The sequence below is a fragment of the Levilactobacillus bambusae genome (genome assembly GCF_003124125.1).
Lineage (GTDB): Bacteria > Bacillota > Bacilli > Lactobacillales > Lactobacillaceae > Levilactobacillus > Levilactobacillus bambusae.
This window is the reverse complement of sequence record NZ_QCXQ01000001.1, coordinates 173,015-403,700: the sequence shown is the minus strand read 5'-3', so window position 1 is coordinate 403,700 and position 230,686 is coordinate 173,015. Positions and strand designations below refer to the sequence as shown.

The following is a 230,686-nucleotide window of genomic DNA, read 5'->3' as shown; positions in this document are numbered from 1 at the left end:
TAGCTCAACTAGGTAATGATGCTGGAGCCATTGGGGCCGCTTCGTTGGCACTTCAATACGCTAATAAAATGAACTAAATGGTTAATTATATTTTGTAACAACATTTGGAAGGATAGATGAGGTTGATTTTAGGAATGTCTACGATGACGGTGTATTACTACATCATTTTGATCGTATTAGTTGCATGGGCTGGCTGGCGGTTATGGACTGATTTTCAGGCCCGCCGAGCAGCGAAGTACTTGAACAACGATGAATTTAGCAAGGGCCTGCACGATGGCCAGATTGTTGATTTGCGGGAACGTAAAGATTTTAATGCGGGACACGTTTTGGGTGCCCGTAGTATGCCGTATTCTATGTTCAAGACGTCATATCAGCAACTTCGCCAGGACATGCCAGTGTACTTATATGATCAGGGGAAGAGTTTAAGTCGTCGGGCAGCTGTATTACTAAAGAAGAACGGCTTTACGGAGATTTACATTTTAAACCATGGTTTTGTGCGGTGGGACGGTAAAACCAAGGCCGCTAAATAAATAAAAAGCGAAGCCGACTGGCTTCGCTTTTTATTATCCATTATGAGCAGAATGAGCTTTGCGCTGAGCTTTAATTCGGTTTTGATCGAAACGATCTTCTTCCTCTTCGATTGGCTCAACAACCGTTTTCTTGAATGAGAATAATGCCCCCGCTACTGCACCGGCAGTAGCAACGGTGCCAAATAAGAAACCCTTTACGAATTTATTCATTGTGCACCTCCTAAATAAATTTGGTGGATAAAATGCTTCATATCTATTATGCTTGTTTTAACGCCAGATATCCAGTTTGATGCAGGATTAATTTATTAAGGCATTAGTGAGAGAGGTCTTAAAGGATGTTTAACCGACAAAAAACGATGGTGATTGCCCACCGCGGAAGTAAGGGAACCCGGCCGGAAAATACGTTGCCGGCGTTTCAAACTGCCATAGACGACGGGGCGGACGGAATTGAAACGGATGTGCACCTGTCAATGGACGGCCACTTAATTGTTATTCATGATGAGAAGGTTGACCGAACGACTGATGGTTCCGGGTACGTTAAGGATCTTACGCTGGCGCAAATTAAGGCATTAGATGCGGGCAGCTGGTATTCTAAAAGGTACCGGGGAACCCGGGTGCCAACACTGGCTGAAGTGGTTCAGTTATTGATTGACAATCACTTTACCGGGATTTTCAACCTTGAATTAAAAACCAATAAAATTCACTACGATGGGATTGAACAATTGGTGGGAGATTTTTTCAAACGGACACCGGTTCCGTTTCGATTGGTCTTTTCCAGTTTTAATAAGAAATCGGTGCTGACGATGCATGCGTTAATGCCGAATGCCCAGTACGCAAAGCTGTTTTCTACTAACGGCCGCCAAGCGGAACGAATGGTTCGCCAACATGAAGCTGATGGATTACATCCGGACATTCGCTGGGTACGAGAACACCGGTTTTTCTTGCCTCATATGCAAATGCGCCCGTGGACGGTTAATTCCAATCGGGACATGACGTATTGTTTTAAACGGCACTTTGCTGGGATTATTACGGATTATCCCGGTCGGGCAGTTGCCCTACGCCAACAAATACAGGGGGATTTTCATGACTAAAGTTTTGGCAGTTGTTGGTCCAACCGCGGTGGGGAAAACCGGCCTTGCCATCCAAATCGCCAATAAATTCAACGGTGAAATTATTTCGGGCGACTCAATGCAAATTTACCGGGGGCTCGATATTGGAACGGCTAAAGCAACGAGTGAAGAACAAGCGGCCGCCAAACACTGGCTAATTGACATTGCGGACGTTCACGACCGTTATTCTGCGGCGGATTTTACTACTCAGGCAGCTGATAAAATTTCGGATATTACGAACCGTGGTAAGCTCCCGATTATTGCGGGGGGCACCGGATTTTATTTGCAGGCACTATTAGATGGGATGCAATTGGGCGGCGACGCTTATACGGACGGCGCGGTTCGCGAGAAATGGCTGAATGTTGCCCGCCGGGAGGGGAATCAAATGGTTTGGAATCGGTTGAACAGTCTGGATCCCGTGGCCGCAACTAAAATTCCGGTTAAAAATGTGCGACGGACCGTTCGGGCGCTTGAAGTCATTGAAACGACGGGCCACTTATTTTCTGATCAACAAGATGAAGCGGGAGCATATGATAGCTTGATTATTGGGTTAAATACCGATCGTGCCCGGCTTTATTCCCGAATTAACGAGCGAGTCGAGATGATGTTTCGAAATGGTCTCCTTCAGGAAGCAAAATGGCTTTACGACCAAGGCGGCGTCGCGCTCCCGGCAGGCAAGGGCATTGGGTACCGTGAATTTCAAGATTACTTTGAAGGGCATGGTGAGCTTAACGACGTGGTAGAAAAAATCAAATTGGACTCCCGGCACTATGCCAAGCGGCAGTTAACTTGGTTTCGCAACAAAACGGCGGCAACGTGGTTTGACCTGGTCCAGCAGCCGGAAACGGTGACGGAAATTGAAGCGCTGGTTTCCCACTGGTTAGACTAAAATGCGGTTCATGTTATAAAACATGACATGAGAAGATTGACATTCAATGGACAAGTGGTATGATGAAAAACGTTAAGGGGGCTACATAGATGAGTGAAAAGGAATTACGCCGTTCCTTATCTGTCTTGCCGATCGGAACCGTTATGAAATTAACGGATTTGACCGCCCGACAGATCCGCTATTACGAGCAGCAGGACTTAGTTTTCCCGCAGCGAAATGATGGTAATCGGCGCATGTATTCTCTTAATGATATTGATCGGCTGCTAGAAATTAAGGATTACTTAGATGAGGGCATTAATATAGCCGGCATTAAGAAAATCTATGAGCAGCAGAAACGAGAAAGACAAAAACGTCAATCGGAACGGGAACGACAGTTAACGGATCCCGATGTCCGCCGGATTTTGCGGGATGAATTGATGAATTTGGGCGGATTGGGTGACTACGACCAGCTGCACCCAGGAAGTTAATCGACTGGCTGGCACATTGAGGGAGCGTGAATTGGCATGGCAAGAAAGAACTATACTAAAGAAGATATTCGGCAAATGGCGATTGATGACGACGTTAAGTTTTTACGTCTAATGTTCACGGATTTATTTGGAACCATCAAAAACGTGGAAGTCCCAATCAGTCAGCTAGCAAAACTACTTGATAACGAAATTATGTTTGATGGCTCTTCAATCGACGGTTTTGTCCGGATTGAAGAAAGTGATATGTACCTCATTCCTGATCTATCAACGTGGATGGTCTTCCCATGGAGTAGTGAACGGGGCAAAATCGCCCGGGTCATTTGTGAAGTAAGAAAGTCCGACGGTGAAATGTTTGAGGGGGACCCCCGAAACAACTTAATTCGGGTTCTAGATGACATGAAGAAAGCCGGATTTACATCGTTTGATATTGGACCAGAACCAGAATTCTTTCTCTTTAAAATGGATGCCGATGGTAAACCTACCCTTGAATTAAACGATAAGGGAAGCTACTTTGATATGGCACCCCTCGACCTTGGTGAAAATTGCCGGCGTGATATTGTATTAACCCTTGAAGAAATGGGCTTTGACGTCGAAGCAGCCCACCATGAAGTGGCGCCTGGCCAACACGAAATTGACTTTAAGTATGCCGATGCGTTGGAAGCGGCTGATAACATTCAAACCTTCAAGCTAGTGGTTAAGACGGTTGCCCGAAAGTATGGGCTGTTTGCCTCCTTCATGGCTAAACCGCTGAGTGGAATCAACGGCTCTGGGATGCACTTAAATATGTCGCTATTTAATAACGACCAAGATGCCTTCTATGATGAGACGGGTGACTTACAGTTATCTGAAACGGCCTACTTTTTCTTAGGCGGGCTGCTGAAACACGCCCGGAGTTTCACCGCAATCTGTAACCCAACCGTTAATTCCTACAAACGGTTAGTTCCAGGTTTTGAGGCGCCCGTGTACGTTTCCTGGTCCGGGTCCAACCGGTCACCGTTAATTCGGGTCCCAAGCGACCGGGGTAACTCAACCCGGCTGGAACTCCGGTCGGTTGACCCAACGGCGAACCCATACCTAGCCATTGCTTCCGTTTTGGAAGCAGGCCTAGATGGGTTGAAGAATGAAATTCAACCGGAGGATAGTATTGATCGGAATATTTACCGGATGAACGAAGCAGAACGCCGGGAAAATCATATTTTGAACCTGCCAGATACCTTGCATAACGCACTAAAAGATCTGGCTGCGGATGATGTGATGAAGGAAGCAATGGGTGAACACCTATACGAAAGCTTTATTTCCGCCAAAAACATGGAATACAACTCGTACCGCACCCAAGTTTCCCAGTGGGAACGGGATCAGTATTTGGAATTGTATTAACATATAAATCGATAGAAGCCTTGATACAACTGGATTCCAGCTGTATCAAGGCTTCTTTTTTTATGCCCCATTTTAGGCATGATTTGGGGTAACTAATAGCGAAAATAATAGGTGCTTTTTAGAACTTCCCACAAAACTTCCCACAAATTAGAGGTTGTTGATGTTTTTCTCGAAAGTATCAGCTAGTTTTTGGTCGTTATCATCTACTGCGTGGGAGTAAATATCCAATGTAGTTTTAACCGATGAGTGACCAAGTCGTTTAGCAATATCAACAGGGTTCATTCCATCATTCATTAAAATGCTAGCTTGAGTATGACGAAATGAATGGATAACATAGTGCTTGTCTGTTAGACCAGCTTCTTTAAGAACTGCCTTCATTTTTTTATTACAGTGGTCAGCTATCAATGGATGGTTTCGCAACCCCGTAAAAACTTTGATGGGATGTGGACCCTTAGACTTTAAGTTCTTTTTCTGCTGGTGAATATGATATTTTTTTAAAAGGTCAACTAAGGATTGTGAAATACTGATAGTTCTCACGCTATGAGGGGTCTTGGTTGGTCCGTCCACTTTGATTCGGCTTCGGCGAATACTAATGGTGTGCCTGTTAAAATCAATATCATCCCACTCTAACCCTAATGCTTCGCCACGACGCATACCGGTGTATTCGATCGTCAGAAAGAAAACACGGAAGTCAATCTCGACAACATGCAGTGCATCATTAAATTTTTTTAGATCCTCAGGTGTAAAAGCCTGTCGGGTATGCGAAGCTGGCAAAGAGATGTTCTGAAGTCGATTACGAGGGATGATGTCGTTATTGACTGCATCATTTATGATTTGCATTACCTTTGAATGAATAACCCGAACAGTAGAGGGAGATACCTTTTCAGATAATGGGTTAATGAATGTTCGAAGATATATATTCATAGTTAGTGTTCGAAGCTTGTATTGGCCTATATAGGGAAGTATATAGTGATTGATGGCTTCACGATTTGAGATAATGGTGTTAGGACGCCACTTTGGTAGATGAGCTTTAAACCATAGTTGGGCATAGCTTTTCATGGTGACTTCTGAGTTCTCGATAATGGTTGCATTATTCTCAGATATTTTAAGCTGTATCTTTAGCAGTTCTTCGTTAGCTATCTTAGCCGTTGTGAAGCCTCGTAATTGTTTCTCGTGGCGTTTACCAATCTCATCGTAATAGTTATAACGAAATCCCCAAAACGTCTTAGAATGCGATTGATAGTTAAATACGTGAGGGTACTTTCTAGAATAATTTAATTTAGCCATTGTAGGTTAACTCCTTTGCTAAAAATTGATGACAGATCTATCTGATAAAAAGGATTATGTTAATGTAGGTGCTTGACATTAAAGAACGTATGTTTGTTTAGCTTTCAAAAAAAAGAGCCATTACTGGCTACTAAAAACTGTTCAATTGGTAAGTTAAGCTATATACTAATTAAGAGGGGGTCTTTCTATGCATCTTTTTAGAGGCAAACAAAGAAATCGTGACGCTGAGAAATTTAATAAGTTCACAGCTGAAGTAGACGGGCACTTTCACCAAAGTAAATCAAAGCAAAAAGAAATCTTACAACACAATGACCTAATTCAATCTCAGGTTGAGAAACGAATGAATGTTATTCGAAATAGATAGCGACTGGTTTTATTAACCGGTCGTTATTTTTTATGAATTTTTCACCCAGTACACTCAATAAGAAAAAATTAGATTTAGCTGCGAAGTCTGTAATGCCTGACAAGTCATCATGTTCGGTAAAAGAGTCCATGTCCATATCTGATTCGCTAACTCTGGCTTCCACAATACCAAAAACCTTTATTTTTGATTTTCGTAAAGAAAGCATTTTTCGTTGGGTTGAATTCATTCTGAAATTTTTCGACTCGGCAAATACGACACCATCCTCAATAGATAAAAGATCAGTTCCTTTCGTAACCTCTCTATAGACATTGGCAATACTGGAAATTTTATCAAGTGAGTCTAATTGGTCCTGTAATTCTGTAGGCGAAATATCACCGCCCTGATCTTCAATAAGTTTTTTAAAATCTGGATTGCTTGTTAACGCTTGTGTTTCCTCAAAATCAAAGATTTTATAAGGCGAATCCACAAGTATAAAACTTCCAGCTGGATGATTTACGCCCCTTTTATCAGCATATAGTTGACCAGAAGCCCTTAATTCTTTCAAAATAATATCCACGGCGTAATCATTGTAAACGGTATCTGCGGCTTCTTGACTAATGCTTTGATTAATATCCTGGATACTATTCTGAGCGGATTCGGTATAACCGCCTTCAGCCTTAATAAATGTGCTTATTCCGCCAGATCCTTGATGTGTTTTAGTTTTTGAATTTGATTCCGTGTTGCCTGATAGAGCTTGTTGCATATCATGTATTACTGTGGTTAATCCATTATCTAATTGAGCCAATATGGAATTTAATTCAATTTCATCGATATAAATGAACTCTTTAATAGTCTTGGTTCGCTGATTCTGTGCCATGTTTAAACCCCTTTTATTTAGTTAATTTAACCCGGTGAGGGGTCGGTCCGCTTATCTTGCAGCCTTGTACCAGTGCTTGGTGCCGCTTGGTACCATGTAGAAGTAACGATGGCTGTGCTTTAATGAGCCGGACTTTACGATCCAGCCACCAGTACTCATGATGTTGCTTGAACGGTATAGTCTGGTGCCTTTTTTGATGATTTTGTGAGAACTGATGCGATTAGCTGCTTCATACTTACCTGTGTGGATACGATAAACTTTGACTCGCTTAGTCGTTTTGACGTAGTGGGTGGCTTGACTGGCGTATGACTTACCGCTGAGGTAGCTGCTGGCTTGGGTCACTGTAGGTGCGCTAAGTGTTAAGAGTGCCAGGACAGCAGTTGATGTAATGATGTGATTGATCTTCATGATGTTTCCTCCCTGAATATTCATTAATGGAGCAAAGCCCTCCAGTGGAGTCGAACCATCGCATACCGGGGTGGGGAACTAGTTATTTTTCGGGTTTTTGGTACTTAATGTATACTTTCCAAGTTGCTCAGTAGAGATAATGTTGGTTTCGTAATCTTCAGTCCATTTTTTTCTAATGGTATAGTGACTATCATCGATTTTTGTAAGCAACTCAAAACCATTGTATAAATTTTCATCATATCCATTGAGGTATATTTGTTGCTCACTTTTTGAATCTTTGTATTCGACAACAAGAAAAGCAATTCCCCCAAAGATGATGGCAATTATGGTACCTATGAATACATAGGGGTTATGTTCGATCCAGAGCGGTACCAGAGAACAAAAAATACAAAATAGAGCTACTAACATTAACGAAATAAATGAGTATAAATGTAATTTAGCTCGCTCTGTCTTAGAAATTAAACGTTTTTCAACAGGGCTTAGTTTATTCCATACATCTAAGCCGGTAAGTAACCGAATAAGGAAGGCAACAAGCGAAATTATCAAACCAATGGCCGATATAGCAATAGTTATATTTTGAACATTTATATTTTTAAAAATATAAAACACTCCTTATCCTATCAATTTTTGAAAAATTCCCACCAGCGGAATCGAACCGCTGATGATCACCAGACATAGGATATTATGATCCGAAATAATCATGGAAATCTGTGCGTATCGTGGCAAACTGTTTCTTGATTGTTTTATCAGTTAAAATATCAAGATCAGAGTAGAGCGTTAATTCTTGTTCGGTGAAGTATTGTTTCCATAAGGTATCTGAGCCATTATCAGCAAAATTATATTTTTCAAAAAGTTCATCGTCCGTAGATATTTCCCACATCAGTTCGGGAAAATTTGGATCCTGATGATCTTTGGAAATATCCTTCAAGGTAAACTGATCTGTGGTTAATACACTTTGACCTAATTTAACAAGTACAAATTTGAGCTGATTATTATCTTCTTGAATGACAACATAAAAGTATCCAAAGTGCGGATGTCCCTTTTGAGTTGTAAATGCATTGATTTCCTCGTTGGATAAGTTAAAAACTGGTTTGCAAATAGTAGGGTCTCCACGCATTTTAAAAAATTTAATAGCATTTGTAAAAGTGAATTCAAAAATTTTATTATCAACTGTTATAATTTTTTCTTGTTCACTACTTGAAGCAGTTGTCGTTGATTCAACATTTACTTTTAATTTCTGATACAAAAAGTTTGTTGAGGCAGACGAATTATTTTTAGGAATAGCGAGATAAGTGGCTTTTACATGGCCACTATTTAATTTTAAACGAAAGGTTATTATTCCAGTACTATGGAAAACATTAGAATGTACAGAGTCTTCTTTTTGATTAATATTTACTCCATAATTATCACCAGTTCGAAGAGTGATTTTTATGGAATTCGGTAAGATCTCTAATGGCAATGCTTGTTTTGCAAGAATGATACTACTAGACGAAACTACGTTACTAAGTCTAGCAAGTTTGTTCGATGTGTCAGACAGTATATAAGCCAGTAAACCAATAATGATGGTACTGGCAAATGAAACTCCAGCAATTACATTTGCGATGTTTGATCCATACCGTTCTGAGTATATCCAAATGATGTATTCAATAATAGCCCAGATAACTAATCCTGCTATTAAGTAAATAATGTAATGATGATTTTTTTTGTTAATTATAATGATTCTCCCTATCAAATAGTAATTTATTTAATGCCAAATATGTCCACATGAAAGACAACGATACTCCGTTGTCTTTTTATGTACACCAGTAGCCAAAAGTGAAGTACCGACTGTAGCAAACCCCAAAGCTACTTTGGCTTTAGATTTCTTAGCCTTTTTCTTTTCTTTAGTATTAAATACGGTAAGTGGATGTGTAGGATTAAGATTTAATGATGTTTTTGCTGTTGTCTTGGTATTTATTTCCGATACAGTAACGTTTGCGCTTTTACATTTTGGACACACCAATTTTTTACCAAACATAAATAGATTTCCCTCTTAATTTTTTATTCTTTTATTGGACGAATTTTTTTATAAATTGAAACTATTTCACTATGAACAGTAGGCTTCATGAATTGCATTAACTACAACAGGGTATAGGTGTCCTGGTATAGCAAAACTTTCCATGAAGTCATAAGCGTTTATATATTCTGGCTCCTTATCTTCAAGATAATAGGGTAGGAGCTTTTTTATTGCCCAAGTATGGGCACTTTTTTCTAATTTACTGTCCGAGTAAATCGAGGTAAAAGCTAAGGGACGAGCTGCATCGTCATTATGGATGACGTGACCAATTTCATGCGCAAACTGTAGTGGAATTTGTTCTGGAATGTAGTAACGCGTATTAATGATGACTGTACGCAACTTAACCTTAGTTATTGAAACGGTTGTTACTGGCAAATCTTTGGTAAGAATTACATTGATCTGATGATCAAACGCATAATTCATGAGGTCAGTCATGATTTGCTCCATCATTATTCTTTACCTCGGAGTAGCCGTTTAATAATTTCCTTGTCGTCATCGGTTAACGGTTTACCATCGAATGTCATTAAATCATCATCATCAATTGATTTACCTAAATCAATTGGCTCATTCCTAGCAGCAAAACTTTTTTTGCCTAGTAAGTAATCTGTTGAAACATTAAAAATATCTGATATATGCTTTAATTCATCACTCGATACCTTTCGATTCCCACTCTCAATCTTACTCATAGACGACTTATCAATTTCTAGTCGTCTAGCAAGTTCAGTTTGTGACATATTATGGGATTCGCGTAAATCAATAATGTTATTTGCTAATATATTGTTTGACATTGAATTCCCTCGTTTCTAATATTGCAACTAAATTCTAGCAAAGTTTCTAAAAAAAACACGGTTTGTTGAAAAAAAAGAAACAAAAAATATTGACGTTTCTAAAATATCAACGTATAATAAATTTTGTTAGTTGAGATAAACGAAACAGGAGGTGAGTATATGAATTATCAAGTTGATTTGAAACTTATTCAGAATAAAAGAAAATTAGTAGGTTATACCTATCAACAAATGGCTGATAAGCTTAGCCTAAGTGGAAAGTCGCAATACTATAAACGTGAAAATGGGGATACAAAGTTTAAATCTTCTGAAATACCTTTATTGTGTCAAATTTTGGGAATTGACATGGAAAAAATTTTCGTTAAATCGTTGATAAAATCTCAACGAAAAGTCATTTAGTTAGGAGGTGAGAGGAATGAATAACGAAAAACCTGTTCTAAAAGTTGAAGCGGAGTTGCAAGATTTAGAACAAATAAAAGAGCTGCTACTTGACATAGCCGCCCTTGAGAAAAAATATGATGTTGAATTAACGATCAATTATTTGCCGTCATTAATTTCCGAAACCAAATTATAGAATCGTTTATAGAGAATGGTCAGGAGGAAAATAATGTTAATTAGTAAAAGAGAACTTGCAGAAAAATCTGTAGTCAAATCTGTAGAAGTAATTAAAGTTATTGAGGTGCAGTCATTGATTGGCGAAGGTACAGAGGAATCGGTAGTTAGACATTTAAAAGAGTACTTCGATTTAGAGGGAAATTTATTAGCTAAACATGATACTTTAAACGATTAGCATTCAAAACAGAACTAATGTTTTTTTTTATTATCTTGTTTATTAGTATTGATGTCTTGAATCTCTTTCATCAGCGTGTCTGAATCGTGGCGCTCAATATACCAATTTTTAATTAGGTATTCGTTTAACTTAATGAGCTTTTCCGCCTCGCCATCAGAAATTTCCACGATTGTATTAATATCGTTTTCCATGTGCGCACCAATATTGCCAATTTTCCTAGCAGCATTCAAAGTCTTTTTAACTGTTGGAGAAATTTGATTTTCTATCTGATCAATTTCTTTATACAGAGTGTCTGGCTTTACTTCAAAGAAATCTCTAATCATTCCCTGCATTGCTCGGCGTGACAATGTTGCTGAGGCTTTTGGACTTAAATGAAGAATTGCATATGCTTCTTCATAATCCTGGCGAATAGACGAAGGAATATATTCAGGAAATTGTTTAGCCAATGATTTTGGATGTATGTGAGTAAATTCATCTTTTAGTTGATCGCCCTTACCTAATGTCTCAATTACTGTTTTATTACATGATGGGCATTTTTTAAACATGACTTTTAGGGCATCATCAAAATTGACATCTCTACTATACCAATACTCTGATGCGCTTTTGAGTTCGCCGCCATCAAAGTACAGAACAAGAGCACCATAATTTGGTTCTTCTAACTTATAAGTTACGTTACAGAATGGACATGTAAAAGCGTTGGATATATTAGTCATTATTTTTCTACCTCGTTGTATGGCGGAAAGTCGAAGAAGTCATGAACTGAGATGTTAAGTCCATTACAAATTTTACGAATGGTATCGATTCGCGGGGCCGATCCTCTGTTAACGATGTTATTCAATGTAGATGCCGTAATATCTGATAACGTAGCAACTCGATTCAATGTGATGTTTTCTTGTTTCATATATTCATACAAACGTTGTTTAAAAAGTGCTCCATCATTAATTTCCAAGTTTGCTATGCTCCTTTAACCCATTAGGGTTCGTTTACTAATTACAGCGTAGCAAACTAAACTTTAAATTGATTTACCCAAATGGGTTTACAATATATCCAAACGGGTATATATTATCGATATACCCAAAAGGGTCAAGAAAGAGGTGAACCTATGAATGCAGGTGAAGTATTAGTGAAGTTGCGAAAAGAACGGGGACTGAGTCAATTTCAATTATCAGATTTAAGTGGAGTTCCTCAAACTACAATTTCTGGTATTGAAAATGATGGAAAAACTCCGGGGCTAAAAAACGCAGCTAAATTAGCAAAAGTTTTCCAGATTCATGCGGAGGATCTTTTACCACAGGAGGTGGCCAAGTGATGCCAGTAAGTGAATTAGAACGGCTTAAGCAGGAAAATGCCGAGTTAAGGGCCCGACTAGATGAATCACAAAAGATTCCTGTTTGGCCCGTGCTACGAGAGGAAATTCGACAATACTGTTTGGGTAAGGATAAATCATGGCCTTTGCAAAATGCCATTTATACAGTACTGCGATATAACCTTAATCTTCCTAATATTAATGGGATTAACAGCACTAATATTGATCAGGCCCGAGAAACATTTGAAATGTTAAAGAAGCTGATTGGGTAGTATTTAAATTTCAAAGAGCGAAAGGAGGTGACAACGTGGAAACGAAATCTTTACAGCCCATTGTTGATGAAATCGTTGAACTTTTGATTGAACGAGAAATTTCAATGAATGATTTAGATTTAATCGTTACGGGAATTAATCACAGCATGAGGAACAAAAAGCTAAGTGATTATTCATCACCTAGCTCTACAAATTAACTCAGTTGAATCTGATTACGAGCATCAATATACATCTGATATGCTTCGACAGGCGTTTTATCAGATAAATCTTGTTGCTTTAACCATTCAAGAGCTACTTGACTAACTTCGTTCATATTATTCACCTCCTTTATTCCATTTTAACAGAGGTGAACTATTAAAATTTCAAAGAGCGAGAGGAGGTGACAACATGTCAGATTTATCACGTGTCACTTTAATTAATGCACTATCTGAAACTAATCCAAATGCACCCCGGGCGTTTTATGAGGCAATGCCAACTGAAACGTTACGAATTGAATTTTTTAACATCGCCAATGAGATGCAAATGAATGTTCGAGAACATGGAACATTTCATTAATTAAATAATAGGGCTCAAGACACTTAACTTAAATAACTTGAATTAAAGGATGTGTTGAAATTGCAGAGTGTAGTGACGTTTGAGGCTCAAGTGCCTGAAGTGTTTCGGCAAATGATTGATAACGAGGCGGTTAAGCAAAAGACACTGGCTGAGGAAATGCATTATACCCCCGCCCGAATATCACAATGGCTGCGAGTAGATAAGCCAGCGGGATTAAAGGAAAAAGATTTTCTGAACTTACTGGATCAGTTTAAGCATCCCATGATGCTGGTTGTGGCGTATATGAATCAAACCACACACTTAATCCCGCCACTAGCTAATGGGCCAAGATTAAGGCATGAGCCAGATACGTATGCTAGTCAAATTATTGATGAGTTAGAGGAGTCGGTTGATTCACTCAAAGGGGCAATGGATGAACTTCGATCGAATGATGAAATTGATTCTCGAGATGTTGTAAATGCTGTTAATCAGGTTCTCGATGTGATGTTCTTTGCATTTTCATGGATTGCCATGATTGATGGGGATCCTAAGTATCAAGTAGATGCCCAATTTCTAGAACAAGAACGTGAGAAGACCTGGACAATGGCTAAGTATATGGAAAGGTAGATGAATCGCATGGATGCAGCACCAATGAGCCCACAAGATCAATTTAGTGAACTGGTAAAGTCTGCCGTTATCCAACAGCTTGCTGATTTAACTAAGGGCGAAGATTTTAAGTCTGGCTCTAAACCAGAAGATGAACCAACTATTTGGTGGGATATTGCGGAGGCTATGAAACAAACAAGTATGAAACGGTCGTTCTTCGATAAATATATTCGACATACACCAGAAATGAGATTGGTGGAATTTTACCCAACTAATCCGGAAACGGGCGAGGTTAGCAATAAGCCTTACTACGAACCGGAAAAGTTTCGTGAAGCAGCACGTAAGATTCAAGAACGTTGGGAACTAGCTATCAATAAATAGGAGGCCGAAAGCATGAATTTAACAGCATTATTTGTAAATTGGTTCCCACTCACAGTCATCATTGCTTTCATGCTGTACTTGGCATTTAGAGCCGGCGAGAGCAAGGAACGGGCAGGAAACTTTACCGCTTACTTGAAGGAGTTTTTCGAATGATGAGTGTAGTCATTTTAGTCATTATTTTCGCCATTGGCATACCACTTAACTATGTAGGGAGGAACGATAAACATGGAAAATAGCGCACAAAAAAAGCCGTTCGGTGCAGCAACACCAAAAGGCTTCGATGATCTAAGCACAGCAATGCTTGAATCGGTGGTTTCAAATATCATTTATACCTCTCATTCTACCACGAAAAAGGGTGAGCGCAAATGATGATCTCGAACGAAGACCGATATTACGAAGACAAATCAGAAGCCTTCGATCCCAACTTAACGGGTGCTGACTTTCCAGAGGATACCTTAGGCGAATCAATCAACCCAAGTTATATCTACTGGAAAATTGATTCGCCTGGTGGAAACGGTTTTGACTACGTACCTGATAATCCAGAAGCTATGAAGGATTACTTCATTGAGCGGGGAATTGAACCAGCGTTAGCCATCGTAGAGCTTCATGACGAGCTGCTTGATGTGTTTGAGGCTTACCCGGTAAAGTTTGACGATTATGGAACAGAACGCTGGCGAGACACCAGTGGACAGTGGCACACGATCCTTTAAAAGGGTGACCGGTATGGATAAGTATTTACAGGCAAAAATGGATAAGCTAGCTAAACTCAAGCGTCAACACGGGACGACCGAGCTAGGCGAACTACGGCGAATCCAAGAGATTAAAAATATCGAAAATGAGTTGAGAATCGAGGAGAGAAAGCATGAGCGAACCAGCATACGACTCGAAATCACGTATTATCCTAGCGAACCACAGCGAGTTACAAGAAGCTATCAGCGAGCTTGATGACTTACTAGAGCAAGATACAGAAATCCCACAAGTAACTTATGATCGGCTTTCAGATATTAAAAGTCGATTAGTGGACTGGAAACCGGAATTTAAGGAGGTTTTACCATGGCAGACTACAGTGTAATCGCACAAGTACAATCGACTGTTGCCAAGATGAAGGAAGAACAAGGACTAAAGCTGCCACCAAATTATTCAGCCGGGAACGCCCTACAAATGGCATGGCTGAAATTATCCGCTCCGCAGCAGGGCAAGGACACACGCCCGATTTTGCAACGATGTGATACCGGATCGGTTCAAAAAGCCTTGCTGGATATGGTTATTCAGGGACTAAGCCCCGCCAAGAATCAATGCTACTTTATCCCTTATGGCGATCAATGCACTATGCTGCGGTCTTACTTTGGCTCTATCACCGTTTTAAAGAACCTCACCAACGTTAAGGATATCAAGGCTCAAGCAGTTTTTAAAGGCGATGAATTTGAGATCGGTTCAGATGATCAGATGAACTTAGTCGTTAAGAAGTATGTACCGAAGTTTGAAAATCGGGATAATCCGATTGTGGGTGCCTTCGCTTACATCGAACAGGTTGATGGTCAAAAGGTTTGGACAGTGATGACAAAAAAGGAAATTGATTCTAGCTGGTCACAATCTAAGATGCATAACGTTCAGCAAAAGTTTAGTCAGGAAATGGCCCAGCGGACGATTATCAATCGGGCAGCCAAGTTCTTCATCAATGGTTCAAACGATAACGATTTGTTCGTGCAGGCCATTAATGACACGACTGATGGAGCTTACGATGATGAGCCAAAGGACGTCACTCCCAAGGAGCATAAGTCGATAACCGACTTGATTGGTGACTCTACGACTGATGAACAGTCCACTCTTGAACCTGTGGAGAATGATGTTGATAACTTTATTGAACCCGATGAACAACCGATCGAAGGTGACGAAATTGACAACTACGAAGAACCAAAACAAGAAGAACTCCTCGACCACTTCGGCAACCCTAACGACTGAAAATTACTACTCGTTGGAGTCTGACCGAGTCTGGCAGTCCAAGACTCGCTTCCGAGAGTTCGAAGATTGCGAAGCAGCGGCACTAGCCCAGCTAGAAGGACGCTGGAATCCAGATAGTAACGTTGAAGTGTTGCTGGTAGGCAATTACCTTCATTCTTACTTTGAGAGCAAAGAGGCCCATCAACGCTTCCTAGAAGAGAACAGCAAGGCTATCTATAAGTATGGCAAACCTGAAAAAGGCATCAAGAGTTCATTTCGGCAAGCCGATTCAATGATTGACGCCTTAGAAGCTGACGCTAACTTCAATCGGCTTTATCAAGGCGAGAAGGAAGTCGTCGTCAAAGGCGAGCTATACGGCGTGCAGTGGAAAGGCAAGATTGATTGCCTCAACTTAGACCGTGGGATGTTTATGGACCTTAAGACGGTCGATGATATCCACAAGAAGCATTGGGACGTCGACAGTCACCAGTATGTCAGTTTTCCACTAGATAGAAGCTATGACTTACAAATGGCGATTTACCGAGAACTGATTCACCAGCAATTTGATGTTTGGTGTGATCCCTATATCATTGCCGTGTCTAAGCAAGTCGTACCTGACAAAGGCATTTACAGTATCCCGGATTACCTCATGCAAGAGCGATTGGGACAGGTCGAGATGGATCAACCCCGAATTGAATCGGTAATCCATCACGAAGAAGAACCGATTCGCTGTGAACACTGTGATTACTGTCGATTGACCAAAACGCTAGATGAAGTAATCCCCATTGATGAAATCGAATTGTACTAAGGAGGTGACGACTTGAACTATTTACTCCAGATTAAGGCATTCTATGATCGGCTCGAAATAAACCCACTGAATTCATCTGAAATTGCTTTATGGCATGCATTGATGTCCATAAACAATAAAACAGCATGGTCGGATACGTTTACGGTAGCTTCATCGGTGCTGTGCCAAAAGGCTGGACTAAAAGACACAAGTAAGTCGTCTTCATTCTATAGCGTTCGTAACGGATTGGTACAAAAAGGATATGTCGAGTGGGAATCACGCAAAGGTCAGCAATCTGCAAAATACCGTATTATCAACCTTTACGAACACTTGTCTACAAATAGTGTAGACAACACAGTAGACAACCGTGTAGGGAACTCTGTAGACAACCGTGTAGCATTAACTAAACAAAACAAGACTAAACAAAACAAAGAATCTTTGTCGAAGCCAAAAACCGGCTCGACCCGGAAAACAAAATTATATGCTAGTGATTCTCCGGAGATAAAGGCCGCTAGGTATTTGTTTACGAAGGTCAAAGCAAATAACCCTAAGGCTAAAGCACCAGACTATCAAAAATGGGCTGCTCAGTTTCATTTGATATTTGACCGCGATCACCGTACTCACGTGGAAGTTGGGCAAGTAATTGACTGGTGTCAGGCAGACGACTTCTGGAAATTCAATATTTTGTCGCCAGCCAAGCTTCGAAAGCAATTTGACCAGTTAGAGCCCAAAATGAAGCAAACTACTGGGCGTATTAGTCGACCCAAAGAGGCCGAGGATTGGGTGAAAACAGAGGAACAGCCAACGGAAAGAAAGTGGATTTGATGACTAATGACTTTCAACGAGTAGCGTTTGATCCTGTACAGATGGCAGCCCTAGCTAAAAAGCACGGGGTGCAGATGAGCGCTAACCCCCGTGAAGAGGTCGAGCGACTCAATCGCCAGACGTCAATCAAGGCAACGAAGGCCAACGAACGGTACGAACGCCTGCAGTGCTACCGTCATTCGCTATGGAGCGGTGGCATGGAGCTGGCCTTTACCTTTGCCGACTGGCAGCCAGATAAGCAAGCTGATGTTGAAGCAGCTAGGTTGCTGGGTAACCGGGCTTATAAGCTGGTAAGGCAACTTGAACAGCGGGACTTCAACGTGGCTATGCTGGGCGAGCGAGGGGTTGGGAAGACGTCACTGGCGCTCGCTATGCTAGATAGCCTGATAAAGCAGGAGAAAAGTGGGGTCTTTATCTCCACCGCCGAACTGCTAGGGCTTATCAACGGTAAGTATACCGATCCAAGTGTACAGGCTAAGCTAAATGCCATCGAGCGGACCATGAAGGAAGCGGACGTGCTGGTGCTAGATGACTTCGGCACAGAAGGCGGTATGACCGGCAATCTTAAACCTGTCCATAAAGATATGCAGGATATGATGTACCGGGTTTCCAACGCTCGGGTAGACTTCAAAAACAACACGTCTAAGGGATGTACTATCATCACGACCAATAGCACGGCTGATGAACTCAAACAGATGTACAACCCCAAATTCATTAACCGGGTACTTACGGGTAATCCGGAACACCAACTAGTTTTTAGCAGCATGGAAGGAGTGCGAAACGTATGACTTGTGAGCTATGTAATGGTACTAGAGTACACTGGCGTACTTATCCAGGTGGCATCATGACCAGTGAACCTTGCCCAGTATGTAAGCCTCTGACAGATGAGGAACGCCGTGAGCATATGAGACGCTTGCGTGAGAAGTGTGAGGGAGTGAAGGTACCGGTGGATGATTAGCCTGACTATTTATGGGGAACCCGTTGCAGCAGGTAGGCCACGTTTCACTCGTACGGGCCATGCTTATGATCCCGGTAAGTCTCGAAAATTTAAGGAAGTAGTGGCTATTGAAGCCACTAAGCAGTTTAATGGCGAGTTGCTAGCTGATAAGCCGATTGAGGTGTACATCGCTGCCTATCGTAGCAATCAGAAGAACACGAGCAAGATAGAGCGTGCAAGACGTGAAGACAAGCTTCATGTACCGCTGCAAAAGCCAGACACGGATAACTATGTCAAAAGTATCTTGGACGCCCTCACGGGTGTTATATGGGCCGATGACAACATCATCTGTCACATCGACGCATATAAATTCTATTCAGAGCTGCCACGGATCGAAGTGCTTGTCCGTGACTATCAGCCACCGAAGAAAGAAGGCTAAGCCATATGTGGGAAGCAGTCGGGCAGCTCACCCAAATAGTATATGTTGAGGGGACGCACGCTGACGTTTTTAAAGAGCTATACACAAAATATCCTACTTTCTATAAAAGCGGGATACGAGATAGAGTGAATGATCCGATTTATCCAGAAGCGATAAAGATCCGGAAAAAGCGGGTATATCGGGAGACCTAGCAATGAAATTTCATGATTTAAAGATCTGTCCGGAATATTTTGACACATTGGATGTTTCACTCGATTATTTTAGGCAATAGATACAAAAAAGACCGCCCATTTCTGGACGATCTCCTATGTATGATTAATTCCGACAAAACTAATTATATCATAGGGAGAGGTTGATTAGCATTGCATTTTGGAAGCCTTGATAAGGACGCAACCCGCGTCAATGCAGAAAATATTTTGAAGAGTTATCACGAGTTAAAACAGAAATTGGCGCAGTTGAAGATGGTGCACTTATCAGGGATTGTCTATGATGGGATGCCAAAATCTGCCTCTAACGTTAATGGGGCGTTAGCACAGGCAGATAACCGCTTGATTGAGATGGATGAGATCGAAGCTGAACTCAAGATGATTGAAAATGTGATTCAAGCCATAGCGGGTATTGATGAGCAATCGGAGAAACGTTCGGCGCTGTTGTGGCTCAGGTACGTTAAAAACTACTCAAATCAGCGTTGTCGGCATGAATTGGCAAAGAAGTACGAGGCCGACTATTCTATCCCCAAATCGACGTTTAACGATTATCGGAAAGAAGCCGCCTTCCAATTCGCTTTAACGTGGCCAGACACCTCAATTTTGGTGTTTCGTAAGGTGCTACAAAAAAGTTCGCACTAAATCCGTCCGTTTTCGTCCAAATCCGGACAAATCCGTCCAATTTCGTCCGAATCCGTCCGTTTCTGTACTTAAATCGGCATATATTAATAGTATCGAAAGATAGCGAGAAACACTTATTACTGGATTGTTTAACTTGATGAGCTCGCTATTTTTCATCATTGGGACATAGCTCAGTTGGTAGAGCGATTAGTTGTCGACGGTTCGAGTCCGTCTGTCCCAGTTGCGTAGTTAAGTAGGCTACGCAAACTTAGGTTCCTTTATCTACCTCCTTTCATGATGAGGTGCCATGACCAGTGTGCGACAGGCTAGGCCTTAGTTAGTGGTTCGACTCCACTACATGGTATTGAGCGAGCAACCATTATTAGCAAGATGACGGCTAGGGTATGCGATGACCTCATAATAGAGATGAGTTGGCCACTGAGATAAATTTAGCCATTTACTCTAACCATCTCATTTATATGTACCTGCTGACGGTGCGAATCCGCCAGTAGGTTTAGCCTCTGTTAGAGGCAAATCGACAGCTTGATGTGTATCGCAGTACCGTGTAATGGTTTCAGTTGGTTCGATTCCAACGCACGGTGTTAACTATCCAAAAAATAGAGTGCGACAACTCGATGGATAGAAGCTCAATCGTTCATGCGATTGGGCTATTTTTGTACGCAAATTAAGGAGTAATCAATATGGACATGATTCACAGTAAATTTGGCTACGAGCCTAGAGCATTCGTTAACGCGGATGCACGGCTGGAGAAGTGGCTAAAACAAGAGAAGACCAAAGAGAAAAACGAGTCTTCGAAAAAACAATCAACTTCGAAGGATGGCCAAGACCGTTCGATTGATAGTTTAATTTAGCTGAGTTTGGTTAGGCTCCTTGAGATTTAAATCCCCTAATTAATAACCAGTCACTTATTACAGCCAAAATGAAAAGAGCACAAAAGGCCCACGAGGTACCTGAGTGGGTGCCAGTTAATAAGGCGCTCCCATGCGCACTACCTTGAAATGCTGAAAGGATAGTACCGGCAAGTGCTGTACCAACTCCCCCTGAGTACTGTTGTGAGGCATTAAAAAAAGCATCCCCATCACTCTGTTCGTTGTTAGGTAATGTGTTTACTCCGCTTGTTTGAAGGTTACCGGTAGAGAGTCCCATCCCAATCATAAATATGATGTCAATCGATAATGCGGTCATGGCATTCATTTCTCCTCGTGATACTAACCAAAACATAAGTAAGCCAATCGTGAAAAAGGAGGCACCAAGTCCAATAATTTTAGCGGCTCCAAATTTATCAAGTAATTTACCTCCCACGGGCGCTAAGAAAGCAGAAATTAGAGAACCGGGGAAGATTACCATAGATGCGATAAAAGCGGATTTTAAATCTACTGATTGTATATAAATGGAGAGCAAGAATCCTACGGCAGGAGCAGTGACTTGACTCAGAAAGAAGGCTATATTTTGATTTCGAAAATTTGAGTTCCTGAAGACTTTTACATCCAACAAGGGATTGGAAATCTGAGTGGACCGTTTAAAAAAGAATACTGTGAAAACAACAGCTAAAATGACACTAGTAATAGGGATGAAGGCATTTATTTGATGACTTCCAAGAAAGGATAAACCAAAAGTAAAGCTTAACAAGGTAAGTACTAATAGAATGGTGCTCGGCCAGTCTAATTTAATGGACTTGATTGTAGAGATTGGTTCCACCGTTGAAAAGCCTAAGAACCAACTGATTGCAACGATAATCAGCATAAATAGAAATAAAGCTGGAATTCCAAACGCTTTCATAACTAAACTACCATATACTGGACCGAGAGCCGGTCCCATAGTAACCAATAATGTTCCTATGCCGATCATAACACCACGGTTGTTCTCAGGAACTTTAGCCAAGATGATATTAAACATGAGTGGGATAGAAAGTCCTGAAGCAATACCAGTGATTAAACGACCAATCAAGAGCACCCAGAAGTTTGGTGCAAACCCACTCAATAATAGGCCAAGGATAAAGAGTAAAATCGAATTTTGAAAAAGTTGTTTGGTAGAGAAACGAGACAGCAAGTAGGTTGACATCAAGATACAGATACCAACCATCATTGAATACCCAGAGTTAATTAATTGTCCTACATCAGTACTAACATGATCAGTCTTAATAATCGTAGGAATTGCAATACTAAGGCCAGTTAAAAGATTTGTACCAAGAAAGCTTAATAGGCCCGTTGCGATTATTGCCCATATGTTTTTTGTTTTATTCCCCATAAGAAATTCTCCTTACTGTAAGTTATAGATCAATCTTATTTACTAACTTTTTAAAGTAAAAGGCAACTATGTTGAATTGAGGTTGTTATCTTGCACACTAAACTCAATTTCATAAAATCGTAAGTCGTTGTTTTTGACTCTTAATAGTTAAAACCGTAGTCTTGTGTCGAACAAACAAAAATATTCTAGGGGGATTTTACTATGGCACTTATTAAGCCTAAGAGCATGGCACCACGTAAACCGGCGGATGACAATTTATTGGATCCTGGAAATACAGTAGTAGCAATTATTGATTATCAACCAACGCAATTACTTACAGAAGAAACAGCCAATACGGCTAAAATTATGCGGAACGTTGTTGATTTGGCAAAGCTGGCTAAGCTATATAACATTCCTATTGTAGCCTCAACGGTTAATGTGACTTCAGGGGCTAATGAACCAACTTTTCCAGCCTTACGTCAAGAATTTGATGGAATGGACGTTTATGATCGAATGACCATTAACGCTTGGGAAGATCAGAACTTTTACGATGCTGTTCATAAAACTGGACGAAAGAAGTTAGTTATTGCTGCTTTATGGACAGAGGCATGTTTATCATTTCCAACTCTGGATGCCTTAAACGAAGGGTATGAAGTGTATCCCGTTTTAGACTGTGTAGGTGGATCATCGAAGGATGCTAGTGATGCTGCCATTAAGCGAATGGAAACTAAGGGTGCCCAAATGACTTCAATTCCACAATTAGCCTGTGAATGGCAACGGAATTATGATACCAATAAAGCAACTGTACCTGGATTCTCTGAAATTCTGTCAAATGCTGGTTCGTTTTTAAAAGTTAAGTAGGATTTAAAAAAATTGTAGATATAGTATAACTACCCCAACTATTCGATCTAATTAACTAGGTCGGACTGTTGGGGTAGTTAAGTTACATTTAAATAAATGGGGGTGACAGGTGACATGCGATGAAAAAAGAAGTCGAACAGGCTAAACGAGATTATATGGCGGGGATGAAGTACAGGGATATTTCCACTAAGTATAATATTCCACTTAACACATTAAAATCTTGGAAGCGTCGTTATGATTGGCAACGTGGTTCTAAGAAAAAAACGCAAATGAAGGCAAGGGGTGCACCTATTGAAGAAAAGGGTGCACCCCTAAATACTATCCAAGAACTCGAAGATTCGACACTTACTGAAAAGCAAAAACTTTTTTGTATGTACTACTTACAACGTTTCAATGCTACCTGGGCCTACCAAAAAGCTTATCAAGTTGACCAACGAACAGCTGAGGTAGCCGGGAGCCGCTTGTTAAGAAATGTTAAGGTGAAAAAAGAACTCGATGTACTCAAACAACAGCAGGCTGTTGACCTGTATTTAGACGCCAATGACATCCTCAAAGAGTACGCAAAGCAAGCCACTGCGTCCCTTGGGGATGTTTTAGATTACAAGGTTTATGAAGAGGTACTGACAGATGAAGAAGGGATGCCTTTTCTGGATACTGATGGTAATCCCATTAAGCGACATCAAGCAGATGTATTTCTAAAACCTAGTGATGAGATTGATTGGAGCGTCATTCAAGATCTACATGTTGGTAAGGATGGCTTGATCGTTAAACTATATGACAAACAGAAGGCCCTGCATGAGTTGGTAGATCGCTTACCTAAGCCGGTTAATGAGGATGTTGAGGAAGATACCTTCCTTAAGGCGATTCGTGACTCAGTCCATCAGATTAAAGGAGAAGATGATTAATGTTGCAACGCAGGCAGTTTCCGTTTAAGCCGTTTTCTATTAAGCAGTTGCAGGTTTTAAGCTGGTGGCAAGATCCGGCTACAGCTGACAATAAGGCACTAATCTGTGATGGTTCTGTGCGTGCAGGTAAGACGTTAATTATGTCTATGTCTTATGTCCTTTGGTCTATGACAAAGTTTAATCATCAGCAGTTTGGCATTGCGGGTAAAACCATTGGCTCTCTGCGTCGGAACGTTATCCGGACATTGGTTACGATGTTAGAAGGTAGAGGATATAATGTTAAAGATTCTCGAACGGATAATATGCTGACGATTACGTATGGTAATACTACTAATCGCTACTACCTGTTTGGTGGGAAAGATGAGTCTAGTCAGGATTTGGTCCAAGGGTTAACTGCTGCCGGCTTCTTCTTCGATGAGGTAGCCCTCATGCCAGAATCCTTCGTAAATCAGGCATTGGCTCGTTGTAATATTGAAGGCTCCAAGTATTGGTTTAACTGCAACCCTGCTGGTCCATTCCACTGGTTTAAAACGGGATGGGTAGATCAGTTAGAGGATAAACGTGCTCTGCACATCCACTTCACGATGGAGGATAATCCAGCGAATTCAGCACAAACACTGGCTGATTATCAACGTCTGTACGATGGTGTGTTTTATCAGCGGTATATCCTCGGTGAATGGGTACTTGCAGATGGTATTGTTTACGATAACTTTGATAAGCAGACGATGGTTGCTGACGCCCCAGAAGGTATTGCAAAAAGGTATTGTATTTCGGTCGATTATGGTACTCAAAACCCCACGGTATTTCTACTGTGGGGTCTTTATGATGGTGTTTGGTGGTGCCTAAAAGAGTATTACTATGATGGACGTCACTCACCAAAGCAGAAGACAGATGAGCAGTATGCCGATGACTTCTTGAAGTTCATGGGCAACCTTAAATGCACTGTAATTGTCGATCCGTCTGCGGCATCCTTTATTGCTGTTTTACGGTCACGAGGGGTACATGTAGAGAAAGCCAAAAACGATGTCTTAGATGGCATCAGATTGACTCAGACGGCTATGAATACGGGTAAGGTTATGTTTACACCTAGGCTAACAAATTTGTTTAAGGAGCTGGCATCCTATGCATGGGACCAAAAAGCCTCTGAACGAGGTGAAGATAAAGTTATTAAACAACATGACCACGCGTGTGATGCTGTCCGTTACTTTGTAGTACGTGCACTTGGTATTAACGGTAAGGTCAAGCCAAAAGTTAAACCTAAATTATTTAGATAGGAGGGATGAAAATGGGGTTAAAGGTAGATGCATCCCTAATTGAGGATATTGATAACCCGCCTTATGAGTTATTAAATTATGCCCTGAATGAGTTGGACCGGAAGCGGGAGAAATACGATAAGCTTTATAGCTACTACTGTGGCAAACAAGGTATCCTTAGTCGAATGCTTGGTACACCGTACAGTCAGGATAAAGATTCTCATGTAGTTGTGAACCATGCCAAATACTTTACGGATATGATTACCGGTATGATGACAGGAAATCCAATTACTTATGTTCCTCAAGAGGGTAATAGTATTGAAGCTATCACGGAGGCATTTAATCATATGAATGTAATGGCTCATGACATGATACGGATCTAGAACAACAATTATCAATTTATGGTGTTGCCTATGAGCTGGCATACTTGAAGAAATTAGACGAGAAAACTACTGAGGAACATATTGCTGCTTTAGATCCACGTCATACCATTGTAATCACTGATGATACTGAAGACGAAACGGAATTAATTGGGATTTATCTGCAACCTAAGCGGAAGCTAGATGGTACAGATAATGGTTATTTAATTTCAGTTTATACGCCTATTAATTTGATTCAGTATCGCACACGAGCAGGCCATAATTTAAGTGATAGTAACTTGATGAATGAAGCGACGGTAACACCTCATCGCTGGGGTTCCGAACCCATTACAGAATTTTATAACAATGGACAACGGCAGGGAGACTTTGAACAATTAATTCCCTTGATTGACGCCTATAACTCATTACAGTCTGACCGTATTACAGATAAGGATGAATTTGTGGATGCCATCTTGCTAGCGTATGGAACTGATATTGATGGTGAACTATCTAAAGGGCAAATGCTAGATGGTTTACCAAGTGATGCCAAGATTGAATGGCTCACAAAATCATTAGAAGAGGGCGATGTTCAAACCTTAGCTGATTCGATTAAGAACGACTTACATGAAATGGCCAATGTTCCTAATATGACTGATAAGGACTTTGCAGGCAATATTTCGGGAGAGGCAATGAAATACAAGCTTTTTGGGTTATTGAACCTAATTTCAGTTAAAAGCCAATATCTGAAGCGTGGACTTCATCGTCGTTTACAGCTGATGCAAAACATGATGCTGGTAAAACAACAAGATGTTGATATTACCGATGTTCGTATTCAACTGACACCGAACATCCCCGTTAATATGACCGATACTATCAGTAACATTAAGACAGCGGATGGTATTATTCCACGTGATATCACGTACAGTTGGTTACCAGATGGATATGAGCCACAAAAGGTTATTGAATTAATGGATGAACAAACTGCTAAACAGGTTAAGACTCAGAAAACCGCATTAGGTGGTAATGAATTTAATACTAACGTTGATCAGGATGAACAGGAGGGATACCGTGATTCACGTCAAGATGGACCGAACTGAAACCCAAGCAAGGATTAGTATTTATGGCCATGCTATGCAGGCACCTTACGGGAACGATATTGTCTGTGCAGGTATATCAACACTTTTTACGGGTGTAGCTAACTACTTAAGTCATGCGACCGCAGACCTTCACCCTAATGAATCTATCGTGACAGCGGTGGATTTAGATGCTGGTGATGAGCGGCTACTATCAATGTTTAGAGAAACAGTGGCCGAAATTGCTATGGCATATCCTAACAACGTAGAGCTGTGGACTTGGAGTGATGGGGATGGCAGACAAGAATAAGCTAAACTACTGGGAACTACGAGCAGTTCGTTTGGAGCAGGCACATCATGATGCTGGTGATGAAGTTGTTGAAATTTTAGTTCAAGCATATGCTGCAGCAGTGCAATATCTAACGGGAGAAGCCGACAAACTCTATGAGAGGTATCTTAGCAAGTCGAATCTAACCGAGGAAGAGGTTGCCAAAGTTCTTAATACCGCCATCACTCCTGATCAATTGGTTATCCTACAACAAATGTTGAAAGAAACTAAGGATAAAAAGATTCAAAAACAGATTAAGGCGTATTTAGATGGACTATCTGTTAAGAGTCGGATTAGTCGCATTGAATTACTGCGAACTAAGGCGTATGTGGTCGCTAAACGCATTGCAGACGTTCAACTGTCAGAATCGACTGATTACTATATTAAAGCGATTCAGGATGCATATTTGAATGCCTCAGCAGAATCTATTATTGGTAATACGCAAAAGGAGTTTAACGTTTATCAGGGTGAAGCAATCCCTGAAGTTAAACATGACGTTATCCTATTCACGAATCCGGAATCAGATGAACCTATTCATAAGGTAAATGTTACGTCGGTTAAACCAGTTACTAAACTGAAAGAGTTAACGACTACCGAGGTTAAACAACAACTGGAAACACCATGGTTTGGTGAAAGCTATTCGGAGCGAATTTGGAAGAATACGGATGAGTTAGCCAAGCGGTTACAGGAATTGTTTACTGTACAACGTATGACGGGAATGACTGACCATGATATGGAACAGGCTCTGATGAAGGAGTTTGGTGTAAATTCATATAAGGCCCGTAGATTAATTCGGACTGAATCAAGTTACATGGCTCATCAAGCTAAATTAAAGGCATGGCAGGATCATGGGGTGAAACAATACTCACTGGTTGCGGTCTTGGACTTTCGGACATCCCAATTTTGTCGGGCGCATGATGGGAAAGTATACGACGTTAAGCTTGCCCGTTGTGCTGGATTTGCAGGAAACTACCCACCGTTTCATCCATTCTGTAGGACGGTAGCGGTTGCCTATTTCACGGCCACGAAGCGAGGTGGTTACCGAACGGCACGAGACCCAATAGCAGATGAGACGATGAAAATCCCGCGCTTTTCAACCTATCAACAGTGGGAACAAATGCTTGTAGATAAACATGGACAGCCTGAAGTTAATCTCATGCAAAAGAAGGTTAAGAACTACACTCGAGACCTAAAACAATATCGTGGAATGCAATCAGATTTAGGCGATGAGAATATGCCAGTATCCTTTGATAATTATCAGAACATGAAGTATCGTAATGATAAGGATTGGAAGGAACTGAATATCTATCGTAAACAACGTGTTCAAGGAACCTTGTCGCCATTAATGAGTTTTGAAGATTATCAAAAGCTACGTAAATTAGCCTTGAATACTTTAATTGGTACCAAGACTTCAGATGGACACGAAGTGAAATCTTTCAGCCAACATTTTATGGAACGACTCATTGGGCCAAGTAAAGAGGTTCAGCATGCAAAGATTCGAAATGGCGTTCATTTATCTGATGTTGAGAATGCCTTACAGAGTAATCGAGTACGAGCTAGTAGTTCAGATAAAACGGTTCAGTTATACTATGGGGATAAGGCTCGTGTTACGTTGAACATCAATACCGGTAATATCATCCAAGTAAATCCTAGTCGGAAGCGGGGAAAATAAGATGGGAACTTATATCATTTCAAAAGCAGATTATGATTTAATTATGAAGTTAGGAAAAACGATATTTGTTTGGCATATGAAAGCTGAACAAAATGGTGACCAGGTTAAACTGACTTTCGCAAACTATGATGAGCTTGATGAGTTCATGGCTCATGTTGATGAGTTAGAGGCAACTAAGGGAATGGATGCTGAACAAGAGAACCTAACGATGACTGGTATTCGCCTTCAGAAGTTGTATGACGGTGCCATGGAAGTTGAATTAGATGAATAATGATTGTATTTCGCGTTAACCACTGTGGCTAGCGCTTTTTATTTACCCTGAAAGAGGTGAGATAAATGATTTTAGCGTTTGTTTGGATTGTTGGTATTATTGCAATTCTGTCTTTCCTATCACTATTTGGTAGGGATGTATTGGGTGATCGGCAAAAGTACGAACAACTCGCAGCGGTGTGTATCGCTTCAATTATTAGTTGGGCAGTTGTTCTAGTGACATTATTGATAATGGCTAAGTGATGTTTGACCTGTGGAGGTCATTAAATATACCTAAATTAAATACGTGTATGGATTCCCTGAAAGTAAACAAAGGGCACTGTTCGTGAGCCGTAATGGCGTATGTGGGGTGCCCTTTTCATTTGCTTTCGATTTGGGGATGTATATGGGTATTAGGAGGAAATGTAATGAAGAAAATTGTAGGTTTATGGCTTCAACGGTTTGCTGACGAGGGTAATGATGGTGCTGATGGTGCGGGTATTGATGCAGAGCAAGAAAATCAAAGTGAACAGGAAAATGATCCTCATCAAATTGTTTTTAAGGACCAGTCAGAGTTAGACAGTTGGTTTGATAAAAAGATGAATAAGGTGACTGATACCCTGCACACTAAATGGCAGAAGGAATTGGACACCCAAAAGTCGTATGACGAGATGACGGACGATGAGAAGCATGAATATGATGTTACCCAACGTGAAAAGGAACTCACTGACCGAGAAGAAAAGCTTACGGTCTCTGAGAACCACGTTAAGGTCGTTAACAAGTTAGCCAAGGATGGGTTACCAGTTGGTTTAGCTGATGTATTTAGTGCGGCGCTTAAGGATGAGAGCACCTTACCTGACGTTTATCAAGCTGTCACTGGTACCTATCGTCAGGCCGTTAAAGAGGGCGTGGATCGGCAATTAGCTTTATCCGCACATGCTCCAAGCATTGGTGGTGATGGAACTCGCAAAACTGCGGGTGAAACTGCTGCTGAACGACGTAATGGTAATCGTGCTCCTAAGGGTCAAAACCTTTGGGAGACTCACTAAGGAGGAACAATTATGTTTGTAGGAAAAAGAATGGACGTTAAAGAAGTTAATTTCTTAGCATCCGCACATGTGGTTAGCTTGCCTATGATGCTCGATCCAGATAATGCGCTAGCAAGTATTGATGACCAAGGTCATAAGATCATCCCTGCAGGTACTCCTGTACCCGCAAATGATGGTACCGCAAAGGGGCTTTTATATAATGATGTTGATTTAACTAATGGCCCAGCTAACGTTGCCGTTTTACGTTCTGCATGGGTTCTTGGACAACGCCTACCAGTTGAAGTGTCAGCTGAGGCCAAGACTGCCATGACAGAAATTCATTTTGTGGATGATACCACTAGTGACTCTGGCGATGATGGGTCTGGTGCATCTAGTGCAGCTATGCAGACGGAAAAGGCAGCTGCTACTGATAATGCATCTAAAGCAAAATAATTAGGAGGAAAAAATTAATGATGAAAAAGCAAGTTTCAATGAATCTTCAACGATTTGCATCGATTGCTAACATGTTTTCGACACCACAAGTATTAGATTATGTACGCGATCGTCAATTCCCAACATTTTTGGGCGATAGCTTGTTTCCAGCACGACGGGTAAATAGTTTAAAGTTGGATCAAGTATATGCGGGAAACCGGACACCGGTAATTGCACATGTTGCCGCATTTGATGCTGAAGCCGAAATCGGCAGTCGCCAAGCAAGTAAAAGCACTCTTGAGTTGGCACTGATTAAGCGGAAGATGCAAATCAAAGAAGATGACTTAATTGCATTACAAAACCCTCGTACCGCTGAGGAAGCAGACTATCTTAAGAACCGTGTTTATGATGATATTGATGAGTTGGTTCAAGGTGTGTACGCACAAGTTGAAAAGATGACCATGGATGCCTTAGCTACAGGAAAGGTATCTGTAATCAATCCTGATACACAAGAACAATACGACTTTGACTATCAGGTTCCTGAGTCACATCAAGCCGACTTGACGGGTAAAGATGGGACAACTTGGGATAATGCTTCCGCTGACCCAATTAATGATTTAATCAAGTGGGTCGATTCTATGGATGTCTCCGCAACGCGAATTCTTACTTCACGCAAGATTTACCGTCTATTTACTCAAAATGCTAATGTCTTAAAGGCCGTATACGGTACGTCAACCCGTGCATTAGGTCAAGGTGACTTAGATGCTTTCATGGAGGCACAAGGATTACCAGTTATTCGGACTTATGATAGTAAGTATCGTGAAGAAGATTCCAAAGGTGTACTCACTACTAAGCGTTATTTCCCAGAAGATAAGTTGGTCTTAATGGGAGACGACATCCTTGGTGAAAAACTTTATGGACCAACGCCAGAAGAAATTGGATTGGCGGGCGACCCTGCAGTGCAAAAAAGTGCTCATGGGAATGTCTTCGCTACCATTTATACGGATACAAAAGATCCAGTTGGCACCTGGGAAAAGGCTACTGCGGTTGCTCTACCATCATTCCCAGGGGCTAATGAAGTCTTCCAAGCAACTCCGATTAAAGCGTCTAATTAAGGAGGAAAAGGAATGGATGATCAGGTTAAGACATTGGCAATGCGCTTAGGTATACCATTAGACTCAAACAATTTCCTGTTAATTCAAGACCTTTTTACTGATGCCTTAGCGCAAGTTCTTGATTATACGAATCGTGACAAACCAATTGGCAGTATGACTGTTTATGCAAAACAACTAGCCGTCGTTGCTTATAATCGATTAGATACCGAGGGTGAAACCCAACGTAATGAGGGAAACGTCAATCGTTACTTCGAGATTGGCATCCCTCAAAACATTAAACAGTCATTGAACCATTATCGTGTGACTAAGTTTAAGGAGATTCACTAATGAAACTAGCAAGGCGCGGCCAGCGGACTGTTTATTTACGTCGCCGAATCTTGAGAACAGATGATGAAGGGAATTCTATTCATTCATGGGGGAGCGCTGTTCCTCTACAAGTAACTATGCAGCCTGCTGGTGGATCTGTTAATGCGGCTATTTATGGTAATGACTTAACGTATATGAAAAGCCTTATGTATCAAGGTAAACAGATTATTGAAGGAATCAATGAGAATGATGGGATTTGTGTAATGGTTAGTAAGGATGCTGACGATCCTGATTATAAGATTATCTCTATTTCAACTTACTCAGATCACTTGAACGTCTTAATTAAGAAGGTAGATACACATGCCGGAAATTAAGGTAGAAGGTCTGGATCGATTGATGCGCAAGTTGGAATTACTTCCGGATGAGCTGGATGATGCCTTATGGGATGCAAATTTTGATGTTGTAGAAGAAGCCGATCAAATCGTAGTCAGAGAGCTGCAATCGTCCATGAAACACAGCACAGGAGAGTTAGCAGGATCGTTACATTATGAAGTAGTTAAAGACGAAGACGGTCATATACGTGGCCGCCTTTTTTCAAATGATCCAGTAGCCACTTATCGTGAGTTTGGTACTGGATTGGTGGGACAGGCTTCTGAAAAAGTCTTACCAGACGGTATTAATCCTGTTTATACACAACATCCGTGGTTCATTCCAGTGAATGCCGTTGATAGTGATCTTAATGCTATTTATGGTATGCCAATCATTAAGATTAATGGTAAGAAGTACTATCGAACGAACGGGCAACCAGCTCGCCAATTTATGACTCCGGCCATTCAAGAAGCAGGTAAAGAGGCACCAGAAATCATTAAGGATCGTGTTCATAAGAAGTTAGGTGAATTAACCGATGGTTTATAACGTGAATGTTGACGTGAATCGGATTCTAAAGTCTATTTCAGCTTTAAGATCCGTTCGTTCGGCCTATCCGGATGAAATAACCGTGTTTCCCATGGCTGTTTATCAAACACGGCGTTCAACGTATGTAAGAACGGGAGACAATGTGGAGACAGATACAAACTGGCAAATTGTTATTGATATCTTTATTCAAGAGGGTAGTTTAACTTTCATTGTGGATGAAGTTACTGATAAGTTTGCTCAAATCGGATTTGAGGCGACAGTTCAGCAAGCCAATCAGGCAGGCTTTAACCGTGCCATTATTACGTTGATAGGCGTGGTTGATAATACAAATAATCATGTTTATCAAGCTCATTAAAATTAGGGGGAATATTTAATTATGAAATCTTTATTAAGCAATACTATTTATCGTGTACCTATGGTATTACAGCGGTTTGCAGATACTTATGTTGACTCTACACCAGGATTAGTAGGTACAGGATCAAAGCTAGAAATTGCTGAACCAGGGAACACAACGAGTTACACGGTAGTTGCTGATGTCAAGGCGTTACCTGCTGTAGGTGGAGCGCCACAGGAAATTGATGTAACGACATTAGCGGATACACGGGCTAAGCAATTGGAAGGGATCCAGGCTGCTTCATCTATGGCCTTTACTGTGCAGTATAAAGGGCCATCATGGAATGCTATTCAGCCTAAGGCCAATGACCGAAAGCAATATAACTGGCGAATTACTTACCCAGATGGAATGACTGCCACCTTTACGGGATCATTCTCCATTCAGGTAGCTGCCTTAGCAACTAATGCGGCGCTTACCTATACGCTGACGGTGTCAGTATCAGATGGGCCGGATTTCAGCCAGTCACCAACAACTGGAGCGAGTAATCCCTCCTAGTTCAGAATCTGAAGCACCGATTTCAGCCGCTAAGGCCGAATTAAAGGCAGCCGATTTAGATACGGTTAATGTATTAACCAAGGTCCATAATTCAAAAACAACTAAATAGTAAGCAATCTTTAGTCGCCAATGAAATACACAATACCGAATGGGGCGGCTTTTTATGTGCAGAAATTACATGGAGGAATTTTAACTATGACATCTAAGAAAACAGCAGGAATGAAATTTCAATTTGGCAAGCACGAACTAGAGTTAAGGCTTGACGGGAAGGCCATTCTTAACATTGAAAAGCGCTTAAAGAAGTCCATTATGTCACTGTTTATGAGTGGTAATGGGCAAATCCAACTTCCACCTACTAATGAAATTTTGGTTGTACTTCAAGGCGCTAATCAAACGCACGGTGTGACAGATACTATGCTAGTGGATGATTTTCAAGCTTGGTTAGACGAGGGCAACACAACGCTTGAATTATTTACTACATTAACAGACCTGGTAACCGAAGCAGGTTTTTTCGGGAAGAAGAGTTCGGACGACCAGAAGGAAGAACCAGTGACATTGGACAACGACGATCCGGACGAGGACAGTCTGATCTAAGCAACAAGCGATATGATACCGTATCGGAAATGTTGAGGGATCTCTATCCACTAGCAGTTAATGCAGGCATCCCTGCAACAGAGTATTGGGATATGACGCTTGATGAAATCACCATCCAATCAGCTGCCATAAAAAAACAGCATCAGGATGCATTGAAGGAACGAGCTGTAATGGACCATCGGTTGTCGCAGCTATTAGCGTTTGCTTTTAATGAGCCTAATAAAATGCCATCCGTTGATAAGATGTATGGATTTTTGAACGATGCTACCACCAAAAAAGAGATTGCCGAACCCACACCTGAATGGAAAAAAGATCAGGCTGAGTTTATTAAGCAGGCGCTAGCCATTAAACAAATTAATAATGCCAAGAGGGCACAGGGGGGTGAGTAATCATGGATTTAGAGACGCTACAAGTAGTATTTGATATGAATACTGAACTTATCCAGCCCAAGTTAGACGCATTAAAAGAGAAATTTAATAAGACATTAGGTGGTTTAGGACAGACCGTACAGGAAGAATCTAATAATGCAACTAATAGTATTGATTTATCTGGATTAACTGAAAAGTTCTCTGAATCATTCACTAAAATGCAGGATCAAACGGCTGGTTTTTTTGAGAAATTCGAGAAATCTATGAATCAAGGATCTGAGAGTGGAACAGATAGCATTACCAAAAACATGCACAAGATGCGCGTAAGCGTGGGTAAAGACGTGGATTCAATGGTATCTGATATCAATGCCAAAATGGAACAGGCAAAGGCTGCACAGGAACGGATGGCGAACCTCAAGAGCCTTGGTGGATTAGCTGCCGATCGTGGAGATTATAAGACATCGACACGAACCAACGAACAGGCCGCTAGTGAGCAAGCTAAAATGGTCCGGAGCCTGAATGCGGCTAAGGATCTAGCTCGTTCTATGAAGGACGAGTATAAGGAGATTCCAGCAGAGCTTCAAAAGATTGCTCAGCAAATGGATCATAATGAAGCCGAAATTGGCAGTTACCAACGAAAAATTAAAGAACTTCAGGCCCAACAAAAAGATGCGATGAAGTTTGAATCCGGTAAGGGGTTTGGGGCCAAACAAAATGTTCAAACCGATGATTCTCGAAAAATTGGCGAAGAAATTGAGAAGGTACAGAAAAAGGTTAGCAAAGCGATTAATTCTTCTGATTCTCTAAATAAAGCGTACGCCAAATTACAGGATCGTTATGGGGAACTCGGTAAGGCAATTCCAAAAGTCAATACGGATTTGTCCGAAAGCGCTACGGTTGCTAAGCGATCACGGGAAGCATTTAGTTTGCTAGACGGATCTACAAGCAAAACTAAGACAGCTCTTAAAGGAGTTGCCACTGCTATTGGAAAATTATCTGGAATTTCTTACATGCTGAAGCGTGGTTCTAGTGGCATGAATGATATGGGTCATAAAGCCCGTAGTCTATCTAGCACTATGGCCTCTTTAGGATCTCGTTCCAACAGTTCGTTAAATAAAATGAACAAAGGGATTAAGAAATCTGATAGTCAATTATCGGAACTGGCTCGTGGAATTAAGTCATTACCTGCTCAATTTTTGGTATGGGGGGTGGGATTTGAAGCATTAACTAAGCTTTCTGAAGGTTTTGCTAATGCATTTAAGACTAACAAGCAGTTTAGTAACAGTCTGAACCAAATTAAGGCAAACTTAATTGCGGCTTTTTATCCACTATATTCCACAGTAATGCCATGGATTAATCAATTTATGCAGGTCTTGGAAAAAGCGACTGGATGGTTAGCAAAGTTCAGTGCCTCGTTATTTGGTATGAGTGATGCTACGGCCCGAGCTGGTGCAAATAAAATGTACACACAGGCTAAGGCCTTAGGAGATGATTCCGGATCTAGTAGTGCATCTAACGAAGCTGCTAAGAAAGCCGTTCAAGCTGAAAATGCCGCTATTCGAGCTCGAAATGACGCGGGTCGAAAGGCAGTTCAAGAAGAAAATGCGCAAATAAAAGCTCGTAATTCTGCCCGTAAGAAAGCTATTCAGGAACAGAATGCGGCTATTAAAGCAGCTAACGAGCAGCGTAAGAAAGCTGTTGAACAGGCTAATGATGCTATCCGAGCTTCTAATAAACGTGCAGATGATGAGGTTGCGGAATATAACAAGAAGCAAAAGGAACGTATCGATGAACTAAAGAAAAAGTACCAAGATTATAAGAATAATCTCATGGGCTTTGATGAAATTAACACGCTGGACGTTTCCAAAGAAATTCCTGATTACACCCCTAAAGAAGCTCATCATCAAGACCTGGAAGAATATACACCAAAAGATACTATTTCTGATAGCGGAGAAGACGAAGCCTTAAAGACTTTTACTCCAGAAGAAACAAAATCACTTTCTGATGCATTGGATGATGCAGCTAAAGATCTAGATGGAATTCAACAGGCATTGGGCAATGTTAGCCCAGCCTTTGGTGGAGCAAGCGATGCGGCTAAAAAGTTCCGGGATATCTTAGCTGACCTATATCGTCCAATTAAAGAAGCATGGGATGCTAAAGGTAAAGTTGTTTTAGATGCTATGAAGTATGCCTTCAATGAAATCAAACGGTTAATTGGTGATATTGGAAAATCCTTCCTTAAAATCTGGGATAGCAAGCTTGGCGTTCAAACGTTAGAAGACTTATTACAATTATTCGCTAATATTATCAACATCCTGGGTGACGTTGCCAAAGCGTTTGCTGATGCATGGGAAGATCATGGTACCGGTGATAAATATATTAAATCCATCTTTGTGATGCTGGATTCAATCTTAAAGTTGTTAGGCAGTATTACAGAATCATTCCGAAAGGCATGGAACGACGGAACTGGTGAAAGAATCGCCCAAAACCTGTTAAAACTATTTACCGATATTAATAACACGATTGCCGATTTTGCAGACTCGTTCCGTAAAGCGTGGAATGAAGGAGATGCAGGCACTAAGCTTTTTGAAACGTGGCTTAATGATATTGGTAAGTTACTACGTGATTTGGATGATATTGTTATTTCATTTAAGAAAGCCTGGGACGCTGGAGATATTGGTAGAAAAATATTCTCTGACATTATTGATATTGCTAAACAGATTGGTAAATTAATTGGAACTTTTGCAGATTCGTTTCACGATGCATGGAATCAAGGCGAAACTGGAACCAAGATGTTTGGTAGTTGGCTAGATGCTATTAAGAAAGTCTTAGATGTCATTGATGATTTTGTAAGTTCATTTACAGCGGCTTGGAAAGAAGGCGCTGTTGGAACTGGGATCTTTAAAGACATATTCAAAATTTCGGGTAGTGTTGGTAAGACTATCGGAAACTTAGCTGGCCAATTCAAAAAAGCTTGGGATGCCGGTAAGACTGGACAAAGTATTTTACACACTATTCTTGAAATTTTTAAGGATATATTTGATCATCTTAGCGATATGGCTGATGCAACGGCAAAGTGGGCTAAAAAACTGGATTTTACACCACTTTTAAAGTCTATAGAAGGTTTATTTAAGTCGATTAAAGGCTTGGATAAGACAGTATGGGATGCAATAGAGTGGGCATATAAAAATGTTCTTTTGCCATTAGCTAAATTTACTATTACCGACGCATTACCTACTTTTTTCAAGTTGCTTTCAAGTGCGATTAAGGTAGTCAATTCAGTTCTAAAGGCATTAGCACCATTAGGTAAATCACTTATTGATGCCTTCTTAAAACCTATAGCGGGTTTTACTGGAGGATCAAGTATTAGTGCATTAAAAGGGATTGCGGATGCTTTAGAGGGATTATCATCATGGATTGATAAACATCAAAAAGCCGTTCAAACGTTTGCTAAGGTTTTAGCGACTATGTTTGTAATTAAAACTAGTTTTAAGGGACTCAGTAAAGGGACATCCCTTGTTGAAGATCTATTAACTAAAAGTAAAGGTTTAGACGGTAAAAAGGGTGTTTTAAAGGAATTCTTTGGTAAGATAACGGGTATTTCCGATTTAAAAGATGGTGTGGAAAATGTTAAGGATCTTTGGGGGTACTCACGTGATTTAGCTAGTGTTTCTTGGGGGAAGTTGAAAGATGGTGCATCAACGGCCAAGGGATTAGCTTCTACATCGTGGACTAAACTAAAAGACGGTGCGTCTGTTGCTGGTGACCTTGTTTCTGTCAAATGGTCATCGTTAAAGTCTGCTGCAGGTAACGTCGTTAATTTAGTTAAAGGTTTCAAAGATTGGTCGATTTGGAGTAAAGCCGCCGCTGCTGGTCAGGTCATCCTAGACGCAGCGATGGACGCTAATCCAATTGGGCTGATTGCAACTGCTATTGCCGCAGTCGTTGCTGGTTTAGTTGTTCTTTATACCCACAACAAGAAATTTCGTGATTTTGTTAATGGTATTTATACCAACATTACGAAATGGATGGGAGATGCCATCAAGTGGCTTAAGAATAATTGGCAAAATGTTGCCAAGTTTATTATTAATCCAGTAGGTAGTATTGCTGATTGGTTTTTAAAGGATACTAAGCTAGGCAAAAACGTTTCTAAATGGGCTGGCAATGCCTTAGATTGGCTAAAGAAAAATTGGAAAGACGTTGCTTTACTTATTATTAATCCTGTAGCCGGCATAACTAACTGGTTCCTAAAAGACACAAAAACTGGGCAGGCCATCCTTAAATGGGGTAAAAAGGCCCTTGATAATGCTGTTAGTTGGGCTAAAGATATTGGAAAAAATATTGGTAAAAAAGTTGAGAGTGGTAAGAAGGCTGCTCAAGATGCTGGAAGTAAAGTTGGTAAATGGGTATCTGATAAGGTTAAAGATGCTTCAACTACTATTAAAAAGTGGTCTAAGAACCTCGGTAAGGACATCAACGATGCTGCAAAGAGTGCTAAGTCACTAGCCTCAAAGGCTGGTAAAACGGTTGGCGGATGGGTTCATACAGGGGTCACAACTGCTGACTCCAAAATCAAGAGTTGGTCTAAAGATTTAGGATCACTTATTAATAAAGCTTCTTCAGGAGCTAAGACATTGGCCTCTAAGACTGGTAAAACAATTGGTGGTTGGGTCCATACCGGAGTCACTACCGTAAATTCCAAAGTGAAATCTTGGTCTAAAGGATTAGGTTCGCTAATTCATACAGCTTCGTCGGGTGCAAAATCTTTAGCATCCAAGGCCGGTAGCAGTGTGGGTGGCTGGGTTCATTCTGGTATTAAGGGAATTAATTCAAAAATCCAGACCTGGTCTAAAGGACTTGGTTCTTATATTGGTTCCCATATTTCGAGTGGCAAGTCTGCGGCATCCAAGGCTGGACAAACGGTTGGTGGTTGGGTCCATTCAGGTATTACATCAGTTAGTAAGAAAATTACTGGGTGGGCCGGTAGTCTCGGTGGAAAAATTGCCAGTGGACTTAAAAATGGGGTAGACGCTATCAAACGTGCCTCAGCCGATATTGCCAACGGCATTCTAAGTACAATTGGGAAAGCTGTTAATGGTGTAATCAAAGGAATTAAATGGATTCTAGATAAGGTTGGCGCCCATGGAATGGCTGATGGAATGTCCTATTGGGATGTCCCTCATTTTGCACAGGGCGGACACCATCAGGGTGGCCTTGCCATGGTAAATGATGAAAATGCTAGTCATTACCGTGAGGCCTATCAATTACCAAATGGTAAACAAGGGATCTTCCCAGCACAACGTAACATGATGGTTTATCTACCTAAGGGTACGCGGATTAAGAATGCACAACAGACCTATCGTGAGGCAACCGCTAAGTTGCCACACTATGCTAATGGGCTATTTGGTAATTTTGATTTTTCTATGCCAAACTTTGGAGACATACTTGGTGGACTTGGTTCAGGATTTTCAAATGCTATCGGCGGTGCAGTTGAGTCGGTTGAGGATCGTATTAAGGATATTATCAATGGTATTCGAGGGATTGCCGGTAATATTAGCTACGATGCTTCACATCCAATGGAGGTTATCAAAAAAGGTGTTGGTCAATTTGTTAACTTAGGGTATGGTTCAGACTTAGGAACTGCAGTTGCCAAGGGTGGGGTATCTTCTTTAGAAGACGGTGCTGTTAACATGGTGCATAAAGCCTTAAAAGAGGCATTTGATAAGGCCAAAGAAAAAGCACGCAAAATCGCTGAGGCTGCCTACAGTGCTGCTAAGAAGGCTACGGATGCTACTTCAAAAGCGGCGGGTTCATTGTTTGATGGTAAAAATAGTGGGTTTAACATCCTTGATTCCCTCAAGGGGTTACATCTTGGATTTAAAAATGGTGGATTTGTTAATCAGGCTGGTACTTATAATTTAGCTGAAGAAAATACACCGGAAATTGTTTTGCCACTCAGTCAACCGTCACGGGCATTAGAACTTATGCAACAGGCCATGGGGTATATGAAACAGAACTTTGGCGATGGAATTACTATGCCGCATTCTATGGTTACCTCAAGTACAATTGCACCCTCAGATATTCAATCTAACCCGCAGGATTCTGATGCATTGCTACACAGCAATGGGACAGCTGGATTGCAGGAAGCGTTAATGAGTGCCATTAGCGTGGCTATGGCTAATCAACAAATGGATCATCAAACGAATCAAGGTTCTCAACAACCCATTGAGATTACCGTCAAGCTTGGCGATGAAACCCTTGGTAAACATGCAGTAAATGGAATTAACTCATTTAATCGTAAAAATGGACGTCAAATGCTAGATTTATAAATCAGGAGATGAAAGAGGATGGCTTATGCTTTATCCGTCAACGGGACCGCCTTGCCGACCCCAACGCAGTATCAATTCATTGTTAATGATATCGATGGTAAATCAACCCGGAATGCTGCGGGAAAATTAACTCGTGACCGTGTTGCTGTTAAACGAAAGTTGACCATTCAATGGGGTCCGCTTTCTATAGAACAGTTAAGTCAGATTCTAACGGCAATTAAGGAGCCCTTTTTTCAATGTACTTATTTAGATGGTCAAGAAGGTAAAGAAGTGACAAAAACGTTCTATGTTGGTGATCGAACATCGCCATCCTATTCGTGGAATGAAAATATGAAATCAATGGCGTGGCAATCTTTATCGTGTGACTTCATTGAACAATAGGGAGGCGATAAAGTGCTAAAACAATCAGATGCGTTTAATCAGGCGTTTGCTGGAGATACACGGGTACTAAGCTTAAAATTAATCGTTAATGATAAAACTACATTTACAGCAGAAGATGTGGTTAGTCTTGAGTATGATTCCGCGGCCTTCACAGGGGATGCCTTTGGAATAGGATCAACTTTTGAGAATACAATCAAGATAGTATTTGCTGACCTTCAAGAAGGCCTAAAACAGAACGATGTTTTAAAGCCTCAAGTGGGTATTCAACTTTCTGATGGAACGTTTGAATATGCGCCACTTGGGGTTTTTATTATTTCGGATGAGATTCAGCAGGATCGTAATGCTGAGCAAACAACACTAACTGCAGTAGATAAAATGGCTTACTTAGAAGGTACTTACGTCCCAATTGACGGAATCAATAAACATTCTGTAAAAGACCTGGTTTTAGAAATTGCTAATGCAGCAGGTGTATCTGTTAACACAAACAATGTAGAACGATTACCAGCTACCAATGATATTGCTCCGATTGTTGGTCAGACTTATCGTAATGCGTTGGGGATGCTAGCCCAGTTTATTGCGGGGTACGTTACCTTTAACCGTTCAGGAGAATTAGAACTACGATCGTTAAGTGATGATACTTTTGCGATCGCACCAGAAAATTATGAATTTCAAGGACTAACCAAGAATGAGTCGGTTTATAATCTGTCTGGAATCTCATGCTCCGTAACAACAACCGTCCTTGGGGATGATGCTTCTGCAAGCGACACAACAGCAACTTTGCAATCTGGAGTAACAACCGGGTCTCAAGTAGCTCTGACGAACAATTCCATGACTCAAGATTTGTTGGACAATGTTTTTAACATGGTTAAAGGACTGTCTTTTTATCCTTATACTCTCAATTGGTTTGGTAACCCAGCTGTTGAGGCTGGAGATTGGTTAAAGATACAGGACACAAAAGGAAACACCTTCCTGACATTAAATAACAGTTATGTACTGACGTTTGACGGCTCACTATCAGCAGTCTCATCAACATCAGAAACGGTTACTAATGAATCTGGATATTCTTATCAGGGTACACTTCATCAAGTTATTAACGATATTCAAGGACACTTGGCAGCTGGCGGAGGCAATTATGTTTTTACTGGCACAGAAACGCCTACAAATCCTAAAGAAAATGATGTTTGGTACAAAGATGTTAACGGGAAAACCGAAATGTACATCTATGAGAATGGAGAATGGATACTTAAGGCTTCAGATGTTAGTGGCGAAGAAGCAGCTAATATAGCAAATGAAGCAGCACAAAATGCACAGGATGCCAAGAACAAAGCCGATGACGCTTATAATTCTGCAGCGGATGCTTTCAAAACTGCAGAATCAGCGAATGATTCTGTGGGCGTGTTAAAAGACACCGTTGCAGGTAAGGCAAATGAAAGTACTGTCGAACAAATTGATAGTGCTTGGAGAGTTGCTATAGCTAATTCTGGCAGTAGTAATTATGTTTATAATTCATCCTATGCGAATAAGGCCGAAGGGTGGAACTTGTTTGGAAAAGCATATTTAAGTACGGCGGCTGTTTCAACAGGGAGTGGATCACCGGGATTTGCGGTGAATTATAATGGAACATATACCGGAGGACTTGAATTTGGGGAATCTAAACATTTACCACTCATTAGTACGGATGTAGATGCTACGTATAATGCTTATTCAGCACAAGTTACATTGAAAATTTATGCAGATAGTACAAGTGATGCCAGTGTTGGTGCTACAGTTGCCTATTATAATGATGCGGGTACACGTATTGGTAATAAGGACATACAAGTACCATTAAGTTCTGCAAAAGAGGCGTGGGTTACTAGTACTATTGAAGACGTAGCAGTGGTTAGTGGAGCAAAGTATGTGGGTATACAATACTGGTTAAGAGGTACCCATGTGCACGCTATCATGATTAACCCGATTATCAATCATGGGAAGTCTTCAGTAGCTTATCACCCTGATACGGCAAGTCAGACGGATATTTTAGCAACTATTGATGATATTCAAATGAGGGTTTCCAATGCAGATGGGACGACTTCAATATTTGATATGAATGGTAATACCATTCTATTGGATAGTAACAAAATTATTTTAAATGGCAGTGTCTCTATTAAAAGTGGAACAATCGGGGATGCACAAATTGGTAATTTATCAGCCTCTAAGTTAACAGCTGGAACCATTGATGCCGCAACTATTAACTTGATTAATTTAAATGCGAATAATATTACTACAGGAACAATTAGTGGTGCAAATTTGAGCATTAATTTGAGTACAGGGACTGTAACCTTTCAAAAGGGGCGTATCCACTCGGCAGATAATGGTATTGATATCAATATTGATAGCAAATATGTTTCCGTAGCAGATAGTTCTTCACGTGTGTTACTTCAGGGCGGACAGCTTCAATTTACAGATCCTAATATTTTTAGTCTGCGAGCTTCACCATATTTCGCTATTCAAAACGCCGTGACAGGTGGAAGCTTTAGCACTTCTAGTCTAATTGGGCGTAATTTTATTGCAATGTATAACAGTGCTAATCCACCCTCTATACTTGATATGGGACAAGAAACATTTGCCGGAATTTCAGCAGGTCAAAATGATGATGGAACGTGGAGTCAAACAAGGGTCGGCGGAGCTGATAGGGGTGTTGTTATGGTCGGTGGCACACCCATGGATTCTATAGTTAGTCTTTGGAAGGATTCACCGTCTATTCGTGTTGGTACGGACGGAAAAGGAAATTCCAGAGGAAACCGAGTAGAATTACGCGGTAACTACGTTCATGCAACGTCGATCTATACGCGAACAGCAAGTAGTTCTGCAAATGTTTATGTGGCCGCAGACGGTGCCTTAGTTAGGTCCAGTTCAGCATCAAAGTATAAAATAAATATTTCTGATTTTAATGATTCCGAACTGGCACATGCGTTATTAAATATTAAGGCTAAAACTTGGTATGATAAGGCAGAAACAGAATCGATCGTGGATGAAATGACAAATGGGATGGCCGATAGTTTTGGAACACCTCAGCTCAATCCTTACCTAGGCTTTATTGCTGAGGACCTTGCATATGCTGGGTTAGAAATGCTAGTTGAACGCGGAGCAGATGGACAGCTTGAAGGCATTAATTATGATCGTATTTCTGCTCTTGAACATTTAAATGTCCAAGAGCTTTTTAGACGTGTCTTGGAACTAGAAAAAGAGGTTTATGAATTAAGGAGTGATAACCATTAGTGTAAGCGAAGCAATTACAGTAATTAATGTGGTATTTCCTAAAAGCGATGGAGATCCTTATACAATTTCCTACAATCTAACTACTCCTCATACAAATCAACATGGGATGATACGACTTACTAAGGAAGAATTTAATTCGATTCAAGGGGGCGCCGCAGGTTATCCCAATGCCGTACTAGTCAAGATAAATGCAGAGAACAATCAAATTACGGAGGATGACTAATGAAATTAACTCTACAGAACCAATATTTAGCTGGAGCGGTCGAACTAATGCAAAAAATTCCGTTAACTGGGTATGAGTCTATTGCGCGGACACGTTTTGTCAAAATGTTTAAAAGTCCAATTAAAATCCTAGAAAAATCGCAAAAGTCTCTTCTGGAGGAGTATGTAGCACGGGATGAAAATGGCAATCCAGTTATTGTGGCTGGTGATCAATATCGGATTACGGATATGGGTCAGTTTCAAGTAGCAACTAATAAATTACTGAATGAAAAAGTAGAAATTGACCAACCAACTTATACTGATCATCAAAGTGATATTCAGCGAATTTTGATGAATTGTTCAGTTGAACTTTCCGGCGACGATGCAATTATTTACGATGCTTTATGTAACGCACTAGATGTTGATTTTGAAGAAGAACAATAAAGGAAGGAAGAATATTATGTCTTTAACTACGGCACAATCAATTACGCTTAACGGTGAATCGCTTATCAATGGACAACGAGTAGCAACTTTCACAACGAATATTTCGGCTGATCAAAGTTATGCAAATATTTCTATGAACGTTTTACTCCCAGATGTCTATGATACAAATAAGCCGGCAGTTCGACAGGATCGAGATGATTTTCAAGATAAAGCAGATGAAATTCAGGATGGTTTGGATGCTGAAGCGTCTACTACAACAAAGGAATAATGTGTAAATAACATACTCGAAAAGGACAACTTGATAATGAAGTTGTCCTTTTTATATATAAAATTGGAGGAATTTATTGTGAATATTGTTGATGGAACCACGGCGGCTAGCTTAGTCGCCTTTTTAGTTACCCTAATTGCAGCCTTGTATAAGTTTGTGCGCCCAATTGTAACCACTAAGGTAGAATCAGCCACGAGCCAAAAGACTAAGAACGCTTTAGAACTGGGATTGAAGTTATCGGATGCTATCGTGCCAGAAATGGCGGTTATGCAAGACCTATCGGGTAGTGACCGCAAGAAAGAAGCTATTCGATTTGTGAACGACCAGCTCCAAAAGAACGGGTACAAAGTGGATGTATCAGCACTTAGCGCCCTCGTAGAGCAAGCCTACCAGGCTTACAAGACCACTGGAGGAGATAACCACAAGACCATTGAAGTTGTCACTGATGAACCTGCAAAGGGGGATGACTAGCATGTCAAAAATCGTAATCGATGTATCAAGCTACCAAGACTCAACTCAATCTTTCTTCCAAAACCTATATAAAAACGGCGCTAGGGGCTTGATGGTCAAGCTGACGGAAGGAACCAACTATCTTAATCCTAAGGCTGGGGCACAGGTTTCCAATGGCCTTAAAGTCTTTGGGGCAGTGGGCGTTTATCACTTCTTCCATGGTGCAGCAACGGCTGAAGCTAACTACTTTTTAAAGCAGGTGCAAGCCTTTGGACTCGACAAGACTACGGTGCTAGCGATTGACGTGGAGGCCAGTGACTTGCCAACTAGCACGACTAGCTCAGTCAATGCTTTTATCGCTATTTTGAAGAAAAATGGCTATGAGCATGTTATCACTTATACCTCATCTAGCTGGCTGCAGAGTAAGCGAGTTGACTATAACCTGCTTGCTGATAAACATATCTGGGTAGCTTCCTACGGCGTGGACCAGCCGGGGGTGGACCACGCAAACGCCTGGCAATTTACCGATAACTTTTACGGGGTAGACGCAAGCTATGACTTTGATGGTTCGTTGATGGGCACGTCTACTTCATCCCCGTCCCCAAGTGAAAGTGACAGCTACTGGGGCAAGGCGGGCTTATATCAAGTGAAGTCGAAGATGGTCTGGGGTTACCAAGATAAAGCCTTTAAGCAAAGCAAACACACCCGGTGGGCAAAGGGATCGCAGTTTTACGCTGTTCCAGTTAAGTATGGTGACATCTACCGGCTTAAGACGCTCGTAGGAAGTGACAAGGCGCAAGAAGCCTACGTAACGGCAAACAAGGATTTTGTTGAGTACAAGGGGTGAGCGAGATGAAGAAACAGCTTATCGCTTCAATTCGTGCCAATCGATTTTTACTAGTAACTAGGTTTGAAACCATTCTGCTCGGAGCTTATTTCATCACTAACGCATTTCAATTTGCTCGGCCGGACCTGCTAAATACACTTGCTAGTCATATCGACGACCCGCCCTTTGCGGTGGGCCTGATTATCATTGGTACCTTTATGGCTCTGGTAGCGCTGTTTGACTTGGCACCGCTGACTAAATGGTGCTACGGGATAGGTGAGTGCGTATGGTTCATCTATACGTTGTCATTTTGGTTGCAAGACTATGAAATTCATGGTCATGTAAACCTTTTGACGTATCTCATGCTAGTGGTAACGATTCGAATCGCACTTGAAGCATGGGCAGGAGGTGAGCCAGATGGAGTGGACTAGTATCATCACGACCTTCTTGACTGTAGCCGGTGGTGTAATTGCCGGTTGGTTTACTTATGAACAGAAGAGCCAAACTGCTGATACTAGCAATCAGTCCCTAATTTTTAGCCAGCTTCAAGATATGATTAAAACCGTGCAAGATATGCAGGATGAAGCACGTAAGAACCTCGACTTGATTGGGGAGAAGGATACTAAAATCTCCACTATGTCGGCTCAAATCAAAATCCAAACCAGTCAGATCACAGCCCAGTCGCAGCAGATCAAGGAGCAATCCAAGACCATAAAGGAGCAGTCCGGCGTGATTGACAAGCTTACTAAGCAAATCGGTGAGCTTAAGGGTCGAATTAACGAGCTACTGGAGCAACTGGACACACAAAATAAAGGGGGTGGTAGAGATGAAAATTCTCAGCTTACTTACAGGCGAAAGCGTTAAATTCGGTGACACAGCGACGAGTATCGAACTTAGTGCAATCGAAAATGGAATGCAGGTTGTTTTAACTGATGGACAGTCTGCCGAGGTAAAACTCAAAAATAGCGATGGCTTTGTGGGCCGGTATCCGGCCAGTTTTGATGACAAATCCAACAGCTTCACTTTTTCCACTGGTAGCTTAACCCAACTACCACCGGGGATGTACGACTTAGAGCTATGGATCACTAGCCGTACCGGTGAATCTATCTTTCCCGATCGGGGATTTATCTCCCTTAGTATCAATGCGAACTCAATGGGGATCAGCGGTAGTGTCATCTCGTCACTGACCCTCGAAGCGTTTATCCAAGAGTTTGAGAAGCTGAAAAATGAAACCAGTCAAACAGTCGCAGATTTTCTTGCCAACTCGGTTCACGGACTGAAAGGTGACACCGGGGATGCTGGGCCAAAGGGTGAAACAGGCGCTCAAGGCCCACAAGGCATCCAAGGCGAACAAGGGCCACAAGGAAAGGCCATGTCTATCACTAAAACCTTTTCTTCTATAGCAGAGATGACGGCTAGCGCTGGTGCTGGCTTGACAGACGGCGACCTCGTCATGATCTCATCGGATGTTGAGGACACTGACAACTCGAAGCTTTTTAGTTGGAACGGATCTAGTTTTAACTTCTTGACGGACTTCTCTGGGGCAACGGGACTTCAAGGCCCCCAAGGCTTACAGGGTATTCAGGGAACTCAAGGGATATCTGGACAAGATGGTAAGTCAGCGTATGATATCGCCGTAGCGAACGGATTCACAGGTACAGAGCAAGACTGGCTGGATAGTTTAAAACCATCAACCAAACCAACACGTGCGCCGAGCTCCTTTTCACTAGATCGAAGTGGTAACCCATGGGTAGCGCGTTTTGATAATGGAGCAACCCTTATAAATACCGCCAACACGGTAAGCGAAGGTGGTTTTGGCTACGGTAGTGGGTATAACGTCTACAGTGGTCAGCCGATTTCGTATGGCCTAGGTTGGCCTCAAACAGTGCTTATGCTTTCGATTGGAACGCTAAAAATCAACGTTTTAAAGGCCTCGACAGTAGATGTCACACCTAACTGGGGAAACATCACTATCGGTAACCCGTTGCGGCCTGGAGATGATCTAGACTATACCGGTTGCCAAGCTACTACTGGCGCACCAGTCGGCGGTACGTCATCGGACTTTGTCATGAAGATGTACCAGATCGGCGCCATTACTAAAGCAGACGCTATCACTTTAGGCGCTGCTGAAAAAGAGTAAGTCTATATGCTTGCCTGACACAAGAGATTAAAGATAGAATGTTATTGTTAGGAAGCGAAATCCAAGTTTTATCGATTATCTTTTCATGTTGATGGTTATAGGACAAAGTGGTTCTCACAGGACGTGAGGGCTGCTTTGTTTTTTGTTATTAAAAATGAGTCTAAATAGTTGTTCAGAAAATGAAATCGAAGTACTATATGAGTGTACCTATGGCGCAATCACGTAGATACGTTCATGTTCTCTCAATAAGTAGCAAAACTCTCTTGATCCATCATACTAAAGCCCCTCACTCGATTAATTTTGAGTGGGGGGCTTTTTGCTGTAATTAAAAGAGCCCCCTAAACTGGCTAAGTTCCGGGGGCCGAACGCATCGGTTGCGTCCTATAGTTTGTCATGCTATCCTAAAAAAGAACAGATGAGACGTAATTAATTACGAGTGGTAATATTACGTATAAAAAGATGAAACGAGAGATTTGTTTCAACGAAGAGAGGCTCCTTCTAGGCGACCATTTCGCTGGCAAGGCGATTGAAAATGTCGCCTGTTCATATTGTAACAGAAAAAATATTAAAATAAATGAGTTGACAAATCATTGAACTATTAATTTTATTACAAATTGAGATAATCAGTTGATTTTAAAATATGGTACCTTATAATAACAGTTAGAGAGATTTGTGGAGATTGGCTTCTTCACATAAATCTATTAGGCTAATAGATTGTCTTGGTAGCTTTTCTGTGCCCTCTTGTGCTTGGTCGCCAAGAGGCCTACATATATTAATCCCTCACTCGATTAATTTCGGGTGGGGGTTATTTTATTGCAATAATTACACGATAAAGTGTTGATTATAACACTATACCGTGTTATTATAAAAGTGTGCTAAGGGAGGTGATAACCATGAGCCATAAACCGAAGCACAAGAAAAAGCGTTCAAAAGATGAGGTGAAAGCAAGCGTGACGTTTTGGATTGGAGTCCTGTCATTCTTACTCAATGTGATAACCACTATCTTCAAACGCTAATCGGAAAAGGGTAAGAGTGATAAACTCAAACCCTTATTTCCGTATATTATATCATGAGGTGATTAAAATGAAAAATTCTACCAAAATTAATATCGGATTAATCTTAGCGATTCTGGCACTACTTTTAGCAATCTACAATATGATGAGGTGATAACTATGCACATTGATTTAAATGATCCTAATATTTTGAGCGCAAAGGAAGCGGCGCAGATATGGGGTAAAAATGACGCTTATGTTCGTACATCGATTTACCATACTCCTGAAAAGTGGCCTAAAGGAACATATCGTGTATTTGGCAAACAAATCGTTGTCACTGCTGAAGGAATGGAAGCGGCCACTGGTGAACATGACCCACGAAACAGATAGATTGCTTAATGGATGGATTTACCATTGTAAGGATGTTATTTCTTGTATTAGTTACCTCGTTGTCCGTTCTTGTTCTTTTTTCTGATATCAATTAGTTTTCTGGATAAACCGCAAAAGACAAATAATATACCTAATTAGCATTTATATATTACGTCCCACAAACTTCCCACAATTCTGTGGGAAATAACAAGGACTAGCGAAACATGAATAAGGAAAGTTAGCTAAAAATAAGTATTCTAAGTCCTAATGAGAAGTTATGAAACGTTAAATTATTTCCGCCAAAAACATGGAATACAACTCGTACCGCACCCAAGTTTCCCAGTGGGAACGGGATCAGTATTTGGAATTGTATTAACATATAAATCAAAAAAGCCCTGAGACAACTGGAATTCAGTTGTTTCAAGGCTTTTTTACAGGTTCCATGATTAACCCTTGCTTACATTTCCCAACGGTTTGGCCGGGATGGTAAAATCATTAAGATGAAGAACCAAATCGTTCCGAGAATTGGAATGATATCAATTAAGACCCACCAGCCAGAATGATCAGAATCATGGAGCCGGCGAATCCGAAGTGATAAGGTCCCTAACCACACAATAATTGCAACCACTTGAACAATGGAATTTACGCTAAGGTCTTGCCAACTGTAAATGTCGTTAAGGGGATGACCCAACGTCGTTTGAAGCAGGGCAATAATCAGACCGCCTAAAATATAGTTAATAATAATTGGCCACCAGTACTGGGGCCGATTTGCAGTCCCCGAAAAATTCAGAATATTATTCCAGAAATCTCTGTAGGCTTCAATCATATAAAAACCTCCCTTATCTTCAATAAATTATTGTGAATTGTTTCAACTTAATTATACTAATTCGCTTGAGAATTGGGAAATTTAACGATTGGAGCCCAAAATAGGGAGAAAAGGATGCGTTTTTTTTGTAGATTCGGGAAATTTTAGCCATTTGGCTTTATCTTTAGGCGTTTTTTCGGTAACATTAATCTAGTATAAATAACATTTCATGGATGTAAAACATGCGAATGAGGGATATAAATGGAAAATCAAGAAAATGTACATACGACGGAACCTTCTGATAATAATTTGAATACGGTTATCGCGAATAAGCTGAGTTACTTACAAGCCCTACAAACCGCCATTCAAAATCAGGATGATCGTAAAGTCTATGAATTGTTGGATCAGCAACGATACGATCAAGAAATTAGAAACAACTCTGAAGCTCAGCCAACGGCAAATGCTCAGTTGGTTGCGGATAGTCATGCCGAATTAAGCCACTATTTAAGTGAAAAGCTGATTGATTATCTTGGCCACACCTACCCATTTTTCTACTACGATGAGTTTGCCCTCGGTCAGTTTCATATTTACTTCGGTAACTGGTGGGATCGGCGCTTGTTCGGTTCGCTTGACGTGTTAAACGTCGCGTTTAACTTTGATTCAGATGAATTTAATAAGTTACAGCAGACGTTTGAATTGGCTCGGTCTGGTAAACGGCTTAATTCTGATAAGATTGATGAGATCAGTGCAGAAAGTGAACAGTTGCAGGATTTGATTGATCAACAGGATGAACGTGATGCGAAAAAGGCGGCTCTTCGTTCTCAGATGAAGGAAAACAGCCAGAAGAGCACGATGCCATGGGATTCCGGTAAGGTCAAAGAAGAACGGCAACAGTTGATTGATCAACTCAGCGACTTGGCCGATGAAGACGAGCGGGCATTGAACTCGAATAAGACCATTAAGGAAAATGATGATCGAATTCTAGCTTTGTCCAAGGAAAACACCATTATGGAATACGAAAAGCAGAGTGTTGAGGGGACCTTTGGCGACTTTAATAAGTTCCAGGCCCACAATCAAAGCCTTTACGTTGATTATCTGAACAGCCTCTTTGGAGCGGGGGTGAAGTCTAATGACTAACGATGAAACACAGTCCAAGGACGTCTCAACCCTCACAACCAGTGGGCGACTGACGAACTATAATAACGCCATTAAAAGCGGCCTTGAAAAGGGAATTTCCTTTACTAAGCTGATGGATCAACTGATCAATACGGCTAACCCGGATGAATTGGTATCCGCCGCCACTCAGTTGGCCGGTTTTAGGCTAAATTCAGATTTTGTGACTTTCCCTCATCAATATAGTAATGCCGACTACTACCTGTTATTTATGAGCCGTTTACTAGAACTTCACGATCAGGGCAAACAGGTGATTTTACATTCGGTTCCCCATCGTGAAGAACTATCGCAGCAGTTAACAAGTTTAGGTGATCGGGGTTCGTTTGACTTCATTATGGAGAATAATGAGGGCGGCGGTGTGTTTTACGAAGAGCAAGCTTCTGGTCAACGGTTATTCTACTTGAACTTAGAAAAACATATGATGCGGTTTAACAGTCACGCCCTGACCCAGTTGTTTATTATCGATTACAGAGGAGACGTTCCGGAACAAACGATTAAAACGGCCTTACAAGTGCTGATTGATTTTGGAACCTATCTAAAACGGGATTACGGCTTTTCCGTGGACTTTAACATTTTGGATACGGCTAACGCCCAAATTTACCCGGTTAAGGACGCCCAGCTAAGCGCTGAAATCGTGGATAAATTATTTGTGAGTGCGGCTGAAAATGGCTATATGCTGCAAAATACCGATCGGGGCCGGGGAGCAGTGCTGCAACTACCTGACGACGTGGTTGTGACGGTATTTGACAACCAAAAGGATGGGACGCCTGAATGGGCAATTGCTGTAAACGACCCCAACCAAGCCGTTTCCTGGTTTGACGTAATTCTGAGATATGAATTTATGCGCAACTGGTACCTGAACAACCTTGGTCAGTTGGAAATTAAATCCGATCCACTCATGTTTACGTAGAAGGGACCGAGTAAAGAATGCTAGACTTAGCAAAAATGCTGCAGCAAACGATTATTGCGGATAATGCGTTTAAAGCGAACCATCAAGTGACGCTATCCGGTCAGCAGGGTAAGGAGCGGGCGTACGTCCAGTGTGATACGGCTCTAGCTAATCTGAGGTCGACGGCCGACTTATCCAATGAGGCGAACGTCTCTGAGATAAGTCAGCGCTATGCCGCCGGTCTAATTGGCTTTTTGCTGATTGCAGCGAAGCAGACTTGGTCGCAGGTGATTGTCATGAAGCCGGATGATTATCAACGGTTATTAAAGACAAAGGTCAGTTCTGATTGGGACGAACACTATTTAATTACTAAACGTCTGATTTTTAACAGCTATTTTGAACATCGGCAAGATGATTTTCGTCATGCCTGGCGACTCTACCTAAAGTTTGGGCTTGTAGACTTAAAGCTATCTGAGACTGCTATTAGGGAAGCCTTCGAGGCACAAATGGAACAGGTAAACCAAGGTTAGATGCCATAATAGAAGCGAAGCGGGACGGATCAAATGATTCTGACCGGCTTCGCTTTTACATTAATTTTAATAATGGGGGTATTGGAATGAATGCTTTAGACGCACGAGTGACGAAAACCCGAGAGAAACTGACCGCTGCCTTGATTGATTTAATGAACGAAGCACCATTGGAGAAAATCTCGGTGCAGAAGTTAACCACCCGAGCGCATGTGACCCGCGGAACCTTCTACCTGCACTACCAGGATAAGAATGACTTTATTCAACAACTCATGTCAAGGACGCTCGATGAATGGCTGGAAAGCGCACGGGTACGTGCGAATTTAGTAGCAACGGACCCGGTTAAATGGCAAATGACGGCTAGCGGTGAGATCGAACGTTTTTCGTTAATTAGGGCCTTACAGTTTGTCGCTGAACGCCGGGACCTCTTTTTATTATTAATTCGAAATGAACATTTCTTTCAGTTTCGAAAGCAACTATCTGAACGGTTAACGTTGGGCGTCAAACAGTTTTATCAGCAGCTCCAGTCAGAGATCGGTGAACTAACGGTCCCAATTGATTTACAGGCCGCGTTTTTAACCTCTGCATTTCGGGGAATCACCTCACATTGGTTAGAGGTTAATACGATGTACGCCCCCCATTTTGTTGATGAAGCCTTCCAGTCACTAACTCACCGTGAGTTAACCCAGTTAATTGTGGCCGATTGGTTTAGTGCGGATTAATGTCGATTAAATCTTGACTGATTTAACGGAGTTGGGTATACTGGTAGCTGTTGTATATGTGGACTTCCACAGCTGCAACCGCACAGAACGAGCAATTAAGCCTGATTAGTCAGCACTCGATTCTGGCGAGTCTAAGTTTAACTATTTTAAGGAGGTGCACATTCATGTACGCAATTATTGTTACTGGCGGTAAGCAATACAAAGTCCAAGCGGGCGATGCTGTTTACGTCGAAAAGCTCAACGTTGAAGCAGGCGACAAGGTTACCTTTGATCAAGTTGTCTTTGTCGGTGGTGATACAACCAAGATCGGAACGCCAACTGTTGATGGCGCAACGGTTACTGGAACTGTTGAAAAGCAGGGCCGGGAAAAGAAGGTTGTCACTTTTAAGTACAAGGCCAAGAAGGGTCAACATACTAAGAAGGGTCACCGTCAACCTTACACGAAGGTTGTTATTGATGCCATCAACGCTTAATCAGTGAGGCGAGGCTGTTATGATTCACGCAACGTTTTTTCGGAACGCTGATTCTCAAATCAGTGCCTTTAAACTTACCGGTCACGCCGATTCTGGCGATTACGGACATGATATCGTTTGTGCGGCGGTTTCTGTACTATCAATTAGTACGGTTAACGGCCTGCAACGGGTTGCCCAACTCGACCTGGATGTTGATAGTAACGACACCGAGGGCGGGTACTTACGGGTCACACTGTTGCCAACAAACGATTCAACTCGTGAGGATCGTGGACAAACCCTCCTTCAATCGTTTGAAGACGGGTTGCACGATGTAGCTGCCAATTACTCAGATTATATTACGATGACACAAGTATCCAATTAAACAGCGATGGAGGTGCACAAACATGCTGATGAACATGAATTTACAGTTCTTCTCTCACCATAAGGGGGGTGGATCGACTTCTAACGGTCGTGACTCAGCTGGTCGTCGTCTTGGGACGAAGGCTGCTGATGGCTCAACTGTTACCAGCGGTTCAATCTTATACCGCCAACGCGGTACCCACATCTACCCAGGCAAGAACGTTCGCCGTGGTGGAGATGATACGTTGTTCGCTGTCGCAGACGGTGTCGTTCGTTTTGAACGTCTTGGCCGTGACAAGCGTCAAGTTTCAGTATACCCAGTAGCTGAAGCAGCTGCTAAGTAACGATTAAAATCGTTCATTTCAGAAAAGCCCGAGCGAAATTTAGTTTCGTATTCGGGCTTTTCTTTTTGGGCTAAGACGAAATCGGAACCTTAGAGAAGTCTTGCCAAGAGTGGGTTAAACTTGATATGATAGAGAAGAAATATTTTAGGAGGGTTATAGCATGGCTATTTCTACTGCAAACTTTAAAAACGGCTTAACCATTGAAGTCGACAACGCTATTTGGCGCATTATTGAGTTCCAACACGTTAAGCCTGGTAAGGGTGGAGCCTTTGTTCGGACGAAGTTAAAGAACTTACGGACGGGTGCCGTTCAAGAAAAAACATTCCGTGCCGGTGCTAAGATGGAACAAGCCCAGATTGATTCCCGGACGATGACGTACCTGTACAACGATGGTACTGATTACATCTTTATGGACGTTGACACTTACGAACAAGTTGCGGTTCCTGCAGAAAACGTCAAGAATGAAGCGAAGTATTTGCAAGAAAATATGGTTGTTTCGATGACGTCATTTGGTAATGAAATCCTGGGGGTTGAAGTACCAAACACTGTTGATCTTGAAGTGGCTGAAACGGAACCAGGAATCAAAGGAAGCACTGCTTCTGGTGGTTCAAAACCTGCAACCATGACGACCGGTTTGGTTGTACAGGTGCCATTCTTTGTTAACGTTGGTGATAAACTAACCGTTAACACTCAAGATGGTTCATACATTTCACGTGCCTAACTTCTAATTATTAACGCAGATGAGTAAGGGAGGTTCTTCCATTGGCTGAAAATACCAATATTATTCTTGAATCTAAAGAACCAGCAATGGGGCACATTGAAGTCGCCCCCCAAGTTCTGGAAATTATTGCGGGCATCGCTGCCTCACAAACTGAGGGAGTTGCGCGGATGCGCGGCTCGCTTGCTAATAGCGTAACCGAATTATTTGGTCGGAAAAGGGAACACGGGAAGGGTGTTAAGCTGACGTTTGACGAAGACGAACTCTCCGTTGATGTCTATGTATACCTTAATTACGGTGTTTCAGTTCCTCACGTTGCCCTTCAGATTCAGGATAATGTTAAGCAGCAACTGCTGTTTATGACCGAACTGAAGCTGCGTGATGTTGACGTTCACGTGGAAGGAGTTATTCCTGAAAAGGTTGACACTGGCGTTGACCCGAATAACTTGTTTGACGATGAGGACAATAACGAAGGAGACAGTGAGCAGTAGTGGCCTTAACACGACATCAAGTACGGGAACGGGCCTTTCAGGTCTTGTTTGCCCTGAACGCAAACCCTGATGGGGATAAAGATGCGTTGATTCAACAGGTTCTAACGGACGATCCGATTCAGGCCGTTCCGGTTCCGCCATACTTGCAAGAATTAGTTGACGGCGTCCTTGACCACGAGGAAGAGCTAGACGCACAAATCAAGCCCTACCTGAAGTCTGGCTGGACCATGAGTCGGATTAACAAAACGGATTTGATTCTGTTGCGGTTAGCGACCTACGAGATTAACCAAGTCGCTGATACACCAAACCGAGTAGCGGTTAATGAATCCCTTCAATTAGCTAAGGAATATAGTGATGAAAAATCACGCCGGTTTATTAACGGGGTCCTTAGTCACGCACTTGAAAATGAGTAGCTTTTAAACCTTAAAGAAATCGATTGACATCCTCTGGTTGTTGGTCGATTTTTTGTTTTGCATGATAAGATATTTCCGTATGGAACATGGTGTCACCCCCTGGGTTATGCTAAAATTAACTCTAATAGTAGGACATAGACGATGAGAAGGGATGACCAATGAGTGGCAATTAAGATTGATGGAACGGCGCTGGCAAACCAGGTTAATGAAACCACGTTAAACCGGGTCGTTGAAATGTCAAAGCGGGGCAGGGTTCCCGGATTAGCGGTGGTATTAGTTGGCAACGATCATGCAAGTCAAATTTATGTTCAAAACAAGGAACGGACCGCCAAAAAGCTTGGAATTCACTCTGAAGTCATTCGGTTGCCTGAATCAACAACCCAGCGTGAACTTTTGGATCAGGTTAATGAATTGAACATGGCGCCCGCCATTGATGGCATTCTCGTTCAGTTTCCCTTGCCCGCTCACTTAGACGAGGTTGAAGTAACCAGAACCATCCTGCCAGAAAAGGACGTGGATGGCTTCCACCCGGACAACTTAGGCCGGCTATTTGAGGGCGATCATGGATCCTTTCCAGTTGCCTGTACGCCACAGGGGATTATGACAATGCTGGAGTCAGTCAAGACCCCGTTAAAGGGTCAGAACGCCGTCGTTGTCGGTCGAAGTAAAATTGTTGGTCGGCCGATGTCGGCGTTGCTTTTACGGGCGGATGCGACGGTAACGATTGCCCACCGATATACCCCAGCCGATGTTTTACCGGTCTATACTCGGAATGCCGATATCTTAATTGTCGCAACGGGGATTTACCATCTCATTACGGCTGATATGGTTAAGCCTGGAGCAACGGTGATTGACGTTGGAATGGACCGGGATCCTGATGGAAAGCTGGCTGGTGACGTCGATTATTTCGAGGTTGAAAAAAAGGTCCGGGCAATCAGCCCCGTTCCGGGTGGCGTGGGTCCGATGACAATCGCAACCCTGATGAAGCAGACCGTTGACTTAGCAGAATGGCACGAGGAACGGTAAATGGCAGATTATTTAAGTGTTTCAGCGTTAACGCAGTATCTAAAACGTAAATTTGATGTTGACCCTTACTTAGGAAAGGTTTTTTTGACCGGCGAAATTTCTAACTTTCGGTTGCGGCCGAATGCTCACCAGTACTTTAGCTTAAAGGATGATAACGCTAAAATTAACGCGATTATGTTCAAATCCAGTTTTCAAAAGCTGAAGTTTCAGCCGGAAACCGGGATGAAAGTCCTCGTCACCGGCCGGGTATCCCTGTACGAACGAACCGGAGAGTATCAAATTTACGTTGATCGGATGGAGCCAGACGGCGTAGGACAGCTTTTTGAAGCTTACGAACAGTTAAAACGTAAGCTGGCGGATGAGGGATTATTTAGCCGGCCCAAACGCCCGTTGCCACGCTTTCCAAAGCGGATTGCGGTCGTAACCAGTCCTAGTGGGGCTGTGATTCGGGATATTATTACGACGGTCCGGCGGCGGTTCCCCATCGCCCAAATTGTGCTTTTTCCGGCCTTAGTTCAAGGCCAGGAGGCAGCTCAAGATATTACCCGCCAAATTAAGCGGGCTAACCAAATCGGCAGTTTTGATACGTTAATTATTGGCCGGGGCGGGGGCTCGATTGAAGATTTATGGCCCTTTAACGAAGAGAGTGTGGCCCGGGCGATTGCGGAAAGCCAACTTCCCGTGATTTCGTCCGTGGGCCATGAAACGGATACAACGATCGCAGATTTAGTTGCGGATGTTCGGGCAGCAACACCAACGGCAGCGGCAGAATTAGCCGTTCCCGTGTTATCTGACGTGCTGGCGGAAATTTTAAAGGAACAGAATCGACTCTACTTAGCAACGTCAAACCTAGTGAAGAACCGCCAAAACCAGCTGAATCGGATTCGGCAATCCTACGTGTTCCAACAGCCACAAAGATTGTACGAGGCTTATTTGCAGCGATTGGATACTGCCAGTCGTCATTTGAACCAGGTCATGACAACCGGGGTGACTGATCTAGAACAACGGCTTCAATTGGTTCGGCAGCGATTGCTGGCGGAGTCACCGACACGGCTGACCCACGATGATCAGGCCCGGGTGAGCCGGGATACAGATTTTCTGAACCGTGCCATCCAACAAAGTTTGCAGACTAAACGGCAACGAATGGAACGAGCTGTCCAGTCGTTAGATCAATTGAGCCCCCTTAAAATTATGGGGCGCGGATTTACGTATACAACGGCGGACGATGAGGTGATGACATCCATCAAGCAGTTGCACCCGGGAACCAAAATTGATTTGCACTTTGCTGATGGGTTGGCAACGGCTACCGTTGAGACGGTGAAACCACATGAGGAGGAATAGTAAAATGAGCGAAGCTAAACAGCCGACGTTTGAGGAAAACTTAACGTCGTTAGAAGAAATTGTTACCCACCTAGAACAAGGGAACGTTCCCTTAGAAGAAGCGTTAGATCAGTTTCAAACGGGAGTTAAACTGTCCAAACAACTCCAGGAGACCCTTGATAGCGCCGAAAAAACGCTGGCCACGATTATGGATGATCAGGGAAAAGAAGAGGCCTTTGAAGTATCTAACGAAGGTGACGTGGATGACGCAGAATAACGAATTGGCCGAGTTTGAAGCTGTGTTCCGGCCTCAAATTAATGCCTATCTGCATGATAATATCCCAAGGGACGTGAATGAATCAACCCTTGCAGAGGCGATGAGTTACTCTGTCGATGCAGGTGGCAAACGGCTGCGGCCGTTGTTATCACTTGCCGTTTTAACTACTTTTGGTCAGGCCCCAACGGAAGCTGAATTGCGGGCCATCTGTGCCTTAGAGCTCTTGCATACCTATTCCTTAATTCACGATGATTTACCTGCGATGGATGACGATGCACTGCGGCGGGGCGAACCCACCAATCACGTGAAATTTGGGCCGGGCATGGCAACGTTAGCCGGCGACGGACTCTTGACGTTAGCCTTTCAGTGGTTAAGCGACTCAGACGTTTCCACAGATAAAAAAATTCAGTTGGTTCAGGCGTTAACTCGGGCTGCGGGTCCTTCAGGCATGGTAGCGGGTCAGGCCTTGGACGTTGAAAATACGCATCACCGGTTAACCTTACCCGAGTTGCGGACCCTCCACCGGGAAAAAACGGGCGCCCTTATTCACTATGCGGTCGAGGCTGGGACCATCTTAGCTGAAACGGCACCTAGTGTTCGAGATGGGTTGTTAGCGTACGCTGACGACTTTGGGTTAGCCTTTCAAATTTACGACGATATTTTGGACGTGACCAGTTCGCCTGAGAAAATGGGGAAGGCCACCCAAAAGGATGCGGCCGAAGAAAAGAATACGTATCCAAGTTTAGTTGGACTAGCAGAGAGTCAGGAGCTGCTTGATGACACGGTTTCACGGGCGAAGGAACATTTGATTGAAACTGCAGCGACCTTTGGATTTTCGCCTGATTTGTTACTGGCATTTTTAAGTTATTTTGGTTAGGATGGCACTATGGAAAAAAAACGGGTAGATGTACTCGCGGTTGAACAAGGGTTGTTTGATACGCGTGAGAAAGCAAAGCGGGCCGTTATGGCTGGCGAAATTTTAGGTAAGAACGAAGAACGGCTCGATAAACCGGGCCAAAAAATTCCGGTTGATACGGAACTTCATTTAAAGGGCAAGCCCATGCCCTACGTTTCGCGGGGCGGGTTAAAGTTAGAGAAGGCGCTCGATGTTTTTCACATTGACGTCACGGGGAAAACGGTTCTGGACATTGGTTCGTCAACCGGTGGATTCACGGATGTTGTCCTACAACGGGGCGCCAAAATGGCTTATGCGTTAGACGTTGGAACGAATCAATTAGTGTGGAAGCTAAGGTCCGATCCCCGGGTTACCGTAATGGAAAACACTAATTTTCGTTACAGTCAGCCAGATGACTTTACGCTTGGTCAACCTGATTTTGCCTGTACGGACGTTTCCTTTATTTCGTTAGAATTGATTTTGCCACCCCTAAAACCCATTTTAAAAGTCGGTTCGGACGTGGTCGTATTAATCAAACCCCAGTTTGAAGCGGGAAAGGAAAACGTTGGTAAACACGGAATTGTCCGGGATAAAAAGGTTCATCAAGCAGTTTTAGAAAAAATTCTGAATTTTGCGGTGACAACAGGATACAGCATTATTGGACTTGATTTCTCCCCAATTAAGGGGGGCTCCGGGAACATTGAGTTTCTAGCCCAGTTGCGTAACGTGGCTTCGGACGCTGAAGTTATGCCCAACGTGTCCATTGAAAAAACCATGGCGGCGGCGTACGAAAATCTGAACCAAGTTCTATAAGCAGCTGTAAAATTTCCGAATAATGAGCTATTATTAAGTAAGATAGTACTCGTCAGGAGGGGAACTATGAATAAGCGAGAGCGACAACAACTAATGCGACACTTGATGAAAGTCACCACCGTTTCAAAGCAGACTGATTTTGTTAACTTACTGGCGGAACAAGGAATTGAGGTGACGCAAGCCACCGTTTCACGTGACATTAGTGAGATGCAGCTCGTGAAGGTTCCCGCGGAAGGTGGGTTTCGGTACGCTGAACCGGCCCAAAAACGGTTGGATGCCCAGTTGAAGTTTGAGCATACCTTACGGACGGCCTACGTTTCAATTGATCACCAGGATAAAAACGTGCTGATTAAGGTTTTGCCGGGTAACGGGCCAGCACTAGCTAGCTTGGTAGATCAAATTAATGATAATGCGATATTTGGTACGCTAGGCGATGATAATACCGTGTTAATCATTTGTAAGACCACCTATAGTGCAACCCAGCTTGCTAACAACATTAAAACGATAGCAGAATAAAAGGTAAAGGGGCAGTGGATGACGCGCCCTTTTTTATTTAGAGGGAGGCGACAACCATGTTAGAGGAATTATCAATTCGAAACTTTGCCATTATTGATCATTTAGACGTTGAGTTCTCAAAGGGCATGACGGTCCTAACGGGGGAAACGGGGGCCGGAAAATCTATTATTATTGATGCGGTTGGACTGCTGGCAGGTGGTCGCGGCTCCGTCCACTTTATCCGGACGGGAGCAGATAAGGCGGTTATTCAGGGAAGTTTCTCGTTTCCAAAGCACGGGGTGACCTACCGGGTGCTTGATGAATTAGGCATTGACCACGAAGATGGGACGGTGATCCTGCAGCGGGAAATTTATAAGAGCGGCCGAAACGTTTGCCGGGTGAACGGAATGCTGGTCAACACCACCACTTTAAAACGGATTGGTGAAACGGCCGTTGATATTCACGGTCAAAACGAACATCAGGAATTGATGCAGCCGGAAAAGCACCTTGGTATGCTGGATGAGTTTGCAGACGGCAAAGTAGCTGAGTTACGGACCACCTATGAAGAGTTGTACCAAAACTATCAGCACTTGGATCATCTGGTAAGGGAAAAGCATGACAATGAGCAGGAATGGGCTCAACGGTTAGATATGCTTCGGTTTCAAGTCAAGGAAATCGGGGAAGCCGATTTAAAGTCCGGGGAAGAAGAGAGTCTCACCACCGAACGTGATCGACTAGATAATTTTCAAAAAATCAACGATTCGCTCCAGGAGAGTTACCTTGCGCTAGCGGGCGAGGATACCCCGGGCGCCGTGGATATTGTTGGTCAGGCCATGTCCAGCTTACAGTCAATCGCGGATTTTGATCCGGCATTTCGTGAACTATCTAACAGTGTGGAGGCTGCCTACTACGGGCTGCAAGACGCTGAGGGCGATATTTCGAATCAGATTGACTTATTAGAATGGGACGATGAACGGTTAAACGACATTGAAAAACGGTTAGAATTAATTTCGGAGTTAAAACGAAAATATGGGGATACCGAAGCTGAGATTTTAGATTACTACCATAAAATTCAAGTGGAACTTGCTGGTATGGAAGAAAGCAATTCAACGGATGAAGACTTAGATGCGGAGTTAACAACCGCAAAATCCAAGGCCTTAACGGTTGCCCGACAACTGTCACAGGAACGCCAGTCCGCAGCTAAACGTCTTGAAACGGATATTCACCACCAATTAGCGGACCTTTACATGGCCAAAACGGTGTTTGAGGTTCGGTTTAATCCCAACCACCAAAAATTAACGGCCACGGGAATTGACGACGTTGAATTCTGGCTGCAAACGAACCCCGGTGAGGAAATGCGACCATTAGCTAAAACGGCTTCCGGTGGTGAACTCTCCCGAATCATGCTCGCCTTAAAAACCATTTTCTCTCACGCTCAGGGCGTGACTTCAATTATTTTTGACGAAGTCGATACGGGGGTCAGCGGCCGGGTCGCCCAAGCGATTGCTGAAAAGATTAGTGACATCGCGGCCGGATCACAGGTATTAGTGATTACTCATTTACCTCAAGTTGCTGCAATGGCTGATCACCACTACTTTATTGCTAAAACCATTGTTGGCAAACGAACTGAAACGAGTCTAACTCGGCTCGAGATGGCGGACCGACCGGCAGAAATCGCCCGGATGTCCGCAGGAACTCAAGTTACTAAGCTCGCGTTGGAACACGCCCAGGAGTTATTAGATATGGCGGAACAAGTGAAGCAAAAACAGGGTCAATCCACTTAAGACCAAAAAGCCGCTAACTGCAATTACAGCAGCTAGCGGCTTAATTGATGAGGCAACCTTGCTTAACGGAGCTTGCCAATCATACTTAATCTACCGGGCCAAGAGACGACTCACGTAGTGAACTTGTTCGGGACAGATTAAAACGGTCAACCCTGGTTGGGGGGTCTGTAAGACGTACCGCCCGTGGTAATCCTTGATTAAAATTCCGATTTGTGTGACCGGTTGGCCAGTGAGATCTAGAAAGGTAACGGCTAAACTATACTGGTTTGCCAAGGCCTGTGCCAGAAATAACCGGACCTGAAACGTTGGCATAGCAACGGGTACCGGGTGTTGGTTAATCTGAATATCATCAAAGAGATCGTGGTACAGGGTTGTTGCTTCATTGCCAAGACGCTTAAATGAAGCGGCCGTTCGTTGATTGTCCATTATTTATCCACCTCGAACATGTGTTTGTAAGTCCATTATACGAACATGCGTTTGAAATAGCAAGATAAATTTTGGGCCTTGCCAAATGGGGAAAAGTAGTGCAATATAGAAGTATTATCGTAACGAAGGGATTCAGTAGACTATGGTAAAAAAAGGAATGCTGATCGTCTTATCCGGGCCGTCTGGCGTCGGTAAGGGGACCGTGCGTAAAGCGTTATTTGAGGAACCAGATGCTGATTTCTCATACTCGATTTCAATGACGACTCGTCAGCCGCGACCAGGTGAACGTGACGGTATTGATTATTACTTTGTTAGTAAAGAAGAGTTTGAGGAAAATATTCGCAACGGCGAAATGTTAGAGTACGCAAAGTACGTGGACAACTACTATGGAACGCCACTCAAGTACGTTAATCAAACACTTGAATCCGGTCAAGACGTCTTCTTGGAGATTGAAGTGAACGGTGCCATGCAAGTTCGTGCCGTTGCCCCCGATGCCGTGTTTGTCTTTTTGACGCCACCGGACTTGATTGAATTAAAGCATCGGTTAATTGGCCGGGGAACTGATGATATGTCAGTTATTGATAAACGCATCAAGCAGGCCGCTACTGAAATTCGGATGATGCGAAACTATGACTACGCGGTGGTTAACGATCAAGTTGATAACGCCGTTGAAGCCATTAAAACCATTATTAAAAGTGAACGGCTACGGGTTACCCGTGTAATGCCGGAATATGAATCCATGTTAGGAGACGATTAAATGTTACTCTATCCATCAGTCGATGATTTACTTGACCGGGTCAACTCTCGCTACTCGCTTATTATGCTCGCTTCCAAACGGGCACACGAATTAGAAGCTGGAGCGAAGCCGTTACTTGCCGACTATAAGTCACCAAAGACCATTGGCCGGGCACTTGAAGAAGTGGCTGCCGGGGTATTGATGATTGATCCCGATGAAAAAGATTTAGATAACTAAACCGAGGACTGAACCAGCTGGCGTTGTTGACGTCTGGGTTCAGTTTTTTTATTGTCAATTGATGAGGTCAGGGGCTTTTTACCTGTGATCTTGTTACAATAGACCTAAACGGGTTTGGGAGGTTTTGCAAATGCAATTGGCACATCAAAACGTGGCGCTTTACGTTACGGGAAGTATTGCAGCGTACAAGGCGGCGTTCTTGGCCCGGCTGCTTATTAAGGCTGGCGCAAACGTTCGGGTTGTTGAGACCGAGGCGGCCGCAGAGTTAGTGACACCGCTGACGTTTGAAAGTTTAACGAAGGCCTCGGTTCTCACAACAACGTTCACCTTGGACCATCCGGCCCAGATTGAGCACATTGAATTAGCGGATTGGACTGATATTGCAATTGCGGCCCCGGCTACGGCTAATTTCATTGCCCAAATTGCCAATGGACTGGCTAATGATGCAGCTAGTCTAACCTGGTTGGCCACAACGGGAGCTAAATTTGTTGCACCAACGATGAATACCCATATGTTAGAAAATCCGGCAACGCAACGCAACCTGGCCCAATTGGAAGCCGATCGCGTTTACTTACTGGCGCCAGAAGCGGGTTTCTTAGCGGAAGGGTACGAAGGCTTAGGCCGAATGCCGGAGCCTGAAACAATTGTAACCCGGATATCTGAGGTGGCCGATGAGCCGTTAACCACCGATAATAAGTTGGCGGGAAAACGGGTGGTTGTGACCGCTGGGGGCACCCGGGAACATTTAGACCCGGTCCGCTACATTGGCAATGAATCCTCGGGGAAAATGGGGTATGCCATTGCTCAAGCTGCGGTTAATATGGGGGCGTATGTCACCCTCGTCTCAGCACCTACCCGATTGACGCCGCCAGCTGAAGCTGAGGTGATCCCAGTTGAGTCAACGGAAGAGATGCGGGATGCAGTGGTTTCAGCCTTTCAACGTAGTGACGTACTAGTAATGGCTGCAGCTCCCGCAGATTTTCGTCCCGTGGCGGTGGCTGATCAAAAAATTAAGAAATCAGCGGATAACGATCGGTTACAAGTCGACCTAGTTAAAACTCCGGATATTTTGAAGGCGGTAGCGAAAGTGAAACAGCCCGGTCAGTTTACCGTTGGATTTGCGGCCGAAACCCAAAACTTATTGGCGTTTGCTAACCAAAAGTTAATGGATAAGGGAGTTAACATGTTGGTGGCTAATGATGTCAGTCAGGCCGGAATTGGTTTTAACGGCGACCAAAACCAGGTGACCTTTTTATTACCGGATCAAGCACCCCAAAAAACGCCAGTTCTGACGAAGACGGCAATTGCAAAACTAATTATGACTAAGATTAATGATGTGTGGACCGTGTAAACCTGGAGGGGGATTAGATTGGCACAAATTGCTTTAATTATTGTGGACGTTCCAACCATGCAAACCAACGATCCCTATTCGTATGTCATTCCAACGGATCTTCAAAATCAAATTGAAGTTGGTATGCGGGTCGTTGTGCCATTCGGTAGGGGTTCTCGGCTAGTCTTAGGGATGGTCGTGGGACTTCAAGAAGAAACGGACTATGATGGCAAATTAAAGGCCGTTTTGTCGGTTATGGACTTAGCACCCGTATTAAATCCGGAGTTATTAAAACTATCGGATTGGCTAGCGGAAACGACCTATGCGTTTAAAATCTCCTGCATGGAAACGATGCTGCCTAGTGTGATGCGCGCTAAATATGAAAAGACGGTTCGCATGACGGGGGATGTTCCGCAAGACGTTCAAGACCGGCTATTTGGGGATCAGGAAGAAATTATTTATGATCCGGAAAAGATGCCGGCACAGGATGTTAGCGAGTTACTCCGGTTACGGGCTGCTGGTCAGATTGAAATGGATTATCACGTTAAAAATCAGGCGAAGGCCAAGACACAGTTGACCATCACGCCATTAATGACGCCCACCGAGTTAGCCAATGAACGGCAAAATGTAAAACCAAACGCCAAACGGCAAATTGACCTATTGAACTACTTAGGGACCATTCAAGGACAAACCGTTTCTCAGCATCAGGTCATTACAGAAACTGGAATTTCGGCAGCGGTCATTAGTATGGGGGCGCAAAGGGGCTGGCTGAAAAAGGTGGCGCTTGAAACGTACCGGGATCCAACCCATGAAGTTACCCGGACGGAGCCGCTAGCCTTAAATGATGAACAGCAAGTGGCAGTCAATCGGATTGACGAGGCCATTCAGGGACGGCAAGCCCATAACTTCCTATTGGAGGGGGTAACGGGATCGGGTAAAACTGAGGTTTATTTGCAGACCATGGCTCAAGCCCTAGCCATTGGCCGAACTGCCCTCATGTTGGTCCCTGAAATTTCCTTAACCCCCCAGATGGTGAATCGGGTTAAGTCACGCTTTGGATCAAAGGTTGCGGTACTGCACAGTGGACTATCGACTGGTGAGAAGTATGATGAATGGCGCCGGATCGAACGTCACGAGGCTCAAGTAGTGGTAGGAGCGCGGTCCGCAGTTTTTGCTCCCCTCGACAACTTAGGGATCATCATTATGGATGAAGAACATGAAACCAGCTATAAGCAGGATGAAATGCCCCGGTACCATGCGCGTGAGGTTGCCCTGTGGCGGGGTGAGTATCATCAATGCCCCGTCGTTTTAGGCAGTGCAACCCCGTCCTTAGAAACGCGGGCGCGATCCCAAAAGGGACTCTATGAGCGGCTCATGTTACCGCATCGGATTCATCAGCAACTCCCCACGGTTCAAATTGTGGATATGCGGGATCAACTAGCAAACGGGCAGGAAACTAACTTTTCGGACGCGTTAAAAACTGCCATTAACGAACGGTTGGATCGCCACGAACAGGTTGTGTTGATGCTCAACCGCCGGGGATTTTCATCGTTTGTCATGTGTCGGGACTGCGGCTTTGTGCTTAAATGTCCTAACTGTGATATTTCATTAACGTTGCATATGGACACCCACACCATGAAATGCCACTATTGTGGACATGAAGAAGGGATCCCCAAAATTTGTCCCAATTGCGGGGGGCATAAAATTCGTTATTACGGAACGGGAACGGAAAAGGTTGAACAGGAACTGCGTGAAAAGCTCCCCGAAGCCCGGGTTTTGCGAATGGATGCGGATACGACCCGGAAAAAAGGGGCGTTTGAACGAATTCTGACCCAGTTCGGCAACCATGAGGCCGATATCTTACTGGGCACCCAAATGATTGCGAAGGGCTTGGACTTTCCTGATGTGACCTTGGTTGGCGTATTAAACGCAGATACCGCGTTGGGCCTCCCCGATTTTCGGGCAAGTGAACGAACGTTTGAACTGTTAACGCAGGTTGCGGGCCGGGCAGGCCGGGCTGAAAAGCCGGGCGAGGTCCTGATTCAAACTTTCAACCCGGATAATTACGCCATTCAATTGGCGGCCCAGCAAGATTACGAACGGTTTTACGGGGTCGAAATGCGAATTCGACATCAAGGGGACTACCCACCATACTTTTACACGGCTCAAATTACAGCGAGTCACGAAGATGAAGCCGTAGCAGCTAAGGCCATGTATGAAATTACGGGGGAACTACAACGTCGATTGTCGCCTGAGACCATTATCTTGGGACCAACCCCGAAGGCAATTGCTCGCGTTAAGCGTCGGTACTTCTATCAGGTGGTCGTGAAATATAAGCATGAGGCTGCGCTAAAGGCAACGTTAACAGATATCTTACAATCCACCCAGTCCCCGGAACGTCGGGGCTTAAAAATTGCCATCGATCCAGATCCGTATAACTTTATTTAACTCGTTAGAAAGTAGGTTTTATCCATGACATCCGTTATATTTATGGGGACCCCGGAATTTTCGGCCCCAATTTTACAGGCGTTAATTGATCACCATTACGATGTGGTGGCCGTTGTCACTCAGCCTGACCGTCCGGTGGGGCGGAAACACGTTTTAACGCCATCACCCGTCAAACAGGTGGCCGTCGAGAATGAGATTGAAGTGTTACAACCCGAAAAATTATCGGGGAGTCCTGAATTGGCCCGGGCAATTGAACTCGCCCCGGATCTAATTATTACGGCGGCTTACGGCCAATTTTTACCCACTAAATTGCTTAATGCGGCGAAGATTGCTGCAATCAACGTTCATGCGTCACTACTGCCAAAGTACCGGGGTGGGGCACCCGTCCACTACGCAATAATGAATGGCGACGCAGAAACCGGCGTATCCATTATGTACATGGTGAAACAGATGGATGCGGGGGATGTGATTGCTCAGGCGACGTTACCAATTGAAAAAACGGATGACGTTGGGACCATGTTTGAAAAGCTCAGCGACCTTGGCCGGGATTTATTGTTAGCCACGCTCCCAGATTTAATTGCTGGAAAGGTCAACCCGGTTGTTCAAGATGAAGCTCAAGTCACCTTTTCACCCACGATTAAGCCCGAAGAAGAACACGTCGACTTTAATCATACTGCCGAACAAATCGACAATCAGGTTCGTGGATTACGACCGTTTCCGACTTCCTACGTGGTACTTGACGGTAAACGAACGAAGCTATGGGACGTGAGCGTCATGGACCAGTCAACAATGTTAACCCCAGGGAAGGTGGTTGCTAAAACGAAGCACCAGCTTTTACTGTCGGCGGGGAACGGAACGGTGATCGGACTTAACCGCATTCAACCGGCTGGTAAACCCCAGATGAGTATCACAGACTATTTAAATGGAACGGCCGACCAATTGGCCGTGGGTGAGCAGGTGATTGATTTATGAGTGAACAAACGGAGAATCCCCGCAGCTTAGCGGTGACCGCATTAGAACGGATCCAAAACGGGGCTTATTCTAACCTGCAGTTAGATCAGATGCTGGAAAAACACCATTTATCTGCCCGTGATCGGGGCCTATTAACAACCATCGTGTATGGTACCATTCAACACAAGATGACCCTGGACTACTACTTAGCCCCATTCATTAAACGACCGCAAAAGGTTCAACCGTGGGTTCATGCCCTGCTGCAAACGGCAGTTTATCAAATTGTGTATCTCGATCGGGTTCCTAAGCGGGCGGTATTTAACGAAACCATTAATATTGCCAAATTTCGGGGGCACGAAGGGGTCCGTCGGTTTGTGACCGGTGTGTTACACGCCATTGATCGACAGGGGTTACCCGATGTTGATCAAATCAAGGATCGTGATGAACGGTTAGCCGTTACGTTTTCGGTTCCCGTCTGGCTGATCCAAGAAATGACTACCCAATTTGGCCCAGAAAAATGCGAGAGTATTTTAGAGGTGATTAACCAACCCGCAAATCAATCCGTTCGGGCTAACCTCGCTGTGACCGATGTTAACCGGGTAAAAACGGCGTTAGAAGCGGAAGGTTACGAAGTGACAGCATCCGAAGTGGCCGCCGATGCCCTGCTAGTTCATGGTAAACCCGCCAATATGAGTGACCTCTTTTCGGAAGGGTTTATGACCATTCAAGATGAAAGTGCCATGTTACCGGCCGAAGCACTTGACATTCAGGGCCAGCTCCAAATTCTTGATGCCTGTGCAGCACCAGGGGGCAAAACCACCCAAATGGCGGCTATGATTGATGGTGGTCAGGTAACGGCGTTAGATTTGCATCCCGCTAAAGTGAAGTTAATTAAGGCCAATGCCAAACGGTTGCACGTTAACGATCGGGTGACCGCGATGGCCTTAGATGCACGAAAAGTAGACGAAAAATTTGCCGATGAGTCCTTTGATCGAATTTTAGTGGACGCACCCTGTTCAGGGTTTGGGCTGGTACGGCGGAAACCTGAAATTCGGTATGAGAAGACGCTCCAGGATTCCGAAAACTTAAGCCAAATTCAACGAACAATCCTGGATCGGGTGGCGCCGAAGCTTAAGAAAAACGGTATAATGGTGTACAGCACCTGCACGATTTTAGAGCAGGAAAATGAAGCGGTAGTGACAGATTTTCTTACATCACATCCCGACTTTGAAAGTGTCCGAGTCGAAACGGCTCACCACTTAAAAGCGGATCGACAGACCGACAGTCTAACAATTTATCCCGATGATTTTGGTTCGGATGGATTCTTTGTTAGTGCCTTTAGGCGTCGTTCCTAAGGAATAGGAAGGTGCAATTTAAATGGAAGTAGCCTATCAAACGTCCGTGGGCAAACAACGAACTGAAAATCAAGATTACGTGGGGGTCTTTTCAAATCAGGCCGGCCTCTCATTTGCCATTATTGCGGACGGTATTGGGGGCAACCGGGGCGGAGATGTTGCGTCAGAAATGGCGGTTTCACACCTTGGGTATCGATTTGAAAAAACCACGTTTTCAGATGTTACTTCAGCAAACCAATGGCTGTCCCAGGTCATTTCCGTTGAAAATCAATCCATCATTGATAAATCCCACCAGTTTGCGGATTTGGACGGGATGGGAACAACCTTAGTCGCCGCCATTCTGTTTGAAAAGGAATTTATTATTGCAAACATCGGTGATTCACGGGCTTACTTACTGCGGGACCATAAACTACGTCAGCTAACGGAGGACCATTCGTTAGTTAATGAACTGGTAAAACGCGGTGAAATTTCAAAGGCGGATGCAAAACACCACCCCCATAAAAACATTATTGTGAAATCACTGGGGATCTCGGATGATGCCACCTTCGATTCGAACAAGTACCCGTTAGCCATTGGTGATCAACTGTTGTTGTGTACGGATGGCTTAACCAATATGGTTTCCGATGATGAAATTATAAACGTTTTAACGGCCCACACTGACGTTCAGGCGAAGTGCCAACGTTTAGTGACGTTAGCCAATGAAGCAGGCGGCCTGGATAACATTACGGTGCTCCTCGGTTTTGTGAATGAAGACGGGGAGGTGGCAGGCTGATGCAACCCGGATACATCCTCGGAGGTCGATATCAGATTATTCGGGCGCTTGGTGAAGGGGGAATGGCGAACGTTTACTTAGCCCATGATCGAATTTTGGATCGGGACGTTTCGGTCAAATTGTTACGGTTGGACTTACGGGACGATCCCCATACCATTAAGCGATTCCACCGGGAAGCTAAGGCGGCTAGCGAGTTAATTAGCGATAACATTGTCGCCGTATTAGACGCTGGTGAAGAAAATGGAACCCAGTTTTTGGTCATGGAATACGTGAACGGAACGGATTTAAAGCAGTACATTAAAAAACATTTTCCGATTCCCTATCAAGAAGTCATTAACATCATGGAACAAATCTTGGCGGGGGTGAAAGCCGCCCACCGGCAAGGAATTATTCACCGTGATTTAAAGCCTCAGAATATTTTAATTAACCGAACTGGATTGGTTAAAATTACCGATTTTGGAATTGCCATTGCCCTATCTGAACATGCCTTAACCCAAACGAATACCGTATTGGGTTCCGTTCACTATCTTTCGCCGGAACAGGCACGGGGAGGAATGGCCACGTGCCAGTCCGATATCTATTCCTTAGGGATTATTTTGTATGAAATGCTGACGGGCTCCGTACCCTTTGAGGGGGAAACGGCGGTCTCCATTGCCCTCAAACACTTTAAAAATGAGGTTCCGTCAGTTCGTGAATTTGATCGGCGAATTCCACAAGCGTTGGAAAATGTTGTCCTAAAAGCGACCGCTAAGCAGCCGAGTGACCGATATGAATCAGTCGAAGACATGGCGGACGATTTAAGCTCGGCACTAGCGCCATCGCGGAGTGACGAACCTAAGTACCGGCCGCAACCAAATGACGATGGCGAAACAAAGGTGATCTCATCGGCGGCGATTACGGAAGAGTTAAGTCGATTCAGGCAGTCGGGAGCTTCCATAGCTGATTCGGCGGAAATAAGCCGGGATGACACCCGCCAAAACCACAAAAAAAAGAAACGGCCCAACCGACATCCACGTCGGCGCCGGTTTGCCATTTTCGTTGGCGTCCTGTTTTTTCTGTTTTGCGGGGTCGTCATTGGACTAGCGTTGTCCCGTCCGCAAATGGGGACGGTTCCTGAAGTTAACGGGGCTTCCTTAACTACGGCCAAGCACCAGCTGGAAAATCAGCACTTAAGGACGGGAAAAATTCACTATCTAACCAACGAAAAAGTAGCTAAGGGCCGAATTATTAAAACGGAACCCGTGTCTGGAACCGAATTACGCCAGGACACCACCGTTGGAATTTGGCTTAGCAGCGGCCCTAAGAAAATCAAGTTGGCTAATTACATTGGTAAAAACTATGCGATGGTAGCGGCGGAACTCGAAGCTGAGGGAGTTACTGTTGATCGTGAATTATTAAGTTCCTCGACAGTGGCAGCGGGCCGAATTATTCAGCAGGATGTTCCGGATGGCAAACGCGTTTTTCCAAAGAAAACGACCGTCCATTTTACCGTTTCTTCCGGATATAAAGAAATTACACTTCCGGATTTAAGCGGTAAGACAAAGTCCGAAGCCCAACAGTTTGCGGATCAAAACGCCCTTAATATCACTTATCAGTACCAATATTCCTCGGACGTTGAAAAGGATCGGGTGATTTCACAAAAACCCGGTTCGGAAGCGGTCGTCAGGGAGGGCGGAGAGTTGGCCGTTGTGATTTCGAAGGGGGTCCAGAAGAAGGACGATAAAACGGATAGTTTTACCGTTAACGTGACGGTGCCGTTTTCGGCAAACGAGACTTCTTCTAGCTCGACCTCTTCGGGGAGCAACGCGGCTTCCAGTTCCGAAAATGTCGTCCAAGTTTATATCCGTGATTCCGATCACTCAATGAACTCGGTGTACCGGCAATTAACCATTTCAAAGGCCACGGAAGTTTCTATTCCCTATACGGTGGCAACCGGTAAAACTGCGGGCTATAAAATTGTCCGGGACGGCAAAACCGTGATGCAGGATAATAACTTGACGGCTGATTCGCACTAGCCGCCATTTAAAAAGTTAAAAATTATCGTTTTGGCGCTTAATTTCCTTTATAATGAGAAGGGAACTAAGCGTCTTTTTTTAGCAAAGGGGGTGAGAGGATGAGTGAAGGACAAATTCGGCAATCTTTAAGTGGGTTTTATGATGTTGCGGATGACCAGGACGGCAAAATTTACCGGACCCGGGCCCGCGGGAATTTCCGTAAGCGAAAAATAACGCCCCTAGTTGGGGACCATGTGACCTACGAAAGCTCAACGGCAACGGAAGGGTACATATTGGCCATTCATCCACGGCGTAACTCTTTGGTACGACCACCAGTGGCTAACGTGGATCAGGGAGTGGTGGCTTCTGCAGTAGCTCAACCGGAATTTTCAACGAATCTACTTGATCGCCAGTTAATTGCGTTGGAGGTCGCGAACATTGACCCCATTATTTACTTTACTAAGACGGATCTGATTAGTGACGACCAATTCGCTAAGTTTGAAACTCTGGCGCAGGGGTATCGATCAATTGGGTACCCCGTGTTGCTTAGTCGGGAACCATTTAGTCCGAATGGGTTAGCTGATCTAAAACGACATTTTAAGGGGAAGGAAACGGTAATTATGGGTCAAACTGGGGCTGGAAAATCAACCCTGTTAAACCATGTTTCCCCTGACCTTAATTTGGCCACCGGAGAAATTTCGACGGCGTTAAACCGTGGCCGGCACACCACAAGAAAGGTGGGGCTGCTTGAAATTGCCGATGGTTTAGTGGCGGATACCCCGGGATTTTCATCCTATGAAACCCTTGATATCGAGGCCAAAGATTTGGCTGATTACTTCCCCGAATTTCGCCGGGCGGCGGTAGATTGTAAGTTTCGGGGGTGCGTTCACATCAATGAACCTGGGTGTGCGGTTAAACCCCTAGTTGCCGATGGGACCTTTATGCAAAGCCGGTATGATAATTATTTACAACTTTATCAATTGATAAAGGATAAAAAACCTGTTTATAAAAAAAAGAAATGAGGCAATCATATGATTAAAGTAGCACCTTCAATTTTAAGCGCAGATTACGTTAACTTACAAAAAGACATCGAAAAGGTTGATAAGGCTGGTGCAGAATACCTGCATATTGATGTTATGGACGGGATGTTTGTTCCCGCAATTTCTTATGGTCCAGGTTGGGTTAAGGCAATTCGGCCAATTACCAACATGGTGTTAGACGTTCACTTAATGGTGGAAGAACCAGAACGTTATGTCGAACAATTTGTCGAAGCCGGTGCCGATATTGTTGGGGTTCAAGTGGAAGCAACCCAGCATATTCACCGGGCCCTCCAGATGATTAAGAACGCAGGAGCCAAGGCTGAGGTTGTCATTAATCCAGGAACCCCGGTTGAAATGATTAAACCCGTTCTTTACATGGTTGACCAAGTTCTTGTCATGACCGTTAACCCTGGATTTGGTGGACAAAAGTTCCTACCTGAAACCGTTGAAAAAATTAAGGAACTAGCTGACTTAAAGAAGAGCGAAGGCTTCGATTTCGACATTGAAATTGACGGTGGGGTAAATAACGAAACCGTTAAGGCCGCGTATGAAGCGGGAGCCACCGTTGCGGTTGCAGGATCATACGTTTTCAACGCGGAAGATCCCGCAGAACGGATTAACGCAATTAAGGACGCCACTAAATAATGACAACAATCGTTAATATGCTGGTCGGTGGTCCCACGGTCTTGTGGCCGGATTCACTGAAACATCATGCGGTGAAGGGACCGTGGATTGGAGTAGACCGGGGGACTTTGCGGTTATTAGATCATGGGGTCACTCCGGCAGTTGCAGTTGGCGATTTTGACTCATTACGACCCGGGGAACTTGATCGGGTGCGCCGGCACATTACGGATATTCGGCAGTCCGTTCCGGAGAAGGATGAAACGGATACCGAACTGGGCGTGACGATTGCCATTAATGAATTTGCGGCGGACCGCTTAGATATTTATGGGGCAACGGGGGGACGTTTAGACCATGAATTAGCAAACTTGTTTATGGTGTTAAAACCCCGGTACAAAAAATATGCCCCCCATATTCGGTTTATCGACAGGCAGAATACCATCAGTTTTTATTTACCGGGGGAATACGAAATTGCTAAGGAACCCGACAAAAAATACCTCGCCTTTATTCCGTTGACTGCGATTGATCACTTAACTTTACCGGACGAAAAGTATACCCTTCAGCAGGAACCCATTCCATTCCCCATTTCGTTCGCCTCAAACGAATTTTTAGGCGATCGGGGTACTTTTTCCTTCGATACCGGACTACTTTGTGTCATCCAAAGCAATGATTTACAACCCATGGGGGCAGAAGATTAGTTAAATGAAAATAGGCGATTAGTTTGAAATGGGCGGAGCTAATTGCCAAACAGGGACCATTACCAGATTCGATTGAACGCTAATCGGATCGGTAATGGTCCCTGTTTCAGTTGGGATTCCAGCAGGGGACGAAAAAGACTATAATTAAATCAGTAGATCTCGTTTAGACGCTTTACTTAATGAAAGGGACGGCAATGAATGGAATATCGTAGAATTATCGTACCAGTGGCAACCCTATGGTCTGATCCCAAACAACTTCGCCCGATTGACCACGCAATTTTAACCAAGCGGGCAAATTTACGGACCTGGCTGGACGGACAAAACGACACGGAACTAGCGGAAATTGCGGAATCAGACCTGATAACCACCCAAGTTCTTTATAATGAACGGGTGGCCGTGATGGACCGTCAAAACAACTGGTTGCTTGTTCAGACACTTTCACAGCCGACAGATCGGCCCACTGAGTTTGTGTCGGGCTGGCTGCCAGAACTTCAAACGAGTGCGGATGTGGACCCGGTTGGAAGTCCAGTGACGGTTGCTGAAACGTTTGCTGAACTTTATGACGATAACCAGCAGCCCCGTTGGCCAATTGTTATGGGCACACAGTTAGATGGGGCCGACGTGAATGAGCAGTGGGCCCAAATTAGACAGCCAAACGGTGAGATTGGTTATCTCCGGCAATCAGCGTTGACGCCACGGCTAGTGGGGGCGACCAACGGTGAGCGTTTAGCAAACCTAGGCAGGGAATTTCTTGGTTTACGTTACCTTTGGGGTGGCACCACGCCGTATGGTTTTGATGGTTCTGGCTTAGCCTATGCCCTTCACCGGCAGGTTGGGATTACCATTCCCCGAAACGTTAGCCATCAAATTTTAGCGGGTCAACCAGTTAACCAGGCCGAGTTATTACCCGGAGATTTACTTTTCTTTGCGGGTCAAGATCAAGCGGAGGCGGTTCAGGTCGCCATTTACTTAGGTTATGACCAACTTATCCGGGCTTCGCGAACCGGGGGAAGTATCCAGCAGGAAAGTTTTAGCCATTCGACGCTATTTGGCCAATTTATCCAGGCTAACCGATATTGGGAATCGTTGGTATAATTAATACTGGTGGGATATCTGGCGATACCTTGCTTAGACTAACTACCATAAAATAAGCCGCCTAATCACTTTGATTACGATGCAATCAAAGTGATTAGGCGGCTTATTTTGGCGGGCCTTGGACGCTAGCCTGTAGGAAATCGGGGTTAAAAAAGAGTCCTCGCAAAGCGCTTTGCGAGAACTCAAATATCACTAAACACGAGTGACTTTGCCTGAACGTAAAGTCCGAGCTGAAACCCAAACTTTCTTAGGCTTGCCATCAACGAGAATACGAACCTTTTGAAGGTTTGGCTTCCATTGACGACGACTTGAATTGAGGGCGTGGGAACGCTTGTTACCAAAGTGTGTCCGCTTGCCGCTGATAAAATCTTTTGCCATGGCTATAGATCCTCCTTTACGGATTTAACTTAAAAAAGCAGTGCTTTTTACTCACTAAAATAATTTAACATATTCTACCCGATGACGCAATGGTTTTCTTTCAAGGAATACTACTTGACACCTATTTCCCATCGTGGCATGCTTTCATTGCACCCTGTTTGTAAGGTGAGTTCTCTTTTAATAGGGAATGTGGTAAAATTAAATTTTGATAGATTGAAGTCAGACAAGGAGGCTGTTAAGCATGGCCGTAAAAATCAAGACCCAGCATGGGATGATCGATATTACGAATGATGTCATTGCAACGGTAGTTGGTGGCGCCGCAACTGATAACTATGGGGTTGTTGGTATGGCAAGTAAAAATCAACTTCGAGATAACTTCAACGAAATTTTGGGCCGTGATAATTATTCCCGCGGTGTGGTAGTTCGTCAGGAAAATAATGATATTTCCGTTGACGTTTATATTATCGTTAGCTACGGAACTAAAATTTCTGAAGTTTCCAGAAACGTCCAGTCTAAGGTTAAGTACAACCTGCAAAACATGCTTGGCGTGACTGCAAATTCGGTGAACGTAATTGTTCAGGGAGTCCGTGTTCTAGGCGACTAGAAACGGCTTGCGGAAACCAAGGAGGATATTTAGGTTGAAAGTAACAGAAATTACAAGCCTGGAATTCGGAAAAATGGTTCAAGCTGCTTCGGCAAACTTAAACCACCATGCGGATTTCATTAATAAATTAAACGTTTTTCCGGTTCCTGATGGTGACACAGGAACGAATATGAGTTTGTCACTGGCAAGTGGGGCCAAGTATGAACGCGAAGCTAGTACGACTGCAGTCGGGGAGTTAACCGTTGCTTTAGCTAAGGGCCTCTTAATGGGTGCTCGGGGCAACTCCGGGGTTATCCTATCCCAAATTTTCCGGGGATTTTCTAAACGGTTAGAAAACCTCGATAACTTGACGGCTCAGGATCTGGCAGATGGTTTTGCTGCGGGAGCTGAAACGGCGTACAAGGCCGTGATGAAGCCTACAGAGGGAACCATTCTGACCGTTATTCGTGAGGGTGCTAAGGCGGGATTACAAGCCGCTAAAAAGTCGGACGATGTTTTGGTGGTCATGGATGACATCTATACCGCTGCTGACAAGGCATTACAAACGACCCCCGATTTACTACCCGTTTTAAAACAGGTGGGGGTTGTTGATTCTGGTGGTCAGGGGTTGGTCTTTGTCCTCCAAGCGTTTAATGATTCATTAAACGGTCGGGTAACGGAAGATGCTGATTATCAACCGGACGAAGCCGAAATGACTGAAATGATTGATGCCGAACATCACCGGGCAGTTCAAGTGGATTTAGATCCTGCAGACATCAAGTTCAGTTACTGTACGCAAATGATGGTGCGAATTGGCAAGGGAAAACAAGTTCAACAAGAGTTTGATTATGACACCTTTTATAATTACTTAACCGATCTGGGTGATTCACTCCTGGTTATTAACGATGACGAAGTCGTTAAGGTTCACGTGCATACGGAACATCCCGGAAAGGTATTGGCTTGGGGTCAACAATTTGGGGATTTAGCAACAATTAAAATTGATAACATGGTTTACCAACAGGAAACCATTATTGATGAAGATCATGAATCGGAAGATCAAGCTGGGGCAGTAGCTAGTAACACCGCGGATGCGATGACGAACCCGGATACTGCCATCATTGCGGTGGCAGCCGGCAAGGGAGTTGCGGAACTCTTCAAGAGCTTAGGCGTAACCCACGTTATCAGCGGAGGGCAAACCATGAATCCAAGTACCCAGGATATCGTGGATGCCATTAACGCCTCACAAGCTAAACAGGCAATTGTTCTGCCAAACAATAAGAATATTTTTATGGCGGCTGAACAGGCAGCAGATGTGGCGGATATCCCGACTAAAATTGTTCACAGTAAGTCGGTCTCCCAGGGAATGACCGCCATGCTTGGGTTTGAAGCAGACAATAGCTTCGAGGACAATGCGGCAGCAATGGCAGATAACTTAGATACCGTTCAAACGGGACAGGTCACGAACGCCATTCGGGATACCGAACTAGATGGTTTTTCCATCAAGACGGGCGATTTTATGGGCCTCGTTAACGGAAAAATTGCGGTTACGGGTCAAGATTTAAACGATACAACGATTGCAATGGTTAAGGACATGCTGGATGAAGATAGTGAAATTGTGACTGTTATTTATGGTGATGGTGCAAGCGCTGATTCCGCCCAGGCATTATCCGATGCAATTTTGGCGGTTGATGATGAATTAGAAGTTGAAGTTCATGAAGGAGATCAACCGGTCTATCCTTATTTAATTTCCGTAGAATAATTTCTTTAAAGGTTGGGACTGGAATTATCCAGTGCCTCCCTTTTTTACTATTAGATCGGTCAGGTGAATCCAAAAGGAGGTGAACGCGATGCTAAGTTTAGCGGATCCTATTAGTTCGTTAAAGGGCGTAGGGCCTAAACGCGTTGCTAGTTTAGCTGGACTCGGAATTGAAACGGTGAATGATCTTTTAACGTACTACCCGTTTCGTTACGATGATTTGGCAGCTAAGGACTTAGGCGAAATTGCGGATCAAGAGAAGGTCACGTTAAAGGGAACCGTTGCGGCAGACGCGGTCATTTCTCGGTTCGGTCGAAAAAAGACCCGGTTAAACTTTCGGCTGATGGTGGACGAACATAATCTTGTCATGGTCACCTTCTTTAACCAACCCTGGCTGAAGGATAAAATTCACACGGGGGATGAAATCGCGGTTTACGGTCGGTTTGATGCCAAACGGATCAGCCTAGCCGGCATGAAAGTTCTGACGAGTGAATCAGGGGACTCGATGGGCTCCATCTATCCCGCCAGCAAATCAATCCGGCAAAATACCATCAGACAGTTAGTTGAGCAAGCATATGACGCCTATCAGGAAACCATTGTTGATATTATTCCGGCTCCCATTCGACAAGCCTACCGGCTAGAATCTCGCCAACAAATGATTCACGATATGCATTTTCCAGCTGATATGCAGTCCGCTAAGCTAGCCCGGCGAACCGCTAAATTTGAGGAGTTCTTTATTTTTGAAATGCGGTTGTCGATTGTAAAACAGCAGGATCATACCTTGCATGGGACCACCCTTCAATATGATAACGACCGGTTAAGAACTTTTATTAGTCAGCTGCCCTTTGAGCTTACGTCTGCCCAAAAAAAGGTGGTTAATGAAATTTGTTATGATTTAAAACGACCAATTCATATGAACCGGTTGCTTCAGGGTGACGTTGGGAGCGGTAAAACGGTTGTAGCTGCAATTGCCGTGTACGCCGCCATAACGGCTGGATATCAAACGGCATTAATGGCACCAACCGAAATCTTAGCGGAGCAGCATGCCAATAACCTGGCTCAATTATTTAAGGGCCTGCCCGTTAACGTTGCCCTATTAACGGGTGATACGAAGCCAAAGGCCCGGCGTCAATTATTGGCTGCACTGTCGAACGGGGACGTTGACCTTGTCGTTGGGACCCACGCTTTGATTCAAGCGGACGTGGATTACCATCGGCTGGGCTTAGTTGTGATTGACGAACAGCATCGATTTGGGGTTAATCAGCGCCAAGCATTACGAGAAAAGGGTAATCAACCTGACGTGCTGGCTATGACCGCCACCCCGATTCCCCGGACGTTAGCCATTACGGCGTACGGAGAGATGGACGTTTCAGTTATTGATCAATTGCCAGCTGGCCGGCAACCCGTTACCACAACGTGGGTCAGAAGCAACCAAGTGGATCACGCCCTGGAATATGTCGAACAGCAGTTAAAGGACGGTTCCCAAGCCTACGTTGTGACGCCGTTAATTGAAGAGTCGGAAGCGGTGGATATGAAGAACGCTGAAGCGATTTATGAGCGGTTTAAGCAGACGTTTGAACCGCAATTCAAAGTGGGGCTGCTCCACGGTCGGATGAGCAATGACGAAAAAAACGCGGCAATGGCGGCATTCCAAGCTAACGAATTTCAGGTTTTAGTTGCTACAACGGTGATTGAGGTAGGGGTTGACGTCAAAAACGCCACGATCATGATGATTTACGATGCCGATCACTTCGGGTTGGCCCAACTTCACCAATTACGGGGCCGGGTAGGTCGTGGCAATAAAGCGTCCGCCTGTATTCTGGTCGCGGATCCTAAGAACCAACTGGCGGTTGAGCGGCTGGAAACCATGGTTAAAACGACCGACGGATTTATTCTCTCACAAAAGGACCTAGAATTACGGGGGCCTGGGGACGTTCTCGGTAAAAAACAGTCTGGGCTACCCGACTTTCAGGTTGGCGACCCCGTGGCGGATTTACCAACTTTAAGTGCCGCTCAAGAGCAGGCTCACCGGGTTGTGGATGAACCAAACTGGGCGGATTTACCCGAAAACCAAGCATTGGCTGCCTTTTTGAGTTTTACGGCTCATCAGGTTAGTACGATGGATTAATAAGGAGGAAACGTTGTGAAACTGGCAGTTGATGCAATGGGTGGCGACTATGCCCCCGAGGAAGTCATTAAAGGGGTTGAGCAGGCCCGGGACGCCTACCCAGACATTGAGTTTTTGGTGTTTGGGCAGGCAGAGCGGGTAACCCCACTGGTTACAAACATGACGCGAATCAGCGTTAAAAACGCTGATGAAGTTATTACGATGGAGGATGAGCCGGTTCGTGCGGTCCGGCGAAAGAAGAACTCCAGTATTGTTTTAGCGGCCCAAGCGGTAAAGGATGGAGAAGCCGACGCCTTCTTTTCTGCCGGAAACACCGGGGCGGTTCTAGCTGCCGGCCTCTTTATCGTCGGTCGGATTAAGGGGATTGATCGGCCAGGGTTAACGACAACGATGCCAATTATTGGAAGTGAGACGGCCAACCAGTTTGTCATGCTTGATGTTGGTGCTAATGCCGATTACAAACCGTTTAACTTAGTTCAGTATGCCATTATGGGCAAGTCGTACGCTGAATCCGTGATGCACGTGGCTAACCCCCGGATTGGGCTACTCAATAACGGAACGGAATCAGATAAGGGCGACCGGGCTCACCGGGCAACGTATGACGCTTTGGCCGGTTTAACGGACATTAACTTCGTGGGTAACGTTGAATCACGGGACCTTTTAAATGGACCTGCTGATGTGGTAGTTACCGATGGCTTTACGGGTAACGCAACGTTAAAAGCAATTGAAGGGACGGCGTTAACGATGCTGTCAACGATTAAAGATGGGATTATGGCCGGGGGCATGAAGTCCAAGTTAGGGGCGTTAATGTTAAAGGATACCTTCCGAAGCGTGGGACACCAAATGGATTACTCCCAGTACGGGGGGGCCGTCCTATTAGGGTTGCAGGCTCCCGTGGTCAAAACGCACGGGTCAAGCAAGGCTAAAACGATTAAGAATACCATCGCCCAAATTAAGGCAATGGTGGATGGTGGAAGCGTCAAAGACGTGAATACCTACTTTGAAACTCACTCTGATGATATGGCAGCCCTAAAGGATAAACTGAAGTAGGGTTTAAAATGGCTAGACAACCCGTGTTAAAACGGTTAAACTGACAATTGAAACGAAAAAGTTAACGAGGGATTATAGACATGGATAGACAAGAAACATTTAATAAAATTGCCGACATTATTGCCGACCGTTTTGAAGTAGAACGTGACACTATTACCGAAAACCTTAATTTTAAGCAGGATCTAAACGCTGACTCAATCGATTTTGTGGAGTTTGTCCTTGAGTTAGAGGACACCTTTGGGGCGGAGATTAACGATGAGGATGCCGAAAAATTAAATACGATTGGCCAAGCCGTGGACTTTGTAATGGCACACGGTAGTCAAGAATAATTGCAAGGTCCGGGCCGTTAAGGAGCCCGGACTTTTGTTTTTTCACGAAAGGAAGTTACAAGATGATCGAAGGGTTAAATGCGCATCTAAAGGATGCCTTTAATATCACCTTTAAAAATGAAAGTTTACTCGATGAAGCCTTTACCCAGGCTTCGTACGTTAATGAACATCCGGGTAAGAACCTTAAATATTATGAACGGATTGAGTTCCTCGGGGACGCCGTACTCCAATTTGTGGTTTCAGAGTACATTTTCAAACGGTATCCCAAACTTCCCCAGGGTCGGTTAACCCGACTTCGGGCGGCCATGGTAAATGAACAAAGTTTTGCCAGTTTTGCCCGGGAATGTGATTTTGACCATTTTATTCGGTTGGGTAAGGGGGAGGAGAAAGCGAATGCGCGGCAACGGGATTCCCTTCTCTGTGATATTTTTGAATCCTTCGTGGGAGCCTTGTATATGGATCAAGGCGTAACGGCAGTGATTACGTTTGCCGACCAAGTGATTTTCCCAAAGCTTGATGAAGGTCGGTTTGATGAATTTTTTGACCATAAGACCGAATTGCAAGAGGTCGCACAGCAAAATGGTCCCGTGACTATTGACTACGAATTGGAATCGGAAGATGGACCGGATAATGATCGGACTTTCCGGGTGGCAGTTACTATTGACGGGACGAAACTGGGCGAAGGGGTTGGACACTCAAAGAAGGCGGCGGAACAAACGGCTGCTCGAGTAGCACTTAGTCAGCTAAAATCTCAACAAGGATGATGAGCGAATGCGATTAAAGTCTTTAACCATTAGCGGATTTAAATCCTTCGCTGATAAGACCACCATTAAATTTAAACCCGGAATGACGGGGGTTGTTGGACCAAACGGAAGCGGAAAAAGTAATATTACGGAGGCCATTCGGTGGGTTCTTGGTGAACAAAGTGCCAAGAGTTTACGTGGGAGCCGGATGCCGGATATTATTTTTGCGGGCTCAGAAGATCGGGCACCGCTGAATCGTGCCGCAGTTGAAATGACGTTTGATAACGCTGATCACTACCTTAAAACGGACTACGCTGAAGTCACGATTAAACGGGTACTGTTTCGTAACGGAAAAAGTCAGTATGAATTAAACGGGCAAGACTGCCGGTTGCGGGATATTACGAACCTCTTTTTAGATACCGGTCTGGGCCAAGATTCCTTCTCGGTACTTTCACAGGGGCAAGTGGAATCGGTGTTTAATAGTAAGCCGGAGGACCGCCGAACCATCATTGAACAGGTTGCCGGGGTTTCCAAGTTTAAAAAACAAAAGCAGCAAGCTGAAACCCAATTGACGGAGACCGTGGATTATTTAGATCGGGTAAACGATATCATTAGCGAATTGTCCGACCGACTGGGGCCCTTAGAGGAACAGAGCAGTTTGGCTACCGACTACTTGGAACAGAAGGGGCAGTACGAACGTCTAGATAGAACCCGGCTTGTTCGCTGCCTCATCCAAGCGAAGGAACAAAAAAAGACCGTTGATCAAGCTGTAACTACAAAGCAGGCGCTGGTGACCAAGTATCAGCAGGATGATTGGCAGCGTTCGCAAGCTAATCAAGAGCTAAAAACCAAACAGACGGAGTTATTAGCTAAGAAGGACCAAATTCAGGCCCAATTGTTGGCGGCCAGTGAAACCGTTGAAAAGCTGTCCGGACAGCTGCAATTAACGTCCGAGCGGTTAAGCAACCGGGATAGGACTCTCGCTGAGCTAGATACTAAGCGGGCGACGCTAGAACTGGATCGGAAACGGTTGGTGGACCAGCTGGCAACCGCCAAGGTCGCAGTAACCAGTCAGTCCGCAGAAATCAAGCGGGTTTCAACTGAAATTGAGGATCTTCGGGCGGTCAACGATCCCAAGCGAGTAAAACAAATTGAGCAGCACATTGAGGAGTTACGGGCCAGCTACATGGATCGCATGCAGGAATTAGCGGATATTCATAATGATGAAAAATACCTCGTCAAATCCTATGAAGCGGATCGAGAACGGCATGCAACGGCGACTAAGCAGTTAGCCCAGCTTAATGAGCAGGCAGCGGTGGCACATGCGGCGTATCAAGCAGCTCAGACCACTGAAACCCAGCTAACGACACGATACCAAGAACAGCGGCAAGTGTTGGATCAATTGGCGGCGGAACACGATTCTTTGACGCAGAAGCATCAACAGGTTCGTCAGGCGTGGTTATCCGCACTGGATATTGACCAGCGGGCTAAGACCCAGGCGAAAAATCTCGCCGCTGCAAGTGACGACTATAACGGTTTTTACCAGGGGGTCCGGGTAATTTTAAAGCACCGTCAGTCGCTTGATGGAATTGTTGGGGCCGTTTCCGAGTTACTTCAGGTTCCTAGCGACTATACAACGGCCGTCGAGTTTGCCCTTGGTGCCCAGCTTCAACAAATTGTTACCACGGATGAAACGGCGGCTAAACAAGCCGTAGCTTTCCTTAAGCAGCAGCGGGGCGGCCGGGCAACTTTCTTGCCTCAAACTAGCATTCGCAGCCGAGAACTGGCAGACCCGTTGGTGAATGGGGTTAAAACGATGCCGGGTTACTTAGGGGTCGGTTCGGAATTGATCGGAATTCACTCGGGTTACGAAAACATCTTGGCTTACCTTTTGGGGACCACGGTGTTTGCCGATAATTTAGACCATGCGACGGCAATTAGCCGGGCCGGGCACCGGAAATTTCGGGTTGTTACACTAGCGGGCGACATTGTGAGCGGGAGTGGATCCATTACCGGGGGGCAAAATCGGCAGTCGCGATCCGGCTTGCTTCAGCAACAGGATGAACTGAAAAAGCTCCGGGAAAACATTGGCCTCATGGACCAAAAATTGGCTACTACTGAGGCCGAAGTCAAGTCGTTACAGCAAAAGTTAGAGGCCAACGAAATGCGGTCTGGACAAGTCACGGAAGTCTTTCGGGAGTTAGAGGACCGGGTTCGCGAAGCGGCTGCGAAAACAGCATCCGCCAAAACGGACTGTGACCAGTTTTCCCGGCAGACAGCGGCTGCGCAAGCGACAATTGAGGGTCGCACTCAAGCTGAATTTAACACCGAAAAACAACTGTTAGAACAAAAAGCGGCTGATTTAGAGACCGTTGTTGCAAACATTAAGACACAGACGAGCGACGAAACGGACCGGTTAAGGGCTCTGAACGCTAACCGGAACGACCAGCAAGAAGCGTTAACTAGCAAGCGGGAGTGGTTGGCAGCGGCCAAGGAACGTTTAGCCCAAACGAAGGCGAACCAGCAGGCGGCCCAAAGCGAGCTGGCAACCCTTGAACAGGAACGACGAAACGTGGCGGGAGAATATGACCAGTTGCAGGAAATGGCCAACTCAACCCCTGAGACCCCCAAGAATTTAAAGCGGGCGATTGAACGGGCTCAGCAGACCCGAATGGTTTCTGAAGCGGCGTTAAAAGAAACGGATCAAGCTCTCGTAACGGTGAACGACGAACTAGCGAACACAGACGGGGAAACGAATCGAATTGCTGGTTTACTGCAAGCCGCAAATGATGATTGGCACCAGGCCCAAGTTAACCAAGCAACGCTCACCACCCAGATGGAACAGTGGACCCTGGAATTAAATCAGAGGTACCATGTTACCGTTGAGGGAGCTAACCGCAATTTAAGCGAGCTGGATGATCAGGCACTGGCCACCCAGCTAAAGCTGCTTAAGAAGGGGTTAGACGAGATTGGGTCCGTTAATTTAGGCGCGATCGATGAGTTTAAGCAGGTGTCTGAACGGTATGACTTCCTAATTAAGCAGCGGGATGATTTGTTAACTGCAAAGCAGCAGTTAACGGACACGATGTCAACGGCTGATCAAGAGGTCATTGATCGATTTGAAGTGGCGTTTAATGCGGTGGCGGATGCCTTTACGACCACGTTTAAACGAATGTTTGGGGGCGGAACCGCAGCACTTAAACTGACCGATCCCAATCATTTACTGACCACCGGAATTGATATTATGGCTGAACCGCCCGGAAAGACGCAGAAGAAGATGAGCCTACTTTCGGGTGGTGAACGTACGCTGACAGCAATTACACTGCTGTTTGCCATTTTACAGGTTCGGCCCGTTCCGTTTGCGATCCTAGACGAAACGGATGCGGCCCTCGACCCAGCTAATGCCGACCGGTATGCGCATTATATCAACCATTTTCATGATCAAACCCAGTTCATTGTGATTACCCACCGAAAGCAAACGATGGAACATGCGGACACCCTCTATGGGGTTACCATGCAGGAATCGGGGGTTTCCAAGGTCGTTTCCGTGGACCTTGAGGATTTACGAACAACTAACCGGGCATAACGAAAGGACGGATTAATATGGGATTATTCGATATCTTTAAGCGGCGTTCGAAACGGGATGAGGAAGCTAACAGTGAGGAGCCCGTAACGAATAGTACAGCGGCGACGTCAGCGAGTGCGGATTCAGCGGTACCGACTGCCGGCAGCGACTCTGACGAGTCACTAACGACATCGTCAAGCGAAGCAACATCTGATCAGAAGACTGAAAGTTCAGCTGCTGGATCTGATGCCCAGCCTGCCCAACCAGAGGTGACAAGCGCCACGTCGAGTTCGGCTGCGGAGGAAGCCCAACTTGAATCGTCAGCCCCATCTGATTTTGTCGGGTCCTCCCACTCTGAATCAGAAGTGGTGACAGCAACCGATTCAGAACCGGTTGAGATTCAGGAAGCGAGCTCTGAAAGTTCCGCGGCGGTCACCGTTTCAGAAGAGCAAGCTACACTCAGTGAATCGGCCGAAGTTCAGGCACACGAGGAAGCGGTGGCGTCATCTGAGGATGGCGATGAGGACACTTCAACCGCGGAACTTTATGACCGGGGTCTTGAGAAATCTAGAACCTCGTTCGGAGATCGGCTTAACTCCTTCTTAGCTAAGTTTCGGCGCGTGGATGAGAGCTTCTTTGATGATTTAGAGGAAACGTTGATTGAAGCGGACGTCGGCTATGACGCTGCGATGAGAATTAGCGATGAGCTTCGGGATGAAGTTAAATTGAAGAACGCTAAAAATCCGAAGGAAGTTCAAAGCGTCATTGTTGAAAAATTAGTTGAAATCTATGATGAATCCGGAAACGGTGAGTCAACGGAAGTCCACTTTGCTAAGGATGGTCCGACTGTGATCCTATTTGTTGGGGTTAACGGCGTGGGAAAAACGACCACCATTGGTAAAATGGCGGCGCGCTATAAGAAGCAGGGCAAGAAAGTGCTCCTGGCAGCGGCTGATACCTTTCGGGCTGGCGCAACGGAACAGCTGGATGTTTGGGCCAAACGGGACGGGGTAGACATTGTGGTGGGGAAACCGCAAAGTGATCCTGCGGCCGTGGTGTTTGATGGGGTTAAGAAGGCTAAAGAAGAGAATTATGATATCTTATTCATCGACACGGCGGGCCGCTTGCAGAATAAGGTTAACCTGATGAATGAGCTGGAAAAGATGAAACGGATTATTACCCGTGAAATCCCAGAAGCCCCACATGAAGTTCTACTGGTACTCGATGCAACTACCGGGCAGAATGCGTTAAACCAAGCTAAAATGTTTAAGGATTCCACGGACGTCACTGGAATTGTGTTAACCAAGCTAGACGGGACGGCGCGTGGTGGAATTGTGTTGGCCATTCGCAACGAACTTCACGTGCCCGTTAAATTTGCGGGACTTGGTGAACAAGTTGGTGATTTACGGGCGTTTGACCCTAACGAATTCGTTTACGGCCTATTTAAGGGCCTCATTGATGTTGATACCCTCTAACAGGTGGAATGATTACCATTATTATTAATTGGTGGAGCTAAAATTTGAGCAGGTTTGCGCAAATTTTAACCCCACCGTTTTTTTGTCCGGTTAATTGACTAACACCCTAAATATCGGTATCCTAAGAGGGTATGCGAAACCGAGGAGGGATCAATTTGGATTTAGAAAAAAACTATCGCATTAACTCGTTGTTTGAGTTTTATCAGTCCTTGTTGACCGACAAACAAAATCACTATATGCAACTTTACTATGGTGATGATTACTCCTTAGGCGAAATAGCTGAAGAATTTAATGTGAGTCGCCAAGCCGTCTACGACAATTTGAGGCGGACGGAAAAAATTCTTGAAGAATATGAAAGCAAATTGCACCTCTACGACCAATTTACGTCCAAAAATGAGCAGGCAGATGAAATTCAATCTTACGTTAAGGGCCACTACCCGGACGATGTAGAATTAAATCGGCTCGTCGCTGGACTTGAAAATTTAGAGGCTGAATAAGTAATAGAAATCAAAGTTGGGTGGTAAAGAAATGGCGTTTGAAGGTTTAACAGAACGATTACAAAATACCATGAGGAAACTTCGGGGAAAGGGCAAAATCTCTGAAAACGACCTGCGTGAAACGATGCGTGAAATTCGGCTGGCCCTGCTAGAAGCCGACGTTAACTTTAAGGTGGTTAAGGACTTTGTCAAGAAGGTCAGTGACCGGGCCTCGGGTTCTGATGTCATGGAAGGTTTAAATCCGGCTCAGCAGATCGTGAAGATTGTTGATGAAGAATTAACCGAAATGATGGGGGAACAGGATGTTCCGTTAAATAAATCCGAACGAATTCCAACCATTATCATGATGGTTGGGCTTCAAGGGGCCGGTAAAACGACGACGGCCGGAAAGTTAGCCAACCGGTTAAAAACGGATAATAATGCTCGACCATTAATGATTGCTGCCGATGTTTATCGGCCAGCCGCCGTTGATCAATTAGTTCAAGTGGGCGAACAAATTGGGGTTCCCGTATTTGAACGCGGAACCGATATTGATCCGGTCGAGATTGTTCGGGAAGGGTTAGCCCAGGCTAAGGCGGATCATAACGACTACGTCCTAATCGATACGGCGGGCCGCTTGCAGATTGATGAGCAGTTAATGGACGAATTAGCCAACATTAAGGAATTGGCTAACCCTGATGAAATTCTGCTGACGGTTGATGCGATGACCGGTCAAAATGCGGTGGCCACTGCCGAAGGATTTAATGATAAGCTGGACGTGACCGGGATTGTATTGACTAAGTTAGACGGGGATACCCGTGGCGGGGCAGCCCTGTCCATTCGGGCGGTGACGGGAAAGCCAATTAAGTTTGTCGGTGAAGGCGAAAAAATGACGGACTTAGACGTCTTCCACCCCGACCGGATGGCGTCCCGGATTTTAGGGATGGGTGACATGCTCACCCTGATTGAAAAGACCCAGCGCGACGTTGATGAAAAACACGCGCAGGAAATGGCCCAAAAGATGCAGGAAAATACGTTTAATTTTAACGATTTTCTGGATCAACTGGAACAGATCCAAAAGATGGGGCCCCTGGATCAGATTATGAAGATGATTCCAGGAATGGCCAATAACCCGGCCTTAGCTAACGTTAATATGGATCCTAAGGATATGGAACACTTAAAGGCCATTGTCTATTCGATGACGGAACAGGAACGGATTGATTCAGACGTATTGAATCCCTCCCGGAAGCGTCGGATTGCGGCGGGTTCTGGCCGTCCCGTACAAGAAGTTAATCGAATGGTTAAACAATTTAACCAAATGAAGAAAATGATGAATCAAATTTCAAACGGAAACATGGGCGGCATGGAACAGATGATGGGTGCCATGGGTGGTGGCTCAGGTTCTGGATTAGGCGGCCGGATGCAAAAGTTGGCGATGAACCAAATGTCCCGGCGGATTAAAAAGAATAAGCGCAAGCGAATTAAAAAAAATAAGAAGCGGTAACAGCTTCCAAGGTCATGCCAAACTTCGAAGCGGCATGGCCTTTTTGGCATTTTAAGGAGGAAATGAAATGGCATTAACCTTTCCAGAAATGAAGTTAGCGGTAAACATCGTGTTGAATTCGGGAAACGTTCCGGCGATCGTGGGGGATGCCGGAATCGGAAAATCAGCGCTGGTAAGGGAAGTGGCGGCTGATCGGGGGGCCCAGCTTTTTACCACGGTCGTTAGTTTAAGCGAAAAGGGGGACCTAGCCATTCCAGTTCCGCCGCTAACGGATGCCGCGTTTATTGACACCCAAAGGTACGGGCGATTAGCGGACGTGGCTTACGGTTACTCCCACACCCTAATTGAAATTATCGAAGCGGCCGAAAGGCACCCGGATCAACCTATTATTTGGTTTTTAGATGAATTTAACCGGGGGACCCAAGCGGTTCAAAGCGAACTGATGAACTTAGTGCTGCAGCGCCAAATTAATACGTTGAAGCTGCCGGATCAGGTTCAGCTGATTTTAGCGGAAAACCCCGATGCGTCCATGACGGGATTTGAGCAAACCGCATACGGGGTTACTCCCGGGGATGCTGCCATTAATGATCGTACGGTCCGGTTGGTTCTCACGGCGGATTCAACCAGTTGGTTAACTTGGGCGGGCGATCACATTAATGGATTGGTGAAGGAATACCTCGAACAAACCCCGGGTGACTTGATGCCAACGGATCATGATGAAGACCTATATCCGACTCCCCGGGCATGGGAGCGGGTATCAGATATTTTAAATCAAACAACCGAATTAACGGTTGCCGAACAGGAAACGGTGTTACCCGATTTAATAACGGGAAATCTGGGGGTGACGGTTGGCCAAGCGTTCTATGGTTTCGTCCACACCCGGCAGCCAGGCTTAACCGTGAAACAGTTCTATACGCAGCCCGAGTCCGTGGTGCTTGCTACACTAAAAACACTCAGCCCAAGTTCGCAACAGCACGTCTTAGAACTAGCCCTGACGGATCCTGTTTGGCCGTTAACTCAAGATCAAACGGCGGCGCGGTTTCTTTTTGGCCTTCAACAGCTGCCGCTTGACGGCCAGTATGCCGTAGCACTTAAGTTAGCTGAACAACCGGATGAATTAGAAATCCTGAACCAGGCGGCTAACGATCAGCCTAGTGTGGCCAAACTTTACCAACGGTTAACTGAAATCGGGAGTCAGGGATTGGAGGCGTAAGCGTGACCGGTCTAGAACAAGCGCTAGCACACAATGATGGTAGTCAGGGTGCGGGGGACCAAATTTTGAGCCTGGCAACGGTGGAACTTTTACGTACCGATCGGTTTTACGGGGAAGTCTTAGCCCGGTTGCCTAAACAAGCGGCCACCTTAACGGCTCCGTTAGGCTTAACGAGCCAGGGACTGTTACTGGACAATCATCAGCTAAGCCAGAGCGGATGGTCAGCTGAAAACTTACTTGCCGGGTTAAAACACCTCGTTTTGCACCTCGTCTGGCGGCACCCAGAACGTTATGGGGCCAGTAGTAGTCAGCAATCGCTCATTGATGCCGCAACCGATATTGCGATTAATCAATACCTAACGGATTTACCGGCTACGGCGCTGACCCGCCAAAAATTAAGTGATCAAACCGGCCTTAAATTTTTGCCTGATCAGGATTCAAACGCCTATTTGATGCAGCTAAGGGACTGGCAGCCCACCCGGGGCAACCAAAAAGCCCAACGATCCGACCAGTCAGCATCGGCCAGCCAAACACAGTCCCAGACGGCGTCAAAAGCCCTTGATTCCATTTTGAAAAAGAGCAACCTAGATGATCATCAGAAATGGAACCAGCGTCACCAATCAAGCGACCAGGAATTGACCCAGCTCTTAAAGGCGGCGTGGCAGGCGACCCCGAAGAAAAATCGGGGCACTTTGCCGGGGCAGGTATCCAGTGAATTGAAGCGGCTTGACCCAACGCAGCCCGTTGATTGGCGCCGAATTATTCGGTTTGGTGCGGGTCAAGTTCCCGCGGGTAAGCAGGAGTCGTGGAGTCGGTTCAACCGGCGGCAACCCTACCGGATGGATTTACCGGGTCAAACCACGAAGACATTGATCAACGTTCGAGTCTACGTTGACGAATCAGGATCGATGGGCAACGAAGAAATTAGCCGAGTAATTGGTGAACTGTCCGGTCTCTTGCGGCAGTATCCGGCAAAAATTACGGTAATTCCGTTTGACACCCGGGTCCACCAGGAATTAGCGGTCACCCAAAAATTTCAGTTGCCCAAGCACCGGGTTGGCGGAGGCGGCACTCGGTTTCAATCTGTCTTCGACGACTTACATCACCACCAGGCTAACCGGGCGAATACCCTAGCCGTGATCCTAACGGATGGCTACGGAGAGTCAGAGGTTAAAACCTATGGGATGGTCAACGTGATTTGGCTATTAACGCAGCCGATCGAAAAATTTTCGTTAAATCCTATCGTTGGCCGTGTGGTCGAATTACCAAAGGAGGATGTTGAAAAATGGTAGAGAGATTATCCGCCGCTGATTTGCGGTCCCTGATTGAACAGGATTACCGGCTAAAACGGGCCATCGGAATTTTACGGGGCAGCTTTGCGGATCAAGCGGGATCGGAAGCCTTCCAGGTTCCCCAAATAACGGTGGCAGATTTGGCCTACGCCAAGCGGTTGAAGCAGAACTTACCGGATTTGTCGACCCAAATTGAGTTTGATGAGTATGAGTCGGTGCAGGCCTACATTCAGCGGCAACAATCGTGGTTAACGGGTCAAGATATTGCCTGGTTGCGGGCACCGTTTGAATAAATTTCGGGTGTAAAGAAAAATCTCTTTACATCTTCACGAATTACTGGTATATTATTATTCGTTGAAAGAAATACAGGAGGTGTTTTGCATGTCAGTCAAGATTCGTTTGAAGCGGATGGGTTCTAAGAAGCGCCCATTCTACCGTATCGTGGTTGCCGACTCACGGAGTCCTCGTGATGGTCGTTTTATCGAAGAAGTCGGTACTTATAACCCATTAACCAACCCAGCAACTGTTACCCTTGAAAACGACGTTATCATGAGCTGGTTGAACAATGGTGCGCAACCTTCAGATACTGTTAAGAACTTGCTTTCTGATGCTGGTATCATGAAGCAGTACCATGAAGCTAAGTACGCCAAAAAGTAAAGCGTGATCACTGATGATTGATTTTAAAGCACTCATCAAAGCTATCGTTGAGCCATTAGTATCACATCCCGAAGCGATTGACATTGACCAGACTGAAACGGATCGGTTTTATGAATATCATTTAACCGTTGATCCGGCTGATGTGGGGCGTGTCATCGGTAAACAGGGGCACGTGGCTCAGGCCATTCGGACGGTTGTTTATAGCAGCCGGGTGGATGGTAACAAGCGGGTTCGACTCATTATTAATGATGGACCGGCAAAGACTCTCGAGTGAGACAGTGATGTTTCACACGGGAGTCTTTTTATTAGCCAAATTAATTTGGGAGGTTATGACGATGAAGTACTATACGGTTGGCAAGATAGTGAATACCCATGGCATCCGTGGGGAGCTAAAGGTGGTTCCATCAACGGATTTTCCAAAGGAACGATTCAAAAAGGGCAGCCTGTTATACGCGTTTAAAGAAGAAACTGCACAGTCCGTTGGCTTAATGGTGGAAAGTGCTCGGGAACACAAGGGAACCATTCTCGTTAAGTTTGCCGATTTGCCATCCATTAACGACGTTGAAAAGTATAAGGGTTGGACCCTCAAGGTCGCTGAGGCTGACCTGAATGCAAATGAACTTGAAGACGGTGAGTACTACTACCACCAGATTATTGGCTTATCCGTGAAGACGGTGGCCGGCGAAGAAATTGGCCGGATTAAGGAAATCCTTTCACCCGGAGCCAATGACGTATGGGTGGTCAGTCGGCCAGGTGAATCTGACCTGCTGTTACCCGTCATTAAACAGGTAGTTAAGCAGGTTGACTTACCCCAAAAACAGGTTGTGGTTGAATTAATGGAGGGGTTGGATTGATGCGGATTGATATCTTAAGTCTGTTTCCCGATATGTTTACCGGACCCATGAACGATTCCATTATGGGCAAGGCCATTGAGCATGATAAACTTACCGTGCATGTCACCGATTTCCGGGATTATACAACGGACAAACACCATAAAGTGGACGATTATCCCTTTGGTGGCGGTGCGGGAATGCTACTTCAACCCCAACCAATCTTTGACGCAATGGCTGACGTTCAAGAACGGGCGGCAGCTGATGGGGTTGACCGGGGCCGGGTAATCTTAATGGATCCCGCTGGGCAACGGTTTAACCAGTCGATGGCCGAAGAATTTGCGGGGGAAGACCACCTAACCTTTTTGTGCGGCCATTACGAAGGCTACGACGAACGAATTCGATCGCTAATTACGGACGAGGTGTCTCTGGGTGACTTTGTGTTAACGGGTGGTGAGCTACCCGCAATGGTCATGATTGATGCAACGGTTCGGTTATTACCAGGGGTGTTAGGCAACGCCGAAAGCGCACCAGGAGATTCGTTTTCAAGCGGGCTCTTAGAGTACCCTCAATATACCCGCCCCGCTGACTTCCGGGGGATGAAGGTTCCAGACGTCTTAACCAGTGGCAATCACCAAAAAATTGATGAATGGCGCCAAAAAGAGGCCTTACGGCGCACCTACTTGCGACGTCCGGATTTGATTGACCATTCGAAATTAACGGACTTACAAAAACGGTTATTGGCCGACGTTCGGATTGAAGAGGAATAATTAATATATTTCTAAAATGTTTAAGGACTCAATAAATGCTTGGTTGCTTGGTCTTTTTTTCAGTGGTAGCGTGCTATAATACAGCAATCGTTTACCAAGGGGAGGAATCAAGCGATGAAAAAAATTATTTTAGTGAGTGTCGGGGTTGTCGTCATTTTATTAGGGGTTTTAGGGACCAAATACTATCAAAATACCTATCAAACCCAAACGGCCTACGCCGTGGTTCCAAAACAAGTTCCAGTCCGAACGCAAACCAAGGATGATAGTGGTAAGGCAGTCGCAGACTCCAAGTCATACCAGTACCAACTACAGTTTGTAAAGGCCAACGGTCAAAAAGTAACGATGGATTATGAGCTCATGGGCAAGACGCCTAAGCCGCTTAAACCCAACGCTGTGATTCAAGCTAAGATTTCAAAAAGCCGGGTTGCTACTCAGCCCACCTATACGTCGGTGACACAGTTACCATCCAACGTTAAGGAATCGTTGAAACTTAGCTAGTCGGTACGAATGTCAAGAAAAAAAGCTTGTCAGTCTTTACACTGAGGTTAAAGGTATGCTACACTAGTTATTGGCTGAAATCAGCCGGATAAACAACATTCCGCTGTCGGAACCGGGGATGAATGTTGGCGAAAGGATGAAAATTCATGAGACAAAATGAATTAATTGCTAAGATTAACGCAGATCAAATTCGGACCGATATTCCTGACTTCCGGGCCGGTGACACAATTCGTGTCCACGCCAAGGTTGTTGAAGGAACTCGCGAACGGATCCAACTCTTCGAAGGGGTTGTTATTCGTCGTAAGGGTAGCGGTATTCAAGCTACCTATACTGTTCGTAAGGTAAGTAACGGGGTTGGGGTTGAACGGACCTTCCCAGTTAACTCACCACGGGTTGCTTCCATTGACGTTATTCGTCATGGTCGTGTCCGTCGGGCTAAGCTGTACTACCTCCGTGACCTTACTGGTAAGGCAGCTCGGATTCCAGAAAGCCGCCGTCCTCGTAAGTAGGCGCCGACTAAAAGGATTAAAAAAGACTTCCCTAAGCAGAGTAATCTCTGTTTTCGGGAAGTCTTTTTTAGTCTAAAAAGCCGTTTTCGATAATCAAAACGTATTGCCGAGCCTGGTTAATGATGGGTTGGAAATCAGCCATCGTAGCGTTGGGATGGTTCAACATAAAGTTATGGGTTTCTTGGCTAACCTGAAGCATAATCCCGTTCATTAGGCCCATAATGGTCTGGCGGGTAACGGTTTTCTTGATCGGTAACTGATCTAAAACTGGGGTTAATAGTTGTTCAATAGTGGGAACCGTTACGCAGGTCAAGGCCGCCTTGACTTGGACCTGTAAGTCGTGTGGGGCACTCGTCATTTCGGCGTAGGCATCCAACAAAACCTTAAATTCATCCGGGTACTGAATTTGGAGCTGGATTTTATAGGCAGCTGCTCGTTCAATCATCTCGTGCAAACTATGGGCGCTGGTCCATACCTGAAAGTCGGCAACCGTTTGAATCCTATTGATGGCAAATTGCACGGTGGCTGCATAGAGATCAGCCTTATTGTGGTAATAATGAAATAATAGCCCCTTTGAAACGTGCGCCTCTTTGGCAATGACTTCCGTTTTGGCATCGTGAAATTTAACCTGTGCGAATTGGTGAAGGGCGCTCAATAACATTTGGGTTTGTTTTTTCGGGTCAATTTTTTCGCGGGTCATATCGGCCTCCTTAATTTTCGATGAGGTCGCGGTGACAGTAGGCCAGACCTCCGATCAGAAAGGCCGCTCCAGCAATTAGCAAGAGAACTAAAAGAGTGGCTATCTGGGGTTCCTTGACGGGCACCTCGTTAATCCAACCATACGGAGTCAACCGTTTGGCCCAGGTCGGTAAGTCTAAGAGGCGGCCTAAATACAGGGAAATGAATCCGTAGGCTGGGATTAACCAGCTTATCCATTGCCACCGGGGAAGTAGCCCGACAAGGAGGGCGCTCAACCCCAAGGTCGTATAAATCGGTGGCAGGTAGGCAATCACAGCCCATATAAAGTCATGTTGGTGGATGGGATGCGCCAGTACCATGAGATTTGCGGTATCGAGCCCAAGGAGAGCACCCACTAAAACGAAGGTTCCAATTAAAAGGCTCATGAATACGGCGGAGAGGTAAAACCGGCGCCGCGGAGTTGCCGTCGCGTGTAAGAGTTCTAATTGTCCCTTAGCTTCGTCTGTGTTTAGACGGAGGAGAACCTGAAGGGCTGGAATCGTGGCTAAGGTGGCAAAGACAATCATTAACAGGGCGATAAATTGTAAAATTAACGTTTGATTGGCAGCCGAAACCGCAGCGTGACCCATAATTTTTGCTAATTCTGGGTTGGATTTAAAGAGGTTGCCAATGGAGTTAAAAATGGAGCCATAGGCCATCCCCAGGATAAATAACCCAATGAGCCAGGCGGCCGAACTAAACTTGGTGAGCCGCCACAGTAAGGAAAATGGTCCCCGAAGAAATGGCGAAGCAGTTGCCCGACCTAGGTGGGGATTAATAAAACCGGCACCCAAATCTCGTTGACCAACCAGAAGGACGGCTAGAATCAAACAGATGAGGCCAATCCCGAGGGTTACCCAAACTGGTCCAAAATAGTTATGGTGGTAGGGCGAAAGCTTTTCTAACCAGCCAAGTGGGGTATAAAGGGACAGTTTAGGTGCCTTAATATCCGTTAACATACGAACAAGATAGCTGATTCCTAGTACCAGGTAACTTAAACCGGTAACGGTTTTCGGGGATTCGCTGAATTGTGCCAGGACGAGTACCAGCGTCCCGAACGCCCAACCAAATCCCGCGAGGCTGAAACTCATGAGTAAATTACCTTGGCGAGTCATCCCATGCATGCCGGAAGCTTGTAAGCTGACGAAGAGGAGTCCCCCTAAGGTAATCGCAATAATCAGCAATTCTAGGGCGGCCGCTAGGAGGGGACTGACCCTGCTAACGGAACGGGAACGGATTAATTCCAGTTCGCCATTACTTTCTTCCTGCCGGCTATTTCGAACGGCAAAGAAAATCATCATCATGGCAACAAAAAGCCCCAGAAAGACCATCATTTCGTTAGCAAAAATGTCGGCCGTCGTAAAGGGACTGTGCCCAGAGAACCGGCCAAGGATTGCAGTCATGGCGGGCATTTTTAATACCTTCACGATACTAGTAATGCTGGCCGAATCACCGTATAAACCGTTAAATTTACCAGCCGCGGCGCCGGTCAGTCCCACGATCATGAGTAACCACAAAATGATGAGTTGCCAATCATGGCGAAGATTAAAACGGGTTAACCGCCAAGTCTGTCGATCATGCATGTTGATCATCTCCCGGGTTGTCGTAGTAGTGAAGGAAAAGGTCTTCAAGGGTTGGGGGAGTACTTTCAAGGGTGACAATTTGATGATTGGCCAGTTGGTCCATAACGGTCCCTAAGTGATTAGTGGCCACGGTAAAGGTAGCCTGAGTATCATGTCCGCTTAATTTGAGGTTTGAAACGGGTTGGTTAGCCAGGTCCGTGAGTGGCTGAACCGTTTGAACCTGGACCTTAGTTGAGGTTAACTGCCGTAAATCAGCCAGCGTTCCCGTTTTAATAATCCGGCCCGCCTTAATGACCCCCACGTGGTCACACGCGCGTTCCACTTCGGATAAAATGTGGCTTGATAGCAGGACGGTTTTACCCTGCTGCTTTAGGTGAAGTAAATTTTGTTGGAATACCTCTTCGTTTAAGGGGTCTAGCCCCGATGTCGGCTCATCAAAAATGTAGAGGGCAACGTCCAGCGAAAAGGCAGCAATTAAAGCGACTTTTTGGCGGTTCCCCTTCGAATAGGTACGAGCTTTCTTTCTGGGATCTAAGTTAAACTGTTTAATCAGGTCGTCCGTTCGGGCTGAATGACTTTGATGATTAAGGCGTAACAAGAAGTCAATGATTTCACCGCCGGTTAGATTAGGCCATAAGAAGACGTCTCCCGGAACGTAGGCGACCTGCTTATGGATGGCAACGTCGTCGCGCCAAACGTTCTTTTTAAAAACGGTGGCTGTTCCACCAGATGCCCGTAGCATCCCAAGCAGGATTCGAATCGTCGTTGATTTTCCCGCTCCGTTTGGGCCAATAAACCCGAAAACTTCGCCGGGATAAAGGTCAAACGAAACGTCGCTTAAAGCTTGAGTGTGGCCAAACCGTTTCTGTAAATGTTGAATTGAAACAACCGGATCTGTCAATGACAAGACCTCCTTTAGTAATTAACGTGAGTATAGCAATCGTTGACTGACCGGTCAACGACTATCGGGTCAACTAAAAACGTGGTCTCGGCCGTGTGAGTAGTGACATTATGGCGAAGGTCAGCCATCGGGTCAATGAAAGTGCAGACGGTAAAATAGGGAATAGGTCGACCACACTAAAATAAGGGAGACGCCCAAATCCGACAAAAATCGAATTTGGGCGTCTCCCTTATTGGTATAGAAACGTCATACGTTCCAGTCTTTGAAACTATTATTACCCTCGGCGGCGTTCGGACCAGTTATAGAAGATCCAAGCAACTGCCCCGAAGAAGACGGGCCCAATGACGGTCCAAAAGGCAGTCTTCCAATCGCCAACCAGGACGGGTTGAAGAATGGTAAACCCAATTCCTAAAATCAGAATGGTCATGACGATCGCGACAATTGAGTTGGTTAAGCCACGGGTTTTGTAGAAAACAAACGGCCGTTCCAAATCTTGCCGCCGTTTAAAGAACGGAAAGGCACCCACTAAGAATAAGTAGGGAGTGGAAGTGGAGATGTTTCCCATATCCGTCAAGATCTGGTAAAATCCTTGGGCGTTAGATCCCCCGAAGGAGATAAAGAAGATGATGATAACAACAACGACGGCTTGGAGCCACATTGCGTATGCGGGTACCCCGTTCTTATTGATGGTGGTCATTTTCTTCGGCCAGAGTTTCGGATCGGTTCCTAAGATGAAGGATTTCAGCGGTGAGTAAGTCAGAACGAAGAACGAACCGGTGTAAGCGAGAAACATACTTAAACCAGTAAACCGGGCAATCCATTGACCCATGGAAACGGCTACTGCAGTGGAAAGACCCATGCTTCGCCCAACCTCAAAGCCTAGGTTATTCATCAGGACGTAGGTGATGTTTCCGAGGTTGACGGTGTGGCCTCCCAAAACCTGATGCCAATTGGTGCTGACCCCCCAAAAGAAGATGGAAACGGAGTAGAGCACCGTGATCACCCCGGTAGCGATTAACATTCCCAGCGGAAAATCACGGGCCGGGTTCTTCATGGAGTCAATGACGCCCCCCATGGATTCCATCCCGGCGTAGGCAAAAATGGCGTAAACCACGAAGGAAATCACGGCAATTGGTGATTGGAAGCCGGGATTTGGCGATTGAATAAAGCTGTTAAGGCCATTGATTGGTTGCTGAAGCGCCCCGTGGTTAAGAACCAGTAGGAGGAGACTTGAGAGCCAAAAGATAATCGTTAGGGCCATCACAAACGTTCCGCCGACGGAGGTAACCCGTTTGATAGAATCCACCCCACGTGTGACGGAGAAGGTCACCAGAATGATCCAGAGAATGGCTAAAATCCCAATGGTTTGGGTGGAATTTAGACCAAACAAGCTCCAGGTTTGGGTTTTATCTGAACCAAAGATCATGGTTGAGAGTGGAATCCAAACCTTTGAAGAGGTTGACACCATCCAGACAATCCAAGAAGCCAACCAGATAAAGGTTCCAATGAAGGCCCATTTTTCACTGATGGACTCGGATAACCACGTGTAGATTCCTCCCTTTGCTTCCTTGAAGGTTGAGCCATACTCAGCAAACATCATGGCAACCGGAAGAAAGAAGAAGATGGCGGCAAATACGTACCAAATGATACTTGCATAACCCATTTGGTCGAACGCAATCGTCGTGTTAGCGAAGCCGTAGATCGTACTAAAGATCATGAGGACTAGGCCGGCTAACGTGATCTGTTTCTTAGTATCCATAGAAGTAACTTCTTCCCTATTAAATTTTGGTGAAACAACTGACGAAGAATCCGTCAGTTAATTAACGTTTAGAAAACGTTATTTAGAAAAAATTATACCAAGGTGTTAAGAAAGTTGCATGAGAAGGTTTTCTCATAATTTAACTTTTTCACCAAAAAAAGGAACTAAATCCGAAGATTTAGCTCCCTAAAAATGAGAAAAGATTTATTTTTCATTCACTTCTATCACAGTGTGGGCACTGTGGCGGCCCGACCACTTATAGAAGATCCAGGCAACAATTCCAAAGAAAACGGGGCCAAAGATGGTCCAAAAAGCGGTCTGGTAGTCACCCTCAAGAATTGGTTCCAGGGCGGTAAAGCCCATCCCTAAGATCAGAACTGTCATGCAGATTCCGGTGACAATATAAGTTGACGCCTTCGTTTTATAGAAGACGAAGGGACGTTCTAAGTCGGTCCGGTGTTTGAAGAACGGAAATCCACCGATTAGGAAAACGTAGGGGAAACAGGTACAGATATTGGCCATATCAGTGAGGATCAGGTAGAACGTTTGGGCGTTTGCGCCCCCAAATGAAATGAAGAAGACGAATAAGCAAACGATGATGGCCTGAATCCACATTGCGTAGGCGGGCATTCCCGCTTTATTCAGCTTGGTCATTTTCTTGGGCCAGAGGCTAGGGTTAGAGCCCATAATAAATGATTTTAACGGGGAGTAGATTAGCACGAAGAAGGAACCTAAGTAACCGAGAAACATACTTAACCCGGTAAATCGAGCTAGCCACATGCCGCATTGAATGGAAACGGCGGTGGTTAACCCTAGGCCCTTGCCCAGTTCATAACCCAAGTTATTCATTAAAACATAGGTAATGTTTCCTAGGTTAACGTTGTTTCCGCCGAGAATCTGATGCCAGTTGGTACTAATTCCCCACATAAAGATGGAAATACTGTAAAGACCCGCCATGATGAGAGACGCAATAATTACCGCCCGGGGGAAGGTTTTGCTGGGATTATCCACGCTGTCAACCACGCCCCCCATTGATTCCATCCCGGCATACGCAAAGATTGCGTATACGACAAAGGACATGACGGCAATGGGGGAGGAAAAGGCGCCGTTAGGTGATTGAACAAAACTGCTTGCCCCTTGGATGGGTTCGGCTAAGCGGCCGCCGTGAATAAACAGAATGACGAGGCTAGCTAGGATGAAGGCCGCGAAGAGAAGCATGGTAAACACGCCCCCAACGGATGCGATTCGTTTAATGGAGTCCATGCCCCGCGTTGCAAAGTAGGTAATAATCAGGAATAAAATAATTCCCAGTAACCCGACGGTCTGCGTCGATGTAAGCCCAAAAATGGACCACGTCCCCGTCTTATCGGTTCCAGAAATGGTGGTTGAAAATGGAATCCAAATTTTTGAAGCGGTTGAAACCATCCAAACGATCCAGGAAGACAACCAGATAAAGGTCCCGATAAAGGCCCATTTTTCACTGATAGAGCCCGCTAACCAGGAATAAATTCCACCCTTAGCTTCCTTGAAGGAGGCCCCGTATTCGGCCAGCATCATAGCACTTGGGAAGAAAAAAAGGAGGGCGGCTAGGACGTACCACATGATGGCCGCGTACCCCATTTGATCGTACGCAACGGTGGTGTTAGCAAACCCGAAAATGGCACTGAAAATCATGAGGATTAGGCCAACGAGGCCAATTTTTTCTTTCTTTTCCATAAATTAAAAACTTCTCTCGTATTTGATTTAGGTTAAAGATTCATATCTTGGGTATAGTTTAGCGGGCTTAAGTCGGTGGCCTTAGTGATGAGAAGCCCCGCTAAATTTTGGTAAGCTTTAAGAGCTGCCAGTGCGCCAGCGGCCGATTCCGCCGTTAAAAAGTCGGCTAATTCAGTTCCGTGCAGGTGCTTAGCCACCTCATCGACGTGCTTAACTTCCTGCTTAAAGGCAATTCGCAGTTCTTTTTGAACGGCCTCTAAGTCCGGTAGGAAGGTATTGTAGTGGGCATCCACTAAGATGGAAGCGTGCTTGAAGATCCAGTAAGCTGATTTTGAATCGTAATCTTTTTGGCCTAACTGATACTCGGCGGGAGTAGTTGTGATTCCCGCAAAGAATGGGACGTAGGTACTTTCAGCGGCGACCCCCATCGCTAGCCAATGAATTCCCGCCAGTCCCGGTTCAAACTCAGGTCGGATTTGTAAGACGTGGGATTCTTGGGTCTTGGCTAAACTAACGGGCCGAAACTTCTTTTTATCAGTTTCGGAACCTGTCCCAACGGGATCATAAGGGGTTTGTTGGTAGTGGGAAGATAAGTAAAATTGTGCATCATCAACCGAAAGGAGTCGATCGGCGTAGCGGATAAACGGTAAGTTGAAGCTTTGGGGTTCCTGATCGATCTGAGGGTTAAATAACTTCTGACCGTACCAGACCCGGGGCGTATTATAGTAGAGGTCCGATGCGTCTTGGGTTCCGAAAGTATCGCGCCAGTTAAAATCAGTCGTCTGGTGACGAACGAGATGATTTTCAGTCACGAATTCCTGAAGGTGAGTGGCCCACATAAAATTATCCGAATCCTGAAAGTTAACGCGCTCGATTGCCATTTGGTTTGAAATTACGGCGTAGCCATTGTCTGGAATCCGCTGGGCAACCCAGTAGTGCCCAGCACCCGTTTCTAAGTACCACGCTTCGTCTTGGTCACTGAACAGAATCCCATTTGATTCGTTAGTCCCGTAGGTTTCAATTAACTGGCCTAATCGTTTCACCCCTTCACGAGCGGTTTTAACGTAGGGAAGAACCACGGTAACCATTGCTTCCTCGCCGATGCCATCCTTGACGAGTGGATCTGCACCGAGAACCCGGTCATTTGAGTAGGTACTTTCGGTAGCGCTCATTGCGACGCCGTATTCGTTAATTCCGTCCTCTTCAAACAGGCCGTATTGGTCGGTCCACTCTGGCGTAGCGGTATATTTGGCCGCTTCAAGCGGCAACGGCATGGTAAAGCCGTTATCCTTGGACCGGAATTCTTGAGGTTGAGTAAAGGTCCGGTGGGGATGAACCACCATGTGCTTGGGCCAGGCGGAACGTGAATCTTCATTGCGGCCGATAATGGTGGAGCCGTCAACGGTGGCGCCCTTGCCGATTAAGATGCTGGTACAGGCTGAATAGTTCATGTATATTCCTTCCTTTTTATACATAGTCTGGTGCAATTACCTGGAGACCGTAAAGTAATCCGAACCCCTGATAAAGTTATCATTAAAAAATCATTTTGCGTTAATGATATTATAATCACTTCTCGGATTTACCGCAACTATTAAAATGAATAATTGCGTATAAATATTTAAAAAATGTAAAATTGCAGTTGGTAATTGAATTGCGTATAATAAGGAATAGTTTGAATAAGCGGGGTGAAAAAAATGCCAATTGTCCACATTGATTTAATTGAGGGGCGGTCTCAAGAACAACTCAAGGCCCTTGTCAAGGACGTTACTGACGCGGTGTCTAAAGACGTTGATGCACCCAAGGAACACGTTCATGTGATTCTGAATGAAATGCAAAAGGACCGTTATGCCGTTGCTGGAATCCTGAAGAGCGACGAAAAGTAACTCGAATTTTAATAAAAAACTAAACCGTCATCATTGCCGAAAAATTAGGCTTTGATGACGGTTTGTTTGTTGTAGGGGTAGCTTTCACTACGCCGAAACGGTTATACTAGGCTTAATGAATTTTCTGGAACCATTGGTGAACCAGATTTGAGTAGAAAACGGCCTAACCGCTGCAACACGGAAGTTAGGACGAGTGAGATTGGAGCTATCCCCATGGATGATCAACAATATATGATGGCCATTGACGAAGGAACGACCAGCACAAGAGCGATCCTGTTTGATCGTGACGGGCACATTGCTGGTAAGGCACAAAAGGAATTTCACCAGTACTTTCCCCAACCCGGTTGGGTCGAACATGATGCCAATGAAATTTGGAACGCGGTGCAGTCCGTGGTTTCCGAAGTTTTAATTAATAGTGAAATCCAACCCTACAAGATTCGGGGCATTGGAATTACCAACCAACGGGAAACCACCGTAATTTGGGATAAAACGACCGGTGAACCCATTTATCACGCGGTCGTTTGGCAGTCCAAACAGACCAATGAAATTGCCAACGACCTAAAACGGCAGGGGTACGAAGACCTGATTCACGAAAAGACGGGGTTGCTAATTGATTCGTATTTCTCAGCGACCAAGATCATGTGGATTTTGGACCACGTCCCAGGTGCCAGAGAACGGGCCGAACAGGGCGACTTGCTTTTTGGAACGATTGATACTTGGATTCTATGGAAGTTAACGGGTGGCCGAGTTCACGCAACGGACTATACGAATGCCAGCCGGACGATGCTGTTTAACATCGGGGATTTAGATTGGGATCAGGATATCTTAGACCTCCTTCATATTCCGCGACAGATGCTGCCAGAAGTCAAGGAGTCGTCTTCCGTATACGGTTATACTGCGGGCTATACCTTTCTCGGGGTTCACATTCCCATTGCTGGGATTGCGGGCGACCAGCAGGCGTCTCTGTTTGGGCAAACGGCATTTAACCGGGGAGATGTTAAGAACACTTACGGGACGGGAGCCTTCATTGTGATGAATACGGGTGATCAACCGTCCTTGTCCGCCAAGGGGCTTCTTACGACGATTGCTTACGGATTAGACGGTAAGGTAACGTACGCCCTTGAAGGGTCCATCTTCGTTGCCGGCTCAGCTATTCAGTGGCTGAGGGATGGGATGCGGCTCGTTGACCATGCGGCCGATTCCGAACGAATGGCGGTGGACGCTGAAACAACGGGAAACGTTTACGTGGTACCTGCTTTCACCGGATTAGGGGCCCCTTACTGGGATCAGGATTCACGAGGGGCCGTCTTTGGGCTGACCCGGGGAACCACCCGGGAACAGTTCGTTCGGGCTACCGTAGAAAGTATTGCTTATCAAACTCGGGATGTCGTGGATACCATGCAGGCTGACACAGACCTGAAGATTCAGTCGCTCAGCGTGGATGGGGGGGCCTCGAACAATGATTTTCTGTTGCAATTCCAAGCGGACATTTTGGATACCACCATTGAACGATCGGCGATTTCGGAAACGACAGCCCTCGGGGTCGCCTACTTAGCGGGATTAGCCGTCGGATTTTGGGATAGCCAAGAGGAAATCGCTAAGCTGCATACCACCGGCAAGTCCTTTGAGGCCCAAATGTCACCCCAAAGCCGGGCCCGACACTATGCCGGCTGGCAGGCTGCGGTTGCAGCAACGCAGGCATTTCATACCCCCGCTGAAACGGATGAATAATGAATTAAAATTGAATAAAACGGTCTCAAAACGTGTATAAATTAATTTTGAGAGAATTTTAAGGACTTGACGTTGGTCAAGTCCTTTTTCATTGGGGTTCGTTATGCTAGGTCTATCTTGAAGGGAGACGATTAAATGTTACGGTGGATAACACAACATAAAACTCAGCTAATGATCAGCGGAGTATTTTTATTAGGGATTAGTTTTAGCGGATACCTTGCAGGTTGGTCACAACTGACAGCCATTTGCCTCATTGCGGCAGGAATTATTGGAGAACTCCCAATTGCCGTTTCAGCATACGAAGCATTACGAGTTCGGGTCATTAGTATTGAATTACTAGTAAGTATTGCAGTAATTGGGGCATTTATTATTGGTGAATATCACGAAGCAGCGATTGTTACCCTCCTGTTTTTGTTTGGAGGTTGGTTGGAAAAGGCCACCTTAGGGAAAACTCGTGCGGCCATTAAGGAACTGACTGAATTAGCTCCGCAGACGGCCATCCTTTTGACGGATCAAGAACAGCACGAAGTCGATATTGAGGAGGTGGAGGTTGGAGACCTCCTCTTAGTTAAGGCGGGGCAACGAGTACCGGTAGATGGTGAAATAACATCCGGAACCGGATTATTAGATCAGTCGGCGGTGACGGGAGAATCGGATCTGGTTAAACGGACTCAAGGGGATTCAGTCTTTGCGGGAACTACTCTAGATAACGGTCAACTGACCATTGTAGCTAACCGAGTTGGAGAAGAAACTACGTTTGGCAAAATCATTGAACTTGTCGAAGAGGCCCAGGACGGTCAATCTGATCAGCAGCAATTCATCGATCGCTTTGCGACCTATTACACGCCGGCCGTTCTCATTCTAGGAATTTTAGTGGGAGTGATCACGAAAAATCTTAACTTAGCTATTACTATCTTAGTATTAGGATGTCCTGGTGCATTAGTCATCGGGGTGCCAATTGCAATGGTGGCTGGAATCGGAAATGGTGCCAAAAATGGGATATTGGTTAAGGGTGGCGCGGAAATGGATCGGTTTAGACAGGTCACCACGTTTATTTTTGATAAAACGGGGACGCTCACGGAGGGACATCCTAGCGTGGTGAATGTAGACCGGTTGGTTCCCAACGCCGATGACGGCTTTAAACTGGCGGCCACCCTAGAACAAACGGCTACCCATCCGTTAGGCCAGGCACTCATCGAGGCCTTTCAACCTGTAAATCAAGAGGTCAATCAGGTAAACGTTGTTAAGGGAGCCGGAATTACTGGCGAAGTTGGCACAGAGCAGGTGGCCATAGGTAATCAAAGGTTAATGACCCAGTTGAAAATAACGGTACCACAACGTCAGATCGATTTAAGCCGGGACTGGCAAAAAAACGGGGAAACGGTCGTTTGGGTGGCTATAAACGGTCAAGTAACTGGCTTAATGGGTATCACTGACCCAATCCGGCCGGATGTTCCACAAGCTTTAGCTGCACTGCGGCGCCTTGGCGCAACTAACTTGGTCATGATGACGGGAGATAATCAAGCCACTGCAGGAGCGATTGCAAATCAACTGGGAATTGAGGAAGTCCACGCCGGGCTGCTGCCTGAGGATAAGGAACGGTTAGTCAGTCAGTATCAAGAAAGTGGCCAACACGTGGCATTTGTAGGGGATGGGATTAACGATAGTCCATCGTTAGCCCGAGCAGATGTCGGAATTGCCATTGGGAGTGGAACCGATGTTGCCATTGAAACGTCAGGTATTGTATTGATGGCAGCAAACTTTAATAGTCTCGTTCATGCTTATGGATTAAGCCAAAAAACTATGGCCAATGTAACAGAAAATATTGGCATTGCGGTCGGGACAGTCGGTTTACTGTTGGTGGGCCTGTTGATTGGAGTGGTTAACATGGCGAGTGGGATGTTTATTCATGAACTAAGTATTCTACTCGTAATTCTGAATAGTATGCGATTATTAAAATATCAAACTAAACTTGACGATTATCAAGGAAGATCACGACAACTACCCGTACAATCTAAGGTAACGGAGCTGAAAGGAAGGAAAAACTAAATGAAAAAAATAATTATGCAACTAGATGAATTAAGCTGTCCGTCTTGTCTCCAAAAAATTCAAAGAGCGGTTGAAGCTGAACCTGGGGTGGATTCTGTAAAGGTCTTGTTTAACGCTGGCAAAGTGAAGGCTAACTTTGATGAGGGTCAAACGAGTTCGGAACAACTTTTCGATGCAGTAAAAAATCAGGGTTATGAAGTCTTATCCGTTAAAGTAAGGGAGGTCTAACAGATGACATTAACAGCAAGCGACCAGTGGCAAGCAGAGCAAAGTCAGGTCGATCACGACCATCATGTTCCAACGGCAGGAGCAATGACCGGCCACGTCTTAGCCAATTTAACGATTCACAGTCAGAAATTACGTCAACTGGTCGGGAGTGTGAAAGGACTTGAGAGTCGAACCCTTTCCATGTTATTTTTAGAACAGGAACAGGCGGAACACGACTGGGTGAATCGAATTTCTCGGGTGATGAGCGATATGGGTGAAGCCATCCCAACCACCACCGCAGAATTTCAATGTTATACCATGTTAGAAGAAGATGGAGCCTTGAAGTTTGAATCCACGGCTAATCAGCTAAGTGTTGTGGTAAATGATCTGGTGACCCAAACCCTATTCGTAACCCGGGCGATTAAACTGGCTGAACGGGAAGGCCAAAGTTGTCTAGAATTAACCCTAAAGGAGCTTGACGGCTGGTTACGACATCAAATTCGGGTTTACCAGCAGATTCGGGGTCAAAGCGTTAAGGAAGCCATGGATGAAGACGATGAAGATTAAGGGAGGTTAACGTTATGGATGTCCATCACTGTGTCGGAATAGTTCCGTTGTTTGACCAATTGAATGAAACCGAACAGGCCCAAATTGATGCATTAGTCACCCACCAGTCCGTGCAAAAGGATGAGACAATTTTAGCTCCTGATCAAGAAGCCGCCCTCATTATTGTGGCCAACGGAGCGATGAAGGTGACCCAATTAACGCCAACGGGGCATGAACAATTGATATCAATCGTTCACCCCGGTGAGTATGAAGGTGAGAGTGCGCTTTTCGGGGAAATTAATGAAAACCGATTTGGGATCGCCACGACGAACACTGTGGTTTGTCGGCTAACCCAATCTGATTTTCAGCAGGTGTTACGGACTTATCCCGACCTCAACTTTAAGCTGATGAGGGTGATGGCGCATCGATTAATCCAGTTAGAACGGCAGGCCCAATTTTTAACCATGCCCAAAATTGAAGAACGGCTAGCCACATTTCTGGTTGACCTTTCGGTAAGTGAGGATTCGTTAACCTTCGACTTACCAATGAAATTAAAGGACGTCGCGACGTTTTTAGGAACGACCCCCGAAACCCTATCGCGACAACTTCGCCGGTTTGAGAGTCATCAGCTCATTAGACGGTCGGGTCGCCGTTTAACGCTGCTAGATCTTGACCAGTTAGAGGATGACTACCTCTAAATTTTTGTGACAAAGTGGCGGACGTAAAATTAGGCGCATCCATCAAANNTTTGATGGATGCGCCTAATTTAATGGGTTAAAAGAAGGTTATGACTAACCTAGTGGATGACTTCGCATGGGTTACCGGTTGCTTTGACGTTTGCGGGTAAATCATGCACAACGACAGAACCGGCCCCAATTATCGACTTTTCGCCAATTGTGACGCCGCCAAGAATGGTTGAATTAGCCCCCACGGCCACGTGATCACCAAGGGTAATCGACTGCCCCCGCGTGTTAGTTTCGGTCATGGTAACGTCAACTTCGTTACAAGCGAGGACGGTATTCGCCCCGATGGAAACGGATTTGCCAATGGTAATGGGTGCGGTATCAATCATTACGACGTTAAAATCGATCAGGGCGAGACCCGTGAAGTGGATGTTAAAGCCAAACTCACAGTTAAAGTTGTGGCCGATGAAGACTAACGGGTTCCAGTCACCGAAGAGCTGGTTTAGAACCGCAGTTCGTTCTGATTCGGCAGCGGGTGCTAACTGACTTAGTTGGTAGGTTAACGACTGCGTATGACGCTGACGCTGTTTGACCGTTTCATCGGTTGCTTGGTAACCACGACCGGCCGTAAAGTCAAAGTATGCTGGCATAAAAATAACCCCCTATAAAATATTTTGCATTATTTCTAACCTAACCGGAATGTAGGCCCAGCGCAAGTAAAGGGACTTCACTAGGTTTAACCCTTAAAATTTAGTATTGATTGAAAAAATGGAAAAGTGTACACTCAAAAACGTAATGTCATGAACCTTTAGTAGTTTGGTTAATAAATGGCATTACATATTTTTAACTAAACTACGACATGACATTAACTAATTAATTGGGGAAGTTAGTGAAATGGACAAAAAAATAGCTACACGCGCAGCTATTGGGGCCGCCATTGTGATTCCGGTGGGCGCTGCCGCGTTGTTTGTTCACTCGATCTGGGATCCATTTGGACAAACCAGCCAGTTACCCGTGGCGGTTGTCAATTTGGACCAGCCGGTGAACTACCAGGGCCAAAAAATGGCCGTTGGAAAAACCATGGTGGATCAACTTAAGAAGAACCACCAGCTTGGTTGGAAGGTCGTCTCGGCCGAGCAGGCTCAAGCGGGATTAGCCCACAACAAGTATTACACCGTTGTGACAATCCCAAAGAATTTCTCGAAGTCTGCGACTACCGTGACGGACGCCAAACCGAAGCAAATGCGGCTATCGTATAAAACCAATGATTCCTTTAACTACATTGGGCGAATCATTAGTGACACGGCAGCCTCTAAACTTAACTCACAGATTCAGTCGGCGGTCACCAAGGCCTATGCCTTAGCCACCTTCAAGCAGGTTAAGTCGGCGGGGGACGGATTTCAGAAGGCCGCAAACGGCGCTAAGCAGTTAAGCGATGGCACGGTGACCCTAACGGATGGCATGAACACCTACACCACTGGGGTACATACTTTAAGCAATGGACTGCTCAGTTTAAAATCGAGTGTCAGCTCATTGCCAACCGGGGTTCAAAAACTAACCACGGGGTCTGAGACCTTATCAGCGGGACTGGGAACTCTGAAGAAAAGTACCGGTCCATTAGCCGATGGGGTCAGCCAGCTGGCAAATGGTGCGAACAGGGAGACAGCTGGCCTTAAGACGTTAAATGATAGTACCGGGGCCTTGGCATCTGGTGTTTCTCAGTTGGCAACGGGCTCAAATCAGTTAACTAGTGGACTGGGCACCCTGAACGGAAGTACGGGCGCCCTCGGTAGCGGCGTTAGCAAACTCTACGCCGGTTCGAACCAGCTAACAAACGGGTTAGGAACGCTGAATAGTAGTACGGGAACGTTATCATCCGGAATTAGTCAGCTAACCACGGGGTCGGGTCAGGTCACGAACGGATTGGGCTCACTTTACGATAAAACGGGTGAGTTATCGGCCGGGGTTTCAAAGCTGTACGGGGGTTCGACGAGTCTAAATAACGGGATCAACACCTTAAACGGCAGTACCAGTCGGCTCGCATCCGGGGTTTCTCAGTTATCCACGGGGTCCAATCAAGTTACCGCGGGACTGGGCACCTTAAACGGAAAGACCGGACAACTGGCAGATGGTACCCAGAAATTAGCGGACGGCAGCAAATCCTTAAATGATAACATGGTGACATATGTTAATGGTGTTTACCAGGTTAATGGTGGTGTTCAACAACTTTATTCGGCCATCACCAACTCGGGGTTAGTGACTGAAGACGCCAACGGGAATTTATCGAGTGCCATTGACACTAGCAGCTTAGACGCCCTAAAGAACGCCGATGTAAGTGGACTGAATTTAAGTTCTCTGAGTTCATTAAGTGCGTTAAGTCAAATGGATGCGAAAACATTGTCGAGTGAAATTGCGTCGTTATCAAAGGTAACGTCGAACTTGAAGCTTTTCCAAACCCTGTATAAGTCCCAAACAACGTCCCTTCAAAGCAACCTTAATAAAATTGATCTTGATGGAGGAACAACGTCGACAACGACGTCTTCGAAGCTTTCGCAGGCCGCCAATAGCTTGGCTCAGTCTGCATCAACCCTATCGACATCGGCTAAGAACAGCGACCTGACTGATGTCCAACGCCAATTGGCCAGCCTTAGTGATGAGGTCAATTCGGCTTCGTCAACCAAGACCACGACAACGAGTCAATCAACCAATTCGGCGAATGTATCCAGTCAATTGGCTAAGGTAGAGAGCGATGTTTCAGCACTCACTAACCAATCCACCACGACGAGTTCGACCAGTAATGATTCAAGTAGCCATATGACGCAGGCTGAAATTAACGCCAAAGTGGATTCAGTTGCCAGTGCCCAAAAGATGACGAGTGCTCAAACGGCAGCCATGAAGAGTGCCTTATCCGGGGCGGGAACATCATCGTCGTCGGCTTCAACCACTAAAACCACATCCTCAACGCCGGATACTAGTGCCTTGAAGAGTGATCTAGCTAGTTTAAAGGCGGGGTTATCTAAGAATTCGACAACGTCAACTTCAACAACGAGTGGCACTGATTTATCGGCCGTTAAGAATTCGGTTAGCTCGCTTCAAACTAGCGTTGCCTCACTGCAAGACCAGAAGACGAATCAGCAGGCGGCCATGAACGCAATTAGTCAGCAGGCATCGGCCATTAGTGAAAACCTTGAGACACTGCCAACTGCAGGGGCCACTTCATCAACCTCTGCTAAAGCGTTGGCCGCAGCCAAGGCCAATGCCTCTACGTTAGCCAGCTTGCAAACGATTCTAGCCGGGCAACTCACCAGTACAGAGACCTCAATGAATGATTTAAAGCCGCTGTTGTCTGCATTAAGTAACCAGCAAACGATTGAGGGGCTCCAAGCCTTAATGGCCAAGGAACCTGAATTAGAGGCCTTAATTCCACAGTTGCAACAGTTACAGAAGAGTTTCCAAAACGTCGATCTGAATAGTATTATGGGTCAACTTTCTGGGTTGACTGAACTCAAGAATGGCACTCAGCAGTTAAGCGATAACGGATCTGCTGTCCTCTCTGGGACCAGTCAACTAGCTGATGGAACGGCTCAGCTTAACGGCCAAGTTCCAGCCTTGACGTCGGGAATTACACAGCTGTTTAACGGCTCAAGTCAGGTTTCAACGGGCTTGACCCAACTAAACGGTCAGGTACCCGAGTTAACGTCGGGAGTGGCCAAACTAGCCGATGGTTCTCAACAGTTAAACGCTGGCTTATCATCCTTGAACGGCCAGACTCCGATACTTGCTTCAGGAGTTTTCCAATTGTTAGATGGTTCGAAGCAGGTTACCAACGGATTAACCGAAGTGAACGCTAAAGTTCCAGCGTTGACCTCCGGCGTGAGTCAACTCTATACGGGTGCTAGCCAGCTATCAACGGGACTAGGATCATTAAATAGTCAGGTGCCAACGTTAACGAGTGGGGTGAGCCAGCTTTATACGGGATCCCGTCAACTTTCAACCGGCCTCGGAACGTTAAACGCTCAGGTGCCGACGTTAACGTCGGGAGTCGCCCAACTGTATAATGGTTCGGGTCAACTATCAACGGGATTAAATACGCTTAACGCGCAAGTACCAACGTTAACATCTGGGGTGACTCGATTAGCTGATGGCAGTAACCAGCTGACAGCCGGGCTGCAACAGTTAAATGGGAGTACGCCAGCCCTCATGAACGGGGTGAACCAGTTAGTGGACGGAGGTTCTCAACTGGATGCTAATTCAGCCAAGTTAATGGACGGGGTTAAACAGTTAAAGAATGGTGGCGGGACACTTGCTAGTTCCCTTCAAGACGGGGCCAATCAAGTTCAGGCTCAACCACTCACGAGTAAGACAGCGAACATGTTTGCGAGTCCGTCTAAGTTAACACACGAGAGTACAAGTACGATGCCAACCTTTGGGGCCGCAATGACACCATTTATCGTTTCCTTAATGACGTTCGCGGGAGTTACCGTTCTAGTTGGGATTTACGCTCATTTACGCCGACTTAGAACACCAGGTCAAATTTTACAGTTACTGGGCCTTGTTACTGCCCAGGCAATCTTGTTTAGTTTGACGTTTGGTTTATTGACCCACGCTGCTCACTTATTCGGGTTTATGAGTGTGGCAATTCTCTTAGCCTGGGCTGTCATGTTCTTTGAGGTTACCTTGCGACTCTACCTAGGTCGAATTGGGCTGGTGGTTGTTGCGGGACTTCTCTTTATTCAACTATGTGTTTCAAATAATATTTTCCCAAGTCAAACGGTTAAGACCGGGTACGCAGGGTTGGCTAAGTACATGCCAATTACGTATTCAAACGCGGGCCTATCCGAGGCTATGGGATCAGGAATTAGTGCGTTAACCATTGCTCAAGGAATTAGTGCCGCACTAGTGTTGCTTACGATTTGTTTGGCACTCATTGCGTTGAAGGTTCGTCCATCAAACGGCTTACCAGAAACCAATGACGAAGAGTTTGATATCTAAGCAAGTCACCGGTTAATCATTTAGTTAGAAAACCTAAAAGGGGCCCGGCAAATTCGATGTTGTTCACCGAATTTGCCGGGCCCCTTGGCGTGCCGTGGAATTCCTATTCTGCTAAACCGAGGTAGTCTGTGAGGTAGTTGGCAACGCCGTCCTCTTCGTTTGTGGCCTCCGTAATATCATTGGCAATTGATTTAAGTTGGGGTGTTCCGTTTTGCATGACGACGCCCCAACCGGCGTAGTCAATCATGGCGGTATCATTGTGTTCGTCACCAAACGCAATGATGTTTTGCCGGTCAATTTGATATTGATTGGCGATAAATTCAACGCCAGTAGCTTTTTGGATCCCCTTGGCACCAATCTCGAGGACGGAGTCGGGGCCACCCCAAGGAGCAACGTCCACTTGATCGCCAAAGTGATCGTTAAGGTATTGAATCACGGCCGGCTGTTTATCGCGGTCGAGTGCGATCGTGAGGCTAGTGGGGTCTTCTGATAGGGTGGTTTGGCTTAGAATCTGATTAGTGGCTAAGGTCGTTGGAAAAAAGCCGAGGTGAATGGGATTATCCTGGGCCGCTAGGAACAGCGACTTACCTTCTGCAGCGAGGTAATTAATCCCGAATTCATAGTGGTGGGCCATCAGGTCAAACGCAATCCCGCGGTCAATGGTATATTGGTATTCCAAATCCCAATTTTGGTTATGGGGCATATGACCAAGGCTCCCGTTAAAGTTGATGAGGGGCGTGTTTAAGTGGAGGTCATCGTAGATCTCGGCACTTAACCGGTAAGGCCGGCCCGTTACGATACTGACAATGTGGCCTGCTTGAACTGCCGAAGTTAGGACCCGTTTAGTTTTTGATGAAAGCTTTGATTCATTATTAAGGGTTGTGCCGTCGAGATCAAGGGCGATCAGTTTTTGAGTCAATTAAGTCACCTGATTTCTTTAGAGTTAAAACGATGTTCCCAATATACCATAGTGTTGAAAAAAGGTCGACTTTCGTGCGGTCCGCTAGACGAGTATAATGAGGAAATAAAGAAATCGGATCAGGGAGGAATTAAGTGTGGCTAAGTTACCACAAGCATTTATTGATAAATATCAGCAATTAATGGGTCCTGAGGCGCAGGCCTTCTTTGCTAGCTTTGATGAACCAGTGAAGCACGGATTTCGGATTAATCCATTAAAACAATCGATCCCCACCGGATTGGATTTATCTGAACCGGTGCCGTACGCTAAGTGGGGGTATTACGGTGAAGTTCACGGTCGATCGGTAGCTCACCAGAGCGGGGCCATCTACAGTCAGGAACCGAGTGCCATGTTTGTCGGGGCTACCGCACACCCTGAACGCGGCGACCGGGTGCTCGATCTTTGTGCGGCTCCGGGTGGCAAATCAACTCACTTAGCGAGTTACTTAGATAATACCGGCCTCTTAGTTTCCAATGAAATTATGAAAAAACGGGTTGGTGTTCTGGCTGAAAATATTGAGCGATTTGGCCCCCATAACACGGTAATTTTAAATGAAAGTCCGGAACGATTAACGCGACCGTTTGCCGGCTTTTTTGATAAGGTGGTTGTGGATGCTCCCTGTTCGGGCGAAGGGATGTTCCGGAAGGATCCAGAGGCAATGGCGTATTGGGACGCTGATTACCCGCAAAAGTGCGCCGCTCTGCAAAGGGAAATCCTGACGGAGGCCGTTAAGATGGTACGGCCTGGCGGACAGCTAGTCTACTCAACGTGTACGTTTGCACCGGAGGAAGATGAACAGACTATCGCGTGGTTGTTAGACCAATACCCTGAATTTCACCTCATACCAATTGAGAAAACGGCCGGAATTTCGGACGCTAGACCGGAATGGGCTAACGGCAATCCAGAATTAAAGAAGGCCGCCCGCCTTTTTCCCAATCAGATGTTAGGCGAGGGGCATTTTGTGGCTAAATTACAGGCCGATGCCGATTGGAATCAAGGTGCAAAACCGGCCAAGCCACAGCAAGTTGGCCTTACCCGTGAACAGCAAAAACTGTGGACGGAGTTTTCAGCCGATCAGTTAATCGGGATAACTTTTCCTCATTTGCTGACATTTGGAGATCAACTCTACTCGGTGCCGGCTGAGATGCCGGCCTTCGGAAAATTGAAGGTTGAACGGCCCGGATTACACCTTGGAACGTTTAAGAAAAAACGGTTTGAACCTTCCTACGCGTTAGCCTTAGCGGTAAAACCGGAACAGGCCCAGCATCAATTGACGATTAATCACGAACAGTGGGCGAAGGTAGTACATGGTGAGACCATTACGATTGATGAAGAACATTCTAAGGGATGGTACCTTCTTGTATGCGACAATCAACCAGTTGCATATGGCAAATTAGTCGGTAAAACGATTAAAAATTTCTTTCCTAAGGGACTTCGGTTCCAAGTCTATGACTAAATGATTGGTCTGCGGATAATCTTAATCCGCAGACCTTTTTATCTTATTAAGTAACACGTCAATTCTTACTTTAACTTATTACCTTAAACACAACCCCGCACCTAGGGGGATTAATTCTTCGCATATGATCAAAAGGGTATTTAGCACTTACTAAAAACGGAAGGATAACCAATTTGGTTATCCTTCCGTTTTACATTCCCGTAAAATTAATAGGGGATTTTGCGTTGCCTTAAGTAGCTTTCCATGTTAGGTGAAACGAGTAGTTTTACCTGCTGAAGTTCCGCAAGGGTTCTAACCCCCAATAGGGTCATAATCGTTTTAACCCCTTGCTTCCAATCATTAAGGGTGGCAATGATAGTGGCATCATCTTCATGAATTAACAGGTGGAGAAGGGCACCGGCAATTCCAACCGCGTTTGCACCAAGGGCTAACGCCTTTACAATATCGAGGGGGTTCCGGATCCCACCCGTTGCAATCACGTCTAATCCAGAAACCATTCGAGCCTCCATAAGGGATTGCACTGTAGTTAAGCCCCAATCAGAAAGGTAGGCTAGATCTTTTTTAGGGCGCCGAAAGTTTTCGATTTCCGCAAAGTTTGTGCCTCCCCGGCCACCTAAGTCGACAATGGTTGCCCCGAGCGTTTTTAACTGGGTTAGGGTTTCCATGGACATCCCAAACCCGACTTCCTTAACAATGACAGGTACCGGAAGCAAGGCAATGGTTTGTTGCAATTCAGCTTGCCAAAAAAAAGACCGGTCTCCTTCAGGCATCACTAATTCTTGGGGGGTATTCAGATGGATCTCTAATGCGTCCGCCCTTAATAAATCAACACTCTTTTGGGCTTGCTCAAGACTATGACCAGCGCCAATGTTACCAAAAACTAATCCAGTGGGGTTAGTTTGGCGAACGACACTAAACGACTCTTTTAATTCGGGTTCCTTTAGGGCCACGCTTTCTGACCCCGTTGCCATCGCTAGTCCAGTTGCCGCAGCAATTTTACTTAAGCGGGTGTTTAACTGGCCCGTTTTAGGACTGCCTCCGGTCATGGCTTCGATAAAGAAGGGGATCTCCAGTTTTAGGGGACCTAAGTGGGTCGCATAAGAAACTTCATTGAGTGATATTTCTGGAAGACTTTGGTGGATAAATTGGACGTCATCAAAGCCGGAAGTGGCTGTCGGTTGATAGAATTTTTCAGCAAGCGAAACATGTTCATCTTTGCGGTGCGAATGACTTGATGCCATGAAAATCCTCCTTCATCATTCACCTAAGACATGGTGAACGTTCATTTTTAACCGTTTAATGCCGTTTGCCGACCACTCTTTAACCATCGTATTAATGTCCTGATCCTTGTTAATAATGACAATCCCACAGTCACCACCACCCGCACCGGACGATTTAGCTGCACCGCCAAACCGTTCAGCAATATCACACATTTTAGTTAAAACGGGGGTTTCAATGACCACGTGACTAAAATCGGCTAGTTTCTTAAGCAGTCGCCGGTTAACTGTGATTTCCCTTTGGATAACCGGTAATTGGTTGGTTCGAAATCCAGTTACAAGGCGGTTAATGCACTGCTTGCTCTGATTTAAAAAGGCCTGGTAGTGATCAGGTTGTTCCGCCTTCATGACGGCCACCCGGTCGACGAGATGGGAGGTCGAAGCAGGTGATCCCGTCCACCCAATTAACAACTCTAATTTATCGGGTGGGGTAAGCAACTCGATGGAAAGCCCGGGCCAGTCCTCATTAATTAGTTCTGGTAGTCCCTTCAGGTGGCGTTCAGAAGCTAGCCAATCATGATCAAACGATTGGTAAGCCATCCAACCACCGTATACACTGGCCGCAATATCTCCCAGAGACCCATTACCCTGAATATCTAAGTGGGCGATGGCGGCTAATTTAAATAGTTGAGCTTTTTTTAAGCCTAATTGGTAAAACTCATTGAGCGCTTTAATGGTAGCAACGGTTACAGCTGCTGACGATCCAAGACCGTATTTTTTTCCGTCCGGACTATCTAAGTCGCTATCGATTTTCATATGATAAACGGTCATCTTACGTCCAATTTCACGGGCGTAGGATTCGGTCAGTCGAATGGCCGATAAAATATACTGAAAGGGATTATCACGGTCATCAAAAACCATTTCGTCTCCCTCTCGGCGCCATACAATGGGGGTTTCTTGATATTGGGTAGAAATAAGACTACCCACGTCCTCACTATTTTCAACGGAAACCGTCACAAATTGATCAACAGCGACAATAATTGCAGGGTATCCAGATTCAACCACCGCATATTCGCCTGCAATATATAATTTTCCGGGAGCTTGCACGGAAATCAAAAACATCATGTCCTTTCAGCAACAATTAATCAGAGAGGTAGGTTAACCCCTTACCAGGGCGTGTGGCCAATACATGATCTGCCCCAAATTCACTTGCCAGGGCAGCTACCACAGTGGTTTCATTTTCAGATTCACAAAGAATTTTTAGGTTGGGTCCAGCATCTAAAGTAAAGTAACATTCAACGCCAGTTTGTCGAAGGCTTTGAACAAGGTTCATGGCCCGAATAGTTTCACCATTAAAATAGGTAAAACTCGGTGCAGCAGATAGGGTTAGAGCGTGCATCCGCATAGCATTTGCCTCCATGATCTGACCGACATGTGTCAGATCATGGTTTAGAATGGCCGGCTTAATTTCCTCTAGATCCTTTGCCACGATAGTGGGCCACTGGGCGTAAAAGGGGGAACTAGCCACACTGGTTTGCATTCCAAGGGTTGATGAAACTTTCTTTTGGTTGGCATCAACGATTAATGCCACCATACTAATGGGCCAAGTCACATCTTCCTCGACCGGAAAAGCGTAGGAGGTCTCGTCGTTTCCCTTTTGCCACTGGACAAATCCACCATAAATCGAACGGCTAGCAGAACCTGAACCCCGTCGAGCGAGTCGTGATAGATCTTTACGGCTAAGATTTAACCCTGCCGCCCGGCTAGCACTTCCAGCTAATGCGGCAAAAGCGGATGCGGATGAAGCGAGGCCCGCCGACGTCGGAACATGGTTAACGGACTGAACCCGAGCAAACGTTGTCAGGTGACTCCACTCGCGCACAACATCTAAAAATTGATGTACCCGGGATGCTTCGTCGAGTGACAAACGGTGGGAATTAAGGGTGACTTCATCGGCCGTTAAGCAATCGTCAAAAACCACACTGGTATCCGTGTAAAACCCATCTAACGTCAGAGATAAGCTATCTGTTATCGGTAATTTCAAGTCAGAATCAGCCTTCCCCCAGTATTTTACGAGCGCAATGTTCGTATGGGCCCTTGCCGTACTCTTTGAAAATAACTGGGTCATTGTGTTTTTTCCTCCTCAAAGTTAAAGGACTCAATCCAGGTTCGGGTAGCTCCAGTTGCAAGCAGGGCGTCCGAAACCTGGAGGGCTTTTTCTTCATCGGCACAGAGTGCAATCATGCAGCCGCCTAAGCCGCCGCCCGTCAGTTTAGCCCCCAGTGCTCCCGTAGCCATAGCGGTCGTAATTAACCGATCTAATTCGGGAGAACTCACATTTAATTGATTTAACTCCCATTGGGCTTCAGTCATCATTTGGCCTAAGTCACGGGAATTATCGCTAGCCACTGCCTCCTTAGCCTCATTAGCTAACTGGCCTAACCTTTGCAGGTGTTGATCGGTTTTTTCAGGACTGGTCATTTTCTGTTCGGCCACGTGTTTCACAGCTTGACCGGTCTTTCCCTTGATCCCACTGTCAGCAATGACTAAATAAGAGGACAGGGTGATTGGAATTTGAATGATTTCCTTCAGGTGCCGGTCGTTGACAAACCAAATTGGGACGTCGGAACTCGTGGTAGCGGCATCCATTCCGCTAGGGTTTCCGTGGGTAATGGTTTCTTCGATGTCGGCATCCGCTAATAGTTGACTTCTCGTTAGGGGCCGATCAAAATATTGGTACATTGCCCGAATAATGGCGACCGCAGTGGCAGCAGAAGAACCCATGCCACGTTCAGCCGGTAATTCACTCTCAATGTGCATTTTAAAGCTGGTGGTTTGGGCGTCAAACCGGGTTAGCAGGGTTTCAATCAAAGTGCGGATCCCTTGCATATTATCGCTTAACCGCTGAATTGGACCAGAATAATAACGACAGTCTAACCACTGTCCGTTACTACTGTTAGATTTAATGGTGACGGTAGTGACCACTGAAGAGAGGGGAAGGACAATGGCCGGTTCGCCATAGACTGCGCTATGTTCCCCAATAAGGATGATTTTGGCGTGACTTTTACCAATGGCCGTTTTTACCATACTATCGCTCACTTTCATTCGAATTACCTCGAACCTTTATCATACCCTAACTTTAAAAAAATCGCCAGAATGCTTATAGGTTTTTAATCAACTGATAGTGATTTTAACGGGGACCGATCGAGTAAATCAAATGAAAATCAAGGGTCGGGTTTACTCCTCCGTAGCCTTGTTACCGTAAGTGGTGTATGATTGGAGTAAGAATTTAGCAAGAGAATTTGGTGATTAAGATCCTTATGAATAATAAAACAATTTACGCAGTAGTTGACATTGAAACGACCGGGACCTCAGTTAAGGATGGGGACCGAATTATTCAAATCGGCTGCGTTTTTATTCAAAACCATAAAATTATTAATCGGTTTGCCACGGACGTTAACCCCGAACGGGCGATTCCGGCAGCCATTGAGCGGCTAACAGGTATCACCAACAAGCGGGTTAAAAAGGCACCGTTATTTGATGATATTGCGGGGACGCTCTATAGTTTATTGACCAACACGGTCTTTGTGGCCCATAACGTTAATTTTGATTTACCCTTTATTAACGCTGAGTTTGAACGGGTTGGCTACCCAATTCTTGAAATCGAAGCGGTTGATACGGTTTCCCTCAGCCAAATTTTGATGCCTACGGCGACTAGTTTTCGCCTTAGGGATCTTAGCCGGACACTTGCCATTGAACATCGTAACCCGCATTCAGCAGATAGTGATGCCGACGCAACGGCCCAACTATTTATTCATCTGCTGCACCGACTCCGGCAATTACCGATCGTTACCCTTCAACAAATGGTTGATTTACGGGCCGATTTACCTCGTGATACTGCTGATCTATTTGGGTCAGCGCTAGAATTGAATTTGAATCGCCCTAAACCCTTGCCAAAGGGAACCTATATTAAAAATGGGTTGGCCTTACGGGAATCACCTTCAATGGAATTAGAACCACTCACGCCTGAAGCAGTTGACTACCCCAAGACTAAACGGCAAAAGCTAAGGTTAATGCCGGCCGACTTAACGTGGCGAGCCGAGCAATCAAAAATGATGAACTTGATTTATAAGAATTATCACGACACCGATCAGCATCCCGTTAAGACGCTGCTAGTTGAGGCACCGACCGGCCTCGGTAAAAGTCTAGGGTATGGACTACCGTTTGCCTATTTAACCCAGGTAGGGGGGCAAACGGTCGTTAGTACGGCGACGACGCTATTGCAAGAACAATTTAAGGCGGACACCATTCCGGCGTTGAATGCCATTGTGCCGTTTAACGTATCGGCCGTCATTGTCAAAGGAAACCGGCACTATATTGATCTGAATCGATTTGCTTTGACACTTGCGATTGATGAACCCTCCAAACAGACCCAGTTACTTAAGCTAAGGCTGTTGGTATGGCTGACCCAAACGACTACTGGTGATTTAGATGAGTTGCATCTGGCAACGTATTCTGCCCCTTATTTTAGTGAGATTGTCCACGGCCCCGTAGAATCGGTACCCGTTGATAGTCCCTTTTATGCGGATGATTTCTTACGCCGCCGTAATCGGGCGGTTCAGTCCGCTCAGTTTGTCATTGTTAACCACGCCTATTTAGCGGAGCACGCCCAAGCACTCGGGGAGTTATTGAACCAACCGTATTTAGTGATTGATGAAGCCCAGGATTTTGTCCGAAGTACCATTCATCAAAGACGATCGACCATTCGGTTTTCTCAAATTATTAATGCGATTCATCACGTTCAACGGACGGTAAAAAGCGAGCACGGTCGGTCCTTAACGGATACCTTTGTGGCCGACGCAGCGATGACGACCCAACTCGTTGGGATTGACCACTTGCTGTTAACGTTGGATGATGCCATTCAGACGATTACCCATTCGCTTTACCACAAATTTATCGGTCAACATCGTCGACCTGAGAATGATCAGACTTATGAGCAATTAGTCGATCGGCAAGCGTTAAGCCGCCAGTTTGCCGACCTTCAAGCCGCCCTTAAGGTTTGTCGTAGTGCAGGGGATATTTTACTAGATGAACTGGCAAAACTGCGGCAAAAATTTGAGGGTGATCCCGAACAGTGGGAAGAAGCCGATGACTATGCGTTTACAAGGTTTGAACGGTATGCTCGACAGTTGGATGAGTTACTCGCACAAATGTTGGCAATCGTGGACGAATCGATGGTCAGTGACACCGCAAACCTATTTTGGCTGACCCTGGGGCATGCAGGCGATCAAAACAGTCTGCAGCTATCCGGGGGACTTCTTTCTACCGAGGGCTTTTTAAGTCGCCACGTTTACCAGTACTTTCAGCCCCCCTTATTTACCGGGGCGACGCTATTTTCATCTAAACGTTCGACATTCTTATTAGACCGTTATGATTTAGACCGCGAACAGGTGGCAACGCATCGGTTGCACAGTAATTTTGACTACCGTCAGCAAGCAGAACTTTTGGTAGCCACAGATGGGCCTGATGTTGCTCAGGTTAGCAATCGGGATTACGTTTCTTACTTAGTGGGTGCCATCGAGGATCTGGCGGGAAGCGTCCATAAGCAGACCATGGTTCTTTTTAATTCGTTAAGTCTCATTCAGGAAGTGTACGATTGGTTAACTCTATCACCCGTGTTCCAAGATCGTGAAATATTAGCTCAGGGGGTAACCGGATCGCGGGAACGGATTGCCAAGCGGTTTAGTCACGGCACGGATGCCATTCTCCTCGGTGCGGGTAGCTTTTGGGAGGGTGTCGATCTACCAAATGAACAGTTAGAGTTATTACTGATTACGAGACTGCCGTTTGAATCGCCCGACCAAGTATTTGTCAAAGCCGAGTATAATCGCCTCACCGCGGAGGGAAAAAGTCCGTTTTATAATGCGGCGTTGCCAAAGGCTACACTGCGGCTTCGACAGGGAGTTGGCCGCTTGATTCGGACGGATCAAGACACCGGGGCAATTGTGATTCTTGATCGCCGCTTAATTGATAAGCCGTACGGAAAATCAATGCTGAATGCCTTGCCGGCTGATTTACCCATGATTACGGGAACCACGGAACAGCTGCGAATGAGACTCGTTAATTTTTTTGAAAACTCAAGCGGAATTTAATTTAAGACCCTCAAAGTTTGGTACACTGAACAACAGTGAATAAAGGGAGCTGTTAAGCAATGATGAGAAGTGATTATCAGCGGACCCGTAGTCATCGACTGCGATGGCTGTGGGGGATACTGATTGTAATAATATTAATTATTTTTGGTGGGCTCTATCTGGTGGGCCACGCCACCTCCCCGTTAGTTCACGCACAGTCAGCTGCCGTATCAAAGGCTAAGCAGTCAGGCGTCAAACCGACCTCGGGCTTTTACTGGACGAATTTAAACGATGTGTACTATACCGTTCCGGGAACTAAAAATAAGCAATCAGTCTACGCGATTGTACCAAAGAGCAAGCAACTTAAAACGACCGTCGTTAAACAGAATTCGGGGCTAACCAGAAACGATATTTTAAAAAAGGTTTGGAGTCAGCAAAAACCTAAAAAGGTATTGCAGGCGGCACTCGGATTATTCAACGGGGATCCTGCCTGGCAGGTTAGTTACGTGAATCAATCGGGTAAGTTATGTTACGTTACCTACGCTTTTAAGACGGGTGAGACCCTTCAAAAAATCATGAATATCTAAGATTAATGTTTCAGGCTAAGGCCATACCATACAAATTTGGTATGGCCTTAGCCGCATCATCACAATGATAAGGAGATCCACATGGACAATTTTGCAAAGCATTATTTAGCGGCGGGGCAGACAAGTCTTTCAAATTACCTATTAAGTCACTACCATGAGTTAGGGATGACTAACGATCAATTTTTAGTTTATCTTCAGCTAAAGGGACAGCTTGACCGGGGCAATGAATCACCTAAGGCAGATGACATTGCGTCAGCATTAGGCTGGGACGTTCAAGAGGTTTATTCAGTGTTACACCAAATGATTTCGGCTAAGCTGATGCAGATTAATACCAAACGTGAAGCTGATGGATTAAGTCACGATCAGTATGACTTTAGCCTACTAGCCGAAAAACTATCCATGTTGGATCAGCAAACGGTGAATGTCATTTCGGCCACTAATAAGAAGTTCGAGCGAAAAGTAGTTTTTGAACAAATCCAACAGGAATTTGGCCGGTTACTTTCGCCGATGGAAATGCAGGAGGTCAACGGCTGGTTAGACGAGGATCATTATGAACCGAATTTGATTGTTTTAGCCTTAAAGGAAGCCGTGCTGAATCAAGCCTATTCCTTACGCTATATGGATAAAATTCTATTGAATTGGGAACGTAAAAACTTGACGACGGCACAGCAGGTTCAAAAGGAGCGGGAACGCCAATTAGAAAGTCAGCAGGATAAAGGGACGGGCAAGCAGCCCGGCCAGCAAAAGCTTCCCCATATTCCTTTATTTAACTTAACTGACCCCGATCATTTTAAAAACCTGGATTCCTAAGGGACTCGTGTTGGGATAAAAACAATAGCCGATAACACGGTTTATAATAAAAAAGCAGCCTTACCAGTTCGATTATCCTGCAATCGAATTTGGTAAGGCTGCTTTTGGTTAGATTAAGTCGGTGCTCATCGCCGATCTATTGCTGCTTATTTATCGGTTTGAGTCGTTGCCGGTGTGGCTGCTCGATCTGACTTTGAAGAAGTTGTTGCAGACGAGGCTTTCTCACTAGAAGCAGATGAGGAATTACTCTTAGACGATGAGGAGGCACTCGGTTCCTCTGTGGATGAAGACTCCTTGGAAGTCGTTGAGGATGAGGAACTAGATGAACTAGATGATGAAGATGACTTAGATGTTGAAGACGATGACCGGTTGGTGTTGCTTGCGTTACTTCCAGTAGTGGACGAAGCCGATGAGGAGGCTCCCGTGACACTAGAATTACTGGAAGTAATTGCTGCGGTTCCAACGGCTTGATCATGGCCAACAACGTAGTATTCGGAGACACCGTTCTTCTTGGTCATTCCAACATCGCTAGGCTGCGTCCAGTCACTACTTGGGTTGTTCATTTGCAGATACTGCATTTCGTACTTATAGATCTCTTGGGCAATCTTCGTTTGGTCCTGAGTCAGATAGTGGCCAGTCGTATACTGCTTGTCATACCCCGTCCAAACTGAGACGGCCTGGTTTTTGGTGTACCCGGTAAACCAAGAGTCCATGGCGGAATCACTCGGAACTTGGTCCTTAAAATCGTCGGGGTACTGGGTCGTCCCGGTTTTACCTGCCTGATAAACACCGCTGATCTTAGCCGCCGTTCCTGATCCGTTAGAACTGGTCATGACACCTTTAAGCATATCTGTCATCATAAAGGCAGTTGCTTGTGACATTGCCCGTTTGCCGTTCGAAGAGTAGGTGTTTGTTTCCCCAGACTTATCAACGACCTTATTAACCAGGTAAGGTTTGTAGTAGGTTCCACCATTCGCGAAGGCCCCGTAAGCTGCTGCTTCCTGTTCCGTTGAGACGTAAAGTCCAATTCCGTTTTGTAATGATAGGGTGTTATCAAAGGTCATTCCTAACCCCTTTAAGAAGGTTGTGGCCCGTGAGATTCCTACGTTTTGCAAGGTCCGAATTGCCGGAATATTCCGGGATTCAACCAGCGCTTTTCGCATGGTAATGGTTCCCTCATGTTTGTTATCAAAGTCGTTCAGAGTCTTGCTGGTACCCGGGTAGGTAAAGGCCGTATCCTGGACCGGTTGGTAAGTCGGGTAGTAAAGATCCTGAATGGCCGGACCGTAATCCATTAACGGTTTAGCCGTTGACCCGGAGGACCGATCAGTTTGAACGGCCCGGTTCAGACCAAGGCTGACGTTACCGGTTTTCCGGCCGCCAATCATTGCTGTGACCTTTCCCGTGTTCGGATCGGTCACCGTAGCACCGACTTGGAACTTATCGCTTGGGTAGCTGAGATAGACGTCGGAATTGACGATGTTGTAAAGGTGTTCCTGCGCGCCCATATCTAAGTTAGTGTAAACTTTTAGGCCACCCGTTTGGAGGTTGTAGCCCTTGCCCTTCAATTCAGCGTAAACTTGTTTAAGGTAGGCATCGGCAACCTTACTGGTCTTCGCGTTAACAGAGGTTGAGGTATGCGTTTTAGACAGGCCGTCAGTAACACTTACTGCCTTGGCTTTGGCGGCATCCCCGGCAGTGATTTCTCGGTTTTCTGTCATCGCCGTGAGGACCTGATCCCGTCGCTGTTTTGCGTATTGTGGGTAGCGGATTGGGTCATAACCGGTTGGCGACTGTGGCATGCCGGCTAACAGGGCGAGTTGAGGGAGAGTTAGCTCATCTAGGGATTTATCATAGTAGTAATGCGCAGCGGTCTGCATCCCGTAGACCCCGTTCCCCATATAAACCTTATTAATATAGAACTCAAGGATCTTATCTTTGGAATACTTTTGGTTCACCTTGATAGCCAACCAAGCTTCCTGGGACTTCCGCTTTAGGGTTTGATCAGAAGCGTTAGTTGAAAAAACGGATAGTTTAACCAGTTGTTGGGTCAGGGTACTTCCACCCTGCATCCCGAGGGTCGATGATCCGGTCAAATCCGCAACGGCAGCCCCAGCGATCCGGATGGGGTCAACCCCCTTGTTTTTGTAAAACCGGCGATCTTCGATGGATACAACGGCCTTTTTGAGGGTGTCTGGAATATCCTTGGAACTCACGTAGTCCCGGTTCTGAGCTCCTAACCGTGAAATAACCGTACCGTTCGCATCGTAGATCTTAGTTGAGTTATCGCTTGACAGCTGTGCCTCACTAATGTGCGGTGCGCCTTGGGCGTAGAAGAAAAATAGCCCGGCACCGGCAACCACAGCAAACACAATTACGGCGACGATCACAAATAAAATCCGGCGGAAAATTTTTAAGCCCCGGCGAGGCCCCTTTTGATAATTTTGTTTATTACGGGCGACCCGGGAGTTTGGATTATTGCTCGACATGTTAATCTCCTTTAACGTCAAATTTTTCAGAGTTCAGGTTATCATCAATCAAATTATCAACGGCGTCCAAGTAGGGGATGAGAGGCTGCATTTTATAGCGAACCTCGTAGCCAATCTGTTCTACGTCGGTAAAGGGGATTGATTTGCGACCCGATGATTGTTCAGCGGAATCCCAGTAGTTGAATAAGTCAGAAGCCTTTAATAGGAAAACTCGGTCAACGACTTTAAACTTAATTAAAGCAAAACAGATCCCTCCCTGAGCGACACATCGACGCAGGTGTTCGACTTGATGTTGGTGAAAATTTTTGAGGGGAAATGCGGTTTTATTTCGGGTCTCCTTAGCGTCAAAGTCAATGTAGCGGCCACGGTAGATTCCGTTATAATCCGTGGTGGAAGCCTCTGAAAAGTAGGCTTCGCGGATTACCGCTGAACTACGCTTGGGATAGTCCACCTTAACAATGTTAATCGGGGTCGGTTTTTTATGAATGACGGCAACTTGATGCTCCAAATAATAAGTATTTGACGCGTTAATCTCATCTTCTAACGCCATTCCGCGTTTCCCATAGGTGGTTGTGCGTTGAACTAGCTTGGGACGGGTAGAAGTGGCGTTAGCATGAAACACCGTGCCGTTTGGATAACGAATGGTCACCTTCTCATCACCTTTCTAAATAGGGTCATTAACCGACAATATGGCCATTATTAAAATTCAGCTATTTGTATTATACCAATCAAAATCAAGAAAAACAGTCTTAGACCAACTTTAACCTGTTCGAACCGATAAATTTGCGGTAAATTATAAGTATAAAAAAGTAAGGTGAATCGGATGAGTCGACTTTGGCTAACGGGTTACCGGAGTTATGAATTAGGAATTTGGGGAAACGATGATAAAAAATTAAAGGTCATCAAGTTTGCCCTAAAAAACTATTTAATTTCACGAATTGAGGATGGGGTAGACTGGCTGATTAGCGGGGGACAACTAGGAACTGAGCAGTGGAGCATCGAGGTGGGGCTGGAACTTAAAGCGGAGTATCCTGAACTTCAGGTTGCCATGATGCTGCCGTTTGCTCAGTTTGGAAGTAACTGGAAGGAAGATAAACAGGCCGCTCTGGCCACCTTAGAAAGTCGGGTTGATTTTACTGATTCAGTGACTAATGCACCCTATCAGTCACCCCAACAGTTAAGAAATTATCAAGAATTTATGTTAAGCCATACGGACGAAGCTGCGTTAGTTTATGATTTAGATATGCCGGGGAAACCGAAGTACGATTATGACGCTGCCCACCGGTTTTCCGAGGAACATAACTACCCAGTCGTATTAATCGATATGGACTGGCTGCAAGAAAGTGCTTCTGAGTATGCCGAACAAGAAAATTTAAAAAGGGATTCCCAATTTTAAAAAAGTATGCTAACATAATTTATGCTGGTTTATACAAATGACGAGGTGTAATGATCGATGCAAAATATTAATTTTACTCCAAAAGATATCCTGCAGAAGGAGTTTCGCCAAAAGATGCGGGGATACGATCCTGCAGACGTTGATGAATTTTTGGATAGCGTCATTAAAGATTATGATACGTTCTCTAAGGAAACGCAGACGTTACAAGATGAAAATGAGCGCTTGCGTAATAAGGTAGATGAACTTGATAAGCAGCTGTCTGTTAGGAGCCAAGCGCCTTCCAGCAGCAGCCAGCAAACGGCAAGTACATCTAATATGGATATTCTCAAACGGTTATCGATGTTAGAACGTAAGGTGTACGGCCCACAATTTGATAATGATCCAAACGAATCGCATCGTTTGTGATAATTTACTGAGTGCAAATCCTGGGTAATTGCGGTCGGCAATTGTCGGCTGAGGAAAGTCCATTCTCGCACAAGCTGAGATGCTTGTAGTGTTCGTGGTCAGCGAAAAAATAAGCTGGCGGACGTCTTAATTGGCGTTACGGCGGAAAAAACGACTAAGGCTTCGGCTATGTCCGAGTATTCCTGAAAAGTGCCACAGTGACGATACAACATGGGAAACTGTGTTGGTGGAACGCGGTAAACCCCTCGAGCGGGAAACCCAAACTTATGGTAGGGGAGCTTCACATCTGGAAATGAACTAAATGTGGGGGGAGAACAAGTTATTGTTCTCGAGATAGATGATTACCACCAAGTCAGTGAGCCTGAATCCTGATTTGGTACAAAACATGGCTTACAGGGATTTGCACTCTGTTTCAGGCGACGGGTGGGAGCTTGCTCCCACTTTTTTTGTGCCTATTTTTGGTTAGTTGGTTAATGGGTACGGTTAATCAACCGAATGAATAACGTACTCCCAAGGAGGAAAATATGCAAAATTTTCATATGTACGCGGCGACTGCTAGTGGAATTGAGGCGTTAGCAGGTCGCGAACTTCGTGATCTAGGTTATGAGACGAAAGTGGAAAACGGCCGCGTTAGGTTTGATGGGACGATTGCGGATGCTATTCGGACGAATTTATGGTTAAGAACGGCTGATCGGATTAAAATCATTGTGGCAGAGTTTGACGCCCGCACTTTTGATGAACTATTCGAAAAAACTAAGGCTTATCCATGGGACCAACTTTTACCAATGGACGCGAGATTTCCGGTAGAGGGCCGATCCCAAAAATCACAGCTGCATAGTGTTCCGAACGTTCAAGCCATCGTTAAAAAGGCGATCGTCAACAAGCTATCTGACGTTTATCACCGCCGAACGCGATTGCCTGAAACTGGCCAGCTTTATCCGCTTGAAGTCGCTATCAATAAGGATCATGTTTTACTGACCTTGGATACGACGGGAGCCAGTTTATTTAAGCGGGGTTACCGTTTGGACAAAGGAACGGCGCCCCTTAAAGAAAACATGGCCGCCGCATTAATTGATATTACGACGTGGCACCCTAAGACAATGCCGTTTTTAGACCCTACTTGTGGTTCAGGGACCTTACCAATTGAAGCTGCATTGATTGGTAGAAACATTGCCCCCGGCTTTAACCGGGACTTTGTTTGCGAATCATGGGATTGGGTGGATGCTCAAATCAGTAAGGATTTACGGGCAGAGGCAGATAGCTTAGCGGATTACGACGCGGAATTAGAGATTTATGGTTCAGATATCGATGGAAGTATGATTGATATTTCTCGGGTGAACGCCCAAGAAGCGGGCGTTCTGCATGACATTCAATTTAAACAGGTTGCAGTAGCTGACCTAAAGCTAGAGCTCGATGATGGGGTGATTATTTCTAATCCGCCCTATGGTGAACGGATGAGTGACCGTGAGAGTGTCCATAAGCTTTACCGTCAAATGGGCCATGTTTTTCGACCGATGCGAACTAGTTCCGCCTACTTCTTGACTGCGGATTTGGAATTCGAAGAATACTACGGCGAAAAGGCCACTAAGAAACGAAAGCTTTATAACGGGGCCCTTCGTACGGATTACTTCCAGTACTGGGCGAAGGAACGGTCCCAAAAGTTCACTAAGGGGAAGGATAGCTAGTGATGAAGGAACAGGGGTGCCTGTTTTGCAAAAAAAGGAAGACGTTTTAATTGAAAACGAGCTGGTAAAGGCGTTTTATGATACTCACCCCGTTAGAAAGGGCAACCTGTTGATTGTTCCGGAAAGTCATTTTTCGACCCACTTTGACGTGCCCCGAGTTTATCGGGCGGCTATGGACGATCTGAGGACGATCTGATGAATCAAGCTAAATTGATATTAGATGAAATGTATTTGCCTGATGGGTATAGTATCGGAATTAACGTGGACCTCGATACCGGTCAGACCGTTATGCATGCTCACATTTATTTAAGTCCAAGGTATAGTGGGGATGTAAAGGATCCCCAGGGTGGAATTCGCAAAATGCTTCCCGGCCCAAAGGGTAATTAAAGAAGTAAAAATTCTTGAGTTTATCTGTAAAAATTGATAAATTAACCGTGTACCAATAATGATTAATTTATCAATTTCGCTTGGGGGGCGTTAACGATGAAAAACACAGTTTGGCCAATAATCTTAGTTGCGGTTGTGCTAGCAGTTTTTCTTAGTGGACTGCTAGTATTCTTAGAATCAAGCTTTGGTGTTATGGCCTGGACAATCGGGGTAGCCGTAGTTGGCGTACTGAGTTACAGCATTGATCGCGTTTACGATCAGTGGCAGCAAAAGAAGCAGCAAGAAGCGTCATAACCATTTGATAATATAATTTAGCTAGCAGCGGAGGGCACTTCCGCCTGCTAGCTTTTTTATTGTATTTGTTATTCTTAAGAATATATAACACAGATCAGTATTTATTTTTATATTCTAAAGAATAACATGTGGAATAAAAACTTCTCAAAAAAGTGAGAAGGGGAGAATAATGGCGGTGCCCAAACAGCGTTGTTACAATATGTTTACATTGTTTACATATTAAAAAACGGGTGGTATTATAAATGTAGAAGACCATGAGTTAAGGGGAGGGACAAATCAATGGCAGAAAAAAGCAAGACTGATCAATACCACCACAAGAATTTAGGCCAAGACATCTTAACCCTTGGAGAAGAAAAACTCGAGGAACAAGGATACGAAAACGTTTCTCTCAGAGAAATCGCCCGGGACTTAGAGGTAACACCAGCAGCCGTTTACCGTCATTTTCCTGATAAAAGTTCTTTAATGAGCAATCTTTTGATTAAGATTTCACAAGAGTTCGATGATCAACTACACGCCCAGGTGCTTAATTCACCAGAGGCTAGCCAGATGTTAACTCAGATGGTGATGAACTGTTTAACGTTTTCTACGGAGCGAACGGAAGCGTTTCGATTTTTATTCAGTAGTCCGTATGAGTTACCAACCGATAAAAAATTACCGGGACAAAAGAGTTTATCAACGATTGCAACCCTCCTAATTGCGCAAAACGACTTGGAGGTTACCGTGCCAGTCCTCACTCAACGAATTTGGGCGGTCATGATTGGGTACGCCAATTTACTACGTCAAACCCATGAGCTCGCTGATGTCGCCTGGGTACGAAGTCTTCTGCGGGTTCTAACTAGTTAAGATTAAGAAATCGTTAGTTTGCTACTGATCTTCTCCGATTCGGGTCGGTTATGGGACGATGTATGCTAGAATACAGGTTAATAACAACAGGACTATCGGCCTAGCGCGTCGTTAGTAACTGGCAGTTTAGCTGCTCCGTTCTGGGCGGGACAAACTAATTTAAAGTTTTTTTGTTTAATCAACTAAGGAGTGATTTTTTGCTTAACCAGGAACGTCGCTTTTTGTATCAGCCAGGGCCATTAAGCACGATTATTAATTGGTCTTGGACATTTTCCGTTGCGTGGCTCGGCATTATTATTTGGCTTGAAGCCACTAAGTTTCAGTGGGCGACCTTTAGTATTTTTCTAGTGTTCGCCGTCTTATGTTGGGCCGAAGTTCATTATCGGAATGTAACCCTCAAGGATAACCGGTTGCAGGTCAGCCGAATCTTAAATCACCACTGGTTAACGATCCCCTTAGATGATATTGAAAGTGTTACAGCGAGTCGCTATCGGCTTGCGATCATTGTTCACGGGCGGATTTATCAGTTCCTTTTGCCCCATAACTCGGTTCTTGAATTAAAGGAAATTATTGATCAAACTGCCCACCGTTAGAAAGAGGGCCTCTATTTATGACAGAAACTGACATTGAAATCTCACAAAATACCCCGTTGTTGCCAATCAAGCAGATTGCCGAGCGGATTGGTTTATCGGCGACTGACATTGATCCATACGGGCACACCAAGGCTAAGATTCATTTACCAGTGACCGTTGATCGACCAACCAAGCAAAAATTAGTGTTAGTGACGTCGATTAATCCAACACCAGCGGGTGAAGGAAAATCAACGGTAACGGTTGGTTTGGGCGATGCGTTAACCCGACAGGGAAAACGAACCATTATTGCTCTGCGTGAGCCTTCTTTGGGTCCGGTAATGGGACTTAAAGGGGGGGCAACGGGAGGCGGCCACGCACAAGTTGTCCCAATGGAGGATATTAACCTCCATTTTACCGGGGATATGCACGCATTGACTGAAGCCCACGATACGTTAGCTGCTCTAATTGATAATCATATTCAGCAGGGAAATGAACTTAACCTTGACCCCCGCCAAATTGTGTGGAAACGGGTACTCGATATTAATGACCGTGAATTACGAAATATCGTCGTCGGATTAGGTGGCCGGACTTCAGGCGAACCCCGCCAAGACGGGTTTGATATTACGGTGGCAAGCGAGCTCATGGCTGTCTTGTGTTTGAGCAAAGATTTACCCGACCTTAAACACCGGGTAAATCAAATTTTAATTGGGTATACCTACGATCGGCAACCGGTCTATGTCCGCGACTTAAAGGTTGGCGGAGCCATTACGCTGCTACTGAAGGACGCTTTGATGCCAAACCTGGTTCAAACGCTAGAACATACGCCTGCCATTATTCATGGTGGACCATTTGCCAACATTGCCCACGGGTGTAATTCTATTTTGGCTACCCATACCGCAATGCAGCTGGCGGATTATACCGTGACTGAAGCTGGCTTTGGGGCCGATTTAGGTGGCGAAAAGTTTATGGATATTACGGTGCCTGCACTAGGGAAAACGCCAGACGCCGTGGTAGTGGTTGCAACCGTTCGGGCATTGAAATACAACGGCGGCGTAGCTAAGGGCGACCTTACCCAGGAAAACGTTGCTGCATTATTAAAGGGCGCTCCCAATTTAGAACGACACGTTCGCGGGATGCAACGCTATGGGGTTCCCGTTATCGTCGCAATTAACCGGTTTTCCAGCGATACGGATAGCGAAATTAGCGCGCTGTTGGCCTATATTCAGGAACTCGGGGTGACGGGGTACGTCACGACGGTTTGGGCTGATGGTGGCGCTGGTGCCATTGATTTGGCTGATGCGGTTGTGGAAGCAACTGAAGAATCGAGCCAGTTTGTGCCACTGTATAATAACCAGGATAGTTTGACGGAAAAAATGACTAAAATCGTCACCGAAATTTATGGGGGCCAAGGCGTTGAACTGTCAGCTAAGGCCAGTCGTCAGTTAAGGACCTTTGCCCAAAACGGTTGGGATAACCTACCCGTTTGCATGGCTAAGACCCAGTACTCACTATCTGATGATCCCAAGCTATTGGGGGCACCCACGGGCTTTACCATCCACGTCCGGGAGTTCGCTCCACGGCTGGGAGCCGGGTTTATTGTGGCGTTAACGGGCAACGTGTTAACGATGCCTGGGCTACCTAAGCATCCAGCGGCACTAGATATGGATATTGATGAAACGGGTAAAATTACGGGCCTGTTCTAATTTAAAAGTTAGCCGTCTAGCGCCCGAGACTTTTAGGCTGTACCAAAAAAGGATAATGACCAGATGGATTTGGCCGTTATCCTTTTTTAGCCTATAAAATGTGCGTCACCGCCTAATTTAGGGTGTGATATACTCGTTTATAACCCGAAATCGGAAAGAGAGGTTCAATTTCTTGTTTATTATTCTAATCGTTGCCATTTGTTTGTTAATCTTGGCAGATCAACTGATTAAGTTGTGGGTTGCCGCATCCATTCCGCTAGGTGCAACTCACGAACTAATTCCAAACGTTATTTCATTGACTAATCTGCGAAACTCGGGGGCCGCCTGGAGTATTTTAGAGGGTCAGCAATGGTTTTTTACCCTGGTAACGATTATTGCAATTGGTACCTTAGGCTACTTTTTTTGGCGGTATCGGAATGATCGAGACAACCGGGGCTATGAAATTGGGTTGGCCTTTATGTTAGCAGGAACATTTGGCAATTTTATTGATCGGGTCCACAACGGATACGTGATTGACATGTTTCAATTAGATTTTATTAATTTTCCGATTTTTAATTTTGCTGACCTTTGTTTAACCGTTGGCGTCATTATTATTCTAATCACCATTATTCGTGATGATCAGGCAGAAAAATTTTAGAATTGGGGGCGGGCAGTGTGCCAAACTACGAAGTTCAAATTCATGATGAAACCGGCCGGTTAGACAAGGTCGTTAGCGACCAAATTGTTGATCTTAGTCGATCACAGGTTAAAACGGCCATTGATGAAAACCGGTTGCTCGTCAACGGTCACGGGGAAAAAGCAAAGTATCAAGTCCAGCCTGGTGATCAAATTACCATTGAAATCCCAGAACCGACCTCTTTGTCACTTGAACCTCAGGATATTCCACTGGATATTATCTTTGAGGATGACGATGTGCTTGTGGTGAATAAACCACAGGGAATGGTTGTTCACCCTGCGCCCGGCCACCCAGATCAGACGTTAGTGAATGCGCTGCTCTTTCATAGTCCTTTATCAACCATTAACGGTGAATTCCGGCCGGGGATCGTGCATCGAATTGATAAGGATACCTCCGGACTGCTGATGGTGGCTAAAAATGACCGGGCTCATCGAAGTCTATCAGCCCAGTTAAAGGATAAAACGTCGCTGAGAGAATACGTTGCACTAGTGCACGGCAACATTAAGGAAGAGACGGGTACCATTGATGCGCCCCTCGGCCGGTCGCCTAAGGACCGGAAAAAGCAGGCAATTGTTGCCGATGGTCGGCGTGCAGTGACGCACTTTCAGGTTTTGGAACGGTACGGCGAATACACGTTAATTAGCTGCCGGTTAGAAACGGGACGAACCCACCAAATCCGGGTGCACTTTGCGTACATTGGCCATCCCTTAGCGGGCGATCCGTTATACGGTCCAAAGCAGACGTTGCCAGGCCACGGGCAATTTCTCCATGCTGAAGAACTGGGTTTTTATCATCCGGTAACCAAAGAACAGCTGGTTTTTCGGGTCAATGCTCCTGAACTCTTTCAGAAAACGGTTGCGAAGTTGCGACAACGGGCCGGATTAGTTGTTGACAAACTGGTATAGATTTCCTATCCTAAAAATAGGAAAAAACAAACTGAACTTACGGCGAGTTTTCCCGATTTAGTGGGAAGACCCGCCGGTTTTGCAACTAGCAACCAAATGATAAAACTGAAGGGGGAACTGAAATGTCTAAGGTAGTAGTGGACGCAATGGCCATGCAGCGGGCTTTAACTCGGATTACCTATGAGATTATCGAACGAAATAAAGGGGTCGAAAACGTCGTCATTTTGGGCATTAAAACCCGTGGCGTTTACCTAGCTCAGCGAATTGCTAACCGGCTTCAACAACTAGAAAACGTCGTCGTCCCCGTTGGCGAGTTAGATGTTACTGCGTACCGGGATGACATTAGTGCCGAAGATCGGGCGAAAGAGCTATCGGCCGGCGTTATTAGTGCGGAGAGTGGCTTCACAATTGAAAATAAAAAGGTCGTTTTAGTGGATGACGTCCTCTACACGGGCCGAACTATTCGAGCAGCAATGAGTGCTGTCATGGACCTTGGTCGACCGAAGTCCATAAGTTTAGCCGTATTAGTTGACCGTGGCCACCGTGAACTTCCTATTCGGGCCGACTTCGTTGGTAAAAATATCCCCAGTGCACAAAGTGAACGCATTAAAGTCTCAGTCAGTGAAATTGATGGTCACGACGACGTTGAAATCGTCCACAAATCAGACCGAAAGTAGAATTTGACTTCATCAAAGGAGTCCTGTTGATATGGCAGAACGCTATCTAATCTTAGAGGATGGTTCATCTTACCGGGGTGAAGGGTTCGGCGCCGAAGCGACAACTACGGGTGAACTTATCTATAATACGAACCTGACGGGTTACCAAGAGGTGGTAACCAATCAAATTTATCATAATCAAATTATCATTTTTAGCCAGCCATCAATCGGCAACACTGGAATTAGTCATGATGCCTATGAATCCATTTTACCGACCGCCAAGGGAATGGTCGTTCGAGATGTCACGAATTTTTCGGTGGATCGTTCGCGCCGATTAACGCTAGATACTTACTTAAAGCAGCATAATATTCCCGGAATTAGTGGGATTGATACCCGGCATTTAATTCGTAAATTGCGTGATGCTGGTCCCATGAACGGTAGTATCGTTGCCGTGGATGATGCCCACGCATTTGATCAATTACATGCAACCGTTTTAACCAACCGGCAGGTAGCCGCCGTAGCGACACCCAAACCGTATCCTAATCCAGGGACGGGTTATAACGTTGTGGTTATTGATTTTGGCCTTAAAAACGGACTCTTACGTCAGCTGTCGGAACGGCGGTGTAACGTGACCGTAGTCCCATGGGATACGACTGCGGAAAATATTTTAAACCTGGATCCAGACGGCGTGATTTTGTCATCTGGGCCGGGATCGCCAATGGATTTGCCCCAGTCGGTCTTGGAGATGATTCAAGTGGTGGAGGAACGAATTCCGCTATTTGCTATTGGGTTAGGGCACGAATTATTTGGCTTAGCCAACGGAGCAAATGTGGTCCCGTTAGACGCTGAATACCACGGAAGCAGCCATCCCATTCGCCGAATCATTACAAATGATATTGTCTTTGCTTCTCAGGGCCAAGGCTATGCTGTTGAAGCAAAGTCCATCAACCGGGAACGATTAATTACGACGTACGTTGATTTAATTAACGGCACCGTGCAGGGTTTACGGCACCGTGACTTTCCGGCATTTTCCGTTCAGTTTTTCCCCGATGGCGGGCCAGGTCCCGACGATAATCGCGATCTATTTGATGAATTTATGGAAATTATGGGCTCTCGGGAGGGATAAACCATGGCAATTGACCTAACAACGATTCATAAAGTGTTAATTATCGGGGCGGGTCCCACAAATATCGGTCATGAAACGGAGTTGGACGATGCGACCGTTCAAACGTTGACCGTTTTAAAAAAGATGGGAATTCAAGTGCTACTGATTGATAACAATCCCTTTTCCGTTGCGCTGGAAGAAACGCAGCCCAGTAATCGATTTATTCAACCGGTCACGACGGATAATGTCCAGCACATCATTGAGCGAGAACAGCCAGAGGCCCTCATTCCCAGTCTGGGCGGGATTCTAGCCATACGAATTACCCAGGAACTCTTAGAAAATGGGGTACTGGCGGATAATCAGGTTCAACTACTGGGGATGCCAAAAACCACGCTTAATCAGATCAATAATCCCACGTTAATGAATGAAACGTTAACCCGTTTAAATGAACCTCACATCGAAACGGAAGTGGTGAGCACCAGTGACGATGCGTTGACCATTGGAATGCAGATTGGCTACCCGCTGATTGTCAAGCCCATTGCCTCCCACTATGATGCGAATCGGGTCATTTGTGATTCGCCTGAGGATTTATATGAAGCGGTGCAGCTGGGCTTTTCTCAGTCCCGGTTTCATCAGTGCAGCCTAGAGAAATCCATTGTTGGGTATAAAGAGGTTGAAATGGTTGCGGTCCGGGATTCGGCCAATACCCGGGTGCTTATTGACAGTATTGAAAACGTGGATTCGATTGGCATCCATTCAGGGGATTCCATCTTGGTTTCGCCGGCCCAAACCTTAACGGATCGGGAGTATCAACGGTTGCGGGATGCTACCTTCAAAATTGCACAAGCATTAAATATTGAGGGAGCATTACACGTTCAGTTTGCCTTAGAGCCGCAAGTTGAAAACTATTTTATTACGAAAATTTCTCCCTACAATAACCGGGGAATGGCGTTGGCTGCAAGAACTACGGGTTATCCCGTGGCGTTAGTCGCCGCAAACCTCATCATGGGTGTGACACTTCCAGACATTAAACTGCCGCAGAATTACGCTAAACAGACGGCTTTAATGGAACCAACCCCTGATCATATCGTCGTTCGGTTACCACTTTGGCCGTTTCAGGATGTTCCCGATGCCGATGAACACCTAGATACCGTGATGAAATCAGTCGGGGGAACGGTTGGAGTCGGCCGATCCTTAGAAGAGGCCATTCTTAAGGGGGTGCGGAGCTCACAATTCTCACCCCGGGATGTTTTACCAAGTGTTAGTGGAATTGATGATAACGAACTGATTAGCCAATTAATTCACCCGTTAGCTAACCGGGTGTTAGTCTTAATTGAGGCCCTGCGGCGGGGGTATTCGGTTGATGAATTAGCCGAAATTACCCGGGTTGACGGGTTTTATTTCTATAAGCTAAAGCACCTGTTAGAAATTGAAAAGCGAATTCAGGATCATCCCATGGACTTAGAAACCCTGAACGTTGCACGTTATTATGGGTTTGGGGATGGGATGATTGCCGGAATGTGGAACGTAGAAACTGAAGCCGTACGCCAATTAGCCGTTGAGGGCGGCATGCACCCAACGTATAAAATGATTGAACCAACCGCTGGTGAATTTGATGAGCATACCACCAGTTTTTACAGTACGTTCGAATACGAAAATGAATCAGAACGGTTAGGCAGCGAAACCGTTCTGGTTCTCGGTCGGGGCGGTAATCAGTTGGGCCCCAATACGGCGGCCGACTATTTCACCACCGAAATGTTAAAGCAGCTGAAACGATCGGGCTATCGGACCATTATGGTCAATACGAATCCCAATTCGTTGAGTATGGTTCCGGAATTTTCGGACAAGCAGTATCTCGATCCCATTCAGCTGGGGGACGTATTGAATATTATTGACCTTGAACAGCCGAAAATGGTTATTGTCCCAGGTAACCGACACTTTTTAACCCGTGAATTAAAGAAAAGAATGACTAACATTCACGTGTTGCCGCCCGACCAGGAAACGGGGTTGGTGAAACCCAGTGAAGTGGATGTCAGCGTTGCCCTGTTTGTTACAGATCACCAGGTGATTCCCGTGGGGGTAATCGATATGCTAACCCCGGGGGATCAACATGGTACAGCCCACGTCACTGTCCTCCGGCTGCCAGCACAAACTCAGGGAGCGGATGATCACTTAGTTAGTCTGGCCCAAGCGATGGCAAGAACGCATCATTTACGCGGCATGGTTCAAGTTCTGTTTAAGAAAACCGCAGAGGGCTTTGAGGCCGTGGGGATTCGACCAACTCGGTTAACTGAAATTGCCTTTTTGAGCAAGGCAACCGGAATTAACTGGGTTCGAATGCTGACCCGGTTGCACGTAGGGTCAATTAACGAGAAGGAACTCGCCCGCATTAAGGTCAACCTTCATCCAGACCGAATTGCCCTAATGGCGGGAGAATTTCCGTTTAGACAGTTAAGGACGATCAATCGCCCCGGGACGTCCGCACAAGAGGCGGGGGCAGCCCTAATCTTTGGCTCGGCTGACCGTCTCGGTCAAGATATCCTAGCTGATGCGGATGCGTTTAAGTCACTTATGAATCCAACGATTTAAGGTAGACAGGGTATTATTTATCTGTCAAAACGTCGAGATAACTCTAACCGGTTACCTCGACGTTTTTTGTGAAACTATTTGAAATCAAAAATTGCTTTCGGTACAGTAGTTTTATTGATTAATAATGGGAGGTAATCATGTGCGAACGAAAACAAGGGCGGATCGGATAGCCCAAGCCCAGAAATGGCTCATTGGCCGATACGGCCAGAATGACTCGCTCTATAAGGTGAGTATGGCGGTAGCCTTCATTTTAATTATCGTTAGTTGGGTCAGCCGGCTAGGTTGGTTAAATTGGGGGGCGTTAATCTTAATTGGGTTTGCTTACTGGCACCTATTTTCCAAAAAAATATACTTACAGGTACGATTAAACCGGGGCTTTGAACGGGTGTGGCTGCCTTTAACTCGCCCCTTTAGCCGACTTAAACGTCGAGTTATTCAATCCCGGCACTATAAATTTTTCCATTGCCCCGCATGTCATCAGCGAATTCGGATTCCCCGGGGCCACGGAAAAATTGAAATTACATGTCCAACTTGCCGTGAGCAATTTGCCGGAAAAAGTTAATAGGTTGTTAGATACAAGTACTTATTATTATGTGGATTAAATCCTTTTTGTGATATACAAAAGCCCATCGATCAAAAATCGATGGGCTTTATTTAGATTATTTTAATTGATTAACAATTTCTGCGTCCAGTGTAACATATATGGTCTTTTGTCCCGTAAAAATAACGAAGCCTGGTTTAGCACCGTTTGGCTTATGAACGCGTTTAACTTGGACATAATCTACGGGAACGTTGCTTGACTGGCGTCCCTTTGAGAAATAGGCCGCTAATTCTGCCGCTTCTTTAATGGTGGCATCAGAGGGGTGAGAATCATGAATGATAACGTGTGACCCTGGCATTTTCTGGACGTGGAGCCAAATATCCGTCTTTTTTGCCGTATGGAGCGTCAGTTTATCATTTTGCAGGTTATTTTTACCGACGCTGATTTTAACGCCATCGGTCGAAGTAAACGTTTCGGGAGCCGATACTTTTGCTTTTCGTTTATTCTTCTTTTTATTATGATCGTGATCCCTCAGGTAACCGCCTTGCTCTAACTCAAGTCGAATATCAGTTAAGTCTTTAGGCGCCGCCAGTTCAATCTGCGATTCAATGCTATCAAAGTAGTTAATGTTGGCTTCCGTTAGCGTGATTTGTTCGTTAACGTAAGCAACAGCATTCTTGAGTTTTTGGTACTTCTTGAAGTATTTCTGGGCGTTCTGGCTAGGGGTCAGTTGGTTTGAAAGGGTGATTTGAATCGGCTTCATTTCATCGTAGAAATTCGGAAGCTCAATACTGGTCATTCCCCGGTTAAGCTGACTTAGATAAGTGGTTAAAATTTCCCCACGGATGCGGTACTCATCGGCTGAATCCGACTGTGAGAGGGTCTGCTGCAATTTCTTGAGTTTGGTTCGGTTCTTCTTTAATTCATTGCGTACCACATGGATTAAGACGGATCCCTGCTGCTGAACGCGGTCCCGTTCAGCTTTATCAGAGTAGTAATGGTCTAAAAGTTCGCTTAACGTTGAATCCTCGTCCCGTTGACTATCTTCAGGAGCCGGATAAGGAAAGGCCGAAAAACTTGTTTTGTTGTTACTGTAAATGGTTAAGGTTGGTTGGGGATCGTTGAAACGAGTGAAGAAATGATTAAACAGATCCACTAAATCCCCCGGTTGGTGAAGGTCATCGGCTAGTGCAATGGCCGTATCCTTACCCAATCCCTGATACTGATGCTGAAGTTCCTTAGCCAAAACTTCAACATTGGGGTAGTTAGCAACCGTTTCTGCTAAGTTGGCTAGTGGTCCACCAAAGGGATCTGTGAGTTCCTGTTTTGGGGGTTCAATATATTGGGCACCCGGGAGAAGTAACCGGTACCGATTTTGATCTGAGCCAACGTGTTTAATAGCATCTAAAATCTTCATTGAAGCCGCATCGACTAAGATTACATTACTATGGCGTGCCATAATTTCAATGATCAGGATGAGATTTTGTTGGTCGCCTAATTCGTTTCGACTCGTTAAATTAATTCGAACGACCCGGTCATTAGCCATTTGAGTGACAGATTGAATAATTCCACCACTCAGATACTTACGCATCATCATGGTAAAGTTAGTTGGGACCGGAGGATTTACATAGGGAATCGTCGTAATTTGAATCCGCGCATAGGTTGGATTAGCGGATAATAACAAGGGGTAATTGTGTCCGTTTGCCCGAACCGTTACCACAACCTCGTTATCGTAGGGCTGGTTAATTTTAGTAATGCGGCCCGTTGAAAGCGTGGTATCTAATTCATGAACCATGGCATGCGTAAAAGCACCATCAAACGACATAGGAGCCACTTCTTTTCTATATAGAATAATTACACTAAGTATACCGGCAAAAGACAGTCGGTGCAAAGAATTCCTGGTTTTCAACTCAAATTGAGCTTGTATTAAGCAAATAAGTTATTGTACAATACAATTATGGAGGGATAAAGATGAAATCAAACTTATTGGCACTATTAGACGTTAGCAAAGCCCACCAGCATTTACTACAACAATTAACTAAAAAAAATCATATTACCGTTTCTGAATGGATTTTATTAGGGCATATTAACGAAGGGATTACCACCCAGGAAAAATTATCGGAAGTTACTTCGTTAGATACTTCAACCCTAAGTCGTCAGTTAAAGGGGCTATTGAAGAAAGAATTTGTAACTAAGACCGCGGTTGGCCGAGATAAACGGCAACTGATTTATTCAATGACGGCAAGGGGAGCAGAAGCGTTAACTCAAGTTAACGGACAGTTTGAAACCCTTTCGGATTCCGTATTTGATCATTGGCCTGAAGATGAACGGAACTTACTCCAAATTTTGCTAAACCGACTCGATAAAAGCCTTACGCGAGTTAGTAGCGACCAATAGTCAAGTGAGAGAAGGATCTCGATAACATGAAGGGGAATCAGCACCTAATCGTTATTTCTGTTGATGCATTGGCAGCCCGCGACCTCGCCACAAGCAGAAATGACTTACCAAATATTAATCAACTCATCAAGACGGGAACCTGGGTGAAAGCAATCGATGGAATCTATCCATCGTTAACTTATCCCTCACACACAACAATTATGACGGGCCGGTACCCGAGTGAGCATGGGATTGTTAACAATACCAAACGTCAGCCCAACCGGCGTTCGCCCGATTGGTTTTGGTACCAAAAATCAATTCAGACGAAGACCCTTTACGGATTAGCCCATGACGTCGGATATTCCACCGCATCATTTTTATGGCCGGTAACCGCAGGAAGCGAAATTGACTATAACCTAGCGGAAATTTTCCCTAACCGGATTTGGACTAGTCAAACCTTAGTGTCTCTGCATGGAAGTTCATCCTATTTCCTTTGGCAGATGAACCATAAGTTTGGTCACTTGAGAAACGGAATTCACCAGCCCGAACTGGATAATTTTATTACGGCGTGCGCCATTGATACGATTAAAACTAAGCAGCCTAATTTAACGATGATTCATTTAGTTGGTCTTGATAGTATGCGTCATCGATTCGGGGTTCAATCCAAAGAAGCTAACGCCGCTCTTCAACGACAGGATGAACACGTTGGTCAAATTATCCAGGCCGTCCAATCCGCCGGATTAGCCGATGATACTAATATTGTGTTATTAGGGGATCACGACCAAATTGACGTCACCAAGATGATTCGCCTTAATGTTGCTTTTCGTCAGGCGGGATGGTTAAGGGCGCGACGGGACGGAGCCGTTAAACATGACTGGCACGTTTGGGCTAAATCATGTGATGGTTCAACTTACGTTTATACCCATCAGTTTGCTGACATTAAGAATTTGCAGGCACTAATCACAAATGTTCCGGGGGTTGCTCACGTTTATACGAAGCAAGAGGCCGTAAGCATGGGAGCTGACCCGGATTGTACCTTTATGGTTGAAGCTGACCGAGGCTATTACTTTACGGATGAGGCCAAGGGATCTGAAATTGTATTATCCGTGGATGACTCCAGTATCGGTCAGCCAGACCGATACCGAGCCGTCCATGGCTACTCACCTGATAAGGCCAACTACGCCACAACGATGGTGTTAAACGGGCCAGCAATTATTCCCAACCGTCAATTTGCTAACGCTGATTTAATTGATGAAGCGCCAACATTTGCTAGGCTCCTAGGTCTTCGGCTTTCGCATACGCTGCCTGGTCATCCCTTGGACGGCGTTTTTAAACCGTAACTCCGGGAGACGGCTGGAGCTCTTAAAGTAAATATGGTATTCTTTTTAATATTGGAAAATTATGTGATTCTTATTTTTTACAAAGCAGGTGTAAGTTAATGAAGATAGCTGTTGTCACCGACAGTACCAGCTATTTGTCGGACGATGAAGTCAAACAAAATAATATTAGTGTCGTTCCGATTCCCGTCGTCATTGACGGGCGTTCCTATAACGAAGGCGTCGATATTACTAATGAAGAATTTTATGATAAGCTCCGTCACTCTAAGTCATTTCCAAGTACGTCTCAGCCACCACTAGGTGAGATGATTGAACTTTACCAACGCCTTTCGGATGAGGGCTATGAAGCGGTCATCAGCATTCATTTAGCTAGTACCATTTCTGGTTTTGTTAATTCACTAAATAACATCGCTGGGTCAATCGATGGCATTAAGGTGTATCCATATGATTCACAAATTACCGTTAAATTAATGGGCTACTTAGTTATTGCCGCTGCTAGAATGGCAAAGGCAGGGACCTATACGCCAGAAGAAATTATGACCCGGTTAGACGAAATTCGTAAAACCATCGGTGAATATTTCATTGTCGATGATTTGCAAAACCTCGTTCGGGGTGGCCGGTTATCAAACGCATCCGCTTTTATTGGGAGTGTCCTGAAAATCAAGCCGCTTTTAACGTTTGATGATACCTCCCACGAAATCGTGGCCTTTGAAAAGGTCCGGTCCCGCAAAAAAGCTCTATTACGCGTGGAAACTCTCTTTTCTGAGGTGGTTAAAAACGTTGATTATCCGCTCCGTGCCATTGTAATTAATGCTAATGATCCTGATGGGGGAGCCCAGTGGACTAAGAAAATTTCCGCAATGTATCCTGATTTACCCATTGAACAGGGCGAGTTTGGTCCCGTAATTGGAACACATTTAGGGGAAAAAGCATTGGCGCTGGCTTGGATGATTGATATCGACAGAATATAAATGGCTCTAAATCAAATAGTGTTAATGAAAGTTAATTTAGAAAAACAGTTCATTTTTGAACTGTTTTCTTTTTTCTGGGCGTAGCATAAATTCAATCTGAATCCGATTGTTATGCGCAAAAAGGGTGTTGATGAATTTCTTCATCAACACCAAATATTGTAGATCCAAAATAGAGCGCGACAATTCGATAGGTAGATGCTCAATCGTTTATGCGATTGGGCTATTTTTGTACGCAAAATAAAAGCGCAGCATAATTGCTCCGCTTAGTTTTGACGCAATTTCTTTTCCGCGATGTCTTCCGTTAAAGTTTTTGAGAAATTAAGCTTCATTTTCTTACCAGCTTTATCGGCCAACTCGGGAATAGTTAGAGTTTTTTTCACTGTTTTCTGATCGTCGATATAGTTGGTTACGTTAACGGTGACCATCGAAATGAATGATTTATCCTTATCATAAGTCAATTGGAAGTCAGGATCATCCTTAAAGGGATTGTTACCTTCCAGTGATAAGTCATTGATGGAAGTTGGCGTTGGGATATCTTGGTCATCTTCAATATAACTGGCAACCATTCCACCTAACCAGTCAGAAGCCATAAACATGGCGTCCGAGATACTATCACCTTGAGTGGCTGAGTTTTTAAAATCAGGAAAATGGACGAAGTAGGGAACTGATTCACTAGCGTCGTAGTAGAACATGGCAGGATAACTAACAAGCATGGTTCATTCCTCCTTTGATATGCCAAAGAAGCTTGACTATAACAGTCCAGCTTCTTTTCTGATACCACGTTCGGTGTATTTGTTAAGTTCACCGTGTGGCACAGTAATGGGTCGCTCGCCGGGCTTTTCCATTTTGATATAGGATCCCCTTGCCTCCGGTTGTTTTTATCCAACCGTTGGCTGTTAGCAACTTCACCATGGCTTTTTGCGTCATTGGCATGTGCACAAAAAATAATATTGGGAGGGGTGCCCAAAGGATATGATTTACAGTAAGTTTGGCTATGAACCAAGAGCGTTCGTTAACGCGGATGCACGGTTGGAGAAGTGGCTAAAGGATAAAAAGAAAAAAGAGTCCACGAAAAAGACTGCTAATCTGTATAATCGAAGTATTGATTTTACGGAGGTTAGAGATATTGAAACGAGACCGAGGAGAACTAGTAAGCGTATTAACACTTGGAATATTAGTAGGAATTGGACTGACGATTACACATTATGTGACATATAAAAAGGCCAATGGTATTGGAGATCTAGGAACATGGATCGGATCGATTGGTACAGTTATTGCTTTATTATTGGTTGTTTGGCAAGTTAAAGAATCAGAGGAAACGCTGCGACATCAAAATGAATTAACACGGGCACGAGAAATCGAAGATCATCGACCTCATTTGAAACTCAATATTGTAACATTAAAGGGTGATGCTAATTTAACTAATTATTGGATTCCGATTATGGAAAATAACGAGGACGAAACCCTATCGAAAAAAATTAAAAATGATCCTGTCGGAACTTCTTTTATTAGTGTCACAGACGTTCTGGGCAAACCGATAATTGATTTATCGTTTTACTGCGAATATTGTTTGGTAACCAAATCTGAGACATTCCCTGATATGTTTTGGACGCCGGAATCTGAAGAACAGCATCATAAAAAATTTATATTAGGTCCGTTAAAGAAAGGTCAGGATTTATATATTGCTCCCCCAACAACGTATCTAAAAAATAATAATGGAATTAACGTTGGGAATGGCAAAGACATGGATAATACTTATTATTCTAGGATTGTCTTGAAGTTTACTACGGATAAAGGCGAAACAGGCTTTGCAGAAGCAATTAATAGTGATTCATTCTTTACGAATGGTGAGGGATTATTGGAAAAATTGACCTATTATTTTATCCAGGGGGATGCCTTAACGAAGGCCTATGGATCTGATACTATGATTCGACAAGATAACAAAAAAGTTAATGATTTAGAAAATTTATTCATAAGATCAGACGCTTAGGCGTCTTTTTATTTTGCCCAATTGGAGGTGTAGGTGATATGTAATGAAAAAAGTAGTCGGACGGGATGAACGAGATTATATAGCGGGGATGAAGTACAAGGATATTTCCACTAAGTATAATATTCCACTTAACACATTAAAATCTTGGATGCGTTGCTATGATTGGCAACGTGGTTCTAAGAAAAAGACGCAACTGAAGGCAAGGGGCGCACCTATTGAAAGGGTGCACCCCCAAATGTTATCCAAGAACTTGAAGACTCGACGCTTACGGAAAAGCAAAAACTCTTTTGTTTATATTACTTACAACGTTTCAATGCTACCTGGGCTTACCAAAAGGCTTGTCAAGTTGACCAACGAACGGCTGAGATAGCTGAGAACCGCTTGCTAAGAAATGTTGAAGTGAAAGAGGAACTCGATGCACTCAAACAACAGCAGACTGCTGATCTATATCTAGATACCAATGATATCCTCAAAGAGTACGTAAAGCAAGCCACCGCGTCCTTTGGGGATGTTTTAGATTACAAAGTTTATGAAGAGGTACTGACCGATGAAGAAAGGACGCCTTCTGGACACTGATGATAATCCCATTAAGTGGCATCAAGCAAATACATTTGTGAAACCCAGTGGTGATACCTTCCTTGCGCTAATCTCTGACGGTTCAGTGCGTACAGGTAAGATGTTAATTATGTCTTATGATATATGTAACCATCAGCGGTTCAGTATTACAGGTGAAACCATTGATTTTCTGCATCGAAACGTTATCCGGTTATTGGTTACAATGTCAGAAGGGGTGAAGGATATAACGTCAGAGATTCTCGAATTGGGATTTTTTACGTGCTATTTATAGGCACTAAGTTGGGCCTTGCGAATATCTAGTAGTGTCTGAAATTCATCTAGTTCATCTGTGGGTTTTCACGTACAATAAAGTATACTTAAAGCCTGATATAAAGGGGTTAAGATTGCATTTCTTTTGCAACTTATTTCCTTTATAAGCGTAAAGCAGAGGCAAACAAAAACCACCAAATAGTAGGCCGTTCCGCATTAAGTAACTGCACCCCAGGCTAGTCAAATTCTAGATTTTAAGTATAAAAAGGGTTTCTTAACCCGAGAAACGACTTATACTAGCTCTGAAAGGCCATCATCTTGAATGATTGATATCGATTCAGTCAGGCTGAAAAAGACTCAAACGCGATCAAATCACGTTTGAGTCTTTTTGTATGGTTATATAATTGCTAGAAAGGACTGCTTTTGGGGTACAAAATTAACCTCTCAAATAAAGTCAATCCGTAAGTTGCTGTTAGAGTGGGAGACTTTAGTAGTTGTTTAAAAAAGTTGCGACCATACCGGCAACAAAGATGAAGTATAGAATAATCCCAACAATGACTAATAGAAATTTAACTAATCCAGCACGACTCCAGGTAGCTTGAACTTGTTTAAAAGTATCGATGCTATCGTAGTTACCCTTTTGCCAAGCCCATTCGTTACCTTTAAAGCCGGTGACAAAAATCCAAACGATGTTAAAAACAGGAATTAGATTGAGTAATGGAAGATACGTTTTATTTCCAATTCCCCAAATCCAACTAAACATAAAGGCGCCCCAGTTCCATCCCTTAATTTCTTGTGGTGTTACCTTGCTATTTTCTTGCATGTCTTCTCTCCAATGAATATGTAATATGTTTCAATTCCCACCAGCAGAATCGAACTGCTATGGGGTCACCAGACGTGGGATTGCGTTACTTCCTAACCAGGAACCGTTTTATATGGCACCTGGCTTTATTTTAAAGGGCGGTGTTACTAGGTGTAATAAAACCGCGACTGATTAGAATATCACGGGAAGCAGTATCGGCAGGTTGCCATCCGCTAGAGATAAGATCATTGATATATAATTTGTTGTAAATAAAAGCAAAAATAAGATTGATAAAGCCTGATCCAATCCCAAAGCTCCAGACTCCTAAAACTAAATCAGTAATTAAAATAATCGCAAACCACTTCCAGTCGCCCCGAAAAACGGCTGGCCAAAAGCCCCAGAAAAAGGTTGTCCATGAAAAGCCAACTTTACATTGCTTAACCTGGTTAGTAACGGGGTTTTTCATATTAATCATCATGGTACGGCGTTCCTCCCAAATATCGTTTTCAGCTTTTATCGTCGTCAGGTTTGGACGTAAGAAACGGTAAACCAATAACGTTTATAAAAATAAATCCAATTCATCTTAATATTAATTATAAATTGTGACTATTCAATCATAGCGCTAACTATATAAGATTACCATATGTATTTATAATTTGATTACGGTTTATTTAAATTAGTAAAACTACCTAGGTTATTCTTTGAGGAATTTAAGGTCAATCTGGAAAAATTAGGATCTGGTTAATAATGGCTGTTAATCTGGATTTTTGGCCGCAAAACTAAGGATTTATGTTAGAATGATCGATGTAATAAAATTTACGGAGTAGAACGTAAAGCGTTAAGTGCTGGTGGAACGCAATGTGAACGCCAGACGAAGGATTTTTCCGCGATTTTACGTTCGCATTGGCCGCAGGAATGTGGACAACTCCATTTAGGAGATGTTGTCTTATGAAAACACTTGCATTTGGACCACGCAAGCTGTCAACGCTACAGGTAGTCACATTAGGGATCTTAATGGCTGCCCAATTAATATTGAGCCGGCTAACAATTGGCAACCAGTATTTACGGTTCAGTTTTACCTTTCTAGTGGTTGCACTAATGGCCGAGTGGTTTGGCCCGTTTTGGGCGGCAATTGCGGCTGGCCTGGTTGATATTATTGGTACCGTCATGATGGGCGGCCAGTATTTCATTGGGTTTACCATCTCAGCCGTTGTTGCGGCGCTTATTTATGGGGTTGCCTTCTACGGGCGGAACCATGTTGGTTGGAGCCGGATCATTGTTGCCCAATTAGTGATTGCCGTTTTTGTTAACGCGGGGTTGAACACGCTTTGGTTGTATTTAATGTACCAAACACCAATTTGGGCCATTTTGCCAACCCGACTGCTTAAGGAAATTCTGATGACCCCCATTCAAATTATTTTGATTTACCTCTTGCTGAATAATCAAATTGTTCAATCGCTAAAAAATCGTCTTTAAGTTTTTACCGTCAGCAGCAAAGGCCGCTGACGTTTTTTTATGACGAAATTTACTGAAAGTTGTGTGTCACTTATGCAGAAACTGATTGATTTGTATCATAAATACGAAACGATTATCCTTTACTTGTTCTGGGGTGGGGTAACGACGCTAGTTGATATTGTGGCTTTTGTTGGCCTGCACTCGGGTCTTCACTGGAACTATCAGGTGGCTAATACCATTGCTTGGTTCTTATCCGTTTTAGTGGCCTATTTAACGAATAAGGTTTGGGTCTTTGGTTCCCACTACACGACCCCCAGAGCACTTTTAGTTGAGGCGGCTAAGTTCTTCTTTTACCGGGGCCTAACGTTAATCCTTGATGATTTCATCATGTGGGTTGGGATTTCCGTATTGGACGGAAATTCATTGGTCGTTAAGTTAATTGATCAGATTATCATCGTCGTTGCTAACTACGTCTTTAGTAAGTGGTTAATTTTTAAGGAGACGGAAACCATTAAAAAGTAAGTCGTTGACGGATTCTTAGGATTTTTTTGAAAAAGCGGTTATAATCAACTCAAATCTATCAGGAGGCGGCAACCGTGATTCATAACCCACACTACGTCAAATCGGCCCATTCACTGCAAGCGGAATGCTATTGTATTTGGGGACCTTGGACGACCCTTATTTTAATATGCGGGATGGGTTCGATTGCGGTTGCTCAATTTGCTTGGTGGCAAATGGTTTTGGAATGTATTAGCGTTCCAATCTTTATCGGCATGCTAAGTATTTACCTCTCCGAAAGTGCTGAACACTTTGGCGTGCGGGACCTCACTCAATTATTATTATTTGCGGCTGCCTTTATCGCCGTCACGGCGGGGTTATTCCGGTCTGGATTCGTTAGTCCCGTGATTTTGACGCCCCAGCACGGATGGCAGATGGGGTTACTTTTAGTTTTTGGTATTTTAATTAATCCCTTCTTTGAAACCGTGCTGTTCCATTATTATCTACAGGGCCGCCTTTTTCCGTACTTCTTTACTAAGCTTGGCCTTTCACGACACGCCTGCCTAGTCAGTTGTATTGGGTTAACGACCTTGTTATACATGACTTATTTAAGCTGGCACCCTGAATTACCTATGTTTTCGGCCGGCGCTTTTTGGACATTAAGTCCCGTCATCCTCTTTAGCTTGTTATATGCTAGAACCCAAAATAACTTTTGGGCGGTATGGGGGATGCGTGTAATAGTCAATTTAGCACTTCTTGCCGTCATGTAAACCTGGTTTAGTCGTTAAGATGCTACGGGTAAAAACCAAATCATTCCACTACTAAATAACGGGATGCCTCCTATGTGGAAGGCATCCCGTTATTTAGTGTTACATTTTATCCAGACCCTTGCGTTGTTCGTCGTCAATAATATGGGTGTAGAGTCCTGTGGCAGTTGTCGTATTCTGCCCAAGCTGGGTAGCGACCAATTGCTCATTCTTAGTTGCTAGATATAGCTTAGAGGCTAGGGTGTGCCGGAGTTTGTGGGGTGTCACCCGAACCTTAAAGGCAGCCGAATATTTACTAACCATTTTTTCAATGGAGCTGGAGGTCATTCGGGATCCCTTTCCCCGGTAGGTTGTTAGAAATAAAGCTTTTTCGGTTGATTGGGGGTGGTATAAGGTCTCCCGTTGCTCCATATACGCTTGAATGAAGGGGAGCGTCCAAGGAGCAATTGGAACGGTATCGCGCATCCCACCTTTTCGTGTGACACCAAGGGTTGCAACCTTAAGATTTAGCTGGTCAACATTGGCGTTCGCTGCTTCGGATACCCGGATTCCACTCCCTAGTAAAAGGGCGTTAATCGCTAAATCGCGGAGTTTATCACGTTTAAAATAACGCATTTGGGTTGGTGACAGGGTCGTTTCATACGTCCGATCAATATAGTCCAAATAGTCATGGTCATCTGTCCCCAGCATGAGTTCGGATTTGATATTGGCTGCCCGGGTTGCGTAAGTTTCGTTATCCCGAACTAAATGAACCTTGCGCATCACATTACGGTAAAAATAGGGTTCGCCGTCCGAGTTTTCGGTATCCTCCGTGAGGTACTTAAAGAGAGAGGAAAGTGCATTTAGGGATCGGTTAATGGATCGACGCGATAGGGATCGACCATTTTCCTTGGTTCGGTTCAATAAGTACGATTTATATAACTCAATATCTTCTTTTTTTAAGTGTTCAAGCGTTTCTAAGGTAACATCGCAATATTTTTTGACAGGGGTGACACCCTCCTGGATTAACCATTCAAAGAAGCGACGGTATTCCGTTAAATACTGGTAAAGCGTTGCTGGAGATAATGGAACGGTGGCCTTAGCCTGATAGTATTCCTGAATATACCAGGGGGAAGACACGAGCTCCCGGTCAATTAAGTTTAAGTAGTCGCTTTTTTGCAACTCATCATCCTCCAAACATATGTTTGCTTCCTTTATTTTACCGACTTTAGCCCAGAAAAACAAGACTAGGATTTTTAGAATAACGTGTATAATTAAGGAAAAAGTCGGGAGGTTAACCATGCAGTTTAAAACAAGTGATCACGTCATGATCAAATACGATGACCTAGGGGAACGAACGGGAAGCCCCATCGTTTTGTTGTCGGGGATTGGGGCAAATCGAGTTGTCTTTTCACCTACCGTTCAGGCATTAACGGCCGCTGGATACCGGGTTATTAACATCGATGCGCGTAATCAGGGGGAGTCGCAGCGAACGGGGAGGGGGCAGCGCATGAGTCGGCACGCCCTAGACGTTCAAGAGTTAATGACGGCGCTCAAACTAGACCGTCCCGTCCTAATCGGTAATTCCATGGGGGCCTCAACGATTTTTGCCCTAATTAGTCTCGTTGGCCAAGCTCACGTTCGGGGAGTTGTTGATATTGATCAAACGCCTAAAATGATAGCTGATCAATCGTGGCCATTTGGGTTTAAAGAGTTGGGCTGGGATAGTTTTCCCGGTTACTTGAGGTTTCCGCTAGGGAAGGCAACGGCACATCAAATCAATTCCACTTTATTTGCCGGAATGAAGCAGCAGGCGGCTGAAAATCCCTATAATCCAGACACGAACTATGATTTGCTGGTTGACCACGCCTTTCAAGACTGGCGTGACATTATTAGCGAGCTGCAGATACCGTTGTTAGTGGTCGCCGGTGGTCAATCGCCGTACTACGATTCCGATTTTGCCGAAGTGACGGCGAGGTTAGCAGAACATGGTTCGTCGGTTGTGATTCCCGAGGCGGGCCACTTGGTGATGGCCGAACAGCCTGAACAATTTAACCAGGTGCTCCTAGACTTTTTGGCTCAACTGGCTAATGAATGATAAAAATAAAAAAAGTCGCTGCGTTTACTATTTTTTAGTAAACGCAGCGATTTTTTGCTGTAATTAGCATCTTATAGCTGTAATTAAAGTCAGTTGCTTAGTGATGGAATCAATTAAGAACGTTTGTGACTCTCGTGGCCACCTTTTTCACCAATTTCATGGTAAAATTCTGATCCATGAGTTTGGGCGGTAGTTTCGCCGCCTTCGTGACCAATGTCCTGGTAAAATTCCTTACCGTGACGTTGTGATGTAACTTCTCCACCCTTGTGACCTGCTTCTTGACGAGACATCTTCTTGTTTTCTGCCATATCTAATTACCTCCCTTAGAATCAAACGAATAACATTCGGTTGAACAGCTATAAGATGATTCATAGTATAATCCGATTTGGGATTGAAGTAAAAAATAATGACTCATTAGTAAAATATTTTTTAAGTCGAAACTATTGTAAAAATAGGGTTAAATTTGCAATGTTTATAAACATCATTTTAAAATAATGCAAAATAGACGCCAAATTTTAAAAAATATTGAAAAAGTGGATGAAGTAGCCTATACTTTTTGTGAAATGAGAAACATATCGGGTCGGTTTTAGCGCTCGTTAAAATAGAAAATATTGGAGGTACCTAAATGACACATAAAAAGGTAATTTTAGCCGGCGATGGCGCGGTTGGTTCCAGTTTCGCGTTTTCGGCGATTCAACAACACCTGGTCGATGAACTCGTGATCGTTGACACAAAGCCTGGTAAGAGTAACGGCGATTCATTGGATCTTGAAGACGTGACCGCCTTTAACGGTAACGTTGATGTACACGGTGGATCATATTCCGAGGCAAGCGACGCAGATATTGCGGTAATCACCGCGGGTGTCCCACGTAAACCCGGGGAAAGCCGGTTAGACCTGGTTAATAAAAATATGACGATTCTCAAGGCGATTGTTGAACCAATCGTTCAGAGTGGTTTTCACGGGATCTTTTTAGTATCGGCCAACCCGGTTGACGTCTTAACGACTGCCACGGCCAAACTTTCTGGGTTTCCAAAGAATCGAATTATCGGAACGGGAACCTCACTGGATAGTGCCAGATTGCAAGTTGCGCTGGCCCATACGTTAGGGGTAAGCGTCCTAGAGGTGAACGCCTACGTGCTTGGCGAACATGGTGATAGTGAATTTGCTGCGTATGATGAAGCAACCGTTAAGGACCAACCGCTTCGAAAGTATGCGGTGGATCACGGGATCACTAATGCTGATCTAGATCAAATTGAAGCTGACGTGCGGACCAAGGGCGGCCAAATCATTAGTCAAAAGGGGGCCACTTTCTATGGGGTTGCCACCAGCTTAGCCACGTTAACTAAGGCCATTTTTAATAATGAGAACTTGGTCCTTTCCGTAGGCACTGCACTCGACGGTGAATACGGGATTTCCGGGGTCTACTGTGGGTCGCCAGCTATCATTAACCGAAATGGGGCTACCACCTTAACGATGCCACTTTCGGATTCAGAATTAGAGAAAATGCAGAACTCAGCGGCAATGCTCAAACAAATTGTTGAGCAGGCCGCTATCTAAAGTAGGGAGAGAACATCATGACTCTTGCAAAATTTCAATGGAAAAAATGGGCCTGGCCAATTTTAATTGGGCTCATTATTTGGGCGTGTACCCCAATCCGACCGGAAGGGATTGCTTTAAACGCTTGGTACATGCTGGCAATTTTCGTTGCAACAATTGTAGGTTGTATTACGCAGCCGCTACCCATCGCGGGGGTAACCATTGTTGGTTTCTCGCTAATGGTCTTAGCTGGTATTACGACCATGGACGAAGGGGCGGAAGCCTTTGGTAATAATACCGTTTGGATGATTGTGGCCGCGTACTTTATGTCCCGAGGATTTATTAAAACGGGACTGGGCAGTCGGATTGCTTACCTTTTCATTAAATGGTTTGGCCGGAAAACAACGGGCTTAGCCTATTCATTAATGGCAGTTGACTTTGTGACCGCTCCTGCAACGCCAAGTAGTACCGCCCGGGTTGGGGGAATCGTTTTCCCCATCATGGAATCCTTAGCTAACGCCTTTGATTCTCACCCAAATGATCAGGCGTCCTCACGTAAACTAGGCGCCTACCTCTCTTTTATTGCCTTTCATAGTGATATTATTGCGGCAGCCACCTTTATGACGGCTATGGCTCCCAATGTGTTAGCCGTTTCGATGGCGGGCCAACGGGGAATTCATATTTCATGGATGGAATGGTTAATCGCCGCAATTGTTCCAGCAATCATTAGTATTATTGTTATTCCGTGGTTAATCTACAAGATGTATCCACCAGAAATTAAGGAGACGCCCAACGCTAAGGCTTGGGCCGAGGATCAGTTAAAGACACAGGGAAAAATGAGTACGGCCGAAAAAATCATGGCTGGGGTCTTTGTGGTCGCCCTCGTCCTGTGGATGACCTCCAGTCTAACGGGAATGGATGCCACCTTAGTCGCTTTCTTAGCGGTTTCGGCGTTACTCGTAACGGGTGTTCTGGATGTAAGTGATATTTTACACGAGACCGGAGCGTGGAGTACGTTGATTTGGTTTTCAGTGCTAATTTTTATGGCAAACGAATTAAATAAATTAGGCTTAATTACATGGTTATCTAACGCAATGGGGAGTGCCTTGAAGGGGTATAACTGGGCTATTGTGTTCGTGATTGTTATCCTCTTCTACTTCTACAGTCACTACTTATTTGCGAGCGGAACAGCTCACGTGACGGCCATGTACCCAGCCTTGCTCGCTATTTTACTATCTGCCGGAACTCCCGGATCTTTAGCCGCAATGGCGTTAGCTTTTACGGGAAGTATCTTTGCATCAACTACCCACTACGCTAATGGCCCGGCCAGCGTATTATTTGCGGCCGGTTACGTCAAACAATCGGATTGGTGGCGAATGAACGCCATTTTAGGCCCCGTTTACCTGATCATTTGGATCGGAATTGGTGGTCTATGGATGAAACTGATCGGAATGTGGTAAAACTTAAAGGTTCGCTTCACTAAACAAACTCCCTCACTCGATGACTCGGGTGGGGGAGTTTGTTAGTCTAGCTATCCGGAAAGATTGTGGCTGTTCAATACTTATAATTATTTCGGTAGTCATTTTTAGGGGAGGTTGGCCAACTGGCGTCAAGACGTCACTTCTTGTCATGAGTAATCTACCATGCTATAATAACCGTAATCGAAATTAAAAGAACGAAGCCATTGCACTGGCTCCGTTCCGTCGCGAGTTTCGGTTATTGGGTGGCTAACCGTTGTGGTTAGCTTTTTTTATTATCGCGTAAGCTTTGGCAAAGCCAATTGCGGCGCGCGACAATACTAGCAATGTCCATGCTAGGTAAATGCCCATTCACCTCTTTTATTAAACATGTTCTCGCCCCCTTATTCGCGATTGGGAAGGCTAAACCGTTTAATAAACTCGCTCTCGCCATGCTTGGGTAGCTACTCCCTTGGTTGACGATAGGTATATCATATCGAATTAATCATTGATAATGCAAGGCTGGGATTTAAAATGATAAATCATCCCAAGAAGATTTGAAAGGGCCAAATAAAAAACCGTTCAGATTAGGAATTTCCTAATACTGAGCGGTTTTTATTCGGTCTGGTTGGCTTCCATTAGAATTCGATTGGCTACGGCCTCATCCATAATGGCATCCGTTAGCAGGCCGCCACGTAACGCTCCCAGAGCGGCACGACTCTTAAACTTGCTCTTAATGACTCCTAGTCGACGTGGGACCGCCATAATGGTATTCATGTCTACGCCTAACACCTTATCGTCATTTTGATTCAGAAGCGTGCCGTTAATATCATATGGCCGTCCATAGAGCATTCCCACGATTTCATTCGGATCGATACCCGGAAAAATTGCTGACTTATTATTGCGCCATGCGCTGATGGAGTCAACCGAAGCAAGTGTTCCAATCCCCGTTAGAATACAATCCATTCGGGAGGCCACACTAAACGTCGGGGCAACTGCGGGTTCCTGCTGGAGGAGTTGGCGACCCTCATCATTAACCATATAGAGGGGCCCAACCATAGTCACGTAGTGGGCGTTAAACTTTGAAGCGGCCTTCTCAACCATTCGCATGGAACCCGCTAATGAGTTATACCGCATGTTTTCACCCATAAACTGCGTAAAAGTGAGATCATCCCGAACGGTACTTCGGCAGTGATCAATCATATCAAAAACGGTTGCGCCCCAAGCCAAACCAACGATATGGCTTTCTTCAATCAGGAGTTGGGCCTGTCCCGCCGCAAATTGAATCACGTTTTCGGCGTTATGATTTGGATTGTCAGCATCCTTTAAGATGTAAATATTAGGGACCGGAAACTGTTTTTTAAGCGAAGCCTCTAATTCATAGTTCCGGGCAAGGGGGGCATTAATTTTAATGTCAACCAAGCCCGTTTCCATTGCTTCATCTAACCCCTTGGTAATTAAATAGCGGCTTAGGTGATACTTCTTTGAGAGATCCGCAATTGACATATGGGATAGATAAAAATCCTGGGCGATTAGCGCCTGCTGCTTACGCTGTTCAATATTCTCCATGGGAACCTCCATTGTTTGATGTTGCCTTTAATTATAGCATAAGCTGGATTTTTTATAATGTTTAAAAATAGTAACTTTATTTTTGAAAAATCAAAAATATTAATCGACAATATTAAAAATATAACTTTAATTTTACAATTTTAAAAAATAGCGCTATAATCAACGGTGCAAAACGATTCGTGAATAAAGGTACAAGTTTGTACGAAAGTGGGGTGACTAACGGTGGCCGGTCAAGTTGTCGATCTATATTTAAATCAGGAGGGGACCTTTAATGAATGGCAAACCTTCCTACAATCCTTAGGGATTTCAAATTTTTCAACTACGGAGACCAGCGTTATTGATGAAACGGTCGGAATTTTTGATGGGGATCGGTTAGTGGCGACCGGATCGGTTTCTAATAACGTTCTAAAGTATATTGGGGTCTGCAATCAAAACCAAACGCAGGGAACCTACTTTAATATGATTGTCACCGAACTACTCGCGCGATTAGCTCAACGGGGAATCTTTCATGTTTTTGTCTTCACTAAGCCCCAATATTCGCAGAGCTTTCAACACCTTGGATTTTCTGAGTTGGCCCAATCAGCTGACGGCGCCCTACTCGAAACAGGGGACGTCACGATTCAGACATACTTAGATACCATTCCCCAACTACCGGGTCAAAGCATTGCTGGGATTGTCATGAATGCCAATCCATTTACGCGGGGGCACCGGTACCTCGTTGAACGGGCGGCCGAAGAAGCAGACGCCGTTTACGTCTTTGTGGTCAATACGGATTCCTCGCTATTTACCACCGAAGAGCGGGTGGGACTCGTAACTGCGGGATTGGCTGACCTTAACAACGTGCTAGTGGTCAGCGGGGGGGATTACATGGTGAGTTACGCCACCTTCCCGGCGTACTTCTTAACCAGTCCCGAAAAAGAGATTACTTATCAAACAACTTTAGATGCCCGAATCTTTAAGAACTGGGTTGCAAAGGAACGGCACATTACTACCCGGTACGTTGGTAGTGAACCACGATCCCGGACGACCGCTATCTACAATTCCGTTTTGCAGCGGGAACTCCCACCGGAAGTAGCAGTAAAGGTTATCGAACGACGTAGCGCTAACCATGATGTTATTTCCGCCCGAACCGTTCGTGAAATGATTGCGGCTGACGATTTAACCCACCTCGCGGTATTGGTTCCAGATACCACTGCCAAGTACATTCAGGAGCATTTAACCGACCTTCAGAAACGAATTAAGAAAGGAATGAAGATTGATGGAAATTAAAAAAACGGCACTCGCCGGAACGTTAGAATCCTCAGACATTCAAATTATGCTCAGTAAGGGAACAAATGGCATTCAAATTGACCTTGATTCAGAAGTAGCCAAAAGTTTTGGTGATGACATTCGCCGGGTCATTACGACCGTTTTAACGGATTTCAACATTACCGATGTTAACGTTAAGGCCGTTGATAAGGGCGCTCTAGACTGTGTCATTAAGGCGCGAACAATTGCCGCAGCCCAACGCGCCCTAGATACGGTCAACGAGCCAGCATGGGAGGTTCTATAATGACGGAAAGTAAGGAACGATTACGCCGTACAATGATGTTTGTTCCGGGTAATAACCCCGGCATGGTAAAGGACGCCGGAATTTACGGGGCGGATTCCATCATGTTTGACTTAGAGGATGCGGTCTCCATGACGGAAAAGGATGCGGCTCGGGATCTGGTTTTTGAGGCGCTCCACACCGTTGACTACGGGGATGCCGAACTGGTTGTCCGAATTAACGGACTCGATACCCCGTACTATCAAAATGACATTAAGGCCATGGTCAAGGCTGGGATTGATGTTATTCGGCTGCCTAAGACGGAGTCAGCTGAGATGATTCAGCAATTAGAGGCTGAAGTTGTCAAGGCCGAAGAACAATTTAACCTTCCAGTAGGGTCAACGCACTTGATGGCCGCCATTGAAAGTGCCAAGGGTGTTTTAAACGCGCCGGAAATTGCTGCCGCATCCGACCGCATGATTGGAATTGCTCTATCAGCGGAAGACTATACGACGGATATGAAGACCCACCGTTACAAGGACGGGCGTGAACTTGAATTTGCCCGGAATATGGTCCTGCACGCCGCCCGAGCAGCGGGAATTGCTGCCTTTGATACGGTATTTACTAATATGGATGACGTTGATGGGTTTAAGCGTGAAACGGAATACATCCACCAGTTAGGCTATGATGGGAAATCCTTAGTTAATCCACGACAGATTCCGATGGTTAACGCCATTTATGCACCAAGCAAAAAGGAGATCAAGGACGCCCAAAACGTGATTGCTGCCATTGAGGCCGCCCATCAAAAGGGGTCTGGCGTTATCTCCATGAACGGTCAGATGGTTGATCGGCCGGTTGTATTACGGGCCGAACGCGTGATGCGGTTAGCCAAGGCTTCACATTTAGTGGATCAGGAGGGAAACTACATTGAAAAATAGTTTAAACCGGGAACTACCCGATCAGATTATGTCCGACTTAAATTATCGGCCGTTTGAATCAACTGAGATTGGCCACCCGGAAATCCAACGGACGGCACCCGTTGTCCGGGTAACAACCGGAAATGACAAGGTGACCGATGATTTAGAAGCCGTCGTAAAAAATAACGTTCACGATGGAATGACCATTTCGTTTCACCACCACTTCCGGGAAGGCGACTTTGTCTTTAACCGGGTAATGGGCATTATTATGGACTTAGGAATTAAGGATCTTACCTTAGCGCCTTCATCCTTAACAAACGTGATGAATGATACGGTCGTTAAGGCCATCAATAGCGGAACGGTAACTCACATTACCAGTTCAGGGATGCGAGGCAGTCTTGGGGATGCCGTTTCTCACGGTGCCCTAAAGGCTCCCGTCATCTTCCGTTCCCACGGTGGACGAGCTCGGGCCATTGAAAATGGTGACATTAAGATTGACGTCGCCTTCTTAGGGGTTCCGAACGCCGATCGGCTAGGAAATGCTAACGGGATGTATGGGGACGCAGTATTCGGGTCACTCGGTTACGCCCTAATGGATGCGCAATATGCGAATAAGGTTGTTTTATTAACGGATAACCTCGTTAGCTATCCTAATACCCCAGCCTCCATTAAGCAGACTCAGGTTGACTACGTTGTTGAGGTTGACAAAGTTGGGGATCCCGATAAAATTGGTTCGGGTGCAACTCGGTTCACTAAGGATCCAAAGGAACTTAAAATTGCCGAAATGGTTAACAGTGTGATTACTAATTCCCAGTACTTTCAGGATGGTTTCTCGTTTCAAACCGGTTCGGGTGGGGCAGCGTTAGCGGTAACCCGTTACTTAAAGGAATCCATGGTTGAAAATCATATCAAGGCTTCCTTCACCTTAGGCGGGATTACCTCACCAATGATTGATCTGTTAAAGGAAGGCCTAGTGGATAAGGTAATGGACGTCCAAGACTTCGATAAAGGCGCGGCCTCATCAATGGCGGATAATAAAAATCAACAGGAAATTGATGCTTCTTGGTACGCTGATCCCGATAATAAAGGGGCCATGGTTGATCAGTTAGATGTCGTTATCCTAAGTGCCCTTGAAGTTGATACGAACTTCAACGTGAACGTGATGACAGGGTCAGATGGTGTCATTCGTGGCGCAGTCGGAGGCCACCAAGATGCGGCGACCGCCAAACTCACCATTATCTGTTCCCCGTTGGTCCGGGGACGGAATGCCACCGTGGTTAAGGATGTCGCAACGGTTGTTACCCCAGGTGATTCCGTTGACGTTGTCGTTACCGAACGAGGGATTGCAGTTAACCCTAAACGGCAGGACCTCATTGATCGGTTTAACCAAGTTCCCGGTATGAAATTGGTGTCAATTGCTGATTTACAAGCTGAGGCAGAAAAAATTGTGGGGGAACCTAAACCCCTTGAATATACCGATCGGACTGTCGCATTAGTTGAGTACCGCGACGGTACAATTATTGATCAAATCAAAGAAGTAAAGGATTAAGTGATTGCCCCCAAACCGCTGCCTTGGCAGATCGTTTGGGGGCTTTCCCTTATTTTAAAAAACGTAGATGATGGTGGCATTCAAAAAAGGTGAGAAAAATATGAAATCAATTTTTATCAGGGGTAAACCCCAAGAGATTACCCAGGTTTTGACAAATAAGGATGCCCGGGCGGCCTATCAAGGCTCTCTTATGACCTGTTACCCGTCGAACGTTATCATTGCGGTTAAATTAAACGTTCCAGGACCCATAAAAAATAATGTCGAGCTAAGCCGATTATTTGATCAAGGCTTGGGGGACCTCTTAAGCGACTTGGCTAGGCTCAACCCCGTTAAAATTGCAATTTGGGATCGACCAACTGGCAAGGAGGCCTTTATTCGGCTAACGAAAGGAACCCTAAGGGAGGCCAAAACGCTGGGGGTTCACTTTGAGGATCGAGCTTCACTTGGGCGGCTCTTTGACGTTGACATCATGTCCAATGGTCAGACATTGTCCCGACGCGATTTACACTTACCCGTTCGGCAGTGCTTTCTGTGCCAAAAGCCAGCTAAGGAGTGCGCTAGGAGCCGAACTCACTCTATCGCTGACCTTCAAGCGGCCATTAGCGCGTTATATTGGTCGACGATCCAAGGAGGGGGTAAAGTTTAATGGCACACCTAAATCTCGCCCAAATGGCTGTTCAATCGCTATTAGCAGAAGTGAGTGTCACGCCTAAACCCGGCCTTGTGGACCCTGTATCTCAGGGCCCACACCCGGATATGGACGTCTTTACCTTCATTAATAGTGCAACCAGTTTGGTTCCATACTTTGAAACTTGCGAAACCATTGGCCGTAACTACAAGGAAGCGGCCAGCCCAAAGCTTTTTGCGGCGATTCGTCCTGCCGGGATTCAGGCGGAGCAAACCATGTTTGCAGCAACTAATGGGGTCAATACCCATAAGGGTGCCATCTTTGCGCTCGGAATTTTAGTGACGGCTTCGGCCTATGCTGGCGATGAGGCCCAAACATCTGAGGTGATACGGGTCGTCCAGGCGATGCTTACAGGTCTCGTGGCCCATGATTTTGCCCATCTAAATGAGAAGGATCCCGCCCGTTTAACGGCTGGTGAACGCCAATACTTAAAGTACGGCAAGACCGGTAGCCGAGGTGAGGCTGAGGCTGGGTTTCCGGTTGTTTCGACCGTTAGTTTACCCTACTTACGGCAAGCTCAGGGAACAACTAACGCCTGCTTACTAGATACCTTAATGATGATTGCCTTAAACTCTGAAGATAGTAACCTGATTAAGAGGGCGGGGACGGCTGCCATTTTGCCATGGGCCCACCAGCAATTTCAGGAATATTTCAACTTAGGGGCCAGTCAAACGACAGAGGGACGGCATAAAATGCAGCAGATTTGTCAGACTTTTGATCAGAAAAAGTTGAGCCTGGGAGGGTCAGCGGACCTTTTAATTATCACGATTTTTTTAGGTAAACGTGAGGGACTCTTAGATTAACCGGAAACATCTGACTCAAGATAAGCAAACTTTAATCAAATAGGGCGACTGACCAAGTCCGATTAACGTATAATCGAACCGGCCAGTCGCCCTATTTTTATGGATCTAAACGCGTTTTACGCCCCAACGCTACGCTTTAACTGGGGACTGCTTTTTGTGAAGGATAACGTAAGCCATCAAACTGAAGAAAACCATTCCAATAACAATACCTAATCCGTTAGCCAAGACATCATTGATATCTGAGCTCCGGTTAATGAAGATTTCATGGGAGAGATAGTGCTGGGTAATTTCAATGCTAGCCCCAACAAACAGCCCGACCCCAATTTTACCAACAAGCGACATCCGGGGGAAAAATCGGGCAATTAATAGGCCCAACGGAATCGTTAGTAAGATATTTTCAAAGTAGGAGAGGGACATCGTGGTTTGAATATTAGTCAAATTCGTCCGACCGAGACCCCATGGCATGACGGAAATCTGCATTCCAGTAATGGAAAGCGGGGAGAAGAGAAGAAAAACACCTGTCATCAGGTAACCTAAACTAAGTAACTTCACGATTCGGTGTGATTTTGCCGTCGTTAGAACCGCGACGATAGCAAGGCCGAGAATAAACCAGGTCACAAGAACAACACTCCAACGCATCATCCAATCAGCTCCTTTTAAAATTGATTATTCCCACTGTAACGGATATCAACGTCATTGGGCAGACATCCGATCGGGAATTAAAGGAAGCTTAACCAACGTTACGAAGCTATAAGAAAGTCCCCCGCATTTGTTTCCATTCATCTTTCATTAAAATTAGTGTTTTAATGAAAGTAGTCCATTTATTTTCATTTCCACTAACATAAATTGGCATCAATGATCTTAGGGCCTTTGATTTGGTAATCAACCACTTAATGATAAATTCCAAACTTATAAAAGATTGGTTCAATTCATTGCGATCTCTGAAAAATACCTAATGGTTAATAGTGAAATTGGGTTGAAATAAGCTCTAAAAGCCGTCACAACGGCATTTAAGTGATTAACTGACATCAAAATAACGTCTCAATTAAGTTACTAATCAGCTTAATTTTAGTTTAATTGAACGGTGCTTGACTGACTGGTTAACCGTAAACTCAACGTTTTTATTAGTAGTTGATCACTAAACATCTTTAAACGACATCAGAATGCATTTCTCAAGCAGATTAAGTCGTTCGATCAAAATAACTGGGTTGGAACCATAAATAAAGCCAGCTCGAATTAGATATATTAATGTCGCTGGATCGGTTTAAACCTCAGTGCATGTTCAGATTAGTAAAATAAATTTAAGAATTAGCTCGTTAAAAAGCTGTGATCAAAGTACAGCACTCAAGGTCTGGTAAACCATGACTTGGATCATTGGTGATCGTCAGTTGAATTTACCGGTTTGGGAAATTGACTAATAAGGGGGAGCAAGGTTCAGACGATAATATTTAAACTATAAATTCTACTTTACATAATATATATTATTAAAAGAATAGGCAAAAACAAAATTTGCCAATACTTTGCTTTTTTTACACTTTATTGGCATCTCTCGTTATAATTGTTGTAACTAGAGTTCTCTAATTCATTCAAAGGAAGTTTTTTAATGTTAACAAAATGGCTTAAATTGATCCTCGTCATCCTATTAATTGGTGCATCAATTTCAGTGTTTTGGTTTCGCGTCTTTGGCAGCTGATTCACATTAAGGTTTCAGATACCGATAACCATTGTCTTGAAGACTCGCCAAGTCAATGACGCCAACTGGGACAATATGAACGCCTGATGGAATCCGAGCGCTATTTAACCCGTGGCTAACCATCGAATTGTGACATGCGTGGAATTCTACGGTTTTGGCCAACTCGCTAATTTGATCATTAATTGATGGAATTAAATATCCCATGATTCCATCGCCGTTGGCCACTACCACCATTTGAATGTGATGATCATCATGCTGTGCCAAATCCATTAAAACGTTAGTTACATTGCTTAAAACTTCGGGCCATTTGTTGAGCTCATCAACGTGAAAAACAATTTTAGTTTGTACCAGTACCATAACTTAAAGCCCCCTAGATCATCTAATTCAGTTAGTATAACGCAGTCGGATCCAAATAAAAAAGCTTGAGATATTAGATCTCAAGCTTTTAAGCAACACATCTATTTTTGCTGATCCTTTTGCCAGTGCTGCTTCAAGAATTGTTCACGGCCACCCATTTCTTCAATCTGGTAGCGAAGTGGATTTTTTTTGTAGAAGTCTTGGTGTTCTTCTTCGGCCGGATAAAACGGCTGAGAATCTTCGATTTGGGTCACAATCGGAGCGTCAAATTCGCCACTGGCCTGTAACGCTTTCTTAGAGGCTTCAGCTTCCTTACGTTGTTCCGGGCTGTTCACAAAAATGACGGGCCGGTAGCTGTCACCCCGGTCTTGGAACTGGCCGCTTGCATCAGTTGGGTCCGTTTGGTGCCAATAGATGTTGAGCAGATCGTTATAACTAATGATTTTAGGGTCAAACGTAATTTCAACGGCCTCAGTGTGCCCCGTCTTATGGCTCGCTACTTGTTGGTAAGTGGGATTAGGAACGTGGCCTCCGGTATAACCTGAGACGACCTTTTCAATCCCAGGCATTTGATCAAACGGCTTAACCATGCACCAAAAACAACCACCCGCAAAAATTGCAGTTTCAGACATTTTAAGTTCCCCCTTAGTTAAAAAGCTTCAAATATTGACCGTACCCTTGGGCTTCAAGCTGATCCTTAGGGATAAACCGGAGTGCAGCGGAGTTAATACAGTACCGCAGGCCCCCGTCGTCTTTAGGGCCATCATTAAAAACGTGACCCAGGTGAGAGTTGGCTTCTTGACTCCGAACTTCTTCACGGACCATTCCATGTGACGTATCCGTATCTGTCTCAACATTACCCTGATTAATAGGATGAGTAAACGATGGCCAACCACAACCTGCATCATATTTGTCGGTAGAACTAAATAATGGTTGACCACTGACAACATCAACGTAGATTCCTGGCTTATAGAAGTCATCATATTTACCACTAAATGGTCGTTCCGTAGCGGCATGCTGAGTAACTTCATATTCCTCTGGAGTTAAACGTTCACGTAACTCTTCATCTGTCTCATTATGCTTTTCTGCCATATAACTCTCCTCCTCATCATACTAACCCAAACCAGCCCCTAGCTGGTTTCTCCTAAGTTTAATCATTTGATGAAAAAAAGCAACTAAAAAGCAATGTATTCCTCCAAACGCCGGAATACATTGCTTTGCCGTCTTAAAACGCTTAGTTAGGCGTTAAAAGTTTCAGTTAATGGTGGAACTAATTGTTTCTTCCGTGAAACAACTCCTGGAAGATTAGCTTGGCCGTTATTAAGCTTCGTATTGAATGCTTTTTCAACTAGGTCTTGGTGATCACCAACAACAATTAATTCTGAATTACTATCAAGTACGTTAGTGGCTAACACGAGGAACAATTGATAATTATCACTAGCCATTTCGTCACTCATCGCTTGTTTTATCCCGTCTTCGCGGGATAAAACATCGTTTAAGTCAACGGTATTGATTTGTGCAATGCGGGTGTTAGTCCCGTTTAAATCATAAGACTTAGCATCCGTATCAATTAACTCTTTATCAGACTTAGAAGCTAGGTCAGTCCCAGCCTTCAATAAATCAATTCCGTAACTTTCCATATCAATGTCCGCAATTTGAGCTAAGAACCGGGCAATTTCCCGATCCTTATCCGTCGTTGTTGGGGACTTCAAAAGTAAGGTATCCGAAATGATGGCTGAAAGCATTAAACCGGCTAATTGAACCGGAATATCAATTTTCTCCTCAATAAACATTTCGGTAATGATGGTACTGGTACAACCAATAGCTTCGGCCCGGTAATTTAAGGGCTGAGCCGTATTAAATCCGTTAATCCGGTGGTGATCCACGACGTCCGTTACCGTAACGTCGGCTAAATCGCTCACACTTTGTTGGGGTTCGTTATGGTCCACTAACATCACTTCATCAACTTCTGGTTTAGCAGCTTTAATAATTCTTGGCATTGGTTCAGCAAAATGGTTTAATGCAAAAACCGTTTCGGCATTAGGTTCTCCCAAGGCAACTGCCTCAACGTCCTTGCCTAATTTATTTTGTAGGTATGCAAATGCCTTCGCAGCGACAATCGCATCAGTATCTGGTTTTTGGTGACCAAAAACTAATTCTTTACTCATAAGTAACCTCTCCTTTATTTAGGTTGATTTAAAAGTTGTAACCGTGAAATATAGTCTTTTTCCGCCAAATAATGATCAAATTGCAGTAAGAACCGATTTATTCGGGGAATTTCCGCCTTTTCCTTACGGTAGACAAACGCTAAGTCAAAGTGAATGTTCGGATCAAACTTAGCGGTCCAGGTATTCGGTAGATTTGTTCTACCAACCATGAAAGAGTTTGGCAAGGCTGTTGCCGTCCCCGTCTCCATCGAGAATTTCAATAGTTGATTGGGAGTCGTAAAACTCGCAACCGTTTTGGGTAAATCCTCGAGGTGGTTCTTATAAGCTTCCCGAAGGACCAAGTTGAGGTAGTAATCCGCTGGATACATTACCCAAGGTGCTTGGTTTGTGTCCTTCAGCTTAATACGTTTCCGACCGGCAAAATGGGCGTCATGGTGAATATAAAGCAAATCGTCCGAAATAATCTTGCTTGACTCATACGGCTTCCAATTTTTAATGGACCCATCGGGCAAATACATGACGGCTAAGTCAATTCGGTTATTTTCTAGGTTCTCCCAAATTTCCTTCCGCGTCAGCATATGGAAACTAATCTTAATGTCCGGTGTGTTCCGATAGGCTTGAATGGCAAAATCTTCAAAAACGGAATCTTCAATGGAGGCTAGTAATCCAATGCTAATTTCGCCTTGTGTAGCACTGGTTGAACGTTGAATTTCATCCGTTGCCTGGTTCAAAATCCCGTAAATTTGGTGGGTGGCATCCAGCATGGTATAGCCTGCATCAGATAACCGTAGCTTTTTTCCTACGGAATAAAAGAGGGGTGCCCCCACTGTTCGCTCTAATTTCTTAATTTGCTGGGTTAAAGCTGGTTGGGTAATCCCTAAGATTTGTGCAGCCTGAGTGTAATTCATTGTTTCAGCAAGTTGCAAAAAATAGGTCAATGTTTTCGATGAAAAGATCGTTTCCTGTTTTGTTTTCATTTCTTTCGCCCCTTAACTCGCTATGGTCATGATGTTTTCAAAATAACTAATCATTTATATAACCATATCCTCAAAGATATCATAAGATTAAACAGGACGAAATGCAATGAATTGTTATTATTAACCTTAACTTAATACTAAATCAATGGGTTTGATTCGGAGACTAACGGGGGTTCCCTCGGTATCCACATCAATGACGAAGCTTCCGTTAGAATAGCGGCTGCTTTCAGAATGATCAGTTGGCAAAATATCATGGGTTTTCTTCCGGGAAGTTAGGACTTCGACGGGAGAATTACCAACTAACCGAATAAAGTCAACAATCCGGTGCGGATCACGTTTGAGTTCCCGAAGAACAATAACGCCCTTTCTTGCACGGCTCGTTTCCGGAATTTCTGAAACGGCCATCCGTTTAAATGCTCCGCGCTGAGTCATTAAGGCTACGGTATCATCGTCGTGAACCAATTGCATGTTGACCACGTAATCTTCGTCCCCTAGGTTCATGGACTTGACCCCAGTCGATCGAGCGCCACTCGTTGAAACTTCTTCTAGTGGGTAACGCAAAGCTAATCCGTCGTAAGACATCAGCAATACTTGTTCAGTTGTTTCCTGATCGGCTGTGACGTAATCAATTGCGACAACTTCAGCCCCATCGGACTTTAACTTTTCGTAGGTCATGGCCTTCGACCGGTAAGATCGGCCGGGGGTAAGGTCGGCAAAACTAGTTTGTTTGATGTAACCGTCATTTGTGGCGATGACAAAGGCTCCCGTTTCATTCAGGGATTTGAAGGCGAACGTCTTTAAAATTCGTTCATCCCCGGCCAACCCAATCATCTGGGAAATATGTTCACCCGTTTCCTTCCACTTTGCATCAGCAATTTCGTGAATCGGTCGGTAGATTAAATTCCCCTTGTTGGTAAACATAAACAAGTGGTCTAGCGTGCTTAACTCTGCGGTAAAAATCGAGAAGTCTTCGTCCTTTAAACCGTTATCTTCTGGATCCGATGCGTTATAGGATCGCACACCAGACCGTTTAAGGTAGCCGTCCCGACTAACCATAACGACCACTTGTTCGTCAGGAACGGTGACCGTCGTTTTAATTTGAATTTCCGCAATTTCGTCTTGGATTTCAGTCCGGCGTGGATTGCGGTATTCTTTTGCAATCGCCTTTAATTCACGGCGTAAAACCTTCCGCAATTCCTTGGGATCCTCCAGAATTCGTTGATCCTCCTCGATTTGCTTAGCCAATGAATCATGCTCACGTTGTAATTCAGTCACGTCAGTATTCGTTAAGCGATAAAGTTGCAGGGCCACGATAGCGTCTGCTTGTCGTTCGGAGAACTCATACTGAGCAACTAAGTTATCCCGTGCATCCCGGCGATTTTTACTGGCTCGAATCGTTTTGATCACTTGGTCCAAAATGGATAGCGCCTTAATTAGCCCTTCCACAATGTGCTGTCGGTCCAATGCCTTCTTAAGGTCGTACTTGGTCCGCCGGGTGACAACGTCGCTTTGATGTTCAAGGTAGGACGTTAAAATAGTCTTTAACCCCACGTGCTCTGGCCGCATGTGGTTAATTGCCACCATGTTAAACGAATAGTTCACTTGGAGTTCCGTGTTCTTAAACAGGTAGTTCAAGATCCCGTTGGCATCCGCATCCCGTTTTAGTTCAATGGCAATCTGTAGCCCGTTACGATCCGTTTCATCCCGGACTTCAGAGATGCCCTCGACCTTCTTTAACAGGCGAATCTCATCGATCTTTTTAACTAACTGGGCCTTATTGACCTCATAGGGAACTTCAGTCACGGTAATTTGCTGTTTATTTCCGCGTAGATCGTCAATTCGAGTCTTTGACCGGACGACAATCTTTCCCTTACCCGTTTCATAGGCCTTCCGAATACCATCCTTACCTTGGGCGATCCCACCCGTTGGAAAATCTGGTCCAGGAACAAACTGCATGAGGCTGTCTAATGAAGCGTTTGGGTGCATGATAAGGTAGTCTAACGCATCTAGGACTTCGCCCAGGTTATGCGGTGGAATGTTAGTGGCGTACCCCGCTGAAATTCCAGTGGCCCCGTTAATTAATAAGTTTGGGAACCGAGCCGGTAAGACCGTGGGTTCATATTCAGTATCATCAAAGTTTAACACCATGTCTACGGTGTCTTTATCGATGTCTTGCAACATTTCACTCGCAATTTTGCTTAACCGAGCTTCCGTGTACCGCATGGCAGCAGGCGGATCACCGTCCATCGATCCATTATTCCCGTGCATTTCAATTAAGGGCTCTCTGACCTTCCAATCTTGGCTCATCCGGTTTAAGGCCTCATAAATTGAACTGTCACCGTGTGGGTGAAAATTTCCCATGACGTTTCCGACTGCCTTGGCCGATTTCCGAAAGGCTTTTTCATACGTATTGCCGTCTTTGTTCATCGAGAACAGAATCCGACGTTGAACCGGTTTTAAACCGTCCCGGATATCCGGTAAGGCCCGTTCTTGAATAATGGACTTTGAATAACGGCCAAATCGATCCCCCATAATATCTTCGAGGGTGAGATCTTCAATTTTTTGGCCGGTAGGTTCGTTTGCCTCACTCATTGGCTAATCTCCTTTCATCCTTATTCTGCATCTGAGTTAACCTGAATGGGATCAATACTGTGAGTTTCATTCAGCATGGTATCATCCAGGATACTTCCATCATCTTCCTGGTTAAACTCAATGTTTTCTTCAATCCATTTTCGCCGGGGTTCGACTTTATTTCCCATCAGGGTCGTTACGCGCCGTTCTGCGAGGGCTGGATCGTCAATTTTGACCTGAATCAGGGTCCGGTAATCCGGGTCCATAGTGGTTTCCCAGAGTTGTTCGGCATCCATTTCACCTAACCCCTTGTAGCGTTGGAGGTGGTATCCCTTACCAATCTGCTTGGTTTTTTGGTTTAATTCTTCGTTAGTCCAAGCGTAGGCAATTTTATTTTGCTTCCCCACCTTTTTTTGAATCCGGTACAGCGGTGGCATCGCAATGTATACACGACCAGCATCAATTAACGGCCGCATATACTCGTAGAAGAACGTCAGCAGTAGGATTTGAATGTGGGCGCCGTCATCATCCGCATCGGTCATAATGATAACCTTGTCGTAATTTGCGTCGTCGATGTTAAATTCGGCTCCGACCCCAGCGCCGATAGTATAGATCATGGTGCTGATTTCTTCGTTTTTCATGATGTCATCGAGCTTGGCCCGTTCGGTATTTAATACCTTTCCCCGGAGCGGCAGGATTGCTTGAAACTTCCGGTTCCGGCCCTGCTTGGCAGAGCCACCCGCGGAATCCCCTTCGACTAAGAATAATTCATTCTTTTTAGCGTCCTTAGATTGAGCAGGGGTGAGCTTACCCGATAGCAAACGTTCCTTCTTTTTATGCTTTTTACCGTTTCGGCTCTCATCCCGGGCCTTTCTGGCAGCTACCCGGGCAGTCCTAGCGCGCAATGCCTTATGAATCATATTCTGAGCAAATTCGCCGTTTTCCATGAGGTAGTAACCTAACTTCTCAAAGACGACGTTATCAACGATTGACCGGGCTTCTGGGGTTCCGAGTTTTTCCTTCGTCTGGCCCTCAAATTCAAGCAGCTCCTCTGGTACCCGAAGCGAAAGCACCGCTGAGAGTCCTTCACGAACATCGGAACCCTCTAAATTCTTATCCTTTTCCTTTAACAGGCCCACTTTTCGGCCGTAATCATTAAAGGCTTTAGTCCAAGCACTTCTGAAGCCCACTTCATGGGTTCCACCGTCCTTAGTTCGGACATTGTTGACAAAGGACAGGAGGTTTTCAGAGTAACCGTCATTATACTGAGCGGCGACTTCGACCTCAATGCCCTCCTTGCTGCCATCAAAGTACATCACGTTGCCAAGGGTATCCTTATCTTCATTAAGGAATTCAACGAACTGTTTAATTCCTTCGTTGAACAAATACTCTTCGGTCCGCTCCTGCCCTTCTCGTTCGTCCGTTAAGGTAATTTTGACCCCCCGGAGCAAGAAGGCAGATTCCCGTAACCGTTCTGCTAAGGTATTAAAGTTATAGACCGTCGTTGTAAAGACACTGGGGTCCGGCTTAAACGTCAGGGTAGTTCCGGAACCTGCCCGGGTCTTCCCTAGCTTCTTTAAGGTTCCAACGGGGTGGCCGCCATCCTTAAACTTTTCTTCGTAGCGTACTCCGTCCCGGACAACGGTAACCGTCAATGAGGTAGAGAGTGCGTTCACGACGCTGGAGCCGACACCGTGCAGGCCACCGGAAGTTTTATAGCCGTCACTCTGACCAAACTTTCCCCCGGCATGAAGGACCGTTAAAATAACTTCAATGGTTGGAATACCCGATGCATGCATCCCAGTAGGCATTCCTCGGCCATGGTCCACAACGGTGATACTATTATCCGCGTGAATCACGACGTTAATTTCTTTTCCGTAACCAGCAAGGGCTTCGTCAATGGCATTGTCGACAATTTCGTAAACGAGGTGGTGGAGACCACGCGCGTCAGTCGAGCCAATGTACATCCCCGGCCGTTTTCGAACCGCTTCAAGGCCATGAAGCACCTGGATGGAGGAGTCATCATATTCTTGCTTGTTTTTTGCCACTTCACCGATCTGCCTTTCATAATAGAATTAATTTACTTATTTTTACAGACTTAACGTCATTTTTCAAGTAAAAATCGAACGTACGTTCAGATTGCTGATTATCATCCCGGTTTAACCACGGAAAGCCTAACTTCGCAACTTTATCATCATACCACAGCGATTTGAAAATGGGAGCTATCTTCTTATTGATCTCAGAAAGTTTGGTTGTCCCGACTAAAAAATGATAAACTATTAGCGACCTTCCGTTTTCACAAGTAACGGAAACTGCAGCTGGGTTAATTCCCTGATGAATCAATAAATGGAGGCTACAAGGTGAAGATCTTTGGGTTATTAATACTTGCGTACTTAATGGGGTCCATTCCAAGTGGGGTTTGGATTGGAAAAATTTTCTTTCATGTGGATATTCGTCAATCAGGTTCCGGTAACATTGGTACAACGAACACCTTTCGGGTCTTAGGCCCGGTTGCTGGTTCCATCGTGATGATTTTAGATATTTCTAAGGGAACCTTAGCGACCCTTTTACCGACCTTTTTCCATGTCACAACAGTTAGTCCGTTAATTTTTGGACTTGCGGCGATTTTAGGCCACACTTTTTCTATTTTTGATGGCTTTAAGGGGGGCAAAGCGGTAGCCACGTCTGCAGGGATGCTCCTTGCCTATAGCCCAACCCTATTCTTATTTGCGGCTGGTTGTTGGGTTTTGTTAATCTTAATTACCAGCATCGTTAGCGTTGCGAGTATGATTGCCTTTACCCTAACAACCATCGCAACCCTGTTTTACCATGACTGGTTATTAACTGCGTTAGCGTTAGTCTTGACGGTGTTCATATTCTATAAACACCGAAGCAACATTGTCCGACTAAAAGACGGGACCGAAAATCAGGTCCACTTTGGGCTTGGTTGGGCCCTTCACGAACGACGTGAAAAACAACGGTCTAAATAGCCATAAAATCCCGGTGCTCTGGCATCGGGATTTTTTGTTTAAAAGTATGAAATACTGTAAGCGGCGGTAAACTGCTGGTTGGCTGCTAACCGGTTTAATCCTGGCTTAGTCAAAAAATTACCGTCATGGTCAACCGGATCTGCAATTCCCCACCAAGGTTCAATACAGACAAACGGGGCTTCCTTAGGGTACGGCGACCAAATTCCGACGTATGGGGCACCGCCGACGTGTAAGGCAACTCCATGGTCGTCTTTTGTTGAGCTTAACATTACGGTAGTTTCTTCACCGTTCAGGGCTAAAATTTTGGCGTCCTGGTCAAAGGCTTGGTGATTCAATCCCTTTGGCTGGCGAAAGTCATCGGTAACCTGCTGATTAACCTCACTGTAAGGACCGCTCAGCGGAATTCGATCGTAAACCCGCTTTGGGGCCACGGTTACCTGATAATCGGTAAAACTTCCCCCGGCGGTGTCTAAGGGAACGTTAAACCCGGGGTGGGCACCGATTGAGAATGGTAATTCTTGCTGATTCGGGTTCATAACGGTCATGGCCACCTGCAGCTCGTGAGCCTTTAATTCAAACGTCACCGTTAACTGATAGTCAAACGGATACTTCTGCTTTGTCTCTGCGTCCGCTCGCTGCTCTAATATCACTTTAGTTGGCGTTTGACTCACCACGGTGAAGTCCCGATCCCGAGCAAACCCGTGTTGGGTTAACCCGTAAGTTTGATCCTGTAACTGGTACTGATCGTCGTGTAAGCGGCCAACGATGGGGAACAAAATCGGGGCATGGCGGCCCCAAAAAGTGGAATCAGCCTGCCACATATATTCAATTTGAGACTCATTATCCTTAACGCTGATTAACTCAGCGCCCATCTGATCAATTTGAACCGTTAAAAAATCATCGTGTAATATTATCAATTGAGGTCATCCTTTCGTGACTGCTCTGAAGTCGACTTGGCCCTGGGGAAAAACTGCCGGTATGATTTTTGCAGATTATCCCGGGTAACGTGAGTATAAATTTGAGTTGTTGATAAACTACTATGTCCCAATAGTTCCTGAACACTCCGTAAATCGGCGCCGTGTTCTAACATGTGAGTGGCAAACGTATGCCGAAGCATATGGGGGTGAATATTAGCCGTTAAACTGCTTTGTTTAATCACCTGATTAAGAATGTATTCCACCCCCGCCTCGGTTAAGGGACCGCCAAGATCGTTGACAAAAACTGTGGGGTGTTCGAGATGCTTTTTTGCCATTAATTTTGGCCGGGCTTGGGTTAGATAACTTTCTAACGCTCGTTTAGCGGACTGGCCAAACGGAACTAGCCGTTCTTTATTCCCCTTACCGTGAATGAGCATACTCCGCATCTGGAGATCCACATCGGGTAGGGTCAGAAGGCAGAGTTCCCCAACCCGAATCCCCGTTCCGTAAAGAACCTCTAAGATAGCAGAGTTACGTTGATTAAGGAGCGGGTCTTCTGAGCCGGTAGCGGCCGCTTTAAATAGGGCATCCATTTCCTGCTCGTAAAAGAATCGGGGCAAGTGATCCTGGTGCTTTTTAAGCCGGACGTAGGCGAAGGGATCTTTATCCACAACGTGCTGTCTGGTTAGATAGTTGAAAAACGAACGCAAACTAGAAATTCGCCTAGCGACCGTGGTTCGAGCATAGTTGTGGTCATAAAGGGAATTCAGGTAGGCATCTACGGTTCCATGATCAATCTGATCAAAGGGGATTCGGCCGCCAGAATCATCCAACCACTTAAAAAAGTGATGAATATCTTGTTGGTAGGCCGTCACCGTCTTATCGGAATACTGTCTTTCAGCCATTAAATAACGTAAATAGGCGTCAGCCTGATCCTGCTGACTGGTTTTTAAATCCACGGTATGCCATCCCCCTTAAAATCAACTTTAGCAAACCCGTTTTCAAAATACAAGCACTGATCGAAAAAAATGGTTTCGCTTACATTAACCGGCAAAAAAAGCGAAACCAACCTTGTGGTTTCGCAAAGAAACGGTTTATTTTTGAACGGGTTCCTCGTAATCCCCGTTTGGACAGACAACTTGAACGCCACCCTTAACCTTCTTTTCGACCAAGAAGTGTTTATCAACGGGACAATTACGCCCAACCGGTTTATCCCATGAAACAAAGTCACAGTCGGGATAGCGGCTGCAGCCATAGAAGACCCGGTTTTTCTTGGACTTGCGTTCAATGACCTGACCTTTGCCGCATTTTGGACAAACAACCCCAATCTCTTTCACGATGGGTTTGGTGTTGCGGCACTCCGGGAACCGGGAACAAGCATAGAACTTTCCGTAACGGCCCATTTTAATGACCATTGGGGCCCCACAGATGTCACAATTAAAGCCGGCGGGCTCGTCCTTAATCTGAATTTTATCCAGTGATTCTTCGGCCGTGGAAACTTCGTTAGCAAACGGCCGGTAAAAGTCATCAATGACCTTGACCCAGTCTTCCTTCCCCTCTTCGATCTCATCGAGTTCCGTTTCGAGTTCGGCGGTAAACCCAACGTTTACAATGTCTGGGAAGTAATCCTGAATAATTTCATTCACGATTTCGCCAAGCTCGGTTGGTTCAAACCGGCGACCAACCAATTTAACGTAGTACCGTTTTTGAATGGTATCCAACGTTGGCGCATAGGTTGACGGCCGGCCGACCCCATTTTCTTCCAAGGCCTTAATTAGGTTGGCTTCAGAGTATCGTGCGGGCGGCTGGGTAAAATGCTGGGCCGGGTTAGTATTTGCTAACTTAACGGTTTCCCCTTCTTCAAGGTCGGGCAGAACGTTATCTTTCTCCTTGCTATCCTTAAAGACCTTTAAAAATCCATCAAATTTGAGTTTGGAACCGTTGGCCCGGAAGGTTACCCCGTTTTGTTCAATGGTGACCGTCATAGTATCCATAATTGCGTTCGTCATTTGACTAGCTAAAAAGCGAGTCCAGATTAAGGAGTACAGTCGGTACTGATCCTTCGTTAGGAAATCCTTCACGCTTTCTGGCGTCCGGGTAACCGAAGTTGGCCGAATCGCTTCGTGGGCATCCTGTGCCCCTTCGGGTAACTTTCCCTTAATCGGTTTGGTTGCCGCATATTCTGCCCCGTACCGGTCGTGCAGGAACGTGGAGGCCTCATGCTTAGCCAGGGAGGAAATCCGCGTAGAATCGGTCCGCATATAGGTAATTAACCCCTGGTTACCATCCTTGCCCAAGTTGATTCCCTCATACAGCTGTTGAGCAGCCATCATGGTCTTTCGTGACCGAAAGTTTAAGCGCCGGTTAGCATCCTGCTGCATAGTACTTGTCGTGTACGGCGGCTGTGGTGACCGCTTACGTTCCTTTCGGATGACCTTCGTAATATCAAAATCACCTTTGGGATCGATTTGCTGCAACACTTTTTGAACGGATTCGTTATTGGGAAGATCCATCTTCTTACCTGCTAACCCGTAAAAGTTGGCGGTAAAGGTCTGACGGCCCTTTTTAAACTTAGATTCGATTGTCCAGTATTCTTGGGGTTTGAAGGTTTTGATTTCTTCTTCCCGCTTAATAATGAGCGCTAAGGCAATTGACTGAACCCGCCCGGCAGATAACCCCTTCTTAACCTTTTTCCAAAGTAATGGAGAGATCGAGTAGCCAACCAAACGGTCTAAAATCCGACGGGCCTGCTGAGAATCAACTAGATCCATGTCAATGGTTCGGGGAGTTTTGAAAGCTTCCTTGACGGCATCCTTCGTAATTTCATTAAACGTTACCCGGTTTTGATCCTCAATATCTAAATTAAGAACGTGTGAGAGATGCCAAGCAATTGATTCTCCCTCCCGATCCGGATCAGATGCCAGGTACACTTTCGACGCTTTTTTTGCATCGGCGCGCAGTTCTTTAATGACGTCACCCTTACCCCGGATGGAAATATAGTGGGGATCGTAATTATTCTCAACGTCTACCCCCATTGAACTTTTTGGGAGGTCCCGAACGTGCCCTAAGCTTGGGACAACTTTGTAGGTTCGGCCAAGGTACTTCTCAATGGTCTTAGCCTTAGCGGGGGATTCTACAATAACTAGCTTTTTCCGTGGCTTTTTTCGTTTTGCTTTTGGTTTAGTGGTTGCTGTGGTTTTGGATTTTGTCGTAGCCATCCAATTACTCCTTCATATGCTAGTCAACTAAAAAATCGTTTGGCTAGCGGTTTCATTTAATTGTTTATTATTATGATTAGTTTGTGGTAAATCTACGTCAGTGTATTTCACTTGCGCCCAGTTTGTCAACCAAATCATCATTTCTAGGCCTCAAAATCAAGCGAATGAAGCCGTCAAAACGTTGGTATGACGGAAGCTAAATTGGTTGTACCTCTTAACTATAGGCTAACTTCTCAAAATAACAACTAAAAAATTCTACTATTATATGGCTAACGACTAAAAAATCAGCCTAGTTGCAGGTCATCTAAAATATCCTGACTCGTCAATACAGGCTTTGCCCCCGCCGCAATCAAGGCATTCGTTCCAGCCGAAAACGGAGCGTTAATTGCCCCCGGAACCGCTAAGACGTTTCGATTTTCGGCCAGGGCACTGTTAGCCGTAATCAGACTTCCAGAATGTTCGGCCGCCTCTACCACCAAGACCGTCTGACAAAGCCCCGCCAGAATACGATCACGCTCCGGGTAGTGGTACGGCAGGCCCCGACTGCCTAAGGGGTACTCACTCATCACTAAATGATTCGTCATGAGTTCGGTCATTAGTGCCTGGTTACCGGCTGGATAGCAGCGATCTAGCCCGGTTCCGATAACCGCCACCGTTTTCCCCTGGTAAGCTAAGGCTGCCTGGTGACTGAGGGTGTCGACTCCCTGGGCCAGACCAGAGACAATAACCACTCCAGCCGCCATCACGTCAGGAAGAAGCTGACGGAGAACATCAAGTGCATAGAAAGAATGCTTTCGGGAACCAACTACCGCTAACAACGGCTGACGTAAGAGTGTAAAATCCCCCCTGTAAAATAGGGCTACCGGTGGGGCATAAATTTCTCGCAGCCACTGCGGATAATTAACATCATCAATCGTACAAACCCGGTTACGGGTTAGGTTTATGGCGGCCTGCTGTTCCAGTGCTGGTCCGGTCCAACTCTGGATAAAACGTAACTTTGAACGCCCAGTTAGTTCCGCCCATTCCGCCAGCTTTTCAGCCGGCTGATCCCAATCAGTTGCTAATTGACCGTCGGGAGCTAGTGCACGCCATACTTTGGCCTCACCCGTTATCCCAATGCCGTCTGCCAATTTTAGCCGAACCCAAAAATCACGTTGTCTCATCTAAATCCCCCCATTGTTTTACCCATAAGTCCGTCATTTTTTCGACTTTTATTTATTTCTTTTAATCTATTCTTGCGGGAATTGAAAGATTGTGAAATAATCTCAAGATAGGCATTTATACGTTTTTAAAACAATTGTCCAGACCCGAATGACACTAAAAGTTGGTATTGGGAAATTATTAAAACGGCTGATCTGGGGGATCACAGGAGGTTATTTTGGTTTATAATTTTTTAATGTTTTTTTGTGTGATGTTATTTTTATACGTTCTTATTGGGATTTTCGTTTTACCGTTTAAAAAAGTATTTAAACGGCCGGCGTCAAAATGGTTTAGCTGGAAGAAAATTGGAACGGGTTTTATTGCTGTTATGCTGCTCGGTGTCGCCGCACCCCATACTGAAACGAAGGCGCAATTAGCTAACGATAAACAGGAAGAAGTGGCTTCTTCTAACTCGGAATCGCGTCATGCTGCCGCCGAATCGAAGAAGAAGGCAGCAACAAAAGCTGCGGTGGCTAAGAAAGCTGCTGAAGCTAAAAAAGAGTCGCAGGAAAAGGCTCAAGCTGAGAGTGAAAGTAAGAAAAAGGCTGCGGCAAAAAAGGCCAGCTCCACTTCTGAAAGCCGGCGGGCAGCTGAAGCAAGTTCTGAAAAGAAGGCTCAAGCTGAATCTGAAAGCAAGGCTAAGGCAGCCTCAGAAAAGGCTGAGTCCGTCAGTCAATCTGAAAGCCGATCCGAGTCAAGCAGTCTAATGGCCGCTTCAAGATCAGCCTCGCGTAAGACTGCGCAAGAAGTCGCATCTGCATCAACCACAAGGGCCCAGGAGACACAAACAAGCAAAACGACAAACCGATCCTACCAGGAAACTGGGGATGTGAATACAGCTGATGCCCCACACTTTGTGGGTAATAAGAATAGCAAGATTTATCATGCTTACTCACAGGCTGATTATCATATGAAGGCCTCCAACGCCATTTATTTTAATACCGAGGCCGAAGCACAAGCAGCGGGCTACCGGAAATCATTACGTTAATCCAAAAGTTAAACTTGCATAGGAAAAAGGCGCCCAGCAATACTGAGGCGCCTTTTATTTACCCACATGTAAATGTTTCTTAACTGGTTCAAATGTCTTTCGGTGAATTGGAGTAACCCCATAATTGGCTAAACCTAATAAATGAGTCTTCGTACCGTAACCTGCGTTACTGGCAAACCCATAGCCGGGGTAAATCTGATCATAGGTGGCCATGAGGTGATCCCGGTATACCTTCGCAACAATACTGGCCGCTGAAACGCTAGCGCTTTTGGCATCCCCCTTAATTAAGCGGGTCTGGTCAATGTCAATGGGGATGTTCATGGCATCCACAATGAGTTGCGTCGGCTGAATGGCTAGACCATCTACCGCCCGCTTCATGGCTACCCGGGTTGCCTCATAAATATTAATTTGGTCAATTAACTGGCTGCTACCCACTCCAATACTAACGGCTTCCGCCTGCGCCAGAATTTGTGGGTACAAGGCCTCACGCGTTTTTTCGGTTAGCTGCTTAGAATCATTCACCAGCGGTACATCAAAGTTATGGGGTAAGATTACCGCAGCTGTAATCACAGGCCCGGCTAAGGGGCCCCTACCAACCTCATCGACACCGGCTACGACTTCATGGCGGGACCAAAACCGGCGCTCAAACCGGAGGCGTGCTTGAAAGGCCTTCTCAGCGTCCAGTGCGGTTTGAATGCGCTGTTGAGTCTGTTTTAAGGCCCTCTGGACGCCCTTTCGTTCATCAGCTGCATAGTTGGTCAAAATCGGGTCATCAAGGCTTATAACGGCTAATAATTGCTGCTTGACCTCATTAATTGTTGGTTGTTTTTGACTCACTAATTTCACCTTCTGGAACAGGATCTAGGGTAAAGGGTGCAATTTTACTACGGCGAGCATCTAATATGACCCGTTCACTGGAACGCAAATAATCGTCCTTCATCCCAATGTTTTTAGTTAGGGTTAGGAGTAAATCAACGTCAGACTGATCCATATCCGCTGACGACAACTTATACCGTGCCATAAATTCAGCGGGATGAGCCTGCCGGAAGTAGTGAACCGCATATAATGCTACGTCATCCTTAGCATAAATGCTGTCCTTAATGGCCCCCGTCAACGCCAATTTTTGGCCAATAATCTGATCATCAAATTTTGGCCATAAAATACCGGGGGTATCTAAAAGTTCCAGCTTTTTAGTTGACCGTAACCACTGCTGACCCTTCGTTACCCCGGGACGATCCCCAACCGGGGCAACCTTCTTTTTAACGATGTGGTTAAGTAGGGTCGACTTCCCGACGTTGGGAATCCCAACGGTCATGGCCCTCATTGGCCGTTCCTTTAACCCCTTTTGTTGCTCGTTGGCCATTTTTTCGGCTAAAATCCCCTCAGTAATCTTAGTGATTTGCTTTGCCGTAATATTGGCTCGTGAGTCTACCGCAATAGCGGGTTGGCCAATGGACTTAAAGTAACTCAACCACGCCGAAGTTTCCCTCGGATCAGCTAAATCCATCTTAGTCATAATAATCAAGTGGGGTTTATCCTTAATTAGCCGTTCAATTTCTGGATTCCGAGATGATGCGGGAATCCGAGCATCCACGAGCTCAAACACGATGTCGACCAGTTTTAAATTTTCCTCTACCTGCCGGATGGCCTTTGCCATGTGACCGGGGAACCATTGAATTGTTGCCATAAGTTTGTAAACTCCTTTAACTTCCCGTTATCTTAACGTCCGTTCCATTTTAACATGTTTATTGGCCCTCTGCTGGCCGCAATCGTTCAAAAGAAAAATTGTTTGAACCCATAAAATCTAACTATTAGTCCGAAAAACGAGGCGGCCGATAACCAAACAAAGAGAGCGACCAAAATTCGATTAAAAACATCGAACCCAGTCGTTCTCTCTATTTTTTGTAATTCTGGTCATCTTAATGATGACTTCTTGAATTCTTTGATTAGCTCATTGTTAAAGAATTGGTTAACCAAACTTCGTTATTCGGATCTTCGGACCCCCGCTGGTTTTTATCTAAATGCGCAATCTGCTCCATTTCACCGGGAGTTAAGCTAAAATTAAAGACATCAATGTTTTCGGCAATTCGCTTGGCATGGATGGACTTAGGAATCACAATGGTGTTTCGCTGTAAGTGCCAACGTAAAATAACTTGAGCAACGCTCTTTCCATGCTGGGCCGCAATGGTAGTTAGCACGGGATCCGACATCACCCCGCTTTTACCCTGTCCGAGGGGACCCCACGCTTCATGTGCAATCCCCAATTTAGTCAGGTACTCGTGTAGCTCCGTTTGTTGGAAGTACGGATGGGTTTCAATTTGATCTACGGCCGGCTTAACCCTTGCTGAGGCTAACAACTTATCGAGATGTGGTTTTTCAAAGTTGGATACTCCGATGGACTTCACTAGTCCGTCTTGGTAGAGATCTTCTAATGCCCGCCACTTCTCAAGATAACCTTCGCTTGGCCAGTGAATGAGATACAAATCAAGGTAATCCGTTTGGAGCTTTCTCAGGGATTCATGAAACGCTGCAATTGTTTCATCATAAGTAGTATGTTGGTTCCAAACCTTCGACGTAATAAATAAGTCGTCCCGGTGAATGTCGCTTCCAGCAAGTGCTTCGCCTACCCCAGCTTCATTGTGGTAAATGGCAGCTGTATCAAAATGCTGGTAACCGTCATTTAGGGCGTTAGAAATCGATTGTTTAAGGTCGCTTTCGTTTTCCACCAGAAAAACGCCTAACCCCAATTGCGGGATTGTTTGGCCATTGTTTAGTTCTAAATTATTCATTTTTTGTCCTCCTACTAATATTCAGTGGGTCTAGCATAGCAAAATTAATTTTGATGGACTATCATTTTTATGACGATAGACTATAATAATTAAGACACTTTTAGGGAAATTATTATATTTAAGGAGAGGGATTATAAAATGACATTGGCCTTTGAACAGGATAAGAACGGAGTGGAAAAGGTTCAAGGGATTACCTATGAGTTTCCGTATACCATGCATGAACGCCACCTAACCGACACCGTTATTCCGTGGCATTGGCATGAAGAATTGGAACTTGACTACGCCTACCGGGGGAGCATTAAAATCGAAACGGCTAAACGGACCTATCACATTAATCAGGGCGAGGCCTACTTTATTAATACTAATGTGATGACTAAGAAAGGCCGACTAACGGAAGCTGGGGAGGCAATTGAACACGCTCATCTCTTTCATCCGATCCTTTTAGCTGGCTATTATCGAAGTATTTTTGAAACGAAGTATCTAGATCCGATCCTTAAAAATCATGATATTGACGTTATTGTAATTAAGCCGGTTAATGATCTGAATAACGCCTTCATTGCGCTATTAAAACGGTTAACGTCCATGAACGAACAACCAGATATGGAAATGGAAATTCGGGATTTACTATCCCAAGCCTGGTTATTATTAATGCAAATTGTTCAATCTCAGAACCAACAGACTTCGGTAAATGACTATCCTTATAAACGGGTCAAACAGGTTCTAAACTTTATTTACAGTCACTACCCCGAGAAAATTACACTTTCAAAACTTGCAGATTGTATTCAACTGAGTCCACGGGAAACGACCCGAATTTTTAAAACTGTTTGTCATCAAACCCCTATGGATTGTTTAATGACCTACCGTCTCGAGCAAGCTAAACGCTTATTGCGGGAGTCGTCCGACGCCATTACTGATATTGCGTTTCAGACCGGATTCAACAATAGCGCCTATTTTAGTAAAACATTTAAGGAGCACATGCATCAAACGCCAAAGGAATACCGAAAATTAAATTCAACTCCCTTTTCAGCACCTAAATAATGACTGGGTTTTAAAAAGGCGGCTGGCGAGTTAATTCATTTCGCCGGTCGCCTTTTTAAAATCCCCCCTATTGAAGAACCACCTGATAGGATTGCCAGGCATCATCAAAAATGGTCATTGAGGGTAAATAAGGAGCATTTTCTTCTAAATATTTTGAAACTTCATCAAAATCAGTTGATTGCTTCGGAAACTCCGTATCATAAAAGGCGTTATTGGCAAATTGCCCCACCTCATCTTGAGTATTAGGATTCCGTTGTGTCATTAAGAACTGATAAAACGTCATGCTGCCCATAAATGGCCTCCTTACTTAGGTACAATTACCTTAAAGTCTAACTGTCCTTTACCATTTAAATCAATTTTTTCAGCTGAGTAATTAACCCCGTTTTTACCACCAACCCGGGATAGATCAAGCGTAATGGTTTTTTCATGACTATTTAACGCTACCCACTTTGGTAGGGTATAGTTATGGGAAATATAAGTCATTACCAGTTTAATTGGAATTGGTAGTGATCCTGCCGAAAGTGATTTGGCCTTTAATTGAATATTACCATTCGGTAGAACGGTTGGGGTCATCACTAAAACAAAGTTAACGTTTGCACCCAGAATTTTTGTCGTCCCCGTTACAACGGCCTGATCAGTAACTTTAAAATGATATTTCATGTCCTGGTCTTTTTGTAGCTTGTTCAGGTAGTAAGTGGACAGTCCATTCAACTGCTGTTTGGTCAGTGAGACGTCAAAGGACGTTTTTTCCGTTTGGGTCTGCCGGTCTGGAGTCGGCTGATTAACCGGGGAAAAGACCACCAACCCCAAGTATAGGATGACAGCCACAATGACCCCTAACAGTGTAAAAAAGGCCAGCTTCCACCGATTACGGGTGGGCGTAGTTCTCATTAGATTCAATCCCCCTATTTCTTAATTGACCAGGCGTCGTGCTTGGACATTGCTTGGAATAACTGGTTGGCCATCACATCGTAGCCCTTAGAATTCGGGTGAAAGTGATCGGTGGTCGATAAGTACGTATTACGTTCAGTATTTTGATTCTTTTGGGCAGCCGCTTCGACTTCACTTAAGTTAACGGTGCCGCTATTTTCCCGTTTATCCTGCGCCACAAGCTTTTGCTGTTCACTGGTTGTTTGGTACTGCCCGTGGGACAATTGCCGGTCAATGGATACAAAGTGGGTATTCGACTGCTGGTTAAGTACCGCTTGCGTCGTTGAATTCCATTCTGAGACCGCAGTAGAAATTGCGGATACGTTTGCAAAATAAACGTACAACGGATTATAGATACTAAATACAAATATGGGCGCATTGGGATTATAGTGCCGGATATCCCGCATTAACTTAGTTAACCGGGTTTGGTACTGCTGGCGATTTTTAGCAATGGTCTGGGTAACGTCTGAATCGGCAGACATACTTGAATGGGCCATCAACGTTTGCAAAAGATCATTTCCGCCAACCGTTAAGGTAATCACATTCGCTGTCCTAACGTTTTTTTGGATACTTGGTGTTTGAAGTAGCCGGGTGTCGATCTGATCGCTCCGGTCCCCCGCTTTACCTTCGTTATGCGTTGTCAGCTTAATCTGATGGGCCTTTTGTTCCTTCGTTTTAATGCGACTGACATAGCCGCCAGCATTAGTTGGATCCCCGGTCCCATAGGTTAAAGAATCACCGAGTGCCGTTAGCGTTGCCGCTTGGACGTGAGTCGGTTCCGTCTTGGAAGTTACCTGATTAGTTGTTCGTCCGGGATGAAAAACCAGTAAGGCCCCAAATACGACTCCTATCACTGCGACAAAGATTCCCGCAATCGCAAAATTCTCTTTAAATCGCATCTTGTTCGCTCCTTATCTAAGGGTTTCAATTTACCACTCACTTTAACCCAGTCCGCTTTCGAAGTGTAAAAAAACGAATCAAACAAAACAAAAAATTAAAAAAGCTATGGGTTACCATCATGAATGTGGTTACCCGTAGCTTTTTAACTGCGTACTTATGCAGTTGGGTCAGTTTCATACATTAACGCGAAGGCACCCACCCCAGCGTAGGTGGCAATAATAGGAACCGTTTCCCGAACTAAAATATTAACGTTTGGGAATAACGGTGCCAATCGTTCAGCCAGTTTGTTAGCCGAATCCAGCCCATCCGCGTGAGAAATCCCAATTTGACGGATATTGGGGGTATGGGCCATTTGATCAATCACCTTATCAAAGTATTTCTTGATGTTCTTCATTCCCCGGCCCTTAGAACGAATTTTGAGTTCACCATCAGTTACTTCCAGCACAATTTTAATGTTCAAAAGTGAAGTGATAGCCCCGGCAGCCTTACTTAAACGGCCCCCCTTAACGATGTTATCTAAGTTAACGATCCCCATGTAAAGCTTGGTATGGTCCCGTACCTTAGCAACGGCATCAATAATAGTTTGTTTGTCTGCCCCTTCATTGGCTAACTTTGCGGCTTCAAGAACTTGAAAGGCCAGTGCTCGGTCGGTGGTCTGACTATCAATTACGGTTACGTCTGTCTTTGATAGGGTTGCTGCTTGCTCAGCCGCATGAACAGTTCCACTGATGGCTTCTAACATGTCAATACAGATGACACTGCTGCCATCTTCGCCAAGCCGATCAAACGTTTCAACAAAGGCCCCCAGTGAGGGTTGACTGGTTTTGGGTAGTGCTTTAGCCGTTTCCATTTTTGTTATAAATTCATCGTTTGTAATTGATTCACGTTCAACGTAGATGGTCCCATCAACCATAACGGTCAGGGGAACAATCGTGATGTTATTTTCTTTTACTTCTTCATCCGTTAAGCCGGCGGAAGAATCTGTCACAATTTTAATTCTAGACATCGGTTCAATTACCACTCTTTCTGGCTTATTGTAAATCGCTTATCAAGCGAATTTCTATTAATCGATCCGATCAACAGGATATGACCAGTATAACAGACTTTATACTGGATTTCATTCAATCTTACTAGCGCCGGCGCCAATGCTCAAACGTATGCTCTGGGTCACTCTCGGTGGCAGCAACCGTTTGACTCGCTAATAGGTCAAAGTCTTCATAGTTAATGGGCGACATGAAAGTATCACTACCATAGGTGGCTTCAATTTTGGTCCGAAGCAGATCCGTCGCATACGGCATCAACTGGGAAAAAATGTCCGCCCCGCCAACGACGTACACGGGTGTTTCACTGGCCTCAGTGACCTTTAATAACTCCGGTACGGTATGACAGACGATGACTCCGTCTGGAAATTGGTCGTCGGATTGATGGGTTAAAACAATGTTTGTTCGGTTGGGAAGTGGTCGGTGAAAACTGGCGTAGGTTTTAGTGCCCGCAACAATGGTATTGCCCACCGTAGTTTGCTTAAAAAAAGCCATATCGTCGCTTAAACTCCATGGGAGTTGTCCGTCCTTGCCAATTCCGCCTTCCGCATCCTCGGCCCATAAAAATGCTAACATGTCAGTCCTCCCTATACCGCTACCGGTGCCTTAATGGCGGGGTAAGCGTCGTAATTTTGAATTTTAATGTCCGTCATATCATAGTCAAAAATACTTTCCTTATCGGGATTTAACCAGAGGGTCGGTGCGGCGTGCGGTGTCCGTTGCAGTTGAGTCTTCACCTGTTCAATGTGGTTGGAATAAATGTGGGCATCCCCTAACGTATGGACAAACTCACCGGGCATTAACCCACATTCCTTCGCAATGAGTGAGGTCAAAAGGGCGTAGCTGGCAATGTTAAAGGGGACCCCTAAAAAGATGTCCGCACTCCGCTGATAAAGCTGACAGCTCAGTTTACCATCGTTAACGTAAAACTGGAATAAGGTGTGACACGGTGGCAGCGCCATGGTTGGGACATCTTCTGGATTCCATGCAGAGACAATCATCCGCCGGGAATCCGGATTATTCTTAATGGTTTCAATCACATTCCCTAATTGATCGATGGTCTCTCCCCGACTGGTTTTCCACGCCCGCCATTGGCTGCCGTAAACCAGCCCTAAATCGCCGTATTTAGCGGAAAAATGGTCGTCAGCTAAAATTTGATCGCAAAAGAGTTGTTTTTGCGTTTGATATTGTTCATTAAAGACCGCATCCGTCAAATGGCGGTGCCCAAAGTCCGTCATATCTGGACCGGTATATTCATCAGAAGTCACCCATTTTTCGAAGGCCCACTCATCCCAAATATGGTTGTGGTGCTCTAATAAAAATCGAATGTTGGTATCACCCTTCAAAAACCAAAGTAATTCGCTTTTGATTAGTCCGAACGGCACTTTTTTGGTCGTCAATAATGGAAATCCTTGACTAAGATCGAAGCGCATTTGGTAACCGAATAGGCTTAACGTTCCCGTCCCTGTCCGATCACCCTTCTGATGCCCCCGGGTTAAAACATCTTCTTCTAACTGTAAATAGGCGTCTTCTAACACGGTAAAACCACCCTTCTAATTGACGTACTGACTTAAATAATCCCAGCGAGCCATCTTATCGTCAATGTCGGCATCCACTTGTTCTAACTGCTGTTGTAAATCAGCCAACTTATCGTAATTCATGCCATTTTGGCTCATGTCAGCTTCAATTTCGGCCTTCTTAGTTTCAAGCTGGTCAATGACTGATTCGATCCCGTCCCATTCCTGCTGTTCGGCATAGGTTAATTTCACCTTTTCCGCTGGCTTGGCCTTAGGCTTTCCCTTCGCTTTCTTTTCGGTCTTACTGTCATCCGCGGCTGGTTTTTGAGCCCGCTTAGTTAGTAAATCCGTAAATTGACCACTATACCGGTCAATTTTACCGTTGCCGTCAAACATTAAAATTCGGTCAGCAACTTTATCGAGAAAGTAACGATCATGGGAAACTGTGATGACGGTTCCGTTGAAATTTTGGACGTAGTTTTCCAATACGGTTAACGTACTAATATCAAGGTCATTGGTCGGTTCATCCAGTAACAGGACGTTGGGTTGCCCCATCAATAATTTGAGGAGGTAAAGCCGCCGTTTTTCACCCCCGGATAGCTTTCGTATGAGAGTTCCATGCATAAATCGAGGGAATAAGAACTGTTCCAGAAGTTCGGCCGCACTGACCGTTTCACCGTTTTTATTCGTCACATGATCCGCAACATCATTCAAGTAGTTAATCATGCGTTTATCCCCGGGAATTTCCTCAATTTGCTGGGTATAGTACGCCATCTTAACGGTTTCACCAATCTCAATCGTCCCTGAATCCAAGGTGAGATTACCCGCAATTACGTTGAGTAAGCTGGATTTACCGGCCCCATTTTCACCGCTAATTCCAATTCGTTCGCCACCCTGAATTAACTCACTAAAATCATTCAAAATGACTTTATTATCAAACATCAGGTTAGCATTTTTTAACTCAATTACTTTTTTACCGAGTCGCTGTTGACCTAGATTGATGGCGACGTCATGGTCTACCTGTCGGGTTCCCAGACTGCCTTCGATTTCGTTAAACCGGTTAATCCGCGCGTTCTGTTTGGTAGACCGAGCTTTAGCCCCGGCCTTCATCCAAGCGAGTTCCTGCTTATATAATTTCTGTTGTTTTCGTTCCGCAGCCTCTTCTAAATCCAACCGACTGGCCTTTTCACTGACGTAATCCTGATAGTTTCCTGCGTACGTGTATAAGCTTCCAAACGACAATTCCCATATTTGATTGGCAATTTGGTCTAAGAAGTAACGGTCATGAGTAACCACTAGCAATGCACCCTTATAGGTAGCTAAGTAGCTTTCTAACCAATCAATGGAATCAAAATCCAAGTGGTTCGTCGGTTCATCTAACAATAGTAAATCGGGGGCTTGGATGAGCACCTGCGCTAATCCGACCCGTTTAAGCTGGCCCCCGGAAAGTGTGCCAACCTTTTGATCTAGGTTCGTAATTTTAAGCTGCGTTAGAATAGTTTTAACGTCACTTTCAGCGGTCCAGGCATCTTCTTCATTCATCCGGGCTTCAGCATCCGCGTATTTTTGCTGCAGCTTTGGATCATCCGGATGATTTCCGTAATCGGCCAAAACCTTCTGGTAGTAGCGAATGGTTTTGAAAACAGATTGGGATCCCGCAAAAACAGCATCCATAACTGAAAGGTTAGGGTCTAATTCAGGGACCTGTTTGAGATAACCGATGGAATAATCCTTAGGGGTCTCAATGTCGCCAGACTGATCCAGAACCTCGTCGGCTAAGGTGTTAAGCAGGGACGTTTTTCCCGTGCCGTTGACCCCGATTAACCCAATTCGGTCGTTTTCGTTAATGATAAAGTTTAAATCTTCAAATAGTGTTTTTTCACCATAGGTTCGGTGAAGATGGTTAGCGCGCAATGTTTGCATAAATTCACTCTCTTATTAATCAGTTTGTTTAGCGGCAGCTAATAGCTGGGTTGGATCGTTGGCTATCTGTCCCAAAACGACCTGCTGCTCTAGGTTGGCTAAGATCTGTCCCAGCTGCGGACCCGGTTGAATTCCGGTCTGAATGAGGTCGCGTCCCGTAATTGCTAATTCTTTTTTGGTTTTAATCGGAAGCTCGTCATAGGCTTGTTCGAGTTCAGGTTGACGGTCTGGGGCACCTAATTCGTGTGCAACAAAGTTAGCCGCAAGAAGGTTCGCCCGCCCCGTCCGGTACAGCATTGTCGTCGCTAGTGATTCTTGAAGTAAGGTTTCGGCAGCCTTCGTAGCCAGCACTACGGCCTGGTTTAACACGTTAGACGTCTTCCAAGTCCGCATAAAACCGGCCGTTTCCGTACTAGTTAATTGAAAAGCCGTCGCAAGTAAGGTCCAAGCTGATAATTCATCGGGACAGGCTTGGGTCAACCGGTTGGAAATTCGGGAAAGGCCGGCGGGATACGCAGCAAAGGTTGGACAATAAGTCGCCAGATTCGTTTGCATAAAGGGGCTCCATCCCATTTGGGGAGCCTTTCCCGTTAAGAGTTTAATGAGTTCGACTTGAATTCGTTCGACAGCAATTTTAGTTAGTAATGCTGCATTATCCTTAATAGCCTGCTGAGTTTCTGGCTCGATGTTAAAGGCTAATTGGGACGCAAACCGGACCGCCCTCATCATGCGTAATGCATCTTCGTGAAAGCGTTCCTCTGGGTTGCCCACGGCCCGGATGACGTGGTGTTCCAAGTCGGCTAGACCATTAAACAAGTCAATAACGGTGCCGTCTTCCTTCATGGCCAATGCATTGATCGTAAAATCCCGTCGCTTTAAATCTTCCGCTAAATCACGGACAAAGGTGACCTCATCCGGCCGTCGAAAATCGGTGTACGTTGACTCAGACCGAAACGTCGTCGTTTCGTATCCTGTGCCATGGTCTAAAATCATGACGGTTCCATGATCGATTCCAGTATCCACCGTCCGGCTAAATAACCGTTTAACCTCTTCTGGATAGGCACTGGTGGCGATATCCACGTCATGCAGCGGTTTGCCTAAAATGGTATCTCGGACACACCCGCCCACGAAGTAGGCTTCAAAGCCAGCTGATTCAAGGGTTTGTAACACAGGCCGGGCCTGTTCAAATTCAATTGGCAACTCTTCTAATTTCATCCTATCTTCACCCTCTTTTATCTCGCCAAACTAACAAACAAACTAACTTATTTTCCCTTTTATCTTAACAGATTCTCGATTATCATGGAAATCGAATTCCAAAATAGGATCACCATTGAAGCTGTGCTATGATGGGACTATCAATCATCTTGCCGGGAGGTATTTTATGTCACAAACAATTAAAGAAAAGAAAAAGGAGGAGTCCGTCCGGTCCCTTGATTTCCTAATGATTGGAATTGGGACCGCAATGTATGCTTTCGGGCTCGTTTACTTTAATATTGCTAACCACTTAGCGGATGGCGGCGTTACCGGGATTACGTTGATTTTACGCTCTCTTTGGCATATTGATCCCGCCTACTCAACGTTAATCATTAACTTGCCCCTTATATGGATTGGTTACCGCTACCTCGGACGGCGATCCCTCATTTATACCGTCTACGGAACCGCAATGTTGGCGGCTTGGTTATGGATTTGGCAGCGGATTCCCATCCAAATTGACTTACATAACGACCTCTTATTAGCCGCTTTAGGGGCCGGTCTAATCGGAGGATTAGGGAGCGGGGTTGTGTATCGTTACGGGGGGACAACGGGTGGAACTGATATCATTGCCCGGCTTTTAGAACGGTTTAGGGGAATTCCCATGGGTCGCACCCTACTGGCCGTTGATGTGCTCGTTTTACTCCTGTCACTTGTTTATATTGATATTTTTCACATGGCGTACACTCTAATTTATTCCTATATTTTTGCTCACCTAGTTGATGTCATCCAAGATGGCGCTTATTCCGCTAAGGGGATCTACATTGTCAGTAAAAACTATCAGGAAATTACAAATGCAATTATGGATGAGTTGGAACGTGGCGTGAGTTTAATCGAAGCTGAAGGTGGGTATTCGCACGCTGAGCGAAAAATGATTTACGTTGTGATTGCGCCAAACGAACTTCATACGCTGCGGTTAATCATTGCTCGGTATGATGAGCAGGCCTTCGTTACAATTAACGACGTTCACCAAGCCATTGGTGAAGGTTTTTCCTATCAAGTTCCCCAACGTCGGTTATTTAAGCATAAAAATAGTTAAGTTCTTTAGGGGTTTGGTGACCGCGGGGTTTGCGGTCACCTTTTTTGTGTTATAATTTAAGTTAAAGTAAGAATGAACTTTTAAACATTGGAGGCGGATTTCATGACCACTCATTATCCCTACCAAGATTCGTTTGAAGCCGAATTAATGCGGCGGGGCCGAAAAGAAATTACAATTCGTGATTACAGTGCCACCCTAGCCGATTTATTTCATTACCTTTCCGAATTCAACACGGGCTACCAAAGTGACCATCGGGTTGCCACCCTGCTAGATCGTGACCTCGAGGACTACCTGATGATGCTTCAAACCAAACGTCACATTGAAAACTCCACCTATAACCGGATTCGTTCCCAGTTAACTACCTACTTTAAGTTCCTATTTCTTAACGGTAAAACGCCCCACTTACCCACCCTGACACTGGCTCATCAACCCTTAGAAACTAATTTAGCGGCAACCATTACTTGGCTATATCAGTTGGACGCCCTGCTCAGGGACGACCAATTAGCCTGGTATACGCGACTAACCCTGCTGCTATCTAGTCAGGGTTTTACGAGTGACGAATTTCTAACACCGGGATTTGCTGCAACCCACCAAAATGATCCATGGATGAAAGTTAACCAGCCTTTTTTCAACCAATTTAATCAGTTTTTGGCTCCCATCCAAGTCAAGCAGCAATCCGACGACTGGTTTTTAAAGCAACGGTTTAGTGCTGATCCCCATCTCACTCTCCCTGGCCTGCATAAATACCTAAAATCAGACGAAGCATACGTTGGTTTTTCATTGGCGCCCAGTAAGTTATACCGAAGTTACGTGCTTAATTTTCTTCGGACCCACCGGACATTGAGCAACATGGCGCTAGCCGATCAATTGCGGCTGGACCCGACCTCCCTAACCTATTACCAACAGTTGTTAGCAAAAATGGACTAACCATACTAAAAGGATCAATGAAATCATTCAGATTTCATTGATCCTTTTAGTATGGTTTCCCGTTCCAACGTTAGTTTTCGTAGGCTTCCCACATATACTGCATTTCTTCATCGTCAGGAACCAGCTGAACATAACGCGACAGCAGTTCGCGAACAACGTCAGTCTGCCCCATCTCACGGTAGAAATAAATGGCTGGCTTTAAGAAGTCGGGCTGGTCCATAAAGTATGGTCGGGCCTCATCATAGTACTTAGCTGCCTGTTCATATTGTTCTTCATGCGTATAGGCGGTCGCTAGGTTCCAGAAAAACTGGGGATCTAAGTCGTCCGACGCGGTATCCGCTAACAATAGGTCAATGGTTTCTTGCCACCGACCCTGCTTCACGTAGAGGTTGCTTAACTCTAGTGCCGCTGTGAGGTCATCTGGATCAAGTTCCGTGGCCTTCTTAAGGTATGTTTCAGCTAGGCTTTCATCACTCACCCGGGTCGCTAAGTGGGCAGCCTGCCGCCACAGCTTCTCGTTATATTGGTCGACACCTAAACCGACTTGAACCATTTTTAAGGCTTCATCTAGTTGATTTAACTGTTCCAGTGCCATCCCCAAGTACGGATATAGGGACGAGTACTGACTGTCGCTTTCTTGCAGGGCACCTAACACCTTAGCAGCCCGCTCAAAATCCTCTAGTTGGAGGTAGGTAAACCCAAGTTCAAACTGCACGTCGGGAGTCATATCCCCCTCGTGAATTTGCTCCAAATATCCGATGGCCTGTTCAAATCGGCCCGCCTCGGCATACGAAACCCCCAGCCGTTCGACGAGATTCACCCGCGACAGGTTGGTTACGCCGGATTTGATGAGGTCGAGGTATAGGGGAACGGCCCGATTAAATTCCCGCATGTTAAAGTAAAGTTCGGCTAAGGCAAACGTAATAACGGGCTCTTCAGGAGCTATATCCTGCGCTTCTAAGAGCTTTTGCTGACTGACCTCAAATAGTCCCTGAGTTTGGTACAAATCGGCAGAGACTAGCAGCGCCTGGACGTACGCCGTTGACTCTGGCTTAATTTGATTAAGGTAATCAAGCGCTACGTCCGTTTTATCTTCATCAATGGCAATGTCAGCCAAGTTAGTCCGCAGTTCATCTTCGTCAGGGTACTGTTTGAGCAATTTTTCATAAATTCGCCGGGACTGGTTTAAAAATCCCAGTCCATATAGTTCTTCGGCCAAACTAAACAGCGTTTCATCATCATCATGACGAAGTGCTGAATTGTAAGCCTTTTTAAAGTCGTCAAGTTGCCCCTTTTCCAGTTGATCTAGGGCCTGTTCGGCATAGCTCATCTGCCATTCCCCCTTGATTGTTTTATGGATACAAAAAGCCAGCCCGACATTACGCCGCACTGGCCACAACTGTCAATAAAGAGAACTTTATTTAACAGCATCCTTCAAAGCCTTACCTGGCTTAAATGCAGGGACTTTGCTTGCAGGAATTTGAATTTCTTCTCCAGTTTGTGGGTTGCGGCCCTTACGAGCGGCGCGTTCACGTACTTCGAAGTTACCAAAGCCGATAAGTTGTACCTTTTCGCCTTCAGCTAAAGTAGCTTGGATAGAATCAAACACTGCATCAACTGCAGCAGTTGCATCCTTCTTGGTTAAACCAGTTGCAGTTGCAACATCGTTAACTAATTGTGCCTTGTTTGCCATGTCAAATTCACCTCCCAGTGAAGAGTGATGACGAATCACCAATCTTAGGATCACCTTCAACCCTGTTGAAAGCGATGAAATAATAACGACCTGTCGTATCATTTCTTAATCAAAGATAGCACACGAAGCCTATTCTATCAAGGGTTTTAGCGGTTTTTATCAAAAAGTCAGTGAATTTGACCACATTTTAACTAATTTGGCCGTAATTTCAACTAAAACCGCCGGCTTACGCGTCATAACGCCTACTTTCGGGCGCGCTCAATCAGGTGAATTGGCGTACCCTCAAAATCGAAGTGGGCCCGAATCTGATTTTCCAGGAACCGTTCGTACGAAAAATGCATCATTTCGGGATCGTTCACGAACACAATAAAGGTTGGCGGCCCAACTGCAACTTGGGTGGCATAGTATACCCGCAGTCGTTTGCCGTTGACGGACGGCGTTGGGTTCAGGGCAATGGCGTCCATAATCACGTCATTCAGCGTTGATGACTGAACCCGTTTATTATGGTTCTCGGAGACGCGTTTAATCATCGCTGGCAACCGATCCAACCGCTGCCCGGTTTTTGCCGAAACGAAGACGATCGGTGCGTAGCTTAGATACTCAAACTGCTGCCGTATAAAGGCTTCAAAATCATCGATCGTATGCGTATCCTTCTTTAAGGCATCCCACTTGTTCACAACGATAATAATTCCCCGGCCCGCTTCGTGAGCATAACCCGCGACCTTCTTATCCTGCTCCCGAATGCCTTCCTCTGCGTTTAAAACAACTAAGACGACATCGGATTCATCAATCGCCTTCATGGCCCGCATCACGGAGTAACGTTCAGTATTTTCGTAAACCTTCCCCCGCTTCCGAATCCCAGCGGTATCCACCATGGTAAATTCACTACCGTCAGCCGTAAACTTAGTGTCAATGGCGTCCCTGGTGGTCCCAGCGATGTTTGACACAATCACCCGATCCTCACCAAGCATCTTATTGACTAACGATGATTTACCGACGTTGGGACGACCAATAAGGCTAAACCGAATCGAGTGATCCTCTTCCTGTTTTTCTTCGTCAGGAAATCCATCAATAACAGCATCTAAAAGATCCCCAACCCCGGTTCCGTGGACACTGGAAATGGGATACGGGTCCCCGAATCCAAGCGAATAAAAGTCATAAATATCCTCCCGCATTTCAAGGTTATCCGCTTTATTAACGGCTAACACCACAGGTTTATCCGACCGGTAGAGAATTTTAGCAACCTTTTCATCAGCGTCCGTTAGTCCTTCACGGGCACTGACAACGAAGACGATGACATCTGCTTCATCGATGGCGACTTCGGCCTGCGCCTGAATTTGAGTCACAAAGGGTTCATCGCCAATTTCAATTCCACCGGTATCAATCATTCGAAAGTCATGTCCCAGCCAATTAGCATGGGTATAAATCCGGTCACGGGTAACCCCCGGCGTATCTTCAACAATCGAAATCCGATCACCAGCAATCCGGTTAAATAACGTTGACTTACCAACGTTTGGTCGGCCAACAATTGCTACAATTGGATCTGCCATACTTTTCCCCTCACTTTCTGTTTATCGTTGATATTTAGTCGTAAACTAACGAAAGGGAGGCACACGCGAAAGCGTTTGTCCTCCCTTTCATCATATCATATGCGATTCACACAATAACTAAATCGAATTAGTCGTTGTCGTTATCGTCATCATCGTTCTTCAATGCGTCACCAATCAAATCACCCAAAGTAAATCCGGTTGATTCTTCTGGAGCGTTAGCAATTGAAGTTTCACGTGAACGTGACCGGTTGTTGTTGCTGCGACGGTTGTTAGACCGTCCACTGTTCCGGTGGCTTTCACTGCGATTACTGTTATTGTTGCTGTGGCTTTCTTCTTCATCAGCCCCTTCAGGAGCTTCTTCCAAAGCCTTCATGGATAAGCCAAGTCGGTGATCTTCAGGACGTACGTCTAAGACCTTAACTTGCACCTTATCGCCAACTGATAACACGTCAGATGGGTTATCAATGTGTTTGTGTGAAATCTGGGAAATATGAACCAGACCTTCGACACCTGGGAAGACTTCAACGAAGGCCCCAAAGTCAACTAAGCGTTTAACCGTTCCTTCAAGAACAGTACCAACGGCAGCCTTGTCTTCAATTCCATCCCATGGAGATGGGAGTGTTTGCTTGATTGATAATGAGATCCGGTCCCGATCTGGATCGATGGAAAGAACCTTAACGGTGACCTTTTCACCAGTCTTTAAGACGTCAGTTGGCTTGTTAACCCGGTCGTATGAAATTTCAGAAACGTGAACTAACCCATCAACACCACCGAGGTCAACGAAGGCCCCGAAGTTAGTTAAGCGAGCTACGGTTCCTTCAACAACATCGCCGGCAGCCAAGGTTGCCATCAATTCTTGCTTCTTTTCTTCACGTTCAGCCTGTACGATTGCCCGGTGACTTAAGATCAACCGGTTTTCGGCTGGGTTCACTTCAATGATCTTAAATTCAAGGTTTTGACCCTTGAATTGGTTTAAATCTTCAACAAAGTGATCCGAAACCATTGATGCAGGTACAAAACCACGAACGCCAGCGTCAACAACAAGTCCACCCTTAACCACTTGGGTTACTGGGGCTGTGATTGTTTCGCCAGCTTCGAATGCCTTTTGAATATCATCCCAAACCTGACGTTGTGCAAGCCGACGTTGTGATAACAGGTAACTTCCGCCTTCCTTATCGTTTCCAATCTTGGAAACAACAACAAGATCTAAGACGTCACCGACTTTAAATGGTTGATCGTTATCAGCCATGATTTCTTTTTTAGGAACGACACCTTCGATGCCCGTTTCGCCGATTCCGACGATTAATTGTTGGTCTTCGTCAATTGCTAAGATTTCACCCTTAACAACATCACCAATCTTGACTTCTTCAACGCTGTTTAAAGCGTTGAGCATGTCATTGCTTTCATTGCTCGTACCATTTTCACTCATGCGAAATTTCCTCCTTGCGACAACTCTAATAACCATTTTAGCTGAAAATGGTGATAAAAGCTAGTCCTAAGTTAGTTCTCTTCAGATTCTTTTTGTTTAATTGTTTGTTCAATGATTTCACATACCCGATTGACAACCGCGTCAATGCTCATCGACGTCGTATCCAGCCGCACAGCATCCTCAGCCTGGGTTAACGGTGATACCTTCCGGGTTGAATCTTTGTGGTCCCGAGTTTCGATTTCCGTCTTTAAAACGTCTAGCGGTGTATGGATCCCCTTTTCAGCGTTATCCTTAAACCGCCGTTCAGCCCGTTCGTCAACGCTGGCAACCATGAAAATCTTGACGTCCGCATTGGGTAGTACCGATGTGCCAATATCCCGGCCATCCATCACAATTCCGCCGGCCTGCGCAATTTCTCTCATCCGCTCAGTCAACTCAGCTCGCACGTTGCTTAACATCGAAACGGTGGAAACGTTATTTGTGACGGCTTCAGACCGAATGGCCATTGTAACATCTTCCCCATCCAAAAGTACTCGTTGAACCGGATCAGCCGGCCGAAAAGTGATGGTCGTTTCTTCTAACATGGCGCTCACGGCGTCATCGTCATCTAACGGAACGTTGGTACTCATAGCTTTGAGAGTGGTTGCCCGGTACATTGCCCCGGTATCGCAGTAAACGTAATGGAATCGTTTAGCAACCTGTTTGGCAACCGTACTTTTTCCAGCTGACGCTGGCCCATCTATTGCAACTTGTAATCCCTGTTTCTCCACTTTAAAGCGCTCCTAAACATAAAAATTCCTGACCAATACCACTACCGAACGCGTAGTTTTTGACCAGGGTGAATTTGTGACGCTGAACTTAACCCGTTCAAAGCCAATAGTTTTTCTTCTGAAATACCGGCGTTGGCTGCTACCCGATAAACTCCTTGACCTGCTTGAACGGTAGCGTATTGGGTATCCGAAGATTGTGTGGTAGACGAGCTGTTCTCTGCCGTTGAACTGGAAGTGGTCGTTTCGCTTTCCTGACTACTTGAAGTCGAACTCGAGGCTTTACTACTCGATTCCGTTGAAGATTTTTGCCTCTCGCTGGCCTCTTTTTCCGACGCTGCCTTTTCAGATTCGGACTTCTTAGAAGAAGCCGCAGACATTGAAGCTGCCTTCTTTTTATCCGCTGCCGATTCGCTGGCCGAACTTTTTTTAGTGGCCGTTGCCGCTACCTGATCGTCATTTGCGGGTCGGTTAGCAGCACTCTGACGGGCTAGGCCGTATACGAGTGATACTAGTGCAATGAGCACGATAATGGCAACTAGAATGGTTGTTACCAAGGCATTGTTATGATTTTGTTTGTGGATGCGGGTCCGAGACAGGTTACCTTGATCGTCACGGTCATCAGCAAACGTCTGATCCCACGGTTTATCCGTATTTTGTTCATCATGTTTCTGATTCATCGTTCAACCTCCCTAAAACTTACACTCGCTATTGTACCATACGAACAAAATGAAAACGCTATTCCTTTTGTTAATACTTTTATAAAAATAAGCTGGCCAACCGGCTCTGCCAGTTGCCTTTAACCGTCTGGGTTGGTTTTTGCTCGGTTTGTGAACCGAGCAGCGTTGGCACCGGCGTGTCCTCTCCGTTACAGCACTCGGCATTATGTGTCGGATAGGGTGCCGGTTGAAACTTTTGCAGTAAAATCTCCCGCCGACATCCCTGGGTGGTGACAAACGTCATCATTTCCTGAATTGCGGTTCGCCGGGCCTTCATTCGGTCACTAAAGAGTTGCTGGGCTGCCAACTCGTTAACCCCATGAGCTTGGTAAAATTTAAGGAGATCGACCTGTTCATCTTGACCATGAAATTGAGATGGGTGCTGATAAAACCGTTGAATCAGTGCTTCGTCCGGGATACTCGCTTGGCTTAGGCTCCAAGCAAATTGTTCGTCCCCGGGTTGGTAAAGCAGAATCGCAAGACTGGGCTGACCATCGCGGCCGGCCCGGCCAATTTCTTGGGAATAATTTTCTAAGTCGGTCGGCAGATGATAATGGATGACGAACCGAATATCAGCTTTATCAATCCCCATGCCAAACGCACTAGTTGCACAAATAACGTTAAGCTGACCAGCCATAAATTGCTGTTGAATTTTATACCGCTGTTCCCCGTCTAAATCTGCGTGGTACGGGGACGCCTCAACATTTTCCAGCTCATTTAAGTTCGCCGCCACTTGGTTTGCCGCCCGCTTACTAGAAAAGTAAACGACGCCAGGCTTGGGCAAACTCCGAACTAAGTCCGCTAGCCGTTGACCCTTTTCCCGATCAGAACTAACCGTTTCAACGGCCAAAAAGATATTTGCCCGGTTCACGGACGTCATGATCCGGTTGGCATTTGGAACCCCCAACCGTTGGATAATTTGCTCCTGAGTTTTTGAAGAGGCGGTGGCCGTTAGCATTAAGGTCAGGGGCTGGTTTAGCATCTTTCTGGCCTGACCGAGCAAGAGGTATTCTGGGCGGAAATCGGGACCCCACTGGGTAATGCAGTGGGCCTCATCGACCACGAACAAACTGATGTTCATCTGCCGCAGTCGCTCCTGAATTTCCGTTCGAACTAACATTTCGGGAGATAAAAAAACGATCCGATACTGATCTAACCGCTGAATTTGGCTTCGTCGTTCGGCTAAATCGGTTAATGACGTTAACGCAACGGTCTTTCGTCGCCCTGCTGCTTGTAGCCGGCCGACCTGGTCCTGCATGAGCGACAGCAAGGGCGATATCACGAGGACCGTTCCCGATTTGATCGTGGCATATAACTCGTAGATTAAGGTTTTCCCCGCTCCGGTTGGCAGAACTGCCAACGTATCGCGCCCCTGCATTAACGAAGCTAGGCTTTCTAGCTGTCCCGTTCGAAAGGTTTTAAACCCAAACTCCCGGTCTAACGCCTCGTAAAGTTGGGATTCCAATTGTTCACTCATGTTTCCTTCGTCCTCCATACCTGGTACAGCCGAAACCAAAAAAAGTCCCAGTCTAATCCAGCTTCCATTATGTCTTGAAACTGCCAATCATCCATCTGGGCCTCATCCGGATAGAGCTGCCGGAGTTGATCCGTTCGGCTTCCTAACAGCGCGGCATAGGGAAATTGTGCCAGGGGCAAGATAATCGCCGCCTCTAAAAGGTGTTCTCGCACCGTACCAATTTTCAGACCATACTGTTGGGCAATTTCGCCTAACGTCCGGCCCCTTTGAAACTGATTAAACGTTGTCATGGCTCCCCGACTGAGCGGAAACCGTACTAGGTCGCCGACAAGATCCTGGATTAGTGGAAGCTCCCCGGCGGATCCAAGTTGCGCCATCCGGGTGAGAACATCAAAGCGTTCTGCTAGGATGCTTGCAACCGGCATTTTACTCGCCTGGCTAATTTGGCTTAAAGTTTCGCCCGGTTGATCATGACCAATTAACTGACGAACAAAGTCGTCCGCCGTCTGTACCGAAACCCCGTTCAATACCCGTTCTAATTCCTGATAAAACTTCTGGCCCAGTGAATCCGACTTATTCCGCCTAAACCACTGTTTAACCTGCCCCATCGTTTCAAAATCCGTTTCATACGGAAAATACCGAGATTGGTGCACCCGATATTCTGACACAACCTGGCCCGCCAGTAGCAGCCGCTGCATGGTGCGTCCTAGGTCCACGTTAAGCCAGCCAGAATAAAATTGCGGATGATAGGCCTCGGTCAACCCTGCGGTCTTCAGCTGTTGACCAGTGGGTGTAAGCAGGATTTGCTGATTCGTCCGAATCGCGTGGCCCGCATCGATTTCAGTTTGGACTTCCCGTTCCAATTGATGACGGTTCAGATTTTTTTGACTTCCCAACAGGGGCAATAAACCGTAACGCAGGCCCCAAAATAGCGTAGAAACTGTTTTCTTACCCGCAAACGTATTTTCAATTACCCGAATCCGGCGGGCCTGATGCTGATCAAATAACCATAGGATCGAATGTGTCACGTTCATTGCCCCCCTTCTCCATTAGTTTACCATACTAAAAAATCCGGTTAATTACCGGATTTTAAGGGATCTTTTAAAATTGATTCCGGTGGGTCGCAATCCAGCCGTTCATTCGCTGCATCATAAAGATAAACACGATCCCAATAATCACACCCTTAAGCAAGTTAAACGGGATTACCCCTAACAGAACCAGCTTGCTTAACGGCATCCCAATCGACATGTGCAGAACGTTCAGATACAGTGGTGTGATCACCAACCAGTTAGCTAATGCCATGACCACTGTTAACGTTAAGGTTCCAACCAGGACCGAGACGATTGCACGTCTTAAAAAGGTCTGATTCTTTAACGCCTTAGCCGTCCAGTAGATAGGGAGCATAAAGGCGAGGGCCGCAATAAAGGCGGTCCCAACACCAATCAGGTTAGGAATATCAACCCCGGTTGTCACAAAATATAGCAGTGCTTCAATGGCGCTTACTAAAATGGCCTCGGTAGGTCCTAAGATGACCATTGCAAGTAAGATCACCACTTCACTAAAGTCTAATTTCATGTAACTGACAAACGGAATGATTGGGAACGATAAAAACATTAAGATATACGCACAACAGGCAAACAATGCCACCTGAACCATGGTTCGAACACTAAATCGAGTGTGATGAGTTCCGTTAACCATTAGAGTTCCTCCTTAGAAACTCACCTTCAGAGACACAAAAAGAGTTCTACACGTAGGCAGAACTCATTCAGTGGTCGACGCAGTTCCATCTTCTGCCTACCAGACTTTACTGTCGGTTTCGGAGTTGCACCGAATCAACCGCTCACGCGGGTCGCGGACTATTACCGCCGGTCGGGAATTGCACCCTGCCCTGAAGATGATCATGTTAAATTATTTACTAACTATTATAAAAGATCCTTACTAAATGTCAACTGCTTATTTCTTTGGCGCCACAATCCGCTTTAACTCTTGAACTTCCTTTGGATTCAACCGGCGAAAATCGCCCGATTGAACTCCCGCTAACGTTAAAAACGCGTATTTTTCCCGGGTCAGTTTAACCACCGGGTGACCAACGGCAGCCAACATGTTCTTAACCTGATGGTTACGCCCTTCGTGCAACGTTAGTGAAACGATTGCCGTCTTCTTTTCTTTATCACTTGATCTGAGTTTGGCCTTAGCGGGGGCCGTTTGTTTCCCCTCCACGACGACCCCTTGACGTAAGGCTTTCATATCATCGTTGCTGGGAATCCCTTCTACCTTTGCCACGTAGTCCTTCTCCACCCCGTATTTAGGGTGGGTCAGTTCATTAGCTAACTGACCGTCGTTGGTTAATAATAGCAGCCCGGACGTATCATAATCTAAGCGACCAACCGGATAGATCCGCTGGCTAACACCCTCAATACAATCCAAAACCGTTTTGCGCCCCTTCTCGTCGTTAGCCGTAGAAACCACTCCGCGGGGTTTGTTTAGTAAAATATAAATGGGTTCTTCCGCCGCAATGGGAATATTATCCACTGCAATCTCGTCGTGAAGTCCAACCTTGACGCCAAGTTCAGTCACAACCTGACCGTTAACCTTAACGTGACCGCTGGCGATTAATTGTTCGGACTGGCGCCTTGAAGCAACACCCGCGTGGGCAAGTACCTTTTGTAAACGTTCCATTACTCTTCTCCTAATTCTTCATCTTCGCTCGAGCTTTCTAACTGCTGGTTAAACGCCGTTAGGAATAGTTCACTACTGTCAGCTTCTGCTGGCTCCGATTGATCTGGCAGTGGCGGTAACTCATCGATTGACTTTAACCCAAAGTAGTCTAAAAAGGTCGGCGTAGTCTGATAAACCTTGGGCCGCCCTGGTTCATCTAACCGCCCGGATGCATCAATTAACCGGCGAAGCACTAATTTTTGCACGGTGGAGCTGCTTTGAACTCCCCGAATCTCATCAATTTCAATTCGTGTAATGGGTTGCTGGTAAGCGACAATCGCTAAAACTTCCAGCGAAGCTGGTGATAAACTCGTGGACAGCGGCGTCTCAAAGTATTTTTTGACTAGATCGCTTAATTCCGCCTTGGTGGCTAACCGATAATGGTCCTCCGAAATTAAAACTTCGATGGCTGAATCCGGGTTAACCGCATATTTTTGGGATAGGGTTTCCAAAAGATCATGAACGGCCGGCCGCATAAATCCGGTTGCCCGAACGAGTTGATCTAACGTAATCCCTTCATCCCCGCTAATAAATAGCAGGGCCTCAATTTGTTCTAGGTTTGTCATCCTATGTCTCACTCTCTACGTACATTAATTCTAAAGGGGCCCCATCCGTTTTTTGCTGCAACATCAATTGATGCTGCCGGGTCAATTCTAACAGGGCAATAAAGGTGGTCACCACTTCCTCCATTTGAGGATGGTTGGAAAATAAGTGTTTAAACGCAACGGGGGTTTGTGGTCGTTCTTTAAGCCGCGTTAAAATTGTCGTCATTTGCCCCGCAACCGTAAATTGTTCACCGTTAATCGTTCGGGTCATCGGTTGTTCCGCCTTAACCCGGGTGGCCATGTCCAAAAATGCCGTTTGTAATCGCGCCAACGTTAATCCCGGTCGAACCGAATGCAAGTTTAGGCCCTTGGGCACGGCCATTTCCGGCCGGGTAAACTGTTGCTGCCGATCTCGTTCCCGTTCTTGTAAGGTATGGGCGGCTTCCTGAAACCGTTTGTATTCCAGTAATTGGGTCACTAATTCCTCACGGGGATCGCCTTCATACTCATCTTCTTGATCAGCAAGTACGGGGGTCTTTGGCAGCAGCATCTTGGCTTTTATCGCCATCAACGTCGCCGCCATCACAAAGTATTCTCCCGCAACATCGAGCTGATGATCCTGCATCGAATTTAGGTACCCGACGTACTGTTCCGTGATGGTTGAAATTTGAATATCATAAACATCCATTTCTGAAGCCTTAATCAAGTGCAGTAATAAGTCTAGCGGGCCGTCAAAATCATCCAGGTGTAAGGTCGGCTGGTTAAAGGTTTCACTCATGTGCTTGTTCCCACCTCATTACCTCGTTGGCGTAGGGCAGCGTACACATCACCCGTTGATCCGGATACTCCCGGTCTAATTCATCTAGAATCGTATTGATATCCGTCTCATTATTAGCCGCTGGCGTTAAACTCATTTCGTTTACCACGACAAAATCGGTACTTAGTTCGACTCCAATGACCCCGTTATAATTATCGTGGTTATCACGCCACAAAAAGAGTGCCCGTTCATGACTTTCGGTATACCAACTCAGTTCTGATTGAACTAATGGTAAACTCTTTAGGTCCGGTTGGAGGGATAAAAAACCCATTGCAAGCTTTTGATATTCAGTTCGATATTTAACTAGCACCCTAACGACCTGCCTTTCTTAGTTAGAACTTATAGTTCGTTTTATGCCCGGGGATGAGAATGGTCATAGACCTCAGTTAACCGTTTTTGAGATAAATGAGTATAAAGCTGGGTGGTTGAAATATCCGAATGCCCCAACAATTCCTGGACGATCCTTAGATCCGCACCATTTTCCAGAATGTGGGTTGCAAACGAGTGCCGCAGCGTGTGGGGAGTGACGTCCTTCTTAATCCCCGCAATGGTAACGTAGTGCTTTATCTTTTGCCATATGGCCTGTCGGCTTAATCCACTCCCGTGGGCGTTTAAGAAAAGGTAGGGGCTTCGATTTTCCCGGGCCAGCTGCGGCCGACAATCCGTTAAGTATCGGTTGATCCAGTCAATTGCGACGTCCCCAATTGGAACGATCCGTTCCTTATCCCCCTTACCCAGGGTTTGGATTAAACCCATTTCTAAGTGTAGGTCGTCCAGTTTAAGGTGAACCAATTCGCTTACCCGTAGGCCGGTCGCATACATAACTTCCAAAATGGCCCGGTCACGCAATTCTAACTTTTTACTGGGGTCTGGCGCTGCCAGTAACCGGTCCACTTCGGCCGGAGTCAGGACCGCGGGTAAGTGACTAGCCTGCTTAGGCGCCTGCACATTCGTCATGGGGTCAGTCTCCAGCTGGTCAAAAACCACCAGGTATTTAAAAAACTTTCGGAGGGAGGAAACCATCCGAATAACGGAATTCCGTGACTTTCCAATCTGATGTTGTTCCTCTAAAAAGCCGGTAATCTCGTCTTCAGTGACGTCACTAAACCGCAAGATATACTGCTGATCTAAATATCGGTTAAATTGTTTTAAGTCTAACCGGTAGCTTTGACACGTATTGTCGCTCAATCCCTGGGAAACTCGCAGATCCTGCAAATAATTTTCAATTTTTTCCCGTTTATGATCCATTGGCTAATCCTCAGGATGTTCTTGGTCATTCACAGCTGCTTCAACTAATGAAATCTGACCATCCTTCTGAACGATTTGGCGATCCTTTAGTAAATGTCCAACGGCCCGCTTAAACGCACCCTTGCTTAACCCAAAATAGGCTTTAATTTCATCGGGGTTCGATTTATCCGTAAAGGGTAACGAACCCGTTTGGGAGTGCTGCAAGGCAGCGTACAACATCGCTGAGTCATCATCAATTGCTTGATAGGCCCGGGGTTTTAGCGAAAGGTTGAGGGACCCGTCCTGATGAATACCAATTACACGGGCCTTTAAGGGTTCGCCTAACCGGGGCTCCCTTTCCCGTTCCGACGGGTGAACAAACCCGAGTTGATACCCCTTGGAGATAACCCGGGTTCCCGCCATCTTTAACCGGTAAGGAATCACTTCCACATCCCGGTTCATCATGTGTTTATTACCCGGTTGGGCAATGGCCTGAAAGATTTCTTCATCGGCCAGCACGCCCCACATCCGGTGCTTACTATCAACTCGAATGGCAATCATCAGTTGATCCCCAGTTTGAGGCCAAATTTCAGCAATGGTCGGTAAATCATCAACGCTCACCACGATATCCTTGTTGGGGAGCCCAATATTCACAAACACACCGAGGTTATGTTGTGTCCTCACTACCGTCCCAAAAGCATAATGATCAACCTGAACCTTAGGCGCATTCCGAGTCAACTGCATGTGGTGCGTTTCATTTTCGTAGGCGAAGCCCTTAAACTGACTGCCCAATTTTAACGGCTTCTGAATTTCCGTTTTATTCAGCAGAAAGGTCGCTCCATCCACTTGAACAAAGTAATTTTGATCGTTTTCATCGGTAACCTTGCCCGTTACAATCCGACCAAGCATTTCACTTATTTGCATTTATCGTTCTTCCGTTCATCTTAGATTTACTCTTCATTTTACACGGTTTTACCCGAAAGTTCGACCTTAATCCCATAAAATCATTGCTGCAGACTCAAAAGACAATAAAAGGGTGCCCCGTAATGGGACACCCTTTTACCACCTTACCACATGGGCTTGATGAATTTCTTCAACTTAAAGTGCGTTTGATGCACCATGGTAAACCATCCCACGGCGTGAATCAACGGTGATCACTTCACCATCGGAAATTTTTTCGGTTGCGCCTGTCGCACCAACAATTACTGGAATTCCCATAGAAATTCCAACAACAGCAGCGTGAGAAGTTAAACCACCATTTTCAACAATTAAAGCACTGGATTTTTCAATGGCTGGTAAGTAAGCCTTGTCCGTTGTAGAAGTAACTAATACGCCACCTTCAACGGCCTTTTGGTTGGCTTCGTCAGCATTGTGTGCAATGACGGCTTTGCCAATAACGGTTTCATCGCCAACGCCTTGACCTTGAACCAGCTTTGAACCGATTAATTGAACCTTCATCAAGTTAGTTGTCCCAGTTTCGTTAACGGGAACCCCTGCGGTGATTAAGATTAAATCGCCTTCCTTGGCTAATCCAGTTTCAACGGCCTTAGAAGCAGCTAAGTCAAACATGTCATCCGTGTTAGCTGGTTGGTCAGCAACGATTGGGTAAACTCCCCAGTTAACCATCAACCCGCGACGAACACGATCGTCGAATGTGATAGCTAAGATATCAGCATTTGGCCGGTACTTAGAAATCATCCGGGCAGTGTAACCTGACTTAGTGGCTGCCACAATGGTCTTGATTCCTAATTCATCAGCAACCTTGGCAACTGAAGCACCTAATGATTCAGTCACATCACCGGTAGCAAAGTTAGGGTTATCACGACCGAAATCAGGTAAAGCAGATTCAGCCTTTTGATCAATTCGAGCCATGGTTTGAACGGCTTCAACTGGGTAATCCCCGTTGGCACTTTCACCTGAAAGCATGGTTGCATCCGTACCATCAAAGACGGCGTTAGCAACGTCAGAAGCTTCGGCACGCGTTGGACGTGGGTTTTCCTCCATGGAATCAAGCATTTGGGTTGCTGTGATAACTGGCTTGCCTAATTCGTTACACTTCCGGATTAAAGTCTTTTGAACCAACGGTACGTTTTCAGTTGGAATTTCAACACCCATGTCACCACGAGCAATCATTAAACCGTCTGATACCTTGATGATGTCATCAAAGTTGTTGATTCCTTCTTGAGATTCGATCTTAGGGAAGATTTGAACGTCTTCCATGTTTTTAGCTTCAAGTAAGGCCCGAATGTCTAAAACATCTTGTGGCTTACGAACAAAAGATGCCGCAATGAAGTTAATGCCTTGGTCTAAACCAAAGTTAATGTCATCCGTATCCTTTTCGGTAATCCCAGGTAAGTTAATGGAAACACCAGGAGCGTTAACCCCTTTACGTGAGCCTAAAACCCCGTTGTTTTGGGCAGTAACAACTAATTCCTTAGTTGCGTCATCCTTTTGATCAACAACGGTATCAAGCAAACCATCATCAAACAAAACGTGACCGCCTTCGTGAACATCGTCAAAAAGGCCTGGGTAAGTGACAGCAATCTTGTCATGGTCACCTTCGATAGAAGCATCCATCGAAATCCGGAACTGGTCGCCGGTGTTGAATTGGATTTTACCTTCCTTTTCAACGGTTGTCCGAATTTCAGCACCCTTAGTATCTAACATAATACCAACGGTCTTTCCGGTAATTTTTTCAGCTTCGTGCACGTTAGTCATCCGACCTAAATGTTCTTCGTGATCACCGTGGGAAAAGTTGAAACGGAAAATGTTTGCGCCGGCTTGGATTAATTTAACAATTGTGTCAACATCCGTACTGGCAGGACCAAGCGTACTTACGATCTTGGTTTTCTTCATAAGAAATATCTCTCCTTTGATAATGGCACAAACCTCTGGCACTTGCTGAGCAAATGTCCAGAATTTGTTTGGCTCAAATTTGGCTCCACGAATATTCTAGCACTTTAAAAAACTGGTGTCAGTTACTTCCAACAAGTTTTCTCCTAATCCCGCCCTTTTTTTGTAAAGTAAGCGGTTTCCTTATTTTAACGGATTTTTATTACCCGTTTTAAATTCTAACCATTAATTATTATTTATAGTTCAATCATAATTTCAGTGATTGTTGGGTGCCAGTGCTTCTTGGTAAACAACGTTCGCTTCACCTAAAATAGCTTGCAACTGGGTCTTAACTTTCGGGTCATTGCTAAGTGAGTGGCTGGCGTTTAAAACCCATTTGCGGTCGGTAGTCGGTTCAAAGAGAATGACCGGGGTCGACCCTGGATTGGTCCTAATAATTTGTTGAATTTTCGGCATCACGACCGCACGCTCATGTTCAGCATCCAACCGTAAAAACCACCGGTCCCCATCTGACAACGGTGCGGGCATGAGGTCCGCCGCATTCTCCAGCTGGTCTGCAATGACAGCCAAGCCCTTTCGTTGCTCAACTCGGCCCCGGACTAAAATCACCATCTCACTCTGCAGCCAGGAGGCAACCCGGTTATAGGTCCGGGGAAAGAGGGTAATACTAATATCCCCGGACTCATCATTTGCCGTCAAGAAGGCCATTTGATCCCCCTTTTTAGTTCTAATCACCCGAATTTTAACCACGTAGACCAATAAACTGACCTGGCTGTTTGGCGTTAGTTCACTAACCGGATTTAACTGATACTTAGTCCGGAGGGAGTCGTACTGTTCAACCGGATGACCTGACAGATAAGCCCCTAAATACTCGTTTTCCTTTGCCAGCTTTTCGATCAGGGGGAAATCCGGAACCGATTTAATTTTGGGGGCTAAGGAAGCAAAAAGTTCAACGTCATTCCCACTGAGTTCAATACTACTAATGAGCTCCGGGAGTACCGCAATCAATTCTGCCCGGTTGGCCCCAAATTGGTCAAAGGCCCCGGCGTAAATTAATCCGGCAATTAATTCTGGCTTCCGCCACTTATCCGCAATCCGGGTAATAAAATCCCGCAAATCCTTAAACGGCCCATTCTGCTGTCGCTGCTTGAGGACATCCCGCAAGAAATCCCGCCGCACCCCCCTAACGGAGCTCAGCCCAAAGAGCAGCTGCCCGTCAGCTAAACTGAAGTAGGCCTGACTGCGATTGATGTCAGGTGGTAGAACTTGAACCCCATGGTGCTTCGCCTCCGTGAGGTAAGTTTTGGTTTTGGTGGGATTGTTTAGCACTGAATTTAACAGTGCCGCATAGAACGGCCCCGGAAAGTGGGCCTTTAGGTAGGCCATTTCAAACGCCATTTTACTATAGGCAATCGCATGGGACCGGTTAAAGCCGTAGTTAGCAAACCGTTCGATATAGTCGTAGGTTTGCCGGGCCACCCCATCCGGGTACCCCTTCCGTTTGGCCCCCGCTAAAAACTGCTTTTGCATGGCGTCCATGGTTCCCTTTTTCTTCTTGGACATTGCCCTCCGCAGCAAATCGGCTTGACCCAGGGTAAACCCGCCCATAACGGACGCCACCTGCATAACCTGTTCCTGGTAGACTAAAATTCCGTAGGTCGGTCCCAAAATTGGGGCTAACGATGGATCGGGATACGAAACGACTTCCTGACCGGCCTTCCGCTTAATAAAGGTTTCGATGTTCTGCATGGGACCGGGCCGATAAAGCGCGTTAACTGCCGCAACCAGTTCAAAGGAATCGGGTTTTAACTGACGCAGGACACTTTTAATTCCACTAGATTCAAACTGGAAAACCCCGTTGGTCTCCCCCCGTTGAAACAGGGTTAACGTCTGCGGATCATTCAAGTCAACGTTGCTTAAATCGAGTTCCCGCCCGGTTTCTTGTTTAATCATCCGTAAAGTATTCGCCATGATACTTAAATTTCGCAACCCCAAAAAATCCATTTTCAGCAGTCCGACTTCTTCAACTGCGTCCTTGGTGTACTGCGTCATTAAGAGCTCTTCTGACCCAGTTTGTAACGGCACCGTTTCAATTAGGGGAAGTTCACTCAGAACAATCCCGGCAGCGTGTGTCGAGTAGTGCCTAGGCAATCCCTCCAGCTTGACGGCCGTTTCAAACAATAACCGGTTCAACTGGCTATCCGCCACTAAGTTCTTGAGGGGTTGCGACTGAGCGTATGCCTCCCGGAGAGTAATGTGTAACACGTTCGGGATGGCTTTGCTCCACTGATCTTGTTGATAGGGGGCCAGCCCAAACGTGCGGCCAACATCTCTGAGCGCCTGCTTGGCCGCTAAGGTCCCAAACGTAATAATCTGAGCGACCCGTTCATGCCCATACTTTTGGTGCACGTACGCTAAAACTTCCTCCCGCCGGTTATCCGGAATGTCCAAATCGATATCCGGCATCTGCGCACGCTCTTCGTTGAGGAACCGCTCAAATAGTAGTCCGTAAGCAATGGGATCCACATCGGTAATTCTAAGAACGTAGGCAACTAATGAACCTGCAGCTGATCCCCGGCCCGGGCCAGTTGTAATTCCTGACCGATGGGCAAAATTCATGACGTCCCAAACAATTAAGAAGTAATCGTCAAACCCCATTCGGTGAATGACCTCTAATTCATGGTTCAACCGATCCACGTATGCCTGAGAGTCTACGTCTAGGTGAGCTAACCGGGTTCGGAGTCCCTGTAAGCATTGATCCCGCAAGTATTCTGCCGATGTCGTTTTTCCCGGAGTTTGATATTGGGGTAATTGTGGCGACTTAAACTGCAGTTCCACGTGGCACTGATCCGCAATGTCACCCGTCTGAGCTAATAATTCCTGTTCGTTTAGCTCGTCATAGCGCCGACTGAGTTCCGTAACCGAACGCAACCAGTGGCCGCCCGTGACATCGCTCGCCTGACCTAGATTAGCAATAACTTCTCCCCGGTCAATGGCCCGTAAAACAGTGGTACTAAAGGCATCATCCGCATCCAAATAGTCCACGGGGTCTAGCGCCGTAACCCGGGTGTTAGTGTCTGCTGCAACCTGCTTTAAGACGTCCCGCAAAGCTTGAGACTGATCAATCGAAGTCCCAAGATAGACGCTGGCTTCATCCGCCGCTTCCGCTAACCACTGGAGCGCATGGGTGACGGCCTGTCGCTGACCCACGTTAATTTGACGCGTGACTTCACTATCAGCCGGCGTGAGCACCATTAAATGCCCTAAAAGTGCCGTCAATTCGCTTAGTTTAAGCGGTGTCTCATCTTCCCGCGTTTGATAGGCGGTTGACAGCTTCATCAGGTGCTGGTATCCCACGAAATCCTTAGCCAGAAAGACCCAATCCGTTAACGTTGTTTCATCGATTATCCCGGCGGTCGTTAACGTCAGTCCGATAATGGGAGTAACCCCCGCAGACTGGCAGGCATGATAAAACGCCACGGTGCCATACAAGACGTTTCGATCCGTTAACGCAATCGTTTGGTAGCCCCGGTCCTTGGCCGCTTGAACCAGATCATTAAGCCGGGTTGGACTTTGAAGCAGACTAAACGAACTCATCACTTGGAGTGGTGCCACGCGCATAGCTGATCCTTCCTTCCGAAAAATAATTGCTTCTATTATATCAGACCCTGAGGCTCGGCGAAAGCAAAACTGAACGCACGTTCGCAGCCATCTAATAGGTATTCGAATACCGGTCACCCGATAACGAAACTGGATCGTCAGTTAAACCCGCCCCCAAAAGCAACCGAGTTTAACTGACGATCCATTAAAATTCGAGTATCCGATCCATTCGGCACACCCCGTCAGCCATTAAAGATCAGCATCTTCGGGGTGACTCGGGGTCGTCGTAAAGTTCAACTGGTTATCTGCCAGACTGATTGTGACGCGGCTATGCGGTGCAACCTGTCCCGCCACAATTTCTCGCGCCAACGGAGTTTCCACGGCATTTGTAATGTACCGGGCGAGTGGCCGGGCCCCAAATGCAGGCACGTACCCATTTTGGGCCAACCACTTCTTTGCTTCGTCGCTAATCACTAGCTGAATATCTTGATCCGCTAACCGATCAGAGAGCGCCTGAACCATTTTAACGACAATCTGTTCAACATCCTTAAGGTTCAGCGGGGTAAACATAATGACGTCATCAATTCGGTTTAAAAACTCGGGGCGAAACGACTGCTTTAGCAGGTTGGCAACGTCCTCCCTTGCCGATTGACTAATCACCCCTTGCTCGTCAGTCCCCTCAAGGATAACGTCTGAACCCAGGTTCGATGTCATAATCAAAATCGTATTTTTAAAGTCGACCGTTCGACCCTGCCCATCCGTTAAGCGCCCATCATCCAAAACCTGAAGCAAGACATTAAAAACGTCCGGATTAGCCTTTTCAATTTCATCAAATAGTACGATCGAATAGGGGTTTCGGCGAACCGCCTCAGTTAATTGGCCGCCCTGTTCGTAGCCAATGTACCCAGGTGCCGCCCCAATTAGCCGCGAAACCGACTCCTTTTCCATGTATTCTGACATATCAATCCGAACCATGTGGTTTTCCGAATCGAACAGGTCCTCGGCCAAAGCCTTAGCCAACTCGGTCTTTCCCACTCCAGTCGGGCCCAGAAAGAGGAAGGATCCCAGGGGCTTTTGGGGGTCCTGCAAACCGGCCCGGGAGCGGATAACCGCATCGGCAACGGCCGTAACGGCTTGATCCTGACCCACTACCCGCTCGTGGAGGTGATCAGCCAAATGCAGCAGCTTTTCTCGTTCCCCAGCCACTAGTTTGGCCACCGGAATTCCGGTCATTCGGCTGACCACATTGGCAATATCGCCCTCCGTTACGGACTCTGAGACCAACCAATCATCCGAATGATCCGTTTGTTCTAACTGCGCTAATTCTGCTTCTAGGTTCGGGATGGTTCCGTGCTGTAAAACGGCTGCGGCGTTGAGATCGTAATTTTGTTCGGCCGTTTCTAAGTCGTGTTTGGCTTGATCTAACTCGGCCTTCTTTTGACCTAAGACTGAAATCGCATCTTTTTCTGCCGTCCAGCGGGCGGATAATTCATGAACCCGTTCAGAAACGTCAGCGAGTTGCTTTTGCAATTCAACTAACCGCTTTTTAGAAGCGGCATCAGTTTCCGCTTCAAGGGCCGTTTTTTCCACCTCTAGCCGCATTTGCTGCCGCTCAGCCTGATCTAACTCTGTCGGCGCCGAATTCATCTCAACCCGAATAGTGGCGGATGCTTCATCCACTAAATCAATGGCTTTATCGGGTAAATAGCGATCCGTGATATACCGATCGGAGAGTTTAGCTGCCGCAACTAGAGCGTTATCGTGAATTCGAACCCCGTGGTGGATTTCAAACCCCTCCCGGAGTCCCCGGAGAATGGTAATGGTGTCTGAAACGGAGGGTTCGCTGACTAAGACCCGCTGGAACCGGCGATCGAGCGCCTTATCCTTTTCGAGGTTTTCCCGGTATTCATCCAGGGTCGTGGCCCCAATTAAATGGAGTTCCCCGCGGGCCAGCATTGGTTTTAGGAGGTTACCGGCGTCCATACTGCCTTCGGTCTTTCCGGCCCCAACAATCGTATGAATTTCATCAATAAACATAATAATTTGACCGTCACTTTTTTTCACGGCCTTAAGGACCGCCTTTAACCGTTCCTCAAACTCGCCCCGGTACTTGGCCCCCGCAATCAGCGATCCCATATCTAACGAATAAATGGTCTTATTCTTTAAGTTTTCGGGCACGTCGCCCCGAACGATTCGTTGGGCTAATCCCTCAACGATGGCTGTTTTTCCCACCCCGGGTTCACCAATTAAAATTGCGTTATTTTTCGTCTTACGGGACAAAATTCGAATAACGGATAGAATTTCTTCATCCCGGCCAATGATGGGATCCATCTTTCCTGACCGCGCTGCTTTCGTCAGATCCGATCCATACTTTTCTAACGCTTTAAATTGTGATTCTTGCGTTTTCGATGTCACTTTTTCACCATCCCGATTCTTCATAACAATTTCGGTCATTCTTTCTTCGTTGACCCCCTGTGATTGCAGGTAGTCCGTGAGTCGATTTCCAGATAGCTGCATTAAAGCAATCACCAGGGTATCAACAGCCACGTAGTCGTCATCCAGCGTCTGACGGACGCCATCCGCCCTTTGAAACAGCTCTGCCAACTGGGGCGAGACCGTTTGCCCGTATTGAACGCCAGATCCATCTACCACGGCAATGCCATCTAGCTCCTGGTTTAACTCGTTCTCTAACGCGGTGAGCTCTACCCCGGCCTGAGAAAATAGCTGGCGGGCAAGTTCTCCCGGTTGAATTAAAAACTTAAAGAGTTGGGCAATCCCAATGTTTTGTTGATGCCGGGTTTGAGTAATTTTCTGTGCCTCGGCCAGGGCCGCCGTTACTGCTTCTGTCATTTGTTCTGGATTCATTAATTCACCACATTTCACAATTATTTTCAAACTGAGTGTACCCGATTAAACCGCAAACTCAAAGTAATTTGACTAAACAAAAAAAGTCCCACCTAACACTATATTAGGCAAGACTTTCTTCGTTTGACCATTTTAATTTAATTTGTTTTGATTGCACCCTCAAGGGCCACCGTAATCATATCGTTAAAGGATTCTTCACGTTCTTTTGCGCTCGTAGATTCACCGGTGAGCATCAGGTCGCTGACCGTTAGAACGGCTAATGCAGCAACGTTGGCCTTGGCCGCAATGGTATATAGGGCCGCCGCTTCCATCTCGGCACCCAGGATTTGATAGTCCCGGAGCTTTTCCAGGTTAATTTCATCGTTATAAAACTGATCTTCCGACAGGATATTGCCGACCTTAACCGGAACCTGATTTTTCTCTGCAGCCTCATAGGCGTTCAGCAGTAAGTTGAAATCCGCTGTCGGCGCATAATTTACCGTATCCCCAAAGATCGAACGTAGAAAGCCGGAATCCGTACTAGCCGATTGAGCAATTAAAACGTCACGCAGCTTCACATCCTTACCGAGTCCGCCACAGGTACCCACCCGAATTAATTTTTTGGCACCGTAAAACCGGATGAGTTCATTGGTATAAATTGAAATCGAGGGAATTCCCATTCCTGTGCCCTGAACGGAAATTCGGGTGCCCTTATAGGTCCCCGTAAATCCAAGTGCGTTACGAACCCCGTTATACTGAACGGGATGATCTAAAAACGTTTCAGCAATGTGCTTGGCCCGGAGTGGATCACCAGGTAGTAAAACAATGTCCGCAATTTCTCCTTGTTTTGCCTCTAAATGTGTACTCATGCGTTTTCCCCCTTTAATCATTCAGGTCGGCCAAAAAGCTCGACCCGGGTTGATTAGCTTGAATGGCAAAATTATCTAGGATGGTTGCCCCTAAATCCGCAAAGGTGGCCCGAGTTCCCAGTGACTTTCCGCCGGTAAATGATGGTGAGTAAGCTAACAGTGGCACGTATTCTCTCGTATGGTCGGTCCCTTCATACCCGGGATCGTTACCATGGTCAGCCGTAATCAACAATAAATCATCCGGGTTTAATTCCTGAAGCAGCTCGCCTAACTGTTCGTCAAACGCCATTAGGGCTTCACCATATCCGGCTGGGTTACGCCGATGACCGTACATGGCGTCAAAGTCGACCAGGTTAGTAAAGCTCAACCCCGAAAAATTCTGCCGCGCATTTTTGATGGTTTCAACCATCCCATCGTGATTGCTCTCCGTATGAACCCCGGCCGTGATACCCTGACCTGAAAAAATGTCGTTAATCTTGCCAACGGCTAAAACATCCAACCCGGCCGCCTTAAGTAAATCCATATCGGTTTGCCCCGTTGGAGCGAGCGTAAAGTCATGCCGGTTAGCCGTTCTAGTAAAATGATCCTTATCAGGACCCACGTAGGGCCGCGCAATTATTCGGCCAATGCGGTACGGTTGATCAATCGTAATGGAGCGGGTGTAGTCACAAATCCGGTACAGTTCCTCCAACGGAATAACGTCTTCATGAGCAGCAATCTGAAGAACTGAGTCGCCCGAGGTATACACGATCAAATCGCCCGTCTGCATTTGATGTTCCCCGTAGTCATGGATCACATCCGTTCCGGAGTAAGGGGTATTGACAATCACCTTGCGACCGCTAAATCGTTCGATTTGTTGAATCAGCTCCTCCGGGAATCCGTTGGGAAAAAAGCCTAAGGGTTCCTTGACCGGCAACCCCATCATTTCCCAGTGCCCATCCATGCTGTCCTTGCCAACCGAGACTTCGTGCATTTTTCCGTAGGCTCCCTGAGGTTGGTCAACTACCGCAACCCCAGTGATTGGTGCGTCAGGTCGAATATTGGCCAACCCGAGTTTTTCAAGGTTTGGCAACTGTAATTTTCCCTGGTAGTACTCACCAATGTGTCCCAGCGTGTCCGCACCAACATCGTTAAATTGATCTGCGTCACTGGCTTCCCCAATTCCGACTGAATCTAATACAATGGTAAAAACTCGTTTGTAGACCATTGTTGGCTCTCCTTCCTAACTGTTCATGATTTTGACGCCAGCACTGGCACCTAATCGGGTCGCCCCAGCGTCGATGAGAGCCAATGCCTCTTCCTTTGTATGAATACCACCCGAGGCCTTTACTCCTAATCGGTCACCAACGGTTCCCCGCATTAAAGCCACGTCATGGACTTTGGCACCCGCACTAGAAAAACCGGTTGAGGTTTTAACAAAATCAGCACCGGCCTTTTCCGTTAATTCGGAAGCCCTTACAATTTCTTCATCCGATAGGAAACTGGTCTCTAGGATCACTTTGACCAGTTTATTTGCTGCGTGTCCCGTCTCCGTAACCGCTTTAATATCATCGTAAACGGCTTCGTCGTGGCCGGCCTTTAACTCACCAATGTTTAAGACCATATCTAACTCGTCTGCACCATTTTGAATGGCATCCTGAGCCTCAAAAACCTTACTTGCCGTCGTCGTCGCCCCCAACGGAAAGCCAATAACTGTACAAACTTCAACGTCCGAATCTGCTAATTTTTCATGGGAGCGGGCGACCCAATAAGGATTAACACAAACGGAGGCAAAGTCATATTGCTTAGCTTCCGAAATAATTTTATCTACGTCAGCTTCCGTGGCGTCCGGGTTGAGAATCGTATGGTCAATATATTTATTTAAGTTCATGATAGCAACTCCTCTTCTTCTTTGAATACGCTTTCATAATACTAAATATCTTTACACTTGTAAATAGATATATTGAACTTATGTAAATAAAAAGGGTTATGAGATAAGTTCGCTTCGCTCAAAAACACAAATCGTGCCAGTAGTTACGTGACATTAGTCGAGCCAAATCAAAATAGGGATCATCCCCAAACACGAACAAAGAATTCGTATTACGGGATGATCCCTATTTTGCCAGGCTTAGATGACTAATGTCACAGCCGCCCCATTGTTTGTTGCATGAACCGTTTAAACCCGTTTTTCTGCGTTTAATTCCACGATTCGAACCAACACATCCACGGCTTTTACCATCGTTTCTTCGGAGACAAACTCGTAACGCCCGTGCATATTCTCCGCTCCGGCAAATAGATTCGGCGTTGGAAGGCCCATAAATGAAATTTTTGAACCGTCTGTGCCACCCCGAACCGGAAAAATATCGGGTTGGATGTTGAGTTCCTTCATCGCCTCTTCGGCTAGGTTAACAACCGCCATATCGGTTTCAATCACTTCACGCATATTATAGTATTCATCGTGAAGAACCAGCTTAACCCGATCGCCACCTAATTTTTCGTTCATTTGCGCAGCTAGCTGACTCATAAGACGTTTGCGGTTCTCAAATTTTTCGCGGTCGTGATCCCGGATGATATAACCTAAATGGGCTGCTTCCGGCGTCCCGTTCATCTCGTACAGGTGAAAGAAGCCTTCCCGTCCCGACGTTAACTCGGGCCGATCATGACTCGGCAAAGCGGCATGGTAGTCCATCGCTAACTGGTTGGCGTTCACCATAATGCCCTTCGCCGATCCAGGGTGGACGTTGGTTCCCGTAAATTCAACCTGGGCATCGGCCGCGTTAAATGTTTCATATTCTAATTCACCCAGCGGACCACCATCAACAGTGTAGGCAATATCGGCCCCAAAGTCTGCCACATCAAAATGGTCAGCCCCCGTTCCAATTTCTTCATCCGGTCCCAATGCGATTTGAACATCCCCGTGTTTGATTTCGGGATGGGCCAATAACATTTCGGCCAGGGCCATGATTTCGACTACCCCCGCCTTATCATCAGCCCCTAAAAGGGTGGTTCCATCCGTTGTAATTAGGGTCTGACCCGCATACTTTTTTAGATTTGGAAAAACGGCCGGGTCAAGCACGTACTCACCCGCCTGATCCAATTGAATTTTAGATTGACCATCATAGTTTTCATGAATCTGCGGCTTAACCCCGACCGAATTAAAGTCAGCGGTATCGAAATGGGCAATAAAGCCAACGGACTTAACGGGAGCGGAAACGTTAGCCGGAATTGTCCCCAGGACGTAAGCGGATTGTGAGTTAATCCGAACGTGGCTCACACCAATTGCGTTTAAGTCAGCAACTAACCGGTTGGCAAATTCAGTGAGTCGGGGCGTCGACGGAATGGTTTCAGAGTTTCCATCGGATCGCGTATTGATTTGAACATAGTCTAAAAATCGGGGAATTAAGTTGGCGTACTTTGCCATAATGACCACTCCTTATTTAAATTAAACGGCGGATAAAACTAGAGAAAGGTAAAGGGATCGGTGTTTAAACTTGAAGCCGAAACTTCTAAATTCCAATCATATTGAGCCGACCACCGGGTAAACAGGGTGACGAGCTTCGGAATGCAAATCGCTTCAATATGGTGGCCGGGATCAATTGCGTTCATTCCAGCCGCCAGCATATCATGACCCGTGTGGTAGTAAACGTCTCCCGTTACATAGACGTCGGCACCCTTTTGCTGAGCCAACCGGTAAAATTTTCCCCCGTCCCCACCCAAAACGGCAACCCGATTGACGATCTGGTCGGGATGATGTGAAATTAATCGTAGACCGTTCACTTGAAAAATTTTCTTGCACCGCTCCGCAAACTCCCGAACGGTTGTTGGGCTAGCCAAGTTGCCAACCCGCCCCATGCTGTACTGATGACCGGCCCGTGCCAGCGGCGTTAGGGTGTAGGCTGGTGTATCAAAGGGGTGAACCTGATTAATGATGTCAACAACGTTTGTGACTTGAGATTCACTAACCCGCACCTCAATGGCAACTTCATCCACCTCGTTTTGCTCGCCCACCTCACCCATAGCGGGATTTGCCCCTTCGTTCAACGTAAAAAAGCTTCGGCCGTGGGACGTGTAACTACCCCCGGTATAACTGGAGGTTTCACCCGTTCCAGCCTTTACCAGGGCCAGCCGGATGGCATCCGCATAGATCGTGGGAACGTGGACGCACAACAAGTATTCGGGTTCAACTACCCCGTCCCATAGACCCACCGTTTCATGTAAGTCAAGGGCCTCTGCCAGCCAATCGTTCATCCCACCATCGGCCGAATCTAGGTTGGTATGTGCCGAATAAACGGTGATCCGATGCTGAATGAGCTTAGCGTACATCGCATTCTGCGGGTCGCTTAAATCCAAGTTCTTTGCGGGTCGAAACATAACGGGATGGTGAGAAAAGATAAAGTCCGCCCCCTGGGCAATTGCCTCGTCCACGACTTCGGGCCGAACATCCAAGGTCACCATTACCTTATGAATCTCCGCAGCTAAATCCCCGATTTGTAACCCAACGGGATCGTTTTTTTCAGCAATTTGGCGGGGTGCAAATTGCTCAAACCGCTGCACTAACTGGCTAGCCTTCACTTGATAGGACCTCCTTCATGGCGCTAATTCGCTGTTTCAATCGGTTGACCTTTTCGGCCGGAACGCGGGCCGCCCGTTCAATTTGATCCAACACTTCGGTTTCCCGAACGATTTCACGCTGCCACTTCCGGATGAAAACCGGCGACTTTTCCCGTAATAAGAAGGGCCCGAATTGGAGTTCAGCGGATGTGTAGGTGACTGGGGTATTAGCACGTTCTGCCACAATCACTTCATACCGGTGACCATCCTCTTCCAAGATTTCCTCCGCGATAATTTGCCATTGGTGTGTCATTAACCAGTTGCGCAGACCTTCTTCACCCACATTGGGCTGTAAAACGAGTCGGTTAACCCCATCTAGCGCATCTGGCTTAGCATTTAAAATGGTTGAAATGAGGTTGCCCCCCATCCCAGCAATGGCAATCGTATCAATTTGATCCCCCGGGTGAATGGCAAAGAGGCCATCGGCTAACCGTGGTTGTAACTGCCCGGATAACCCCTCGCGTTCAATCTCGCGTTTAGCATTTTCATACGGTCCCCGAACCACTTCCCCGGCAATTCCTCCGGCAATCAACCCCCGTTTTAAGAGGTGAACCGGTAAATAGGCGTGATCCGAACCAATATCAGCCAAACGGGCTCCCGGCTGAATGTACCTTGCTACTGTTTGTAATCGATCAGACAGGTGATCTGCATCCACTAATCGTCGCTCCCTTACTTTTTTGACTGTTCATCTAATGGAGCCCGTTCACTAAGTGAAATGAGGATCTCCAACATGTCTTGACTTTGCTGCATGAATAAAGTTGGGGTTTTTGACAGGTCAAAGAACTGCAGTGAGCTGGTTTCAGCCGTGGCATGCTCTAATAGTCGGCCACCCGTAATCCGGCACAGAAATAGGACGCTAATGTTTTGAAGTTCATCACCGTTAGGGTAAGTATAAAAATACTGATCAAAAATCCCTAAATTCCGTACGGGAACTACCTCGAGCCCGGTATCCTCTTTAATTTCCCGTTGACAAGCTTGTTCAAAGGATTCGCCAAACTCGAGAAACCCACCGGGTAAGCCCCACCCACCAGTATCTGCTCGCTCCTGAAGCAGGATCTGGTGATCGTCATTAAAAACGGCACCCGTGGCGGTATTTAAAATGATTGGTTGGTGCCCCACTAACTTACGAATTGACTTAATGTAGTCGGCCATTAAAATCCCTCCCTTATTCTTCTCTGTCTATTATACGAAGAGTTAGCCCAGATTCACAGGCCCTTTTACGGAGAAATGCCTAAAACTTTATGGTAATCCCATTAAAGCTGGGATATTATAGTAGAGTTAATGTTTTTTGGGAGGAAAAAAGATGAGTGATAAAGCAAAGGGAATCCTATGTGCCATGACGGGACCACTACTCTTCGGAATTTCGGGGACCGTCGCACAATCTCTGTTTCAAAATTCAGGGGTCACTGCGCCCTGGTTAGTGAGCGTTCGACTACTCGGTTCAGGGATCCTGATGATTCTATTTAGTTATTTTCGTCTGGGATCCCAGCTATTTGACGTTTGGAAAAACTGGCGAACGGCGCTGCTACTCGTCTGCCTTGCCATTTTCGGGATGTTAGGGAATCAATTAACCTACTTTGAAGCAATCGCCCACAGTAACGCCGGAACGGCTACGGTCATGCAGTTTTTAGCGCCCACACTAATCATCATTTACTTTGCGATCGTTAACCGCCGCTGGCCGGGGCGAGCCGATGCCGTATCGGTCGTCTTAGCCACCATCGGAACGTTTTTAATTACAACTCACGGTCAGTTTGGGTCCCTAGCAATTTCAAAGGGTGGCCTCATCTGGGGAATTTTAACCGCTTTGTCCGGGGTTGTTTATGCGATTCTACCCGTTTCCTTGGTTCTCCAGTTTGGGTCGCTCGCAACCACAAGCTGGTGTATGTTAATCGGTGGCGTTGGGTTTAACCTCTATCACCCCGTCTGGGTGGGTCAGCCCCGCTTCACGCTTGCTGTCGATCTCAAGGTTGCCTTTATTATCCTATTTGGGACGATGTTCGCCTACCTGATCTTCATGCAGAGCTTGAAGTACGTGTCACCAACGACCATGTCGTTGCTAGATGCATTTGAACCCGTTTCAGCTGCTATTCTTGGGGTTCTCTTCTTAGGTGTCCACATGGACGGAGTCGAAATTCTTGGTACCCTATTAGTCATTAGTACCGTCTTTGTTCAAGCTATGAAGACCCCTAATCAATATGAATCAACCGATTTAAATCAGTCCAATTAACCAAACCGAGTGGGTCCGACGGTCAAGCTAAAGCTGCTTGATTATCGGACCCACTTGTTTTAGCCCAAAAATCGCTTGACGTTCCCACTTGGCTGATTCACTGTGACAAACTGTCATAAACCGGCTTCGTTTTTAATCTGTTTGCAACACAACGTCAATTACTTAGTAACATTGGCCGTGTATTCTTTAAACCATCAAGTTAAGCAATTCAAACCGAAGTCGACCAATTAGGAGGAACTATTTTTATGAAGATGAACAAAGTCATTGCATCAACATTAGGAACCGCTGCCGTATTAGGCGCAACTCTATTTATTGGAACTAGTTCAGCCAGTGCCGATACAACGGTAACCGTTAAGTCCGGTGATACCGTTTCAGAAATTGCGACAACCTACCACTCAACCATTACTGGAATTGAAAAAGCCAACAACTTAACGAATGACCTTATCTACGTTGGTCAACAGCTTCAAGTCCCAACTAGTGATGCCGCTGCAACCACTAGCACCGTATCAACAACGCAATCAGCTGCAACGACAACACAAGCTAGTTCTGCTCCGGTGTCAGCCGTCAGTCAAACTAGCAAGCAGTCGACAACCGCTTCGAGTTCAGCAGCAACGCCAGCAGTGAGTTCCAATTCAACTAGTTCTGCGGTTAATTCCACGGCCACTAGTTCTGCTCCTGTAAGTTCAGCCGCTGCAACTTCGACTGCCACAACAACTTCCTCAGCTGCTTCGAGCTCTGCTGCCACTACCACGGCTAAGAGTACCACTGCAACTACTTCTTCAACGGCAACAAGTACTTCGACCTCAAGTTCATCCGAGGAATCGGCCAAGGCCTGGATTGCCAACAAGGAATCTGGTGGTTCATACACCGCAACCAACGGACAATACATTGGGAAATACCAATTAAGCTCGTCCTACTTAAACGGCGACTACTCCGCTTCAAACCAAGAAAAGGTTGCAAATAGCTACGTGACTTCCCGTTACGGATCATGGTCCAACGCTAAATCCTTCTGGGAATCCAATGGTTGGTACTAAGATTTAATCCCACCCCTTAATTTCACTCTAAAAAAGTTAACCCCCGTTCCAGGCCAATAATTAGTGGTCTGGAACGGGGGTTTATTTTAAATTAGCTAATTTTCTGATCTCAACATGTTATACTATGTACGATATAAAATTCAAATGAGTCACCCGAAAGGATTTAAGACTATGTTCAAAAAGGGCCTGACCCTCATCCTACTCATCGCCACCACTATAACACCGTTTTTTACTTCACCGGTATCAGCCGGTGCCCAAACTCGTGTCAAAATTAATCAGACCTCCGTCAATCAAACGGATTTAAACACCGAAGTCTACTACCAAACGACCCAAAAAGTGACCGTTAAGGCGACCTACTACTCCTTTGACTTTTTTGGTCACGCCGTAGTTAAACGACTTAGCCTCCCTAAGGGGACCATTCTGGCGGCCCAAAAGAAAGAACCCAGCAGTTCAACTTCCGTGCTTCGGTTAACAGGGTACACCCTCAGTTACTCCGTTCTAAAGGCCCCGTTAGACCGGGGAGAAACCGTTATTCAAGCGACCACAACCAATAAAAAGGCGTTTCGCAGGGTTAAGACCCCGGATTACTTACCCACTTGGAGTCGCGGTGATCTCTATCTCGGTCAGAAAAGTGCCATTAAGAAAGTTAACTCCAACCTAATTCGTTCCCCGTACACCATTCAGATTACGTCAGACGGTTACATAGAGGTTCATAACAGTTCTGATCATGAAATTAACCACCCGGACATGTATCAAAAACCCTCTGACTCAGTGAAAATTAACCGGACCAAACGGGTGAGCAACACCCGTTACTTTTATACGGGCCAAAAGATTTCTGGCCTTGGTTTCAAACGGATTAATCAAACGGGGCCAAAAAAATACCAAATCACCCTTAAGGATCTCCACCAGCCTCAGTATCAATCCAGTCAGTCCCGAATCGACCACCAAAATGTTTACTATAGCCTCTATCAACTGGGGAATCAGTTCTTTTTTACCCCCATTGCCGAAACCCGTTAAAAACACAATTCGGGATCAACTGCCTGTCTCAAGCGGATGGCCAGTTGATCCCTTTTTGTCACCAAAAAAGCGGGCTTTCCAGCCCGCTTCGGAAAATTGATTCAATTACTCGCAGTTAATTGGAATCCGGCTTGCCCACCTACTCATCCTCGCCGTCATCAGCGATGACTAATACGTTGGTATCGGTATGCCGAACCACGTATGCGGTGGTGGATCCGATAAAGATCCGTTCCAGAGCGTCGGTACCAGACTTCCCCATGACGATCAAGTCAATATCGTAACGGGCTGGTGCGGTCTTTGCAATGGTTGCCTTTGGATTTCCACTTTCAAGGATGGCTTCACCGGCAACCCCGGCTGATTTGACTTCCTCCATCCGGTTTGCGAGTAATTCCTTTGCTTGTTTGCGTAAATCCTGGGTTAAATCAACGTATCCCATTCCCGTCCCGTACATGGCAATGCGTTCCGTGTCCACCACGTTAATCAGGTACAGTTTGGAATCAAACTTCTTAGCTAGCCCAATGGCATGCCTTAAAGCTAAGTCAGCGTTATGAGACTGGTCTAAAGGTACTAAAATCTTATCATACATCATTAGTTCCTCCTGTCTGTGAGCGTTTACTTATTCAACACAGATAGTATAACCGATTTTCCCACATAAATGTACAAATTCACTGTTTTTGTTTATAATCTTCGCATTTTAATCACAATTAATCGCGATCCCGGATGATCTGGATATCACATTTAGCGTGGCGGACCACGTAATCCGTCGTTGAACCCACTAAGAATCGTTCAAGTGCATCCCGACCTGATTTACCAATCATAATGAGATCAATCTTTTCTTCCTCGGGAACATCATGTGCAATGACGGACTTAGGGTTGCCGTCCCGCAAAATGGTTTTAGCATCGACGCCGCTCTGGGCCGCCTGTTTTTGTGCAGCATCTAACAGGTTTTGGGCCCGATCAGTCACGTCATCAAATAAGTTTGACTTAGGCCCTAGTCCAACCCCATAAGCGACAATCCGGGGAGTATCCGCTACCGCCAACAAAAATAGCTTGGCTGAAAACTTCGAGGCCAATGCAATTCCGTCCTTCAATGCTAATTCTGCGTTATGCGAACCATCAAGTGGAACTAAAATTCGTTTATACATAAGCCATTCCTCCAGTTATCCGTATTCTTCTCGTTAAGTTCAGTATACGTGATTAAAGCTTTAGTGTAAACGTTTTCAGACACATATGAGCATTTTTTTAGTAAACTCTCATTAAACCCTTAACGAACCGCAATACCGTTTCTCGACCGGGGCACCCATCAGATGACTAAAGCTTTCATCCGCGATGAAATTTTAAGTTCCCATTGAAAACCCATCAGAGTTTAATTCAATATTATGAGCAATCAAAAAGACGCAGACCAAAATTCGATTCAGATTCACCGAATTTTGGTCTGCGTCTCCGTAGGTTAAACGCCTTTATTCATCTAAGTTAGTCTTCTATTCCAAGAAGTCCTTTAATTGCTTACTTCGTGATGGATGCCGTAACTTCCGCAGGGCCTTCGCCTCAATTTGACGAATCCGTTCACGGGTAACCCCAAAGACTTTTCCGACTTCTTCAAGCGTCCGGGTTCGACCATCATCTAGCCCAAACCGAAGTCGTAAAACATTTTCTTCCCGATCCGTTAACGTGTCCAGAACGCTTTCCAGCTGTTCCTTCAGGAGTTCGTATGCGGCGTGATCTGCGGGGCTCGTGGCATCCGTATCCTCAATGAAATCACCCAGGTGGGAATCATCCTCTTCACCAATTGGCGTTTCAAGGGAAACGGGTTCCTGAGCAATCTTCAAGATATCACGAACCTTTTCGGTCGTCATATCCATTTCGGCCCCAATTTCTTCAGGAGTCGGTTCCCGACCTAGGTCTTGGAGGAGCTGCCGCTGAATCCGAATGAGTTTATTAATGGTTTCA

At 45.3% G+C, this 230,686-nt stretch carries 241 protein-coding genes, 1 tRNA gene, 1 other RNA gene, 1 pseudogene, 2 riboswitches and 1 other annotated feature (2 of these 247 cut by a window edge); of the genes and pseudogenes, 156 read left to right on the top strand and 88 right to left on the bottom strand.

Going from position 1 to position 230,686, the window contains the following annotated elements:
- A protein-coding gene (locus tag DCM90_RS02155) for an ROK family glucokinase (RefSeq protein WP_109249712.1) crosses the window boundary here: on the top strand, positions 1-77 show its 3' portion. 898 nt of this gene lie to the left of the window's left edge; only the last 77 of its 975 coding nucleotides appear in the window; the start codon falls outside the window, past its left edge; its stop codon occupies positions 75-77.
- A 57-nt stretch (positions 78-134) separates the two neighbouring features.
- Positions 135-530, top strand: a complete 396-nt coding sequence (locus DCM90_RS02150; RefSeq protein ID WP_225365940.1) for a rhodanese-like domain-containing protein — start codon at positions 135-137, stop codon at positions 528-530.
- A gap of 33 nt (positions 531-563) precedes the next feature.
- Here the strand turns inward: DCM90_RS02150 and DCM90_RS02145 are convergent, their stop codons facing one another.
- A complete protein-coding gene (locus DCM90_RS02145; RefSeq protein WP_109249710.1) occupies positions 564-740 on the bottom strand; it encodes a DUF3042 family protein in 177 nt (58 codons plus the stop codon).
- Between the two features lie 125 nt (positions 741-865).
- Between DCM90_RS02145 and DCM90_RS02140 the strand changes: the two genes are divergently transcribed.
- The 4 genes from DCM90_RS02140 (at position 866) to glnA (ending at position 4,372) form a co-directional block, all read left to right on the top strand.
- Complete coding sequence (locus DCM90_RS02140) at positions 866-1,621, top strand: glycerophosphodiester phosphodiesterase (RefSeq protein ID WP_109249709.1); 756 nt, start codon at positions 866-868, stop codon at positions 1,619-1,621.
- A complete protein-coding gene (gene miaA, locus DCM90_RS02135) occupies positions 1,614-2,528 on the top strand; it encodes a tRNA (adenosine(37)-N6)-dimethylallyltransferase MiaA (RefSeq protein WP_109249708.1) in 915 nt (304 codons plus the stop codon). Before DCM90_RS02140 ends, miaA begins: the two co-directional genes overlap by 8 nt.
- A gap of 89 nt (positions 2,529-2,617) precedes the next feature.
- Positions 2,618-2,995 (top strand): MerR family transcriptional regulator, encoded by a 378-nt coding sequence (locus DCM90_RS02130; protein WP_109249707.1) that lies wholly within the window; start codon positions 2,618-2,620, stop codon positions 2,993-2,995.
- Between the two features lie 36 nt (positions 2,996-3,031).
- Positions 3,032-4,372, top strand: coding sequence for a type I glutamate--ammonia ligase (gene glnA, locus DCM90_RS02125; protein WP_109249706.1), 1,341 nt, complete (start codon positions 3,032-3,034; stop codon positions 4,370-4,372).
- Positions 4,373-4,519: 147 nt separating this feature from the next.
- Here the strand turns inward: glnA and DCM90_RS02120 are convergent, their stop codons facing one another.
- The 8 genes from DCM90_RS02120 to DCM90_RS02085 form a co-directional block, all read right to left on the bottom strand.
- A complete protein-coding gene (locus DCM90_RS02120) occupies positions 4,520-5,659 on the bottom strand; it encodes a site-specific integrase (protein WP_109249705.1) in 1,140 nt (379 codons plus the stop codon).
- Between the two features lie 347 nt (positions 5,660-6,006).
- Complete coding sequence (locus DCM90_RS02115; RefSeq protein ID WP_109249704.1) at positions 6,007-6,879, bottom strand: DUF6414 family protein; 873 nt, start codon at positions 6,877-6,879, stop codon at positions 6,007-6,009.
- Between the two features lie 51 nt (positions 6,880-6,930).
- Entirely contained in the window at positions 6,931-7,287 is a 357-nt protein-coding gene (locus tag DCM90_RS02110; RefSeq protein ID WP_109249703.1) for a hypothetical protein, read from the bottom strand.
- A gap of 78 nt (positions 7,288-7,365) precedes the next feature.
- Positions 7,366-7,896: a hypothetical protein gene (locus DCM90_RS02105; RefSeq protein ID WP_109249702.1), complete on the bottom strand. Its 531-nt coding sequence runs from the start codon at positions 7,894-7,896 to the stop codon at positions 7,366-7,368.
- Between the two features lie 73 nt (positions 7,897-7,969).
- Entirely contained in the window at positions 7,970-9,019 is a 1,050-nt protein-coding gene (locus DCM90_RS02100) for a hypothetical protein (protein WP_109249701.1), read from the bottom strand.
- Between the two features lie 12 nt (positions 9,020-9,031).
- Complete coding sequence (locus DCM90_RS02095; RefSeq protein WP_109249700.1) at positions 9,032-9,304, bottom strand: hypothetical protein; 273 nt, start codon at positions 9,302-9,304, stop codon at positions 9,032-9,034.
- Between the two features lie 69 nt (positions 9,305-9,373).
- Entirely contained in the window at positions 9,374-9,778 is a 405-nt protein-coding gene (locus DCM90_RS02090) for an ImmA/IrrE family metallo-endopeptidase (RefSeq protein ID WP_133244314.1), read from the bottom strand.
- A 14-nt stretch (positions 9,779-9,792) separates the two neighbouring features.
- A complete protein-coding gene (locus DCM90_RS02085; protein WP_109249698.1) occupies positions 9,793-10,131 on the bottom strand; it encodes an XRE family transcriptional regulator in 339 nt (112 codons plus the stop codon).
- A 159-nt stretch (positions 10,132-10,290) separates the two neighbouring features.
- Here DCM90_RS02085 and DCM90_RS02080 point away from each other — a divergent pair, with 159 nt between their 5' ends.
- Genes DCM90_RS02080 through DCM90_RS02075 form a run of 3 tightly spaced genes read left to right on the top strand, consistent with a single transcriptional unit; the run spans position 10,291 to position 10,918 of the window.
- Positions 10,291-10,527 carry a helix-turn-helix domain-containing protein gene (locus tag DCM90_RS02080; RefSeq protein ID WP_109249697.1) on the top strand — a complete coding sequence of 79 codons (237 nt, stop codon included), beginning with the start codon at positions 10,291-10,293 and terminating at the stop codon, positions 10,525-10,527.
- Between the two features lie 16 nt (positions 10,528-10,543).
- Complete coding sequence (locus DCM90_RS09935; RefSeq protein WP_165815180.1) at positions 10,544-10,702, top strand: hypothetical protein; 159 nt, start codon at positions 10,544-10,546, stop codon at positions 10,700-10,702.
- Positions 10,703-10,735: 33 nt separating this feature from the next.
- Positions 10,736-10,918, top strand: a complete 183-nt coding sequence (locus DCM90_RS02075; RefSeq protein WP_109249696.1) for a hypothetical protein — start codon at positions 10,736-10,738, stop codon at positions 10,916-10,918.
- Positions 10,919-10,932: 14 nt separating this feature from the next.
- Here DCM90_RS02075 and DCM90_RS02070 read toward each other — a convergent pair whose 3' ends face one another.
- Together DCM90_RS02070 and DCM90_RS02065 are read right to left on the bottom strand one after the other, a co-directional pair.
- A complete protein-coding gene (locus DCM90_RS02070) occupies positions 10,933-11,631 on the bottom strand; it encodes a DUF4145 domain-containing protein (protein WP_225365939.1) in 699 nt (232 codons plus the stop codon).
- Positions 11,631-11,831: a helix-turn-helix domain-containing protein gene (locus DCM90_RS02065; RefSeq protein ID WP_263852051.1), complete on the bottom strand. Its 201-nt coding sequence runs from the start codon at positions 11,829-11,831 to the stop codon at positions 11,631-11,633. Before DCM90_RS02065 ends, DCM90_RS02070 begins: the two co-directional genes overlap by 1 nt.
- A gap of 189 nt (positions 11,832-12,020) precedes the next feature.
- Here DCM90_RS02065 and DCM90_RS02060 point away from each other — a divergent pair, with 189 nt between their 5' ends.
- From DCM90_RS02060 to DCM90_RS09910, 18 genes are all read left to right on the top strand, one after another.
- Positions 12,021-12,227 (top strand): helix-turn-helix domain-containing protein, encoded by a 207-nt coding sequence (locus DCM90_RS02060; protein WP_165815179.1) that lies wholly within the window; start codon positions 12,021-12,023, stop codon positions 12,225-12,227.
- Complete coding sequence (locus DCM90_RS02055; RefSeq protein ID WP_109249694.1) at positions 12,227-12,496, top strand: hypothetical protein; 270 nt, start codon at positions 12,227-12,229, stop codon at positions 12,494-12,496. Before DCM90_RS02060 ends, DCM90_RS02055 begins: the two co-directional genes overlap by 1 nt.
- Before the next feature lie 35 nt (positions 12,497-12,531).
- Positions 12,532-12,693, top strand: coding sequence for a hypothetical protein (locus DCM90_RS09930; protein ID WP_165815178.1), 162 nt, complete (start codon positions 12,532-12,534; stop codon positions 12,691-12,693).
- A 190-nt stretch (positions 12,694-12,883) separates the two neighbouring features.
- Positions 12,884-13,051, top strand: a complete 168-nt coding sequence (locus tag DCM90_RS09925) for a hypothetical protein (RefSeq protein WP_165815177.1) — start codon at positions 12,884-12,886, stop codon at positions 13,049-13,051.
- Between the two features lie 60 nt (positions 13,052-13,111).
- Positions 13,112-13,657, top strand: a complete 546-nt coding sequence (locus DCM90_RS02050) for a hypothetical protein (protein WP_109249693.1) — start codon at positions 13,112-13,114, stop codon at positions 13,655-13,657.
- A 9-nt stretch (positions 13,658-13,666) separates the two neighbouring features.
- Complete coding sequence (locus DCM90_RS02045; RefSeq protein ID WP_133244313.1) at positions 13,667-14,017, top strand: hypothetical protein; 351 nt, start codon at positions 13,667-13,669, stop codon at positions 14,015-14,017.
- A 12-nt stretch (positions 14,018-14,029) separates the two neighbouring features.
- Positions 14,030-14,170, top strand: a complete 141-nt coding sequence (locus tag DCM90_RS09920) for a hypothetical protein (protein ID WP_165815176.1) — start codon at positions 14,030-14,032, stop codon at positions 14,168-14,170.
- Between the two features lie 72 nt (positions 14,171-14,242).
- On the top strand, positions 14,243-14,386 hold the full coding sequence (locus DCM90_RS09915) for a hypothetical protein (RefSeq protein WP_165815175.1): 144 nt from the start codon (positions 14,243-14,245) through the stop codon (positions 14,384-14,386).
- The gene (locus DCM90_RS02040) at positions 14,383-14,727 is read left to right on the top strand and encodes a hypothetical protein (RefSeq protein ID WP_109249691.1); all 345 of its coding nucleotides are present in this window, start codon (positions 14,383-14,385) and stop codon (positions 14,725-14,727) included. The genes DCM90_RS09915 and DCM90_RS02040 overlap by 4 nt, the downstream gene beginning before the upstream one ends.
- Positions 14,728-14,879: 152 nt before the next feature.
- A complete protein-coding gene (locus tag DCM90_RS02035) occupies positions 14,880-15,089 on the top strand; it encodes a hypothetical protein (protein ID WP_109249690.1) in 210 nt (69 codons plus the stop codon).
- The gene (locus tag DCM90_RS02030; RefSeq protein ID WP_109249689.1) at positions 15,071-15,979 is read left to right on the top strand and encodes a recombinase RecT; all 909 of its coding nucleotides are present in this window, start codon (positions 15,071-15,073) and stop codon (positions 15,977-15,979) included. The genes DCM90_RS02035 and DCM90_RS02030 overlap by 19 nt, the downstream gene beginning before the upstream one ends.
- Positions 15,906-16,766 (top strand): PD-(D/E)XK nuclease-like domain-containing protein, encoded by an 861-nt coding sequence (locus tag DCM90_RS02025; protein WP_306419284.1) that lies wholly within the window; start codon positions 15,906-15,908, stop codon positions 16,764-16,766. The genes DCM90_RS02030 and DCM90_RS02025 overlap by 74 nt, the downstream gene beginning before the upstream one ends.
- A gap of 12 nt (positions 16,767-16,778) precedes the next feature.
- Entirely contained in the window at positions 16,779-17,570 is a 792-nt protein-coding gene (locus DCM90_RS02020) for a phage replication protein O (RefSeq protein ID WP_109249687.1), read from the top strand.
- Positions 17,525-18,358 carry an ATP-binding protein gene (locus DCM90_RS02015; protein ID WP_225365937.1) on the top strand — a complete coding sequence of 278 codons (834 nt, stop codon included), beginning with the start codon at positions 17,525-17,527 and terminating at the stop codon, positions 18,356-18,358. Before DCM90_RS02020 ends, DCM90_RS02015 begins: the two co-directional genes overlap by 46 nt.
- Positions 18,359-18,520: 162 nt before the next feature.
- Positions 18,521-18,946 (top strand): RusA family crossover junction endodeoxyribonuclease, encoded by a 426-nt coding sequence (locus tag DCM90_RS02010; RefSeq protein WP_109249686.1) that lies wholly within the window; start codon positions 18,521-18,523, stop codon positions 18,944-18,946.
- 362 nt (positions 18,947-19,308) lie between these two features.
- On the top strand, positions 19,309-19,794 hold the full coding sequence (locus DCM90_RS02000) for a hypothetical protein (RefSeq protein ID WP_109249684.1): 486 nt from the start codon (positions 19,309-19,311) through the stop codon (positions 19,792-19,794).
- Between the two features lie 159 nt (positions 19,795-19,953).
- A tRNA-OTHER gene (locus tag DCM90_RS01995) sits at positions 19,954-20,014 on the top strand.
- A gap of 460 nt (positions 20,015-20,474) precedes the next feature.
- Positions 20,475-20,645 carry a hypothetical protein gene (locus tag DCM90_RS09910; protein ID WP_165815158.1) on the top strand — a complete coding sequence of 57 codons (171 nt, stop codon included), beginning with the start codon at positions 20,475-20,477 and terminating at the stop codon, positions 20,643-20,645.
- 10 nt (positions 20,646-20,655) lie between these two features.
- Here DCM90_RS09910 and DCM90_RS01990 read toward each other — a convergent pair whose 3' ends face one another.
- Positions 20,656-22,041, bottom strand: coding sequence for an MFS transporter (locus DCM90_RS01990; RefSeq protein WP_109249683.1), 1,386 nt, complete (start codon positions 22,039-22,041; stop codon positions 20,656-20,658).
- A 201-nt stretch (positions 22,042-22,242) separates the two neighbouring features.
- Here DCM90_RS01990 and DCM90_RS01985 point away from each other — a divergent pair, with 201 nt between their 5' ends.
- The 29 genes from DCM90_RS01985 to DCM90_RS01840 all read left to right on the top strand — a co-directional run bounded on the left by DCM90_RS01985 (position 22,243) and on the right by DCM90_RS01840 (position 50,046).
- A complete protein-coding gene (locus DCM90_RS01985; RefSeq protein ID WP_225365936.1) occupies positions 22,243-22,881 on the top strand; it encodes an isochorismatase family protein in 639 nt (212 codons plus the stop codon).
- A gap of 119 nt (positions 22,882-23,000) precedes the next feature.
- Positions 23,001-23,786 carry a terminase small subunit gene (locus tag DCM90_RS01980; protein WP_109249682.1) on the top strand — a complete coding sequence of 262 codons (786 nt, stop codon included), beginning with the start codon at positions 23,001-23,003 and terminating at the stop codon, positions 23,784-23,786.
- Positions 23,786-25,060, top strand: coding sequence for a PBSX family phage terminase large subunit (locus DCM90_RS01975; protein ID WP_109249681.1), 1,275 nt, complete (start codon positions 23,786-23,788; stop codon positions 25,058-25,060). The genes DCM90_RS01980 and DCM90_RS01975 overlap by 1 nt, the downstream gene beginning before the upstream one ends.
- A gap of 11 nt (positions 25,061-25,071) precedes the next feature.
- Entirely contained in the window at positions 25,072-25,422 is a 351-nt protein-coding gene (locus tag DCM90_RS10150) for a phage portal protein (protein ID WP_165815174.1), read from the top strand.
- Positions 25,423-25,466: 44 nt separating this feature from the next.
- Complete coding sequence (locus tag DCM90_RS01965) at positions 25,467-26,495, top strand: phage portal protein (protein ID WP_263852050.1); 1,029 nt, start codon at positions 25,467-25,469, stop codon at positions 26,493-26,495.
- Positions 26,449-26,781, top strand: coding sequence for a ribosomal-processing cysteine protease Prp (locus DCM90_RS01960; RefSeq protein WP_165815173.1), 333 nt, complete (start codon positions 26,449-26,451; stop codon positions 26,779-26,781). The genes DCM90_RS01965 and DCM90_RS01960 overlap by 47 nt, the downstream gene beginning before the upstream one ends.
- On the top strand, positions 26,765-28,471 hold the full coding sequence (locus DCM90_RS01955) for a minor capsid protein (RefSeq protein WP_165815172.1): 1,707 nt from the start codon (positions 26,765-26,767) through the stop codon (positions 28,469-28,471). Before DCM90_RS01960 ends, DCM90_RS01955 begins: the two co-directional genes overlap by 17 nt.
- A 1-nt stretch (position 28,472) precedes the next feature.
- The gene (locus tag DCM90_RS01950) at positions 28,473-28,742 is read left to right on the top strand and encodes a hypothetical protein (protein WP_109249676.1); all 270 of its coding nucleotides are present in this window, start codon (positions 28,473-28,475) and stop codon (positions 28,740-28,742) included.
- A 406-nt stretch (positions 28,743-29,148) separates the two neighbouring features.
- The gene (locus DCM90_RS01945; protein ID WP_165815171.1) at positions 29,149-29,769 is read left to right on the top strand and encodes a DUF4355 domain-containing protein; all 621 of its coding nucleotides are present in this window, start codon (positions 29,149-29,151) and stop codon (positions 29,767-29,769) included.
- Positions 29,770-29,781: 12 nt separating this feature from the next.
- Positions 29,782-30,201, top strand: coding sequence for a hypothetical protein (locus tag DCM90_RS01940; protein WP_191981019.1), 420 nt, complete (start codon positions 29,782-29,784; stop codon positions 30,199-30,201).
- A gap of 17 nt (positions 30,202-30,218) precedes the next feature.
- Positions 30,219-31,295 (top strand): major capsid protein, encoded by a 1,077-nt coding sequence (locus tag DCM90_RS01935; protein ID WP_109249674.1) that lies wholly within the window; start codon positions 30,219-30,221, stop codon positions 31,293-31,295.
- Positions 31,296-31,307: 12 nt separating this feature from the next.
- On the top strand, positions 31,308-31,622 hold the full coding sequence (locus DCM90_RS01930) for a phage head-tail connector protein (protein WP_109249673.1): 315 nt from the start codon (positions 31,308-31,310) through the stop codon (positions 31,620-31,622).
- Positions 31,622-31,975 carry a hypothetical protein gene (locus DCM90_RS01925; protein ID WP_109249672.1) on the top strand — a complete coding sequence of 118 codons (354 nt, stop codon included), beginning with the start codon at positions 31,622-31,624 and terminating at the stop codon, positions 31,973-31,975. Before DCM90_RS01930 ends, DCM90_RS01925 begins: the two co-directional genes overlap by 1 nt.
- Positions 31,962-32,516 (top strand): HK97 gp10 family phage protein, encoded by a 555-nt coding sequence (locus DCM90_RS01920; RefSeq protein ID WP_109249671.1) that lies wholly within the window; start codon positions 31,962-31,964, stop codon positions 32,514-32,516. Before DCM90_RS01925 ends, DCM90_RS01920 begins: the two co-directional genes overlap by 14 nt.
- Positions 32,506-32,871, top strand: a complete 366-nt coding sequence (locus DCM90_RS01915; RefSeq protein ID WP_109249670.1) for a hypothetical protein — start codon at positions 32,506-32,508, stop codon at positions 32,869-32,871. The genes DCM90_RS01920 and DCM90_RS01915 overlap by 11 nt, the downstream gene beginning before the upstream one ends.
- A gap of 60 nt (positions 32,872-32,931) precedes the next feature.
- Positions 32,932-33,405 (top strand): phage tail tube protein, encoded by a 474-nt coding sequence (locus DCM90_RS01910; protein ID WP_225365935.1) that lies wholly within the window; start codon positions 32,932-32,934, stop codon positions 33,403-33,405.
- 195 nt (positions 33,406-33,600) lie between these two features.
- The gene (locus DCM90_RS01905) at positions 33,601-33,999 is read left to right on the top strand and encodes a DUF6096 family protein (protein ID WP_109249668.1); all 399 of its coding nucleotides are present in this window, start codon (positions 33,601-33,603) and stop codon (positions 33,997-33,999) included.
- 29 nt (positions 34,000-34,028) lie between these two features.
- The gene (locus DCM90_RS01900) at positions 34,029-34,388 is read left to right on the top strand and encodes a hypothetical protein (RefSeq protein WP_109249667.1); all 360 of its coding nucleotides are present in this window, start codon (positions 34,029-34,031) and stop codon (positions 34,386-34,388) included.
- 2 nt (positions 34,389-34,390) lie between these two features.
- A complete protein-coding gene (locus DCM90_RS01895) occupies positions 34,391-40,696 on the top strand; it encodes a hypothetical protein (RefSeq protein WP_109249666.1) in 6,306 nt (2,101 codons plus the stop codon).
- 18 nt (positions 40,697-40,714) lie between these two features.
- Entirely contained in the window at positions 40,715-41,077 is a 363-nt protein-coding gene (locus tag DCM90_RS01890) for a DUF6711 family protein (RefSeq protein ID WP_109249665.1), read from the top strand.
- A 12-nt stretch (positions 41,078-41,089) separates the two neighbouring features.
- On the top strand, positions 41,090-44,335 hold the full coding sequence (locus DCM90_RS01885) for a hypothetical protein (protein WP_109249664.1): 3,246 nt from the start codon (positions 41,090-41,092) through the stop codon (positions 44,333-44,335).
- Positions 44,336-44,557: 222 nt separating this feature from the next.
- Positions 44,558-44,980, top strand: a complete 423-nt coding sequence (locus DCM90_RS01875) for a DUF1617 family protein (RefSeq protein WP_109249662.1) — start codon at positions 44,558-44,560, stop codon at positions 44,978-44,980.
- Between the two features lie 16 nt (positions 44,981-44,996).
- Positions 44,997-45,248 carry a hypothetical protein gene (locus DCM90_RS01870; RefSeq protein ID WP_109249661.1) on the top strand — a complete coding sequence of 84 codons (252 nt, stop codon included), beginning with the start codon at positions 44,997-44,999 and terminating at the stop codon, positions 45,246-45,248.
- Between the two features lie 78 nt (positions 45,249-45,326).
- Entirely contained in the window at positions 45,327-45,719 is a 393-nt protein-coding gene (locus tag DCM90_RS01865; RefSeq protein ID WP_165815170.1) for a hypothetical protein, read from the top strand.
- 1 nt (position 45,720) lies between these two features.
- Complete coding sequence (locus DCM90_RS01860; RefSeq protein WP_109249659.1) at positions 45,721-46,545, top strand: GH25 family lysozyme; 825 nt, start codon at positions 45,721-45,723, stop codon at positions 46,543-46,545.
- A gap of 5 nt (positions 46,546-46,550) precedes the next feature.
- Positions 46,551-46,955: a hypothetical protein gene (locus DCM90_RS01855; RefSeq protein ID WP_109249658.1), complete on the top strand. Its 405-nt coding sequence runs from the start codon at positions 46,551-46,553 to the stop codon at positions 46,953-46,955.
- The gene (locus DCM90_RS01850) at positions 46,942-47,388 is read left to right on the top strand and encodes a coiled-coil domain-containing protein (RefSeq protein WP_109249657.1); all 447 of its coding nucleotides are present in this window, start codon (positions 46,942-46,944) and stop codon (positions 47,386-47,388) included. The genes DCM90_RS01855 and DCM90_RS01850 overlap by 14 nt, the downstream gene beginning before the upstream one ends.
- Positions 47,351-48,664: a collagen-like domain-containing protein gene (locus tag DCM90_RS01845; RefSeq protein ID WP_109249656.1), complete on the top strand. Its 1,314-nt coding sequence runs from the start codon at positions 47,351-47,353 to the stop codon at positions 48,662-48,664. Before DCM90_RS01850 ends, DCM90_RS01845 begins: the two co-directional genes overlap by 38 nt.
- Positions 48,665-49,836: 1,172 nt before the next feature.
- Positions 49,837-50,046: a helix-turn-helix domain-containing protein gene (locus DCM90_RS01840; RefSeq protein WP_109249655.1), complete on the top strand. Its 210-nt coding sequence runs from the start codon at positions 49,837-49,839 to the stop codon at positions 50,044-50,046.
- A gap of 436 nt (positions 50,047-50,482) precedes the next feature.
- Here the strand turns inward: DCM90_RS01840 and DCM90_RS01835 are convergent, their stop codons facing one another.
- The gene (locus tag DCM90_RS01835) at positions 50,483-50,851 is read right to left on the bottom strand and encodes a DUF805 domain-containing protein (RefSeq protein ID WP_109249654.1); all 369 of its coding nucleotides are present in this window, start codon (positions 50,849-50,851) and stop codon (positions 50,483-50,485) included.
- A 240-nt stretch (positions 50,852-51,091) separates the two neighbouring features.
- Between DCM90_RS01835 and DCM90_RS01830 the strand changes: the two genes are divergently transcribed.
- The 17 genes from DCM90_RS01830 to recN all read left to right on the top strand — a co-directional run bounded on the left by DCM90_RS01830 (position 51,092) and on the right by recN (position 63,529).
- A complete protein-coding gene (locus DCM90_RS01830) occupies positions 51,092-51,967 on the top strand; it encodes an exonuclease SbcC (protein ID WP_109249653.1) in 876 nt (291 codons plus the stop codon).
- Positions 51,960-52,913: a hypothetical protein gene (locus tag DCM90_RS01825; protein ID WP_109249652.1), complete on the top strand. Its 954-nt coding sequence runs from the start codon at positions 51,960-51,962 to the stop codon at positions 52,911-52,913. Before DCM90_RS01830 ends, DCM90_RS01825 begins: the two co-directional genes overlap by 8 nt.
- 17 nt (positions 52,914-52,930) lie before the next feature.
- The gene (locus DCM90_RS01820) at positions 52,931-53,422 is read left to right on the top strand and encodes a hypothetical protein (protein ID WP_109249651.1); all 492 of its coding nucleotides are present in this window, start codon (positions 52,931-52,933) and stop codon (positions 53,420-53,422) included.
- 86 nt (positions 53,423-53,508) lie between these two features.
- Entirely contained in the window at positions 53,509-54,141 is a 633-nt protein-coding gene (locus tag DCM90_RS01815; RefSeq protein WP_109249650.1) for a TetR/AcrR family transcriptional regulator, read from the top strand.
- 66 nt (positions 54,142-54,207) lie between these two features.
- Positions 54,208-54,284, top strand: a sequence feature (ribosomal protein L21 leader region).
- A gap of 21 nt (positions 54,285-54,305) precedes the next feature.
- Entirely contained in the window at positions 54,306-54,614 is a 309-nt protein-coding gene (gene rplU, locus DCM90_RS01810; RefSeq protein WP_109249649.1) for a 50S ribosomal protein L21, read from the top strand.
- Positions 54,615-54,633: 19 nt separating this feature from the next.
- Positions 54,634-54,975, top strand: a complete 342-nt coding sequence (locus DCM90_RS01805; RefSeq protein WP_109249648.1) for a ribosomal-processing cysteine protease Prp — start codon at positions 54,634-54,636, stop codon at positions 54,973-54,975.
- A gap of 28 nt (positions 54,976-55,003) precedes the next feature.
- Positions 55,004-55,297 (top strand): 50S ribosomal protein L27, encoded by a 294-nt coding sequence (gene rpmA / locus DCM90_RS01800; RefSeq protein WP_306419285.1) that lies wholly within the window; start codon positions 55,004-55,006, stop codon positions 55,295-55,297.
- Positions 55,298-55,457: 160 nt separating this feature from the next.
- Positions 55,458-56,018 carry an elongation factor P gene (gene efp, locus DCM90_RS01795; protein ID WP_109249647.1) on the top strand — a complete coding sequence of 187 codons (561 nt, stop codon included), beginning with the start codon at positions 55,458-55,460 and terminating at the stop codon, positions 56,016-56,018.
- A 41-nt stretch (positions 56,019-56,059) separates the two neighbouring features.
- Positions 56,060-56,506, top strand: a complete 447-nt coding sequence (locus tag DCM90_RS01790) for an Asp23/Gls24 family envelope stress response protein (RefSeq protein ID WP_109249646.1) — start codon at positions 56,060-56,062, stop codon at positions 56,504-56,506.
- Positions 56,506-56,919: a transcription antitermination factor NusB gene (gene nusB, locus DCM90_RS01785; protein ID WP_109249645.1), complete on the top strand. Its 414-nt coding sequence runs from the start codon at positions 56,506-56,508 to the stop codon at positions 56,917-56,919. The genes DCM90_RS01790 and nusB overlap by 1 nt, the downstream gene beginning before the upstream one ends.
- A gap of 162 nt (positions 56,920-57,081) precedes the next feature.
- Entirely contained in the window at positions 57,082-57,945 is an 864-nt protein-coding gene (locus DCM90_RS01780; protein ID WP_109249644.1) for a bifunctional 5,10-methylenetetrahydrofolate dehydrogenase/5,10-methenyltetrahydrofolate cyclohydrolase, read from the top strand.
- Positions 57,946-59,286 (top strand): exodeoxyribonuclease VII large subunit, encoded by a 1,341-nt coding sequence (gene xseA, locus DCM90_RS01775; RefSeq protein WP_109249643.1) that lies wholly within the window; start codon positions 57,946-57,948, stop codon positions 59,284-59,286.
- 4 nt (positions 59,287-59,290) lie between these two features.
- Positions 59,291-59,542: an exodeoxyribonuclease VII small subunit gene (locus DCM90_RS01770; RefSeq protein WP_109249642.1), complete on the top strand. Its 252-nt coding sequence runs from the start codon at positions 59,291-59,293 to the stop codon at positions 59,540-59,542.
- Positions 59,529-60,419, top strand: a complete 891-nt coding sequence (locus tag DCM90_RS01765) for a polyprenyl synthetase family protein (RefSeq protein ID WP_109249641.1) — start codon at positions 59,529-59,531, stop codon at positions 60,417-60,419. The genes DCM90_RS01770 and DCM90_RS01765 overlap by 14 nt, the downstream gene beginning before the upstream one ends.
- A 9-nt stretch (positions 60,420-60,428) precedes the next feature.
- A complete protein-coding gene (locus DCM90_RS01760; protein ID WP_109249640.1) occupies positions 60,429-61,250 on the top strand; it encodes a TlyA family RNA methyltransferase in 822 nt (273 codons plus the stop codon).
- Between the two features lie 66 nt (positions 61,251-61,316).
- The gene (locus DCM90_RS01755; protein ID WP_109249639.1) at positions 61,317-61,766 is read left to right on the top strand and encodes an arginine repressor; all 450 of its coding nucleotides are present in this window, start codon (positions 61,317-61,319) and stop codon (positions 61,764-61,766) included.
- Between the two features lie 56 nt (positions 61,767-61,822).
- Positions 61,823-63,529, top strand: coding sequence for a DNA repair protein RecN (gene recN, locus DCM90_RS01750; protein WP_109249638.1), 1,707 nt, complete (start codon positions 61,823-61,825; stop codon positions 63,527-63,529).
- 90 nt (positions 63,530-63,619) lie between these two features.
- On the opposite strand, the gene DCM90_RS01745 is transcribed toward recN, so the two are convergent.
- Positions 63,620-63,955 carry a hypothetical protein gene (locus DCM90_RS01745; protein WP_109249637.1) on the bottom strand — a complete coding sequence of 112 codons (336 nt, stop codon included), beginning with the start codon at positions 63,953-63,955 and terminating at the stop codon, positions 63,620-63,622.
- 142 nt (positions 63,956-64,097) lie between these two features.
- Here DCM90_RS01745 and gmk point away from each other — a divergent pair, with 142 nt between their 5' ends.
- The 12 genes from gmk to DCM90_RS01685 all read left to right on the top strand — a co-directional run bounded on the left by gmk (position 64,098) and on the right by DCM90_RS01685 (position 77,232).
- Positions 64,098-64,712, top strand: a complete 615-nt coding sequence (gene gmk / locus DCM90_RS01740; RefSeq protein ID WP_109249636.1) for a guanylate kinase — start codon at positions 64,098-64,100, stop codon at positions 64,710-64,712.
- Complete coding sequence (rpoZ, locus tag DCM90_RS01735) at positions 64,713-64,928, top strand: DNA-directed RNA polymerase subunit omega (RefSeq protein ID WP_109249635.1); 216 nt, start codon at positions 64,713-64,715, stop codon at positions 64,926-64,928.
- Positions 64,929-65,058: 130 nt separating this feature from the next.
- Positions 65,059-66,279 carry a bifunctional phosphopantothenoylcysteine decarboxylase/phosphopantothenate--cysteine ligase CoaBC gene (coaBC, locus tag DCM90_RS01730; RefSeq protein ID WP_109249634.1) on the top strand — a complete coding sequence of 407 codons (1,221 nt, stop codon included), beginning with the start codon at positions 65,059-65,061 and terminating at the stop codon, positions 66,277-66,279.
- Between the two features lie 18 nt (positions 66,280-66,297).
- Positions 66,298-68,706: a primosomal protein N' gene (gene priA / locus DCM90_RS01725; RefSeq protein WP_109249633.1), complete on the top strand. Its 2,409-nt coding sequence runs from the start codon at positions 66,298-66,300 to the stop codon at positions 68,704-68,706.
- A gap of 24 nt (positions 68,707-68,730) precedes the next feature.
- Positions 68,731-69,678, top strand: coding sequence for a methionyl-tRNA formyltransferase (gene fmt, locus DCM90_RS01720; RefSeq protein ID WP_109249632.1), 948 nt, complete (start codon positions 68,731-68,733; stop codon positions 69,676-69,678).
- On the top strand, positions 69,675-71,012 hold the full coding sequence (rsmB, locus tag DCM90_RS01715) for a 16S rRNA (cytosine(967)-C(5))-methyltransferase RsmB (protein ID WP_109249631.1): 1,338 nt from the start codon (positions 69,675-69,677) through the stop codon (positions 71,010-71,012). Before fmt ends, rsmB begins: the two co-directional genes overlap by 4 nt.
- 22 nt (positions 71,013-71,034) lie before the next feature.
- Entirely contained in the window at positions 71,035-71,784 is a 750-nt protein-coding gene (locus DCM90_RS01710; RefSeq protein WP_109249630.1) for a Stp1/IreP family PP2C-type Ser/Thr phosphatase, read from the top strand.
- On the top strand, positions 71,784-73,799 hold the full coding sequence (gene pknB, locus DCM90_RS01705) for a Stk1 family PASTA domain-containing Ser/Thr kinase (protein ID WP_109249629.1): 2,016 nt from the start codon (positions 71,784-71,786) through the stop codon (positions 73,797-73,799). Before DCM90_RS01710 ends, pknB begins: the two co-directional genes overlap by 1 nt.
- A 98-nt stretch (positions 73,800-73,897) precedes the next feature.
- Positions 73,898-74,800, top strand: a complete 903-nt coding sequence (gene rsgA / locus DCM90_RS01700; RefSeq protein ID WP_109249628.1) for a ribosome small subunit-dependent GTPase A — start codon at positions 73,898-73,900, stop codon at positions 74,798-74,800.
- A 9-nt stretch (positions 74,801-74,809) separates the two neighbouring features.
- On the top strand, positions 74,810-75,463 hold the full coding sequence (gene rpe / locus DCM90_RS01695) for a ribulose-phosphate 3-epimerase (RefSeq protein ID WP_109249627.1): 654 nt from the start codon (positions 74,810-74,812) through the stop codon (positions 75,461-75,463).
- The gene (locus DCM90_RS01690) at positions 75,463-76,137 is read left to right on the top strand and encodes a thiamine diphosphokinase (RefSeq protein WP_109249626.1); all 675 of its coding nucleotides are present in this window, start codon (positions 75,463-75,465) and stop codon (positions 76,135-76,137) included. The genes rpe and DCM90_RS01690 overlap by 1 nt, the downstream gene beginning before the upstream one ends.
- A gap of 198 nt (positions 76,138-76,335) precedes the next feature.
- Positions 76,336-77,232 carry a C40 family peptidase gene (locus tag DCM90_RS01685; protein ID WP_109249625.1) on the top strand — a complete coding sequence of 299 codons (897 nt, stop codon included), beginning with the start codon at positions 76,336-76,338 and terminating at the stop codon, positions 77,230-77,232.
- Positions 77,233-77,424: 192 nt separating this feature from the next.
- On the opposite strand, the gene rpmB is transcribed toward DCM90_RS01685, so the two are convergent.
- Complete coding sequence (rpmB, locus tag DCM90_RS01680; protein ID WP_109249624.1) at positions 77,425-77,610, bottom strand: 50S ribosomal protein L28; 186 nt, start codon at positions 77,608-77,610, stop codon at positions 77,425-77,427.
- A gap of 241 nt (positions 77,611-77,851) precedes the next feature.
- Between rpmB and DCM90_RS01675 the strand changes: the two genes are divergently transcribed.
- The 19 genes from DCM90_RS01675 to rplS all read left to right on the top strand — a co-directional run bounded on the left by DCM90_RS01675 (position 77,852) and on the right by rplS (position 96,988).
- Entirely contained in the window at positions 77,852-78,214 is a 363-nt protein-coding gene (locus DCM90_RS01675) for an Asp23/Gls24 family envelope stress response protein (protein WP_109249623.1), read from the top strand.
- A 34-nt stretch (positions 78,215-78,248) separates the two neighbouring features.
- Complete coding sequence (locus DCM90_RS01670; RefSeq protein WP_109249622.1) at positions 78,249-79,952, top strand: DAK2 domain-containing protein; 1,704 nt, start codon at positions 78,249-78,251, stop codon at positions 79,950-79,952.
- A gap of 88 nt (positions 79,953-80,040) precedes the next feature.
- On the top strand, positions 80,041-82,077 hold the full coding sequence (gene recG, locus DCM90_RS01665; RefSeq protein WP_109249621.1) for an ATP-dependent DNA helicase RecG: 2,037 nt from the start codon (positions 80,041-80,043) through the stop codon (positions 82,075-82,077).
- Between the two features lie 15 nt (positions 82,078-82,092).
- Positions 82,093-83,127, top strand: coding sequence for a phosphate acyltransferase PlsX (plsX, locus tag DCM90_RS01660; RefSeq protein ID WP_109249620.1), 1,035 nt, complete (start codon positions 82,093-82,095; stop codon positions 83,125-83,127).
- Between the two features lie 80 nt (positions 83,128-83,207).
- On the top strand, positions 83,208-83,456 hold the full coding sequence (gene acpP, locus DCM90_RS01655) for an acyl carrier protein (protein ID WP_109249619.1): 249 nt from the start codon (positions 83,208-83,210) through the stop codon (positions 83,454-83,456).
- A gap of 62 nt (positions 83,457-83,518) precedes the next feature.
- Positions 83,519-84,220, top strand: a complete 702-nt coding sequence (gene rnc, locus DCM90_RS01650; protein WP_109249618.1) for a ribonuclease III — start codon at positions 83,519-83,521, stop codon at positions 84,218-84,220.
- Between the two features lie 7 nt (positions 84,221-84,227).
- Positions 84,228-87,785, top strand: a complete 3,558-nt coding sequence (smc, locus tag DCM90_RS01645) for a chromosome segregation protein SMC (RefSeq protein ID WP_109249617.1) — start codon at positions 84,228-84,230, stop codon at positions 87,783-87,785.
- A gap of 17 nt (positions 87,786-87,802) precedes the next feature.
- Positions 87,803-89,239, top strand: a complete 1,437-nt coding sequence (gene ftsY, locus DCM90_RS01640) for a signal recognition particle-docking protein FtsY (protein ID WP_109249616.1) — start codon at positions 87,803-87,805, stop codon at positions 89,237-89,239.
- A gap of 155 nt (positions 89,240-89,394) precedes the next feature.
- Positions 89,395-89,736, top strand: coding sequence for a putative DNA-binding protein (locus DCM90_RS01635; protein ID WP_109249615.1), 342 nt, complete (start codon positions 89,395-89,397; stop codon positions 89,734-89,736).
- A 31-nt stretch (positions 89,737-89,767) separates the two neighbouring features.
- Entirely contained in the window at positions 89,768-91,219 is a 1,452-nt protein-coding gene (gene ffh / locus DCM90_RS01630; RefSeq protein WP_109249614.1) for a signal recognition particle protein, read from the top strand.
- Between the two features lie 67 nt (positions 91,220-91,286).
- Positions 91,287-92,432 carry an ATP-binding protein gene (locus DCM90_RS01625; RefSeq protein ID WP_109249613.1) on the top strand — a complete coding sequence of 382 codons (1,146 nt, stop codon included), beginning with the start codon at positions 91,287-91,289 and terminating at the stop codon, positions 92,430-92,432.
- Positions 92,433-92,434: 2 nt separating this feature from the next.
- The gene (locus DCM90_RS01620) at positions 92,435-93,724 is read left to right on the top strand and encodes a vWA domain-containing protein (RefSeq protein WP_109249612.1); all 1,290 of its coding nucleotides are present in this window, start codon (positions 92,435-92,437) and stop codon (positions 93,722-93,724) included.
- The gene (locus DCM90_RS01615; protein WP_109249611.1) at positions 93,718-94,017 is read left to right on the top strand and encodes a hypothetical protein; all 300 of its coding nucleotides are present in this window, start codon (positions 93,718-93,720) and stop codon (positions 94,015-94,017) included. Before DCM90_RS01620 ends, DCM90_RS01615 begins: the two co-directional genes overlap by 7 nt.
- Positions 94,018-94,105: 88 nt before the next feature.
- A complete protein-coding gene (gene rpsP / locus DCM90_RS01610) occupies positions 94,106-94,381 on the top strand; it encodes a 30S ribosomal protein S16 (RefSeq protein WP_109249610.1) in 276 nt (91 codons plus the stop codon).
- A gap of 13 nt (positions 94,382-94,394) precedes the next feature.
- The gene (locus DCM90_RS01605) at positions 94,395-94,655 is read left to right on the top strand and encodes a KH domain-containing protein (protein ID WP_109249609.1); all 261 of its coding nucleotides are present in this window, start codon (positions 94,395-94,397) and stop codon (positions 94,653-94,655) included.
- Between the two features lie 61 nt (positions 94,656-94,716).
- Complete coding sequence (gene rimM, locus DCM90_RS01600; RefSeq protein ID WP_109249608.1) at positions 94,717-95,235, top strand: ribosome maturation factor RimM; 519 nt, start codon at positions 94,717-94,719, stop codon at positions 95,233-95,235.
- Positions 95,235-95,981, top strand: coding sequence for a tRNA (guanosine(37)-N1)-methyltransferase TrmD (gene trmD, locus DCM90_RS01595; protein ID WP_109249607.1), 747 nt, complete (start codon positions 95,235-95,237; stop codon positions 95,979-95,981). The genes rimM and trmD overlap by 1 nt, the downstream gene beginning before the upstream one ends.
- Positions 95,982-96,095: 114 nt before the next feature.
- Positions 96,096-96,479: a DUF1093 domain-containing protein gene (locus DCM90_RS01590; protein WP_109249606.1), complete on the top strand. Its 384-nt coding sequence runs from the start codon at positions 96,096-96,098 to the stop codon at positions 96,477-96,479.
- Positions 96,480-96,625: 146 nt separating this feature from the next.
- Entirely contained in the window at positions 96,626-96,988 is a 363-nt protein-coding gene (gene rplS / locus DCM90_RS01585; protein WP_109249605.1) for a 50S ribosomal protein L19, read from the top strand.
- A gap of 67 nt (positions 96,989-97,055) precedes the next feature.
- On the opposite strand, the gene DCM90_RS01580 is transcribed toward rplS, so the two are convergent.
- From DCM90_RS01580 to DCM90_RS01555, 6 genes are all read right to left on the bottom strand, one after another.
- Entirely contained in the window at positions 97,056-97,688 is a 633-nt protein-coding gene (locus DCM90_RS01580) for a TetR/AcrR family transcriptional regulator (RefSeq protein ID WP_109249604.1), read from the bottom strand.
- 10 nt (positions 97,689-97,698) lie between these two features.
- Positions 97,699-99,309, bottom strand: a complete 1,611-nt coding sequence (locus tag DCM90_RS01575; protein WP_109249603.1) for an ABC transporter permease — start codon at positions 99,307-99,309, stop codon at positions 97,699-97,701.
- A complete protein-coding gene (locus DCM90_RS01570) occupies positions 99,302-100,210 on the bottom strand; it encodes an ABC transporter ATP-binding protein (protein WP_109249602.1) in 909 nt (302 codons plus the stop codon). Before DCM90_RS01570 ends, DCM90_RS01575 begins: the two co-directional genes overlap by 8 nt.
- 274 nt (positions 100,211-100,484) lie before the next feature.
- The gene (gene yjeM / locus DCM90_RS01565) at positions 100,485-101,969 is read right to left on the bottom strand and encodes a glutamate/gamma-aminobutyrate family transporter YjeM (RefSeq protein WP_109249601.1); all 1,485 of its coding nucleotides are present in this window, start codon (positions 101,967-101,969) and stop codon (positions 100,485-100,487) included.
- A 204-nt stretch (positions 101,970-102,173) separates the two neighbouring features.
- Entirely contained in the window at positions 102,174-103,685 is a 1,512-nt protein-coding gene (gene yjeM, locus DCM90_RS01560; protein WP_109249600.1) for a glutamate/gamma-aminobutyrate family transporter YjeM, read from the bottom strand.
- A gap of 32 nt (positions 103,686-103,717) precedes the next feature.
- A complete protein-coding gene (locus DCM90_RS01555; RefSeq protein ID WP_109249599.1) occupies positions 103,718-105,136 on the bottom strand; it encodes a C69 family dipeptidase in 1,419 nt (472 codons plus the stop codon).
- Between the two features lie 243 nt (positions 105,137-105,379).
- On the opposite strand from DCM90_RS01555, the gene thmT reads away from it, so the two are divergent.
- From thmT to DCM90_RS01525, 6 genes are all read left to right on the top strand, one after another.
- Positions 105,380-105,568 carry a 2-hydroxymuconate tautomerase gene (gene thmT, locus DCM90_RS01550; RefSeq protein ID WP_109249598.1) on the top strand — a complete coding sequence of 63 codons (189 nt, stop codon included), beginning with the start codon at positions 105,380-105,382 and terminating at the stop codon, positions 105,566-105,568.
- A gap of 213 nt (positions 105,569-105,781) precedes the next feature.
- Complete coding sequence (glpK, locus tag DCM90_RS01545) at positions 105,782-107,299, top strand: glycerol kinase GlpK (RefSeq protein ID WP_109249597.1); 1,518 nt, start codon at positions 105,782-105,784, stop codon at positions 107,297-107,299.
- A 135-nt stretch (positions 107,300-107,434) separates the two neighbouring features.
- On the top strand, positions 107,435-109,348 hold the full coding sequence (locus DCM90_RS01540) for a heavy metal translocating P-type ATPase (protein WP_109249596.1): 1,914 nt from the start codon (positions 107,435-107,437) through the stop codon (positions 109,346-109,348).
- Positions 109,349-109,576, top strand: coding sequence for a heavy-metal-associated domain-containing protein (locus DCM90_RS01535; protein ID WP_109249595.1), 228 nt, complete (start codon positions 109,349-109,351; stop codon positions 109,574-109,576). It abuts the gene before it with no gap.
- Between the two features lie 3 nt (positions 109,577-109,579).
- Entirely contained in the window at positions 109,580-110,122 is a 543-nt protein-coding gene (locus DCM90_RS01530) for a ferritin family protein (protein ID WP_109249594.1), read from the top strand.
- Positions 110,123-110,136: 14 nt separating this feature from the next.
- The gene (locus DCM90_RS01525; protein WP_109249593.1) at positions 110,137-110,799 is read left to right on the top strand and encodes a Crp/Fnr family transcriptional regulator; all 663 of its coding nucleotides are present in this window, start codon (positions 110,137-110,139) and stop codon (positions 110,797-110,799) included.
- Positions 110,800-110,897: 98 nt separating this feature from the next.
- Here the strand turns inward: DCM90_RS01525 and DCM90_RS01520 are convergent, their stop codons facing one another.
- Complete coding sequence (locus tag DCM90_RS01520) at positions 110,898-111,434, bottom strand: DapH/DapD/GlmU-related protein (RefSeq protein WP_109249592.1); 537 nt, start codon at positions 111,432-111,434, stop codon at positions 110,898-110,900.
- A 244-nt stretch (positions 111,435-111,678) separates the two neighbouring features.
- Between DCM90_RS01520 and DCM90_RS01515 the strand changes: the two genes are divergently transcribed.
- Positions 111,679-115,776 (top strand): YhgE/Pip family protein, encoded by a 4,098-nt coding sequence (locus DCM90_RS01515; RefSeq protein WP_109249591.1) that lies wholly within the window; start codon positions 111,679-111,681, stop codon positions 115,774-115,776.
- Positions 115,777-115,879: 103 nt separating this feature from the next.
- Here the strand turns inward: DCM90_RS01515 and DCM90_RS01510 are convergent, their stop codons facing one another.
- Complete coding sequence (locus tag DCM90_RS01510) at positions 115,880-116,695, bottom strand: Cof-type HAD-IIB family hydrolase (protein ID WP_109249590.1); 816 nt, start codon at positions 116,693-116,695, stop codon at positions 115,880-115,882.
- 136 nt (positions 116,696-116,831) lie between these two features.
- Between DCM90_RS01510 and DCM90_RS01505 the strand changes: the two genes are divergently transcribed.
- Entirely contained in the window at positions 116,832-118,190 is a 1,359-nt protein-coding gene (locus tag DCM90_RS01505; RefSeq protein WP_109249589.1) for an RsmF rRNA methyltransferase first C-terminal domain-containing protein, read from the top strand.
- Positions 118,191-118,396: 206 nt separating this feature from the next.
- Here the strand turns inward: DCM90_RS01505 and fni are convergent, their stop codons facing one another.
- Genes fni through mvk form a run of 4 tightly spaced genes read right to left on the bottom strand, consistent with a single transcriptional unit; the run spans position 118,397 to position 122,512 of the window.
- On the bottom strand, positions 118,397-119,431 hold the full coding sequence (gene fni, locus DCM90_RS01500) for a type 2 isopentenyl-diphosphate Delta-isomerase (RefSeq protein WP_109249588.1): 1,035 nt from the start codon (positions 119,429-119,431) through the stop codon (positions 118,397-118,399).
- Positions 119,432-119,446: 15 nt separating this feature from the next.
- Positions 119,447-120,523 (bottom strand): phosphomevalonate kinase, encoded by a 1,077-nt coding sequence (locus tag DCM90_RS01495; protein ID WP_109249828.1) that lies wholly within the window; start codon positions 120,521-120,523, stop codon positions 119,447-119,449.
- 25 nt (positions 120,524-120,548) lie between these two features.
- Positions 120,549-121,535, bottom strand: coding sequence for a diphosphomevalonate decarboxylase (mvaD, locus tag DCM90_RS01490; protein WP_109249587.1), 987 nt, complete (start codon positions 121,533-121,535; stop codon positions 120,549-120,551).
- Complete coding sequence (gene mvk / locus DCM90_RS01485) at positions 121,532-122,512, bottom strand: mevalonate kinase (RefSeq protein WP_306419283.1); 981 nt, start codon at positions 122,510-122,512, stop codon at positions 121,532-121,534. Before mvk ends, mvaD begins: the two co-directional genes overlap by 4 nt.
- A gap of 215 nt (positions 122,513-122,727) precedes the next feature.
- On the opposite strand from mvk, the gene DCM90_RS01480 reads away from it, so the two are divergent.
- The 3 genes from DCM90_RS01480 to DCM90_RS01470 all read left to right on the top strand — a co-directional run bounded on the left by DCM90_RS01480 (position 122,728) and on the right by DCM90_RS01470 (position 126,935).
- A complete protein-coding gene (locus tag DCM90_RS01480) occupies positions 122,728-125,559 on the top strand; it encodes a helicase C-terminal domain-containing protein (RefSeq protein ID WP_109249826.1) in 2,832 nt (943 codons plus the stop codon).
- A 59-nt stretch (positions 125,560-125,618) separates the two neighbouring features.
- On the top strand, positions 125,619-126,125 hold the full coding sequence (locus DCM90_RS01475) for a cell wall elongation regulator TseB-like domain-containing protein (RefSeq protein WP_225365934.1): 507 nt from the start codon (positions 125,619-125,621) through the stop codon (positions 126,123-126,125).
- Between the two features lie 81 nt (positions 126,126-126,206).
- Positions 126,207-126,935 (top strand): DnaD domain-containing protein, encoded by a 729-nt coding sequence (locus DCM90_RS01470; RefSeq protein WP_109249586.1) that lies wholly within the window; start codon positions 126,207-126,209, stop codon positions 126,933-126,935.
- A 146-nt stretch (positions 126,936-127,081) separates the two neighbouring features.
- On the opposite strand, the gene DCM90_RS01465 is transcribed toward DCM90_RS01470, so the two are convergent.
- Entirely contained in the window at positions 127,082-129,424 is a 2,343-nt protein-coding gene (locus DCM90_RS01465) for a PBP1A family penicillin-binding protein (protein ID WP_109249585.1), read from the bottom strand.
- Position 129,425: 1 nt separating this feature from the next.
- Positions 129,426-130,073 (bottom strand): Holliday junction resolvase RecU, encoded by a 648-nt coding sequence (gene recU / locus DCM90_RS01460; protein WP_109249584.1) that lies wholly within the window; start codon positions 130,071-130,073, stop codon positions 129,426-129,428.
- Between the two features lie 174 nt (positions 130,074-130,247).
- On the opposite strand from recU, the gene DCM90_RS01455 reads away from it, so the two are divergent.
- From DCM90_RS01455 to DCM90_RS01385, 16 genes are all read left to right on the top strand, one after another.
- A complete protein-coding gene (locus DCM90_RS01455) occupies positions 130,248-130,820 on the top strand; it encodes an SLOG family protein (protein WP_109249583.1) in 573 nt (190 codons plus the stop codon).
- Positions 130,821-130,877: 57 nt separating this feature from the next.
- Entirely contained in the window at positions 130,878-131,225 is a 348-nt protein-coding gene (gene gpsB, locus DCM90_RS01450; RefSeq protein WP_109249582.1) for a cell division regulator GpsB, read from the top strand.
- A gap of 16 nt (positions 131,226-131,241) precedes the next feature.
- Positions 131,242-131,623: RNase P RNA component class B (rnpB, locus tag DCM90_RS01445), an RNA gene on the top strand.
- Positions 131,624-131,749: 126 nt separating this feature from the next.
- Positions 131,750-132,910 (top strand): THUMP domain-containing class I SAM-dependent RNA methyltransferase, encoded by a 1,161-nt coding sequence (locus DCM90_RS01440; protein WP_109249581.1) that lies wholly within the window; start codon positions 131,750-131,752, stop codon positions 132,908-132,910.
- A gap of 25 nt (positions 132,911-132,935) precedes the next feature.
- Positions 132,936-133,106, top strand: coding sequence for an HIT domain-containing protein (locus tag DCM90_RS10060; protein WP_225365933.1), 171 nt, complete (start codon positions 132,936-132,938; stop codon positions 133,104-133,106).
- Positions 133,106-133,297, top strand: a complete 192-nt coding sequence (locus tag DCM90_RS10055; RefSeq protein ID WP_225365932.1) for an HIT family protein — start codon at positions 133,106-133,108, stop codon at positions 133,295-133,297. The genes DCM90_RS10060 and DCM90_RS10055 overlap by 1 nt, the downstream gene beginning before the upstream one ends.
- Before the next feature lie 96 nt (positions 133,298-133,393).
- On the top strand, positions 133,394-133,591 hold the full coding sequence (locus DCM90_RS01430; protein WP_109249580.1) for a hypothetical protein: 198 nt from the start codon (positions 133,394-133,396) through the stop codon (positions 133,589-133,591).
- Positions 133,592-133,870: 279 nt separating this feature from the next.
- Entirely contained in the window at positions 133,871-134,434 is a 564-nt protein-coding gene (locus DCM90_RS01425) for a TetR/AcrR family transcriptional regulator (RefSeq protein WP_109249579.1), read from the top strand.
- A gap of 197 nt (positions 134,435-134,631) precedes the next feature.
- A complete protein-coding gene (locus DCM90_RS01420) occupies positions 134,632-135,027 on the top strand; it encodes an EbsA family protein (RefSeq protein WP_109249578.1) in 396 nt (131 codons plus the stop codon).
- A gap of 17 nt (positions 135,028-135,044) precedes the next feature.
- Positions 135,045-136,709, top strand: a complete 1,665-nt coding sequence (locus DCM90_RS01415; RefSeq protein WP_109249577.1) for a formate--tetrahydrofolate ligase — start codon at positions 135,045-135,047, stop codon at positions 136,707-136,709.
- A gap of 172 nt (positions 136,710-136,881) precedes the next feature.
- Positions 136,882-137,346, top strand: coding sequence for a signal peptidase II (lspA, locus tag DCM90_RS01410; RefSeq protein ID WP_109249576.1), 465 nt, complete (start codon positions 136,882-136,884; stop codon positions 137,344-137,346).
- 17 nt (positions 137,347-137,363) lie between these two features.
- Entirely contained in the window at positions 137,364-138,290 is a 927-nt protein-coding gene (locus DCM90_RS01405; RefSeq protein ID WP_109249575.1) for an RluA family pseudouridine synthase, read from the top strand.
- Between the two features lie 122 nt (positions 138,291-138,412).
- Positions 138,413-138,967: a bifunctional pyr operon transcriptional regulator/uracil phosphoribosyltransferase PyrR gene (gene pyrR / locus DCM90_RS01400; RefSeq protein ID WP_109249574.1), complete on the top strand. Its 555-nt coding sequence runs from the start codon at positions 138,413-138,415 to the stop codon at positions 138,965-138,967.
- A gap of 31 nt (positions 138,968-138,998) precedes the next feature.
- Positions 138,999-140,072, top strand: coding sequence for a carbamoyl phosphate synthase small subunit (locus DCM90_RS01395; protein ID WP_109249573.1), 1,074 nt, complete (start codon positions 138,999-139,001; stop codon positions 140,070-140,072).
- Positions 140,073-140,075: 3 nt separating this feature from the next.
- A complete protein-coding gene (locus tag DCM90_RS01390; protein ID WP_109249572.1) occupies positions 140,076-142,640 on the top strand; it encodes a carbamoyl phosphate synthase preATP-grasp domain-containing protein in 2,565 nt (854 codons plus the stop codon).
- Between the two features lie 139 nt (positions 142,641-142,779).
- The gene (locus DCM90_RS01385) at positions 142,780-143,202 is read left to right on the top strand and encodes a Zn-Finger Containing protein (protein WP_225365931.1); all 423 of its coding nucleotides are present in this window, start codon (positions 142,780-142,782) and stop codon (positions 143,200-143,202) included.
- Positions 143,203-143,299: 97 nt separating this feature from the next.
- Here the strand turns inward: DCM90_RS01385 and DCM90_RS01380 are convergent, their stop codons facing one another.
- A complete protein-coding gene (locus DCM90_RS01380; RefSeq protein WP_109249570.1) occupies positions 143,300-145,006 on the bottom strand; it encodes an NFACT RNA binding domain-containing protein in 1,707 nt (568 codons plus the stop codon).
- Positions 145,007-145,152: 146 nt separating this feature from the next.
- On the opposite strand from DCM90_RS01380, the gene DCM90_RS01375 reads away from it, so the two are divergent.
- The 3 genes from DCM90_RS01375 (at position 145,153) to DCM90_RS01365 (ending at position 147,865) form a co-directional block, all read left to right on the top strand.
- Complete coding sequence (locus tag DCM90_RS01375) at positions 145,153-145,578, top strand: MarR family winged helix-turn-helix transcriptional regulator (RefSeq protein ID WP_109249569.1); 426 nt, start codon at positions 145,153-145,155, stop codon at positions 145,576-145,578.
- 26 nt (positions 145,579-145,604) lie between these two features.
- Positions 145,605-146,897, top strand: coding sequence for an alkaline phosphatase family protein (locus tag DCM90_RS01370; RefSeq protein WP_109249568.1), 1,293 nt, complete (start codon positions 145,605-145,607; stop codon positions 146,895-146,897).
- 98 nt (positions 146,898-146,995) lie between these two features.
- A complete protein-coding gene (locus DCM90_RS01365) occupies positions 146,996-147,865 on the top strand; it encodes a DegV family protein (RefSeq protein ID WP_109249567.1) in 870 nt (289 codons plus the stop codon).
- 263 nt (positions 147,866-148,128) lie between these two features.
- On the opposite strand, the gene DCM90_RS01360 is transcribed toward DCM90_RS01365, so the two are convergent.
- Together DCM90_RS01360 and DCM90_RS01355 are read right to left on the bottom strand one after the other, a co-directional pair.
- A complete protein-coding gene (locus DCM90_RS01360) occupies positions 148,129-148,578 on the bottom strand; it encodes a type II toxin-antitoxin system HicB family antitoxin (protein ID WP_109249566.1) in 450 nt (149 codons plus the stop codon).
- 36 nt (positions 148,579-148,614) lie between these two features.
- Positions 148,615-148,798 (bottom strand): annotated as a pseudogene (locus tag DCM90_RS01355) (type II toxin-antitoxin system HicA family toxin).
- A gap of 193 nt (positions 148,799-148,991) precedes the next feature.
- On the opposite strand from DCM90_RS01355, the gene DCM90_RS01345 reads away from it, so the two are divergent.
- Together DCM90_RS01345 and DCM90_RS01340 are read left to right on the top strand one after the other, a co-directional pair.
- A complete protein-coding gene (locus tag DCM90_RS01345) occupies positions 148,992-149,855 on the top strand; it encodes a hypothetical protein (protein ID WP_165815169.1) in 864 nt (287 codons plus the stop codon).
- Positions 149,856-150,095: 240 nt separating this feature from the next.
- Positions 150,096-150,431, top strand: coding sequence for a terminase small subunit (locus tag DCM90_RS01340; protein ID WP_109249563.1), 336 nt, complete (start codon positions 150,096-150,098; stop codon positions 150,429-150,431).
- A 736-nt stretch (positions 150,432-151,167) separates the two neighbouring features.
- Here the strand turns inward: DCM90_RS01340 and DCM90_RS01330 are convergent.
- Together DCM90_RS01330 and DCM90_RS01325 are read right to left on the bottom strand one after the other, a co-directional pair.
- Positions 151,168-151,503: a ribonuclease G gene (locus DCM90_RS01330; RefSeq protein ID WP_109249561.1), complete on the bottom strand. Its 336-nt coding sequence runs from the start codon at positions 151,501-151,503 to the stop codon at positions 151,168-151,170.
- Between the two features lie 130 nt (positions 151,504-151,633).
- A complete protein-coding gene (locus DCM90_RS01325; RefSeq protein ID WP_109249560.1) occupies positions 151,634-151,960 on the bottom strand; it encodes a hypothetical protein in 327 nt (108 codons plus the stop codon).
- Positions 151,961-152,299: 339 nt separating this feature from the next.
- Positions 152,300-152,394: riboswitch (THF riboswitch) on the top strand.
- A gap of 36 nt (positions 152,395-152,430) precedes the next feature.
- On the opposite strand from DCM90_RS01325, the gene DCM90_RS01320 reads away from it, so the two are divergent.
- The 3 genes from DCM90_RS01320 to DCM90_RS01310 all read left to right on the top strand — a co-directional run bounded on the left by DCM90_RS01320 (position 152,431) and on the right by DCM90_RS01310 (position 154,205).
- Positions 152,431-152,958 (top strand): folate family ECF transporter S component, encoded by a 528-nt coding sequence (locus DCM90_RS01320; protein WP_109249559.1) that lies wholly within the window; start codon positions 152,431-152,433, stop codon positions 152,956-152,958.
- A gap of 72 nt (positions 152,959-153,030) precedes the next feature.
- Entirely contained in the window at positions 153,031-153,459 is a 429-nt protein-coding gene (locus DCM90_RS01315; protein ID WP_109249558.1) for a GtrA family protein, read from the top strand.
- Between the two features lie 74 nt (positions 153,460-153,533).
- The gene (locus tag DCM90_RS01310) at positions 153,534-154,205 is read left to right on the top strand and encodes a CPBP family glutamic-type intramembrane protease (protein WP_109249557.1); all 672 of its coding nucleotides are present in this window, start codon (positions 153,534-153,536) and stop codon (positions 154,203-154,205) included.
- 99 nt (positions 154,206-154,304) lie between these two features.
- On the opposite strand, the gene xerS is transcribed toward DCM90_RS01310, so the two are convergent.
- The gene (gene xerS / locus DCM90_RS01305) at positions 154,305-155,363 is read right to left on the bottom strand and encodes a tyrosine recombinase XerS (protein WP_109249556.1); all 1,059 of its coding nucleotides are present in this window, start codon (positions 155,361-155,363) and stop codon (positions 154,305-154,307) included.
- Positions 155,364-155,481: 118 nt separating this feature from the next.
- On the opposite strand from xerS, the gene DCM90_RS01300 reads away from it, so the two are divergent.
- A complete protein-coding gene (locus DCM90_RS01300; RefSeq protein WP_109249555.1) occupies positions 155,482-156,279 on the top strand; it encodes an alpha/beta fold hydrolase in 798 nt (265 codons plus the stop codon).
- Between the two features lie 113 nt (positions 156,280-156,392).
- Here DCM90_RS01300 and DCM90_RS01295 read toward each other — a convergent pair whose 3' ends face one another.
- Positions 156,393-156,587, bottom strand: a complete 195-nt coding sequence (locus tag DCM90_RS01295; protein ID WP_109249554.1) for a KGG domain-containing protein — start codon at positions 156,585-156,587, stop codon at positions 156,393-156,395.
- A gap of 317 nt (positions 156,588-156,904) precedes the next feature.
- Between DCM90_RS01295 and DCM90_RS01290 the strand changes: the two genes are divergently transcribed.
- Both DCM90_RS01290 and DCM90_RS01285 read left to right on the top strand, forming a co-directional pair.
- Positions 156,905-157,837 (top strand): L-lactate dehydrogenase, encoded by a 933-nt coding sequence (locus DCM90_RS01290; protein WP_109249553.1) that lies wholly within the window; start codon positions 156,905-156,907, stop codon positions 157,835-157,837.
- A gap of 17 nt (positions 157,838-157,854) precedes the next feature.
- Positions 157,855-159,276 carry a DASS family sodium-coupled anion symporter gene (locus DCM90_RS01285; protein ID WP_109249552.1) on the top strand — a complete coding sequence of 474 codons (1,422 nt, stop codon included), beginning with the start codon at positions 157,855-157,857 and terminating at the stop codon, positions 159,274-159,276.
- A 612-nt stretch (positions 159,277-159,888) separates the two neighbouring features.
- Here the strand turns inward: DCM90_RS01285 and DCM90_RS01280 are convergent.
- The gene (locus DCM90_RS01280; RefSeq protein ID WP_109249551.1) at positions 159,889-160,842 is read right to left on the bottom strand and encodes a sugar-binding transcriptional regulator; all 954 of its coding nucleotides are present in this window, start codon (positions 160,840-160,842) and stop codon (positions 159,889-159,891) included.
- 222 nt (positions 160,843-161,064) lie between these two features.
- Here DCM90_RS01280 and citC point away from each other — a divergent pair, with 222 nt between their 5' ends.
- The 6 genes from citC (at position 161,065) to DCM90_RS01250 (ending at position 166,327) form a co-directional block, all read left to right on the top strand.
- A complete protein-coding gene (gene citC / locus DCM90_RS01275) occupies positions 161,065-162,111 on the top strand; it encodes a [citrate (pro-3S)-lyase] ligase (protein ID WP_109249550.1) in 1,047 nt (348 codons plus the stop codon).
- A complete protein-coding gene (gene citD, locus DCM90_RS01270; protein WP_109249549.1) occupies positions 162,101-162,394 on the top strand; it encodes a citrate lyase acyl carrier protein in 294 nt (97 codons plus the stop codon). The genes citC and citD overlap by 11 nt, the downstream gene beginning before the upstream one ends.
- Complete coding sequence (gene citE, locus DCM90_RS01265; protein ID WP_109249548.1) at positions 162,394-163,308, top strand: citrate (pro-3S)-lyase subunit beta; 915 nt, start codon at positions 162,394-162,396, stop codon at positions 163,306-163,308. The genes citD and citE overlap by 1 nt, the downstream gene beginning before the upstream one ends.
- A complete protein-coding gene (gene citF, locus DCM90_RS01260; protein WP_109249547.1) occupies positions 163,298-164,836 on the top strand; it encodes a citrate lyase subunit alpha in 1,539 nt (512 codons plus the stop codon). Before citE ends, citF begins: the two co-directional genes overlap by 11 nt.
- Positions 164,837-164,936: 100 nt before the next feature.
- On the top strand, positions 164,937-165,482 hold the full coding sequence (gene citX, locus DCM90_RS01255) for a citrate lyase holo-[acyl-carrier protein] synthase (protein WP_109249824.1): 546 nt from the start codon (positions 164,937-164,939) through the stop codon (positions 165,480-165,482).
- A complete protein-coding gene (locus DCM90_RS01250; RefSeq protein WP_109249546.1) occupies positions 165,482-166,327 on the top strand; it encodes a triphosphoribosyl-dephospho-CoA synthase CitG in 846 nt (281 codons plus the stop codon). The genes citX and DCM90_RS01250 overlap by 1 nt, the downstream gene beginning before the upstream one ends.
- 129 nt (positions 166,328-166,456) lie before the next feature.
- Here the strand turns inward: DCM90_RS01250 and DCM90_RS01245 are convergent, their stop codons facing one another.
- From DCM90_RS01245 to parE, 8 genes are all read right to left on the bottom strand, one after another.
- Positions 166,457-166,969 carry a VanZ family protein gene (locus DCM90_RS01245; protein WP_109249545.1) on the bottom strand — a complete coding sequence of 171 codons (513 nt, stop codon included), beginning with the start codon at positions 166,967-166,969 and terminating at the stop codon, positions 166,457-166,459.
- A 1,057-nt stretch (positions 166,970-168,026) separates the two neighbouring features.
- Positions 168,027-168,377: a DsrE family protein gene (locus DCM90_RS01240; RefSeq protein WP_109249544.1), complete on the bottom strand. Its 351-nt coding sequence runs from the start codon at positions 168,375-168,377 to the stop codon at positions 168,027-168,029.
- Positions 168,378-168,478: 101 nt separating this feature from the next.
- Positions 168,479-169,009, bottom strand: a complete 531-nt coding sequence (gene msrA / locus DCM90_RS01235) for a peptide-methionine (S)-S-oxide reductase MsrA (RefSeq protein ID WP_109249543.1) — start codon at positions 169,007-169,009, stop codon at positions 168,479-168,481.
- A gap of 13 nt (positions 169,010-169,022) precedes the next feature.
- On the bottom strand, positions 169,023-169,469 hold the full coding sequence (gene msrB, locus DCM90_RS01230; protein ID WP_109249542.1) for a peptide-methionine (R)-S-oxide reductase MsrB: 447 nt from the start codon (positions 169,467-169,469) through the stop codon (positions 169,023-169,025).
- Positions 169,470-169,615: 146 nt separating this feature from the next.
- Complete coding sequence (locus tag DCM90_RS01225) at positions 169,616-170,545, bottom strand: manganese-dependent inorganic pyrophosphatase (protein ID WP_109249541.1); 930 nt, start codon at positions 170,543-170,545, stop codon at positions 169,616-169,618.
- Positions 170,546-170,559: 14 nt separating this feature from the next.
- On the bottom strand, positions 170,560-171,522 hold the full coding sequence (locus DCM90_RS01220; RefSeq protein WP_109249540.1) for a LysR family transcriptional regulator: 963 nt from the start codon (positions 171,520-171,522) through the stop codon (positions 170,560-170,562).
- 126 nt (positions 171,523-171,648) lie between these two features.
- A complete protein-coding gene (gene parC, locus DCM90_RS01215) occupies positions 171,649-174,114 on the bottom strand; it encodes a DNA topoisomerase IV subunit A (RefSeq protein ID WP_109249539.1) in 2,466 nt (821 codons plus the stop codon).
- Between the two features lie 20 nt (positions 174,115-174,134).
- A complete protein-coding gene (gene parE / locus DCM90_RS01210; RefSeq protein WP_109249538.1) occupies positions 174,135-176,141 on the bottom strand; it encodes a DNA topoisomerase IV subunit B in 2,007 nt (668 codons plus the stop codon).
- A 312-nt stretch (positions 176,142-176,453) separates the two neighbouring features.
- Here parE and plsY point away from each other — a divergent pair, with 312 nt between their 5' ends.
- Positions 176,454-177,083, top strand: coding sequence for a glycerol-3-phosphate 1-O-acyltransferase PlsY (gene plsY, locus DCM90_RS01205; protein WP_109249537.1), 630 nt, complete (start codon positions 176,454-176,456; stop codon positions 177,081-177,083).
- 38 nt (positions 177,084-177,121) lie between these two features.
- Here plsY and DCM90_RS01200 read toward each other — a convergent pair whose 3' ends face one another.
- The 4 genes from DCM90_RS01200 to dprA all read right to left on the bottom strand — a co-directional run bounded on the left by DCM90_RS01200 (position 177,122) and on the right by dprA (position 182,381).
- Positions 177,122-178,000 (bottom strand): aldose 1-epimerase family protein, encoded by an 879-nt coding sequence (locus DCM90_RS01200; protein WP_109249536.1) that lies wholly within the window; start codon positions 177,998-178,000, stop codon positions 177,122-177,124.
- Complete coding sequence (xerC, locus tag DCM90_RS01195; RefSeq protein WP_225365930.1) at positions 177,997-178,959, bottom strand: tyrosine recombinase XerC; 963 nt, start codon at positions 178,957-178,959, stop codon at positions 177,997-177,999. Before xerC ends, DCM90_RS01200 begins: the two co-directional genes overlap by 4 nt.
- Positions 178,960-179,094: 135 nt before the next feature.
- Entirely contained in the window at positions 179,095-181,218 is a 2,124-nt protein-coding gene (gene topA / locus DCM90_RS01190) for a type I DNA topoisomerase (RefSeq protein ID WP_109249535.1), read from the bottom strand.
- A gap of 284 nt (positions 181,219-181,502) precedes the next feature.
- On the bottom strand, positions 181,503-182,381 hold the full coding sequence (gene dprA, locus DCM90_RS01185; RefSeq protein ID WP_109249534.1) for a DNA-processing protein DprA: 879 nt from the start codon (positions 182,379-182,381) through the stop codon (positions 181,503-181,505).
- A gap of 248 nt (positions 182,382-182,629) precedes the next feature.
- Here dprA and DCM90_RS01180 point away from each other — a divergent pair, with 248 nt between their 5' ends.
- Positions 182,630-183,406: a sunset domain-containing protein gene (locus tag DCM90_RS01180; protein WP_165815168.1), complete on the top strand. Its 777-nt coding sequence runs from the start codon at positions 182,630-182,632 to the stop codon at positions 183,404-183,406.
- A 54-nt stretch (positions 183,407-183,460) separates the two neighbouring features.
- On the opposite strand, the gene rnhB is transcribed toward DCM90_RS01180, so the two are convergent.
- From rnhB to DCM90_RS01165, 3 genes are all read right to left on the bottom strand, one after another.
- Positions 183,461-184,243 (bottom strand): ribonuclease HII, encoded by a 783-nt coding sequence (rnhB, locus tag DCM90_RS01175; protein WP_109249532.1) that lies wholly within the window; start codon positions 184,241-184,243, stop codon positions 183,461-183,463.
- On the bottom strand, positions 184,218-185,093 hold the full coding sequence (ylqF, locus tag DCM90_RS01170; RefSeq protein ID WP_109249531.1) for a ribosome biogenesis GTPase YlqF: 876 nt from the start codon (positions 185,091-185,093) through the stop codon (positions 184,218-184,220). Before ylqF ends, rnhB begins: the two co-directional genes overlap by 26 nt.
- A 259-nt stretch (positions 185,094-185,352) precedes the next feature.
- Positions 185,353-186,195, bottom strand: a complete 843-nt coding sequence (locus DCM90_RS01165; protein WP_109249530.1) for an aldo/keto reductase — start codon at positions 186,193-186,195, stop codon at positions 185,353-185,355.
- Positions 186,196-186,333: 138 nt separating this feature from the next.
- Between DCM90_RS01165 and DCM90_RS01160 the strand changes: the two genes are divergently transcribed.
- Positions 186,334-187,233, top strand: coding sequence for an AraC family transcriptional regulator (locus tag DCM90_RS01160; RefSeq protein ID WP_109249529.1), 900 nt, complete (start codon positions 186,334-186,336; stop codon positions 187,231-187,233).
- 67 nt (positions 187,234-187,300) lie between these two features.
- On the opposite strand, the gene DCM90_RS01155 is transcribed toward DCM90_RS01160, so the two are convergent.
- From DCM90_RS01155 to DCM90_RS01120, 8 genes are all read right to left on the bottom strand, one after another.
- A complete protein-coding gene (locus DCM90_RS01155) occupies positions 187,301-187,525 on the bottom strand; it encodes a YozE family protein (protein ID WP_109249528.1) in 225 nt (74 codons plus the stop codon).
- Between the two features lie 11 nt (positions 187,526-187,536).
- The gene (locus tag DCM90_RS01150; RefSeq protein ID WP_109249527.1) at positions 187,537-188,124 is read right to left on the bottom strand and encodes a YpmS family protein; all 588 of its coding nucleotides are present in this window, start codon (positions 188,122-188,124) and stop codon (positions 187,537-187,539) included.
- Between the two features lie 14 nt (positions 188,125-188,138).
- The gene (locus tag DCM90_RS01145; RefSeq protein ID WP_109249526.1) at positions 188,139-189,062 is read right to left on the bottom strand and encodes an SGNH/GDSL hydrolase family protein; all 924 of its coding nucleotides are present in this window, start codon (positions 189,060-189,062) and stop codon (positions 188,139-188,141) included.
- A gap of 155 nt (positions 189,063-189,217) precedes the next feature.
- Complete coding sequence (locus DCM90_RS01140; RefSeq protein WP_109249525.1) at positions 189,218-190,069, bottom strand: DegV family protein; 852 nt, start codon at positions 190,067-190,069, stop codon at positions 189,218-189,220.
- A gap of 124 nt (positions 190,070-190,193) precedes the next feature.
- Positions 190,194-190,679 (bottom strand): dihydrofolate reductase, encoded by a 486-nt coding sequence (locus tag DCM90_RS01135; RefSeq protein ID WP_109249524.1) that lies wholly within the window; start codon positions 190,677-190,679, stop codon positions 190,194-190,196.
- 11 nt (positions 190,680-190,690) lie between these two features.
- The gene (locus DCM90_RS01130) at positions 190,691-191,641 is read right to left on the bottom strand and encodes a thymidylate synthase (protein WP_109249523.1); all 951 of its coding nucleotides are present in this window, start codon (positions 191,639-191,641) and stop codon (positions 190,691-190,693) included.
- A gap of 15 nt (positions 191,642-191,656) precedes the next feature.
- Positions 191,657-193,543, bottom strand: coding sequence for an ABC-F family ATP-binding cassette domain-containing protein (locus tag DCM90_RS01125; protein WP_109249522.1), 1,887 nt, complete (start codon positions 193,541-193,543; stop codon positions 191,657-191,659).
- A gap of 15 nt (positions 193,544-193,558) precedes the next feature.
- On the bottom strand, positions 193,559-194,758 hold the full coding sequence (locus DCM90_RS01120; RefSeq protein WP_109249521.1) for a CCA tRNA nucleotidyltransferase: 1,200 nt from the start codon (positions 194,756-194,758) through the stop codon (positions 193,559-193,561).
- Between the two features lie 166 nt (positions 194,759-194,924).
- Here DCM90_RS01120 and DCM90_RS01115 point away from each other — a divergent pair, with 166 nt between their 5' ends.
- Both DCM90_RS01115 and DCM90_RS01110 read left to right on the top strand, forming a co-directional pair.
- Entirely contained in the window at positions 194,925-195,833 is a 909-nt protein-coding gene (locus DCM90_RS01115) for a YitT family protein (protein ID WP_109249520.1), read from the top strand.
- A gap of 102 nt (positions 195,834-195,935) precedes the next feature.
- Positions 195,936-196,760 carry a site-specific integrase gene (locus DCM90_RS01110; RefSeq protein WP_109249519.1) on the top strand — a complete coding sequence of 275 codons (825 nt, stop codon included), beginning with the start codon at positions 195,936-195,938 and terminating at the stop codon, positions 196,758-196,760.
- A 70-nt stretch (positions 196,761-196,830) separates the two neighbouring features.
- Here the strand turns inward: DCM90_RS01110 and DCM90_RS01105 are convergent, their stop codons facing one another.
- The 25 genes from DCM90_RS01105 to DCM90_RS00985 all read right to left on the bottom strand — a co-directional run bounded on the left by DCM90_RS01105 (position 196,831) and on the right by DCM90_RS00985 (position 225,610).
- A complete protein-coding gene (locus DCM90_RS01105) occupies positions 196,831-198,090 on the bottom strand; it encodes a tetratricopeptide repeat protein (RefSeq protein WP_109249518.1) in 1,260 nt (419 codons plus the stop codon).
- 87 nt (positions 198,091-198,177) lie between these two features.
- On the bottom strand, positions 198,178-198,453 hold the full coding sequence (gene hbs / locus DCM90_RS01100) for a non-specific DNA-binding protein Hbs (RefSeq protein WP_109249517.1): 276 nt from the start codon (positions 198,451-198,453) through the stop codon (positions 198,178-198,180).
- A 242-nt stretch (positions 198,454-198,695) separates the two neighbouring features.
- Positions 198,696-200,003, bottom strand: a complete 1,308-nt coding sequence (der, locus tag DCM90_RS01095) for a ribosome biogenesis GTPase Der (protein WP_109249516.1) — start codon at positions 200,001-200,003, stop codon at positions 198,696-198,698.
- Positions 200,004-200,130: 127 nt separating this feature from the next.
- Positions 200,131-201,432 carry a 30S ribosomal protein S1 gene (gene rpsA, locus DCM90_RS01090; protein WP_109249515.1) on the bottom strand — a complete coding sequence of 434 codons (1,302 nt, stop codon included), beginning with the start codon at positions 201,430-201,432 and terminating at the stop codon, positions 200,131-200,133.
- A 71-nt stretch (positions 201,433-201,503) separates the two neighbouring features.
- Positions 201,504-202,202, bottom strand: coding sequence for a (d)CMP kinase (cmk, locus tag DCM90_RS01085; RefSeq protein WP_109249514.1), 699 nt, complete (start codon positions 202,200-202,202; stop codon positions 201,504-201,506).
- Between the two features lie 41 nt (positions 202,203-202,243).
- Positions 202,244-202,879, bottom strand: coding sequence for a LysM peptidoglycan-binding domain-containing protein (locus DCM90_RS01080; RefSeq protein WP_109249513.1), 636 nt, complete (start codon positions 202,877-202,879; stop codon positions 202,244-202,246).
- Between the two features lie 79 nt (positions 202,880-202,958).
- Complete coding sequence (locus tag DCM90_RS01075; protein WP_165815167.1) at positions 202,959-204,395, bottom strand: RecQ family ATP-dependent DNA helicase; 1,437 nt, start codon at positions 204,393-204,395, stop codon at positions 202,959-202,961.
- Positions 204,392-205,423, bottom strand: a complete 1,032-nt coding sequence (locus DCM90_RS01070) for a helix-turn-helix domain-containing protein (RefSeq protein ID WP_165815166.1) — start codon at positions 205,421-205,423, stop codon at positions 204,392-204,394. The genes DCM90_RS01075 and DCM90_RS01070 overlap by 4 nt, the downstream gene beginning before the upstream one ends.
- A 73-nt stretch (positions 205,424-205,496) precedes the next feature.
- On the bottom strand, positions 205,497-206,093 hold the full coding sequence (locus DCM90_RS01065; RefSeq protein WP_109249510.1) for an ECF transporter S component: 597 nt from the start codon (positions 206,091-206,093) through the stop codon (positions 205,497-205,499).
- Positions 206,094-206,176: 83 nt separating this feature from the next.
- Positions 206,177-206,295, bottom strand: a riboswitch (FMN riboswitch).
- A 53-nt stretch (positions 206,296-206,348) separates the two neighbouring features.
- A complete protein-coding gene (locus DCM90_RS01060) occupies positions 206,349-207,074 on the bottom strand; it encodes a pseudouridine synthase (protein ID WP_109249509.1) in 726 nt (241 codons plus the stop codon).
- The gene (gene scpB, locus DCM90_RS01055; protein ID WP_109249508.1) at positions 207,074-207,679 is read right to left on the bottom strand and encodes an SMC-Scp complex subunit ScpB; all 606 of its coding nucleotides are present in this window, start codon (positions 207,677-207,679) and stop codon (positions 207,074-207,076) included. Before scpB ends, DCM90_RS01060 begins: the two co-directional genes overlap by 1 nt.
- A gap of 1 nt (position 207,680) precedes the next feature.
- Positions 207,681-208,436, bottom strand: coding sequence for a segregation and condensation protein A (locus DCM90_RS01050; protein ID WP_109249507.1), 756 nt, complete (start codon positions 208,434-208,436; stop codon positions 207,681-207,683).
- On the bottom strand, positions 208,429-208,746 hold the full coding sequence (locus DCM90_RS01045; RefSeq protein WP_165815165.1) for an N-acetyltransferase: 318 nt from the start codon (positions 208,744-208,746) through the stop codon (positions 208,429-208,431). Before DCM90_RS01045 ends, DCM90_RS01050 begins: the two co-directional genes overlap by 8 nt.
- Positions 208,747-208,826: 80 nt before the next feature.
- On the bottom strand, positions 208,827-209,723 hold the full coding sequence (gene xerD / locus DCM90_RS01040) for a site-specific tyrosine recombinase XerD (RefSeq protein WP_109249505.1): 897 nt from the start codon (positions 209,721-209,723) through the stop codon (positions 208,827-208,829).
- A 3-nt stretch (positions 209,724-209,726) separates the two neighbouring features.
- The gene (locus tag DCM90_RS01035; RefSeq protein WP_109249822.1) at positions 209,727-210,620 is read right to left on the bottom strand and encodes a CvfB family protein; all 894 of its coding nucleotides are present in this window, start codon (positions 210,618-210,620) and stop codon (positions 209,727-209,729) included.
- A gap of 180 nt (positions 210,621-210,800) precedes the next feature.
- Positions 210,801-212,558, bottom strand: coding sequence for a pyruvate kinase (pyk, locus tag DCM90_RS01030; RefSeq protein ID WP_109249504.1), 1,758 nt, complete (start codon positions 212,556-212,558; stop codon positions 210,801-210,803).
- Between the two features lie 252 nt (positions 212,559-212,810).
- Positions 212,811-216,176: a DNA polymerase III subunit alpha gene (gene dnaE, locus DCM90_RS01025; protein ID WP_109249503.1), complete on the bottom strand. Its 3,366-nt coding sequence runs from the start codon at positions 216,174-216,176 to the stop codon at positions 212,811-212,813.
- A 228-nt stretch (positions 216,177-216,404) separates the two neighbouring features.
- Positions 216,405-219,020 (bottom strand): ATP-dependent chaperone ClpB, encoded by a 2,616-nt coding sequence (gene clpB, locus DCM90_RS01020; RefSeq protein ID WP_109249502.1) that lies wholly within the window; start codon positions 219,018-219,020, stop codon positions 216,405-216,407.
- 137 nt (positions 219,021-219,157) lie between these two features.
- Complete coding sequence (deoD, locus tag DCM90_RS01015) at positions 219,158-219,868, bottom strand: purine-nucleoside phosphorylase (protein WP_109249501.1); 711 nt, start codon at positions 219,866-219,868, stop codon at positions 219,158-219,160.
- A gap of 13 nt (positions 219,869-219,881) precedes the next feature.
- On the bottom strand, positions 219,882-221,075 hold the full coding sequence (locus tag DCM90_RS01010) for a phosphopentomutase (RefSeq protein WP_109249500.1): 1,194 nt from the start codon (positions 221,073-221,075) through the stop codon (positions 219,882-219,884).
- A 15-nt stretch (positions 221,076-221,090) separates the two neighbouring features.
- On the bottom strand, positions 221,091-221,738 hold the full coding sequence (gene deoC / locus DCM90_RS01005) for a deoxyribose-phosphate aldolase (protein ID WP_109249499.1): 648 nt from the start codon (positions 221,736-221,738) through the stop codon (positions 221,091-221,093).
- A gap of 285 nt (positions 221,739-222,023) precedes the next feature.
- Positions 222,024-223,268: a peptidase T gene (pepT, locus tag DCM90_RS01000; protein ID WP_109249498.1), complete on the bottom strand. Its 1,245-nt coding sequence runs from the start codon at positions 223,266-223,268 to the stop codon at positions 222,024-222,026.
- Between the two features lie 38 nt (positions 223,269-223,306).
- Positions 223,307-224,419, bottom strand: coding sequence for a Nif3-like dinuclear metal center hexameric protein (locus DCM90_RS00995; RefSeq protein ID WP_109249497.1), 1,113 nt, complete (start codon positions 224,417-224,419; stop codon positions 223,307-223,309).
- Entirely contained in the window at positions 224,409-225,113 is a 705-nt protein-coding gene (locus tag DCM90_RS00990; protein ID WP_109249496.1) for a tRNA (adenine(22)-N(1))-methyltransferase, read from the bottom strand. The genes DCM90_RS00995 and DCM90_RS00990 overlap by 11 nt, the downstream gene beginning before the upstream one ends.
- A 14-nt stretch (positions 225,114-225,127) precedes the next feature.
- Positions 225,128-225,610, bottom strand: a complete 483-nt coding sequence (locus tag DCM90_RS00985) for an NUDIX hydrolase (RefSeq protein ID WP_109249495.1) — start codon at positions 225,608-225,610, stop codon at positions 225,128-225,130.
- Between the two features lie 151 nt (positions 225,611-225,761).
- On the opposite strand from DCM90_RS00985, the gene DCM90_RS00980 reads away from it, so the two are divergent.
- The 3 genes from DCM90_RS00980 (at position 225,762) to DCM90_RS00970 (ending at position 228,736) form a co-directional block, all read left to right on the top strand.
- On the top strand, positions 225,762-226,685 hold the full coding sequence (locus DCM90_RS00980; RefSeq protein WP_109249494.1) for a DMT family transporter: 924 nt from the start codon (positions 225,762-225,764) through the stop codon (positions 226,683-226,685).
- Between the two features lie 245 nt (positions 226,686-226,930).
- The gene (gene apf, locus DCM90_RS00975; RefSeq protein ID WP_109249493.1) at positions 226,931-227,719 is read left to right on the top strand and encodes an aggregation-promoting factor; all 789 of its coding nucleotides are present in this window, start codon (positions 226,931-226,933) and stop codon (positions 227,717-227,719) included.
- 171 nt (positions 227,720-227,890) lie between these two features.
- The gene (locus DCM90_RS00970; RefSeq protein WP_109249492.1) at positions 227,891-228,736 is read left to right on the top strand and encodes a hypothetical protein; all 846 of its coding nucleotides are present in this window, start codon (positions 227,891-227,893) and stop codon (positions 228,734-228,736) included.
- 139 nt (positions 228,737-228,875) lie between these two features.
- On the opposite strand, the gene DCM90_RS00965 is transcribed toward DCM90_RS00970, so the two are convergent.
- The 3 genes from DCM90_RS00965 to rpoD form a co-directional block, all read right to left on the bottom strand.
- Complete coding sequence (locus DCM90_RS00965) at positions 228,876-229,322, bottom strand: universal stress protein (protein ID WP_109249491.1); 447 nt, start codon at positions 229,320-229,322, stop codon at positions 228,876-228,878.
- Between the two features lie 118 nt (positions 229,323-229,440).
- Positions 229,441-229,881: a universal stress protein gene (locus tag DCM90_RS00960; RefSeq protein WP_109249490.1), complete on the bottom strand. Its 441-nt coding sequence runs from the start codon at positions 229,879-229,881 to the stop codon at positions 229,441-229,443.
- Positions 229,882-230,217: 336 nt separating this feature from the next.
- Positions 230,218-230,686 carry the 3' portion of an RNA polymerase sigma factor RpoD gene (gene rpoD / locus DCM90_RS00955; RefSeq protein WP_109249489.1) on the bottom strand. Its footprint extends 668 nt past the window's final position, so the window shows 469 of its 1,137 coding nt (coding positions 669-1,137); its start codon lies off the right edge, out of view; its stop codon occupies positions 230,218-230,220.

Excerpts from the sequence above, each read along its gene's own strand:
- DCM90_RS09920 (WP_165815176.1), top strand. The coding sequence starts at position 14,030 with ATGAATTTAACAGCATTATTTGTAAATTGGTTCCCACTCACAGTCATC.
- DCM90_RS01290 (WP_109249553.1), top strand. The coding sequence starts at position 156,905 with ATGACACATAAAAAGGTAATTTTAGCCGGCGATGGCGCGGTTGGTTCC.
- miaA (WP_109249708.1), top strand. The coding sequence starts at position 1,614 with ATGACTAAAGTTTTGGCAGTTGTTGGTCCAACCGCGGTGGGGAAAACC.
- DCM90_RS02045 (WP_133244313.1), top strand. The coding sequence starts at position 13,667 with ATGGATGCAGCACCAATGAGCCCACAAGATCAATTTAGTGAACTGGTA.
- DCM90_RS01155 (WP_109249528.1), bottom strand. The coding sequence starts at position 187,525 with ATGGGCAGCATGACGTTTTATCAGTTCTTAATGACACAACGGAATCCT.
- yjeM (WP_109249600.1), bottom strand. The coding sequence starts at position 103,685 with ATGGAAAAGAAAGAAAAAATTGGCCTCGTTGGCCTAATCCTCATGATT.
- DCM90_RS01860 (WP_109249659.1), top strand. The coding sequence starts at position 45,721 with ATGTCAAAAATCGTAATCGATGTATCAAGCTACCAAGACTCAACTCAA.
- DCM90_RS01980 (WP_109249682.1), top strand. The coding sequence starts at position 23,001 with ATGAAAAAAGAAGTCGAACAGGCTAAACGAGATTATATGGCGGGGATG.
- dnaE (WP_109249503.1), bottom strand. The coding sequence starts at position 216,176 with ATGCGCGTGGCACCACTCCAAGTGATGAGTTCGTTTAGTCTGCTTCAA.
- ffh (WP_109249614.1), top strand. The coding sequence starts at position 89,768 with ATGGCGTTTGAAGGTTTAACAGAACGATTACAAAATACCATGAGGAAA.
- rsmB (WP_109249631.1), top strand. The coding sequence starts at position 69,675 with ATGAGTGAACAAACGGAGAATCCCCGCAGCTTAGCGGTGACCGCATTA.
- DCM90_RS01390 (WP_109249572.1), top strand. The coding sequence starts at position 140,076 with ATGGCAATTGACCTAACAACGATTCATAAAGTGTTAATTATCGGGGCG.
- rpoZ (WP_109249635.1), top strand. The coding sequence starts at position 64,713 with ATGTTACTCTATCCATCAGTCGATGATTTACTTGACCGGGTCAACTCT.
- DCM90_RS09925 (WP_165815177.1), top strand. The coding sequence starts at position 12,884 with ATGTCAGATTTATCACGTGTCACTTTAATTAATGCACTATCTGAAACT.
- DCM90_RS02085 (WP_109249698.1), bottom strand. The coding sequence starts at position 10,131 with ATGTCAAACAATATATTAGCAAATAACATTATTGATTTACGCGAATCC.
- DCM90_RS01925 (WP_109249672.1), top strand. The coding sequence starts at position 31,622 with ATGAAACTAGCAAGGCGCGGCCAGCGGACTGTTTATTTACGTCGCCGA.
- DCM90_RS01910 (WP_225365935.1), top strand. The coding sequence starts at position 32,932 with ATGGTATTACAGCGGTTTGCAGATACTTATGTTGACTCTACACCAGGA.
- DCM90_RS01830 (WP_109249653.1), top strand. The coding sequence starts at position 51,092 with ATGGAAAATCAAGAAAATGTACATACGACGGAACCTTCTGATAATAAT.
- DCM90_RS01375 (WP_109249569.1), top strand. The coding sequence starts at position 145,153 with ATGAAATCAAACTTATTGGCACTATTAGACGTTAGCAAAGCCCACCAG.
- DCM90_RS01690 (WP_109249626.1), top strand. The coding sequence starts at position 75,463 with ATGACAACAATCGTTAATATGCTGGTCGGTGGTCCCACGGTCTTGTGG.
- DCM90_RS01050 (WP_109249507.1), bottom strand. The coding sequence starts at position 208,436 with ATGAGTGAAACCTTTAACCAGCCGACCTTACACCTGGATGATTTTGAC.
- DCM90_RS02080 (WP_109249697.1), top strand. The coding sequence starts at position 10,291 with ATGAATTATCAAGTTGATTTGAAACTTATTCAGAATAAAAGAAAATTA.
- citE (WP_109249548.1), top strand. The coding sequence starts at position 162,394 with ATGACGGAAAGTAAGGAACGATTACGCCGTACAATGATGTTTGTTCCG.
- DCM90_RS02010 (WP_109249686.1), top strand. The coding sequence starts at position 18,521 with ATGATTAGCCTGACTATTTATGGGGAACCCGTTGCAGCAGGTAGGCCA.
- DCM90_RS01475 (WP_225365934.1), top strand. The coding sequence starts at position 125,619 with ATGATGAGAAGTGATTATCAGCGGACCCGTAGTCATCGACTGCGATGG.
- DCM90_RS01895 (WP_109249666.1), top strand. The coding sequence starts at position 34,391 with ATGGATTTAGAGACGCTACAAGTAGTATTTGATATGAATACTGAACTT.
- thmT (WP_109249598.1), top strand. The coding sequence starts at position 105,380 with ATGCCAATTGTCCACATTGATTTAATTGAGGGGCGGTCTCAAGAACAA.
- citX (WP_109249824.1), top strand. The coding sequence starts at position 164,937 with ATGAAATCAATTTTTATCAGGGGTAAACCCCAAGAGATTACCCAGGTT.
- DCM90_RS01870 (WP_109249661.1), top strand. The coding sequence starts at position 44,997 with ATGTCTTTAACTACGGCACAATCAATTACGCTTAACGGTGAATCGCTT.
- hbs (WP_109249517.1), bottom strand. The coding sequence starts at position 198,453 with ATGGCAAACAAGGCACAATTAGTTAACGATGTTGCAACTGCAACTGGT.
- DCM90_RS01950 (WP_109249676.1), top strand. The coding sequence starts at position 28,473 with ATGGGAACTTATATCATTTCAAAAGCAGATTATGATTTAATTATGAAG.
- fmt (WP_109249632.1), top strand. The coding sequence starts at position 68,731 with ATGACATCCGTTATATTTATGGGGACCCCGGAATTTTCGGCCCCAATT.
- fni (WP_109249588.1), bottom strand. The coding sequence starts at position 119,431 with ATGGCATCAAGTCATTCGCACCGCAAAGATGAACATGTTTCGCTTGCT.
- recG (WP_109249621.1), top strand. The coding sequence starts at position 80,041 with ATGCTAAGTTTAGCGGATCCTATTAGTTCGTTAAAGGGCGTAGGGCCT.
- DCM90_RS01535 (WP_109249595.1), top strand. The coding sequence starts at position 109,349 with ATGAAAAAAATAATTATGCAACTAGATGAATTAAGCTGTCCGTCTTGT.
- DCM90_RS01825 (WP_109249652.1), top strand. The coding sequence starts at position 51,960 with ATGACTAACGATGAAACACAGTCCAAGGACGTCTCAACCCTCACAACC.
- rpmA (WP_306419285.1), top strand. The coding sequence starts at position 55,004 with ATGAACATGAATTTACAGTTCTTCTCTCACCATAAGGGGGGTGGATCG.
- DCM90_RS01935 (WP_109249674.1), top strand. The coding sequence starts at position 30,219 with ATGATGAAAAAGCAAGTTTCAATGAATCTTCAACGATTTGCATCGATT.
- DCM90_RS01875 (WP_109249662.1), top strand. The coding sequence starts at position 44,558 with ATGAAATTAACTCTACAGAACCAATATTTAGCTGGAGCGGTCGAACTA.
- DCM90_RS01180 (WP_165815168.1), top strand. The coding sequence starts at position 182,630 with ATGTTATTTTTATACGTTCTTATTGGGATTTTCGTTTTACCGTTTAAA.
- DCM90_RS01160 (WP_109249529.1), top strand. The coding sequence starts at position 186,334 with ATGACATTGGCCTTTGAACAGGATAAGAACGGAGTGGAAAAGGTTCAA.
- DCM90_RS01225 (WP_109249541.1), bottom strand. The coding sequence starts at position 170,545 with ATGAGTAAAGAATTAGTTTTTGGTCACCAAAAACCAGATACTGATGCG.
- DCM90_RS01315 (WP_109249558.1), top strand. The coding sequence starts at position 153,031 with ATGCAGAAACTGATTGATTTGTATCATAAATACGAAACGATTATCCTT.
- DCM90_RS09935 (WP_165815180.1), top strand. The coding sequence starts at position 10,544 with ATGAATAACGAAAAACCTGTTCTAAAAGTTGAAGCGGAGTTGCAAGAT.
- rpsA (WP_109249515.1), bottom strand. The coding sequence starts at position 201,432 with ATGAGTGAAAATGGTACGAGCAATGAAAGCAATGACATGCTCAACGCT.
- DCM90_RS01245 (WP_109249545.1), bottom strand. The coding sequence starts at position 166,969 with ATGATGCGTTGGAGTGTTGTTCTTGTGACCTGGTTTATTCTCGGCCTT.
- mvk (WP_306419283.1), bottom strand. The coding sequence starts at position 122,512 with ATGAAAGTGAGCGATAGTATGGTAAAAACGGCCATTGGTAAAAGTCAC.
- DCM90_RS01745 (WP_109249637.1), bottom strand. The coding sequence starts at position 63,955 with ATGGACAATCAACGAACGGCCGCTTCATTTAAGCGTCTTGGCAATGAA.
- msrA (WP_109249543.1), bottom strand. The coding sequence starts at position 169,009 with ATGTCTGAAACTGCAATTTTTGCGGGTGGTTGTTTTTGGTGCATGGTT.
- rimM (WP_109249608.1), top strand. The coding sequence starts at position 94,717 with ATGAAGTACTATACGGTTGGCAAGATAGTGAATACCCATGGCATCCGT.
- DCM90_RS00985 (WP_109249495.1), bottom strand. The coding sequence starts at position 225,610 with ATGGCCGACTACATTAAGTCAATTCGTAAGTTAGTGGGGCACCAACCA.
- recN (WP_109249638.1), top strand. The coding sequence starts at position 61,823 with ATGTTAGAGGAATTATCAATTCGAAACTTTGCCATTATTGATCATTTA.
- glpK (WP_109249597.1), top strand. The coding sequence starts at position 105,782 with ATGGATGATCAACAATATATGATGGCCATTGACGAAGGAACGACCAGC.
- DCM90_RS02090 (WP_133244314.1), bottom strand. The coding sequence starts at position 9,778 with ATGACTGACCTCATGAATTATGCGTTTGATCATCAGATCAATGTAATT.
- DCM90_RS01605 (WP_109249609.1), top strand. The coding sequence starts at position 94,395 with ATGATTGATTTTAAAGCACTCATCAAAGCTATCGTTGAGCCATTAGTA.
- rpsP (WP_109249610.1), top strand. The coding sequence starts at position 94,106 with ATGTCAGTCAAGATTCGTTTGAAGCGGATGGGTTCTAAGAAGCGCCCA.
- DCM90_RS01360 (WP_109249566.1), bottom strand. The coding sequence starts at position 148,578 with ATGCTTGTTAGTTATCCTGCCATGTTCTACTACGACGCTAGTGAATCA.
- DCM90_RS01580 (WP_109249604.1), bottom strand. The coding sequence starts at position 97,688 with ATGACCCGCGAAAAAATTGACCCGAAAAAACAAACCCAAATGTTATTG.
- DCM90_RS01165 (WP_109249530.1), bottom strand. The coding sequence starts at position 186,195 with ATGAATAATTTAGAACTAAACAATGGCCAAACAATCCCGCAATTGGGG.
- DCM90_RS01805 (WP_109249648.1), top strand. The coding sequence starts at position 54,634 with ATGATTCACGCAACGTTTTTTCGGAACGCTGATTCTCAAATCAGTGCC.
- DCM90_RS01220 (WP_109249540.1), bottom strand. The coding sequence starts at position 171,522 with ATGAAAACAAAACAGGAAACGATCTTTTCATCGAAAACATTGACCTAT.
- DCM90_RS01425 (WP_109249579.1), top strand. The coding sequence starts at position 133,871 with ATGGCAGAAAAAAGCAAGACTGATCAATACCACCACAAGAATTTAGGC.
- DCM90_RS01320 (WP_109249559.1), top strand. The coding sequence starts at position 152,431 with ATGAAAACACTTGCATTTGGACCACGCAAGCTGTCAACGCTACAGGTA.
- DCM90_RS01955 (WP_165815172.1), top strand. The coding sequence starts at position 26,765 with ATGGCAGACAAGAATAAGCTAAACTACTGGGAACTACGAGCAGTTCGT.
- DCM90_RS01295 (WP_109249554.1), bottom strand. The coding sequence starts at position 156,587 with ATGGCAGAAAACAAGAAGATGTCTCGTCAAGAAGCAGGTCACAAGGGT.
- DCM90_RS01045 (WP_165815165.1), bottom strand. The coding sequence starts at position 208,746 with ATGGGTTTTTTATCCCTCCAACCGGACCTAAAGAGTTTACCATTAGTT.
- DCM90_RS01990 (WP_109249683.1), bottom strand. The coding sequence starts at position 22,041 with ATGGGGAATAAAACAAAAAACATATGGGCAATAATCGCAACGGGCCTA.
- parC (WP_109249539.1), bottom strand. The coding sequence starts at position 174,114 with ATGAGTGAGGCAAACGAACCTACCGGCCAAAAAATTGAAGATCTCACC.
- DCM90_RS01765 (WP_109249641.1), top strand. The coding sequence starts at position 59,529 with ATGACGCAGAATAACGAATTGGCCGAGTTTGAAGCTGTGTTCCGGCCT.
- DCM90_RS10055 (WP_225365932.1), top strand. The coding sequence starts at position 133,106 with ATGAATCAAGCTAAATTGATATTAGATGAAATGTATTTGCCTGATGGG.
- gpsB (WP_109249582.1), top strand. The coding sequence starts at position 130,878 with ATGCAAAATATTAATTTTACTCCAAAAGATATCCTGCAGAAGGAGTTT.
- citD (WP_109249549.1), top strand. The coding sequence starts at position 162,101 with ATGGAAATTAAAAAAACGGCACTCGCCGGAACGTTAGAATCCTCAGAC.
- DCM90_RS01915 (WP_109249670.1), top strand. The coding sequence starts at position 32,506 with ATGGTTTATAACGTGAATGTTGACGTGAATCGGATTCTAAAGTCTATT.
- apf (WP_109249493.1), top strand. The coding sequence starts at position 226,931 with ATGAAGATGAACAAAGTCATTGCATCAACATTAGGAACCGCTGCCGTA.
- DCM90_RS02075 (WP_109249696.1), top strand. The coding sequence starts at position 10,736 with ATGTTAATTAGTAAAAGAGAACTTGCAGAAAAATCTGTAGTCAAATCT.
- gmk (WP_109249636.1), top strand. The coding sequence starts at position 64,098 with ATGGTAAAAAAAGGAATGCTGATCGTCTTATCCGGGCCGTCTGGCGTC.
- DCM90_RS10150 (WP_165815174.1), top strand. The coding sequence starts at position 25,072 with ATGGGGTTAAAGGTAGATGCATCCCTAATTGAGGATATTGATAACCCG.
- DCM90_RS01945 (WP_165815171.1), top strand. The coding sequence starts at position 29,149 with ATGAAGAAAATTGTAGGTTTATGGCTTCAACGGTTTGCTGACGAGGGT.
- topA (WP_109249535.1), bottom strand. The coding sequence starts at position 181,218 with ATGGCTACGACAAAATCCAAAACCACAGCAACCACTAAACCAAAAGCA.
- mvaD (WP_109249587.1), bottom strand. The coding sequence starts at position 121,535 with ATGACCCAGTTATTTTCAAAGAGTACGGCAAGGGCCCATACGAACATT.
- DCM90_RS01380 (WP_109249570.1), bottom strand. The coding sequence starts at position 145,006 with ATGTCGTTTGATGGTGCTTTTACGCATGCCATGGTTCATGAATTAGAT.
- DCM90_RS02095 (WP_109249700.1), bottom strand. The coding sequence starts at position 9,304 with ATGTTTGGTAAAAAATTGGTGTGTCCAAAATGTAAAAGCGCAAACGTT.
- DCM90_RS01940 (WP_191981019.1), top strand. The coding sequence starts at position 29,782 with ATGTTTGTAGGAAAAAGAATGGACGTTAAAGAAGTTAATTTCTTAGCA.
- dprA (WP_109249534.1), bottom strand. The coding sequence starts at position 182,381 with ATGAGACAACGTGATTTTTGGGTTCGGCTAAAATTGGCAGACGGCATT.
- deoD (WP_109249501.1), bottom strand. The coding sequence starts at position 219,868 with ATGAGTACACATTTAGAGGCAAAACAAGGAGAAATTGCGGACATTGTT.
- DCM90_RS01065 (WP_109249510.1), bottom strand. The coding sequence starts at position 206,093 with ATGGTTAACGGAACTCATCACACTCGATTTAGTGTTCGAACCATGGTT.
- rpe (WP_109249627.1), top strand. The coding sequence starts at position 74,810 with ATGATTAAAGTAGCACCTTCAATTTTAAGCGCAGATTACGTTAACTTA.
- acpP (WP_109249619.1), top strand. The coding sequence starts at position 83,208 with ATGGATAGACAAGAAACATTTAATAAAATTGCCGACATTATTGCCGAC.
- DCM90_RS09910 (WP_165815158.1), top strand. The coding sequence starts at position 20,475 with ATGGACATGATTCACAGTAAATTTGGCTACGAGCCTAGAGCATTCGTT.
- DCM90_RS01480 (WP_109249826.1), top strand. The coding sequence starts at position 122,728 with ATGAATAATAAAACAATTTACGCAGTAGTTGACATTGAAACGACCGGG.
- DCM90_RS01815 (WP_109249650.1), top strand. The coding sequence starts at position 53,509 with ATGAATGCTTTAGACGCACGAGTGACGAAAACCCGAGAGAAACTGACC.
- DCM90_RS01710 (WP_109249630.1), top strand. The coding sequence starts at position 71,035 with ATGGAAGTAGCCTATCAAACGTCCGTGGGCAAACAACGAACTGAAAAT.
- DCM90_RS01900 (WP_109249667.1), top strand. The coding sequence starts at position 34,029 with ATGTTGAGGGATCTCTATCCACTAGCAGTTAATGCAGGCATCCCTGCA.
- DCM90_RS01555 (WP_109249599.1), bottom strand. The coding sequence starts at position 105,136 with ATGAACTATTCAGCCTGTACCAGCATCTTAATCGGCAAGGGCGCCACC.
- DCM90_RS01120 (WP_109249521.1), bottom strand. The coding sequence starts at position 194,758 with ATGAAATTAGAAGAGTTGCCAATTGAATTTGAACAGGCCCGGCCTGTG.
- DCM90_RS01285 (WP_109249552.1), top strand. The coding sequence starts at position 157,855 with ATGACTCTTGCAAAATTTCAATGGAAAAAATGGGCCTGGCCAATTTTA.
- DCM90_RS01625 (WP_109249613.1), top strand. The coding sequence starts at position 91,287 with ATGGCATTAACCTTTCCAGAAATGAAGTTAGCGGTAAACATCGTGTTG.
- DCM90_RS01150 (WP_109249527.1), bottom strand. The coding sequence starts at position 188,124 with ATGAGAACTACGCCCACCCGTAATCGGTGGAAGCTGGCCTTTTTTACA.
- pknB (WP_109249629.1), top strand. The coding sequence starts at position 71,784 with ATGCAACCCGGATACATCCTCGGAGGTCGATATCAGATTATTCGGGCG.
- glnA (WP_109249706.1), top strand. The coding sequence starts at position 3,032 with ATGGCAAGAAAGAACTATACTAAAGAAGATATTCGGCAAATGGCGATT.
- DCM90_RS01430 (WP_109249580.1), top strand. The coding sequence starts at position 133,394 with ATGAAAAACACAGTTTGGCCAATAATCTTAGTTGCGGTTGTGCTAGCA.
- DCM90_RS01060 (WP_109249509.1), bottom strand. The coding sequence starts at position 207,074 with ATGGAACGTTTACAAAAGGTACTTGCCCACGCGGGTGTTGCTTCAAGG.
- DCM90_RS00970 (WP_109249492.1), top strand. The coding sequence starts at position 227,891 with ATGTTCAAAAAGGGCCTGACCCTCATCCTACTCATCGCCACCACTATA.
- DCM90_RS01855 (WP_109249658.1), top strand. The coding sequence starts at position 46,551 with ATGAAGAAACAGCTTATCGCTTCAATTCGTGCCAATCGATTTTTACTA.
- DCM90_RS01525 (WP_109249593.1), top strand. The coding sequence starts at position 110,137 with ATGGATGTCCATCACTGTGTCGGAATAGTTCCGTTGTTTGACCAATTG.
- rplS (WP_109249605.1), top strand. The coding sequence starts at position 96,626 with ATGAGACAAAATGAATTAATTGCTAAGATTAACGCAGATCAAATTCGG.
- DCM90_RS01845 (WP_109249656.1), top strand. The coding sequence starts at position 47,351 with ATGAAAATTCTCAGCTTACTTACAGGCGAAAGCGTTAAATTCGGTGAC.
- DCM90_RS01440 (WP_109249581.1), top strand. The coding sequence starts at position 131,750 with ATGCAAAATTTTCATATGTACGCGGCGACTGCTAGTGGAATTGAGGCG.
- DCM90_RS02030 (WP_109249689.1), top strand. The coding sequence starts at position 15,071 with ATGGCAGACTACAGTGTAATCGCACAAGTACAATCGACTGTTGCCAAG.
- xerD (WP_109249505.1), bottom strand. The coding sequence starts at position 209,723 with ATGGATCATAAACGGGAAAAAATTGAAAATTATTTGCAGGATCTGCGA.
- DCM90_RS02145 (WP_109249710.1), bottom strand. The coding sequence starts at position 740 with ATGAATAAATTCGTAAAGGGTTTCTTATTTGGCACCGTTGCTACTGCC.
- DCM90_RS01840 (WP_109249655.1), top strand. The coding sequence starts at position 49,837 with ATGCACATTGATTTAAATGATCCTAATATTTTGAGCGCAAAGGAAGCG.
- der (WP_109249516.1), bottom strand. The coding sequence starts at position 200,003 with ATGGCAGATCCAATTGTAGCAATTGTTGGCCGACCAAACGTTGGTAAG.
- DCM90_RS00965 (WP_109249491.1), bottom strand. The coding sequence starts at position 229,322 with ATGTATGATAAGATTTTAGTACCTTTAGACCAGTCTCATAACGCTGAC.
- DCM90_RS01575 (WP_109249603.1), bottom strand. The coding sequence starts at position 99,309 with ATGCATGATCGACAGACTTGGCGGTTAACCCGTTTTAATCTTCGCCAT.
- msrB (WP_109249542.1), bottom strand. The coding sequence starts at position 169,469 with ATGGCAGAAAAGCATAATGAGACAGATGAAGAGTTACGTGAACGTTTA.
- DCM90_RS01415 (WP_109249577.1), top strand. The coding sequence starts at position 135,045 with ATGACAGAAACTGACATTGAAATCTCACAAAATACCCCGTTGTTGCCA.
- DCM90_RS01010 (WP_109249500.1), bottom strand. The coding sequence starts at position 221,075 with ATGGTCTACAAACGAGTTTTTACCATTGTATTAGATTCAGTCGGAATT.
- DCM90_RS00980 (WP_109249494.1), top strand. The coding sequence starts at position 225,762 with ATGAGTGATAAAGCAAAGGGAATCCTATGTGCCATGACGGGACCACTA.
- DCM90_RS01395 (WP_109249573.1), top strand. The coding sequence starts at position 138,999 with ATGGCAGAACGCTATCTAATCTTAGAGGATGGTTCATCTTACCGGGGT.
- DCM90_RS01280 (WP_109249551.1), bottom strand. The coding sequence starts at position 160,842 with ATGGAGAATATTGAACAGCGTAAGCAGCAGGCGCTAATCGCCCAGGAT.
- DCM90_RS02130 (WP_109249707.1), top strand. The coding sequence starts at position 2,618 with ATGAGTGAAAAGGAATTACGCCGTTCCTTATCTGTCTTGCCGATCGGA.
- DCM90_RS01520 (WP_109249592.1), bottom strand. The coding sequence starts at position 111,434 with ATGCCAGCATACTTTGACTTTACGGCCGGTCGTGGTTACCAAGCAACC.
- DCM90_RS01920 (WP_109249671.1), top strand. The coding sequence starts at position 31,962 with ATGCCGGAAATTAAGGTAGAAGGTCTGGATCGATTGATGCGCAAGTTG.
- DCM90_RS01850 (WP_109249657.1), top strand. The coding sequence starts at position 46,942 with ATGGAGTGGACTAGTATCATCACGACCTTCTTGACTGTAGCCGGTGGT.
- DCM90_RS01250 (WP_109249546.1), top strand. The coding sequence starts at position 165,482 with ATGGCACACCTAAATCTCGCCCAAATGGCTGTTCAATCGCTATTAGCA.
- DCM90_RS01985 (WP_225365936.1), top strand. The coding sequence starts at position 22,243 with ATGGCACTTATTAAGCCTAAGAGCATGGCACCACGTAAACCGGCGGAT.
- DCM90_RS01300 (WP_109249555.1), top strand. The coding sequence starts at position 155,482 with ATGCAGTTTAAAACAAGTGATCACGTCATGATCAAATACGATGACCTA.
- DCM90_RS01615 (WP_109249611.1), top strand. The coding sequence starts at position 93,718 with ATGGTAGAGAGATTATCCGCCGCTGATTTGCGGTCCCTGATTGAACAG.
- scpB (WP_109249508.1), bottom strand. The coding sequence starts at position 207,679 with ATGACAAACCTAGAACAAATTGAGGCCCTGCTATTTATTAGCGGGGAT.
- DCM90_RS01930 (WP_109249673.1), top strand. The coding sequence starts at position 31,308 with ATGGATGATCAGGTTAAGACATTGGCAATGCGCTTAGGTATACCATTA.
- DCM90_RS01370 (WP_109249568.1), top strand. The coding sequence starts at position 145,605 with ATGAAGGGGAATCAGCACCTAATCGTTATTTCTGTTGATGCATTGGCA.
- DCM90_RS02120 (WP_109249705.1), bottom strand. The coding sequence starts at position 5,659 with ATGGCTAAATTAAATTATTCTAGAAAGTACCCTCACGTATTTAACTAT.
- DCM90_RS01115 (WP_109249520.1), top strand. The coding sequence starts at position 194,925 with ATGTCACAAACAATTAAAGAAAAGAAAAAGGAGGAGTCCGTCCGGTCC.
- rplU (WP_109249649.1), top strand. The coding sequence starts at position 54,306 with ATGTACGCAATTATTGTTACTGGCGGTAAGCAATACAAAGTCCAAGCG.
- DCM90_RS01135 (WP_109249524.1), bottom strand. The coding sequence starts at position 190,679 with ATGTTAGCATTTTTATGGGCCGAGGATGCGGAAGGCGGAATTGGCAAG.
- DCM90_RS02150 (WP_225365940.1), top strand. The coding sequence starts at position 135 with ATGTCTACGATGACGGTGTATTACTACATCATTTTGATCGTATTAGTT.
- DCM90_RS02115 (WP_109249704.1), bottom strand. The coding sequence starts at position 6,879 with ATGGCACAGAATCAGCGAACCAAGACTATTAAAGAGTTCATTTATATC.
- DCM90_RS02070 (WP_225365939.1), bottom strand. The coding sequence starts at position 11,631 with ATGACTAATATATCCAACGCTTTTACATGTCCATTCTGTAACGTAACT.
- DCM90_RS02040 (WP_109249691.1), top strand. The coding sequence starts at position 14,383 with ATGATGATCTCGAACGAAGACCGATATTACGAAGACAAATCAGAAGCC.
- trmD (WP_109249607.1), top strand. The coding sequence starts at position 95,235 with ATGCGGATTGATATCTTAAGTCTGTTTCCCGATATGTTTACCGGACCC.
- xseA (WP_109249643.1), top strand. The coding sequence starts at position 57,946 with ATGGCAGATTATTTAAGTGTTTCAGCGTTAACGCAGTATCTAAAACGT.
- DCM90_RS01330 (WP_109249561.1), bottom strand. The coding sequence starts at position 151,503 with ATGCAAGAAAATAGCAAGGTAACACCACAAGAAATTAAGGGATGGAAC.
- rsgA (WP_109249628.1), top strand. The coding sequence starts at position 73,898 with ATGAGTGAAGGACAAATTCGGCAATCTTTAAGTGGGTTTTATGATGTT.
- DCM90_RS01975 (WP_109249681.1), top strand. The coding sequence starts at position 23,786 with ATGTTGCAACGCAGGCAGTTTCCGTTTAAGCCGTTTTCTATTAAGCAG.
- rnc (WP_109249618.1), top strand. The coding sequence starts at position 83,519 with ATGATCGAAGGGTTAAATGCGCATCTAAAGGATGCCTTTAATATCACC.
- DCM90_RS01675 (WP_109249623.1), top strand. The coding sequence starts at position 77,852 with ATGGCCGTAAAAATCAAGACCCAGCATGGGATGATCGATATTACGAAT.
- rpmB (WP_109249624.1), bottom strand. The coding sequence starts at position 77,610 with ATGGCAAAAGATTTTATCAGCGGCAAGCGGACACACTTTGGTAACAAG.
- DCM90_RS01125 (WP_109249522.1), bottom strand. The coding sequence starts at position 193,543 with ATGCAAACATTGCGCGCTAACCATCTTCACCGAACCTATGGTGAAAAA.
- DCM90_RS01105 (WP_109249518.1), bottom strand. The coding sequence starts at position 198,090 with ATGAGCTATGCCGAACAGGCCCTAGATCAACTGGAAAAGGGGCAACTT.
- DCM90_RS01465 (WP_109249585.1), bottom strand. The coding sequence starts at position 129,424 with ATGTCGAGCAATAATCCAAACTCCCGGGTCGCCCGTAATAAACAAAAT.
- DCM90_RS01540 (WP_109249596.1), top strand. The coding sequence starts at position 107,435 with ATGTTACGGTGGATAACACAACATAAAACTCAGCTAATGATCAGCGGA.
- DCM90_RS01145 (WP_109249526.1), bottom strand. The coding sequence starts at position 189,062 with ATGCGATTTAAAGAGAATTTTGCGATTGCGGGAATCTTTGTCGCAGTG.
- DCM90_RS02060 (WP_165815179.1), top strand. The coding sequence starts at position 12,021 with ATGAATGCAGGTGAAGTATTAGTGAAGTTGCGAAAAGAACGGGGACTG.
- DCM90_RS01515 (WP_109249591.1), top strand. The coding sequence starts at position 111,679 with ATGGACAAAAAAATAGCTACACGCGCAGCTATTGGGGCCGCCATTGTG.
- clpB (WP_109249502.1), bottom strand. The coding sequence starts at position 219,020 with ATGAATCCAGAACAAATGACAGAAGCAGTAACGGCGGCCCTGGCCGAG.
- pyrR (WP_109249574.1), top strand. The coding sequence starts at position 138,413 with ATGTCTAAGGTAGTAGTGGACGCAATGGCCATGCAGCGGGCTTTAACT.
- yjeM (WP_109249601.1), bottom strand. The coding sequence starts at position 101,969 with ATGGATACTAAGAAACAGATCACGTTAGCCGGCCTAGTCCTCATGATC.
- DCM90_RS01080 (WP_109249513.1), bottom strand. The coding sequence starts at position 202,879 with ATGAATCAGAAACATGATGAACAAAATACGGATAAACCGTGGGATCAG.
- DCM90_RS01325 (WP_109249560.1), bottom strand. The coding sequence starts at position 151,960 with ATGATGATTAATATGAAAAACCCCGTTACTAACCAGGTTAAGCAATGT.
- DCM90_RS01140 (WP_109249525.1), bottom strand. The coding sequence starts at position 190,069 with ATGTCTAGAATTAAAATTGTGACAGATTCTTCCGCCGGCTTAACGGAT.
- DCM90_RS02110 (WP_109249703.1), bottom strand. The coding sequence starts at position 7,287 with ATGAAGATCAATCACATCATTACATCAACTGCTGTCCTGGCACTCTTA.
- DCM90_RS01110 (WP_109249519.1), top strand. The coding sequence starts at position 195,936 with ATGACCACTCATTATCCCTACCAAGATTCGTTTGAAGCCGAATTAATG.
- DCM90_RS09915 (WP_165815175.1), top strand. The coding sequence starts at position 14,243 with ATGGAAAATAGCGCACAAAAAAAGCCGTTCGGTGCAGCAACACCAAAA.
- efp (WP_109249647.1), top strand. The coding sequence starts at position 55,458 with ATGGCTATTTCTACTGCAAACTTTAAAAACGGCTTAACCATTGAAGTC.
- ftsY (WP_109249616.1), top strand. The coding sequence starts at position 87,803 with ATGGGATTATTCGATATCTTTAAGCGGCGTTCGAAACGGGATGAGGAA.
- pepT (WP_109249498.1), bottom strand. The coding sequence starts at position 223,268 with ATGGCAAAGTACGCCAACTTAATTCCCCGATTTTTAGACTATGTTCAA.
- DCM90_RS02035 (WP_109249690.1), top strand. The coding sequence starts at position 14,880 with ATGAGCGAACCAGCATACGACTCGAAATCACGTATTATCCTAGCGAAC.
- DCM90_RS00960 (WP_109249490.1), bottom strand. The coding sequence starts at position 229,881 with ATGTATAAACGAATTTTAGTTCCACTTGATGGTTCGCATAACGCAGAA.
- DCM90_RS01760 (WP_109249640.1), top strand. The coding sequence starts at position 60,429 with ATGGAAAAAAAACGGGTAGATGTACTCGCGGTTGAACAAGGGTTGTTT.
- DCM90_RS01240 (WP_109249544.1), bottom strand. The coding sequence starts at position 168,377 with ATGGTACTGGTACAAACTAAAATTGTTTTTCACGTTGATGAGCTCAAC.
- ylqF (WP_109249531.1), bottom strand. The coding sequence starts at position 185,093 with ATGGCAACAATTCAATGGTTCCCCGGTCACATGGCAAAGGCCATCCGG.
- DCM90_RS02140 (WP_109249709.1), top strand. The coding sequence starts at position 866 with ATGTTTAACCGACAAAAAACGATGGTGATTGCCCACCGCGGAAGTAAG.
- DCM90_RS01685 (WP_109249625.1), top strand. The coding sequence starts at position 76,336 with ATGGAATATCGTAGAATTATCGTACCAGTGGCAACCCTATGGTCTGAT.
- DCM90_RS01890 (WP_109249665.1), top strand. The coding sequence starts at position 40,715 with ATGGCTTATGCTTTATCCGTCAACGGGACCGCCTTGCCGACCCCAACG.
- DCM90_RS01530 (WP_109249594.1), top strand. The coding sequence starts at position 109,580 with ATGACATTAACAGCAAGCGACCAGTGGCAAGCAGAGCAAAGTCAGGTC.
- DCM90_RS01075 (WP_165815167.1), bottom strand. The coding sequence starts at position 204,395 with ATGAGTGAACAATTGGAATCCCAACTTTACGAGGCGTTAGACCGGGAG.
- DCM90_RS01770 (WP_109249642.1), top strand. The coding sequence starts at position 59,291 with ATGAGCGAAGCTAAACAGCCGACGTTTGAGGAAAACTTAACGTCGTTA.
- DCM90_RS01365 (WP_109249567.1), top strand. The coding sequence starts at position 146,996 with ATGAAGATAGCTGTTGTCACCGACAGTACCAGCTATTTGTCGGACGAT.
- smc (WP_109249617.1), top strand. The coding sequence starts at position 84,228 with ATGCGATTAAAGTCTTTAACCATTAGCGGATTTAAATCCTTCGCTGAT.
- DCM90_RS01470 (WP_109249586.1), top strand. The coding sequence starts at position 126,207 with ATGGACAATTTTGCAAAGCATTATTTAGCGGCGGGGCAGACAAGTCTT.
- DCM90_RS01590 (WP_109249606.1), top strand. The coding sequence starts at position 96,096 with ATGAAAAAAATTATTTTAGTGAGTGTCGGGGTTGTCGTCATTTTATTA.
- DCM90_RS02055 (WP_109249694.1), top strand. The coding sequence starts at position 12,227 with ATGCCAGTAAGTGAATTAGAACGGCTTAAGCAGGAAAATGCCGAGTTA.
- DCM90_RS01960 (WP_165815173.1), top strand. The coding sequence starts at position 26,449 with ATGAACAGGAGGGATACCGTGATTCACGTCAAGATGGACCGAACTGAA.
- DCM90_RS01835 (WP_109249654.1), bottom strand. The coding sequence starts at position 50,851 with ATGATTGAAGCCTACAGAGATTTCTGGAATAATATTCTGAATTTTTCG.
- deoC (WP_109249499.1), bottom strand. The coding sequence starts at position 221,738 with ATGAACTTAAATAAATATATTGACCATACGATTCTCAACCCGGACGCC.
- pyk (WP_109249504.1), bottom strand. The coding sequence starts at position 212,558 with ATGAAGAAAACCAAGATCGTAAGTACGCTTGGTCCTGCCAGTACGGAT.
- coaBC (WP_109249634.1), top strand. The coding sequence starts at position 65,059 with ATGCAATTGGCACATCAAAACGTGGCGCTTTACGTTACGGGAAGTATT.
- DCM90_RS01905 (WP_109249668.1), top strand. The coding sequence starts at position 33,601 with ATGACATCTAAGAAAACAGCAGGAATGAAATTTCAATTTGGCAAGCAC.
- DCM90_RS01755 (WP_109249639.1), top strand. The coding sequence starts at position 61,317 with ATGAATAAGCGAGAGCGACAACAACTAATGCGACACTTGATGAAAGTC.
- DCM90_RS01455 (WP_109249583.1), top strand. The coding sequence starts at position 130,248 with ATGAGTCGACTTTGGCTAACGGGTTACCGGAGTTATGAATTAGGAATT.
- DCM90_RS01820 (WP_109249651.1), top strand. The coding sequence starts at position 52,931 with ATGCTAGACTTAGCAAAAATGCTGCAGCAAACGATTATTGCGGATAAT.